Raw genomic sequence first — 230,686 nt, 5'->3', positions numbered from 1 at the left:
AATCTTTTACCCTTTTCCCCTGAAGATAAAAGGAATGATCCCATTGATGCAGCAAGCCCTATGCAAATTGTACAAACATCTGGCTTGATATACTGCATTGTATCATATATCGCCATTCCAGCAGTTATTGAACCACCTGGACTATTTATATAAATATAAATATCTTTATCTGGATCTTCACTTTCTAAAAATAAAAGTTGTGCTACTACTAAATTAGAAGTAGTATCATTTATCTCACCATTTATCATAATTATTCTATCTTTTAATAATCTTGAAAAGATATCATAACTTCTTTCCCCTCTGTTTGTTTGTTCTACTACCATTGGTACTAAACTCATAATAATTCCCTCCTTTTTAACTAGACATTATATTATTATTACCTATTATACATATTTCAAACGCTTATTTGTTAATCTGTATTTTAAATAATTGCCAGAAAAGTCTTTTCTGGCAATTATCTTAAAGTAAAAATATTTTATTTTTAATTTTTATATTATTTACAGTTATCTTCTAATAATTTTATAGTTTTAGCAACAACTATATCTTTTTCTATCATTGGTCTTTGAGTTTGAACTAACATTTTAGCCATCTCTTCTGCATTGTCTCCAGCATACATTTTAGCAACTTCTGTAGCTTTTTCGTTTACTTCTTCTTCAGTTGCTTCTATGTTTTCAGCTTTAGCTATAGCTTCTAAAACTAAGTCAGCTTTAACTTTCTTTTCTGCATTTTCTTTCATGTAAGCTCTCATTTTATCTTCAGTGTTTCCTGTGAATTGAAGATATTGCTCTAATGATAATCCTTGGTATCCTAATTTTTGCTCTAAATCTTTTACCATGTTATCTATTTCTTTTTCATACATAACTTCTGGCACTTCCATTTTAGCATTTTCGATAGCAGCACTTATTAAAGCATCTTTAAATTCGTTTTCTACTTGCTCATCTTTATTTTTTTGGAATTTTTCTTTTATATCAGCTTTTAAATCAGCTAATGTTTCAAATTCTGAAACTTCTTTTGCAAATTCATCATCAAGTTCTGGTAATTCTTTTGCTTTGATTTCTTTAACAGTTACTTCAAAAGTAGCTTCTTTTCCGTTTAAGTCTTCTTTACCATACTCAGCTGGGAAAGTAACTTTAATTGATTTTTCTTCTCCTTTTGCAAGACCTATTAATTGATCTTCAAAGTTATCTATAAATGAACCTGAACCGATTTCTAAAGCGTAATCATGTCCTTCTCCACCTTCAAATGCTACTCCATCTATGAATCCTTTAAAGTCAATAAGAGCTACATCGCCTTTTTCAACTTTTCCATCTTCTTTAACTTCTACTCTAGCATTTTGTTTTTGCATAGAATCTAATTGAGCGTTAACTTCTTCATCAGATACTTCTAAAGTATTTTTCTTAACTTCTAAACCTTTGTATTCTCCAAGTTCAACTTCTGGATAAACAGTAACTTCAGCTGTATAAACTAAATCTTTACCTTTTCCAATTTCTTTAATATCAACTCTTGGGAAGTCAACAGGTCTTATGTTGTTTTCTTCTATTACTGTAGGATATGTTTCACTGATACATGTATTTGCAGCATCATCAAAGAATACTTCAGTTCCATACATTTTTTCTATCATGTGCATTGGTACTTTACCTTTTCTAAATCCAGGTACAGCAAATCTTTTTTTGTTTTTGTTAAATGCTTTATTTAAAGCAGCAGTGAATTTCTCTGCTTCTACTCTCACTTCAAATTTAACTATATTGTTTTCTATTTTTTCCATTTTAGCTTCCATTTTTGTTATTCCTCCTAAAATAGTTATTCTACTAGTTTATAACTCTTAATAATTTAACTAGCTTATTATAACATAGTTTCCTATTTATTATCAAATATTTATAGCTTGCACGAGTGCTATTTTACAATATTACCCTTATCATCTATAATATATTCGCTTTTATCTATTTTAACTTCTATTCCCTTATCTTTTTTTATGTCGCCTATATCTATTTTGTTACCTGAAAGTTTGAACATTACTTTATCTTCTTTATTACTTATATCATAAATCCAAACATACTCTTTAGTTGCAGAAGTTCCAAAGTAAGGTAACTGACTTACATATATTATAGTGTCTTCATTAATAAACTTTGGCTCTGCATGCCATTTATAATTTTTATCAGCTTCTAAACGACTATCTTTTGGGAATTTAGTTCCATTTTTTGATACGTATTGTTTTTTAGTTATATCAGTTACTTTATAATCTTTTTCACCACTTAATTTAATTAAGTACATGTTTTGATTCTTATCTAAAGCAATAATTTCATCTTTATCAGGTGAAACATCAAAATTATAGCCTTTTTTATCTTCTATTTCTTTAACTTTTCCTTTTTTATCTTCAAGTTCATATTGGATTTTTATTTGATCTTTATTAGGAAGTTCTACATCTAGAAATGTTTTCTCTACTTCAACAGGCTTTTCTTCTACTTCAGTATTTTGTTCTGGAGCTTTAGCTTTTGGTTCTTCTTTTTTATCACTATCTACCCAAGCTTGTAATTTATTTCGTACACTACTAAAATCCATATCTTTTATTTTAAAATTGTATAAAAGAGCCCCCCCTATAATAAGTATAACCCCTATTATTAAAGCGATTCTTATTTTTCTTTTTTTCATTCTCTTTTCATAATCTCTGCTGAATATGCTTGGTTTTGACAAAACTAGTACCTCCTAAAATTTTCGTATATTTACTAAATATATTATAACCTAATATACCCATTTACATTATTTTTTATTTTTACAAGAACAATTGCAACTTTTAATTCCTAAAGATTCCTTTTCTTCTTTTGAAAGATTAGCTACATTATCTGTGTAATCTTCGTAATCAGGAGCATCCTTTAAGAAATCATCTTTTTTTAATATTATCATTATATATCACTCCTTAATTTATCCTTCAATTTTTATTTATCTCAATTCTATCATAAATTATTACAAAATTTAATAAATTTTATTTATTATAAGTAATTCTTAATTATTTAGGGTCATAATTTAGGGGTATGTTACGAAAATGCAGATATTTTATTAATATTTTATTAATTGGATGATTTTGTATTGAAACTTTTCTTCTTTGTTGTATAATATAATTAACAAGTAAAACAACTTGTTTTTAAAAAGCCCATACCACTCTAATAGCAAAAGCTATAGAGTTTAAATAAACCCCACAATTGTTCATTTATTCCCTTTCTTAAATGAACAAACCCTTTAACCTGTACAGTCATGTACAGGTTTTTTATTTTATATTTTAAAATTGAATAAAAAAAATGCCACACAAAAAGTGTGACATTAAATTCAATTTTTTATACGTACGCCATAGGGCTTACATGTTGTCCATTTTTTCTTACTTCCCAATGAAGATGAGGGCCTGTACTATTTCCAGTGCTTCCGACATTTGCAATGACTTGTCCTTGTTTTACACTTTGTCCTTCCGTAACATTATATGCACTAGTGTGCCCATATAATGTTTGTTCACCATTTCCGTGGTCTATTATTACAGTTTTACCATATCCACTTACCCAGCCTGCAAGTACTACAGTACCATCAGCTGCCGCTTTTATAGGTGCACCATTTGGCGCTCCTAAATCTACTCCTGTGTGAAATCCAACTTGTCCTTGTATTGGATGAATTCTAGGACCATAAGGGCTAGTTACAGGTCCACTTGTAGGTCTTATGTACTTTCCACTTACATGTTCTCCACCTGAATCACTACTTCCGTGATTTGAACTATTTGAAGAACCGCTATTACTACTGTTATTATTAGTACTATTATTTTTATTATTTAACTCCTCAAAAAGCTTATCTATTTGATCTTGAAGTTCTTTGTTATATGATTCTAAATCATTTATTTCATCTTTTATGCTACTTTCCTTTTTAGACATATTATCTAAAACGGCCTTTTTATCATTTTCAAGTTTTTCAAGTTTTGAAAGTTCAGATTTTTGCTTATCTCTTTCTTTTTCAGCTTTTTCCTTTAAGCTTTCTTGTTCGTTTTTCTTTTCTGATATCTTAGCCTTTTCAGAATCTTTTAAAGATTTTTCTCTATCTAATTCAATTTTTTCTTCTTGAAGCTTTTTATCTAATTCTTTAGATTCTTTTATGAGTTTATTATCCATATCTATAATTTTATTCATAGTATAAATATTTGAAATCATATCTGAAAATCCATCTGAATTTAAGACAGCAGATAGCATACTAGTTCCCATATTAGTTTTGTAATATTCTCTAAGTCTACTATCTAATATCTTTTGATTTTCTTCCTTTTTCTTTTGGTTTTTCTCTATTGCTTCTTCTTTAGCTTTTACACTATTTTCGATATCTTTTATCTTATTGTTTATAGCATCAATTTCACCATTTAATTCTGAAACCTTCTTTTGATATCCTAAAACTACATTTTCTGAATCTGAAACTATTTTACCTTGTTTATCTATCTCACCTAATACTTTATTTAGTTCATCATTTTTCTTTTCTTTATTTTCGTTTACTTTATCTTTTTCTTTTTTAAGGTCATCTATCTTATCTCTATTTTCTTCTATTTTATTTTCATTATCTTTTTTACTTACAGCATATGCTGATGAGTCACCTAAAAAATAACTACTTCCTATGGCTCCTATAATAATAAAAGCTATTAACTTTTTTTTCATGAATCTAAAAACCTCCTGTAGTTCAGCTTAGCGAGAAGTTTTCTACGTCAGAAACAACCCACTTTCCGTCCTTATAAATAATTTTCGTAAAGAATTTAGTACTTTTACTTTCTTTCCCTAACCCAAATAAAACTTTACTTACATCATAATTTACATCACAAACAACGCTTCCTTTAAATTCACCATTCTCATAAGTGAACTTACTTTTATCTTCATCTATGTTTATACCTGTTATTTCGTACTGATTTTTCAAGAAAAAGTATTTCTTTTCTAAAACACTAAACACTTTATCTTTAGCCTCATTTGTTGCTGCATTAATTAATTCCTTATTTTCCTCATTTAGGGCTTTAAAAACACTATCATAAAAACTATCTACTAAAGTTTGAACTTCATTAAATAATTCATCATTTTTAATATTTAAACTTATAGTTATATCTGGTTTATCTTTAATTTGAACCTCTTCACTTTTAACTTTTCCCCAAGGCAATTCCTTTTCTATATTAACCTTTACGCTTCCATCACTTGGAAAAGGTCCTGCATTTTTAAATTCTTTTACCGTTTTGTTTGAGTCTTCACCATTTATATAAACTTTAGCATCATCAAAATTTGAATGAAGGGTAATAAAATTTGCACCTATTTTAAAATTAATTTTTTCATCTTTCATAAGTAAAATAGACTCTTCTTTTTTTATGTCACCAAATTCGCTTTTAATTACACCTTTTAATTTATACTCGCCTGGAATTAAACCTTTAATTTCTGTTGTTCCTTTAATTTCTTTATCATTTAAATATAAATCTGCATCTTTATTATCATTTTCTATAGTTAATGTGAATGTATTTAAATCCAAACTATAATTTTCTAAAAATAAAGATTTACTAGATGTAAGTTTCATAACTTTTGAATTACCATCTTTTATATCATCCATTAAATTATTCACTAAAGTATCTTTTCCTTTATAGTAATCACTTAATGGTTTTAACTCTTCTTTTGTAGCCTTTTCACCATCTATTTTAATAACATCATCTAAAGTGCTAACACTACCTTTAACTAACCCTCTTTGAAGCTTTTTTAAAGTTCCTTCTTTAGTACTTATTATATTTCCAAAGAAAAAACCAACACCAAAAATTATGACAATACAAATTATTGAAATAAGAATTATATTCTTTTTAAAGAACTCCTTTTTATCCCCGTGTTTTAAATCATAAAAACTATCTTTTAATCTATCAAAGAATGTTAAAAGTTTCTCCTTAAACTTAGACATAACACAACCCCTTTTAATAATACTCTTTATTTTTTATTTAAATCAACCTAATAGCTTTAGAAAAATAAACTCTTAATATTATTTTAATATTTTTTAGTTATTAATTAAATATGCTATGATTTAAAATCATAGCATATTTATATTACTCTAATATATCAATTATCCATTTACCACAATCAACGCATTTATATACTCTTATAACAAATAAATCTAAAACATCTTTATTAAATACATTTTCGTATTTTTCTAATTCTTCCTTAGTAATAAATTCATCTTCATCATTTATATAACCGTGAATTTCTATAATGTAATTATCTTTACTAACTCCGCAACACTCATCATTTACTGAAGTACATGTTATTCTTTCAGCTTCTAAAGAATCTTGCATCTCTGAAATTATAGGGATAATATCTTCATATTCTTCAATATCATCTAAGAAGTCCTCTTTTGTAAAGATAAGTTCTTCTCCCTTTACCCCTTTTACATCATCGTTATATTTAACTTTAAATAGTATATCTAAATTGTTTTCCATAGTTTTTCCTCCAAAGTCTATATTTCTAACTAGTATTTTACAACACTATGATATAATATACAAAGAAATAATTACATTTAGGAGGCCGCTATGATTTTTGATACACATATGCATACTATTCTTTCATCTGATAGTCAAATGGAAATAGCAGACTTAATCGAATCTAAAAACATTCTAAATATAGGAACTATTTTAACTGAGCATGTAGATTTTAACTATCCAGATCCAAACCTATTTAGAGCAGATATAGATAACTTTTTTAAGTCTTACTCTAAATATAGAGATAGCTCTTTATTGCTTGGAGTTGAAATTGGTTTATCTTCCTCTATAGTAGAAAAGAATAAGAATTTAATATCATCTTATCCTTTTGATTATGTAATAGGTTCAATTCATTCTATAAAAGATATAGATATTTACAGTTTCTTTGATACAAATAATATGGAAAAAGAAGAGTTCTTTAAAACTTATTTTGAAGAAGGAATAAAATATATAAAAGAGTTCGATGACTTCGATTCTTTAGGGCATATAGATTATCCTTGTAGATATTGTAATTACGAAAATAACGAATTTACTTTAAAAGAACATGAGCACTATTTAAAAAAATTATTTAAGATATTAATAGATAAAAAGAAAGTTTTAGAGTTAAATACAAGAAGGCTTAATAATCCAAAAGTTTACAACGCATTACTTCCTGTGTACAAGCTTTATAAAAACCTTGGAGGAAAATACGTCACTTTAGGTTCTGATGCCCACGAAGCTAAAAGCATTGGTGTAAATTTTAAACTAGCTAAAAGATTTTTAGAAGAAACAGACCTTATACCTGTATATTTTCAAAATAGGATTATGAAATCATCTTAAAATTAAAGGCACCTAAAAATTAGGTGCCAAAATTATAAAAACCTTCGTTAAAATAAATCAATTAAATTATTAAAATCCCTATCATCAATTAATTCCACTCTTTGGAATAATAATTCATAGAATTTATCTTCTTCTAAACTATCTGGATTCTTAAGAAATTTTTTTTCACTATTTTTGTTAATAAAAATGCCTATATTTTCTTTACTAATATAAAATACTAAATTTAAATAATAACGATCAATAAATATAGAGTCATCCTTTGGTATGATTTGAAATTGTTGATAAAAAGGCATTTTATCATTAAATTTACTTAAGCTTAAATCACTATTGTTATAAATAGACCTTACTATAAACCCAAACTTTTCAAAAGATTCTAAAATATTTTTAATTTCTAAAATAGGTTTAATTTTAATATATACTCTGTCATGATTTGCAATTGAATTTAAAGAACAAATTTCAGATTCAACCCAAACGCCAAACTCACCTGAGTTTAATGGCATATCCTCAGGACTTTTTATTTTAAAGGGAATTTTTATTATTTCACCTTCATTTATAGTTTTGTTAACTATCAAATCCTCTTCTTTAATTATAAATTCTTTAATTCTTTTAGAGCACTTAGTATATATTTCGTATTCAGTTTTTAAAAATACTTTTATATAGGGTATTTCTTGCTTTACCTTACCTCCTAAAATTTCTACATAACCTTTTATAACTTCACCTGAAATAATCTCTTCCGTTTTCAAATCCACTTTACTTTTAGCGTATATGCTATATACGGAATTTGAAAGTCTTTTACTCCATAAGCTCATAAAATCAGTCCTTTATTTTAAGGTTTTCTATATAGTTTATTCTTAATTTTTTAAGTAATTACTCATATTTTAAAAGTGAATTTATAAGGAATAAATTTTACTCCCTCAACTTCTTGCTCTTTGCATAATTTTTTAAATCCTAAAGAATTAAATATTTCTTCTAAATAGAGTGGTACATTTATTATTTTAGGTTTATCGCAAAAGTCAGAATAAGACTTAATTAGCTTTTTAGTTAATTCTAAATCATTTTTCGGAATAAAGAATAAATTAATATAGTTATAAGGTCTAACTTCCATAACACCTTTTATTTCCTCTAAACCCTTAGCTATTATAAATCTACTTCCAGAGTTTCTTCTTTCTTTTAGCTCTTCTTCACTTATATTATTTAAAAATTCCACTCTTCCACTTTTTGAAAAATTATATTTTTCGTAAGAGTTGAAGTTTTTAGTTATTAATTTTTTTATACCTTCTAATTCTTTAATTTCCGCCTCTTTGACTAAGATATCTTCTTTCAAAGTCTTTCCCCCTTATATTAAATAAATACAGTTATTAATACTGTCTTTTTTAATATATTATTACCATCTTTTACAAATTAATACTTCTTATTTTCTTTCTAGTACAAATTTATTTTTCAAAATTAAAAAATCCTCTAAATCGTTTAAAAACTGTAATAGCATAGCTCTATTTTCAAATTCCTCTCTCGTTTTTGGAAGATCCATCTTTTTGTAACTTTCCCTTAAGTCATCAGTCCTTTTTAGTAACTCAATGCAATCATTGGTAAAATAAATATTTTGTGCAATTTCTCTTGTAAATTCAGACATTATAAGCATCTGTGAATAAGTCATAGTAAACCTTGAAAAGTGAGCTCTCATTTTTAAAATAACCTCTAATTGTGCACTTCTCATTTCTACATAATCTAAATAGTATTTATCTTCTTTAAATATATTATTTTTACTTATTTTATAAGCTAATTCTCTCGATTCTAAAATCAAACTCTTTGCTAAATCTAATCTTTTTTGTTCATTTATACTCACAGCTTTAGATATAAAAGAATCAGACATATCTAATAAAATCCTTCTATAAAGATTTTCAATCATCACTTTATCTTTATTAAATTTTTCTTCAAGTGATGGCATATATAAATTAAATAAGGTCGCTACCCCTATCCCTATAGTAAGCAAACCTACCTCATTATAAATCCAAGTAATGTTTATATTTGAACTAACTAAAAGGTGAGTAGATAAAACTGCACCAGCTACCATCCCTTCTTCTATATTAAACTTTTTTGTTAATGGTATAAATATCAATAAAAACAGTCCAAAAATAAAAGAATTATTTCCAAGGCAAACATATAAAAGATATGAAATCAATACCGCGATTATACCTGCAATAAATCTTCTAATCCCAACTATAATTGTATCCTTCTTAGTATTTTGAATACTTAAAATAGCGATTATTCCACTTGTTACTCCAAACTGTAACCCTAAAGAGTTTGAAACTAAAATTGCAATAGATGCTGAAATTGCAATTTTTATAGTATTACTATTAATAAAATTCATGTATCCTCCTATAAATATAAAGAGAATTGTTATTTTTTAAACAATCCTCTTTTTATCTATCTATTTAATATCATTTTCTATTTTTTTAAATGCATAATCTAAAGTTCCTTTTAGATTGTTATTGTTTTTCCCTCCACCTTGAGATAAGAATTTGCTTCCGCCGCCTCTTCCATCAATAAGTGAGATTGCATCTTTTAAAAGTATATTCATATCAATATTTTTAATATTTTTAGATGCTCCAAATATTAAGTTAGCTTTATCTTCGTTTTCTATTCCAAAAAGTGTTATTATATTATCATTTTCTAAAAGCCTATTTGTTAATTTGCTTATATTTTTTATGCTATCTTCTTTAAATATTTCTTTTATAATAGTAATATTATTTACCTTTTCTGATTTTTCTATAAATTCTTTTACTTTATAATCATCAAGTTCTATTCTTAAATTTTTGTTTTCATTTGATAATTCTTTAATTTTATCATTTAATTTATTTAAACTATTTAATGTTTCATCTTCACTACAACTTAAACTTCTACATATAGTTCTTGAAAAGCTATCTTTATTTAAATAATCTTTTATAGCTCTATTTCCTGCTAAATACTCTATTCTAGTATTGCCTTTATGTTTTTCAAACCTTTTTAAAGTTATAGCTTGAAGCTCTATTGTACTTTTAACGTGTACCCCACAGCAAGCATTTACATCTAAATCATCTATAATAACTATTCTTATATCTTCTTTAGTGTTTGGAAGAGCTCTTCTTATTTTTAATTTTTTAAGTTCACTTTTCGTTGGAATTATAGTTTTAACTTCTCTATTTTCAAAAATTATTTGATTTACCATCTCTTCTGCTTTTCTTATTTCTTCTTCTGTAACTGTTCCTTCAATATCTATAGTACTTATATCCTTTCCTAAATGAATACCACAAGTATTTTTATTAAACAATTTAAAAAAGCAACCTGAAAGTGCATGCTGAGCTAAATGTTGCTGCATAAAATCATATCTTTTTTCCCAATCTATTTTGCAAGAAACTTTATGTATTTTAATTGGTTTATTTTGTGTTATGTGATAGATAATTCCATATTCTTCTATTGTATCTATTACTTTATTATTATCTATATAACCAGTATCAGAAGGTTGCCCTCCCCCTCCAGGGAAAAATGCACTTTCCTCTAACTCTACATAAAACTTATCGCCTTTTTCTATGATATTAGTAATTTCAGTTTTGAATTCTTTTATATATTCATCAACATAATATAATTTTTCCATTTTTAATTCACCTCTTATTTATATAGTTGATTATAACATATAAAAAATAAAGTACTTAATTTAAAATAAGTATTTTTCTTAATTTATTTTTATATAATTCACAATAAAAATTACGTTTAGATTAATAATAAATTACTATTTTATAACCTTTATAGTTAATCTAATAATTTTATGTATAATGAAGAAAACATAGGAGGTATTACTTATGATAAATAAATTCTTTAAGAATAATGATAATAAGAAATTCAAGTTTTTATTTAAAGATCTTAGATATCTAAACAAGCATGTGTTATTTAGTATGTTATTTTTGGCTTCTTTTGGAATATTAAATATATATTTAGCAACAAAATGGACTGAAAACCCAACTTTTTACGTTATTAAGCAAGCACTTTGGTTTTTAGTATCTTTGATTTCTCTTTATTTTTATTAAAAATAGATTATAGAATATTTTATAAGTATTCAAATATTTTATATTGGTTTGGAATATTTCTTCTTATCTTAACCAAACTTTTAGGTTCTAATATAGGTGGTGGAACCCGTTGGATTGTGTTTGGCCCCATTTCTTTTCAAACAACTGAAGTTATAAAGTTATTTATAATAATTATGATAGGAAGCCGTCTTGAAAACTTCAATGGTAATGTTAATAACATTAAAAACCTAATAAACTTAATATTATATTTAGCTCTACCTATTCTATTTGTTTTTGCCCAACCTGATTTTGGAATGTCTATAGTTATTAGTTTTATGGTTTTTTGCATGATTTTCATTTCAGGGCTTGATATGAAAATTATTTTGTCAACCATTATGCTTATAGTAATTTCTCTTTTACTATTTTGGAACATTGGCATTATTAAAGATTATCAAAAAGATAGAGTTTTATCTTTTATGAATCAATCTGGTGATACAAGTGGACAAGGATATCATTTAAGTCAATCCTTAACCTCAATAGGTTCTGGAGGTGTTTTAGGAAATAGACCATCTATAAAAAACGATGGTAAATCAAGTTATGCTGGATATAATGTACCAGAAGTACAAACTGATTTTATTTTTGCAGCTATAGGAGAACAATTCGGACTTTTAGGAGCCTTAACTCTTTTAAGTGCCTATGGAACAATGCTATTTAATATGATTAAAATCTCCAAAAATTCAAAAGATATTTTTGGTTCTACTGTATCAGTTGGAATAATAGCATACTTTCTCCTTGCTATATTGCAAAATATAGGAATGACTATTGGAATTACTCCAATTTCCGGAATTACCCTTCCCCTTGTTAGTTATGGAGGTAGCTCCCTTTTAACTACAATATTATCTATAGGGATAGTATTAAATATAGGGATGAGAAAAGAGCCTTTAAGATTTTAAATATAAATAAAAAAGATGTATATTAGCTTTAAAAACTAATATACATCTTTTTTCTATTAAACTATGAAAAATGCAGCTGCAATAATTACATATACTGCTAAAAGCTGAACACCTTCAAGCCAGTTAGACTCACCATCATTTGCAACTCTATTTACAATAAGTACTGATACAATAAGTGCTGCTAATTCAAATGGATTAAAAACTATACTCATCGGAGTAAATATTAAACTTAAAAATATTAATACAGGTGCAACAAATAATATTATCTGAAGACTAGATCCTATTGCAATTTCAACTGCAACATCCATTTTATTTTTAAGTGCCATAACAATAGCTGTGCTATGTTCTGCAGCATTTCCGATTATAGGTATTATTATTATACCTACAAAGAACTCACTAAGTCCTAAACTCTTTGTCATAGGCTCAACGGCTCCAACTAAAATTTCACTTTCAAGTGCTATAAGTAGCGTAGAAACACCTAAAACTAAAATTGATTTTTTTAAAGTCCACTTAGCTTTTTCTAAGTTTTCTTCACTGTTTGATACAGCATATATATCTTTATGAGTAAAGAATGAAAATACTAAGCTTAGTATGTAAATAATAAACATTATAACTGCAACAAAAATACTTAATCCTTCGTATTTTGTATTTAGTAAATCCGGACTAATTGTATGTGTAAATATAGCAGGTACACTAAGTCCAATAACAGCAAAAAGTAACATACTAGCACTTACTTCAATTACTTTTTTATTAAACTTTTGAGTCTTATATTTTAGTCCACCAAGTAACATACTTGCACCTAAAACTAAAAGTGTATTTCCTATAACTGAACCTGCAATAGATGCTTTTACAACGTCAAAAAGCCCACTTTTTAATGCAAAGAAAGATATTATAAGTTCTGTCGCATTCCCAAATGTTGCATTTAAAAATCCTCCAATTTTAGGACCTGTATAGCATGATATCTCTTCTGTAGCTTCCCCCATCATTCCAGCTAAAGGTACTATAGCTAAAGCTGATAATAAAAAGTTTACAGTAGGTGAAAAATGCATAAATTCGCCTATAATACTTAAGGGTATAAATATTAAAAGTACTTTTAAAAATTTCATAATTTTCCTCGTTTCTAAATTTTTTAAACAAGAATATTTTACCCTAAAATTGTTAACTCAATATAAATTTATAAAAAAACTAGCTAAAATTTTTAGCTAGTCTTCTGTAAATTCATATACAAACTCTAATCCGTGTGAAATCTTTATTCCGTTTAACCCATATTCATATACGTTTAGATTATTTTTTCTCATTTCTTCTATAAGATTTTCATGAAGCATCTTCATCTCAAAACCATTTCTTTGTAAAAATTCCATAGTTTCAACCTTGTCGTTAGTAACTAAGCTCCATATTCTACTGCATCCTTCTTCTTTAGCCTTTTCTATAAGCTTTTTAAGAAGAATATTTTTAATTCTATCATCTTCTGTTATTGTGTATATTTTTACAATTTCCATTCCCCTAACGCCTACTTTATAATACGCAATACCCTTAGGATCATTTTCTCCTAAAGCGTGAATTCCCTCAAAAAGCATAAATGCATCAAGGTTATCTAAATTGTAAATCTTGCCCTTTGCTATAACGTTTTTATCTATTTCTTTCTCCTTTAGAAAGTTATCTATAATATCTTTATCTAAAGTATTTGTGTTCATAATCTCTATCATAATTCTTCCCCCTAGCATATCTAGTTCTTCGTTAATCTTTGTTAATATTATAACATACTTTTTTAAATCTTTCACTTATATTTTTTAATTATTCTAAAAATTCTATCTTAATCAAAAGTTTTTTCTATTCCTTTCATTATATGCACTAAAAAAAGTAATCCTAGCTATTTAAAACTTTGTCATTTTATTAACTTTTTTGTTCTATATATTCATTCTTTTTTAACACAAATTAAATCAAAATGGGTGTTGACTTTTATAATTTAGCGGGTATATAATAAATGCAAGCGATAGGACAAATCGCAAAACAAAATTTTAAATCACAAAGACTAAGAAGAGAACAAGTAGAAATAAACCCTTCTTAACAGAAAGTTGCTGGTTGATGAGAAGCGCTAAAGAAATTTATTTTGAATACATCTTGGAGTCAGTTGTTGAACTCTAACAATTTAGATATTAGGCAATATCGGTTAGTTACCGTTAATAACTATTAATGAGATTGTATAAAATTTATACGATGAATTAAGGTGGTACCGCGTGAATACTCTCGCCCTTATTATATAAGGGGCGAGTTTTTTTATACTTAAATTTAAATACTCATACTAGTTAAAGAGTATTTACATCGTGAAAAATAAAAATAAATGGAGGTTTTGGATATGAAAGGAAACGTATTAGATACATTAATGGAACGTGGATACATTAAACAATTCACACACGAGGAAGAAACAAGAGAATTATTAGGAAAAGAGAACATAACTTTCTACATCGGATTTGATCCAACTGCTGATAGCTTACACGTAGGACATTTCATTGCTCTTATGTTTATGGCTCACATGCAACAACACGGACACAGACCTATAGTATTAATAGGTGGTGGTACTGTAACTGTTGGAGACCCAAGTGGAAAAACTGATATGAGAAAAATGCTTACAGATGAGCAAATCAATCATAACGTTGAGTCAATAAAATCTCAAATGTCAAGATTCATAGATTTCTCAGATGATAAAGCAATACTTGTAAATAACGCTGACTGGTTAAGAAGCTTAAACTACATTGATTTCTTAAGAGAGGTTGGCGGACACTTCACAGTTAATAAAATGTTAGCTGCTGATTGTTTCAAAAAGAGATTTGAACTTGAAAGAGGATTATCATTCCTTGAATTTAACTACATGTTAATGCAAGCTTACGATTTCGTAGAACTTAGCAGAAAATACGATTGTAGAATGGAACTAGGTGGAGATGACCAATGGTCAAATATGATCGCTGGAGTTGACTTAGTAAGAAAGAAAGATCAAAAGAACGTATTTGCAATGACTTGTACTCTTCTTACAAATAGTGAAGGAGAGAAAATGGGAAAAACTGTTGGTGGAGCTTTATGGCTAGACCCAGAAAGAGTTTCTCCATTTGAGTTCTTCCAATACTGGAGAAACGTTGCTGATGCAGACGTTGAAAAATGCTTAAAGCTTTTAACTTTTGTACCAGTAGACGAAATAAAAGAATTATGTGCAGTTGAAGGTGCTGCAATGAACACTGCTAAAGAAAGATTAGCATTTGAAGTAACTAAATTAGTTCATGGTGAAGAAAATGCTGAAAAAGCACTTCAAGCTTCAAAAGCTTTATTCCAAGGTGGAGTTGATTTAGAGCACGTTCCTACTATAGAAATTACTGAAGATCATTTAGGAAAAGGTATATTAGATATCTTAGTTGAATTCGATGTTATACCATCAAAAGCTGAAGGTAAAAGATTAGTTCAACAAGGAGGATTATCAATAAACGATGAAAAAGTTACTGATATATTCTTCAAACTAGAAAAAGATCATCTTGCTGAAGGACACGCTCTTGTTAAAAGAGGTAAAAAAGGCTTCAACAAAATAGTAATTAAATAATTAACCACTCAAATTAAATTAGCTGTTTAAATTAACCACTCATTAATTTAAATATATATACACTACTCATTTTGACTTAATAATATAGAAGAGAGATATAGACTAGGAACTATATCTCTCTTTCTTTTTTATACTAATTATTAAATAGACTAGAATTTTATGAAATTAATATTAACCTTACTACCTTCTTAATCATAATACTTATAAACCACTGTATAATTATATTTATCTAATAAATAAGGAGTTTTAAAAATGGATAAAACTATAATAAACCAAGTTATAATTTTATTTTTAATTATGCTTGTCGGTATCTTTTGCCGCAAAAAAAATATATTAACCGAGGAAAGCACAACTTCCCTCTCAAATCTTATGTTAAACATAACCCTCCCTGCACTTATAATATCTTCTTTTAATTATACTGTTTCAAAAGAATTAGAGTTTAATTGCTTAAGAATATTTATATATGCAACAATAATTCATATCTTTCTTATTATAATATCTAAATTTCTATGTTTTAAGGAGGCTCCTGATTCTTCTATAGTTTTAAGGTCTAGTTATATATTTTCAAATGCAGGCTTTATGGGATACCCTCTTATGGCTGGAATATACGGAAAAGTTGGAGTTTTATATACTGCAATCTTTGGAATACCATATAATATAATACTTTTTACATTCGGTAGTTTTTTATTTTCTAAGAAAAGCTTTAAATCATCGAAAAAAGATGTACTTAAAACTATTTTATTAAATCCAGGTATTATAGCTACCTTTTTAGGAATAATGCTTATGCTTACTAATTTAAAATTGCCAGAACCCTTATTTAAAGCTGTTTCTTCTATAGGGGATATGACTACTCCACTAGCTATGATTATAGTAGGTGGAATGTTAAGTACAGTCAATTTTAAGGATATATTTAAAGATAAAAAGATGTATTTAATAAGTTTTATAAAGCTTATACTTATCCCTATTTTAGTTTATTTAGTAGTAACAATTTTAGGTGAAACTAAAGAACTTAGAACTATATGCGTATTACTTGAAGCCACTCCAGCTGCTGTTGTAGTTTCAATATTTGCAAAGAGATACAACATAAAAGAAGATTTAGCCGCAAAGGTATCATTTATAACAACTTTACTTTCACTATTTACAATACCTCTTATAATGTCAATATTATAACTTAAAGAGAAGGGTTTAAAATAAACCCTTCTCTTTTTATATAGATAAAAAAAAGCTGCATGTTAAACATGCAGCTTTAAAATGATTATCTTAAATCATATATTTTGTTTAATTTCTTTTGGATAGCTACATCTACTTTTTCCATGTATTCATTGAAAGTAGCTGTGTTTCCTATGAATGGTGAAAGAACGCAAGCTCTTAATACTGTAACTTTTTCTTCTTTATCCCACTGTGCTCTATCCATTCCGCAGCTCTTAACGAATGGGAATGGTGAATCACCGTAATCTGGTACTGCGAAGTCAGTGTGTGAAGTTATGAAGTCATTATCATATAATCCACCGTGAACGAATGAAGCTTCTTCATACATTCTGTGAGTTAAGTGATTCATTTTAGCTAAATCAGTATTTCCTTCTTCGTTGAATGTGTAGTCAACCATGTTGAAGTCTGGTCTGATTAGTGTATGCATAACAACTTTTTTGTCTCCAACCATGAATTCTTTTCCGTTGAAGTGGTTGTAAAGGTTGAATGCACCTTCGATACTAGCTCCGATAAGTTTTCCGTATCCAGTTACGTTTAATGGTAATGTTCTGTGCGCAGCCCAAACTGATGCAGCAGTTGCTCCAGCTTTTGAACCTTCAAGCATGAATGCTCCAAGTAATGCTGGGATATCCATTCCTTTTTCGAATACGTAAGTTGCGAAGTATGAAATTGAGTCTCTCATTCTTCTATCTTTTATAACTATTCCACCAGCTGAATAAGGGATATATCCCATTTTGTGTGGGTCGATAGTTACTGTATCAGCTTCACTTATAGCTTTGAAAGCATAGTAAGTATCATCTGATGGCCATGCATCTGCAGTTGCTTCGTTTTCGAATACTCCGTTTTCTAAGTAAGTTTTCTTAACTTGATCTTTTTCTATGAACTTGAAGTTTTCATCTAAGAAGATAGCTCTTGCATATCCGCCGTATGCAGCGTCAACGTGAACGTAGAAGTGAATTCCTTCTTTAGCTAATCTATCTCTAACTTCGATTATTTTATGGATGTCATCTACTGCACCTTCTTCAGTTGATCCAACAACACCAACAACTCCAAGAGTTGGAATTCCTTCTGCTGCTAATTCTCTGATTCTAGCTTCTAAAACTTCTGTATCCATTCTGTATTGTTCGTTAACTTTAACAGCTTCAACATTCTCAGTTCCAAGACCGATTATATCAGCAGCTTTTAACCATGAGTAGTGTTTAGTTTGTGGTACAAACCATTTTCCTAACTTCTCAATTTTTTTACCGCATCCTCTAGCTGAATTTTCTTTTAAATCATCTAATTTATCTGGAACACTTTCAACTAAGTCTAAGATTTCTTTAGTAGGCATGTTTAATAATTCCCACTCAGTTTTTCCTTCAACTAATTCTGGTGTAACTTCTTTCATTGCAAGTGGTAATGAAGCTATGTTTCTAGCATACCATAAACCTTCTAAGTTAGCGATTGATCCGTCTGCACATATGTGTCCCCAACCGATTCCGTCTTCATATCCCATAAGTTTTGCAAAGTCTAATCCAACTTCTTCTTCCATTTCTGAAGTTCCTGGTGATGATTCGTAAGCAACGTTATTTCCGTTATAAAGCATTGCTGCGAAATATCCAAGTAATGCTGGCATTAAAGTTTCTGAGTTCATGTGTCCTAAGAATCTTGGTGAATGCCATGGTAATGATTTTGATCTTAATTTAACTGATAACTCTGTTAAAACTTCTTCTAACTTGTCAGATGTACCTAGGAAATTTTCATCTCTTTTATCAGTATTTTTGATTATTGGCATATCTTCTGGGTGGTAGTTTTTTCTCCACTCACTGTGATCTTCGAATAATCTTGTTAGGTGTTTACCAAACACATCTTTGTTTTCTGATTTTGGTCCTAAAAATAATGCTTTTAAGTTTAAATCTTGTCCACTCATTTTAATTTCTCCTTCATAAGCAAATTTTATAAACCATATGATCATTTAAAATGGAACTAGGATGCCATTTTAAATTACCATACGTTCTTAAAATTTCTGTATTTATTTTTTATTTTAATGTGCCATTTAAATAAGTTTTAGTGCTCTACTTTAAATGGCACATGTCAATCTAATTTTTAACTTTTAATTAGTTTTCTTTTTTCCAGCTTGGTTTTCTACAAGCAAATATTACTAGTGCTATTGCTATAGAAATTATTGTTCCCATAACTTGGAATCCAATATAGAATGCTGGGCTTGTACCTGAATTTGCAGGTGGTATTAATCCAGCAATTATAGTTAATACTATACCTAAAATTGCAAGGATAGATGTGAACCACATAAGTCCATTTCCTTTTGAACCAAGTCTAAATGGTCTTTCAACATCAGCTCTTTTGTATCTTAATTTAATAGCTGATAAAGCTATTAAGATGTAAACTATACAGTAAAGGATAGTTGTTGTAACTGTGATCATAAAGAATGCACTGTTAACATCTTTTATTACTAAGTAAGATAATGAAATTACTGAAATAACGATAGCTTGAATTAAAACTATAGTTATTGGTGCACCATTTGCACTTCTTTTTTGGAATACTCTTGGTAAGTTTCCTTCTTCAGCAACTTTAATCATTGCTTTTGATGGTCCAAGTACCCAAGCACTTAATTGTACTAAAACTCCGATAGCTATCATAGCTGAAATGATATTTGTAAATACCATTGGAATTCCTAAGCTTTTACAGTATATAACGAAAGGTTGTGTTATGTTTGCAAGTTCCATTTTTCCTTCTGGTACTGCATTTGCTACTGTTAAACCAGCAATTAAGTTAAAGATAACTAATAATATAACTGAGCTTATTACAGCTATAGGATAGTTTTTCTTAGGATTATCGATGTTGTTTGCGTGAACTGATGAAATCTCAACTCCAGCAAATATAAAGATAATTCCTGCGAAATATGATAAGCTTCCTAAGTTACTAAAGTCTGGTAATAATTTACTAGCTTCGAATGTTCCTAAGTATCCTGAAGGTTGTATACCGTTTTTAACTAAGTAACCAACTCCAAGAACTACTAAAGCTACAAATGGAATGTAAACTCCGATAACTGCTCCCCAGTTACCAACCATTTTAACCATATCAAACTTAAGGTTTAGTAATGTAACTCCCCAGTATGAAATTATGATTACAATAAATACAAAGATGTTATTTTGTGATAACTCTGGTTTATTTATTATATAACCAATAAGAACTCCTACTGTTGATGCTACCATAACCATTCCGAAGAACATTTGAACCCATAATAACCATGAAGTTACGAATCCCCATTTATCTCCGAATGCTTCTCTAACCCAAACTTGAGGACCACCTTCTTCTGGCCACCCAGTTGCAAGCTCTGCTGCGATTAAAGATATTGGAATAGCAAATAATATTACTGCTCCAAGTAAATAAGTAATTTGTGTCCAACCGTTAACTGCTAATGTAGGTACACTTCTAACTGTTCCGAAGAATGCCATTGTAATACCTATAAGTTGGAAAAGTGTAAGTTTTTTAACACTGCTCATTAAGACTACTTCCTTTCAATATTTAATTTTAATATTGTAAAGTGCTCTTTGTTTTATTACCAATTGTAAGTCATAAAATAATAAGTTCATTTATTAATTGTTCTAACAAAACAATAACCACTTAACTTTGCTTTGTGGCTTGTACTCGCTCACCACATCATTTATCATAAACCTTTTAAAATTATTGTCAAACATTGTCCTAAGAATTTCGCAATATCTCTGTTACATTGTTCATTATTTAGACTTATTCTTTACATTTAAGAAACGTATGTTACAATTTATCAATTGTATTTACTTCCTTATTTTCCCTTGTTTATTTTGATTTTTACAAGAAAAGTTATCTTTTTTACTTTTTTTGTATTTTAAATGTTTTTTTCTGTAACTAAATTATTAATAAAAAGTTAGATTGTTTTTTTACAGTTTTATAAATTCATCCCTATTTTTCCCTTTATTTTTGCAAGATCGATTAAACAGAAAAAACTAAGTGTTTAAGCCATTTCTCGCATTTTATTTCCCACAAATCTATGTTGTATTTCATACCATTTTATAAGGTTGTAATTAATAAATTAAATGTTATCTTTTAATCTCGTTTTTTCTTAAATATTTAATTTGGTTATAATCACCATTAATTATGTATAAAAAAGCAACCTAGCCACAAACTGCTAGGTTGCTTTTATTTTACTAGTTAGATTTCTTTTTACTTAGGAATAGTGTCAATATAAAGGCCACTAATGCTATCCCCGCAGCTGCTATGAAGAGATGTGAATATCCACTATTCATAGTTTGCTGATATGTGCTTTCAATAGTATTTCTTGAAGCTTCTATTTTATTTAAATAATCAAGCTTCATATTATTAAATATAATATTTGGGTCTACATTTCCGTGTGCACTATGCATTATTCCACTTTCTATAGCATTCTTAGAACTATCCATCATTGTACTTGAGAAGTTTTTCATAGTTTCTACTATATTAGTGACATTAGCACTCTTTAAAGAATTCAGTGCCGATTCTGGTATATTTCCACCACTAAAAGCATTTCCATTCATACCAGGAATTTGCGGCATTACTTCCATAAGTTTACTTGGAACCTTAGTTCCAGCTTCTGCTATAAAGTTAACTAGAATATTTGGAGATACCGCAACCCCTATACTTCTAACTAAAGAGAGTGTTGATTGTGCTGATGCGGTTTCATTTTTATCTACAAAACTTTGCATTAGATAATTTAAAGGAGTTCCCATGGTAAATCCCATTCCAAGTCCCATAAATGCAAGTCCTATTATTAATCCAGCTTGACTATTACTTTGTGCAACGTATAATCCTAAAATTAACGAACCTATTATAGTAGATCCAAACCCTAATAATAATATTAGTTTTGCTGAATACTTATCTATAAGCTTTCCACCAAAAGGTGCAGCAACTCCTGAAAATATAGCCATAAGTGTTACAAAGTAACCGCCAGAACCTACTTGAATTTTCAAAGTATTTTCTGCAAATTGAGGCATAAATACTATCCCCATAAGCCCTGCTCCAACTAGGAAACTTAAAACTAAAGTTATTGCTATATCTTTAGTTTTAAAATAATTTAAATTCATTACTGGGTCTTCTGCCTTCTTTTCAGTATAAATAAATACTGGTAAAAGTATCACAAATACAATTAAGTAAGGATATACATCTAAAGATTTAAGTGAATTTAAAAAGTCATGGAAGTTTAAATTTGTAACTCCATACATTAAAGAAAGTATCATCAAAGAAATCACGACACTACCTTTAATGTCCATTTTTCTTTTTTCTTTTTCTACCTCTACTACTTTAACCTTTGCACTTATCAATAATGCAACTATACATATAGGAACATTTATAAAAAATAATACGCCCCAGTTTGAATCGCCAAAAATACTTAATATTCCAGAACCTATAGTTGGTCCTAAAGTTGTTGCTATACCATAAGTTGCACCGACAAGTCCTAGTGCTGTTCCACGTTTTTCTTCAGGGAAACTATCTCCTATATAAGCTGTAGCTATTGGCATTATTCCACCACCACCTATAGCTTGTATAATTCTTGCTATAATAAGCATTGAGTATCCACCAAAATAATCTGATAATCCACAAAGAATTGAACCTATCCCAAATAATACTATTGAGAAAGTAAATAATTTCTTCTTACCAAATATATCAGATAACTTTCCTGATATTGGCATTGAAACTGCATATGCTAATGTGTAAATAGTTATCATCCAAATAGATGCACTTTCAGTTATATTTAAACCATTAGCTATTACATTTCTAGCTGGTGACACAATCCCAGTATCCATAGCTCCAATGAAAATTCCAAGTAAAAACATAATCATTAATAATTTCTCTTTGCCTTTTTTCTTTTCCATATATATTCCTCCTTTTTGAACCTTGTTCATTTAATTTCATAATGTAAGAGCTTATAAAAGCTCTTACATTTTTACAATCTTGATTAAATCTTCGATTGTCATATATTTGTTTTTAATAATTAATAGTATATTATTTATTAAAAATAATGTTCCTTTTCTAGTTTCTACATCCAGTTTAATATCCCCTTTTTCCTTATGAAATATAACTATTTCATCAGTTATCTTATATAAACTTTCCATAGATTCTTTCATCCCCTTGCAGCCTTCTCTGCCTCTAAGTTCAGTAAGTTCCATAAAGATGTCCATATGATCTTTTAAATACCCCTCAATTTCATCATATATAGCCATCATTTTGTGTTCAAAGCTTACATCTTCATAATTGATATTTGATAGATTAGAGATTACTTTTCTCCATTCATCTATAAAAATCTCTCTTATGATGTCAAACTTATTTTTATAGTAATTGTAAAGTGTTCCAGTTGCAATATTACTTCTTTTAGCAAGTTCCCTCATGCTAAACTTCCTATAACCATATTCTTTGAGCAAAATCTTTGCTTCAATTAGTATTGTTTCTTTAGGATTATTTAATATCTTTGGCAAACTATCACCTCTCGCTTTTTGAACCTTGTTCACATAATATAGTATTTTTTATAATTAGTCAACATTCAACATATTTTTTTAATATTATTAATATAATAACACATTTAAACTACGATTTATATTACAAATATGTTTAATTTTTTATATTCTATTTTATAAATTCTTTGCTTATGCTATTCAAAAGACAACTTTTTAAAACATTTCTAATATTGCCATTAGTATTTCTTATTGTTTTTGGATAACTTAAATAAAGTCTTTCCTTAGCTCTAGTTAATGCTACATAAAAGAGCCTCTTTTCTTCACTTATATCTTTAGATTTTAAAGAGAAAAAGTTTGGAAAACCTCCATCGTAAAGTCCCACTATAAAAACATTTTGAAACTCTAATCCCTTTGCCTGATGCACTGTAATTATCGGGATTCTTATCTTGCCTTTCTTTTTGGTCATAATATCTTCCATCTCCCCGTTTGATAGAGACGTTAAGTTTACAACTTCTATTAATGAATCACGGTTTGAAATATCATCTTCTTTTATTTCTTTAACTAAATTATGAAAATGAATTATTCTATCTTTTTTAGCTTCTCTTTCTTCTTTTGGATATCTATTTAACAAATCAAAATTCCTAAGTATTTCAATTATTATATCGCTCGGTTCATTTGTTTTAGAAAATATAAATAAACTATTTAATTTTTCTTTTATCTCCTTAAATGATTTTAAATGTCTTTGCATAAGATTTAATCTATTAATACTAGTATCTTTTATTTTATCTTCTATAGCTTTGATTAATAATTCTCCAGTTGCTATAATATCATCCATAGCATCATGGCTCGGCTTATGCAAAGTATTAAACTTCTTACTTAAATATTCAAGTTTATGATTTAATTCATTTGGGTAAAACCTTCTATAAATATCTAAGGTATCATAAAAGTCTAGAAATTCATGAGATTTAAAGTTTATACGGCTAAGTTCAGAATTTAAAATATTTATATCATATTGAACGTTATGCCCAACTATTAGTCTTCCTTTAGTAAATTCTAAAAAGTCTGTAAATACCTTTTCTTTATCTTCACCGATTTCTTTTAATTTCTCATCTGAGAATCCATGCACTAAATATGACTTTCCAACTGATTTAGTAGGTTTTATAAATCTTTCAAATTTCTCTAAGACTTCACCATTTTTGTTTATTCTAATTGCAGCTATTTGAATTATTTGATCCTTTGTTACATCAGTTCCAGTACTTTCAACATCAAATACTACTATATTATCTTTTTTAGATTCTTCTAAGAGTAATGAAAAGAATTCACCTCTATCTGATTTACTATCTATAAAATCTGTTAATTTTATTCCAAAGCTTCTATATTCTGAACTTAAAATATCCTTTATCTTTTCTTCTCCTATTCCAGTTTTTAATTTTAATAATATCCTTTTTAAACTAGACCCATCTGAATTATTTACAATAAGCTTTAAAAAGGCGATTATATCTTTAATTTCACTTCTTCTAAAAAATTTATATTCATCTACTAAAATAAATTCAAAATTCTTCGAGTTATTCATATTGTTTAAAGATTTACTTAACCCTATACTATATCTATTATCCCTTGTTAATATGCATGTTTTAGATAAATCTTTGTTTTCTTTTTCTAATTCTTTTATCTTTTGCATTAAAAATAAAGCTTCTTCACCCTGATTATTAGCTTCTTTAACTATAACTTTTTCTCCTATAACTTCTGAATTTGATGTTATACCGCTTCTATAAACTTCATTAAACTCTTCTTTTGATACATTTTCTAAATATCTTTTTGACATCTCTGTTAAAAGCTTAGTTGCCCTATAGTTTTTAACAAAATTAATATATAAAGGGTTATATTTTTTTATAAATGCTTCCTCTATTTTTTTAGGTTCTGAACCTCTCCAAGAATATATAGTTTGAAATCTATCTCCACAAAGTAATATATTATTATTTTTAAATATTTTTTCTATAATCTTATATTCAAAATAACTAGTATCTTGAACTTCATCAATATTTATATACTTATATCTTTTACTTAATCTATCTACAACATCTTCATCTCTAAGTAGTATTTCCATTTTTAATATAAGATCATTAAAGTCTAACGCATGGTTATTTCCTAGTTCTCTATTGTATGCTCTAATATAATGAACTCCACTTTTATAAAGATCTTTAAAAAGTTCTTCCTCAAACTTATATTTAACTTTGCTAATATCCTCAATTTTTTCTCTATCAACTTTATATAAGTTATTTATTGTATTTCTGTAATCAGTAACTTCATCTATAGTAATGAATCCATATCTAACCCTAGATTCTTTAACTAAATCTATAAAACTTTTTAAATTTTTTAGTGGAAATTTAAAATAGTATTTTAAAAACTTTAATGTTTCTAAAGAGTCTTCCTCATCATAAATTATAAAGTCAGTAAATATATCTGTTTTTTTCTTTGCTTCTTCTTTAAGTATTTGAAGACAAAATCCATGGAAAGTTTTTATAGTTATATCTTTTCCTAAACATTTAGTCTCATCACATTTTGATAGTTCTAATAAAACCCTCTCTTCCATCTCTTTACATGCTTTATTAGTAAAAGTTATGCAAAGTATTTCTTTTATGCTGCATCTCTTTTCTTTTATAACTTTTGAGATCCTAATAGCTAACGTATTTGTTTTACCTGTTCCAGCTGGTGCTACTAAGTATATATTTTTATCTAATTCATTTATAACTTTTAATTGCTCTTCATTTAAATTAATACTCATATTTAAACCTCTAAATTTTATTTCTTTATTTAATTATATAAAATAAACCGTAGGGCTGCACCCCTACGGCTTAAGTTTGGCAAAATATACTTTAATTTTAAGAAGGTAATCTTTACTAAAACTTATTTTGAATAGAACTCAACGATTAATTGGTCGTCTATTATTATTGGAACTTCTTCTCTTAAAGGCTTTCTTTTAAATATCCCCTTAAATTCTTCTTTTGATTTTTCGATATAAGGAATATTATCTAAACTATTAAAAAAAGTTTCTTTAAAGAAATCATTTTTTCTTGATTTCTCTCTTAATTCAACTACATCTGAAACTTTTAGTTTATAAGATGGTATATCTACCTTTTCACCATTTACTAAAAAATGTCCATGATTAACCATTTGTCTTGCAGCCCTTATTGAAGGTGCAAATCCCATTCTATAAACCATATTATCAAGTCTAGCTTCAAGACGCATTATAAGAGCTTCTCCAGGATGGTCTTTTGATAAAAAGGCATCCTTTACGTATCTTGAAAATTGTTTTTCTAATACTCCATAATAAGCTCTTAATCTTTGTTTTTCTAAGAGTCTTATTCCATATTCTGATAATTTTTTATCAGCTCTACTAGTTCCTTTAGTCGCACGGTCCATAGCTTTTTTATGACCTGTAACATTAAGTCCAAGTCTTCTACAAAGCTTAAAACGTGGTCCCATCATTTTTGCCATAGTAGTCCTCCTTTTCAAAGTTATATTATGAATTCATCATAACATAATTTTCGCATCTTGAAAATGATTATCAGTTTTATTTATGTTGAATTTTTTTTGATTATTCTATAATCTCTCTAAATATCTCCTATTTTCTCCTTCTAGTTTCATATATTTAATAAAAATTTAACTATATATTTCTTTTTTAATATTATTATTATTATATAGTTTTTAGGTAATATTAATTATAGATGCTTTTTCTTAGGAGGATAAACAAATGAAAACTAAACAGACATTAAAAACTATTGAAGAAGTTTACGGTAAAATTAGCCCATTTGAATTTAAAAATGAACTAATAAATGTAGCCCACACTTCAGACGAAACTAGTAAAAGACCCCTTCTTGATGCAGGTCGTGGTAATCCTAACTGGACTGCTGCAACTCCAAGGCAAGCCTTTTTTACATTTGGACAATTTGCAGTTACTGAAACTCAAAGAGTTTGGATGGAAGGTGATTTAGCAGGAATGCCTCATAAAACTGGAATATACGAAAGATTTTTAAAATATTCTAGTTTAAATCAGTCACTTCCTGGCATGTCTCTTTTAAAAAACATAATTAACTACGGTATAGAGAAAAAAAACTTTAACCCTGATGCTTTTGTCTACGAACTTACAGATGCAATAATCGGTGATAACTATCCTTATCCAGATAGGATGCTCACTCATATAGAAGAAATAGTTCATGATTACTTAATAAAAGAAATGTGTAATAATGAATGTCTAGAAAATGATTTTGATATATTTGCAGTCGAGGGGGCTACTGCTGCGATGTGTTATATTTTTGATTCATTAAAAGCAAATGAGCTTTTAACAAAAGGAGATAAAATTGCTATAATGACTCCGGTATTTACACCTTATTTAGAAATACCTGAATTACCAAGATATAGTTTAGAAATTGTTGAAATTAAGGCAGATGAATTTTCAAAAGATCCTTCTGGTGCTTGGCAATATCCAAAGAAAGAACTTGAAAAACTTAAAGATAAATCTATAAAAGCTTTATTTGTAGTTAATCCTGGTAATCCTTCTTCTGTTGCTTTAAGTAACTCATGTAAAAATGATTTAATTTCAATCATAAAAGAATATAATGAAAATTTAATCATAATTTCAGATGATGTCTACGGTACATTTGTTCCACACTTTAGATCACTTATGGCTGATTTACCTTATAATACTATCGGCGTTTATTCTTTCTCAAAGTATTTTGGTGTTACTGGTCAAAGGCTAGGCACAATATCAGTTCATAAAAATAATGTAATAGACAAACTAATTAGAGAACTACCTGATGATAAACAAGAAATGATAAAAGGTAGATATAGCGCCTTATCTCAAAATTACAAAGATATATCATTTATTGATAGAGTTGTAGCAGATAGTAGGCAAGTTGCACTTAACCATACAGCTGGTCTTTCTACTCCTATGCAGGTCCAAATGGCATTTTTCTGTGCATTTGCAATTTTAGATAAAGATGATACTTACAAAAATCAAACTATGGAAATTTGCAGAAAAAGAAAAGAGATACTATTTAACAGTTTAGGATTAGAACCTAGAGACAGTATCTATGATGCAGATTATTATACTGAATTTAACCTTTTAGTTTGGGCTAAAAATCACTTTGGAGAGGAATTTGCATATTTTTTAGAAGATAATTATAGTTTAGTTTATATTTTATATAAGTTAGCAGAAGAAACTTCAATTATCCTTCTATCTGGTAGTGGTTTTAACGATTCTGAGTGGTCACTTAGAATATCACTAGCCAACTTAGAAGATAGAGAATACGAAAAAATAGGAAAAGTATTAAGAAAATTAGTAATAGATTTAATAGAAAAATTCAACGAAACTAAAAAATAGTTTTTGTTTAATTAATATGTTATTATATACTTAAGTAAGATGGAGTCTCTACTCCATCTTATTTTTAAATTAAGATAAAAATATATTTATATAAATTAAGGAGAATCTAATGAAGTCTTTTAAAGAATTACAATTAAACGAAAATATAATAGATGGTCTTTTAAAACAAAACATTAAAGAACCTACAAAAATCCAAGAACTTTCAATTCCAGAAATTTTAGAAAACAAGGATTTAATAGGCGAATCACATACTGGAAGCGGAAAAACTTTAGCCTTTTTAACACCTATTTTCCAAAAAATTGACTCTAGTAAAAAGGATGTTCAATCGCTAATCTTAGCTCCAACTCGTGAGCTTGTTATGCAAATTGAAGCACAAGTTAAGCTTTTATCTGAAAACTCAAACGCTAACATTAAATCTGTTTCTATAATAGGAGATGTTAACTTAGATAAGCAAATCAAAAAGCTTAAAGAAGTTAAACCTCAAATAGTAGTAGGTTCACCAGGTAGAGTTTTAGATTTAATTAGAAAAAAGAAACTAAAAGCTCATACTGTAAAAACTTTAGTTCTAGATGAAGGTGATACTTTAATAGATAATACAAGTATTCAAAATGTTAATGAAATTATTAAATCTCTTATGAGAGATACTCAAATACTTATATTCACTGCAACTATAAGTAAAAAAGCTATTGAAATTTCAAAATCTTTCTTAAAGAATCCAGTAATTATAAAATCAGATTCTAAAGCTAGCTTAAACCCAAATATTGAACATATGTATATTAAAGTTGACCCTAGAGATAAAATTGAAACTTTAAGAAAATTACTTGCAGCAGTAGAGCCAAAGAAAGCTTTAGTATTTATAAATCATGGTTTTGATATAAACGAAGTTACTGAAAAACTTAAATATCACAACAGAGAAGCTTTTGGAATGCATAAAAAAATAACAAAAGAGCAAAGACAACAAGCGCTTCAAAACTTTAGAAACGGGAAAATAAACATATTAGTTTCATCTGATATATCAGCTAGAGGTTTAGATATAGATGATATAACTCATATAATTAACTTAGACTTCCCAAAAAACACAAACGAGTATCTTCATAGAGCTGGTAGAACTGCAAGAGGAACTAAAAGTGGATGCACAATCTCGTTAGTTACAGAAAGAGAATTACCTGCAATTAGAGTTTATGAAAGAGAATTTGGAATTAAAATAGAGAAAAAATCTCTAAGTCACGGAACTTTAGTTTAATAAATTGCCACAAAAAGATTTTAACTTCTTTTTGTGGCTTTTTTTATCCTCTAAAGTTTTTTTATTAATTTCGCCCCCTTTATTTAGTTAGACTTCTAAAACTAAATAAAAGTTTCAAGTTTCTAAATAAATTTTGTTTAAATTAGAATTTATTGGGCAAAATACTAATATTAAAAGGAGGGATTTTATGAGAGTACCTAAACATATTGGAATTATTCCAGACGGAAATAGACGTTGGGCTTTAAATAACAGCCTAACTAAAGATATGGGTTACAACCACGGTATAAACCCTGGAAAACTACTTTTTAAACTTTGTGAAAAAGAAAATATTGAAGAAGTTACTTTTTACGGTTTTACTGTTGATAATACTAAAAGACCCGCTGTTCAAAAACTTGCTTTTACTAAAGCTTGTATAGACTCAGTTAATCTTTTATCAAAGGAAAACTGTGAGATTTTAGTTATAGGAAATACTAAATCTTCTGCATTCCCTAAAGAATTACTTCCCTTTACAAAGAGAAGGGTCTTTGGAAAAGGTGGTTTAAAGGTAAACTTTTTAGTTCATTACGGTTGGGAGTGGGATCTTAATCCTTTAAAAGAATCTGCTTCTTCTAAAAAAACTATAATTCCTTTTATCCACTCTAAAGATATTTCAAGGATTGATTTAGTTATAAGGTGGGGAGGGCGCCGTAGACTTTCAGGTTTTTTACCTATCCAAACTGTCTACTCTGACTTTTATGTTTTAGATAATATGTGGCCCGACTTTAAAGAAAGTGATTTTTACGATGCTCTTTCTTGGTATAACGAGCAAGATGTAACCCTTGGAGGCTAGAGAACCCTATTTTAAAATTGGGTTCTCTTTTTCTATTAAATCTCCAAGTACCTTTCCGCCGTCTAATGCTACAGAAGCTCCATTTCCAGGATGCGTTGAAGCACTTATAAAATATAAGCCTTTTGTTCCTCTTCCCTTTAAATGCGGCCTAAAATATCCACTTTGATTTAATTTATGACTTATTCCAAAAGCTGCACCTTTATACAAATTAAACTTTTCTTCTAAGTCTTTTGGAGTTAAAATCTTTTGAGTTTCTATAATATCTTCTATATTATAAAGTCCGTTTATTCTTTTTATAGAATTAATTATAATATCTCTATATTCTTTAATAGATTCATCATTCCAAATTACTTCTTCACTTTTTAGATTTGGAACTCTAACTACAAGATTTAAAACGCTCTTTTCTCCCTTTGCTAAAGTATCATCAACCTTTGAAGGATAGTATAGATAAACTGAAGGTTTTTTAGGAAGTTTTAAATTAAAAGGCGCCTCTATCCCTTCTCTAAAATCATCATTTAAATAAATGTTGTGCACTTCTAGATTTTCTAATTTTTCAGATAACCCTAAATAAATTATAAAAACTGAAGGTGATAGTTCCATATTTTCTGTATCTTTTTTATTTATAGAACCTACTTCTTCTTTAAATAAGTTATTAATAGCATAAGGATAATCAGCGCTACAAACTACTATATCAGATGAGATTTTGTTTCCGTTTGCTATAACCCCTTTAACTTTTCTATCTTCTAAAACTATTTCACTTACATTTGTTTCTTTTAAAATTTCACCGCCAAGTTCTAATATAAGCTTTTCTAAGGCTTCAATATACGAATAGAATCCACCCTTAATATAAACTAAACCATATAATTGAGTTATCGCTGGTATTAAAGAATAAATGTTTGTATTTTTATAAGGATTACATCCTATATACATAGATGTAAATAATAAATACTCTAAGAACCTATTATTTTTTATAATATCCTTTGTGTAGTCATAATTATTTTTTATTGGGTGAAGCTTAAAAAAACTTGAAATAGAATCAAAGCTAAATATCTCTTTAAAAGAAACCATAGGCTTATCTAAAAAGGCTTTTTTACTTATTTCATACTTTTCATTAGAGTTTTCTAAAAATTTAATATATTCTTTTGGAAGATTCCCTCTTAGCTTTTCTAAAGACCTTAAAGTTTTATCTGACTTTTGATAAACCCTAAAATCACTTTTATCAAATCCATATACTCTATAAAGAGGGTCTAAATCAAACATATGAATATAATCCCTATAGTCTTTATTAACATCTTTAAATGTATCTATATAAGAGTTTGGGGTCATTAAAATTGACGCAGTTAAATCAAATTTAAAATCACCTTCTTTTATATAATTAATTTTACCGCCTAAAGTTTTTTCTTTTTCTATTATAGTTACGCTATATCCTTTGTTTAATAAATTAATAGCAGTCCTAAGTCCACCTAGACCTGAGCCTACAACAATCACTTTTTTCATAAATTATCTACCCCTATTATTTCAAATTTAAGATGACTTCAAATTCTATAACTCCGTTATTACTTCTTGCACTTATTTTTCCATTATGTAAATCTATTATACTTTTAGTTATACAAAGTCCAAGACCACTACCGTTTATTTCGCTATTTCTAGCTTTATCAACTCTGAAAAATCTATCAAATATGTGCTCTAAATCAAACTCTGATATTTCTTCTCCATAGTTTTTTATACTAAATATAAGATTATCTTTTGATGTGAAAATTTTAATATCTATAGTACTTTTACTTTTACTATATTTTATTGAATTACTTATAATATTTTCAAAAGCCCTCGAAAGCTTTAAAGGATCACATTTTACGAATACTTTTTCTTCACAAAAATCAGCATTTATTTTTAATCCTTTATCTTCTAATTCAAATTGAAAATCTGAAATAAGCTGCCAAACCATCTCAATAAAATCTACAGTCTGCAAGTTTAAATATATGCCATCATTTTGATACTTAGTAAGTTCAAACAAATCATCTATAAGGAGTTTTAATTTTTTTGCTTTTTTATATGCACTATCTGTGTAGTATCTAAGTTCTACTTCGTCTTTATACTTATCTTCTTCTATAAGATTTAGATATCCTATAATTGAAGTTAATGGAGTCCTTAAATCATGTGAAACATTTGTTATAAGATCATTTTTAGTTTTTTGAGCTTTCTTTTCTTCTAAGGTAATATTTTTTAGATCTTTTACTAAATCATTAATATTTTTACTAAGACCTTTTATATCCCCATCAAAATCATTAACCTCTATTGCTTCTTCAAAGTTATCACTTTGCATTTTAGATACTTCATTAATTAATTTCTGCAACTCTTTTTCATTGCTTTCTAATTTTTCTAAATGATTATACACTTTTTTATTTCTTATATATATTAAATAAAACAAAATTGAAAAATATATAATACCCTGAATAATAGTCACTACAAACCTATATGAATATACAATATCCATAACATTATTAAAAATATTTATTCTAGTATATTGATAAAAAAATAAAACAACATATTTTAACCCTGTAGCTATTGCATAAAATATCGCCGCACTAACTAATACATAAAAAAATATTGTAGCCGTTTCTTTTAACGCTCTGTTATTTCTCAACTTTATAACCAACTCCCCACACAGTATGAATAATTTTTTCACCCTTTGTAGCTTTATTTAATTTATCCCTTAGCCTACTCATATGAACCATAACTGTGTTATTTGATTGAAAGTAATCCTCTTTCCAAACTCTTTCAAATATCTCTTCTGTACTAAATACTCTTCCTCTATTGCTATATAATAGATATAATATTTCAAACTCTCTTGAGGTTAAATTTATTTCTTCTCCATTTGAAGTTACATTATGTTTTCCTTTGTCTATTATTAAACTCTCTACTTGTATTATATCTCTATCTACACTTGTATTGAAAAAATAAGCTCTTCTAAGTAATGCTTTTATTCTAACTAATAATTCTAAAGAATCAAAAGGTTTTACTATATAATCATCAGCCCCAGTTAAAAGTCCTTCTATCTTATCCATGTTTTCAGACTTAGCAGAAAGCATTAATATAGGAACATTTGAAGATTCTCTTATTTTTCTACATACTCCTATTCCATCAAGCTTTGGCATCATTATATCTAATATAACTAAATTAATATCAAAGTTTTCAAATAATACTAATGCTTCTACCCCATCTTTAGCTTGAAGTACGTTGTATCCTTCATTTTTTAAATTAATTGATATAATTTCTCTTATCTCTTTTTCATCATCAACAACTAAAATATTATTCATAAGCTTCTCCTAAATATTCTTCTAAACAAATTCCTTTTTCGTATATTTCTTTTGCTACCTTTTTACCTACATACCGTATGTGCCAAGGCTCATAATTTTTCTTTGTTATTTTTTCTTTGCCCTTTTTATACCTAACTATAAATCCATACTTATAGCAATTATCTTTTAACCAATCAGCTTCTTTAGTTCCTCCTATAAAAAGTCTACTAGGATTAGTTAAATCAATGCAAAGCCCCGTTTGGTGTTCGCTTTGTCCAGGCTCTGCAACATACTTTTTAGCATCCCTTTTACCTTTTATCATTACTTCTCTTTTGTAAATATATTTTTGAGTATTATACGATCTATATCCTGAAGTACCAAGCAGTAAAATACCATCTTCTTTCGCTCTATTTATTAATTCTTGAAGAGGTTTTTTAATTTGTTTAGAAACTAGTCTTTCTTCCTTATCTGCTTCGTTTACAAATTCTATTTCTGCTTCTACTAAATCACTTTTATAATTTTCTCCTATTTCACTTGAGTCATTAATTAAAATTATATCATTTTTAATTATTGTTTTTTTAGCTGCTCTTGTTTCTTTATCAAAACCCATGTATACCCCATAAAATATTAAACATAAAATAAGTATTTTAAATATTTTTTCATATTTTTTGTCCCCCTTAATTTAAGTATACTTTGATTTTAAATGGGGAACTTTTCGTTTTCTTAACTTAATTCTTACGAAACCTTACATTTTAATTATACATAATTATAATATTATTTTCAGATTTTTATAAAAAAAATAGCACCCTTATAAAAAAGGCACCATTATTTTATCTAATATTTTATTTCTTTCATTGAAAGTCCATGTGCTAAAGCTACAAAACCAGCTTCTGATCTTTTTTTAGCTTCTAAGATAGTTATTATATCTTCTTTTTTTCTTTTTCCAAGGCCTATCTCAATTAAAGTTCCAGTTATTATTCTAACCATTCTTTGTAAAAACCCGTTTCCATTAAACTCTAGTTCTATATAACCGTTATTTTCACTTATATTTATATAATTTATAGTTCTAACAGTTGATTTATTTTTAGATTTTAAAGTAGTAAAACTTTTAAAATCATGAGTTCCAACTAAGCTCTTTGACGCTATAATCATATCTTCTACATTTAATTTTTCTTTAACGTGAAGAGTATATCTTCTATCAAATACATTGTGATATAAATTATTGTTTATTCTATACACATAAGTTTTAGAAACTATATTATACCTTGAGTGAAATCTATCACTAGCTTCTCTTATATCTTTTAAAACTATATCTTCAGGAAGGTATTCATTTATATAATTAAACATCTCTTCTAAAGTTTTATTATCGTTTGTTTTAAAGTTTGCTATATAATTTTCAGCATGAACTCCTGAATCAGTTCTTCCACAACCTATAACTTTAATTTCTTCTCCTGTCATCTTACTTAAAAGCTTATTAAACTTTTCACCTATAGTTGAAGTTTCTGTACTTTGTACTTGCCATCCTTTGTATCTAGTTCCATCGAATTCTATTATCATTTTTATGTTTCTCATCTTATCACCTTTAACTTATCGTTTTTTTAAGTATAACATACTTAATGGTATCATATGAAATATTATCTCTTACAGCTTCTTTTATAGGCTTAAGTTTATTAAACCCTATTTTATCTATTGCACTTAAAACTTCTATTTCATCATCTTTATTTATTATTGTGCTAAAATCAATTTCAAAGTCTATAGAATTTCCTTCGCTTAAGTAAGTGTTTACGTGAGATATAACAGTGTTTAAAGACATATCACGATATTTTGCAATCTCTTTAAACATTTTCCCTTCTCTTAGCATATCTACAGTTATTTCAAAGGATTTCTTTTTATCGCTATTAGTTTTTCTCTTTTTACTTTCTTTTTCTTCAGTCTTTAAATTTCCACCTTTTATAAAAGTAAATGATGATTCTATATTATTATCATTTATATAATCATTAATAGAATTTAAAAACTCTTCTCCAAATGTTTCTATCTTTTTAAATCCTACTCCTGAAATATCTAATAATTCATCAGAAGTTTTAGGAAGCCTTATACTCATCTCTTTTAAAGTATTATCCCCAAAGACCATATATGGAGGTATTTTCTCCTCTATTGCAATTCTTTGTCTTATTTCTTTTAATATGTCAAACAGTTCATTATTACTGCTAAAGGCTTTAATTTTTCTCTCTTCTTTAAATAAAACTTTTTCTAATCCCTTTATTATCTTTAAAGAGTTTGAGTTAGGTTCAGCTACAGGGTATTCTCCCCCATAATTAATATATCCGTGAGATATTAAAGTATTAATAAATTCTTTTAAATCATCTTTAGAATAGTCTTTCATTATTCCATAAGTGCTTAAAGTATTTAATTCTAAATCTACTAACTTTTTATTTTTAGAACCTCTTAATACATCTACAATCATTCCTATTCCATAGGGTCTTTTCATTCTATAAATGCAAGATATAACCTTTTGTGCATCTGTAGTTTTATCTAATATTTCGCCATCAAAATTACAGCTACTGCATTTATTACACCTTTCTTTCCCTTCTTCACCAAAGTAATTTAAGATAAACTTTCTATAACATCCATTAGAATAAACTAAATCTATCATAGTTTGAAGTTTTGCTAATTCATTTCTTTTTCTAAAAGGGTTAGTAGTTCCATTATCTATAATATATTTTTGAGTTTGAACATCTCCTGGAGAAAATAGTAAAATACATTCTGATTCCTCTGAGTCTCTTCCAGCCCTACCTATTTCTTGATAATAGTTTTCTATAGTTCTTGGCATATTGTTATGGATAACGTATCTTATATTTGGTTTATCTATCCCCATCCCAAAAGCATTTGTTGCAATTATTACGCTTCCTTTATCATAAACAAAAGCCTCTTGGTTTTCCTTTCTTTCTATATCTGAAAGCCCTGCGTGATATCTTAAAGCTTCAATTCCCTTTTTATTTAAAGCATTATATAATTCATCAACTTCTTTTCTAGTTGCACAATATATTATTCCTGACTGCTCTTTGTTTTTAGTAACGTAATCTAAGATATAAGATCTTTTATTTACACCTTTTTCTATTACAAGTTCTAAATTATCTCTATCAAAACCAGCTACAAAGACCTTTGGATTTTGAAGTTCTAAAAGCTTTATTATATCCTCTTTTACTTCTTCTGTTGCTGTTGCTGTAAAACCTGTAACTACAGGCCTTTTTTCAAGCATATTTATAAATTTATTAATGTTTTTATAACTACTTCTAAAATCGTGACCCCATTGTGATACGCAGTGGGCCTCATCTACTGCAATTTGACTTATATTTATATTTGAAATAATATTTAAAAAGCTAAAAGATTCTAATCTTTCTGGTGCTACGTAAAGTATTTTGACTTCACCCATTCTTATTTCATTAAAAATCTCTTCTATTTGAATGTTTGAAAGAGATGAATTAATATAAGCTGATTTAATTCCTATATTATTTATAGAATCTACTTGATCTTTCATAAGTGAAATAAGTGGAGATATTACAACCGTTACCCCCTCTAAAATCACAGCAGGAATTTGGTAACAGATAGATTTACCGCCACCTGTTGGCATTATAGATAATACATCATTTCCCTTTATAATTTCATTTATTATTTCTTCTTGACCTTTTCTAAATTTATCGTATCCGTAATATTTATTTAAAATATCTAAAGCTTTATTTTTCAAATCCACTAACTCCTAAGTTTTTATTTTAATTCTATCCATATAATAATATTTTTAATATAACAAATTACCAAACGGTAAAAAAGATAAACCTAAAAAGGTCTATCTTTTTTTATTTATTCTATTATTTTAATTATTTCGTCTACTATTTCACTTTTTCCTTTTTCTGATGTATCAAGTTTGTTATCTACAAACTCTTCATAATATTTAAGGTAAGCTAAGCTTCTCTCTAAACTTTCAACATCTCTTTTGCCAGAGGCTATATCATTTGATACTCTCTTTTTTAAAACATTTTTACTACAAACTAAAGTTATTTTTTTAAGTTCATAATTATCAAGTGCAATCTTATCTAAAATCTCGTTTAGGATTTCATCTTTATGAATTACCCAGCTTAATATTACATTTTGAAAGTTTGAATTTTTAAGATAATTCCTAAGAATATGGGATATATTATCTATTACCATATCCTTATTTTCATCATCTACTATAAAGGGGTCCATCATCCAGCACCAATCCCCATCAAGCCATACTGATTTAGGTAATCTTGAATTTAACCTTTTACAAACACTACTTTTCCCAACACCCATAGGACCATTTACTATTATAAGTTTTTTCATAAATGCACCACCTCTTCTTAGTTTATCTTAATTTATCTAAAATTTTATTGTATACATACTTCATATGAGGTTCATCTTTTATAACGTTATCTAAATCTTTTATATTTATCCACTTTACATTGCTATTTTCATCTTCTTTTATACTTAACTTATCATCTTCATTTGCTTCTATTAAGTAAGCTATAGATAAATGAAGATGAGCTGAAACATACTCTCCGTTTTTTATGTGACCAAATACAGGTAAGATATCTATAGATGCAATATTCTCTTTACCTAATATATTTTTTCTTCCTAAAACTCCTGTTTCTTCTTTAAGTTCTTTTAATGATACTTTATAAAGATTAGAGTCACCATCTGCATGACCTCCAGTCCAAGCCCACGAATTATAAATATTATGATGAATCATTAAAGTCTTATCTCTCTCTTTATTTAAAACAAAAGCTGAACTAGTTATGTGCGCAGTTTTATTTTCTCTTAAAAGTGCATTATCATTGTTTTTTATAAACTCTAATATAGCTTCCTTATCCTTTTCTTCTTGCTCATTACTTGGTTTATAATTATATATATCTAAAACCCAATCCATAGTTTTCTCTCTTTCTTATTTAAACATTCTTCTAAATTCCTTCTTTTCTTCATCTGATGAGAAAAGATTTAGCATATCACAAATCTCAATTGAAAAATCAATAAAAGCCATTCCATCTGCTGTAATACAATTGCAGTCTCTTACTACATCATATTCTACGTAATTTTTGCGATTAAATGGATCTTCTCCTCCAAAAACCTCTTTATGCTTCTTAGTCCAAGTTTTTACAGGTGTTGTATATTCATATTTTTCAAAGACTCCAGACTTTGCAAGTGCAATAGTTCCTGCACCGCAAATTCCAGCAATTAGCTTATTATTATCCTTTAAATACCAAATAAGTTCTCTTAATTCATCTGAAAAGTCATTGCTCCAACCTCCTGGAATTATAAGTCCATCTAACTCTTCAAACTCTATCTTTCTTAAAGTATTATCTGGGATGAAATTAAATCCACTTCTAGCTTTTATAACCCCATCTTTATTTGCTAAAGTTATAACCTCAACTTCTTCTGTATTATTTAATAATTGTGAAATTAAAGATACATGATAATCTGTCATATCTTTAAAAATAAATATTCCTATTCTTTTCAAGTTCTAACTCCCCTTATTTAATTAATTCATCTCTTTTTATAAAAGGATTTAAGTATCTATTTTTTTTAATAGTACTTTTACCTATATTAATTGCATGCTTTGGGCAAATATTAATGCACCCCATACAATCTGTGCAATGTCCATTAAATTCTATTTTCCCATTTACTATTTCTATATTTTTAGAAGGACATATATCTTTGCATAAACCGCAATTTATACAATCACCATTTACATTAAAATTCTTATCCTTTTTTTTATACTTGTCTCTCCATAAGTTATGGATTAAAAAAGTTATATGATTTTTTCTCTTTTTAAATTCCTTTATAGAGTCTATTGTTATATTTTCAATAAAATGATTTAACTTTTCTTCATTTTCTTCAATAGATTTAATTGCTCTTTCTTTACTTGGACTTCTTCCAGCTCTTATATAATTTGAGATATACTTTACCTCCTCATAATTGCTTATTGCTAGCCCTTTTTTCTTAAGTAATTCATTTATCTTGTAAAAACCATTATTAGACTTTCCGCCTCCTGTAACTTGAACTACAAAAATATAAGGATTACTCTTAAATTTAATCTTTTTTAAAAATTCCTCAACTACAATAGGTAGTCCAAAAGAATGAAGTGGATAAACTATACCTATCTTTTCTTCTTCAACTATTACATCATCTAATTCTCTAGAAATTTTAACTAAATCACACTCTTCAAAATTCTCCTTTATCTTCTTAGAAACATAAAGTGAATTCCCAGTAGAGGTGAAATAAAATATTTTCATAAAAATCCTCCAAAATTTATATCTACATATAAGTTTATTATATCAAATTTTTCTATATTTTAATGTAAAAAAATTGAGTACTATTTTGTACTCAACAATTTTTACATATGATTTTTTTTACCATCCCATTTACAAATGTGATTTAAAGGGCATTCAAAACAAGTAGGCCTTTGAGCTTTGCAGCACCTTCTACCATGAAATATAAGTAAGTGGTGAGTTAAAGTCCATTCCTTTTTAGGTATTTCTTTTTGAAGCTGTTTTTCAGTATCTAAAACATTATTAGCCTTTGCAAGGCCTAATCTATTTGAAACTCTAAATACGTGAGTATCTACTGCAATTGCAGGAACGTTAAAAGCATTTGATAAAACTACGTTTGCAGTTTTTCTTCCTGCCCCGCTAAGAGAAGTTATTCCCTCCATTATGTTTGGAACTTCTCCATTAAAATTTTCTTTTAATTGCCTACACATCATAACTAAATTTTTTGCCTTATTTCTATAAAGACCTATCTTTTTAATCTTCTCTTCTATTTCTTCATTTGATAAAGTTAAAAATGCATCTAAGTCAGGATACTCTTTAAAAAGGGTTTCTGTTATTTCATTTACCTTTTTATCTGTAGTCTGTGCTGAAAGGCAAGTAGCTACTAAAAGCTGAAATGGAGTTTCGTGATTAAGTTCGCATTTTGCATCTGGATATGTTTCTTTTAATATTTCTAAAATTTCTTTTGTTCTTTTTTTCACTTTAGCACCGCCTTAAATTTATTATATTTATTTTATCATATATTTAATAATAATTATTATTAAATTTCAACTTTTCTTTATTCTTTTAGTTCATAAATACCTTCATAAGGTTTTTCTAAATACTTCTTTTCATATTCTTCATATAAAAAAATAATTTCTTCTAAATCTTTACCTTTTATAGTAATCTTAGTAAAATCACTACTTGGATTATCATGTACACTTTCTTTTTTAGTCTTTTTGTAAGATTCTAGTTCTTTAATTAATCTATCTATCTCTTTTTTATCTTTAAGTTCTTCTTCTTTTGAATCTTTAGATACTATAACTTTTTCTATATTTTCTGCTTTTTCTATTTTAAATAACTCTTCTTTAGTGCAGCCTACTAAGAAAAATAAGCTTAACCCTATAATTAAATAAATCTTCTTCATAAAATCCCCCTAAAGCTTTATATTGATTATTATCTTCTATAATCTTAATAAAAAGTCCTTTAAAGTAAAAAAAATTGCCTAAATCTCTTAGGCAATTTTTTTATTTATAAACTCCTCTATAACTTTCTGGTAATTCTTTAGCTATAGATTTCATTAATATTTCCATACATCTATCATCATATTCATGCTTTGTTTCTTCTTTATCTTTTTTAGGTAATACTACAGGTTCTCCAAAGTTTACATATACATCAGCATCGTGCCATACTTCTCCCCCCATATCCCCATCTTTACAGATAGGAAGAAGTTTATCAGTTCCGTGCATTCCTATAGGAACAACCTTAGCGCCCTTAACTTTTGCTAAAAGAAGTATACCTCTTTTACCTTCTATCATTTGACAAGTTCTACTTCTTGTCCCTTCTGGGAATATTAAAAGATTTTCTCCGTTTTTTAAAGTTTTAACCATCTTAGTCATAGCTTCTTTATCTGCTGTATTAGGTTTTACAGGTATGTTTTTAACCATAGCTGTTCCTATCTTTGTTACAGGGTCGTCTGAAAGCTTAACCCCTGCTATAAAATACGGATCAAATTTTTCTTTAAGTAGTTTATTTAAGATTAACCCATCTGAGTTACTTAAATGATTGCAAATAAATATTATAGGCCCATCTAACTCTTTTATTTCTTCAAAGCCTTTAACGTGCATAGTAGCATGATTTTTTATGTATCTATCTGTTATCTTTTTACCTGCAAAAACTAAAAAGTTCTCAGGTAACAATCCTATAACCTTAGCCATAAATGGTGATAACATAAGATATTCACCCACTTCCTCAAAATTAATCAATTTTATTATATTCTAGTAAGCTATAAAAGTCTATCTTTATACCCTTTTAAGTAAGGTGATCCGCTTTTAAAACTTTCTATATCTTCGCCTTTATATTTTTTTCTAATTAAGGCATTTCTAATTAGAGTATTTTTACCTCTCCAACCACATGATGTATTTTTAAAGCTTTCTTTAAACTGACTATTATTTATATTTATAATATAATCATCTAAAGAATTCTTCATAAAATCTTTTATCTTAAATTCACTTATAGGAGTTTTAGATATATCTTTATTTTTAGGACATTTATTTTGGCAACTATCACAGCCAAATATTCTTCCCTTTAAAAGATTTATTTCTTTATCCTCTAATTCCTTCTTTTGAGTTAAATAAGATAAACAAATATTTGGATTTATCTTAAAATTATTTATAGATTTAGTTGGACATTCTTTAAGACAAATATCACAATCTCTACAATCTTTATATAATTTTATATCACTAAATATTCCTTTATCTAAGTTTCCTATATCTAAATCAGTAATTATTTCTGAAAGAAAAACAAATGAACCATACTTTTTAGTAATTATCATATTGTTTTTTCCAATTATTCCAATTCCAGCTAAATATGCTATATATCTTTCTGGAAGAGAATTACTATCTACAAAACCTAAAGCTTTTCCTCCTAGTGATTCTATATATTTAATTATAGAATCTAAATATTTAAAAACCACCTTATGATAATCTTCTCCTTTTGTGTAAATAGAAAATCCATTATCTAAAGTATTTTCAAAAGTATTATAAGGAAATGCTATTGAAATTATAGACTTAGCCTCTTCCATATAAATACTTGGGTCTATTCTTTTTTCTATATCTTTTTCTTCAAACTCATTTTCTAAATTTGAATTTTTCCTAAATAAATAAAAATCTCTAAGTTCTTCAAACTTCCTGCATTTAATAAACCCTATAGTATCTAGGTTTAATTCATTTTTGCAAAAATCAATTATTTTTCTTTGTTTATCCATAATATACACCTATAAAAATAAAATGATATTTAAACCTAAAGGCTTATTCTAATAATCACCTATACGTTAAAAAAAGTAATGCAAAAAGTTTTAAGGCTTTTCACATTACCAATCTATTTTACAATATAAAGCTTAACTTAGCAAATTATTATATTACCATATCATTATATATTCTTTTACTTTTTCCTTTTATATCTGTTATTTCAATAATGTTATCGTATTTCTCTTCTTTACTATTTCCAATTATTCTAGCTGGAATTCCAACTGCTGTACTATCTTTTGGAATATCTTTTAATACTACTGAATTTGCCCCTATTTTAACATTATCTCCTATATTTATAGGTCCTAAAACCTTTGAACCTGAACCTATAATTACATTGTTTCCAACAGTTGGATGTCTTTTTCCTTTATCTTTTCCTGTACCACCAAGAGTTACTCCATGATATATAGTTACATTATCTTTAATTTCTGCCGTTTCTCCTATAACTACTCCCATACCGTGGTCAATAAATAATCCTTTGCCAATTGTTGCACCTGGGTGTATCTCTATCCCACTAAAGAATCTTGATATTTGTGATATAAGTCTAGCTAAAAAGAACCATTTGTGCTTATATAGCTTGTTTGCTATCCTATAAGCAATTAATGCATGAACGCTTGGATATAGTAAAAATACTTCAAGTTTACTTCTAGCGGCTGGATCTTCTTCTAATATTCTATTTAAATCATATCTTAAATTTTTAAACACAGCCTCTAAGCCTCCTTATTTTTTCTAATTGTTTAAGCTTTAATTAATCGTATAATCCTGTTGATATATATTTCTCTCCACCGTCTGGTGCTATAGCTAATACTTTCTTCCCTTTTCCTAATTTCTTAGCTAGTTCTACAGCCGCATATATAGCTGCACCTGATGAAATTCCAACTAAAACTCCCTCTTCACTAGAAAAATCTTTAGCTATTTTATACGCATCCTCATTTGAAACTTTCACTACTTCATCAACGTATTCTTCTTTATATATAGATGGTACAAATCCAGCTCCAATACCTTGTATTTTATGAGGCCCTGGTTCTCCGCCTGAAATTACAGGTGAACTTTCCGGTTCTACTGCAATTACTTTAACGCCATCTATATGTTCTTTAAGGTATTTGCCTATTCCAGTTATAGTTCCTCCAGTTCCAACACCTGCTACAAAGTAATCTAAGTCATTTAAATCATTTGCTATTTCTATAGCTGTTGTTTCGTAGTGCTTTTCTGGGTTAGCTACATTTTCAAATTGTTGTGGAAGGAAATATCCTTTTTCACGAACTAACTCGTTAGCTTTTTCTATTGCACCTTTCATTCCCTTAGTTCCTGGAGTTAATATAAGATCAGCACCATAAGCTTTAATTAATGCCCTTCTTTCTTTACTCATAGTATCTGGCATAATTATAGTTACGTTATAACCTTTTAATTTTCCAATCATAGCTAAAGCTATACCTGTATTTCCACTTGTAGGTTCTACTATAGTATCGCCAGGTTTTATTAATCCAAGGCTTTCAGCTTTTTCTATCATTCCTAGTGCTGCCCTATCTTTTACACTTCCACCTACATTAAATTTTTCAAGTTTTACATAAACCTCTGCACTATTTTCATCTACTAAATTATTAACTTTTATTATTGGTGTGTTACCTATTAATTCTAAAATATTGTTATAAATCATCTTAAATCCTCCCTTTAAATCCATTTTTTTGTAATAAAAAAACTCCATCTCTAAACTATAATTAGAGACGAAGTGTAAAATCCGCGGTTCCACTCTATTTGAATTAAAATAATTCCTCTTGTGTCAGTACATACATACTTAATTGCTATAACGGGCAATTCCCGAATAACCTTACTATAATTTCAGGTATTAGCTCCAAAGGGCACTTCGTATATATCTTTAATAAAAAGCTTTCAGCTATGCTTTTCTCTCTGTAAATCTTCAATATACTACTTTCCTTTTTCCTAGCATTTAATTCCTAGTAAATTGATAAACTTTATACTTTTATTATATGCTAGAGTTTATTTTTGTCAACACTTTTTTAATCTTTTGATTTTCTATTTTTCTTTTTCCAAAGTGGATATAGGTATTCATCTATTAAATCATGTATTATAACTATACCAACTAACTTATCGTCTTCATCCACTACAGGAATAGACAAAAGGTCATATTTGTTTGCAAGTTCTATAGCATCTTCTATATCATCTTCATGTCTTAAATATTCAAAATTATCATCCATAATTTCACTAAGTTTTGCTGTTGGCTTTGCTAAAATTAGATCTCTAAGTGAAATTATACCCTGAACCTTTTCATCTGAATCTGTGATATAAATATAATACATTGACTCTTCGTCAGGTTCCATTTCCTTTAAAATATCAACAGTATCTCTTACAGTTACATCTAAATTAAGAGAAATAAAATCTTTTGCCATAATACTTCCGACAGCTTCGTCTTCATATTCTAGAAGTTCTTTAACTTCATCTGCATCTTCTTTTTCAAGATTTATTAAGATATTTTCTCTCTCTTCTTCATTTAATTCATCTAAAAGGTCAGCTATCTCATCACTTGGCATATTTTCTAAAAGCTCTTGTGCCTTACTTTCAGATAACTCTTTTAAGATTTTACCTTTATATTCTTGATCTAATTCTTCTAAAGCATCTGATGCTAAATCATAATCTAAAGATTCAAATACTTGTTTTCTTGAATTAGGATCTAAGTTTTCTAAGATATCTGCAAGGTCAGCTGGGTGAAGCTTTGATAATTTTTTATAAGGGACTTGAATTTTTAAGTTGTTATCAACCATTTCAAGTGATTCAACGTCATCCCACATTATTACAGTATCATCAAAATTTTTTCCGATTATTTTATAGAAAAACTTTGCAACCCCCGCAATTCCCATCCTTCTAAATTTAGCAAGAGGACCTGTTTCAACGGCTATTACTCTGTATTCTCCTGCAATTAGAGCAATTCTTAAATCATCAACTCTAACTACTTGCTTTCCATTTATATCTACTATCTTTCTATCTAAAAGATGCCTAGATAAAAGATAGCTATATGTTCTTGGAAGTATTTCTTTACTTCCCCTTGATTTCATAACTATCTTACCATCATCATCATAAACTTCTAAGTTTTTAAATTCATAATGATAATTAGTACTATCTTTTTTTACTTTGTATCCTATAAATCTAGGATATCCATTTTCTGTTGTTACATAAACATCTCTAAGTACTCCTAAAACATCATCAAACTCATCATATATTTTAGTTCCTAGAATGTCAGTAAATAAAAAAACTGTCTTTTTTTTCATAATACTTTCCCCCTTCCAGACATAGAGAAAAGCACCTTTAAAAAAAGACAGACTTAAAAGTGTATTAAAAAGAACTTCCCTCTATTCTGTTTTTATGAGTTTTGGGTTTTCACCAATCTGAGGGCTACCCTCCATTTAAATACACCACCTTTTTACATTTATCTTTACACAAAAAATAAGGTTTTGTTCATCACAAAACCGTTAAATCCAAAAAATTTATAATTCTTCTTAATACTATTATATTATATAGAGTGAAAAAGGCAACCTTTATATAAGATTTTTTGCCTTTTTCTAAGTTTTTTTAAAATTATTTATTCCTTTGTACACATTTAATAAAAATATACCTTCACTTAAGATCATATATGGGAAAATCTTTATTTTAAATACCATAAGAGATATCTCTATCATCATTATAATTATTGTAAAAATTAAAAACAAAACCTGTCTTTTTAAAATATTGGGTTTATCTATAAAAAATAAAAGTGCTAAAAAAATCACTCCAAGTATAATAAGGCTTACTCCATTTACTATTTCTTCTCCTTTAATATTTATAATATAACCAAAACTTTTACTTAAACTTACTCCTAAATCTAAATATTTAATCCCTAAAAAATATATTATAAAAAGAACTAAAGAGATAATGTAAAACTTATTAAAAGATAACTTATTAAATCTTAAGTATATATAAAATAAAGAAATTGCAAGTATAGCTATACTTAAATAATCTAAATAAACAAAAACTCTAAATTTATAAATTACTTCTATATCTTTAAGTAAACATAAAAGAATCAAAGAAAGATATCTTAAAAGAAGAGTAAATAATCCGAAAAAAATCAATACTTTTATCTTTTTAGGTGATTTAAAATTATTTTCAAAAAGCAAAAAAATTATAAAAAAAAGCATAAATAACAAGCAATTATAATATACGAAACTCATACAAAACTCCTACACAAATACTAGTTATCTATACTTATTAATTTTTTATTTAATTTATTCCTAAAACCTCTATCCCGTTCTTTATACATCTTATATCAAGTGGATAATCAGGTCCTTTTTCTCCATCTATATCTGTAACTATGTCTTCATTACATTCAATTTTTACTCTGTCACTTTTAAAATAAACAACTTTGTTTGAATCTAAATGCTCTCCTCTTAATACCTTTAAAAATAACGGCATAAGTTCTATTACTTTAACAGCTTTAAATATAATAATATCTAGCATACCATCTTGAACGTCAGACCTTGTAGCTAGATTTAAATTTCCAGCTGTTTTACCATTAAATACAAGCATTAAATACATATTACCATCATAATTATATTCTTCTGAAGTTACTTTAACTTTAAGCTTTCTAAAGTTTGGTATCTCTTCAATTCCTTTAATGTAATATGCAAGCTTTCCTATAGTATTTTTTAAGTGGACATCAGTTTTTTGCGAAACATCTGTAAAAAGTCCTGAACTTGCCACATTTACAAAATACTTATCATTAATTTTTCCGATATCTACTTTTTCCGGCTTAAATTCAACTATTTTTTTGCATGCTTTTTTTATATTTTGAGGAATTTTTAAAACCTTCCCAAAATCGTTTGCTGTTCCTACAGGAAGTATTCCTATAGGAAGTTTTATACCTTTTTCCATCATTGCATTTACTACTGAATCAACAGTTCCATCTCCGCCTGCAATTAGGATATAAGCATAAGATCTATCTATACATTCTAAAGCATCTTTAACATCTGCTTCTTTATTAATTCTATATGGGTGAATTTCAAAACCTGCTTTTTGATGAATTTTAATAACAGAATCAAGGCTACTTAAAATTGCATTTTCGCCTGAATAAGGATTATAAATAAAACGTACCCTCTTCATACTAACCTCCGATTATTATTTTAACTAAATGAGATTATATCATTTTTTACATATATTGTCGACTTCGTTACTTCTTGATAACCTTAAAACTTCCTTAACTTTCTTATAAATTCTTTTTTTTATTAAAAAGTAACTTATTCTATGCTATAATAATTAAATGAGAATTATTCATATATTGTAGGAGTGGTGATATGAAAAAAAGTTGTATTCCTAACATATTTACTTTTATCAACTTAGGCTGTGGGGTATTATCATTATTATCATGTTTTAATAAAAAGTTTCTTTTAGCAGCTATTTTAATTTTAGTTGCAGGCTTAGTTGATAGATATGACGGAAGAATAGCAAGATACCTTAATGTCTCTAGTGATTTAGGTAAAGAATTAGATTCACTTGCAGACTTAGTATCATTCGGTGTTGCTCCATCAGTTTTACTATTTATATTAATGGAATTAGAAAGTTTTGGACCAAAAGGAATTATAGGATATTGTGTACTTTTAGCCTTCCCAATTTGTGGCGCTTATAGACTTGCAAGATATAACGCAACAGATTTCGATGGAGTATTTAGAGGTGTTCCTATAACTATTACTGGTGCTGTTTTAGCTGCAGTAGCTCTTTTAGCTTTATACATAACAATTCCTAAAGTTATAATAGTACTTCTAATGATATTAGGTGCATACTTAATGGTTAGTAACATCAAATTAAAAAAAGTCTAATATAAAATTTAATAATAAAGAAATAGAGAAATGCTTATGTTTTAGCATTTCTCTATTTTTGTTTTTCTAAGCTTTCTTTTTCTCTCTGTTGTTTATTTTGTAAATTCAAATCTTCATTTATCTCTGTTAATATTTCATTTTCCAATTCTTTTTTAACCTTACTCTTTTCATTATTTAAACCTATTATTTCATTCTTTATTTTGCTATATTTCATATAATTCTTTTCATAACATTCTATAACTTCAAGAAGACTAGCTATAGTTCTATCAACATGTTCTATATTATCTAAAGCACTATCTACATCTCTTCCTTTTCTTTTGTTTATATTATTAAGTTCTGCCGCACCTCCTACAAGAAGTCTATAAGATTCTACTAATTTTTTTAATAAATCTGCAAGTTTATCCATCTCATTAAAATGGTTTTCCATTAGCTTATTTCCCATATCTTTTGCCTCCTAAATAATATATATTAAAAATACGCCTTAAATAAGATAAGGCGTATTTTTATAATTTACTCTCTTAAATATTATTTATTGAATCTGCAAATTCATCATCCAAACTTTTCCAAACACTTTTTTCTTCACCTATCACTTTATCTTCTAGATCTGACTCTTCATTTGGAGTAATAGATCTCTCTAAAGTTAAATCCTCTTCTAAAGTTATTAATTCTACGTCAACTTCTAAATTATCTAATACATCATAAAAATAATCTTTAGGCCTTCTTACAAACATCATCTATTACACTCCTTACTATAAGGTTTAAAATACTTTCTTTCATAAGTGCATAAAGGGCAATGCATAGGTGCACTCTTTCCTTCATGAATATACCCACAATTTAAACACTGATAGTAAGTAACCTTATCTGAATTAAACATTGTATTATTTTTAATTCTATCTAAGAGAGCTTTATATCTTTCTTTATGTGCTTCTTCAACTTCTCTTAATTCTTTAAAAAATGTAGCAATTTCTAAAAAGCCTTCTTTGTTTGCTGTTTTTTCAAAGTCTAAATAAATTGAGTCAGCCTCTTCACCTTCTCCATTTATTGAATCCATTAAATTATCTTCTGTGCTTTTAACGTTTTTAAGAAATCTTTTATATACTTCTCTTAAATGAGCAAACTCATTTTTTGAAGTTTCATCAAAGATATCTCCAACCCACATATAACCATCTTCTCTTGCTTTTTCTGCATAAAGATTATACTTTGCTCTTGCACGAGACTCTCCTGCAAAAGTTTTATATAAATTTTTTTCAGTTTGACTACCTTTTAAATCTTTAATTTTTCCTTTTGAATCCATAACATTTCCTTTTAAAATTTCTAATCATTATAGACTATTCTACTTACTATTTTTTGTTACTATCTGTTATAGTCACCTTTAACTTTTCATCACAATTTAATATAAATTCATCTGAGTCTCTGCCTTTTGTTATAAGTTTTACTTTATATCCCCAAAGCTTAGCTAAATTTTTAAGGGTTTCTTTTGCATAACTTATTTCAAGTTCTCTTCCATCAAATACATGTTCTAAAGTTAAAGTGTAATCTCTTTTATTTAACTCTATAACTCTAATATGCGGTATACTTCCTATTCCAGATGAAAATGCTAAATTATCGCGAATACTCTCAAAACCTAATTCATCAGCTACCTCTTCAACTACAAAGTCAAAGCTTCTTTTACCATACTGGAATAAATTTAGTTCTTCACATAACTCCCTAGTTAAATATTTCCTTATAAAAGATGAGTCCCTTTCAAGTGCGCGAACTTCAAAAAGTTTTTCTCTTCCATACTTCTCTTCTAAATCCATAAATATTTTAAATCCTATATAGTATGGGTTAAGTCCTCCTGGGATTGGAGATACTACATCATTGTGCCTTTTAATAAATTCTATAAAAAGTTCTTGATCTAAATTAAGGTTTTTGCAAATATTATAGTGACAATAACACGCCCAACCTTCATTCATAGTCTTTGTTTCTATTTGTGGCATAAAATACTCTGTCTCTCTTTTTACTATTCTTAATATATTTTTTTCCCACTCTTCAAGATTTCCGTATTCTATAATAAACCCAACAACATCATCTCTAGGTTCTAAAGGAATTTTATCAATTATTGGAGGAATAACTTCCTTATCCATATCTAAAAAGTCACGATTTTCTATAGAAGATTTGTAATCATTTATTCTTCTTTCTTTAATTTCTAAGTCGCTAATTTCCTTAACTCCTATAGCTCTTTTTATACTATATTTAACGGAATGTGCCGCATCTAGAACTTTTTCTACTTTTTCATACCCTATAGACGGGTCGTTTATATATCCTCTAATTATTTCTGAATCTAATTTAAACATCTCTAAAGTTCTATCTGCATTAGTTCCTTCTCTAAACAATCTATTATTCTTAAAAAAATCATTATGCCCGTAAACATGTGCCATAGTAAGTATTTGAAGCATCAAAGTATTATCCTTCATTAAATATGCGAGGCAAGGATTTGAATTAATAACCATCTCATATGGAAGGCCTGTTAGATTTAAAGAATATAAAGTCTTAGTTTTTTCATAAGACTTTCCATAGCTCCAATGAGGATATTTAGAAGGCATACCTACGTATGCCTCATATCCTATCATTTCATTAAATCCAACTACATCAAATTCTTGAGGATAATAGTTTAAACCAAGCTTTCTTGCTTCAACTTCAATTTTTTCATTCCATTTTTCTAAGTCTCGCAAGTTATATTCCAAAGTCTATACCTCCTCCATCTCCTTAGAAAGCATAATTTTTAGTGCTTCCCATAAGTCCTTTTTCTCCTTTACTATTACAGGAATGAAGTTTTCTTCATTTATCTCTTTATCAAACCTATAATACATAGTTGTTGAATACGTAGAAGGTAAAAGTTCTGCATATCCAAACATATTACTAATATCACATAAATCTTTAACTGCCTTCATAGCTTTTTCATTATCTTCAGTCCAGTTATCCCCATCCGAAGCATAGACTGGATAAATATTCCACATTTCTGGTGGATATTCCTCTTTAATAGTTTCTAAAGCTAAATTAAGACCACTAGAGATATAAGTTCCTCCAGATTCTGCTTTGTGGAAAAATTCAAACTCATTAACTCTTTTTGCAACAGTTGTATGAGAAATAAATTCAAAAGCTAAATTATTATATTTTCTCCTTAAAAATTTAGATAAAACAAAGAAAAATGATCTAGCTAAATATTTTTTAGAACTATCCATAGAACCAGATACATCCATAATAAATATCATAACTGCATTACTTTCCCTTTTAGGTTTCTTTTTAACTCTGTAATACCTTAAATCCTCTTCTCTAAAAGGAAATCTATCTAGCTCTTCTTTAGACTCAGCTTCTAACATAGCTCTTCTTTTACCTTGTTTCCTAGCTATTTTAGACATTACTGTCTTCTTTTTAGCAAGCCTTGGCCTTATTCCATATCTTTGATAACCAGACCTTCTACCAGAGCTTTCACTTATTATTTCTGAATATTTCTTTTTATCTAAATTTGGTAGATTTAAATCTTCTACTATATAATCTAAAAGCTCTTCTAAAGTTATTTCAGTTTCATATATATCATCGCCTTCATTATTTCCAGCACCGTTTTTTCCGTTACCACTTTGTGGTCTTCCACTACCTAGTTTATCTCCTCTCTTTTCTTCTCCAGTTCCAGTTGCAACTCCTTTTGAGTTCTTACCATAAACAAACTGATATTCTTTTATTCCTCTAATTGGAATTTTGAATTTTTTATTTTTTCCTTCCCCTATAATGCTCTCTTCAGCTAAGATATCCCCTAAATTCTCTTTAATTGACTTCTCAACTAATTGCCTATGCCTTCTTCTGTCTTCAATAGATCTATCATGATCTACAGGATTTACTGTACTATCTCTAAAGATTGCCATTTTTTAATCCTTCCAAAGGTTGTTTGCTGCATATTTTAAAATCACATCACAGCAGTGAAGACAATATCCATTTTTTTGCATCTCATAAACCATAGCATTATATTTTTCAGTTTGTTCTTTATCTCTTACTCTAGATTTAGTTATTATTCTAGATAAATCCTTAACAGATGCCATTAATTTCTTTTCTATAGCTTCTTTTATTGGCTCGTAAGACTTATAGTCTATAATCGCACCATTTCTAATTAAATAGAACATATAAGATGTAACATCAGCTCTAAAGCCTTTAGAAGACGATTCTGATACACCTATTTGCTCTTCTATACTTCTCATAAAATCTTCATCTGGGTTTAATTCTTCTCCAGTTGAAGTATCTTTTATTTTACTCTTATTTACAAAAGCTTCTGCATTATCTATATAATTATTAAATAAACTTTCAGCTTGTTCTTTAAATGAGTGAATAAAGGCTTTCGTAATTTCTTTTTCTAAAATCTTGTTATATTCTTTTCTTATTGTGTCTTGAATGAATCCAAGATATCTTTTCTTATCATCTGAACCTATATCCATTTCTTTAACTGATTTAATTATGCTCTCCATTATACTTAAAGGATTTATGCAGTTATGCTCAGAGTTTGAAAGAGCATTATCTATAGCTTTAATTATAAATCTTGTACTAATTCCTTTCATTCCTTCGTAAGAACCAGCTTCTTCTCTAAGTTCAGCTATATCTATTCTCTTAGTTGAACCTTTTTCAACTATCTCTTCTCCATTATATATTTTAAGCTTAGTTATAGGGTCTACCTTATTTGATGCTGTAAGTCTTGAAAGCACTGCAAACATTGCTGCAATTCTCATAGTATGAGGTGCTATATGAGCATCAAAGCTACTCTTTTTAAGTATTTTTTCATATATTTTCTTTTCTTCATCTAATTCTAAGCAATAAGGAACCTCTATTTTTACAATCCTATCTAGTATTGCCTCGTTTGTATGATCTGCTTTAAATTTGTTCCACTCAGCTTCGTTTGAGTGAGCTATTATAACTCCATCAAAATAAATCATAGAACCTTTTCCTGGCGATGGAATTGATTTTTCTTGAGTTGCTGTAATTATAGTATGAAGGTATTCAACATCATTTTTAAATACTTCTATAAATTCAACCATCCCTCTATTACCAACGTTAAAAGCTCCATTTAATGAAAATATTCTAGGGTCATCTTCTGAATACATATCCATTTTTGATATATCTATTGACCCTGTAAGTATAGATGTATCTTGATTGTTTGGATCTACTGGCGGAACTACCCCAACCCCTTTTCTAGACCTTATAGAAAAACTCTTAGTTTCAACTGGTATCTCTTCATATTCACCCTTAAATTCATGCATAAGTCTATACTTACATACTGGGCATAAATCACCTTCAATCTTAACACCTAGCATTTCCTCAAATTGAGGTCTTAGATGTTTTGGTATTAAATGAAGAGGCTCTTCATGCATAGGACAACCTTTAATTGAATAAATCTTTTGACAAGATTCTAATGCCTTTTTAACAGATTCAACTAAAGATGATTTACCAGCACCTACAGGTCCTACTAAATACAATACTTGTCTTGATTCTTCACCTTTCATTGCAGCTGAATGAAAATAATTTACAAGTTTCATAAGAATTTTATCTATCCCATAAAACTCATCTTTAAAAAATCCATATTTTCTTATAATTTCATTTCCATGAATTCTCTTTACTTTGTAATTATCTTCTCCCTTTAAAGTTTCTACTCCTTCTTCCATTATTCTGTCATAAACTCTTTTGTGAGATAACTTTGCAATATCTGGATTCTCCTTTACAAGTTCTAGATATTCCAAAAATGTACCATTAAATTTTTCTTTTTCTCTATTTTCTCTATCATGCTTAATAAAATCTTTGAAGTTCATAACCTACCCCCTCCTTCTCTAGTTAAAATATATTCAAGTAAAGGGATGTTCTATGACAAAAAAATAGAACCAGAAAAATTTTTTCTGATTCTTAATAATTTTTATATTAAAATTTTCTAACTAAATCTAATATATCTTCCCCGTATTTTTGTAGCTTTTTCTCCCCCATACCTCTTATATCAAGTAGCTCTTCTTTTGTTTTTGGTTTATTATTTGCTATATCTATAAGTGTTGTATCTGAAAACATTATATAGGGCCTAATATTTTCTTTAACAGCTGTAATCTTCCTATAACTTTTAAGTGCCTTTAAAAGTTTTGGATTTAAAATTATATCCTCTTCGTTTTCTATTTTCATTAATACTTTTTTGGAATTTTTCAAAATATCTAATGAATTATTATTTAATATAAGCATAGAGTATGTTCCATCTTTTAATGAAACATAGTTTAATTTAATTAATCCATTAATAATTTCCTTAATCATCTTTGTAGTGTATTCTCTCATAAGTCCAAATGTTGTAACTTCGTATAGTTTATTAGATTTTACCTTAGGTCCTTTTACTCCCCTTAAAATATCTATTAAAACAGATATCCCAAACCTTTCGCGAGTTCTATAAACAGTAGCTAATATCTTTTGCGATTCTATAGTGAAATCACGAACTCCATCCATACTAAAACAGTTCGAGCAGTTATTACAAAAATTAAGTGGTTTTTCTTCTCCAAAATATTTCAAAATAAATTCCTTAAAGCACCCGTCATATTCTAAAAAATTTATCATATCTTGAAGCTTTCTTAAAGATATCTCTATTCTACTAAGTGGAATGCTTTTGTGAATCATATACTCTACTCTTTCTATATCACTTTTAGAGTAAAAGATATAGCAATTGCATTCAAGTCCATCCCTTCCCCCTCTTCCTATCTCTTGGAAGTAAGACTCTATATTTTTAGTTAAACTAACGTGGACTATAAATCTTATGTTAGATTTATCTATTCCCATACCAAAAGCATTAGTTGCAACCATTATATTTGTTTTCTCATTTAGAAAATCTTCTTGATTTTTATCTTTTTCTTTATCAGAAAGACCAGCATGATATAAAGAAACACTGTATCCTAAACCTTTTAATGCATAATAGATAGACTCTACTTCTTTTCTTGAATTACAGTAAATTATTCCGCATTCATCTTGGTGTAATCTTACTATACTTTTAAGTTCTTCTTCTTTATCTATCTCTTTTAAAACATTTATTTTAAGATTACTTCTATTAATATTACTAATATGTATATAAGGAGATTTAAGCCCTAAAAGATTAATAGAATCTTCTAAAACTTCCTTCGTTGCAGTTGCAGTAAATGCAGAAAGATTAGGTTTGCTTTTTAAACTTTCACGAAAAGCCTTAATTTCTCTATAACTTTCTCTAAAATCGTGTCCCCACTGTGATACGCAGTGAGCCTCATCTATAGCTATATGAGAAATATTTAAACCGTTTATCATATTTTTAAAATAGTTAGATTTAAGCCTTTCTGGCGCTATGTATATAATTTTATATAACCCAAGGGAAGCGTCTTTTAAAATCTCTTCAATTTTTTCCTTTGTTAAAGTACTATTTATAAAAGAAGAGTTTATTCCAATCTCCCTTAAACTATCTACTTGGTCTTTCATAAGTGATATTAAAGGAGAAATTACTATAGTTATTCCATCTAAAAGTAAGCTTGGGATTTGGTAACATAAAGACTTTCCGCCTCCAGTTGGCATAAGGCAAAATAAATCTCTACCGCTTAAAATAGAATCTATTATTTTAAGTTGTCCTTCTCTAAAGGTATCAAACCCATAAAACTTCTTTAAAGCATGATATGCCCTTTCTCTGTTATTCATCCTCTTCTCCTTTTCTAATTTTTTAGTATAATTATTACCTATTATACTATATTAAAACCATCATTTTCTATTATTTAAATAGATAATTGTGCTAGATATTATTAACACCCCTAAAAAACTTAGTATTGAAATCCTAAGTAAGCTGTAATTATACCTATGCCAAAATGTTGTATCTTTTAACTTAACTGAGGATAGAACAGGATACCAATTATCTACTTCAAAAAACAAAATATCTCTATCACTTTTATGTTCTAAAAACTTCCCTGTAACTACGAAGTCCCTAAATTGTGGGCTACCTATTTCAAAGTTTGCAATCTCTTTATAAGGTTCTTTTCCGCATAAATTTATTTTATTTATATCTATATGTCTTATATTTTTTGAAACAACATATTCCTTTAAATGTTTTTTTCCATAAGTAACTAAAATATCCCCATTTATTTCACTATATCTTATTTGAATATTTATTTTAGATTCGTCATAAACTTTTTCACTAAATGCTTTTTTGTATGGTAAATATGGAATAATTATAATTAATATGAAAACTATAATCCCTAAAAATACTTTTTTCATAACAAAAGCTACCTCTACTTAATAAATTTAAGAGAAATTCTCTTAATTTATTTATATTAGAGATAGCTTATCTTTATAATTAAATTACATATTAATTATATCTTTTAAGTTTTTAATTAACTTTTTATTTTCTTCTTCTTTTAAAATACAAACTCTAAAGAAATTTTCTGATAACCCTGTAAATGAAGAACAGTCTCTAATTATCATCCCTTTTTCAAGTAGCATTTCATAAAGCTTTTTAGAATTTAAATCTTTTTTCGTTATCTCACAAAGAATAAAGTTCCCTTTACTTTCATAAGCCTTTATACCATCTATATCTTTTAAATTGTTATAAAGATATTCTCTTCCTTTTTCCATATGCTTTATCGTGAAGTTTATATACTCCTCATCTTTAAACATAACTTCACCCATAAGCACTCCAAAAATATTTATATTCCAAAGGTCTAATTTTTTATTTATACTTTGGAAAATATCTTTATCTGATATAAGTCCATACCCTAATCTTATTCCAGGAGTTGAGAAAAATTTTGAAGTCCCACGAATTACAAATAACTTATTAAAATCATCAACTAAAGGTGTACTTGAATACTTTTTAGTATTTGTAAATTCTATATAAGTTTCATCAATCATAATAAATGTATTAGTATTTTCTAAAATGCTTTTTATTTCGTCTCTATTAAAAGCAAACCCAGTCGGATTATTTGGATTACAGATAATAACTAAATCATAGCTTTTACTATTTATCTCTTTTATAAATTCATCTTTATCTATCTTAAAATCATTTTCTTTTTTTGAAAAGAAGTCTACTACTTCACAATTTACTTTTAAAAGTTCTTTTTTATACTCTGAATAAGCAGGCGATATAAGAAGTGCCTTCTTTGGAGAGATAGTACTTATAAATGATGATATAAGTTCTGTAGCTCCACTTCCAAGTATTATATTTTCTTTCTTTGAATTACAATAATATCCTATAGCATCTTTTAATTTCTTATATTCTGGATCTGGGTAAATAGATACCATATCTATATTATCGCATACAGCTTTCTTTGCCTTTTTTGAAGCACCAAATGGGTTTATATTTGAACTAAAATCTTTAATTTCACTTTTATCTATTTTTAATTCATTCTCTAAATCAAAAAGATTTGCACCATGTTTAACTGACATAAAAATTCCTCCATTAAAATAATATATAACATTATATCACATAGAGAATTTTTAAGTATAACCATTATAAAAAAATTAGGCTGATATACTATCAGCCTAAATCTTAACATCAATATTTGAATTTATTTTCATATTTATAATTCCGTTTTCGTCGATATCTGTAATATCCACATTTACATCTCCACTATATCCTTTTTCAATATAGCCAACTAAAGTAAGATTATTTTCATTTCTCTCTTTATCTAAGTAATTTATAAATATTGCTTCACATTCATCCTTACGCTTATTTTTTATGTCAATATTATAGTCAGTTTTTGACCCTAAATTTGGCATTGAAACTTTCTTTTCTGAATCAACATAATAAATATTTAATCCAGTAATATTAGAATTAGTGTTATTGTTTATTTTAACCTTTACATGAGAATAATAAGTAATATTTTGAAACGCAATAATAGTAATAGCTAATATTATTAGAAATAAACTGAAAATAGTTACCCCCTTACCTTTTAGAATCTTTATCATAAGTTCATCCCCTTTTACACAATATTTAATTACCTCTTATATATATTAATTCTTTATTTATCCTTTTTTTCCTTTATTTAAATTATGCACAATTTATTAATACTTTAAGAATAATTTTAATATAAAACTAATCTACTTTGTATTGCATAGTACTTACTTTTATGCTAATATCTTCTTAACTACTATGTACTGCATAATAGAATTGGAGGAATTTCTTTGAATAATAATTCGCAAATGCTAAAAGGTATCTTAGAGGGATGTATATTACAAATAATAAATAAAAAAACAGAAACCTACGGCTATGAAATAGTTTCTGAAATTCAAAAGTATGGCTTTAAAGCTGTAAGCGAAGGAACTATATATCCACTATTAACTAGATTGCAAAAGGGAGGTTTACTTAATTCTATAAAAAAGCCTTCTCCACTTGGACCAAATAGAAAATACTACTCTATTACTAATGATGGGCTAAATGAATTACAAGACTTTAAAGAGACCTGGATAGAATTAAATATATTAGTATCAAATATTTTAGATTAAGGAGACTACTTATGAATAATAATGCTAAAGAAAAAATTAACTTCAATTACAATAACATAAAAAAAATTGATGGAAAATATGATTCTTTGATCACAGATATAGTTTGTTATATAAGGTTAGAACTAGTAGAAAATGATGCTGAAGAAGCTATTGACGATATATTAGACATGCTGCTTTCAGCGCAAGTTCGAGGTGAAGATCTTTATGAGTTTGTAGGAAATGACTTTAAGAAATTTTGTGATAATATAATAGATTCTTATAGACAAAACTCTAAAACATATAAATATAAATTAATATTTGAAAATGCTATAACTGTATTAAAGTTACTTCCTTTTTTTATCTCACTAAGCTGCTTAACTGAACTATTTTCATTAAAAAGCATTAGCTTAAATACATTATTAAATGCAAATTTTAACCTTAGAGTATCTGTTATAATTACTTCAATATGCCTTATTGTCTCTATAAATATAATATTAAATTTATGTTTAAAACCAAATAATAATAGCAGGGTAAAAAATTACTTATACCTTTTCGCTGTATTTTTTATAACTATGGCTTTTCCTATTATTTTTAGTAAAGTATTTAGTAATCCTACTTTGATTTCTATACCTAATTACTTAATATGTTTAGTTATATCTATAGTAATTATAGTTATGTATATTCCAAAACTTATTCAAAAAAAAGAATAAAATATTTAAAAGGACTTAAATTAAGTCCTTTTAAATATTTTCTATATTCTTTCTCTCACCTTTGAAATTATTTATCTTTTTGCTACGATTTTGTAGTTCTTTTTTTATGTCTTCTAAAGAAATCCCAATATCTGAAGATAAAACAAGCAAATGATATAAAAGATCACACATTTCGTTTACCTGCTCATCTTTGTTATCCTCTTTCATACTAGATATTATTAGTTCTGTACATTCTTCTCCTACCTTTTTTAGTATCTTTTCTCTTCCTTTTGAAAAAAGATAACTAGTATAAGACCCTTCATTTGATAATTTATCTTTTCTATTCTCTATAGTATTATATAATTCATTTATTATTTTTTCCAAAAATTAATCCCCTTTCATTTTAATTCTCTATAAAAACAACTTCTTTTTCCAGTATGACAAGCTACCCCGATTTGATCTACTAATATTAAAATTGTATCATTATCACAGTCTATCTTTATATCTTTAACTATTTGAAAATTATTAGATGTTTCCCCTTTATTCCAAAGTCTATTTTTGCTTCTACTAAAAAACCATGTGTGGTTTGTTTCTAATGTCTTCTTCAAACTTTCTCTACTCATATATCCAAGCATTAAAACTTCTAAATTTTTATAATCTTGAATTATGCAAGGAACTAGTCCCTTTCCTTTATCAAAATCTATATCATCAATTTTAATCATATTAAACCCTTCTAACTGGTATTTTTTTTATTTCTAAAAATTCCTTTACTTCTTTAATATTTAATTCTCCATAATGAAATAAAGAAGCTGCAAGTGCAGCATCTGCAATATCATCTTCTAATACATCTTTAAAATCTTCTATTTTACCGCAACCTCCAGATGCTATTATAGGCAAATTAGTAACCTTTCTAACTTCTTTTATCATATCTAAATCAAATCCATTTTTCGTTCCATCTCTATCCATAGAAGTTAATAAAATTTCTCCAGCTCCTAATTTTGTAATTTCTTTAGCCCATCTTAAAAGGTCTATTTTAGTATCAACTCTTCCTCCATTTATAAATACATTCCACCCTGAATTATCTTCTCTTTTTTTAGCATCTATAGCTATAACTATGCATTGACTTCCAAATATACTTGAAGCTTCTTTTATTAGACTTTTATTTTTTACTACGCTAGAATTTAAACTTACTTTATCAGCGCCACACCTTAATATTTCTCTTATATCATCAATATTTCTAATCCCACCACCTACTGTAAATGGAATAAATATTTCACTTGCTGTCTTTTTAACAACATTTTTCATTATTTCACGCTCTTCGTTTGAAGCTGTTATATCTAAAAATACTAATTCATCAGCGCCTTCATCATTATAAAATTTTGCAAGTTCTACAGGGTCTCCAACATTTTTTAGTTTATTAAAATTTATTCCCTTAACTACTTTCCCATTTTTTACATCTAAGCAAGGTATTATCCTTTTTGTATGCATAAATATCACCTAGCCCTCTAATAATTTTATACTATCTTTTAAAGATAACTTATTTTTATATAATGCTTTTCCAGTTATAACTCCATATAAATTAAGTTCTTTTAAATTTTTAATATCTTCAATATCTCTAACTCCACCCGATGCTGTAATATCTATATTTACTTCCTCTTTAAGATTTTTAAGGACGTCTAAATTTACCCCGTCTAAAGTTCCATCTTTACTAATATCAGTTACTATAATATTTTGTACACCTATATTTTCTAAATCCTTTGCAAAATCAATATATTTAACCTCGCTTTTATTAAACCATCCTAAAGTGCATACATATCCATCCTTAAAGTCTATAGCTACTGCAATCTTTTCTTTATATTTTTTTATAGCTTTTTTTAAAAACTCTAAGTCTTCTATAGCTTTAGTACCAATTATTACTCTATCTACTCCACAATCTATTAATTCTTCTAAATCTTTAATGCTTCTAACTCCACCACCTACTTCAATTGGCGTTTTTAAACTTTTTTTAAGACTTAAAATTATATCTTTATTTATAACTTTTCCACATTTTGCCCCATCTAAATCGACTATGTGGATATATTTTGCTCCATTCGCTTCAAAATCTAATGCAATTTTTAATACATCTTCACCTACTATTTCTTTTTTCGTATAATCACCTTTATAAAGCCTTACTGGTTTTCCATCAATTATATCTATTGCTGGTATTATAATCATTTTTTGCCCCCTTTAAATGTTATTAAATGCTTTTAATATTTTAAGTCCATCCTCTCCTGATTTTTCAGGATGAAACTGTGCCCCTATAATATTTCCTTTTCTAATTAGCCCTGGAATTTTAATATCACCATAATGAGAATATAAAATTAAATCACTAATATCATAATCTATTGCGTAAAAGGAATGAACGTAATACATAAATGTCTTATTTTTTATTTCTTTTACTAAAAAGTCATCCTTATTTTTATCTATAGAGTTCCAACCTATATGAGGTACTCTAACCATTTCTCGGTCTAATTTAATGACTTTTCCAGAAATTAAACCAAGCCCTAAAGTCTCTCCCCCTTCATAGCTCTTTTCAAAAAGTAGTTGCATCCCGAGACATATTCCAAGAAGGGGTTTATTTATTTTTGTCATCTTTATCAAAAATGAATCTAACGAATTATCTTTTATATACTCTATAGCATCTTTAAACGCTCCAACTCCAGGTAATATATATCTATCACAACTCTCTAATTCTTCTATGTTTCTTGAAATAATATAATCTATCTTTAAGAAATCTAATGCATTTGCTATACTTTTTAAATTCCCCATTCCGTAATCTACTACCCCAATCATATTTAAGCCTCCTATAAATTAAATTGTGCCTTTAGTACTTTGAAGTTTTTCACTTGTAATTTCTTTTGCTATTTTTAGGCTTCTTCCTAAAGCTTTAAATATAGCTTCTATTTTGTGATGATCATTTTTTCCGTAAAGTACTTTAGTATGAAGAGTTATTTTTGCATTAAATGCAAAAGCCCTTAAAAACTCTTCAACCATCTCAGTTGAAAAATTATTTATACTATCCCTTTTAAAGTCACAATCAAATACTAAAAAAGGTCTACCACTTATATCTATAGATACAAAAGCTAAACTCTCATCCATAGGAACATAAAAGCTTCCGTACCTCTCTATACCTTTTTTATCTGAAATAGCTTCTTTAAAAGCTTTTCCAAGTGCTATTCCGATATCTTCTATAGAGTGATGGTCGCAAACTTTTAAGTCTCCAATACATTTAACTTTTATATCTATTGAACTATGAAAAGCTAAAAGTTCTATCATGTGATCAAAAAATCCAATCCCAGTGCAAATCTCACTTTCACCTATTCCATCTAAATTTATATAAGCTTCTATATTAGTTTCATTAGTTTTTCTGTTTATACAATATTCTCTCCCCAAATTTTTGCCCCCTCTAGTTATAAAAACTATTTATTTTATCGATTAATATATTATTTTCAGAAAAACTTCCAATTGAAATCCTAAAGCTATCATCTTTAAAACTTCTGATTAATATCTTATTTTCTTTTAGATAGCTTACTAATTTTTCTTTAGATTTACTTCTTCCAAATATATAATTTCCAAAAGATTTATAAAACTTAATGTCTAAATTATTCTTATTTTGAATTTCTTTTAATCTATTAAATAATCTTTCTCTTTCATCTTTTATATATTTTATTGAATTATTTATACTATCTACATCTTTTAAAATTTCGCATCCTATAATTTGAGATATACTGTTTACATTGTATGGAACCTTATTATTATTTAAGCTTTTTATAAGAGCTTTATTTCCTATTAAAAAACCAACTCTTATAGATGCTAACCCAAAAGCTTTTGATAGAGTCCTTGTAACTAGCAAATTATCATACTCTTTAATCTTTTCTATTATAGTTTCCTCATTAAATTCAGTATAAGCCTCATCTATAAGTATTTTTGCATTTTTATATTCTTTTAAAAGCTTTTCTATGTCTTTATTTTTTATAGTAAATCCTGTAGGATTATTTGGATTTGAAAAAATAATTAATCTTATTTCCTTTTTCTCCCTATAACTTAAAAAATCCTCTATTTTATAGCTTCCATCTTCCATGCAATCTATCTTTAATAAATTTCCTTCATTTATTTGAACATAATAATCATACATAGAAAAATCAGGATTTAAAGTAAGAACCTTGTCATCTTTAGTTATTAAGCTATTAATAACTAAAGCTATCATTTCATCTGACCCATTACCACATATTATAGAGTCTTTATCTACTCCTATATATTTAGAATAAGCTTCTCTTAAATTTGAATTTTCACTTTCAGGATACCTATTAAAAGAAGCTAATTTTATCTTTTTTAAAATCTCTTCTAAAGTTTCTTCTTTTAAATTAAATGGACTTTCATTTCCATTTAACCTTATAAAATCTCCTTCTTCTATTTGGTTATACTTTTCAGTATTTTTCATCTTCTAACCTCACTTTCACAGAAAAGGAATGTGCAGTTAGTCCTTCTTTGTTTGCAATACCTATTATCTTTTCTCCATTTTTTAAAAGATCTTCTTTTGAATAAAATACATAAGAAGATTTTTTCATAAAATCTTCTACAGATAAGGGAGATGAAAATTTAGCAGTTCCTCCTGTAGGTAAAACGTGGTTTGTTCCAGCAAAATAATCTCCTACAGGTTCTGGAGAATATTCCCCAAGAAATATAGAGCCTGCATTTTTTATCTTTTCTAAATAAATACTTGGATAGTCTAAAAGTATTTCTAGATGCTCTGGTGCTATTTCATTTGAAATAGTAAATGCCTCTTCTATATCATCTATTATTATTATTTTTCCAAAATCATTTAAAGACTTTAAAATAATATCCCTTCTAGATAGATTCTCTAATGCTTTATTAATTTCTTCTTTTACTTTTTTAGCTAAAAGTTTAGAAGTTGTTATAAGAATTGCTGATGCTAAAATATCATGTTCAGCTTGACTCATTAAATCTGCTGCAATATATTTTGGATTGCTATTTTCATCTGCAATAATTAAGATTTCACTAGGTCCTGCTATCATATCTATATCAACTTCTCCAAAAACCTCTCTCTTTGCAAGAGATACATATATATTTCCAGGCCCTACTATTTTTAATACCTTTTTAATACTTTCTGTTCCGTACGCTAATGCCGCAATACCTTGTGCCCCTCCGATTTTATATACCTTATCAATACCTAAAATTTTAGAAGTTACTAAAACATATGGATTTATTTTATTATTTTTATCTGGGGGAGTTATAATTACAATTTCAGAAACACCAGCAACTATAGCTGGAATAGCATTCATTAAAACAGAAGATGGATAGCTTGCAGTTCCTCCTGGAACATAAAGTCCAATTCTTTCTAAAGGCGTAACCTTTCTTCCTAAAAAGGTTCCACTTTCTCTATTTATCCTATAGGGAATAGGTTTTTGAAGGTTATGATATTCAAGTATATTCTCTTTTGCTTCCTTTATATTTTCTATAAATTCACTTGATACATTTTTAAATGCCTCTTCAAACTCTTTATCACTTACTAAGAAATCGTAAGCCTCTACTTTATCAAACTTTTTAGTATACTCTCTTAATGCTTTATCACCTTTTACCCTTACATTTTCTATAATTTCTTTTACTATTTTTGTTTTGTTTTGATCAATTTCACTTATACTATTTTTAGATTTTAAAAAGTCTTCCCATTTTAAATCTTTATAATAAACCTCTTCGATATTTAGCATATTAAATCTCCTTTCTTATATCATTTAAAAACTCCTTTATTTCTTTTGATTTTAATTTGAAACTTGCTTTATTAACTATAACTCTAGCACTTATATCACAAATTGAATCTAAAACAACAAGTCCATTTTCTTTAAGAGTTGTTCCAGTTTCCATAATATCTACTATTCCATCACAAAGATTTAATATAGGTGCAAGTTCAACAGACCCCTCAATTTTTATAACTTCAACATCCATCTTTAATTTTTCAAAATAATTTCTAGCTACCTTCGGATATTTAGTTCCTATTTTTAAATGTCCAACCTTTTCATAAATATTATTATTAGGTAAAGATGCAACTATAAATTTACATTTTCCAAGATTTAAATCTAACACTTCAAAGTACTCTTTTTCACTTTCTAACAAAGTATCTTTTCCAACTACTCCAATATCAGCTACACCGTGTTCTACATATGTTATAGAATCCTTTGCCTTAACTAAAAAATATTCTATATCTTTCTTATTATCTTTAAAAACAAGCTTTCTTCCCTTGTCTTTAAGTTCTTCTACGCCATATCCTACCTTTTCTAAAATATTAACTGTGTCCTTTTCAAGTCTTCCTTTAGTAAGTGCTATACTTATAGTCATAACTTCCCTCCTAAACCTTTTCCAAGCTTGATTCTTTTACCTTCTTTAAATGATTTTATTCCCTTTTTAAAAGAATCTATAAAGTCCTCTTTCATTTCAATTATTTCTTCTTCTTTATTTATATTTAAAGCGTAATTGCTAGAAATTAGATCTAAATCAAATGAAAATCCAATAGCTAAAGTATCTCTTCCATACTCTTTAATTAAATTATCATATCTTCCACCATTTAATATGCTCTTAGATACCCCCTCTATATAGGATCTAAAAATTATCCCTGTATAATAATTAACTCTTGGAACCATACCTAAATCAAAAGAAATATATTTACTATAACCTAACTCTTCTAAATACTCATAAATATTTTTAAGATATATAATTTCTTTTTTTATATCATCACTAAATTTATCTTTTAATAAATCATCTAATACTTCTACTCCGCCAAAAAGCCATGGCATCCTTTTTATAAAATCTTTTTTTTCTTTTGTTATATCTAATTTATCTAATAATAAATTTAAATCATTTAAACTCTTACTTTCTAAAAGTGATGCAAGCTTTTCTTCCATCTCTTCGCTTAAACCTAAATCACTAAAATTTTTCTTAAAAAAATTAATATTTCCAATTTCAACTTTAAAATCATCTAACCCTAAACTCTTTATTCCTTCTATAGCTATAATAAGAACTTCAATATCTCCTAAAATTCCACCTCTTCCAATAAGTTCGATTCCACTTTCTAAAGTTTCGTTTTGTCTACCTTTTAAAGATTTATTCATCCTAAATGTGTTAGATGTGTATTTTAATCTAATTGGTAAATCTAAGGATTTCATTTTAGCCCCTACAACTCTAGCTATAGGGATTGTCACATCTGGCTTTAAAGAAAGTATTCTACCTTCTCTATCAAAAAATTTATAAACCTCTTCTTCTTTTATATAGTTTTTATAAGTTATAAATGTATTTAAAAATTCAATACTAGGCGTTACTATTTCATCGTATCCAAATCTATAAAATACATCTTGCACTTTATTTTTTATAAATTCTCTAGTATCACATTCCTCATATAATAAATCTTTCATTCCTTCTGGAATAATATTCTTCTTACCCATTCCCTACCTCCTAAAACAAAAATCTATAATTGTTTGTACTTCACTATATTAAAGTGCTAAATTGTTATAAACATCTTAAATTACCATTTAATGGTTGTCAACCTTTTTTTCTTATGTTTTTATGATATAATCAAATTAAAATTTATATTAAATAAGGGGATAAAAACTTGATAAATATATTAGAAGCACAATCATTAAAAAAACTTATAAAAACAGAACTTGAATCTTCAAATTTTATATCTTCTAAAAAATTATTAGATGAATATGAAAAAAAGTTTAGTTTTGATTTTGAATTATATTCCTTAAAAGCTTTTTATTACTTTAATACTGGAGATTTAAAAAAAGCACTTAAACTAGCTAATGAAGGATTAAAGTTTAATGAATATGATTATGAACTACGTTTAAATAGAGCCATTATCAATATAAACCTTGGAAATTTAAAAGAAGGAATCTTAGATACTTTAAGAATAATTTCTTTTTGTGACGATTCTACTATAAAATCTATTGCAAATGATTTATTAACTCAAAACAATAAATTAAAAGAAGAAGATTTTAATTTTATTAAATCTGAAATGAAAATCTTAACTTCTTCTTTATTAGAATTTCCTTTTATAGAAAAAGAAAATTGTACTGGAAAAGTTATTTTTAAAAATTATTTCTCAGGAGTATTTAATAACTACTCCACTTACCGAAATGGCTTATTTGAAGAAGACACAGCTAAAGATATAATAGAGGAGGCCTTTGCTTTTTATACAACAGATTTATTTAAAATAAATCCTAACATAAAAGCACTAAATGAAAAAATCACATCCGATTGTATTATACCTTTAGTATCATCTAAAACAGTTAAATATAAATTCACTTTAAATGAAGAATCAATTTCTAAATCACTACTAAAAAATAGAGTTTACTTTTTAAAGCTTAAAAAAGGAGATTTAATAAAATTTGATGGTTCATTAGATTTATTTTTTGGTGATAAAATAGTTACTTCTAAAAAGCCAAAGCTTTTATTAAACATCTTTATAGATGGCTTATCACAAAAATTCTTAGAAGAAAATGATAAGGAGTCTTTAATGCCTTTAACTTATAAGTTTTTTAAAGAAGGTACAATATTTAATAATTGCTACGTTTCTGGGGAGTGGACCTTAGTTTCAGTTGCAAGTATGTTTACTGGAAAATATACTCATAACCATAGACTATATCACCCACATAAAAACTCATTTTCTTTAAATGATGAGAAATTATATTTTGAAAACTTAAGCGAAAATAACTTCTTTACAGCAAAGATAGATGGCGATTGGAGAAGCAATCCAAACTATAGTTATTATAAAGGTCTTAATAGATATCTTTATTCTTTTGGAAGATATCATATGCAAGCAAATGAAGTAGTTATGCATTCAATCGAACATTTAAGAACTTTTAAAGATACAAATCAAGCCTTATGGGTCTGTTTACCTGACTTACATGATGTAGCTGATGAGTATGAGCATTATACATCTATTCAAACAATGATGGATTCAAGTTTACATAAAACAGTTTCTTCTGAAGAAACTAGTGTACAAAAAAAATACTCTAAAGAAAAATGTGAAATATATAAATATGCTATAAATAGATTAGATACTTATGTTTCTCTTCTGTTAAACTATGTAAAAGATAATTACGAAACTGAAGATTATATAATTAATCTAGTTTCAGATCACGGTCAAGGATATCTTGCAGATGAAAATTTAGAATTTTTAAATGACTATAGAGTTAAGGTTCCATTTATGTCAAGGGGATTTAATATCCCAAAATGCGAATCCGATGAATTAATACAAGCACTTGACTTATTTAGCATCTGTTCTAATGCCTTTAATATAAAGACTAACTGCAAAAATACAGATTCTATAATTCCAAAAACTCTTGGTGGAAAAGATGAAAGAAAATATGTTTTTTCTGAATCATTATATCCTAATAGAACTTATAAAGCGTCATTTAGAGATATGGAAAGATGCGTATTTTTTGAAACAGTAGAAAATGTTACTGATTCTGGAATAGTAGATTTAACTACATTAAATGCAAAAATTACTGACAAAGATAATAACGAATTAGATTTTAATCATAATTTAGATATAATAGAGTATTACAAAAATGAATTAATAGAAAAGCTTAAATTTTCAATGAAAATATAAAATAAAGATGCAACCTTTATTAAAGGCTGCATCTTTTTAGTTTAAAGTTTATATATCTTGTACTTGTATTTAAAATCTAAATCTACTTTTTCTCTTGTTATTACCCTATCTTTTGCCCCTAATATTAATGTTTTATTATTCTCTAAATTAAGCTTTTTATTTACCTTTATTTTATCATCTTTAACTTTGCAAATATATCCTGCATTATCGTTACTTATAACAAGATAGTCATTAAAGGCGTACTTTTTAAAATCTGATATGTCATCTTCCTCTATTATAGTCACTAATTCTTTTGTTTTAAAATCGAAATTTTGGATTTTTCCACTATGAACATTTACTAAATAAATTTTAGAGTCATTATATAAAACACAATTATCCTCTACATTAAAAAGTTTTTCTGTCTTTATTTTATCTCCCTCAAAAGTTATTTTCATCAATTCATTTAATGAATTAATTCCATAAATATCTGATGTATCTTTATCCATAAAAGTAGCTACCATAAAGTTTCTAATACCTTCCCCATAGCTTTTATAATCTAAATAGTATTTTTTATTATTTTCTTTATTTAGTATAAAAAATTCGCTTCCAAAGCTATCCTCTATAGAAAAAGCTACATATTCTTTATCTCCACCTAAAATATAATCTGTCCAGTAGTTCATTGAACTATCTAAATCTCTAATAATTTTACTAGACTTTTCAAAATCTTTTAATATATTTTTATCTATAGCAAATTCTGTTTTTCCATCATCATCTAATATCATAAGACCTAAATCCCTTTTTTCATTAAACTCTTGAAGTTCCCCATTTTCTTTGACTTTAAATTTAACACGATCTATAATATTCTTAACTTTATATCTTTCTTTTGCTATATTTTCATTAACATAACTTTTCCCGTTTATATTTAAAATATCCTCTTTAAATACTTCTTTACTTAAAATATCAGAAGTCCTTAAAAGATCCGTTTCTATAATAAGCTCTCCTGAAATTACTTCTTCATAACAAATATTAAACTTACCTTCTGTATCTATCTCTATCTCATTATCATAATTGCTAAAAGCTTCACTTTTTAAACTTTCTTTATCTATTTTTTCTGTATTTACCCCTTTATTTGTGCAACTTAAAAATGCAACTGCTGAAAATACCAAAATACAACTTATTATATACTTCTTTAACATATAGCCCCCTAAAACAGTGATTAGATTTTGTAAAACTTATAAATTACTTTTCCCTTTCTAACATCGTATTCTTTAATTACAATTTTATTATCTGAAATACTTAATATTGATTCATTTTCTTTTAAGTAAAATTTAGATATAACTTCGATTTTATTTCCCTTTGGTTTTCCAATATAAATTTCATTTGAATTTTCATATATAAATAAATCAGATCTTTCATCTGCTCTTAAATCTTTAGAGTAACCTTTTAAAAGTTCTAAATTTTCTTCTTTAAATTTTTTAATCTCATATTTGTTATTAACTAAATAAATATTTTCTTTTGACTCTACTACACCTAAAATATATTCATTTAAATCCTTAACTTTTTTAAACTGATTTTTAAAATTAATATCTGTTTTGTAAAGTATTCCTTTTCCATCTATTTTATAAAGGCTATCTTTATCTTTAAAAATTTCTTCTTCTAAGTTTAATTTATCTTTAGGAAATGAGTGTTTTATGTATTCACTATAATATGCCTTATCATTCTCTTTATTTATAATTACATATTGCATCCCATAAATATTACTAACTTTTAATAAAAAATATTTTTTATTACTTCCTTTTAGATAATCTAAACTTATTGAATTTTTATTTATAGAAAATCCCTCTTCTATTCCTTTAAAATTTTTATTAATTCTATCTTTAACATCTTCTTTTACTTTATATATAACTTTTCCATTTTCATAGAACGTAAATCTATCTCTTTCTTCTATATCTTTTACACTTTTTATATCTCCATTTTTATTTATCTTGAAGATATATATATTATATTTATCTAACTTTTCTTTTTTAATATAGTCTGATTTTACATACTCTTCCCCATTAAACTTAATTAAATATTCTAATCTAAAGTTAACTAAATCTTCTTTATCTATATCTTTTAAAAGAACTAAATTTGTATTAATTAAAATATCATCTAAAACAACTTCTTCAGTATACCCATAAAGATTCCCCTCATAAAACTCTATCTTAAAATCTTCTATCCTATTTTCTTTATTTGAATATGATACTTCTTTTAATTCTAAACTATCACTTTTTGAATTATCTTTGCACCCCACAAAGCTAATTGAAACCCCTACCATAAACATAACTAACACTTTTTTCATAAATTCCCCCACTTAAAATAAAAGCGTACTAAATATAATATTCATTAGTACGCTTATTTATTAATTTATTTCATTTTTGAAACTTTCTCTATATTTTCCCTATCTAATCTATAAACAGTCCATTCACTCATAGGAACTGCACCTAAGCTTTTATAAAAATTTATTGATGGCTCATTCCAATTTAAACAAGTCCACTCCATACGTCTGCATCCCTTTTCAAAAGCAATACCCGCAATTAGTCTAAATATTTCTTTTCCTATACCTTTTCCTCTATACTCAGGCTTTATATAAATATCTTCTAAATAAAACCCTGATCTTCCTATAAATGTAGAAAAATTATAAAAGTATAAAACGTATCCTATAGGCTCTCCATTAAACTCTGCAATCAAAACCTCTGCTTCATCTTTATTAAATATAGACTCCTTTAAAGTCTCTTCCGTTGCAATAACTTGGTCTAACATTTTTTCATAAATTGCAATCTCTTTAATTAAATTTAAAATTAGAGGTATGTCTTTTTCACTAGTTTCTCTAAGTTTAAATCCTTCTATCTTAGTTTCTATGTAATTCATAAACTTCGCCCCTTTTAATTAGTTTATATCTACTTAAATAATATAATATCATCTACAAAAGGAAAAAACTAGAATTAATTAATACTTTAGTCCTTTAGAATTTAATAAAAATATTTTTTATATTATAAATTTAATCTACTTTAAAATTTAAAGCACTATAACTAAAAGTTATAGTGCTTAAATTTATTCCATCGCAATAAAGTCTACTTTTTCAACGTTCTCTATTTTTCCTATACAATCTAAAAAAGATGTTAAATCCAATTCAAGCATAGACATATCTATCGTTATAGTAAGGTTCGCTATTTCATTTATAGGTAACCCTTGGTCTATAGTTAAGATATTTCCACCTATATCAGATAAATAGTTTAATATATTTGATAATACTCCTTTTCTATGTTTTATCATCATAGAAAAAGTCATCTTTCTACCTTGTGCACTTTCTGAAAAATCAAATATATAATCTTTATATTTATAATAAACACTTCTACTTATTCCGATTTTTTTAGTAGCTTCTGTTATTTCTTTTATTTTTCCTTCTTTTAGGATTTTCTTTACTTCTAAAACTTTTTCGTATACCTCTGGTAATACCTTTTTATCTATTACTAAATATCTACCTGTCATTAGTTTCCACCTTCTATTAAAACTCCATTCATATCTAGATTTAAATCTAAGATATCATAAGTTAAATTTTCTTTAATTAAAACCTCTCGCATCTTTTTAAGTAATAGATCCTCACCCTTAGATAATATCATAATAGTTGGACCTGCACCGCTTAAAAATGATGCTATAGCTTTATTATTATAAGCCTCTTCTTTTATTAAATCAAACCCTTTTATAAATTTTTTTCTAAAGGGTTCGTGTAATCTATCATTCATTGCAATATTAACTGCTTTATCATCGCCATTTATAAGAGCCGAAACTAAAAGTCCAACCCTAGATATATTATAAATAGCATCACTATAACTTAAAGTTTTAGGTAATATGCTTCTTGCCATTTCAGTTTTAAGTTCATACCTTGGAACTATTGCTATATAATTATAATCATTTTTAGACACTACTTTTTGATAATACGTATTTTCATCTAAAACTGATGCAATAACTATTCCTCCCAAAATTGCAGGTGCAACATTATCAGGATGTCCTTCAATTAAAACAGCTAAATCTAAAAGCTCATCTAAACTAAATAAATCACCCATAAATTTATTTGCCGCAAAAATACCAGCAACTATAAGCGCCGAGCTACTTCCAAGTCCTCTAGAAACTGGTATATCTCTTTTTATTTCACTTATTTTTATTCCATAGCTTATTTCGTAGTTAGCCTTATCAAAGCATACCTTCATAGCTTTATAAAGAATGTTATCTAAATTATTATACCCTTCATCAAAACCACTAAGTTCTATCCCGCTTTCTATCTTTTCAAATTTATATATATTATATAAATTTAATGCTAGTCCCATAGAATCAAATCCTGGTCCCATATTTGCTGAAGTTCCAGGTACAATAACTTTAAAGCTTTTATTCATCTAAAAAATCTATTAAAGCTTCTTTCATATTATCTTTATCACAAAGATTGTTGTGAAGCTCTTTCTTATTTTGAAGTCTACTTAAACAAGCTGGAATTTCACTGCTACTTTCTAAAAATAAGGCTTTTAATACATCGTAATCACTCATAAACTCAACATCAATCCCAAGTGCACTACATATACTTCTTGGAAATTTATAAGGACTTGCTGTTGATACAGTTAATATATATTTATCATCTTTAGTTTCATTTTTATATTTATCTTTAACAACTGATGCTACGGCTGTGTGAGTATCAATTAGATACCCGTCATTTACATATACTTTTTTTATTTCTTTATACACTTCTTCTTCGTTTGCATATCCACCATAAAATTCACCTAAAGAGCTTTTAAGCTTTTCAGATATCTTATAAATTCCATTAGCTTTTAGGCTATCCATAAGTCTTCTTACTTCAAAACTATCTCTACCTGTTGCTTCGAATAATAGTCTCTCTAAATTAGAGGAAATAAGAATATCCATAGAAGGAGACTCCGTTAGGTAAAGTTCCCTATTTTTATCATAGATTCCCGAATTAAAAAAGTCTGACAAAACGTTATTTTTGTTAGATGCGCAAATAAACTTATTAATTGGAAGTCCCATTTTTTTTGCATAATATGCTGCAAGTATATTTCCAAAATTCCCCGTTGGAACTGCTATGTTTATTTCTTCATCCCTTTTTATCTCACCTTTATCTATTAACTTAAAATAAGAATAAAAATAATAAACTATTTGTGGAATTAACCTTCCTATATTTATGGAATTTGCTGATGATAATGTAATCCCTCTTTCTTTTATAGATACATTTAAATTATTATCATTAAAAATATCTTTAACTCCGCTTTGTGCATTATCAAAATTTCCTTTAATAGCTACTACTTTAAGATTTCCTCCTTCCGATGTCTCCATTTGTTTTCTTTGAATTTCACTTACTCCGTCCTTAGGATAATATACTAATACCTTAAATCCATCAATATCTTTAAACCCTTCTAAAGCTGCCTTTCCTGTATCTCCTGATGTTGCTGTAAGTATTACAATTTCATCTTCTAATCCTAAGTTCTTTTTTGCTTCTTTCATAATTTGTGGTAAAAACAGTAAAGCTGCATCTTTAAATGCACAAGTTGGCCCGTGATATAATTCTAAGTAACCATTATTAACATTCACTTTGAACCTGTTTCTGTATGCTTTTTTTACCGCTTTTCTGATGCTTTCTTTAGATATATCATTGAAATATTTATAGATTATCTCTACTGCAATTTCTTCATACCCAAAAATGCTTTTATCTCTAAGTTTTTCATACATTTTAGGAAATGTCTCTGGAACATAAAGTCCTCCATCTTTTGCTATACCATTAATTATTGCCTCTGATCCTTTTATACTAGATTCTAGCCCCCTAGTACTTCTAAAATTCATTTAATCACCCCATTGAAATCTAGAAATTTTCCTATTTTCAATTCTAACATTTACTTTGCTCATAAACAACTGTATCTAATAGAAATACATTAAATATTAATAAATAAGGTTTGAGTTTCAAACTCAAACCTACTGTTTGTGCAAATCTATAAAATTTTACTCTATCTATTATTAAATTTCCATTTAAAAACAATAGAAGAGTTTTGTATTTATTTTTTAAGCATAGATAATATTATTCCACCCTTAATTGAAATATTATTATTTTTAACAAACTCAGCTGCTTTAGAAATTTTAACCTTTATAACTTCTATATCTTCATCTTCTTCTGAATTTTCAGAAGTGCATTCTCCGAAAACTTTCATCTTAACAATTGCAGTAGTTTCATCTGTCATTCCAACTGATGTATAGCTTGGTTTTAAGAAAAGTTCAACGCTCTTAGCCTTTAAACCTGTTTCTTCGAATAATTCACGTCTACTCGCCTCTTCTATCGTTTCACCATCATCTATAAGCCCTGCTGGTAATTCATAAATATAATCATCTATAGCTGGTCTATATTGTTTTATTAACACTATTTCATCCTCTTCTGTAATAGGAATCATCATAACTCCATCTGCTTTATTATGATTTTTAGTTACACAAGCTAAATCTTCTTTTTCTCTTCTACTACTTATAAAATATTCTTTTATTTTATTTGAATTATTCTTAAGTTTTAATTTATACATATTTAAAAATTTATTATTTGTTTGTTTTTCTATATTTAATAATTTCATAACACACCTCACATATAATTTATCCCTGTTAATATTATTGACCCAATTATGCATAGTATGCAAACTCCAATTATTATTTTAGATACTATGTTTCCATAATTTAAATCATAGCCTATACCATATCTTTTTTCTTTAAATATTGATGGGTCTACAGGATTATAATAAAACATACCAAGTTTATAGTACTCATCATCATCTCTATAATATTCTTTTTCATTTAAATCATCCTTTGAAGATTTAGTTGTATCATTCATAGCTTTTATAGAAACCAAAATTATAATAAAAACAAAAACTCCAGTACACCCCATCAAAATTAAAAAGGTATCTTTGTTTTGGGGAATTAACTTTAATAAATAAAGATTAATAAAAGATAAAAAAACTGCAGTAAGAAGAGCTGATATACCGTTTAGTTTGTTTAAAGCTTCTCCTGTTATTTTATCTTTAAATTTTATTTGTTTATACGTTCCCCCGTTTAGAGATTGTGTCTTTCTCTTTTTAAAATCATATATAGTTGTTATATAAAATATAAAAACTATAAAAATATTTAAAATAGGTACCATTATAAGTTCTAAAAAACCACCTAATGTATGAGTATTGATCAGTCTTGATGGGTTTCCATTAAAGTCAAATTGCATAGCTAGTGTACTTGGTAAACTTTTATATATAAAAAGCGTAATAATTAAAGGTATTATTGCTATTATAAATGCTACTATAAACGGCTTATTATTAATTTTTATATTATCTTCTTTTTCTTTGACATTTAAATAGACATAAATCTTACCTTTAAACTCATTATTCCAATCCTTGTCCTTTTTCACTTTTAAAATCTCTCTATTAGCATTTTTATACTGAATAGTAAAGACTATAGGAATTATTAAAATTCCTATTATAAAAACTATAATATAAGGTACTAAAAAAGATATTATAGTTATAGCTAAAAATGTTATTATTATTAAACGTGTTATCTTCTTTTTATATTTTTCTGTAATAAATACTATCTCTTTATCATCTTTATATTTATTTGGAACCCTTACCCCATAATAAATTCCGCTACATTTAAACCTTTCAGTGTTTAATGCTAAGTAAATAAAAAATATAACAAGTGGTATATTTAAAATAGTAATAAAAACGAATTCGTCTCTCATAATACCCTCCTTTAAATACCTTTAAATTTTTCTTTTATAATTCTAATAATTTCTTCTTCTTCAACCTTGCGAACTATGCATTCTGCAATTGAAATCTCAATATTTTCTTTTAAAGAGTCCATAAATTTCTCTTCTTTTCCCTTAAAATCCAAATGAACCATAGCGCCATTTCTTCTATCTACAACCAAATAACCTTCGTCTTTTAATAAGTTATATGCTTTATTTACTGTATGCAAATTTATTCCGATACTACTTGCAAGACTTCTAACAGAAGGTAAACTATCTCCTTCTTTAAGTTTTCCTCTTGCAATACCAATTACAATAGAGTTTCTTATTTGCTGATAAATTGGAATTTCAGATGTTGTATCCAATTCTAATATCATAATATATACCTCCTACAAGTTTGTTATATTTAAAGTATAACAAACTTTTTTTAACTTTAATACATAATATAAGCATTTTAATAAGGTTACTATGCTATAATTTAAAGAGGTGATTTTATGGTAGAAAAAAAGCTTTATCGTATGCCTAAAGAAGGTAAGTTTCTTGGAATCTGCGAAGGATTTGGTGATTATTTAAATATAGACCCTGTATTAATTAGAGTAATATTTGTAATCAGCCTTTTCTTTAGTTGTTTTACTACATTTCTTGTTTACTTAGTCTTAGCTTTAGTTATACCTGAAAAAAAGTAGGAGCTTAGGAAATAGTTAAATAAATAACTATTTCCTAAGTTTTTTCTATTTTTATCCTATAATTCTAATAAAATTTTATAATTATCTAAACAATTTCAATAGTTAAAATTTTCAGAATATATTTTCTTTTTCCTGTACTTCTAGTGTTTTCAACGTTTTTTAAATAAAGATTTATAAACTAGATATTTTTTTAACAATATATCTTGAACTATACACAATTATGGTGATAAAATAATCCTTGTCGGTATTCTATTATAGAAACTGAACGCAAATAAACAAAACTTAAGATATTGTTTTTTGCCGAATTATATCCAAAATATATGGAATAAGAACGGGGGATTAAAATGGAAAAATGTATTAAAAAACAAAAATTTGGTATTCGTCAACTTGTAATTATAGGAATGCTTTCAGGTATTTCAATATTTATGGGTCTTACAGGTCTTGGTTTTATACCACTGCCTTTTATGAAGGCAACTATAATGCATGTACCTGTAATCATTGGAGCAATTATTGAAGGGCCAATAGTTGGAATGATGGTAGGATTAGTCTTTGGATTATTCTCTATGTATCAGGCTGCAACTGCACCTGTTTTACTATCACCATTCTTCTTAAACCCTATAGTATCTTTAGTTCCTAGAATTTTAATAGGACTTGTAGCATACTATATTTATAAGTTTTTTAAGAATAAATTTAAAAATGAATCTATATCTGTTGGTATAGCGGCTGTTCTTGGTACACTTACAAACACAGTTGGAGTTTTAGGTTTAATTTACATCCTATATTTAAACCAATACGCAAACCTTATGGGAATATCACAAGAAGTAGCTGGAAGTGCTATAGGCACTATCGCTCTTACAAATGGTATCCCAGAATCTATAGTCTCAGCCTTGATAGCTATACCGGTTGTAAAAGCAATTCAAAAATTAAAGAAATAGGTTTTTTATTAGCTGTATTTATATTAGATACAGCTTTTTTATTAATTTTATTTTTAAAGTGAGGTATTTATAATGAATGGATTAAAAGAAATTAAATTTACAGATATAGATGGAATTAAATTAGGTCACGCAGAAGATAAACTTGGTGGAACTGGCGTATCTGTAGTTATCGCAAAGGATGGTGCAACAGGTGGAGTAGACGTTCGTGGTGGTGCACCTGGAACTCGTGAAACAGATCTTTTAGACCCATCAGAAATGGTACAAAAGGTTCATGCAGTAGTTTTATCTGGTGGAAGTGCCTTTGGTCTTGATGCCTCTTCTGGAGTTATGAAATATTTAGAAGAAAGGGATATTGGATTTGATGTAACTGTAGCTAAAGTTCCTATAGTATGTCAGGCAGTTTTATTTGATTTAGCTTTTAAAGATCCTAAAGCTAGACCTAATAAAGAGATGGGCTATAAAGCTTGTATAAACTCTGAAACTTATTCTGATGATATTAACGGAAATATAGGAGGAGGGTTTGGTGCAACTGTTGGAAAACTTTTAGGCCCACATACTTCTATGAAAGGTGGTCTTGGAACTTATGCTGTAGAGGTTAACGGACTAAAGGTAGGTGCTATAGTTTGTGTTAATTGTTTAGGTGATGTTATAGACCCTAAAAATTCCGAAATTGTAGCTGGTGCCTTTGATAGAAGTACGAAAACATTTTTAAATAGTGAAAATATTTTGATAAATAATTTAAATAAAGAAAATACTCCTTTTAAAGGAAATACAACTATCGGACTTATAGTTACAAATGCAAAGTTTACAAAGGCAGAAGCTAAAAAAATATCTTCAATGGCACATAATGGCTTTGCAAGAACTATGAGACCTGCTCACACTATGTTTGACGGAGATACAATCTTTACGATGGCAACAAACAAAATTGAATCTGATGTAACTACTGTAGGAATGCTATCAAGCAATGTTATGGAAAAAGCTATTTTAAGAGCAGTTAAATCTGCTGAAACTTTATACGGTGTTCCTTCTCTTAAAGGGTTAGCTAGTTTTAAGTAAAATTTTCCATATATACCTTTAATATCATAGTTTAATCTACTTATTTTTACGCAAAATATAATCATAAAGCTCAAGTAAATGAGTTTTATAAATTGTTTTATTATTAGGAGGGACCTATTATGACAAGCAAATCAACAAAAAAAGCACTATCAGGATTCAAAAATGAAGTAGCTACAGAATTAGGAGTTCCATTTTCTAACTACAATGGAGACCTTTCTTCAAAACAATGCGGAAGCGTTGGTGGAGAAATGGTTAAAAGAATGGTAGAACAATACGAAAACGGACTACAATAATTGATTTGACTATTGTGGGAAATTTCTAAAAAACAAACTTAAGGTGATAGATTTATCTATCACCTTTCACTTTATTCTTTAATTAAGTTTTTATCTTTGAGCCTATATGTTATATCAGATTCTTTAGCTATATCATTATTATGCGTAACCATAATTAAACATTTTCCTTCATTTACAACTAAATCTTTTAATAACTTTATAACTTCTTTTGATGTCTTTTGGTCTAAATTACCTGTAGGTTCATCTGCAATAATCAAATCTGTATTTGAAACTAATGCTCTAGCTATAGCAACCCTTTGTTGCTGTCCTCCACTTAAAGTTAAAACCATTTGGTTTGCCTCTTCTTCGTTTATTTGAACTTTTTTAAGCATTCTAAGTGCAACTTCTTTAGGATTATCTAACTTTAATTTTTTAATATCTAACGATACTAAAACATTTTGAAGTGCTGTCATATAATTTAATAAATTATATCCTTGAAATATTATAGATACATAGTTTTTTCTAAACTTTGGAAGTCCTATTTTTTTCAAATCTTCTCCACAATATAATACTTCTCCTGATTTTTCTTTATCTAAGCCCGAAATAAGTGATAAAAATGTAGTTTTCCCACTTCCAGACGGTCCAACTATCGTATAAAATTTTCCTTTCTTAAAATCAACATTTAAAGATTCTAATATAATTTTTTTATTATCATACCAATAAGATACATCTCTTAAACTTAATATATTATCCATAAAAAACACTTCCCTTCTAATTATGCTTACTTAATATTTCTTTTGGTTCTAATCTCATAATCCCTATTGAAGGAATAGCTATAGCTAAAAATGATATCATTAAAGAAATCCCAACCATTTTTGATAAATCGCTTATAGATACATTAACATCTAAAGTATCTATTGTTTCTACATTTTGATTATTTCTATCTCCTTTAAAATCTCCTCCCATACCGTTTGGACCCATCATATAATCATTAGTTTTGTTATCTTTACTTAAAGAACTAACTTCTTTTTGAACTAAAACTTCTCCGAGTTTGCTGCTTACAGCATTTCCTATTATTCCAGCTGCTCCAAGAGATAATACTAATATTATTAATACTTCAACTCCAAATTGACTTATTATTTTAAATTTACTTTCTCCAAGAGATAATAAAATTCCTATTTCATTTTTCCTATCTTTTATCCATAGCATTATTATTAATCCTAATATAATAGCACCTGCTATTGATACAATTACAACAGTTGCATTTGCAAATGATCCAACATTTTCTATCGGCCCCATCATTTTTTCATATTCTGAATTATTTGCATCTAATTTAAATGTATCAAAATCTATATCTAACTTTTTTGCATTTTCTAAAACTGAATCTACATTTACTGGATCATTAACATAAAACTTAGCGCTATCTATATCACCGCTATCTGCACCCTTTATAGTATTTACAAGTGTATAGCTTGAATAAATTTTATTATATGGATTCATAGCGTTATTTCTCATAGCATTATCGTTTAATTCTGAACTTGATTTATATATTCCAACTACCTCTACTTCTTTGACTTTTTCATCATTTACATCTTTTATATTTATCTTATCTGAAACCTTAATATCATTTTTCTCTGCAAGTGTCTCCTCTATAACAACTACATTTTTACCTGTATCTTCAGAATTTATAGTTCTTCCACTTACTATAGAGCCATCATCTTCAGTCATCATCCTAACTCCTTGAAGAGTAAAGTCTCCTGAAACCATTTTGGGCATATCTCTTCTCATACTTCCCATATCTTTTGTAAATTCTTCTGTTGTACTACTTTGTATAGGTGTAAGTGAACTCTTCGCCTCAGTATTATTTACAATATTATAATCTGTTATATTATCTAAAGTTAGTATTTTATCTACATCACTCTTTTTTACAGAAGTTTTTGTTATTTTAAAATCCGGTTCTTTTCCGCTTTCTCTAGAACTTCTCATTTCTTCTCTCATCTTATCCATATTTTGAGATAATGAAATTGTAGCCCCTAACTTTTGCCTAGCTAAAACACTAGCATTTTCCGTTGCACTTTTTATGGAAAACCCTGCTAAAACAAACACACTTACAGCTGTTATTACTAAAAATAATAATGCTGATTTCCCTATCCTTTCTTTAACACTTAAAAATCCACGAACAAAAAAATTCATATCGTCACACTCCTTAACTTTCTATATGTATAGAATATAGATACAAGCTGTAAGGTGTATGAATCTGATATGAATCTAATGTGAATTATAAAAATTATAATGTGAATATGAATTTTTCTTCTCTAATTTTGATTTTATATTTAATATCACCGTGTAATTCTAAGAAAGTTTTAACTATATAAAGTCCAAGTCCACTTCCGCCACTTTCGCTATTTCTTGACTCTTCTACTCTATAAAAAGCTTCATATAATTTATCTGTTTCCACATCTAATTCTTTGTAAATATTATTTTCTATAGTTAAAATATTTTCTTTCATAAAAATCTTAATATTCTCTTTTGAATATTTAATACTATTGCCAATTATATTTGATAAAACCTTCTCTATAATAGATCTATCAATATAAACTACAGCCTCTTCGTCTATACTTATATCTAAATGTTTTTTGCTCTTATTTATTAAATATTCTCTAGAAGATATTATATCTAAAACCATAGCTTTTATATTTACTAATTCTTTATTAACTTTAACTTCCTCTTCTACTTTACTTACTTCTATTATTTCTTGAGTTAACTTTTTTAGTTTATTTACACTTTTTAAAGTTTGGTTTAAGTATTTATCCCGGTCTTTGTACTTTCCGATATTATAAATCATTCCTTCTATTTGCCCGTTAATAATAGTTATTGGAGTTTTAAGTTCGTGTGATATGGCCCTTAAAAAATCCCTTCTTCTCCTATCTTGCAATTTTTCTTTTTCTATATCTAATTTTAATTTTTTATTTGCCCTTTCTAATTTCAAAATATTTTCTTTTAAATTTTCACTTATAAGATTTATAGATTTTGAAAGCTCTGCAAATTCATCCCTCCCTTGAAAATCTAACTTTCTAGAAAAATCTTTCTTAGCTATAGATTTACAAACAGAGTTAATTTTAAGGAGAGGATTACTTATAGTTTTTGAATATATATATGTTATTATAGAACCTATAAAAATAGTTATAATAAGGATTATAGGAAGTATTATAGTCATAACATCCTCTATATCCTTTTTATGTCCAATTGGTGTTACAGAAACTATATCTCTATACTCATCGATAGATTTTATATATATCCTTTTTTTTATTGTTATTTCGCTTCTTTCTTCTCGTAATTCTCTATTTTTAGGTGGAATTTTATTTAAATCTCTAAAATTGGGCTTATTTAAATCTTTTACAGTTGTATATTCTAAATCATTTTTATCGTTAAAGACAAAAACTTGAGAACCATTATTATATGAAAACTCATTTAAAGCATATCTATAATCCTTATTTGAATCCTCTTTAAGAGTTTTTAAAGTATCTTCTAAACTACTATTTATAATACTCTCTTTATTGCTTAAATAAATTTTAGGGAATAAAAGATATAAGATTGAATATATAACAAGCGAAGTTATAATTACTAATGCTGTAGAAATTATAAATACTTTTTTCTTAATACCAAAATTATTAAGTATCCTCTTTAAGTACATACCCTATCCCCTTTACAGTTTTTATGTAATCTTTTGATATCTTCTTTCTTATATTCTTTATATGTGCATCTATAACTCTCATATCTCCATAATATTCATATCCCCAAACTTCATCCATAAGCATCTCTCTAGATACTACCCTTGGATAACTTCTTATAAGCATCCTTAATATATTAAACTCTTTTAAAGTTAATTCTAACTCTTTATTATCTTTAAATACTTTATAGGTTTCTTCATCTAATTTTAAATCTAAGAATGTATTTTTTAATTTAAACCTATCTTTTTCACGTCTTCTTAAAACTGCCTCAACCCTTTTAATTAATATTTTAAATGAAAAAGGTTTACTTATATAATCATCTATTTTTGCATCAAAAGCTTTAACTTGTTCCTCTTCTCCATCTAAAGCAGTTAAAAAAATTATAGGAATATTAGATTCATTTCTAATTAAATTACAAAGTGAATATCCATCTAACATTGGCATCATCCAATCTATAATTAAAAGATCGTATTCTTCCTCTTTAAACTTTTCATATCCTTTAAGCCCATCTTCTGCAAAGTCCGCTTCATGCCCTTCTTCTTTTAAAAATTCTACTACTAATTCTCTTATTTCTCTTTCATCTTCAACAACTAAAATTTTACTCATTTTCAAATCACCTTTTACTAATATTATAATTTTATAATATCATTTTTTTATTTTACTTAGTTAAAATTCACACAGACTTCACGTTTAAAATATTTTACTTCCTTCATTGTTATAGATAAATATAAAGTGTATAATATTTTTTATATAAGTTTAAACTATTATGTAATATATTTACAGGGGGATTTCTTTTGAAAGATTTTAAAGAAAAACTAAAACCTAATATTATTTTAGCAACTTATATTGTAATTCTCTCTTATGTTCTTTTAAATTTTGAAAAAGTTTGGAAGTTATTATCTGGTGGGCTTGGAATACTAACTCCTTTTATAGGTGCTATAGGAATAGCTTTTGTTTTAAATATTCCTATGACTTTAATTGAGAAATTTATACTATTCCCACTAGAATCTAAAAAATATGAAAAATTTAAAAAACTAAAAAGACCCATCGCTATAATATTAACTTTAATTTTGATTATAGGGCTTCTTATAACCCTTATGGTTTTTGTTATACCACAGTTAGTTAAGAGTATGTCCACACTAACTGAAAATATTCCTAAATACTTAACTACATTTGAACATGTAGTAGATCAAAATTTAAGTAATATTCCTGGTGCAGATAAATTAATAAACGATATATTATCAATGTGGAAAGATGTCCTTCAATTTGCAAGTGAGTTTATAGGGGTTGCATTATCTCATGTATTAGATTTTACTATATCAGTTACATCTGGTATTGTTACGTTCTTCCTAGCATTAATATTCTCAATATATATGCTTGCAAACAAAGAAAAGCTTTCTTTAACTTTAAAGAAATTTATTTATGCCCATTTAAAACTAAAATTTGCTGATAAGCTTTTGGAAATAGGTAGTCTCTCTAACGATATTTTTTCAAAGTTTATAGGAGGGCAATGCTTAGAAGGATGTATTATAGGAACACTTTGTACTATAGGGATGTTAATCTTAGGACTTCCTTATGCACTTTTAATAGGAGTGATTATAGGGGTTACTAGCTTAATCCCTATCTTTGGTGCTTTTATTGGAACTATTCCTGCAATGTTTATACTGTTTATGATTAAGCCTATAGAGGCTTTAATATTTTTAATATTTATATTAGCACTTCAACAAGTTGAGGGACATTTTATTTATCCTAGAGTTGTAGGTAATTCAGTTGGCTTGAGTCCAATCTGGGTTATGCTTGCAATGCTTGTTGGTGGAAGTTTGTTTGGCCTTTTAGGATTCCTTCTAGGAATCCCTGCATTTAGCGTTATATACAGATTAATAAGAGAAAATACTAATAAAAAACTTGCTAAAAAAAATATAGAAATCAATTAAAAAAGCTGCCAATATTTTGGCAGCTTTTTTTTATATTTGAGCTTCTTTGAATTTATGTTCCATAAATTCATTACCTTTGTGGAAAAGTCTTTTTAAGAACCCTAAAAGTAAGAATATAGCTATAAACATAAATAGCATTTTTATATCTGAATAAACTGTTGACCAAATCGGTCCTGCAATAGCTTCTCTAAATCCATCTATAGCATAAGTAAATGGCCATAATGGTTGTAAAATACCAAATATCGCTGGGTTAGTTTGAATTGGATAAATCCCTCCTGAACCTGCAATTTGGAATACCATAATTACAACTGCAATAGCTTTACCTACATTTCCAAATAATGATGCTAAAGTATAAATCATTATCATAAATGTTAAGCTAGATAAAAATGCAAAACCAAACATGAGTCCCACAGATTCCGGTTTAACTCCGAGAACTACAATATCTCCAAGGGTAGCTATAAATGTTTGTATAAATGATATACAAATAAATAATAATAATCTTCCAAAATGTCTTTCAGTAACAGAAGGCTCTTTCTTACCATCGTTAAAGTCTTTAACTTCTGTTGAAAGCATAGAAGTCATAAGTAGTGCACCAACCCAAATACCTAGTACAGTATAAAATGGAGTTAAAGCAACACCAAAGACATCGGCATTATATATCTTTTCCTCTTTAACATTTATAGGTGATGACATAAATGATGCCATAGTATCAGGATTCTTTTTCATTATATCTATAAGATCATCTAAAGTTTTATTGTTTATATCTTTAGTTTCCTTTTGAACCTTATCAAGTTTTTCTTTGAATTCTGAAACTTTATCCCCGATTCTATCTATTTGTGTTGTAGCTACACTACCACTTGAAATACCAAAACTAGTTAATGCATTAAGTTGTGGAACTACAATTCTTAAGCTATCTAATGCTGTATTAGCTGAATCATTTCCGTGTTCTAATACTGAACTTATATTATTTATTCCAGGTAATACTACATTGTAAAAGGTACTAGCACCTGTAGAAATCTTGGTGTTTAATTCATCATTAATCTTACTTAAATTATCAAGTGCGCTAGTTATAGCATTTTTATCTCCACCTGATACTGCACTATCTAATTTATTTAAAGCATCAATTTCTCTATTTATTCCTTCTTTCATAGATTGAAGTGCTGTTATACCTGAGCCAAATCCCAAGTTTGGATATTTAGAATTTAAATCATTTAATATTTTTAAATTATTATCTATAACTTTGTTCATATTATTTAGTGACGAAATAACACTTTTAATATTTTTTGATATTTCAGCACCATTAATAGTAATATTATTATTTAAATCTTCTTTAAGTTTTCTTATCTCATCATTACATTTATCACTTATCATTTGAATCTGCATTAAATCATTTTTCATATTACTGCTCATATCATTTACAGTCATTCTTGTGTTTGTGATTAATGTTTTATTACTATCTAGAATACTTTGAAGTGAATTTATACCATCTGTTACTGTTGGTAAATCATTTTGAACACTCTTTAAATAATCACTAAACTCTTTTGAATTTTTAGATGATTTTTCAATTTGATTTTGAACCTTAGTCATATTTTCACTTGCTTCATTCATAGCTTCTTTTAATTCTAATACTTTAGGTTTGTTACTTTCAATTTTTGCACCTAATTGGTTTAGATATTTAAAAGCTTCTTCATTAACAGTTTTTACAAAGTTAGTTTTCACTTCCTCTGTAAATTTAGTCTGTGCCACATCTGTTATTTTTGTTGCTATAGCATTAGCTTTTTGGTTTGCCTTATAAATAATTTCTGGCTTTTTAGGGTTTGCACTTGCAAGTGTAACTAAATTACTTGAAAAGTTACTTGGAATTTCAATTAATGCATAATAATTACCTTCATTTAAACCATAATTTCCTTCCCAGTCACTTACAAACTTCCAACCTATATCCTTATTATCCTTAAGTTCTTCAACTATTTCATTACCGATGTTTACATTTTTGCCTTCAAGGGTAGCGCCTTGGTCATTGTTAACTACTGCAACAGGTAAGTTGTAAGTATTAACATAAGGATCCCAACAAGCTTTTATATTAACCCATGCATATAAAGATGGTACGAAAAATAACCCAATTACTATAGCTAGCGCTGCGCGATTCTTTTTTATATTTCTCAAATCTCTTTTGAAAATCTTAAATATATTCTTCATAACTAGCCCCCTATTCTGCAATTCCAGACTCTTCGAATTTTTCTTCGAATCGACTTATTTTTTTATCTAACTTTTCTTTAAATAGAATTCCAATTACTAAGAATATTCCTCCAAATAATATAAGCATTGCAAAATCCATTACTACGCTACTTACTAGAGGTCCTGCTATAGCTTCCCTAAATCCACCTAAAGCATAGGTAAATGGGAAAAATGGCTGAACTATTCTAAAGAATACAGGGTCTAATTGTATAGGGTAAGTTCCACCTGAACCTGCTATTTGCAATACCATTATTATTATAGATATAGCTTTACCTATGTTTCCAAGTAGTGAAACTAAAGTGTATATTATTATGTTAAAACATAACGCTATAACTATGGAGAAAGCTACAAACAATGGCATATTATCAACTTGCACTCCGAGTAAATACTTATCCCCAAGTACTATTATTAGTGATTGAATAATTCCAAGTACTAAAAATAATATAAGTTTTCCTAAATAAATATCACGCACTGTAAGTTCTTCACTTCCAGGAAATTCAGGAACTGTAGTCTTAAGTACTGATGTAAGAACAAATCCTCCAACCCATATTGCAAGAACTGAATAGATAGGTGTCATTCCTGTTCCATAGTTTGCTATTTTATAGATTGATTCATCTTTAACATCAAAAGGCGTTGCTATATTTTCTCCCATCAAATTAGGATCGCTTTGAATTATTGAAAGAATTTTAGCCAAATCATTATCGTTAACTTCTTTTAACTTTTTACTTAATTCACTTATATCACCTTTAAAATTCTCTAAGGTTGATTTTAAATGATTTGCTGTTTCTGTTGTAAGTTTAGTTCCGTCTACCGCGGAATTTATAATTGTATTAATTTGATTTACAGTCCTTTTAGAACCTTCTAATATTTTATTTGCATCATTTGTTAAATTAATAAACTTATCAAATATATTATTAAGTTCTGGTTTAACTGATGAGTTATATTCATTAAAAGTATTATTAACTTTGCTACTTATACCGTTTGAAATATCAAGTAAACCTTGAAGTTCTGAATTAATATTACTATTAGAGTTGTTTATAGAATTTTGAATATCATCTATCTTTTTAAGCTCACTATCTATAGTTGTATTAATTCCTTCTAAGCTTTTAATTAACTTATCTAAGCTTTGGTTATGAACTTTATCATTAATAGCTCTTAAATATGTTACTAAAGCTTCAATATTTTTTTTCATACTTTGAGCATTTTGTCTTATTACATTTAATGAACTGCTTGTGCTACTATCTATTCCTGAATTTACATCATCCATTAAGTTTTTGATAGCTACATTCATCCTATCACTTGATGCTTTTAGACTGCTCATATTAGTTTCTAAATTACTTATAGAATTATTTAAACTGTTTTTAGTATAGCTTGCTAAGCCCTTAGCATCTTTAGTGTTTTTTTGCATGTCTTCTAAGCTTTTAGTAAGACTTGGTAGTGTATCTTTTATTCCTAAAAGATATGTGTTTAGATTTTCTGAATTTTGAGATACATCCCCTAAAATGTTAAGCACAGTATCCATATGATCATTTAGTAATATAATTTCGTTTTTCATTTTTATTATATTATCTTTGTTTTTTTCAACTTGCTTTGAAACGTCACCTATAGAACTAAATACTGTTGCATTTACAGTAGAAATAAAACTTGTTTTTATTTCTTGAACCAATGACTCTTCAGCTGCACCTGTGATTTTCCCTGATACTGGATTTGCTTTTGTATCTACTTTATAAATAATGTCTGGTTTTTTAGGATCGTTAGTCGTAAGACTTGTTAAATCCTTAGAAAAATCTTCTGGTATCTCAATTACAGCATAATAAGTTCCATCTACAACACCTATATCTGCTTGTTTTTGGTCTACAAATTTCCAACCAATCTTATCATTATCTTTTAGTTTATCAACTACATCGTCACCCATGTTAAGTTCTTTGTCATTTAACTTTGCACCTTTATCATTGTTGACTATTGCAATTGGTATTGTGCCGGTATTTGAATAAGGGTCCCAGCTCGCTTTAATGTTTACCCACGCGTAAAGAGAAGGAATAATACAAATCCCTACCACTATTATAATTGCGATTGGATTTTTCATAATAGCTCGGATATCCCTTTTAAATACGCTTAAAATCTTCTTCATAATAAACCTCCGAATTTTCAGCTCGACAAAATGCGAGCAACTACATATATACTATAAAAAAATAATATTAAAATTATAACAAATTTCATTGTATTAATATTGAAATTTTCGTTAACAAAGTGTTACAAGTATTTTTATTTTTATCATTCCAATTTTTATTTAATACTATTTTACCATTTAAAATATAATATTCCTAATCCCCCTTCATAGATTGTTAACTTTTGACCTCTACTTTAATGTGATAAAGTATTAGAATAAAATTATTTTTATACTTAGGAGGATTTTTTATGAGTACAAAACAAACTAAAGACAAATTGACTCTTTTATCATTAATTTTAATGATATTTACATCAGTTTTTGGTTTTACAAATATTGCAAGAGCTTATCTTTTAATGGGATATTCATCAATTCCTTGGTATGTACTATCAGCAATAACATTCTTTTTACCTTATTGTTTAATGATGGCTGAATATGGTGCTGCTTTTAGAAAAGAACGTGGTGGTATTTATTCTTGGATGGATAAATCAGTAGGTCCAAAGTATGCCTTTGTAGTTACTTTTATGTGGTATACATCTTATTTGATTTGGATGGTATCAACATCTTCATCAATATGGGTACCTTTTTCTAATCTTATATTTGGTCAAGATAACACTGCATCTTGGTCATTATTTGGACTAAGTGCACCACAAACTATGGCACTACTTGGAATAATATTTATATCTTTAGTTACTTATACGGCTTCAAAAGGTTTAGATGACATAAAAAAAGTAACGTCTATAGGTGGTACTTTTGTAGCTTTATCTAATGTAGTTTTACTAGTTGGAGCATTTATAGTTTTAGCACTTAACGGTTTCAAGCTAGCTGAACCTATAACTAAAGCTGCTTTTTTCACTTCACCTGATCCGACATATCAATCACCTGTAGGTATTTTCGGTTTTGTAGTTTTTGCTGTATTTGCATACGGTGGTTTAGAGGCTATCGGTGGTTTAGTAGACCAAACTGAAAATCCAAAGAAAACTTTCCCAAAGGGAATTAAAATTTCAGCAGTTTTAATAGCCTTAGGATACTCTCTTGGAATATTGTGTGTAGGATTTTTTACTAATTGGTCTGAAACTTTAAATAATCCAAATGTTAATATGGCAAATGCAAGTTATGTGGTTATGCAAAACTTAGGTTATTCTCTAGGACAAGCATTTAACTTAACTCAAAGTGCTTCTTTAGAGATTGGAATTTGGTTTGCAAGGTTTATAGGTCTTTCAATGTTCTTAGCTTTACTTGGTGCATTCTTTACATTAACATATTCACCTATAAAGCAGTTGATAGAAGGAACTCCAAAAGAGCTTTGGCCAAAGTCATTTATAAAAATAGATGAAAATGGAATGCCAAAAAACGCTATGTGGATTCAATGCTTAGTTGTATGTGCTATTATATTAATCTCATCATTTGGTGGTGACACAGCATCAACTTTTTTAAATTATTTAATCCTTATGAGTAATGTTGCTATGACAATACCTTATATGTTTGTAGCCTTTGCTTTTATATCATTTAAAAAGAAAAAGGAAATCGAAAAACCTTTTGAAGTTTATAAATCACCTAAAGGGGTTGTTTTTTGGGTTACTATTGTAATAATTACAATAGCTTTTGCAAACTTCTTTACTATAATTAAACCAATTATAGTTTCAGGAGATTATGTAGCTACTATATTCCAAATAGCTGGGCCTATAATCTTCTCAAGTATAGCCCTAATACTTTATAGTAGATATGAGAAAAGAATAGGAAAAAAATAATATAAAATTTACGGTATCTAAAGGAATCTTTAGATACCTTTTTTATTTTAGTGTACTTTTAACCTCTTCTTCTTTTTTTATAGAATCAATACATTCACAATTTAAAGTTTTACTAAAACTTTTATAATACTCAGGTGTATTTCCATCTATATCCCTTTTATTAGCTTTTAAATCATTTTTATTATCTTTTAAGTTAATTATTTCATTCATCTATATCACTCCTTATGTTAATTTTATTTTAAGGAGTTTTTTTAATTTTATACAAAAATCTTACTTTACAAAACATTTATATTTTGCCTTGAATAAAATTTATATTTTTCAAATATTTAGGTTAACCATTTTATATTAATTACTTTAAATGGTAACTTTATTATTATTTTAACCTTCTACTATATCTTTTTCAAACTCAATTATATAAAAAAGCGGCTTTCACTACGCTATCTAATAATCTCTCTTTTTTCACATCAAAAACCTTGTTTAATGTTTCCTTTTAAACTTTATTCTAATTTTAATTTTCCACTTTCTATACATCAAAAAAGATATGAAGCCTAAGCTTCATATCTTTTAATCATTATCACTAACTAATTTTGCTAACAGTTGCAAAATCTCTAAGTATAACCATACTAAAGTAACCATTAAACCAAATGCTCCATACCATTCCATATATTTAGGTGCACCCATCCTTGAGCCCTTAACTATAAAATCGTAATCTTGCATTAAACTAACTGTAGCTAAAATAACAACTATTACACTAAAACCTATTCCTATAGCTCCGTTTCCGTATATAGGAACACTTATTCCAAAGAAACCTAAAACCATTGAAACTAATGAAGTTAATAAGATAGTTATTAAACCTATCATAACACCTTTTCTAGTTTTATCAGCTATGCTTGGGTTTTTACCATATACTAACATAGTAACAGCAACACAAACTATTGTAAGCAAAATTGCAGGTACTGCTATTCCGTTATAGTACTGATCAAAAAGGTTTGAAATACTTCCTAAAAACAATCCTTCAAAAGCAGAATAAATTATTGCAGTGAATTTAGCTACCTCTGGTTTAAATGTTGTTATCATCGCTATAACTAAAGTAAGTATTGATACTATCATCATAGTTCCATAACTAAATGGTACGTATGCATAGCTCCATATAAAGCACACAGCTAAAACTGCAAGTAAAATAAGAGTTTTTACAATACTTCCTGATACAGTCATTTGACCTTCTTTATCTGATTCTAAAATAGAATTAAATCCTTTTTCCATTGCTGGATTTGAACTTCCATATCTCATAATATTATCTCCTTCCTAAAATTAAAAGATTTACTAAAATAATTATACTATAAATATATACTTACTTGTTAAAATTAACTATATATTAATTATCTACTAACAAATATACTTATGTATAAAATTATTTTTTGAATCTCCTTTTACTTTATACATAAGCCTATCACATTCTTCAATATATTTATATATACTTTTTTCAAACACTCTATTTTTTTCAATAGTTAAAGAACCTGTAGATACACTTATATCATATTTGGAATATCTACTTACACTTAACCCATTAATATTTTTATGGATATATTTTATAAGTTCTAACCCTTCTCCTATATCGTTATGTTCAAAAAAAACTATAAACTCATCTCCTCCAAATCGTATTAAACTTCCTTTATTGCGGAGTAAACACTCAAGATTAGATGACATTTCAACTAACACCCTATCTCCAAATATATGTCCTCTAGTGTCGTTTACTAATTTAAAATTATCTAAATCCATAAATGCTATAGTAAAAAATTTCTTTCTAAGTCTATCTGCACTAAAACTATCTAAATAAAGCCTATTAAAAGCACCAGTTAGTCCATCTTTTACAGACTCAACCTTAAGTTCTGATATCTCTTCACTTAATTTACATATTTTGTTTTTTCTATTTAAAAGATTCTTTTTAAGCAGAAGTTTTTCACTTATATTATTTATAGTAAAATTCATTAGATTTTGTTTTTCTTCATTGAACCTGTTACTTTCTCTTAAAAAAACACTAATACATATATCTTTTGAGATATTTTTTATATATCCCATTTTATAAATATCTTCTATACATCTTAACAAAATAAAATCATTTCCATACTTTATTGAATCTTTTACTATTTCCTCTATAAAGCCTATTATATATGATTCTTCTTTTACCCCATCTAAAAGCTTAGAATATACATATTTATATCTTACTTTTTCAATAGGTGAATTTGTATTTTCCATTAAATATCTATAACTTTTTTCTCCAAGAGTAATATCTTTATAAGCTAATGCTTTATAAAGCTCCATTATATTTTTATATTTTTTTAAAATAAAACTATCCTTAAATTTTTTAAATTCTATATCTTTTTCTATATTTTCACCTAAACTCGGTTTACGATTCTTATAATATATTGTTGCTATTATTATAAGTGATAAATTATATTTTTCACTACTCGATCTCCTTTTAAATCCAGATATATCAATACTATCTAATATTTCTATTGATTCTTTTTTCATACCATAAAACGAAATAACATAGCTTATATTTATCAAAACTGAAGAAGTTAAAGCTAAATTTTCTATAAGACTTGCTTTTTCTAACGCAGAATAAAACCAAACTATACCATCTAACATCATGTTATTTCTGCACTTAATTTTGCCCATCTCTATATAAGCTTCTATAACCTTTTCTTCACTTTCTAAATAGCATATAGCACTTTTTATAAGTTCCTCTGCTTCTAAAAACCTTTCTAAATTAGATAAAGCAATTCCTTTTAAGAACATTTCTTCACCCTTATCTAAATTTATCTCTTTGTTTTCAATGGTGCATAGCATTTCACTTGGTCTTACAAAAGATTCAAATATTAATTTTTCAAAATTTTTATATTCCATAAATAAAACCTCATAACATTTAACTTATTACTTCATACCTTACTTGATTTTTTCCATCTTTTTTACCAAAATACATAAGTTTATCACATCTATTTAAAATACCTAATGAATTATGTATTTTTTTATCTTTTGGATTTATAGTTACTGCACCTAAAGATAATGTTATTCTGTATCTTTTTATGTCTTTAAAAACATCAATATCCGTAATACATCTTCTTATTTCCTTTGTAATACTTATTCCATCTTCTAAAGTATCATGCTCATATATTATTAAAAACTCATCCCCACCGTATCTAAAAACCTTTCCAAATTCTCCAACAACTAATTCAAATTGCGTAGAAAACTGTACCAAGGTTTCATCACCATAAAGATGCCCTAATATATCATTAACTAATTTAAAATTATCTATATCTATCATTATAAACGTACACATTTCTTTTGTTAAAAAATAATCTTTATTCAAAAAGTTATCTAAATATTTTCTATTGAATGCGTTAGTTAAAATATCTTTTGCATTTATATCTTCTAAGCTATTTTTTAATATTTCTAAACTTCTCTTTTTAAGGTCTTCTTTTTGTTTTTCATTATAAAGGTCTAACTTTTCTTTTATAGATCTTATATTTGCTCTCATTAGTTTCTTTTTTTGCTTAAACTCTATCTTTTCTTTTTCTAATAGAACTTCTATAATTATTTCATTTTCTATATCTTCTTCAAACCCATAAAGAATCATAGTTTGGAGCACTTGAACCTTTTGCATTATGTTTTTGTATTCTCTTGAAATATCAAAAGCTTTGTTTAAAAACTCTTTTGATGCTTGTTTATTATTTAACTTCTTATAGAGTTTAGCTTTTTCTAAGTAGGTAAATACCTTTTCTGAGGCTCTATTTTCTCTCTCTAAAAGTTCAAGATTTTTGTTTAAATAATAAATTCCTTTATCATGACAACCTACTGAAATATACCTTTCTCCTAATATGTAATTACCTAATAAATTAAATGCTATATTATTTAATTTATTTATACTTACTATATCAAAAAATAATTTAGAATAATAATTACCAAGTTCAGTATTATTAAAGTAATAATTTAAATAAGACATATTTCCTATTGCAATTATATAATATAACTTATCATTTGAAATATTCTGTAATGTTAATTGATTATAAATATATAACGCTTCATCTTTATAATTTAAGTGTATTAAAATCTCTGAAATATTTATAAAACATCTTGAAATTAAAGTCACATTATTTTGAAGTAATGATAATTCTAAAGCTCTACAATAATTTAGGAATGCCTCAATTAAATTATCTTCATATTGCAAAATCAACCCTAAATCTATATAAATGTTTATATCAAAAATTACAGATTCTTTGTTTTCTATAAGTAGCTTTTCTAATATATCTTTTGATTCTTTATAATCTTTTATAAGCATCTTTTCTTTTGCTTTTAAATATAATTCTTTATAAGTAGAGTTACAGTCTTTTTCAAAATAATCCCCATCATAAAAGACTTGCATTTTTTTTGTAGTTAAAAGCTCATTTAATATGTAGTCGCTCATTTTTTCCACCTTATATGATTTTTTTCATTAATAATTATAACATTTTTTTAAGAGTATTTTGGCATTTTAATAACAATATATTTAAATAATATAAGACTTTTACTAATTTTATTTATTTTTTTCAAAATAATAATATTTTAAATTCAATACACCATCCAAATATCTATTTAATATAAAAAACTGATTCAAAAATGAATCAGTTAATTCTTAAATGTAAGTTTTAATAGTATAGGCGTTACTACAGTTGTAAAAACAACAACAATTACTATAGGTGCTAAAAAAGATGGATTCATAAGACCAACTGCCATTCCTTTATTTGCAACTATAAGTGCAACTTCACCTCTTGAAACCATACCAACCCCAACTTGGAGGGCCTCTTTGGTTTCATAATTGAAAAATTTTGCTCCTAAGAAACATCCTATAACTTTTGAAGCTACAGCTACTATTAGTAATAACAATGTAAACAAAACTATAGTCATACTCATAGATGTAAGTTCAACCTTTATTCCAACACTTGCAAAAAATATAGGAGATAATAAAATATAGGATAATGTTTCAAACCTTGCGTTAATATATTTGGTTCTCTCTGTATTTGAAATTATAAGACCTGCTATAAAAGCCCCGGTAATATCTGCTACACCAAAAAACTCTTCTGCTATAAATGCAAGTAACAGGCAAAAAACGAATGAAACTATTACAAATCTTCTCATATCTTTGCTATATCTATCTATCCACTTTACAAACACCTTATGAAATAAATACCCTATTATAAAACAAAATACAAAAAATAATACTATTTTAAATAATACTTCTAATATATCAACAGAAGGATCAGCCATACTAGTAATTATAGTAAGTCCTACAATTCCTAAAATATCATCAATAAGTGCAGCACCAAGTATAGTGTTACCTGCCCTTGTATTAAGTTTACCTAATTCTTTTAGTGTTTCTACAGTTATACTTACAGAAGTTGCTGTAAGTATAATTCCTATAAATATATTTTGTAGTAAGCTACTTGTACCATTATAAGTAAGATCTCCTCTATTAAAAAAACTAGAAACTAAAAGGCCAAATAATAAAGGAATTATAACCCCAAATACCGCAACTACAAATGAAACCTTGCCTGTTTTTTTAAGTTCTGAAATATCAGTTTCAAGACCTGCTGTAAACATTAAAACGATAACGCCAAGCGCTGCCATTTGCGATATAAACTCTGTTTCATGAAGAATATCAAGCATTGCAGGACCTAATACTAATCCTGCCATAAGTGCACCTACTACTTGTGGCATCTTAAACTTTTTTGTAACAATCCCTAAAAATTTTGTACTAAGTAATATTATTGCTATGTCAAATAAAAATCTATATGATAGCATAGTAATCCCCCTTTACTCAAACTAATTTTGTAACTTATGCCATTATATTACTTATAGCAATATTTTACAATTTAGTTTTATGTCATTACCGCGAGTTTAAAGTAATTAGGTATGCTAACTTTATCTTTTTGACATTTACCTCTCTCTTTCACTTAGTTTAAATAAGGATTGGATTTATATTTTCTAAGATGCTTTTAAGTCCTGCTGCATAAATATCTACATTGCACTCTTTACTTAATAGCTTTGAAATTATTTCTTCCTTTTCATCAATTGTTGCAATTTCCATTTCTCGTATGTAATCTATTATATCTTCTATCATATAAATACTTACTTCATCATTTTCAGCGCCTAGAACAAAAGCTATATCCTCAGTAGACTTTTCTTCATACATATCATAATCTGCATATATATTTTTCTTTCCTTGACTATTTAAATTTTCCATAAAATATCTGTTTATATATGCTTTTGCTTCTTCATATTCTACGAATCCCCTTGCCTTTCCGTTTGATAGTACCGCTAAATAATTATTTTCTGAAACAACATAATCCATTAAATCACCTCTTTTATATATTAAATAAAGGATAGAAATTTAATTTCTATCCTTTACTTATTTATATTTTTATATTTTGAAATGATTTATATGCTATTATTTTTCAGGAACAATTGTAATATTATCCCCTTCTCCATCAATTTTTACAGTCATGCCATATCCTATTTCACCTTTTATTAATTTTCTAGCTAAACTATTTTCTAAAGTATTTTGGATATATCTTTTTAATGGTCTAGCACCATAAACTGGATCATATCCTTCTTTAGCTAATATGTGTTTTGCACTATCTGTAATATTTAATTTAATATTTCTATCCTCTAATCTTCTTTCAACATCTCTTAAGAATATATCTATGATTTTAGTTATTCCTTCTTCTGTAAGAGGTCTAAACATTATAATGTCGTCAACCCTATTTAAGAATTCTGGTTTAAACCTTGCTTTCATTTCACTCATTACCATTTCTTTAGCTGAATCACTAATTCCATCTTTTGTGCTACCATCTAATAGATATTGTGATCCTATGTTTGAAGTCATAATAATTATTGTGTTTTTAAAGTCTACAGTTTTACCTTTGTTATCTGTAAGTCTACCATCATCTAATATTTGAAGGAACATATTAAATACATCAGGATGAGCTTTTTCAATTTCATCAAATAGTAATACTGAATATGGATTTCTTCTAACAGCTTCTGTTAATTGTCCACCTTCTTCGTATCCAACATATCCTGGAGGAGGTCCAACTAATCTAGATACAGATTGTTTTTCCATATATTCTGACATATCAATTCTAATCATGCTATCTTCACTATCAAATAAAGTTCTAGCTAAAGTTTTTGCAAGTTCTGTCTTACCAACACCAGTTGGTCCTAAGAATATAAATGAACCTATAGGTTTATTTTCATCTTTAAGTCCTGCTCTAGCTCTAAGTATTGCGTTAGATACTGATTCTACAGCTTCATCTTGACCTATAACCCTAGATTGTAACTCTTTATCTAATCTTAGAAGTTTTTCACGTTCTCCTTCTAGAAGCCTTGTTACTGGAATTCCAGTCCATCTAGCTAAAACTTCTGATACTTCTTCTTCTGTAACTTCTTCTTTTAATAGGGCACCTTTAGAATTTTCTTTAACTTCTTCTTCTTTTTCTTTTATTTTTCTTTCTATTTCTGGAATTAAGCTATATTGAATCTCTGCAACCTTATTATAATCGTAAGCTCTTTCGTATTTTTCAATATCTCCTTTAGCTTCGTCTAATTGCTCTTTTAAATCTCTAAGTTCAATTATGTGTGCTTTTTCTTTTTCATATTTTGCAGACATTTCATCATCTTTTAATTTAACTTCTGCAAGTTCTTTTTCCACTTCTTTTAATCTTTTATTAGAAAACTCATCTTTTTCTTTAGATAAAGCTTCTTTTTCGATTTCAAGTTGGAATTTTTTTCTTCTTACAGTATCAAGTTCAGTAGGAAGTGAGTCTATCTCTGTTCTTATCATAGCACCAGCTTCATCTATTAAGTCTATAGCTTTATCTGGTAAATATCTGTCTTGAACATATCTATCTGATAATTTAGCTGCAGCTATTATAGCTGAATCGTGTATTCTTACACCGTGGTGAATTTCAAATCTTTCTTTTAATCCTCTTAAAATTGATATAGCATCTTCTACAGAAGGTTCTTCAACTATAACTGGTTGGAATCTTCTTTCTAGTGCTTTATCTTTTTCAATGTATTGTCTATATTCATCAAATGTTGTAGCACCAATGCAGTGTAATTCTCCCCTTGCAAGTAAAGGCTTAATTAAGTTACCCGCATCCATAGCACCATCTGTTTTACCTGCACCGACTATTGTATGAATTTCATCTATGAAAAGAATAATTTTCCCTTCACTTGATTGTACTTCTTTAAGTACAGCTTTTAATCTTTCTTCAAATTCTCCTCTATACTTAGCTCCTGCAATTAGTGAACCCATATCTAAAGAGAATATTATTTTGTCTTTTAATCCTTCAGGTACATCTCCATTTACTATTCTTTGAGCTAATCCTTCTACTATTGCAGTTTTACCAACACCAGGTTCACCTATTAAAACTGGGTTATTTTTAGTTCTTCTTGAAAGAATTCTAACCGTTCTTCTAATTTCATCATCTCTTCCAATAACAGGATCTAATTTATGCTCGTTAACTAATTTATTTAAGTTTGTACCATACTTACCTAAAGCATCGTAAGTACCTTCTGGATCTTGAGTTTCTACTCTTTGACTTCCACGTACTTCTTTTAATACGTCCATAAAGTTTGTTTTGTTTATGTTGTAGGCTTTTAATATTTCTCCTACCATTCCTTTATTATCTACTTTCATAATAGCAAGCATCACGTGTTCAACGCTTATATATGAGTCTTCAAACTTTTTAGAAACTTTTTCAGCTTCCATTAAAACTTCTTCAATTCTCCTGCTTGCATATACTGGGGCTGCGCTGCCGTTACTACTACTTACCTTAGGAAGCATATCTATTGCACTTTCAATAGAACTTACTAAAGCTTTTACTGGAACACCCATCTTATTTAGTAAATTTGGAATTAATCCGTCTTCTTGTTCTACTAAAGCTCCAAATAAATGAATTACATCTAACTCTTGATTTTGAAATCTTACTGCTAATGAATTAGCATCGTTTAATGCTTGTTGTACTCTTACAGTCATTTTATCTATGTTCATCTAATTTCACCTCATTTTTCGTTTTTATCTATTGATTAAATAATAATCCCTTAAAAGTTGAAAGTCAAAGAAGGTAAAAGTAAATTTAAGACTATTTTTGTCCATTAAAAGCAATTATCTTTTATTTTCTCCGTTTTACTCTCTTTTTATACTTTATTTGACCTTCGTACTTTATTCATAATTTTAGTATGTCCTTTTTAACATAAATTATAAAAAAAGACTAGCACAACCGTGCTAGTCTGAAAGATTTTTTAATTTCTAGTTTGCATAGCTAAAGTAAAATATCTTAACGAATCTTTAATCTCATTTAGTTTATGATACATATTTGCCATGTCTAAATATCTTTTATAAAGTTCTTTTTTATTACCACATTTTATTAAAGAGTCTAATGAAAGATTCATATAAAGCTCCGATTCTTTATATTCCCCTCTTTTTTGTAGTAATATTCCTTTTAAATAGTATCCACGTTCAATTAATTTTATATCATTTAAACTTATAACTAAATTTATAGCTTTATCTGATATTTTTTCTGCAATATCATATTTACCATTACTTATAAGTATTTTTATACATTTTATGATAAGTTTCCCAGCTTCAAGTGAATTTTTGTCCTCTAAAAGATTTATACTTAAATCTATTAAATCCACAGCTTCTTTTTCTTTTCTTATAGTAAAGTAAGATGTTGCAAAATCTAATCTTGCATCTATTGCTTCTATACTATCTACTCCATAAAAAGATAAAGCTGCATCTTGCAATTCCTTATTATCTTTTCCCATAAGTATATCTAAAACATCATTATAATGATAAATACATCCCTTTAATTTATCAGTTGTAACTTTATCAATATTTTCTTTAGCTATACTTAAATGCTTGTATGCTTTTTCATGATTATTTGATTTAAGATAACACATTCCTTCTTTATAATTTACGTAAACATATTCCTCATCAGAAATTAAATTTTCCCTCTCTAAAAGTTCACATAATCTCCCGTAGTATGTTCCCGCTTCTCTATACTCTAAATTATCATAAAGATATTCTGCTATATCTTTAAAATAAGTCATAGTCTTTTCTATAGTATTATCTTCAACATATAGGTTATAGTATTCTGGTATAAGATCTGAGATATCTTCTAATTTTCCCTTTATTTTGTATCCATTAAATAATTTATGCATCAATTTAAATGCTAAGTCACCATACCCATAATCTAAAGCGTACTCTAAATTCAATTTCACATCATTTTCGAATGTAGAATTATAGTTTCCCTTATCTATAATATCTATATTTTCAATTATTTGCTCATAAACATCTTTTGCTAAATATGAATAATCTACAGCCAATTTATCTGCAATATACTCTAAGATGTCTTTATCAGCTTTTACCTTTCCATTTTCTATGCAACTCATCTTAGAAATAGAAATTCTATCTGTGCATAATTCCTTTAAAGTTATTCCCTTGTATATCCTTGTACGTTTTATTTTTTCCCCAGTTGAAAGTATCTCCATTAAAATCACCTATTCCACTCTAGTTTTTTAATATGCCAATTTCTTTAAATATGTTTACCCCAGTATCTAAATACTTAGCAGCATCTTCATCATTTTTGTTATCAATGTAGAATTTACCTAACGTTATAGCTAACTCGCCTGCTTTTTGGAATAAATCATTTGAATATGCATATCTATAAGTTGTCATCAAGACATTCTCAGCCTCATTTAGCTTTTCTTCAATAATATGCATTCTAAATTTAACTAAATTACATTCAATATACTCTTCTTTTTGCTCATCTCTAAGCATTTCATAAATCTCATCTAAAACTTCTTTGCAACTTTCAATGTTTTTAAGTTTTAGATAGTTTTTACATATATTGATTAATGTATAAATAACACTATCATCATTATTTTTCATTTTCATTTCTTTTGCTAAATGATAATGTTTAAATGATTCTTCTATATTTTCAAAGCTATAGAAAAACTCTCCTAAATCATTTTCTATATTAGATATAGTTCTAAAATCATTAAGTTCTCTATAAATTTTTAAGCTTCTTTTTGAATATTCAATAGCTTTAGTTAAATCACCGCTTTTGTTATATTCTTCTGATAAAGATAATAAAGTTTTAGCATAATTTTCTTTGTCGTTTATTTGTTCAAACTTTTCTTTAGCTAAGAAAGAGTAGTCCATAGCTCGTCCTACCTTATTTACTTCATAGTAACTTTTAGCTAGATAAAAGTAAATCTTACCTAAAAGATAATCATCTCCTAAGTTATTATCCATATAAACCTTCTCAGCTTGTTTTAAATAACTTGTAGCTGAATGATATGCTTCTAAATCTAGAGTGATAACTCCAAGATTTAAGAAAGTTCTAACTATTTCATTAAATTTATTGTTTTTTATAAATATAACGTTTGCTGAAAGGAAATATTGCTGAGCTAAAGCAAGTTCACCTTTCTTTTTGTGTATATCTGCTCTTAAATAAAGAATTTTAGCTTTTTTATATTCTAAATTATACATTTCCGCATAATAAAGAGCATTTTCTATGTATTTATCCGCTTGGATAAAACTTCTTTCAAGCACATACGATTCAGCTATTTGCTCGTAATACATACAAATCTTTTCTGCTTGACTTTCTTCTGACTCCATTAGATATTCAACAGTAATATCTAAGCTTTGCGCTAAGTATTCTAATAGGTCCATAGAAGGGTTTGATCTTCCAGACTCTACTAAACTTATTTGTCCTGGAGTAATTCTATCCTTAGCTAAGTCTTTTAAAGTCATATCTAACTGTTTTCTTTTTCTTTTTATTTTTTCTCCTAGAGATAAAATTTCCATATACTGTTCTTCCCTCTTTTTCACTTAATTTTGTTAATACTATTTAAACTTTATTAAATTTCTTGTAATTTTAGATATATTATAACACGTACCTGTAAATATATACAATATTTTTGTTACAACTTGTTAATTTTTTTGAGTTAAAAATTTAATTAGGCAAAATTTTATTAAAAATTTTTTCTAATTTATAAAAAAATTATAGGGCTATTATGAAAATAGCCCTATAATTTTTCATTTCATCATTCCCATTATGTTGTCATATGCATCTTCAGCCACACACTTTATAACTCTTCCTGTTTTTTTGACACTTCTTTGTGTTTTTCTATCAAGTTGTGGCATTAATAGCATTCCAACAGCTGCTCCGGCTACTGTTCCTAGGATTAATCCTCTTAAACCTTTATAACACATAATATAAACACCCCTTTAAATTTATTTCATATTTATATTATGTAGCTTATTTAATTTTAATCGTGGTAATAATATCCTAAAGTATTCCTAGCGCAGATTTTGCAAGCTTATCTGCTAAATCATTATATTTATCACCACTATGTCCTTTTACCTTAACAAAATTTATTTTTATTAATTTAGATTTTTCTTTTATAAATTCATGGTATCCTTTTGTAATATCATTATTCCTTTTCCAAGTTCCAAGTGCCCAAGATTCTATTCCTTGATAGTCAAATACAATGGAAACCTCACTATATCCTTTTTCTATTGCAAATTCAATAGCCTTCATGGAACCTAAAACTTCCCCCGAAACATTTCTTAAAGCAATAGCTTTTTCATCAAAGCCAACTCCATTATCTTTAAAGATAACTTCTCCTTTATCTATCGCTACAAGTCCATATGAAAAATTCTTTTTTTCTAAAGAAAAACTTCCATCTACATAAATAGTTAAGCCCTCTTCATCTATATAACTTTCATTTTTCAAAACTTTAACATCTTTTTGGTTGTTATTTACTTTTTTACCATTAGAACTTAATACTAAAAATTCTTTAGCTTCATCTAAAGTTTTAAAACTTTTATAAATTGCTCCTTTAAATCCTATAACTTCACTTTTACATTCTTCCCAAGATCTCAAAATCATAGGAACTCCTGATTTACCCTTATAAACAGAATAAAATTTACTTGCCATAACTTTTCTCCTTAAATTATAGTACACTTAATTCTTCGATTATTTTATATATTTTGTCTACATTTCTAGCTCCAGTAAAATTAGCTACATATTCTAAACCATTTTTTAAAACTAATATCATTTCATTTTTACCAGACCAATTTTCAATAATTACATTCATCGGAACATCAGTCGCTATTCTATTTAAAGCAAAAAATAGTACTGCTATATCATCTACCTTACCTACAAGCGGAATATTGCTTGGAATAAGATCATTTGGACATACTATGTATGCAATAGATGCCGAAACTGCAAGTTTTGTTTTAATATTTACTCTATCATCTTTTAATAACCTAAGGATAAGTGCTAAAAGGTCTGGAACTATAAATATATAATCTGAATATGCCTTAGCATTCTTTGGCAAATTATCCTTTACCTTTTCCCTAGCCTTCTCTCTTCCTTTATCATAAAAGTCATTTCTTTCCTTTTGGTTTCTTAAAGCTCTAGTTAAATTTAACGCTTCCTCTTCAAACTCATCTAAAACTCTTTCTTCTATCTCTTCTTTTGAATCCTCTATTACTACTATATCAGTAACTTCAGTTCCAGCTACACTTTCTGTAATTTCTTCTTTTATAATTTTTTCATCATTATTTTTATCTTCTTTATTTAATATTAATCCTAAATTTAATTTTAAGTTATTAACTTTAGCTTCTATTGTTTCTTCTTTAATATCAATATCCTCTACATTTAGATTTATAAACTTTAAATCTTTTAAAAGCTCGTCTACATTAACTTCTAACTTATTTTTATTTGCAGTTATTCCTTTAACATCTAAAAAGTTTAATCCAATTTTTAATGCTAAACTTCTTATCATTCTTATCATTCCAAGCTTATATACCTTAAACTTTGAAAAATTACATATTATATTATTATTATTTACCTCTATATTACTTATTGCACCTTCAAAATTTATTTTTAATACTTTTTTATAGCTTCCCTTTATTAATACTTCATTATTTATTTCTACATAATCAAGATTAAGACCCTCTACCTTTACGAAATCATTAATAATACTTAAAACATCACTTCCTTTTAAGCTTACTAATACTCTAGATACCTCCATTTATTATACCTCCAAAAAATCTATCTATAATTATAATTTTAACCTCTAACCATAAAGAAGTAAAACATCTTATTTTTTTATAGAAAAAAGGATATTAAACTTTAAAGCTTAATATCCTAAAATTTTAAAATACTGGGATTACAGCACCATCATATTTTTCATTAATAAAGTCTTTAACCTTTTGTGAAGTTAATGCATCCCCTAAATCTTTTATTTTTTGCGAATTCTTATCTTCTTTTCTAACAACTAGAATATTTGCATAAGGCTCTGAACCTTTTGAATCTTTATCTTCTTTAATTATTGCATCTTTTTTTACTGAAAACCCTGCATCTATTGCATAATTTCCATTTATAACAGATGCATCTACATCCTCAAGTGTTTTAGGAAGAGCTGCCGCTTCAAGTTCTTTAAATTTTAAATTCTTAGAATTTTTAGTTATATCTTTTGGAGTTATTAATTCTCCTTCCTTTACCTCTATAATCCCATTTTGTGCTAATAATTTAAGTGCTCTAGCTTCATTTGAAGGATCGTTTGGAATAGCTATTGTGTCTCCATCTTTTAATTCATTTAAACTTTTAATCTTTTTAGAATAAAGTCCTAACGGCTCTAGATGGATTTTTTTAGTGTAAACTAAATCTAATCCTTTAGCCTTTTTAGTTTCTTCTAAATAAGGTATATGTTGAAAAAAGTTTGCGTCTAAACTTCCTTCAGAGAGTGAAGTATTTGGAATTACATAGTCTGTAAATTCTTTTATATTAACTTTATACCCCTTATCTTCTAAATCCTTTTTAGCAATTTCTACTATCTCCTTATGAGGTACTGGTGTAACTCCTATAGTTATAGTTTTATCATCCTCTGCACTTTTACCTGTACACCCTATTAATCCTATACTTAAAATTCCTATTAATAATGTTCCTACTAATCTTTTTTTCATATCTAATTGCCCCCTAAATATTTATTTTGATAATTTTTTATAAAAATAATTTCCTAAACTTTGAAGTCCTTGTACTACTATTATTAGAATAATAACTGTAGCTATCATAATATCCCGCTTTAGTCCATAATATCCATACCTTATAGCTACATCTCCAAGTCCTCCACCACCTATAGCCCCTGCCATAGCTGAATACCCTATAACGCTAATTATTGTTAAAGTTAACCCAGACACTATACTTGGAATAGCTTCAACTAATAAAACTTTAAAAATTATTTGAAAATCCGTTGCCCCAAAAGATTTAGATGCTTCAATAACTCCTTTATCTACTTCTCTTAACGAATTTTCAATAATCCTTGAAATAAATGGTGCTGTAGCTACAGTTAAAGGAAAAATAGTTGCAGCTGTTCCTATTGAAGTTCCTACTATAAACCTTGATATTGGAATAATAACAACCATTAAAATAACAAATGGGAAACTTCTTAAAATGTTTATTATAAAATCTAAAGACCCATATATTATTTTATTTGGCTTTAAACCATCACTTGAAGTAATAGTTAATACTACGCCTATAACAAAGCCTATTATAAGTGCAAAAAAGGTTGATAGAAAAACCATTATCCCAGTTTGAATTAAAGCTTCTATTAAAATTTCAAACATTTTATATAACCTCCCATTCTACAGCTTTGTCTTTTAAATAATTTACTATAACTTCTTCGTCTTCTTTAGATAAATTTATAACTAAACTACCTATTACATCTTCTCTGAATTTTTCAAGTTTTCCAAAAACTATAGAAAAATCTTTTAAAGTGTCTTTTGCCATCTTAGTTATAAGCGCATTTTCTGAAGAGTCTTTTCCAAAATATATTTTTATATTAATACCATCTCTCGGAAGTACTTCTATTTCATCCTCAGATAAGAAATTTTTAAGCTCATTTTTAGGCTTTAAAAATAATTCTTCTGAAAAACCTTCTGCTTTAACTTTCCCATCTACTAAAAGTGTTATTTTTTCACAAACCTCCTTTACAACTTCCATTTGATGTGTAACTATAACTATAGTTATTTTTAATTCTTTATTTATTTTAGATAATAAGCTTAATATATCTCTTGTTGTCTTTGGGTCTAATGCTGATGTCGCTTCATCACAAAGTAATATACTAGGATTTAAGCTAAGTGCCCTAGCTATAGCAACCCTTTGCTTTTGACCTCCTGATAATTCTTTTGGTTTTTTATTTTCTTTATCTTTTAGATTTACAAGTTCTAAAAGTTCGTTAACCCTAAGTCTTATATCATTTTTACTTAGCTTAAGCTTCTTTTGCCAAAGCTCTAGAGGAAGAGCTACATTTTCAAAAACTGTTTTTCTCTCTAAAAGATTAAAATTTTGAAATATCATCCCAATATCACGTCTAAGAGTTAAAAGTTCCTCTTTACTTAAATCTTTTATTTCCTTTTTAAAAACTTCTATACTTCCAGAATCAAAACTTGAAAGACCGTTTATACATCTTAAAAGAGTTGACTTACCAGCTCCACTATGACCTATTATTCCATATATCTCTCCCTCATTTATTTCTAACGAAACATCATCTAAAACTTTTAAATCCCCAAAACTCTTTTTAATATTCTTTATAGTAATCATATTTTAGCCCCCTTTTATAAATAAAAAATGCACTAGAGACTAAATCTCTAGTGCATATAAAACTCACTTCAATCTACCCTCTCATCTTTCAACTAAAATTTAATAGTTGCTGGAATTAGCACCTTATAAATAATTTAAGACACGAAAATACACTTAAATATTTATAGGTTGCTGGGTTTCATAGGGCCAGTCCCTCCACCGCTCTTGATAAGAATTTATTTAATTTTACATTTCTTGTATATTAATATATATTTTTTTAGATAGCTTGTCAATAGTTATTTTAGAATTTTTTGAAGTGCTATGTAATTTCCTTCTTTTCCTTCTAAGTTCATCATACCTTTTTTTATGTACCCTGAACCAAAATATAACTTTTGAGCTATTTTATTTTTTTCGTTAGTATCTAATTTTATAGAGTCATATCCGTTATCTAATGCAAATTTTTCAATTTCTCTAATCATTTTTTTGCCATAACCTTTGTTTGAAAACTTTCCATCTATCATAAGTCTATGTATAAGTAGGGCACGTTTAGAATAAGAAAAATTAATTTTATTATAATTAATATCATATTTATCATTTAAACAAACTGCGCCTATTATTTGTTTATTATCTTCTAAAACATATAACTCATCATTTTTTAGATCTTCTTCAAAATGGATTTTCCTTGGATAGTTTTTAGTCCAATTTAAGCCTGTAACCTTTCCTACTTCTAAAACCCTATTTAAAATATCTTCGAAATTCTTTAAATCATCTCTTGTTGCTTTTCTTAATTTCATAAAATTAAACCTCACAATATATTTTTAAATATATATTAAAAGATTTCAGCTATTTCTTCAATATCTATAATTTCACCTTCTATATTACTTTCAACAAAATCTATAATCTTTTCTTTTGCGCTATGTAATACTTTAACATCACTAAAGGCTCCAGCTATTCCAAGTTGCATTAATTTATGATCATCTAGATAACCAATCTCTGAAATAGAAATATTAAATTTATTTTTAAGTCTTCCAATTATGCTTAATCTTATCATTCTCTTTTCTTTTAATGACTTTACAAAAGAATTCCTTATAGTTATTTTCATAATTAATACGTCCATATTTACACCTCACTAAAAAATACAGGTAATTTTCTTTTATTTATATTATGATACTTTACCTGTATTTTTAAAATAGTATATTTATTTTTTTAAATATTCTTCATCCTTTGTTTTCAAATCCCTATTATCAAAAGGTGAACTTATTAAAGCTTTAGTAAATAATTGTGGATAATAGGTTCCTAGGTGTTCTATATAATTAACCCACCTAACTGCAATTAATCTATAGGATATATTTATATCTTCTTCTAAATGCTTTTTTTCATACTCATATTCTATTTTATTTAAATAAAATCTAGTATTTAATTCATCTCTTAAATGCAAAACAGAAATTACAGCATCTGTAAAACCTTCTTTTTCTTTTAAAATAGTATTTGAAATTAAATCAATTATAATATTACTCTTTTCATTTAAAATCATCTTAAGGTCAAAAAGGTCAATACCATCAATCTTTGCACAAAAATCATTATTTAAGAAAATCTCCATAAGATTTTCATAATCCTTTTTAGTAAAATCCCTTTTAATAATGCATTTATCTCTTATATCATCAATACAATCATCAGCATTTACAAATATTCTTAAAACTTCCGTACCAACTTCATTAAAAAATATTCCAATTAGCATATTTATTTCTTTTTCTATTTTAGCCTTTTCTCGTTTATTTAGTATCTCATTAAATATATACCCTGTAACTAACATATTTAAAGGAATACTTGCTATATTCATAACTATAGAAGTAAATATATCTCTAGAGTTATTAAACAAAAAATAATATATAGCAAATAATAAAACCGTTAAAAATACAAGGCCCATAATTCTCTTTATTTTGTATATAATCCCTTTATCCATAATAAAACTTTCTCCAAAATTAAAATTCCCCTAAAACTCTATACATCTATAATTTAATATATTTTTTTATAAGGACAAATGTGATTATTTGTTTGTACTATATATTCAATAAATGTATAATAAAGTAAAAGGCTAAAAGGGGGTGCAGTTTATGCATTTAGACAAAATTAAAACTGCAAGAGAAAATATTAAAGACACAGTAATCAAAACACCATTACTTCATAGTAATGTATTCTCTAAGCTTACTTCAAATAATGTTTATATGAAATGTGAAAACCTACAACTTACAGGTGCATATAAACTTAGAGGAGCTTTAAACAAGATTAAATCGCTTTCATCCGATGATTTATCTCGTGGTGTAGTCTGTTCCTCAGCTGGAAACCATGCTCAAGGTGTAGCATATGCAGCTGATCTTCTTTCTGTTAAATCCACTATTGTAATGCCTGAAACAACACCTTATTTAAAAGTACAGTCTACTAAAGATTTAGGTGGTAATGTTATATTACACGGTAAATGTTATGATGATGCTTATAATGAAGCTAGAAAAATTGAATCGCAAAAAGGTATGACTTTTCTTCATCCTTTTAACGATATTGATGTTATTTATGGTCAAGGAACTATAGGTCTTGAAATTTATGAAGACTTAAAAGATATCGATATCGTACTTTGTCCAATCGGCGGAGGAGGTCTTATAAGCGGAATATCTTTAGCTTTAAAATCAATTAATCCAAACATCAAGATCATAGGTGTCCAAGCTGAAGGGGCATGTGCTATGGCGCATAGCTTTAAAAATGGCAAATTAACTCCTTTAGATTCTGTAAACACCATAGCTGATGGTATAGCAGTTAAGTCCCCTGGTGATTTAACATTTGAAATTATAAAAGAATATGTAGATGATATTATTACAGTTACAGATACTGAAATAGTTGAAGCTTTCTTAATCCTTAGCGAAAAACATAAGCTTATAGCTGAAGCTTCTGGCGCAGCATCACTTGCTGCAATTAAACTTTTAAATGTTAAAGATAAAAATATCGTATCTATTATAAGTGGTGGAAATATCGATATGTTAACTATCACGTCTTTAATTAATAGTGCTTTAGTTTCAAGAGGAAGATTATTTTGCTTTAATGTTGAACTTACAAATAGACCTGGTATGCTAAATGAAATATCAGAAATTTTAGGACAAACTAATGCAAATATCGTTAGACTTGAACATAATCAATTTAAAGCTAGAAATAAATTAACTAATACAAACTTAGAAGTTACAGTTGAAACAAACGGCTATGAACATATTGAAACTATAAGAAAAGCCTTTATTACAAAAGGATATTATATAGAACAAAAATTAAAATAAAAAAGGTGCTTTAAATGCACCTTTTTAAGTATCTCCACCGAGTAGAGTAACTACTTCCATTATTCTATCGAAAAATTCTTTATTACTTGAATTTCCTTTTTTTATTTCGTTAAATATCTTACCATCTTTAATAAATACAACTCTATTAGAATAACTTGCACTATACGGGTCATGGGTTACAAGTAGTATAGTAGAATTAATTTCTTTATTCATCTCTTCTAAAAGATTTAAAAGTTTTTTAGCTGAAGTAGAATCAAGTGCACCTGTAGGTTCATCAGCTAAAACTATAGATGGATTCTTTATAAGAGCTCTTGCAACTGCAATCCTTTGTTTTTGACCTCCAGATATTTCATAAGGATACTTATTTAAAATATCAAAAATTCCAATTCTTTTACTTATATCGATAACCTTTTTTTCTATTTCTACTCCAGAAATATTTTGAATAGATAAAGCTAATGCTATATTTTCAAAAACAGTTAAAATATCTAAAACATTATAATCTTGAAAGATATATCCGTACTTATAGCTTCTAAACTCTTCTAAATCTATCCCTTTTAATTTAGTTATATCAACATCGTCAATATATATATTTCCAGTTGTTACCCTATCAATAGTCGCTACACAGTTTAATAAGGTAGTCTTTCCACTGCCTGAAGAACCCATTATAGAAACAAATTCACCTTCACTTACATCAAAGCTTATATCATCTAATGCTTTTGTGATATTATTTCTGCTACCATAATACTTTTCTACATTTTTAACTTCAAGTATTTTTGACATTTTAGTCCCCCTTAAGTTTTATTCTTTAAAATTAGTATTAGACCCTACTGGAAATACTAATTTTAATTCTGTTCCTTTTTCTAGTCTTTTAGGAGATATGCCTATTCTTAATTTTTTGCAAAGCTTTTTACAAATATATAATCCTACACCTGTTGACTTACCAAATATTCTTCCATTTTCTCCTGTGAATCCTTTATTAAAGATCTTATCTATATCTTCTTCTCTTATCCCTACACCGTTATCTCTTATAAAAAGCACAACGTTATCTTTATTTTCTAAAGAAGATATAGTAATTTTTCCAAAAGAATCTGTATATTTTAAAGAGTTATTTATAATTTGATTTATGATAAATTCTAACCATTTAGAATCACTGTATACAGTTTCTTCTAGACCTACAGTTTCTACCATAATACGCTTTCTTATAAAAACTCTAGAGTTTCTTTTAATAACTTTATTAACTACATCTTTTAATTTTATCTTTTTAATTATGTAATCATCGTTTGCAGTATCCATTTTTGAATAATATAAGACTTGCTCTACCATAGAATCTATAGAATTTATATCATTTACTAATTCCTTGCCTACTGTTTCTTTGTTATTTTCTATATAAAGTTTACTAGATGCTATTGGAGTTTTTATTTCGTGCACCCACATTTCTATATATTCTTTATAATCCTTTTGAATCTTTTTATAATCATTTAAAGTTTCATGCATAACCTTATTTGATTCTCTTAAGGAATCATAAAGTATTTTACCTTCAATAAAGTTTGGCTCCTCTATAACTTCTGCAATTAAATATTTTTTATCTAATTCTTCTGTAACTATTTTTAGTTCATTAAAAAATTTTCTCTCTCTAATAAATTCAGCTATTATGTAAGATATCAAAGGAAGAAACCATATTACAAATACAATAAAAACTATCCCTGAACCAAATTTAAATATTCCCATAAGAACTGACATAATTCCAAAAATAAATATGTTCATTATTATAAAAAAAAGTTTATCTTTTATATAATCTAAAAAACTCATTTCATTATATACCCTAGTCCTCTTCTAGTTTCTATAATATTTTGAAGCCCAAGTTCAGATATTTTTTTTCTTATTCTAGTTACATTTACAGATAAAGTATTATCATCTACAAAGTAATCAGTACTCCATAAATGCTCCATTAAATCTTCTCTTGTCACTATCTCTCCTCTATTTTGCATTAAAAAAGATATGATTTTAATTTCATTTTTAGTAAGTTCTGTTTCTTTATCACCTCTTACTAAAATCCCTTTTGAAAGATCTAATGTCATATCATCATAAGTGATTTTATCAGACCCCTTCTCTTTTCCTTTATACGTTCTTCTAATTATAGATTCTATTCTAGCTATAAGGATATTTGTGTTATACGGTTTTGTTATAAAATCATCAGCACCTAAATTCATACTCATAATTTCATCCATATCACTATCTCTACTTGTAACTATAATTATAGGAACTTCTGATTTCTTTCTTATTTCTCTACATATATGATATCCATCAAAATAAGGTAAATTAATATCTAAAAGAATAAGGTTAGTGTTTTCTAAATCTATATCTTCTATAACCTTACTAAAATCAGTTATTAAAGAAACACTGTAACCATAACGCTCTAAAAGCTTACTTAATTCGTTTCTTATCCCATCGTTGTCTTCTATAATAGTTATGTTATACATATTATTCCCTCCTTAGTTTATTCATTTATTCCTATTTTACTACATAATCAAAATAAAATAAGGTTATATGTAATTTTTAAGAAAAAATTTATCACATATAACCTTTTTTTAAGAAATTTAAGTTTTTCTTTACTTAATCATTTCGCAAATATTAATACCATTTTTCTCTGAAACTTTATATTTTTCACTAAAACTTCTATCATCAAAAGGGTTATTTAACATTGCTTTTAAAAATAATTTTGGATATTCTTTTTTAAGATGTCTCATATACCTTACCCAACCGTAAGTTAACGCTCTATAAGCATCTTCTATGTCCTCTTCTATATGATTTTTATCGCAACAATTACATTCACATTCCATTTTAAAATATCTATCTAAAAGTTCTTCCCTTAAATGCATTAAAGTTATTATCATATCTGAAAAACTTTCGTGTTCCATAAGAGTAGGATTAGTTATTAAAGATATAAGAAAATCCTTTTCTTTATTTAAAATATCTGATATCTTTCTAATATCTAAATTTTCTAAATTAACTTCATATGAATATTCATCTAATTCATTTTCCAAAGCTTTAAATTCTTCTTTTCCCCAAGACTTTTTAATAAAAGCATCGTTTTTTATTAAGTCTATATTTTTATCACCTTTTACAAATTCATCTAAAAGACTATTTCCAAGTTCAGAATAAAACACACCTTTAATTATAATTAGCTTTTCCATTTTGTGATGTGTTTCTCTTTTATCTAAAAGCTTTTCTATAACAAAAGCAGTAAAAAATACATCCATAGGTACAAATGCTATATCTGCAACTAAAAATATTAAAGTATGATGTAAATCTTTAAATATTAAATAGTGGAAAAAATGTAATATAAGAGATAATCCTATAAGTCCTGATCCTATTAAAAAGGTCTCTTTTTTGTATTTATCCAATTTATGTCACCCTTTTCTTTCTTTTTTTCTTTTGAATTATACAACTTAATATTTTCTTATTCAATATTTTTTATAGTATATGAAAAAAATTTATTAAAATATATAGTTTCTTAATAAATTTAAAAAGGGCTAAAAAAGCCCTTTTATTTGTTTGGATATATATAATTTGAACTATCTTCTCTTAAATATACGTAGTCTCCCTTAGATAATATAAAATAATCTTCTGGTTTAAAATATCCGTGAATTATATTTTCTAAAAATCCATCTTTAAAATTTATGGAGTCATCTTTTATCTTAAGCTGCAACTCATTTTTATCTATTATATTTATTTCACCCTTTAAGTCTTTATTTAAATAACTTTCATCTAAGATTTCACCTTTAGCTAAAATCCTTATTTCACCTAAAGGATCTAAGTCACTATTAATTCTAATAATATATAAAAATCCTTCTTTAATAATAGTACCTTTAAATATAGTATTAGCTGAATTTAAAGATATCTTTTCAAAATCTATATCTTTAGAAAACTCTATAGAAAACAAACTATCATTTAAATTATTATTATTATTTATAGTAACCCAATTAAAAGATTTTATATTAAACTCTTTAACTTCTAATCTTTTAAAAGATTTTAAAATATCTCCGCCACTTTCTCTAGTTTTAAGTTTTGAGATGTTTTCATCAAAGGTTGATACAAATAATTTTTCGCTTTCTAAACTCTTTATTATATTTGATTTGATTTTAAGTTCTATAATATTAGAAGATACTATAGAAGCACTTAAAACATCACACCTTATCCCCTCTAAAGTTTCAACTAAAAAATCTTTTTTATCTACATAAACTATATCTTCGCTATACTTTAATGCAATTATAAGAGAATTAGAATCTTCTTTATCTTCCCTAATCTTACTTACTGATATAACTAAGCCCCTTAGATTATTTATAACATTTTTACATATACCAAAAGATATATCTCTTTTGAAGATATCTTTGATTTTAGAGTTTTTTATAAATTCTATAGAAATATTTTTAGTTAAACTATTAAAACTCTCCTTTTTAAAATTAAATTCTATTTTACTTAAAGATTCTAAAACCCTAAAAGATTCAGGATATATAGTTTCGTCATCTAATTTAATTTTTATATAATCTAAATCAACTGTTTCTTTATAGAACCTTTTATTTAAATCACCAGTTGAAAAAATTAGTTTTTTATCTTCTACTATCTCTATTTCTGAATCACTAGATTCTATTTCTATTGGAGGCACAATAGATTCTATATTTAATGTTTCATATAAAGGATAAATATTTCCAGAACTATTTGTTATATATTTTATATCTTTAAGCCTTGTATATCCTAAAAGAATATCAAATGTATCATAATTTAATTTAAAATCTTTAAGGGAAGAATTTTTTATAGAAACTATAGCTATATCTTTATTATTTATAAGTTCTACCTTTGCCTCATCTAAAACTAGACTCTTAAAAGCTTCACTTCCTTTTCCTATAAGTTTTATATTAGATGGATTCAATATTGAATTCTCTATTTCTCTAGCTTCCATATTATCATTAAATTCAAATAATAATATTTTAAAATCCATTAATTCATCTTCTGAAAGTAAAACTCTACTACATTCTGGAATTTTTCTATCTGTTACTTTTATAGATTTATTAGTTTCTTCAATAGCAACATAAGATAAATCCTTAACGTCTTTAATATTTAAAATATACTCTCCAAACTCTAAGTTATTTAAAACCATATAGTATTCATCATATTTTTTATAAGTTTTATTAAAATTATAGATGCTATCTATCACTATTGGAATTTCTTTTTTATCTAATTCATTTATAAGTTTATAATTATTTGTATCTATAGCTGATGGCACGTCCATATCTTCTGAATATTTTACATAAATTATAGTTTTATTTTCTAAAAGTAAATCTTTTATATTTTTATATTCAGTATCTTTTATTTCCTTTGCAATTTCAACTTTTGGAATAACTGGGATTATATCTTTTAAAAACTCACTTTCTAAAGTTTTAAATCCTGATGCATCTGTTATGCTAGTTAAAGTTACTTTAATGTTTTCTCCCCTAAGAAGAGGAGTTGATTTATCTAAGTAAAATCTAACCTTTTTTAAAGAATTATCTGCATATTCTAAAGGTTTATTTTTATCTAATTCCTTCTTAGTTCCGTTACATAAAATATTAAAGTTTTCATCTTCTAAAATAAGTACTTCATTATCGTAAGCTACTATCATTTCATAAAGAGATATTATTTCTATATCTTTAACCTTTGTCTTATTTTTAAATTTTTCTAAAGAAAACTCTTTAATAGTTACAGGGTAATCTAATCTATAATGGCTATAATCTTTTAATTGATTATCCTTATGATAAATTGATGCGAAACTATTTATAATCAAATTATGATTTTCACCTTCTGGTAGATTTTTATAATTTGAAGTAATAATAATAGTTTTTAAATCATCAGACACATCTACATTAAAAGGTTTAATAGATTTTGTATTTTCACTATCTGAAATAGTTATATTAGAAATAATATGACCACTATATATATTTAAACTATCATTTTCTAAATCAATTAAATTTTTATCTTTAAAAAAGCTTATATAAAAGTTTAATAAAGCCTCTTCTTTTATATTTTCTAACTGTTTTTCATATTCTCTTAATTTATATAAATAATCTAAGTTTTCTATAGGCTCATTAAAAGATATCTTAATAATCCTTGTCCCTATTCCAGAAACATCTATATTTTTAATATAATCTTTAGTTAAAACCTTAAACTTTTTATCTCCTAAGACTTCATCATCTTTATAAAGAGTTACTAAATACTCTTCACCATCTTTTAAAAGATTTGAATCATCTAAAAGAATAACTCTAGTTTTTAAAAACTTTTCTTCACTTTCTTCAGTAGATTTAAATACCAAACTATGATTTATATCTAAATCTAAGGAATTTATACTCTTTAATTCTATATACATATCTTCATCAAAAGGTATATCTAAAATTAAGTCTACAGATTTTCTACATACATTTTCAAATGTTAAATTTATTTTATTTTCCAAATCTATCTACTCCTAACCCCAAAAATTATTTCCTTATCATAATATGTATAGAAAATTAAAATGTGCTTTATACTAGTTTTAAAGTAATTCTAATCCTTCTTTAAAATCTTCTTTTGTATCTATATCAAAAAAATTCTTAGAGTTATTAAATTCTACAAAGGTAACATCTTTTAGATTTTCTTTTATTATATTTCTTCCACCTACGTCTCCAGAAACGTTAAGTAAATCATTCTTATATTTTATATGGAAGATAGTTGGCATCTTTTTTTCACCATTTACTTTTGGAACTATTATTTTAGAGCCCTCATTAAACTTTTTTATCATAAAAAGTAAATCCTCTTCCTTTAAAAAAGGCTCATCTGAACTAAAAAACATTATTCCATCAGCACTTGATTTAATGCTTTTAACCCCAAGCTTTAAACTTGAACTTTGCCCTTTATAAAATTCATCATTTTTTATACATTTAAACCCATATCTATCGCCTAAAATTTTAACTTCTTCGTCTTTATAAACTAATATCTTTTCTTTAAATGGAATGCTTCCTATAACTTTTAAGGTATATTCTATTAAAGGCATGCCATTAAATTTTAAGAGAAGTTTATTTTCTCCCATTCTTTTGCTCATTCCAGATGCTAAAACTATCGCTACCATAATTTAAATCTCCTCTATTTATAAATTAAATCCTCTTTTAAACTTCCAATTACAACTTTTATATCGTAATCTTTTAATCTATCTTTTATTTCTTTTGAATACTCTAAATCCCCTAAACTTTCAACGCAGTTAATAAATAATATTTTTTTTAAAGAACTATTTTTAAATAGTCCATTTTTATCTTTTACAATATCTATTATTTCATTAACACTTATTTTCTTAGCATTCTTATCTTTTATGATTTCTTTAAAAAGTTCTAATCTATGTATATTATCTTCGTCTATAGAAATCCCTATAGCATTAATAGGAATCACCCCTATAGTTTTAGTAGTCTCTTCTAAAACTACAGGTTCTAAATCGTTCCACCCCTTTATCTTTTTTCTTTTAGAACCATCCCCTTCTATTATAGAATAATCAAATTTATTAATCTCACCTTTAATTAAATCTAGGTCTGCACTTACCTTTTCTCCTTTAATTTCTGAATATAAAAAGTATCTACCATTTCCTTTTATATCTATCTTCTTTTGAAAATAATCCACATCTTCTTTATTTGGCTTAAACATTTTAGTTGTAGTTGTTAATAAGACCTTATTATTTTTAAGTTCATTTCCTAATTTATAAAGCAATGTAGTCTTCCCCCCTGAACCTACTATAGTTACTACATCACCTTTTTTTATACTAAATTCTTTAGTTAAATTCATTAATATACCCTCCAAATACTTTTCTTTTATAATTACATTTTAATCTTCTTAACTAAAAATATAAATTAAATCTCCTATATGTTATTGATTTTCTTTATAAGTTTTATATAATATTCTTAAATAGACAAGTTAAAGGAGATACAATGACAAAAGAAACACATTCATCTGGGGGATTAATTATTGCACTTTTAGCTTTAAATGTTTTTTTAACTAAGTTCATTTCAAGCTATAGTTTAATTTATAAGATATTTCTAATACTTTTATTTTTCCATTCCTCATATATAGGCGCACTTTTCCCTGATATAGATATGAAAAGTTCTTACATAAGTAAAAGATACCCCTTTTTAGCTAAGCATTTCGGTAAAAAATGTAGGCACCGTGGTTTTACACATAGCTTTTTAGCTGTACTTTTATTTTCATTCTTTTTTGAAGTAATCTATATGATATCTAACCAAAACATAATAGTATTATCTATAGGTCTTGGTTTTGTATTAGGTTATGCTTCACATATGGTTCTTGACTTTCTAACTTCTGAAGGAATAGAATTCTTTAACCCAATAAGAATAAATATACATATTCTGCCTATAAAAACAGGGGGAACTTCTGAAAAGTACATAAATAAATTTTTAAGATTAATGATAGTTTTACTATGCCTTTATAACATTTTATTAATTGCAGGTGATTATTATAAATTTGATATAATAACTTATATTTTAAATATTTTTTAAATTAAAAGGATGCTGCTTTAATCGCAACATCCTTTAAATTTAATATCTACTTATAGATATATTATTTCCATTTAAATTTTCTAAAACTTCTAACATATTTTCTGAATTTCCATAAACATCTTCACTTGGAACCGTAAAAGATATTTTTTCCCTACTTCTTGTAATACCACTATATAGTTTATATTTATTTATATCTTTAAAGTTTTCTATAGTTGCACCTGTTATATATACACTATCAAAATGGAATCCTTCAGCTTCATCTATAGTTAGTATAGGAATAACATTTTCCTTTGTAACAAATTCAAAACTTTCTTCTCCAAAAATATTACAGATATCTAAAATACTTACTAAATCCTCTTGGATATTTTTATTTTTAGAATCAAAATATATAAAGAATTCTTCTAATACTTTTTTATATCTACTTCCGTTATCCCAATCAAACAAATAAACCTTAGGTGATTTTAAAACTTCTATAGTTAAAAATAAGATATCTAAAGGCTTAACTAGCTTTTTTCTTAATATATTTCGTACAAGTATAAGATCTTCTTTTATTTTTAAAAAATCATCTATATAAGTTTTTATAAAATCTTTTCTTGGTTCTTTTTCTTTTATTATTTTGTTATTAATAAAGAAATTTAATATATCTAAAATTTTGAATACTTCTTTTTTACTATTTTTTATATTTAATTTATTTAATATGTTATCTAAACTATAATCTGATAAATTTAAGTATCTCATAGCTATTTCTCTTATATCATAATAGCTTTTATGATTTAACTTCTCTAAACCAAGTAAATCGTTTATTTTATTTATTGTATTAATTGAAAAAGCTGCATTTTCAGAAATTATAAGATGCCCGCTTACAAATCTCAAAAACTCCTTCATATTTAAGATAGCTTCATTTAAACTAGAACTTTCACCTATATATATAATTTTATCTAAACTATCTATTATATCTCCCCTAAAATCAACCTTAAGACAGGATAATCTAATAATTTCCTCTCTATTTATAATTCTTTCACGGCTTACATCCAAAATTACTGCATTTTCTGCTTTTAGATATCTTATAAGCCTTGAAAATGGATCGCTATACTTTATAGATGACCCATCTATAAAGTCAGATAACTTAACATTTATATTATTATCTTTTATTTTATCTAATACCTTTTTTTCTATATTATAAAAGGTATTTATAACATTTTCTAAGTGATAGTCACTGTGTTTATCTATCAAAAGATTCATAAAAGATAGTATTCCTTTAACTTTTTTATTATCTACAAAGTTTGTGTCTGAACTTAAAGAAAAAGCTAAGCTTCCCTTAGAATATTTATCTAAATAAAGTTTTAGCTGCTCTCCATATAACGCTTCACTTGCAATAATTCCATGACTTAAATTTTTATTTGTGAGCTTATCTTTTAATATATTACTTACTAAAAATTCAGCTTCTGACTTTAAATTTTTAGTTTTTATGATATCTATAGTTTCCCCTACTTCGCCTTTAGAAGACTTTATACTTCCTATATTATTTAGACACATTTTTGTATATTCATTTTCTAAATAAACTAATCTCTTAGTTCCTCTATGGTTTGTTGTAAACTCAATTACTTTATGATTATAATTTTTCTTAAAATCACTATATATTTTCTTATCCTCTGATACAATATCAGAAATTAACATAATGTTATTGTTTTTAAATATCTTAGATATAACTTTATACTCTTTAAAGCTCATTTTACTTACTTTATGAATATTTATATATTTATATTTTTTACTATAAAAATCAGAAATATCTTTTTCTTCTAAAAGCTTATCTGCATAACTTAATATATCTAAATAATCAAGAAGGTTGTTTTTAAATAAATACTCATTATATTTATTTAAAATTTCATTATCTGATATATTATTTAACTTATCTTTTTTTAACCCCTCATATATAGATTCTACGCTTTTATTTATCTCTTTTAAAATCTCATTTTCTTTTAAAATACCCTTTAAAATTTCAACTGAATCATTATCATCTACAAAAGACCAATTGTTAGAAACCTTAAGTTTATTTGTCCCCTCTAGTCTAACTAATCTTACACAGAATTTCTTTATAGTCATTATGTTTATTCTATCCCATTTTATATCAGTTCTTTCTAGCTTATTTCTTAACCTTATTTCATTAATATTTTTTGACACTATAAGTAAAATTTCTCTTTCCTTTGCATATCCTTTATTTAATATGTTAACTGTTCTTTGCAAAATAGCTTCTGATTTACCAGTTCCAGGTCTCCCTTTAAGATAGATATTATTTTTTAAATCCATTATAGCTTTAAGCTGCTCTTCATTTAAATCTATAATTTCATGTCCTACCGATTTGATTTTACTCACCTTCTAACTTTTAATATATACATAAATAATATTCTATAAAAATATCCTTTATTACTTATAAAAAGAAAAAACACTTTAAATATTTTATTTAAAGTGTTTAGTAACTATCTAAAATATCAATCACCTTTTCTAACTCTTCTTTAGAAAGATAATCTTTATTTTTCTTTATTCTTTTTAATAGTTTTTTTTCTTTATCAAAAACTATATTTTTACTATTTTTAATTTTAAAAGCCTTAGTGGATTCTTCAAACCTATTAAAATATACAATACCTGTAACAAAAGTATCTACCCCTTTAGATTTTAAAAGTTTAGATAGTTTATACCCTTGACCTTTAACTTGCTTTATAGGATTATATATTTTATTTATACTGTTTCCATTTAAAATAGAAATATATTCATCATCTATATTTCCACTTGCAATCCCTTTTATATTTTTAACTTCAACTATAATTACTCCACTTTTTGAAACTATAACTATATCTATCTGTGCCTTTTCGTTATAATAACTTTTAGGTAAATTTATATCGTTAAATACGTGGTATTTTCCATTTAATTTTTTTAATATGTGAAGAACATTTTCTTCGCCCGTTAACCCTTTCTTGTATTTCTTATTTCTTAGATTTATCTTGTTTATCTTTTTTATCGAAATAAACCACACAAGTGGCGACAGCAAAAATAACGGAAAACTTGTATAAAATATACTACCTCCTAAGATTACAGTAATTATAAGAGAACTTATAATATAAAGTGGAATCTTTTTATCTATCTTACCTTTAAGAGAATTTTTTCTTCCGTGAATTCTCGCCATACATACTCCTTATTATCTTTTAGACCTTTTATCTCTATACATATAATAATCAGCTTTATCCATAACTTTTTTTATATCTTCCCCTGTTTTTTTACAAATTGAATACCCTTTAGATAAACTAACTATTATATCGCTATTCTTATTAGAGTCTTCTATTACTCTATCTAATTCGTCTATTTTACTTTTCACATATTCTTCTGATGAATTTTTAATTATTATCATAAATTCATCTCCGCCCATCCTAAATTTTATACAATCATCTTTAAATACTTTTTTTAAGATATTTGCAGATTTTAAGATAAGCTTATCTCCCTCTAAATGACCTCTCGTATCATTTAGTTCTTTTAAATTATCTATATCTACTATTATTACACTAAATTCTCTATCTTTTATCTCTTCTATTTTTTCTTGTAGATAATTTCTATTTCTAAGTTTAGTTAAGTTATCGTTATACATTATATCTTCTATTTCTTTTTCTTTCTTTTTTCTTTTTTCGATGCATCTTCCAATACCTCTTAAAAAAAGCCCTCTTCCATCTTCCTCTATAGATGGAACTGCAAGATTTTCCATCCAGATATAATGACCATCTTTATGCTTAAGCCTAACTTCAACTATCCACATTTCATCTCTTTTATTTATTAATTTTTGTTTTAATTTAGCTTTATCATCTTCATGAATAATCTCCCCTACAAAATCTTCGTTATTATATGCTTCATCTAAAGAGTAGCCTAAAACATCCTCTATAAGATCATTAACATACATAACACTTATCTTTTTATCTTTTATCCTTAAAGAATAAACTAAATCATTTAACCCCTCATATATATTTTTAATAATACATTTTGAACCTTCTTTGGTCTTGCAGCAATCTACTTTATAAATAGATATGTAATTTAAAGCTCTATCATCATCATTTCTATGGTTTAAAAATTTTACATCAAATAACTCGAAGTTTCCCATGTTGTCTAATAAAGTAACTTTACCTTCTTGTTTTTTTCCGTCACAATATAATTCTTTAATATTTTTACCTATAACAGCTTCTTTTTTATATCTAAATATTTTTTCTATATTATCTGTTACGTCTGTAATAATATCGTTATTGTCTACTTCAAATATAACCTCTCTCCTAAGCTTATTAAATTCACTTTGTTGAAACTTCACAAAAATGCCTCCATAAAAATTAATTATCAATATATTATAGCAAATTTAATCTGTTTTAAGAAGGTAAAAAAATTTTTCTTTATTCTTCATTTAAACTGTACTTTAAATTTCTCGTACACTTTTTCTCACATTCCAAGCTTTTTTTCTTTTGCTTTTCTTTATACATATTATAATCAGCTTCTTCTATAGCTTTTCTAATATTATCTCTTTCCTTGCTATATAAAGAATATCCTTTTGAAAGTGATACTTTTAAGATAGAGTATTTATTATATCTTTTTATTTCTTCTTCTAATTCTTTTATTTTTTGTTTTACTATTTCTAAACTCGCTTCTTTTATAACTATAATAAATTCATCTCCGCCTATTCTAACTTTAATATCCTCTTTAAAGATTCTTTTAAAAATATTTGCAGCACAAAGTATAAGTTCATCTCCTATAAGATGTCCAAAATTATCGTTTGTTTCTTTTAGATTATCTAAATCTATAACTATTATTCCTAGGTTTTTCGATTTTAATTTTTTAATACTATCTTCAAAGTATTTTCTATTGTTTAGTTTTGTCATCGAATCACTATAAATTAATCTTTCTAATTCATTTTGAGCTAATTTTCTTTCTTGAATACACCTGCTTATTCCTTTAATTAAAGTTAAATTACCATTATCATCATAGCTTGGAATACATATATCTTCAAACCATATGTATTTTCCATCCTTATTTTTAACTCTTACTTCAAGACTTTTATTTATACTCTTTTCTGATAAAACTCTTCCCCTTAGCTTTTTTAAATCTAGAGGATGAATTAAATCTTCTATAATCAATTTTTCATTGTAAAAGTCTTCTTTTTTATAACCTAAAAGCTTTGTTACTGCATTATTTAAATAAATGAACTTTTTCCTTTTATCTATCTCTCTTATATAAATTATATCTTTTGCATTTTCATATAATCCCTTAAGTGATAATACATTTCTTGAATCCTCGCATCTGCTTTCTGTAATATCAATTAAAGAAATACACCTTTTCTTTTCTGGAAGTTTTTTTATATTTAAATCAAATATCTTTATAGTCCCTTCTAAGGTTTCCATAAAAACTTTACTTTCCTCTTTTACGTCTCTAATAATATCGTCTTTTAAAATTAAACTGACCTTTTCCCCTATGACATTATTTCTTTCATAGCCTAAAATTTTGCAAAATCCCTCATTAACATCTATTATGCTATCGTCCGCATTTAACATAATTAACACTTCTCTACCGTACAAATCCTACACATCCTCTTATATTAAATTACCCCTATAATCTAAATAATAAATTCTAAACTATCATATCATGAGCTTTCCTTTATAGCCTTATTATACCAAACCTTTTAAATATATTTAAATTCTATCTAAATTATTAACCGATTATTTCCAAAATAAAAATGCACCCTTAGGCGCATTTAAATTAAACTTTTATTTTAATAGCTTTTTAGCTTCTATTATTCTTTGAAATATAGTTATAAGAATTATAATAGTAAATATATTTATTGTAATTATTTTATAATTCCCCTCTAAACACATTATTAAAGAAAACATTATAAATCCTTCTGTCCTTTCAGCAACACCTGCTTGATACCTAAAGGATTTAACTCCGTTATTTTTAGAAAGGGCTCCGACTGTTAAAAATATAGTCATAGATATTAAAATAGAACACAATAAAAATAATAAATAAATTCTTGTGTTTTCGTATTTTAATGCAATTGAAATAATTATAGAAAGTTCAACTAATCTATCAAATGTAATATCAAGTAATGTTCCAAAGGGTGTAGTTAAGCCAAGCTTTCTTGCCATAGCACCATCAACCGAATCTAAATATCCCGATATCCAAAGAAGTAAAAGTGCAATAATTATATTACCATAAAAATTAAAAAATGCTGCTAATATCCCTGTAATTAAAGCAATTACAGTAACTAAATTCGGAGTAAACCTTAGCTTTAAAAAAACTTTTGCGCCTAAATTTATTAAAGGATTTACATACTTTCTTCCGTACGTATCTAACACTAATCCCACCTCTTACTTTTTAGATTTAAAGTTATTCTATTTTTAAAACCTTCAATTGAACTTACTTTTTTGAAATTAGTAATTTTTCTATTTAAAACATCTTTGTTAAATAAAAAATCTAAGATATGTAATGTTTTTTTATTTTCTGTTTTTAAAGTATTAACGCAAGATGCACAGTAGGATACAATTGTGTCACACTCAGCTTCATTTGCCCTCTTCTTACTTTGCTTTAAGAATAATTTATTGTTTGTAACTAAAACCATCCCGCCAGCGCCGCAACAGACAGTGTTTTCTCTATTTTTTTTAAACTCTATAACATTTAGTCCTAAAAATTTTAGTATGCTTCTAACATCATCTTGAATCTTTTTTTCTTTTTTCATCGGACAAGGATCGTGAATCGCTACGCATTTAAAGTCTTTATATTTATCTTTTAAATTACTATCTAATCCTTTATCCCATAGTATATTCCAAAGACTACTTACTTTAATTCCTTTAAGTCCATCCTTAAAAGTATTATAGCAATTTGCACAAGCTACTATAACTTCTTCTATATTATTTTCTTTTAGTTCTTTATTTAAGTTTTCTAAGTTTTCTTTATAGCTTTTTATATCACCGATGTCTTTTGAAGGTTTACCGCAGCATCTTACTAAAAGTTCTAGCGTTTCTCCTTCTTCTTTCTTTAAATAATCTAATGTGTTTTTTATAATATCGTTATTATAACTACTTAAACTACATCCTGGTATAAAAACTTTTTTAGTGCTTTTATTTTTAATTTTATTTTTTGTAATTTTTGAAAAACTTATTTTTTGGTGAGTCTTTACTGATTTTAGATTATATTTCTTTAAATCCTTACCTTCTTTATAAATATCTTCTCTAAGACTTAAAAACATATCTTTTAAATCTAAATCTTTTATGCAAACTTCAGTGCAACTATTGCAAAGCATGCAAGAGTAAGAAGCATCTTTAATATTTATTTTAGAATTTAATATATCACTCATTAAATCTTTTGGTGAATCACTAAATTCTTTCATCATAGGACATACTTTATAACATCTATTGCAGTTTATACATTTTTCAAAATTATCTAAAACCTTTCTCATTTGAACCTCTTTTTTCATCATAAACTTTCTTTAAAACATAAATAGCAATGCTAAGTGCAAATAAAATTAAAAGTGCTGTCATAAGGAGTTTAGCACCTCCAGTTAGCATTCCCCCAACATATGAATAAACTAAAGTTGCAGGAAGCTGACCTATCCCTGTTGCTATAAAGAAAGATATAAAACTCATAGAAGTAAGTCCTGCTGCATAACTTACTAAATCAAATGAAATAAAGGGTAAGAGCCTTGCAATTAATATAGTATGCTTTCCGTACTTTTCGAAAAAGCCTTCTATACTAGTAAAAGCAGTCTTTCCGTTTAATTTTAAAACAGCATCTCTTCCTAAGCTTCTAGCTATATAAAAGCATAAAGAAGCCCCAACCATAGAACTTACCCAAGATAAAGCTGCGCCATAAACAAAGCCAAATATAGCAGCATTACTTAATGTAATTAAAAATGCTGGGATAGGTGCAACTATTGATTGTAGTATCATAAGTGCAAAAGATACCAATGGGGCTATAGGTCCAAAGGATAAAATATATTCTTTTAACATATCTAAATTCATACTACTTAAATAAAATACCATTTGATTTACAAATCTATTAACAGGCTTTACAAACATATATATAAGAATTATTAGAATTAAAGCTATTATTTTTATTAAAAACGATTTTTTCTTACTCATATCTTTCCTCCATTTTTTAAATTATATCACTAAATAAAAAATCTATCTTATAAATTATAAGATAGATTTTAAAATTACTTTACAATAAGGTCTGGATATGTAGTTGCCCATTCGTAAAATGATGCATCATAATTTTTTGCTTTAAATCCTAGCATATTTAATATTAATGCTTCGTGAGCTGATCTAATCCCAGCTGTGCAATAAGTAACTATTTCTTTATCCTTTTTAAGACCTTTACTCTCAAATATCTTTAAAAGTTCTTCTTTAGATTTTATAGTTCCATCTTCGTTATAAACTTCGTTAAATGGAATAGATATAGCACCTTTTATGTGTCCGCCTTTAGCTTCTCCAAACTTAGTTGCACCTTCATATTCATCTTTTGCTCTAGAATCTACTATAGTATATTTATCCATATTATTACGTAAATCTTCTGTTGTTATAGTAGTCTTTGAATCTATCTCTTCGATTTCTAGTTTCTTTGAAATTATAACAGGAACTTCTGTAGTTATTTCTTTATTTTCTTTAGTCCAAAGATCAAAACCACCATCTAACATCTTTGCATTTATTCCTGCACTTTTTAATTCCCAAACGATTCTTCCATCTTCACCCCAGCCATCTTTATCAGCATAAACTACAACCTGTGACTTTTTATCTATACCAAGTTCTCCAAGTTTTTGTGAAAGTTCCTCTTTAGGTAATGCAACTCCCCAGTTTTTATCTCCTGCTTTTCCTTTAATATTTGCTAAACTTTGCCATGCTACATTAATAGCACCTGGGATGTGGCCTTTTTCATATTTTTTATTATCTCTGCCATCTATTATTACAACATTCTCGTTATTTGCATTTTTTGCTACCCATTCAATGTTTACAAAATAATCATTATTGTAACTATCTTTTTTAGAAGTCTCACTAATTATATTTTGCTCAGTATCTTGGCATCCGACAAATGCAGTAATAATAAGTGTCATTGAAAAAAATAATGCCACAATTTTTTTAAAATTTTTCATTTTTGTTGTCCCCTTTTGATATATTTATAATTACATTTTCTATAATACACTATTTTTATATTTTTTAAATATATTTTACATTTTATTAAAATTTATTTTTTGTTAATTTATTCTTTTATTAGTAAATCTGTTATAAATATATCTTTTTCTAGCTTTATATCATAATTGATATTATATTTATCGCATATTTCTTTTATAATATTAATTCCATTTCCATGATTTATATTGTCTTTATTTGTCGTAATAAATTTACCATCTTCATAATTTATATGATTGTATGGATTCTTAAATTCTATGATAATCCATCCTTTATTATATTTTGTTTTAATTTTTATAAATCTATTGCTACTTAATTTTTTATTAGCTTCTATTGCATTAGAAAATATATTTAAAAACAACCTTAAAAGATCTACATCCTCAATTTCTAAACTATCTGGAATATATATTTTACCATCTAACTCTATATTATTTTTTTTACATTTATTTTTAATTTTTAACATTAAAGATTCTAAAACTAAACTATTTGATATATTAGTTAAGCTATTATCAAATTTTGAAATCTTAGATTCTAATTTACTTACTAAGTTAGAATTTAAAACATTATTACCATTAACTTTTATGATTTTTGAAAATTTATAATAATCGTGTTTAAATTTTTTAAACTCCCTTAATTCTTTCTCAATGGATTCATAATATTTCTTTTGATTATCTATTTGAATTTTCATATCATTTTTTTCAGTTAACATTTGCTTATTATTTTCAATCCTTATAGAGTTTTCGAAAAATATTGTGCTATAGATAAAATTTATAATAAGAATTATAAGAAATATCACAAAATAAACTATAGAGTTTACTTTAAAATAATAAAAATTTTCCAATATAAGTATAAGTAAACTACTTATACATTGTATAACTGTAATTTTTAAAATTTGATTTCTAGAAAGTCCCTTTAAAAAGCTTTCCAATTCATGCACTTTAATTGACAGTATAATATATAAACTTATTGAAACAACTACTCTTGAGAGTAATATTAATAATAATTTAAATAAGTGATTTTGAACTAAAACTATAGCATCAATATTATAATATTTTGATAGTAAGCAATTTACTATTTCATATAATGCAAAATTATAAAATTGATAAGTCAAGTTTAAAAATAGAGCTATGGTTACATCCATATAAAATGTTTTCTTAAAAATTATTATCCCTAAAAATAACCTTAGTAAAAATAAGACAATTACATTTATAGAAAATAAATTTCCTACTAAAATCCAAAGCATATCATAAACTACCCAAATCATAATTATATATCTAAATTTAATTTTTCTTTTAAGAAAGGAGTTCGTAAATCTAACTAAATAATAATTATAAATTATTATTGCTAGCATAAAAGTAATTATTATTGCGCATTTAGCTATCATGATATTTCCAATGCACCTTTATTTATAAATTGAAAGAATTTTTCTTTAAACTGTCCCTTGTACTTTCTTCCAAATGGCAGTTTTATATCACCATTTAAAATTACTTCTTTGTTATCAAAAGTAGTTAATTTTTCTAAACTTATAATATATGATTTATGTATCCTTATAAATTTATTTGTAGGAAGCTTTCCTTCTATCTCCCCCATTGTTGAGTAAAATTCCTTACTCTTACTATTAGAATATGAAACTATTATTTTTTTTCTATTTGCCTCAAAATAATTTATATCATTTAATTTCATTACAACTTGATTTTTACCTTGTTTCAAAATCAGATTTTTATCATTAGTTTTTTCACTATTTACATAAACTTCCCTGAAAAGATTAAAAAACTTCTCACTTTCCATATCATTTTTTAATACATAATTTAGAGGTTTAACCTCGAATGAATCAAAAACATAGTCTTTTGATACCGTCAGAAATATAATATCTCCATTATACCCCCGGTCTCTTATTTTTTTTGCAAGTTCTATACCATTTATATCTCCAAGTTCGATATCTAGATACATAACGGATACTGAATCTATCCATTCTTCTTCATCTTCTAATAAGATATCTCCTTTTCCATACTCTATAATTTGGATAGATGTAGATACCCTTTTTGAAAAACTTCGTAGAATCCCCTTACATTTATCTATTATTTCTTTGTCATCATCACAAATCAAAATTTTCAAAACGAACCACCTCATTAGTATTTTTATACACAACTCTTACAATTATAATTCATTTTGTCAATAATTCAAAAAAAATATTTTGTATTCGATTAAATTTTAGAATAAAATAACCGAAGGCGTTATAGTAATATAACGCCTTTAAAATTCTTTATATATTAAATTTATCAATTAATTCTGATAATTCTTCACTCTTAATTGCTAAAGTATGACTTGAATTTGCAATTTCTTCTATAGATGAGGATTGTTCCTCTATAGACGCTGATGCCTCTTCTGTACCTGCAGCATTTTCTTCTGCTATAGATGACAAGCTTTGAACTATTTCTAAAAGATTTTCTTTTTTAGTTAACATTTCCTTTGAAGATTTATTTAGTTTATCTAATATAACCTCGCTTGAACTAATAACATTAGCTATTTTGTTAAATCTACTTTCAGTTTCAATAACATTTGCTTCTTGATTTGATACAACACCATTTACCATCTTCATTTCTTCTACTGCAAGTCTTGATTTAGATTTTAATTCATTTATTATCTTATCGATCTCGTCTGTAAATTTATTAGATTCTTCTGCAAGCTTTCTAATTTCTTCAGCCACAACTGCGAAACCTTTTCCAGATTCTCCAACCCTTGCAGCTTCTATAGCTGCATTTAATGCTAATAGATTAGTCTGTTCTGCTATACTTTGAATCATTTCACTAGCTTTTTCTATTTCTTCTGCATTTTTATTATTATTTAAAATAATATTGTAAACTTTAAGTGTAGCTTTACTATTTAAATCTGTATTTTCTACTAACTTATTTATTATTTTAAATCCATTGTTTTTTTCTTTTTCTATCTCTTTTATTGAAGAGTTTAATTCATTAATAAATATAATTTCTTCATCTATACTAAATCCTACGTCCTCTATGTCAAAAGCAGCCGATTCTGTATCTTTTGACTGATCTAATGCTCCTCTTGCAATTTCCTCTACTGCCTTTGCAACTTCCTCAGAAGCACTGTGTGATTGTTCCGAAATAGAATTTAATTCTTCCGCCGAATCTGAAACATTTAAAGAAACTTCTTTGACTTTTAAAATAAGTTCTTTAAAGTTTTGTCTCATCTCGTGAACTGATTTTTCAATCTTTCCAATTTCATCTTTTCTATTAATTAATAAATTATCTTCTTCTTCTCTTAAATCATATTTTGAAATACGATCTATATCAGATGCTACCTTTTCAATAGGTTTTGATATTGTCTTACTTAGAATGTAAACCAACGTATTTCCTATAAGTAGAATAACTACAGCATATACTACTAACAATTTTATTAAATAATTTATCTCATTTTGTAATTCTTGACTTTCAATTCCGACACCTATTATCCAATTAGTACCCTCTATATTCGAATATCCTATTACTTGACCTGATCCATTATAATCAAACTCTCCACTTCCTGATTTATTTTTAAGCATATTATTATTGATAAATCTTTCAAACTCTTTTAATCCTTTATCTTTCTCAGCTTCTTTTAACCAGTTGTATGATTCTTTTACTTTGTTTTCATCTACATCTCCAACTGCAAGTCCTTCTTTATTTATCATAAATCCAAATCCTGTTTTTTGATATTCTATTGAGCTTACTAATTTGCTTAAAAATACACCTTCTCTTACCCCATAAAATACACCACATATTTTATTATCTTTATAAACTGGAGCAGAAACTATAAGTACAGGTTCTTTAGTATTTTCACTAATTATAATGTCTGAAACTGCCGATTCTCCATTAATTGACTTTTTAAAATAGTCTCTATCTGAAATATCAACTCTGCTCTTTGTACCATCATACATAAGTGATTTTCCGTTAATGTCAGCTAAGCCAAATCTCAAAAAGCCTGATTCTTCAGCTTCTTTTTTAAGTTTTTCACTCTTTTCTTTATATGATACATCTTTATCAGTTAGCATTGAATCTATCGCTAACCCCTCAATATATTTTTTATCTCCCGAAACTGTACTCTGTACAGTTTCAGCTTTAGCTTCTGATATATTTTTTAAATCTCTATATGTTTCTGAAACTAACGCCTTTTTCATAAGATTTATAAATGTACCTCCAATAATTAGTATTGTAAAAGTTATTATTGTAGCAAAAACAATGATTAGTCTTGATCTTAACGATTTGAAGTTAACAATTCTTTTCAAATCCATTAATTACATCTCCCTTCTATTCCTTTAATCTTAACTAATTATACATAAAATCATTGTTTATATTTGCTATCTTCCACAAACTACTTAACTTAAGGTTCAAACAACAAAAAGTGGCATAATATGCCACTTACTTTACTCTATTTCTCCCAAGCTCTTTTGCCATATAAAGTTTTAGATCAGCTTTTTCTATTAGTTCATCTATTTCAAGCTTTTCTTTTTCCATAGTATATATTCCTATAGAGCAAGTTATCTTAATAATATTTTCTTTAACTTTAAACTCTTCTTTTTCTATATTTTTTCTTAAGTCTTCTGCTATTTTTTTTGAATAGGCTTTAGAGCCGTTTGGAATTATTGAAATAAATTCTTCTCCTCCATATCTTCCTATCCAACTATTATTAGTATCCTTAAAATTTTCTTCTAAGATTTTTGCAAATCTCTTTAAGATTTTATCTCCCACTACATGCCCGTATGTATCATTTACTTTTTTGAAAAAGTCAATATCTATCATCAATATACTTAAAGGTTCATTATATTCAAATGAATCTTCTATGTCACTTTTAAGCCTTGTATCTATATACTTTCTATTATATAATCCAGTAAGCCCATCTAAGACTATCCCTTTTAAGCTATTATCAACTTGAATCATATATGACTTACCTTTATACTCTGAATATTTTGATTCATAATAAAGTCTATTTCCTATTTTATCTATAAATTCAACTACATACTTTAAAGCACCTATCTTTACAGCTACTGCTTTTATCACGTATGTATCTTCATTAAAATTTACTACTTTTATTACAGGCTTTTCGTCCTTTAAAGCCTTATCGTAAATGCAGATATCACATTTTTTACCTTGTTCCCATATTTCGTAGCATTTCAATCCTTTAAATTCTTTATCCCCTATGATGCAATTAAAATTACTGTCTATAACACGAATTCCACTGTAAATTTTCCTTACAGTTTTTGTGAAATTCTTAAACTCGTCCAAATTAGTAAAATTAATAATATTAACCCCATCCTTCCCTTTTACAACATTGATATCACTTAAGCCTTGTATTAATTTTTAAAGATTGTTATTTAATTCTTTTTTTCATATAACTTTAATATTAAATAAGTGAGGTTAATATGTCAAAGTTTTATGATATTATACAATAATTGTTCACACATATAGAAATTTAAAGGATTTTTTGAAATAATTATTATGTTGTAATTTAATTTTTAAAATATTTTTACCATTTTTTTAAATTTAAACTAAAAAAAGTTTATTTTTTAAAGATAAACTTATATTTAGAGATTAAATAATTTATTTAAAACTAAACTTACTTTTTTTATGTATGTCCTTCCAATAGGTATATTAATACCACTGTTTAAAGTAATATTATTACCTGTAAACTTATATATTTTATCAGTGTTAACTAAATACGATCTATGTATTCTTAAAAATCCCTTTCTTTTTAATTTTTCCTCTAATGTATTTAAGTTTGAGTAAAAGGTTTCCATTTTATTATCTAGATAATTTAATGTAACTAATTTTTTATTTATTTCAAAATAATTTATATCTTTTAAAGGAATTATTACACTTCCTTGCCCATACTTTAATATAAAGTTTTCTTCGTCTTGCTTTTCAATATTAGTTAAACACTTATAAAATATTTTTTCAAAACTTTTATCATATAGCTGATTTTTTAAAATATAACTAGTTGGAAATACTTCATACGCTTCATATGCAAAATTCTTAGATCTAGCAAAAAAAACAATCTCTCCATCATACCCGAGATCTCTTATTCTCTTTGCTAAATCTATTCCACTTAAAGAATTAATTTGAATATCTAAATAGATTATAGATACTTGGTTTATCCACTCTTCTCTACTAATTAGCATAAACTCTCCACTAGCATAATAAAGTGTTTCTATCTTAACGCTAAATTTTTTCCCTATCTCTTCAAGCCGTATTTTATATTTATCTATCATATCCCTTTCGTCATCACATATTAAGATTTTCATAATATATGCCTTCCCCTTTTTTGTTAATAGTACAAATTTTGCTGCTTCTTATCTATTAAGATTTAAATATAATATTTATTAGATATTCTTTCTAATAATAATGGCTTTGAAAAATAGTACCCTTGAGAGAATTCTCCTCCGATTTCTACTAAGGCCTCTAGTTCTTCTTTTCTCTCAACGCCCTCAACTATAACATCAACATTTATAGCTTTACACATATTAAATATATATTTTAATATGTTTTTGCTTTTATTACTATGTATTATATTTCTAATTAATGACTTATCTAATTTTAACGTATCTATATCAGCCTCTATCAAAAGACTTATATTAGAATTTCCTATACCAAAATCATCTATGGCTACTCTTATATTGTTCTCTTTTAAAAATCTTATTCTTTTATTTATATCTTTAATCTTATCAAAGGGGATATTTCTTTCTGTTATTTCTATTTCTAATTCCTTATTTAAATCTATTTCTTTTACTCCGTTACTAATAAACTCTTCAAAATCATCTCTTAACAAAGTGCATGTACACATATTAATAGATATACCTATCCTTGGCCTACCTTTGTTTCTACGTTCCTTTATAACACCTATAACCTTTTCAAATACAAAATAATCTATAACGTGTATAAGCTTTTCTTCCTCTAAATTTCTAATGTACTTTTCTATACTTATTTTTTCCTTACCTTTTATCCGTATTAAAGCTTCAAGCCCTACAAGCTCTCCTGTTATATTTTTTACCTTAGGTTGATAAACTAAATATAGATTCTCATATTTAAAGTCGCTATAAAGTGCCTCATACCTCTCTTTACTCTCAATATACCTCTCCACGTTCATCATCCTCCCTTTTCTTATGTAAATATAGAATATCCGAATCTAATTTTTTGAATTTTCTTAAATTATTATAAATATTTTAGCATATATATCCATTTATTTTTATCATTATCCCTAAATTACAAATAAGAACCCCTAAATGCAACTTTTTAATGAAATTTATTTTATTATTCTGTTTAGAAATCTAAGACTCTAGCTCAATGTATTTTTTAGTCTTGTTTCGCCATGTGGAGTATTAGACAATAGCATTTAAATAAAAAGTTATATAAATAACTATAAATACATATTTATAGTTATTTATTTGTTCTCTAATGACTCCTTAATGTATATTACATAAATATTTATCAATATTCTTACATATAGTTACTTATATGATTGTATGCAATCTGTAAGCAAATAAACTAAAACTTTCCTTTATTTACTCCATATAAACACTTCCAAGTATTCCTGCCCACAATACCGTCTATACTTAAATCAAAGCACTCTTGCAATCTTTTAATTGCTTTTTCAGTATTACTACCAAATATACCATCAGCTTTACCAACACCTGAATATCCTCTATTAATTAATCTTTGTTGTATTAGCCTTGTAATATTTCCACTCGCACCTCTTTTAACTAGAATACATCTATTTAATGTATCTTCTCCAAAAAAACCATCGACTACAATCTTTGCATTAAATTGTTTATTTAATTCATTTTGTAAAGACTTAACCTCTTCACCTTTTATAGATATTTCCCAAAGTTTTTTATTGGCTTTATCATTATCTTCAGAAGCTACATTATTAGATGTATCTATTATAGACCCAGCTATTCCTGTTGCTATTGATTTTCCTATTAAATCAAATCCCTTTTCTTTATAAATCTTCACATCCTCTGTTGCTTCACAAAAACATGTTTCAATTATTATTGAACTCATAGACGTTTTTCTTAATTCATATAACTTTGGATTGATTTTTACCCCTCTACTTTTAAAACCAACTTCATCGCAAACTTTATTTACTATTTTTTTTGCAATATCATATGACTCTGTGCCTTCTTTATATACCCAACAAGCATGTCCCAATGATCCTTCATATGAGTCATAGCATTTATCAAAATGGATTGATAAAAACAAATCTGCTCCAAAATTTTCTGCTTTATTAACTCCATAACTTAAATCAGTATTTACATCACAATCTCCAGGAGTTACATCTAAAACATCATACCCAGCTTTCTTCAGATATTTAATAACAGAATCTTTTACTTTTCTATCTTCTACAGTCTCATCTATTAATCCTCTAGCACCTGTTGCTCTAAAATTATGACCTGCCCTTACTGCTATTTTTTTTATATTTCCCATTTATATCATCTCCTTAAAATAAAAGGGTAGCTTTAAACCACCCTTTGATTAATTTATTTTATTATCTTTTAATCCCTTTGTAGATGGATCTACAAATACACCAATTACTCCAGCTATTACAGCTACAAGAGATACTGGATTTGCAAGAATATCAAAAAATGCGCTTCCAAGTAAGTTCCAACTAGTTAAAGTTTTAAAATCTACTCCAGCTGCACTAAAAATTATCCCACCTAATCCTAGCCAAAAGTATGGATTTTTAAATCTACTTTTAAATTCCATCTAAATCCCCCCATTATTATTTATTTTTTCAATATTATCTATTCTATAGTGAGCTGACTTACTGCTCTCTTCTACTTTTATTAATCGCTCAATAATATCACTAATTCGCTTATCTTGTGCTTTAATATCCAATCTTATATCATCTACGCCTTTAGATATATAATCTAGTTTAGTAGCTACAACAGTATCTTGAACAGTCTCATCTTTTATAATTTTTTCTTCATCTTTTTTAGCTTTCCAAACCCCAAGTGCTATTCCAAATAAAGTGCCTATTATTCCTATTAAAACTGTTATATCTACATTCATAAGCATTTATCCCTTTAATTTAAAGTCTTTACCACATATCAATTTGAATTCATCTTCTGTGATTTCTCCAAAAGGATTACTCTCACATCTCACTGCTAATCTTAATATTTCCTCATCTATAGCTTTATATTGCCATGCCATTTTCCAAAATTCCATACTAGTTACCACCTTTCATTAAATTAATTTTTAAATCTGCTATTTCCTTAAGTAAACTTTTATTAATCTCATGTTGATTTATAGCTTCTACTTTACTTTTTGCAGCCTCCTGTAAAATAGTTTTATTTATATTTTGTTGCTGCATTAATGCAACTTTTGAATTTGCTACTTCTTTAAATAATGTATCCTCTGGATTTTTTGATGCTTCATTTTTCTTTTTTAAGTATTCATTATATAAATCTTCACTATAGTCTAAAGTTTTCTTCTCTACATTATATATATAAAAAAAAGGACTACCTTTGAATCTCTCATCCAAAAGTTCATCCTCAAACTCTAAATCTTCTTCATACATCTTACTAGATGAATAACCAACTACCTTATTAGTATCTTTTTCAATCTGAACATAATAAATCATTAAATCACCTTCTTTTTAATATTCTAATACATATCTTAAAACGACATCATGCCATTTGCCACTACTTTGAGCATTTCCTGTTGGATCTACTCCATCAATTCTATTGTTATATATAATTAATCCTTTCACTGTCATATCTCCATTTTCATTAGTTGATACTTGGAAAAATTGATTTTGTGCTTTACCATTAGCCGGGCTATTTTTAGGAATATAAGAATAACACCAGTTATAATCATTTGCATTATTTGGTCCTTGATCATAATCTGACCAAACTAATATCCAGCCATTTTGACAATCCATTAAGTGTCTACTTGGCCATGCACTTTGACCACTACCCATATATTGTACTCCGCTCCATAGAGTACCTTGGTTAGGTTCCAATTGTATTTTAATGTCAGAATAACATAATCTTCCATCATCTTTCAACTGTAAATATTTTTTGCTTTTGAGATTACAAACGAATATGTCCATATCCCCGGTTCCTAATATAGCCGCCTTTGTATTTCCACTACCGCCCTTATATGCATATATATCTCCTCCAACAGCAGAAAAAGAGCCACTAGTTCTTAAATCATTCGGACCTGCACATTCCATCCTTACATCATAATCTTTTTCTTTTGTGGTAGAATGAAAATCAATAAACCTACCAACTTCCATTACACCATCTACCGCAACTACAGGAATTGATTTTCTATATCCATTTTCATATCCATTCCCAACCCTCATACCACCAAGAGTTATCTTACCAGAAATATCTACATTCTCAAAATCTTCATTGTAGTTTATGCATAATTTATTTCCATCATTATTATCTAACCCTACCATGGCTCTCTTGTTATGAACCTTCAAATCTCTTGTATTAAAATCCCACTGTCCAAACCCTAACCATTGTTTTAATGCTGTCGGATTATTACAGTACCTAGTATAATTATCATCAGAATTATTAGTCCTAAATGCTATTGCACCTTTTACATAACTTTCATCTTGATAGGTTGATCTTAATAATCTACCTTTAATATCGCCATTACTATCTCTTTGAACAACTTTGTTTGTAACTATTTCTTGAGATATATCAGATGTTGACACAGCTCCTATCTCTCCTGGTGTTGGCTTATTTCCTTTATGGTATATTTTTTGATTATTATAGTAGCATCCACCCTTGTCTACTGTTAATGAATTAACTCCACTCCAAGGCTCAGAAGTATTACCAATAAACATTTTTTCCGAATTTTGTCCATTTAATAATGATCCAACCATACCTGTTATTACATTGGAATCATTTTTATATACAACTCCTCTTGCATGTGGAGTAGCTCCACTATTAAATATTTCTATTTCATTTCCTGCTGATTTAAACTTTAATGTTCCACTAATATTGTCACCCGTTTTAGATACTGCTCCTATATCTGATGGGGTAGGTTTATTACCTGAATGATATACTTTATTTCTTCCTTGTCCTACAAAAACATCATTGCATTTTAAATCTGCCCATCCAGAATTAGTATCCCAAAACTCATAGTATTGATTTGGTTTTCTATTTGATGTTCTAACTGCAACATATGAATCTTGTAAAGTAAATACTGTAGCATCTTTAACCTTAAATTTATTATCTGTTTCATCTTTAGAATAAGCTCCAATTTCACCTGGTGTTGGTTTATTATTTGTATCATAAACTTTTGCCCATTTACTCCATGACATACCATTTGAAGAAATATTATTGGTTCTTATATGCATGTCTCCCTCAATATCGTTTATGAATATTTGAGTACACCACTGTCCACCACTCCATGGTATTACCATTAAATATCCGTCACTTCCTACTGGAATATTAGGACAAGCTTTTTCATGTTGAACTATTGCATAATATCCGCCATCTATTATTTCATTTAAATCTTTGCCTACTATTCTAGTTGCACGTTTTCTTACATAATCTGAATCATGATTATGATTGTTAGGAGAAACACCTAAATCATCTGCTGTTGGCTTATTAGATTCGTCATAAATCTTATACCATTTGCCCCATTTTTCATTTTCTTCTGAATCATAATTTCTTACCCACTTAGTTACTCTTTCCTTTGGATATAAATAAGTAAATTCTTGCTGTATTCTCCCATTAGAATATCCTCTATTAGTTATAATGAATACTTTAGAACTCCCTATAGGTAGTGTTCCCTCTGGAGTATTCTTAAAATCACCAATTCCAGTGTCAAATGCACAAAAAGAATTTAAACTTTTAAATGAATTACAATCCCTATCATTTGGTATTTCTACTTTTAGAATAACATCCGATTTTTGTGACTTTTTATTTATTTCTTTATCCCTTTTATTTAATTCTAAACTTACATTTTCTTCCAGTTTGCTTAGTTCTGTATCATTTTCTTTTATATTTCCTTCTATTCTGTTAAAATCTTCTGGTTTAACTGTTTCAGTCAATTGCCAGTTAGTTTTAAACTTATCCATTAAACTACTCCCTCCTCTATTGAAATTGCATGTTTTAACTCTATATCTTCAATTATAGGAACGTAAAGATTTATACTAGTTAACTTTTCATTGTTAACTGTGTAAACATCAATTTTAGTTATCTCACTAATTCCATATTCCTTTAAAAATGCATATTCTAATATTAATTTTCCATCAACTATATTCTTTGTTATAAAATCAGTTAACTTTTTAGTGTCATTTACTTTTATATAACCAACTTTATCTAAAGAAAAATCTCTTAGTTGATCTAAAAAATATTTTGAAACAGAAGATTCTTCTTTCATCTTTACAACCCCTTTCTGACGTAATGATTTAAATGGCTTTACACCTAATTGCCATATACCTAACTTATAGTTATATTCTCTTTGTGCTAATGTAACTTCTTCATTTATAAGGATTTTACTTTGCATAAAAGGTTTATTTATAAAAACTATATTTGCAGGTTTCATTTTATTTACCGTAATATATGTTTCTGTAAACCAATCTTGAGATAATATTTTAGATTCTAAATATAAAGTGTAATTTTCATTATCTACATAAACTTTATAATTATTTTCACCTATAATATCATTTAATTTATTTTTTAAAGCTTTTATAGTATATGGGACATTCATAGCTAGTCTATTTAATATTCTTTGTCTTCTAAATTCTATATCTTTTAATTCTGTATCGTTTATTTTAAGTATTGCTTCGTATTCTTTTAGCATATTTACATCAGCCGTAATTACGAAACTATTTAATATAGCCTTTAAAAACTCGTTATCTAAATTATTAAATGATTTATCTAAAGTATCACTTAAGAGATCTATTTCTAATATATTTTCATAAATATCTGGAAAGTATTTTTTTATATTAATCAAATTAGCTTCACCTCATTTAAGTGAGGAAGCTCTTGAATTTCTGCATTTTCATTTAATATTAAATCCTTATCTAAACCATTTATCTTTACGTCAGTAACGTTTGCTACACCAATAATTCTTAATATAGCCATAGTTATTTGTGATCTATAGACTGTTAATTCATATCTATTAAAATCATCTGATATACCCCACTGTTTTTTTAGTGTTTTTAAATATTCTTCAATAGATTTATTTATGCTATCTCTTAATTGATCTATTATATATCCAGTTAGCAACTGAATTTTAGCTTCAATATTAACTTCTACAACACTAGGCGTTGTAATTGTTACAACATGTCCAATTGGTGCTATTCCAAGTCCATTACCTTCTATTCCCTTAGGATCTATTTCAGATTTAACCTTATCTATAACATCACTTGAAACTGGATTGTATTCAGTATCAACTATAGAACATTTTACTGTTCCCCCACCATTCCATGTAGGATATACTTGAACTTCACCCACTCCATCTAATAATCTAAGTTCTTTATCATATTGAGCTACATTTCCACCAAAAGGCTTTTGGTTAACTTCAAGTAAAAATCTATTTCTTAATTCTTCATCTGTTTCTTCATCTCTTGCAGCTTCAATTAATGAAGTTATCTTTGCAGATTCTATATTTTGAAGATGTGTAACTGGAAGTAAATCGCCTATATATCCATTTCCTATAGTTCCTATACTTTCGCATTTTAAAACATATTCACTTTCTGATAATTTTTCAACTGCCTTATAAAGTAATGGTGTTTCTTCATTTATAGTAGAAAACATGGATCCAAGTGGGATATTTTTTGATGTATTTTCTTTAAATGTAAAAATACATTTTTTCTTAGCATAAGTTGCTTTATATCTTTGTAAACCTTGTTCTATAACTTTATTATCTAAATATTCACCATAAGTTGTTGTTATAAATGATTTTAATAAAACTCCCTTTAATTCCATATATATATCTGCTAATTGATAGCAAGCTGGTGCTATTGCATCATATATAATAGAACCTTGTCTTTTATCAATATCATCTGGCACATTATCTAATGCCTTTTTAATTAAATATTCAAAAGAATATTTTTCTAACTCTTGTCCAATCATACTTCTACCTCACTTTCTACATCAAAATCTCCATATACACTATCTACAGTAAAAGATACCTTGAGTATACTTTTAGAGTCATTTACAATATTAAAATCAGTAATTCCTAAGACTCTATCATCAACTTCTATAGCTTCCTTTATTGTTCTTTCCAAATCTGAAATAACAAAATCTTTAGACTTTCCAATAAATCTTTTTATTTCAACACCATACTCATCGTCATATATTACATTTTCAAACCTTTCAGTTTGTAATACTTTTAAAATAGCTTGCTTCATAGCTTCAATTTCATCTATTTTATTTAATATTCTTCCATTAAATAAATCTAAACAATATGTTTTGCTAGGAGAGTAAACTTCATCTACTTCACTAACTATTAAGTTAACTTCTGGAATCATTTTTATCCCCCCTATCCATAACATAAAACTGTTGACCTGATGATATTCTTAAAAGTAGAACCTTTTCTCCAACTTTTAATTTATCGAATAACTTTAATCCATCTTCTGTCTTAAATTCTTTACAAAAAGGTGAGAATATTAAGAAATCTTCATCTACTTCAAATTTGTTTTCAATGAGTATTCTTATAGGATCTACTTTTACTACTTGACCTGGAACAATATCTGTTAATGTATTTCTTGGTATTGCATTTGCAGCACTTTTTCTCATAAGTTTAACTAATTTTTCTCCAGCCATAGTTATATCACCTCCACTTCTAAGCTCATACTGTGCATATTATTTTCAATTTTATGAGTTACAGATTTTACAATGACGTATTTATTATACGGTGCACTATCTTTTAAATCCTCAATAAGTAAAACAACACCACAACCAGCCTTTACCCTAAAATCTCCTATACATTCAAGTTTTAAGGTTTTTTTCGGCCTATTGTAGTGTTTTAATAACATATCTGCCCTTTGTTTTATCTGAGCTTCATTCATTTTTTCATCAACTTTATCAAAATACTGAAGTATTCCCCACTTATTTATATTCTTTGAATCTTTAACAATATAAACTTCCCTTTTCTTTGTTTCTTTGTTTTCTTTTATAAGCTTTACTTGGTTATAGGTTTCATCATCAATGCTTGATTCATAAGAAAATTCATTTAATAAACTACTATCACCTATAACTAATGGTGTTCTTTCCTCAAAAACATTTAAATGTTTTAAAACTCCATAATCATCTCTCATAAAAAACCATTCTTTTGTATCAATTAGTGTTTTATCAAATCCGTACTGTATCATTTCAGCAAGATTTTTATTGTCCTCAATTTTAGGAGGCAATAAATAACTGCTTGTATGCTTTATCTCATGCTTTATATTATAATCATTACATATCTTAGAAAAAATCTGATTGCATGTCATACTTTTAAAAACATAAGTATCTTTATATTTTAAATATCTTAATTGATCGTATGCCGTTATTTTTAATTCTACGCCTTGATCTATACCAATTTTAAATACGTATCCGAAAAACACTTTATTATTATTTACTTTTAATGAAACTGGACTTCCCTCTGAAACTATATCCTTTTTATTTTGAGTATTTAAAGTAAAGGATAGTTTTCCTGGATTATCTTGAAGTTCTTGTGCAATTTCTATATCTGAAACTAAATCTGATATTTCATAAGCTTTACCTGTATTAGTATTTTGAATTACCATCTCTATATTCATCTAAATCACCCTAACTGAATCCTTCGTAACCCAGCCCATCCATCCGCCGTGCATATCTGTTACGTGGTATGGATATTTTCTACCATCTCTTTTTATAAAGTTTATCTTTCCTTTATAATTTCTAAGAGTCATTCCAGGTCCGCTTCCATAACTATCTCTGTGTAATCTTCCATTAACAATAACTGTACAACCTGATGTAACATTATTAGCTGAAGAACCACCTCTATTTTTTGAAGTAGATTTACCAGGTCTAGTTCCATAATTAGATACTTTTACTTCTTTTACTCTAGCTTCTCTAAATTCAGTAAAATTTAAAGTATAGTAAATATCATTAGGGCCTGCTTTAAAACTATATTCAAAATTATCTATAAGTGCTAGCATATTTATTTTTGTGTCACTTACTATAAGCCGTACAGGCTTTTTATCTTTTCTAACTCTTTCAATAAAATCAATATAAAACTTTGGCTTTTCAAATTGATTCTTTGTTAATATAAATGGATAATTATTTTTTTCTGGTAAAAAGCTTTCAAATTCTACTGTAGCTAATTTACAATCCTTAGCTATATTTATTTCACCAAATTTTACAACTTCTTTTGTGTCGTTATTTCCTTCTATTTTTAATTTTAATTCTTCTGGATTAATAGGGAACTGAATTAACAGCCCCTTATATTCCATAAAAATTCCCATTGCCATATTTTATGCCCCCTCTACCAATGTATTTGAAAGAGCTTCCTCAGTCATATCTTCTATAGCAGCTATTATTTTGTTAATGTCAGCCGTTTCAGTTACTGGCCCTGTAAATTGTACTTGCATATTTGGTTTTAATGTAGTGTATTTATTTATAAGTTCAGCTTTAGATATATCTTTTAACATCTTTATATCCTCATCTGTTATTTTTACATCACTATCAATTTTACCTACTTTATCTAATTTACCACCCTTAAGCATTCCATCTCCTGGATTACTACTTATCTTGCTAGGTTTTCCTAAACCAGCTGGAACGCCACCGCCGAAATTTTTACCACTAGGTTTATTTAGACCCATTCCTTTATCATTTCCAAAATCTTTAGGCATCTCTGGCATTTTAAACATATTCTTAAAACCTGATCCAAAGCTCCCTGCTCCACTCCCAAGTTTATCCATAGAACCATGCCCTTTATCAAATCCTTTGTTATAAGCATCCTTAACATTTTTATAATCATAATACTTAGCTTCTTTAGGCTCTTGTTGTTTTTTAGCTTCTTCTTTAGCTGCCTCTAATCCAGATTTTACTCTATCTAAATCACCAACAATGTTTACTTCAACACCTGGTATTAAATTTACTAATCCTTGAAGCACTTCAGCAATACCTCTCACTTTATCAATAATGTACACTGCCATACCATAGAAAAGTTCCTTTACAGTTCCAACTACTGAATTAAATGTGTTATAGATACACGTTGTAACACCTATAAAAGCATTAGCAATACCTATTCCTATATTAGAAATTACAGCTAATAAACCATAAAAAAGTCCTACGACAAACCCCACAACATCAGCTGCTGACACTCCTAAACTTGATAAAATGTAAATAAGTAATACTATTCCTGCTGCCACAAGTAAAATAGGCCAATTCATCATAAGCCATATAGCTGCCATAATTAATAAATCTGCTATCGCTGCAGGTAATGCCATTAATAATGGTATTAAGAAAAATAATAAAGCTGCTGCACCAACTGCTAAAATTATTGGAAGTAATTGATATATAATACTTCCTAAAACTTTAAATACTTCAATTACAAATCCTACAACTGATAATATATTTATCCCTAAAAGATTAAATATATTAGCTATTATAATACATATACCTATAAGCATTAGTAATGGCCATTGTGCAATCAGCCATGCTCCTGCAGCAATTACTCCAGCAATTAACATTGCAACTCCAACAGCTTGTATATATGGCATTAAAGTTTGCAAATTTTGTTGTAGAAAATTAATCCCGGTACCTATAGCCTCCATAACAAAGGTACCAATTGCTGATACTACTTGGAGTCCTTTTGTTATACCATCAAATAACGCTGTCCCTGCAGGGCTATTTAAAAATTGGCTAAACCTTGCTGCTATTGGTTCCATAGCATTCATAAAGTTATTCTTTAATACTTGCATACTTTGTCCAAATGTCATTGGCATTTTAGAAAATTGCTCTTCAACCCCAGAACTTGCTTCTGTCATAGCTTTTTTAATAACATCTGATGTTATAGCACCCTCACTAGATAGCTTCTTTAATTCTGCTTTTGATTTTCCCATTGATTTTGCTATAGCATTTGCAAGCATAGGTGCATTTTCCATCATAGATGTAAACTCATCACCTTGGAGTTTTCCTGCACTCATAGCTTGTGTAAGCTGAGTCATAGCTGATGTTGCTTCTTCTCCTGATGTTCCTGAAATTGTAAACATTTTATTTAATGTTTCAACAAATGATATCGCTTCATCATTACTTTTAAATTGATCTCCAGCTAGCATATTTAATTTAGTTACAGCATCTGCTGTAGCTTGATAACTAGCTCTAGACCTATTAGCACTTGCTAATATTTTATCTTGCAATTCATTTGTAGTTTGCATTCCATCATTTATCATACTTACTCTAGATTGCATTGTTGACATTGAATCTAAATAAGTTGCTGCAGTAGTTGCAAATTGCGCACCCTTTTGAACCATTCCAGTTAATGCTGAAATATCTGGTGCTTGAAATCCCCCACCGCTATCTGCTTTTTCTTCTTTAGGCGCAGATTTTGGAGAACTCGTGCCTGCCTTAGGTGTTACTTGTTTAGTTTTTGATATATTACTTTGAAATTTTACTAGTGAATTATTAGCACTATCAATACTTCTTTTTGTTTTATTAAATCCATTTGAAGAAATTCCTTTAGAAGATGATACATTTAATCTTCCAAATAAAGCTAAACTTGAATTCATAGCTTTATTTATTCTACTGAAGACTGGAGTCATTTTATCTTGCAATGAGATTGCATTACTTATAGTAGCCATTTATTTCCTCCTAAGTCTTTGTTCTTCTTTTTTCTCTTCTCTAATTCTTTCATCTATCATTTCAATTATTAGAGCTTTTTCACTAAGAGAGAGATTTGCAAATTTGCTAGGTGACCAATGAAACTTATGTAAGCAATAATATGCATACATAGTCTCGCCATCCCCCTCTTTAATTAGTTTTTTGCTTCTTCTCTTAGATCATCCATATCCTTATCAAAACCACTTAGTTCTGATATTTTTTCTACTAACCCTTGAACTTCACCCGCTAATAAAACTTTATTTAAGAATTGTGCTGGAGTCATACATCCTGCCTTTTTAATAGCATCTGAATCTTTAAAGTTAGGCTCAATTGTATAATTTACAATTAATTCTTCATTAAATAGTTTGCTATCAAAGTTTACTTTCCCCTTTTTACCAACTTTAGTACAGTTTTTTTGAAGTTCTGAAAATTCATTTGGACTTACAGCTTTTATTTTAAATTTAAGTATTTTATCTCCATCTTTGAATCTATCTGATATCATTACCTCTTCTGTTAATTCATCTATTGGGTTATTAATTAAAAAATCTGTTAATTTTGACATTCATATTCCTTCTTTCTTTTAAATATTATAAAAATGCTAACTACTAAAATAAGTAGTTAGCATACATAAAGTTAAATATTTTATTTTAAATAATCTAAGTCTTTAAATCCTTCTAATAATTCGGCATCATCAAAAGTGAATTCTAATTCTTCTTCTAAAGCATCATCATCAATATCTAGTTTTGCTAGAATTGTTGTATCTATGTTGCAGTTATATAAAGCAGTAGTTTGTCTACCTGCTGAACTATTTGCATCATCATTAGTTACAATTAAATCAAAGTAAAAATCTTTACCTGTTTTAATGTAATCTATAGATAATTTTCTAAATAATGAACTGATATAATGTACAGTCATTGAACCTGTACCTTTCCATCCAGTTGTTTTATTTTGAGTTGCTCTAGATCCTATAGTTTTTATTTCTGATTTATCTTTTTCCATTTTAGCTTCAAGTGATTTTATATTAAATAGTTTATGAATTTCCCCATTAATATTAACTTGTGCTGAACCTTCTTTACCACATATTGTGTCTTGCGCCTTTAAATAAGCCATAATATACCTCCTAACCTACTGAAACTGTCATATATAATTTTTCCATTGCATCAATTGGTTTTACACCAAGTGCAACTACGACAGAATCAATTTCTTCACCTTTTTGAATTACTATTTCATCATTTTCAAATTCTTCTATAGCTCCAAGTTTAACTAGTTCTTTTAAATAAACAATAATGTCCGATTTAAATGAAGTTCTTCCACTTTCACTATTATCAACTTTTCCTAAGTAAGTATTTTCAAATAATGATTTTACTGAATTATTTATATTATCTAATGTTCTCATTACTCTATTTTTACTAAAATCTTTTGATTTATCTTTTGAGAAACCTGTAAATGTATTAATATCTGTTTCGATTACAACTTTTTCATCATTGCTGTAACTTAACATTAATTTACCATCTATAATACCTTTTGTTATTTCTTCATCATTTTTTGGATTTATAATAGAAACTGCGTTTGGTATTACGTGATAAGTGTTAGATTTGTTTAAAGCAGCACCTGCTGTAAGACCTGCCATATATCCAACAAAACCTTTAACATCTATTTCAGTATCTACTGTTTTATATCCTTGGTCTACTGAGATAACACCTTCATAGTTAGCTCCATTAAATTCATTAATAACAACTTGAACTTTCTTTCCTTTGTTTTCTCTTAAATCTTTTATAAAGTTTAAAACATTTTCTTTAATAGTTGTTTCATTTGTAAAAACACCCATAGTATCAAATTTCTTTGATTCTACTAATCCTAAGTATTTAGAATAAGCATCTTGTGCAACAGTTCCATTTGCTCCACCAACTAAACTAACTCCAGCTGTTCCTTGAAGCGCACCAGTTCCTGAAAACTCAACGAATTTATTAGACTGTAAATCTTCAACCTTTGCTACAACTTGCTTATCTACTACCTTAGTATCAATTAAAGTTATAACTTCAAATTTTGAATTAGCTTCTTTAACAACTACAGATATTCTATTTCCAATAACACCATCGTATTTTGCTACTATATTTAAATTATCAGATGTTACAGTTGCCTTTTGACCATTAGAATCTAATCTAAATAATAATAATTTATAACTATTTTTTAGTGCCTCTCTAATTGGTGCTATTTCAGCCTCATGACCGTAATATCCTATTTTATCAATTAATGCTCCATTAGAAATATCTTCACTTAATATTTCAATTATTTCTTCGCTACTTCCCCAACCTAATTGAATAGGTAAAGTAACTACTCCTCTGCTTCCAACTTTTCCTGTTGGTTTTGGAACACTTTTAAAATTTATATATGCTCCAGGTCTAACTTTGTTTTGTGATGTATAAATTCCACCAGCCATCTTATATTTCCACTCCTTTGCTTTCTAATTTATTCATAGTAACGCCATTCTCTTCGTTTCTTATTACATTTATCTTATATGGTATAAAAATTTGAAGGACATCATCGCTTACTTCGTATTTTATTTCCTTTTTAGGTCTTAAAATTAAGCCTTCTTCTGTTTTTATTTCTCTAAATAAATCAAGTAAATCAAATGCTACTTTATCAATTTCATACCTTTTTAAATCACTGTGATATCTAACGTTTATAAGAATGTCTCTTGAATAAATTTCTTTACTTATTTTTCTTTGTTCTATATTTAATTGGAATACAAAAAAACAAGGCTTAACTAAACCTTGTAATTTCTTATCCTTATAAATATTCACATCTTGATATTTATTTTTTAAAGCTCTTGTAATAGAGCTAACTATAGTCGATGAATCTATTTCTATCATTATCATGCTCCTAATCTTTTCATAAATTTAGCAAAATCAGCTTGAAATTTTTTAGGAATATTTCTTTCTACTTCTTCCATAGATATAGTAGCCATATATGCCCCTTCAATCCATCCTCCACCTATTTCCTTGTGTCCAAGTTCAATGTAACTTGCATAGTCTTTATCATTTTTTAAATATATAACCACTTCATTACCTTTTATAGCCACGTCTGTAACTTCAAATCCATCTCTAAGGGATCCAGTTACTTTAGGTGTTCTCTTTTTTGTTTTTTCTAAAACTTCAATTCCTATGTCAGTTAAAAATCTACTTAGAAATTTATCAAAATCATTTGTTGTTTTCTTAAAATCTTTAGAAAACTTTTCAAGGCCTTTAAAGTCAAACCCCATCTAAGCTTCATCCTTTTCAATTAAGATAAACTCTTGATTTATATTGTATTTAATTGGTCTACTAGAAATAGCTTTTATTGTGTCAATTATTGAATCATCTAAATATCTGTTTGCAATAATAGTATCACCTTTTTTCACATCTATCTTTGGAGAACAGAATATTTTAAACTTAACTAATTCTTTATTTACAGAATCACTATCTTTATGTTCATCTAATGTAACTTTTGATATTTTACATGGAATATCTTTTAAAATTGGATTCTTATCTAAAGTTTCCTCTAAACTTCCATCCTCATTTTCTATATCTATATATCTTAAAATAGTAAATTTATCTGTATAAAGTCTCTTGCAATAGTTATTAAACTTATTAGAAAACATTAAAAATCTGCCCTTCTAAAATTATTTAATATATTATAGTAATCTTTTATATCTTTATTCTCTATTGAATCTTTAAAAGTTAATGTAGTGTCTCCCTCTTGAATGCTCTTAAGATTGTCACTTGAATTATCACAATTAACTTTTTTACTAATTATATCTACTGCAAGATTTGCTACAGTATTTATTAATCCTTTTGGAATTTCTACTAAATTACAATAGGCTAATATATCCATAGTTGCTTTACTTATCCCTAAATCAATTAATTCTTCTTCTGCTTCAATTTTAGAACATTTAAGATCTAATTTTACAATATCTTTAAGTTCCACAATTATCACCTTACTTTTTTCTTTCTTTTTGAATATTTATCTGACTTTTATAACCCTTTTTAAGAATCATATTTAAGCTCCTGCTTTTGGATCTTTTATACTTACGAATATAGAATTTTCAGCATTATCTTTTACCCAAATATCGTGGTATCTTCTATATGCTGCTTTCCAAGCATCTGCATCTTGGTTATCTTTTGGCTCAAAAATTTTCATATTATCTTGTTTTGATACAGCAATTGGTGTTGTTCTTGGACAAATTATAAAGTTTATATCCATAGCATTATCACCCTTTACATATCCTCCAGCTTCTTGTCCTTTAGTTACACCATCTAAAAGTTTTACTTCTGTATACATTCTATTTTGTGGTGTTTCTATAAGAGGAACTCTATCTATAGCTGGTACTTTTGTATTAACTCCATCTACTGAGAAATCAACACTTGATAATTTATTTAACATTGCAAGTTCAAGTTTTAACATTGCATCATAAGTTAAATGAATTACTAAATCTCCATTATATCCATTTTCTCTAATTACTTTTATACCGTCTTTAATTTTTTCTACGATATCTTTTTCGCTTGGTGTATATCCATATACTAAATTTGTATCTTTTTCTCTTTTAACTGCAACTTCTGCAAGTTTAGAAATTCTGTATGCATCTATCTCTGGTATAACATGCATCTTTTGGAATTCACCCATAAATGATGCTATTGAAAGTCCGAAATTTGTTTCATCAACATCCATAGCATCCACTTCAAATTTTCTACCTCTGTCTTGTGACATTGTTTTTGTTTCATATGAAAAACTAACACTTCCTCCCACATATCCTTTAGTTCCTGTACCATCTGCTCTTGAATAATCACCTAATCCATCTGACGTAACTTTTGGAATTTTCACTTCTTTTCCGCCTTTATAAATTATTTGTGATGCATTTGGTTCCATCCAACCTGTTAGTAGTTGTTGTTGTGCTGCTTTATCTAACGTAGTTTGTATTTTTTGAGCTGTTTGTATTACGTTTGCCATCTATTTTTCCCTCCTAAAATTTATAATATTATAGATTCAATATTGTTTAGTTCTGCATCTATATCACTTTCACCATTTACTGGCTCATACTGATATGTGCTAGAATTATTGTTATCTATACTTTCATTTGAAAATAAATCATTATATGATTCCTTTACATTGTTAACTAATTTATCTACACCAACAAATTCGCCTTTTACTTCTTCAATGCCATCTAATTTAGATGTCTTCATAAGTAAATCAATATATGATTCTTTTGCACCAGCTTTTCTAAATTCGTTTCTTAAAAAGTCTTCTTTTTTTGCTATTTCTATTTCTTTTTCCTTGGCTTCTAGATTATCTTTATATTTTTTTAATTCATTTTGTAGGTCTACATTTTTTTCACTATCCTTTTTCAAATCCTCTATAGTGCTATTTGCCTTTTTCAATTGTTCATTCACACCATTAAATGAGTCTTTAGGGATCATATATTTTGGTAATTCACTACTAATGTTTTTAATTAAAATATCAGTATCTACTTTGCCTTCTTCTAAGACATTTTTTTTAATTATTTCTTTAAGCCATTCCATATTAAATACCTCCAAATTTCTTTTTTCTAATAGATTTTTATTCCTGCTCTCCAGGTATTGTAGAAAATCCTTTGTTCTTTATGCTCTGCAAAACTTTAAAAAGAGCAAAAGAAAAAAGCCTTAGGTTACTAAGACTTTTTTAATAGTTATCCGTAAATTGCAGTGCTTTGATCTGCTATTGCTTCTATTTCTCCATCAATTAATTTTACTCCTACACCAGATTCTATATCCCACGTGCAAGTAAACATTAAATTTACTGAAGGTACATCTTCATCTTCTGAAATAAAAATACTAGTTAAATTAACTAGCTTTGAAACTTCATCTACACTATTTATAATAGGTGCAATCTCATCTTTATTTTCACTATCCATTAATCGATACTCTTCATATACTGATAAATAATATTCATAGATTCCTTCTTCTATTTTTGAAAAATCAACTTCTTCTTTTAATTGTTTATAGCTTTCTCTTTGAGCATCATTAATACCTTCATCTACATCCTCACAATAAACTTTAAGATTTACTAAAACTTCTTTTTTGAATATCTTAATCTTATCTTTTTTAGAATAATCCCACTTATTTTTTTCTATTTTGCCAAATACACTATCAACAATTACTTCTTTCATTAATCTTTCCTTCTTTCAATTTTATTAAGTTCACCAACTCCACCAAGATGCTTAAATATTGGTGCATTTATTATTGAAGGCAGTAACTGAATTGTTTTACCGTCATTTAACTCATGCCAAGTATACCTATTTTCTGTAAGCCAAGCTTCCATATCACTTATTCTGTATTTTACTCCTGAATTTTTTTCTAACTTCTCTACTAATAATTCATTTGCTGATCTAAAGTTATCACTTCTATCAATTGTCATACTATTAATTTCAAATTCTGCAATAACGAATTTAGAAAAGTCTGGCATTGCTGATTTATATTCTATTCCTTTTAAATCTTCTTTATCTAGTAAATATTTAACTCTCTCATCATTAGAAATAAAGGTTGAATTTCCTATTTCACCAAGCCATGTGCCGAACTTACTATCTTTAGGAGGAATAACTTTTAATCTTTCTTCAATAGTTGAATATATAGGATTTACTGAGTATCCATTAGTTATTTTACTATTTGCAGCTGACTTAATCCTATCTACAGATAAACCCATTAGCCAAGATACCTGATTATTATATTTTCCTTTTAGGATTTTGTATTTATCATAATCTTCGTATTTTAGCTTCTTAAATTCATCTAAACTATATAAAAATTCTTTACCTAATGCCTTTTTATAATTTGAATACTGTAATAAATCTGTTGTTTTATTAAAACTTATAAGTTCTTCTTCTGGTGGAATTTGCTTGTTTTTACTTTTACTGTTCTTCTCTTTATTATACTGGAATTCTTTCCAAATACAATACTCCTCAATGTCTCCCACACCCTTATAAGTTCCCTTGTTTTTAATCTCTTTATTTATTACAGGTATTGTTGTACTTCTACAAAAGCAATGCATAGGTGGATAATTAACAGAAACCTTTGCATCTTTAATTTTAAATATACTTTTGTTTAGCTTTTTGCAAATTTCAGATGATTTAAAATCTAATTTTGCTAAATATTTATATTCTACTATTTTTTCTTTTTTATAACTATCTAATTTAGCTTGTTCTGAAATAAAAGCAGCTTCAGTCCTAATTAACCTTTTACATTCATAAAAGATTCCTCCACTTCTACTTCCATCTTTATTAAGCTTCCCTAGTAATTTTTTTTCTAAGTTTTCTTTTATAACTTTAGGATCTTCACCTCTAATTAATCCTTCAATTAAAGTTTTTTCTAACTTATTATTATAATTGTTAATTAAATTGTCTACCTTTTCTTTATAATCTTTTCCACTCCAATTACTTTTTAAAAGCTTATCTGTTGAATCTAATTTAGGTAATTTAGCTTTGTATGTAACTTTATTTTTTAAGATAGCCTGTCCAAACATACTATGTTGGTTACTATCAAAATAAATGCTATTAAAGGTTTTTGAAATTTCTTCTTTAAACATTTTTTCTAATTTTAGCCTCTCTGTAGATAAGTTACATTTTAAAGCCTCTAACTTATTAATTTTTTTCTTATCTAAAAGCTCTTTGATATTTTCTTTTTTATCAACTTCTTTTAGTAATTCATTCATTTTATTTTTAAATTCTACTAACTCATCACTTTTTAGATTATGAAATGTATCTTGATAGAAAATTTTCTTATCTTTATCTAAATTATCATATAATTTTAAAATATCATCTTCTAAATTAGATAAACTTTTTTCAAAAGAACCTTGCAAACCCAAAATTTTATCATTAACTATTAAATCAACTAATTCTAGCCTATCTTTTTCTTTATCTTCAAAAAAGGCATCATTATTCATTTAAGGTTTTTTCCTTATTTTCATAAGGGTCTACATCTGTTTTCTCTTTTTCTAATAAATTTAACACTTCTTCAACATCTTCAACCCAAGGATGATTTCTAACTATTATTTCATCTGGCAATATACCAACTGAATTCCTTGCAATTTCAGAATTTTCTAAGTCATTACTTATCATGTTTCTAGTATAAGTTTGAGTTATCTTTAAATTTGTATCTTTATTTAAAAATTTAAGTATAGCTCTTATTAAAGCACCAAAACCTTTTTTAAATTCTGTTTCAGAAAATCCAGCTTTAAGTTCAAGCTTTCTATAGAAAAATTTAAGAGCTACCCCAGATGCATTACCAAAACTTTCGGTATCCTGTTGTAGCCCTTGTCCACTTTCATATATTTGTTTTTTAAGTATATCTAAAATTAATTTTCTAGCTTCTACTGGTATTTCAATTTGCATGGTGTTAACTCCACCACCATTTCCATTAACTCCGCTTTCAACCTTAATGGCTTTAAACTTCTTAAGATTACTTTTAAATTCTCCTAAATCTGTTCCACCATAGTTTTCTAATATATATATGATTTGCTGAATATCTTCTAAGTCATTTGCAAATCCACTCATAACTCTATCATATAAATCTATAAGATCTTTATATTTATTTAAATCTGATGTACCTTTTCTATTATTTAAAAATGGTATAAATGGAACTCTAGCTAAACTATGCTTTATAGTCTTTTTAGATATTAAACTAAAATCTGTATTTTCAATATTTATTTTATAGATTGAAAAATCACCTGCTGTCCAGTGCTCAAAAACTAAAACTTCTTTTGACTTTTCAATAACTTTATAATATCTATAAACTTCTGTAACTTCTTTTTTTAATGAACTTGAATAGATAGGTATAACTTGCTCCGTTGGAACTAAGGCATAATTAAATATCTTTTCAGTATCATTTATCCAATAATGTAACCAAGCTATTCCTGTATTAGATGATTCAATACATAAATCTTGTGATACACTTTCAAAATCATCACCTAATACCTCTAAAACCTTTTTATTAATCTCTTTGTTACTGTCTACATTAAAAATAACTGGATATGTAAACATATAAGCTGCTTTCTCATTTACTAAAAGCTGATGATAATTATGACTTATTCTATTATCAGCAGCACGTAATGGGTCCTTGCCATCTGGAACTATTCCTTTACTTTTTATATCACCTTTATTTTCATAGTAATTTTTTGTTTTTTCAATAAAATTTCTTCTTTCCTCATCTTTAGAAACAATCTTTTTTATGCTTTCAACATCCATTACTACACCTCCCTTATACTTTCGTATTTATAATTTAAGTTAAAAACGATACTCCACCTGGATTCATATCTGAATATATTGCATACCTTAAAGAGTCTAAAACATCATCCCAAAGCTTTATTGGATCACCTGTTTTAGAATTCCAAGCATACATAAATATTTCTTGCTTAAATAAATCAACCTTATCTTCTAAAATAAATAATTTCTTTTCTTTAAACTTTTTTGCAACCTGCTCAATCCCACTTAATACCGATTTGTTTGCGTTCTTGCCATTTATTCCTTCTCTTCTAAATCGCTGTATATGTTCTGGTCTTGCAGTATCGCAATAAAATGGAATATTTCCATATTCTTTAATAACTTCCTTTGCTTTATCAACCCACCAATCTATTTCTTCATACTTTGATGCAATTTCTAAAACTAAATATAAATTTTTATTTGTATCTTCTCCTAGAACAACAATAGAGCCGTAATGTTCATAACCCCAATCGACTCCTGCAAAATATCTAACAATATTAACTTTTTTAAATTCATCACTTTTTATATAATGAATATCTTTTCTAAAATCCCTATAAACAATCCCCTCAGCTGAAACCCAAAGTCCTTTGATATCCCTATCGTAAAACATTCCAGTTGGAGTTGATGCCTTTATATTTTTTTTATATCTTTCTGATAAAAAAGTATTGTCATCTAATTCATAGTGAAAGGCTTTAATAACCTTTCCATCAGATTTATCAATAAAATTTACCTTTAGAAAATGTTCTGGCTGATCTGGGTTTGTATCTATAAGAATTCTTGCACCGTCTCCTGAACATCTATTTTTAATTTCATTAAATACATACTCATTTGCCATTGTCCCTTCATTTATATAAGCCCCAAAGGAAGTCATACCTCTAATTCTTCCAAGGTCATTTATTTTTGAATGACCAAAGCAACAAACCTGAACTCCAAACAAAATAAATCTATTATGCTTATCAAATTTAAATTCAAGTTCATATTTATTTTCTAATTCATTTAATACGTTTCGTCTAACGGCCCCTAAATCTGCTCCAGCTAAAATATATTGTGGAGTCTTTATATTTAACTTATCTGCAATCTTTCTAACTCTTCTTAGTTCATATAAAAACAAGTCATTGTCTAAAATAGTTTTACCAGTTCTTTTAGCCCCATGATTTATAAGCATAAAATAATCATTTTCCATAGCAAACTTTAAAACTTCTATTTGCTTTTTATGATATAGATCACTTATCATGAATAACACCTTCTAAGGCTTTAAAATACTTATCTATTTTTTCTTCTTTGCCTTCTACTTCTTTAGGTAACTTACTTCTTAAAAGTTCAACCCTCAATCTATGTTCTTCTGATACTAAATCCCAATCTTTATGGACCATTTCATCATATTGCTTTATCATCCTAGCTAAAGATTCCATAGCTTTACTTAAAACTGATATAGTTTTGCTTTCCTTATCAAATGCAAACCTAATTTCATATTCCTCTGATTCTGTTTTTCCACTTGATTTCTTTTTTAAAACCTTAGTTAAATCACTACTACTACTAACGTAATTAATTTTTTGCATATTAATAACTTTAGCTTCTAAAATCAAAATATCTTTCCAGAGCTTATCTATTGGTCTTTCATCATGGATATTTAGCATAATATTAACTAAAGTTTTAGGTAATATTTTAGATAGGTAAGCTTTATCTAAGTGCTTAGTTTCATCTAAATATAAGCCGTGCTTATAAGCATTGACATTTCCTTTTTTAGCTCCACCACCCTTGTTTCCAATTGCATTTTTATTTCCAAATGGTGCTCCTCTTTTATTTACCCTAGCTTTCCATTTATCTTTATTTCTCCAGTATTTCACTTTATTAAAATCAACTTTTAGGATGTCAGCTATTTCTTTTGTCTTTAACTTACCATTGCTTTCTTTAAATAATTTAAAAGCCTCTTCCCTTAGATTCATTTCTTACCTCCTTTCTAAAATAATAAACCCCTTTAAACCCTTTCTTTATATAGGATTTTTCTAAATAATTAAGTTTGAAATATACTAAATAATAATTTCCAGTTAAATTTTTATATAATTTATAAGCTTTTTTGCCCTTATTTCATTACTTAACTCTAATAAAGAGCGAAATATAATAATTTCTATTTCTTCTTATATATAAATTTAAAAATTTAAATCCTACATACATCTTTCTTAAAAAGTAATATTAAAGGTAAAAAAATATATTTTTTTATGGAAATTATATAGCTATTAAAGAGTCAAAAAACTCAGCTATTTCTTTACTATCTTCTTCTTCAAGACCTATATATCTTTTTGTAATTTCAGGAGATGCATGCATAAAGTTCTTTTGAACTATAAGTAAAGCATATATAGGGTCAGTTTTTTCACATAATTTTTTATAAGTTATATACCCATAAGTTTTTCTTAGTCCATGATTTGCAACGCAGTAATCAATATCACACTTTTTTGCAGCCTCATTTATGATTACACCCATTCTTCTTACAGAAAAATGCTTAGCCCCTTTTGGTGATTTAAAAATATATTCAAAATCATCTTTTCCATCTATCCAATTAGATAAAATTTTAATTAAGCTGTCTCCAATAGGAACTGCCCTTGCCTTTAAAACCTTATTAAACTTTTCTTCTTCAAAGTCATCACCATGATTTTTCTTTAATTTATATCTTTTTAAATTTGCATTTTTAGATTCTATAATCTTAAACTCTCTATTTTTTATAGCTTCTTTTATATCTAAAACAGTAAGTGAAATTATATCGCTAGCTCTATAACCTGTAGTTATTAAAATAACGACATACACATAAGCCATCTTGTTGTATTGCTTTAAATAAGCTTGTAATCTTTTTAACTTTGCATTATCTTTTATAGCTTTTGTCTCTCTTCCCAAAAAATATTCCACCTCCATTTTAGCTGCAAAAAAAAGAGCCTACAGGCTCTTATTCTCGTTTTTTAATATTTTAGGCATATCGATTGTAGAAAAATCTTTCATCTCATCTTTTAGTACTATATCTCCGTTTAATTTAGTATAATATGCACTTCTATTTTTTAATATAAATGATTTATCACTTAAATATCTTTTGCTTTCATAATTTACAGCCTTTAATGCTTCCTTCTTGCTAACCGCATTTTTTAAATGTATGTCTTTATATTCTTTAAAATATTTATATACATACTTTTTTACAGCTTCTCTATTAGTTTTTTTAAACTCTAAGTTATCTCTATTTTCATAGTTTATAATTTCAGAAATCTGTTTAGAATTATATCCTCTTATGTATAAATCCTTAATTCTGTCTCTCTTTTTATTAACTTTCAAGCTTCATCACCTATTTTTAGATATAGTTTACCCCAACCCATTTAAGGGGAACTTTTATATTACTTTTCTAACTATTTCTTATTTATGTAATACATACTAACATAAAAATAGTGCAATAAAACTATAATTAATCTATTGCTTTACTACACTATTTTAGATTTATAATATTTCTTTTAACTTACTGCAAGCTATTTTTCTTATTTGGTAACATCTGCTTTCAGATAAATTTATTTTTTGAGATATAACTTTCCAACTTGCATTATCTATATATCTATAAATTATTATTTTCTTTTCAGTATCTTCTAAAAGATTTAATGCGTTATCAATTATTTCTAAATCTTTTTCTATACTCTTTGCATCATCTACTTTATCTAAGAGCTCATAATTTCTTTTTTTAACCTTTAATACCTTATAATTTTTAAGCTTATTAACAATTACGTTATCTGTCATAAAAACTCCTCTTATTTAACCAAAACAAGCCTTGTAAAATTTTCTTTATTTCTATTTACAACACCCAATGCATGTATGTCACGATCTTCTTTAAACTCTAAATCAAACCCTTTAACAACTAAATCCCCATGTTCTTTTTTTAAAGCCTCTAACCCGTTTATCATCTCACTTAATAACATTTCTTTATCTCCTTTACTACTCATAAACCTCTTCCATTTCATCTATAAAAACACTTAAACTCTTATCATTAACACTTAATACCTTTGAACCTTTAAAAGAATTTAAAATTTCTTTTGTATTTTTAGAATGACTTTCTACTATGTCTAACATATCATCTACATCTAAATCTTTAATATCATCTATTAAAACCTCTGCAAGGGTTTCTCTAATTATATTTTCTATTATAAAAATCCTTATCTTTTTCATGTAATCTACTCCTCAAATGGACTTCCTTCAAATTCTTTAGCTTTACTTTCTACAAATTCAAAGCTATCTAAAATTACTTCTGTATTATATTTTTTAACTCCTTCTAAAGAAGTATAGCTGCTTGTCCTAATAGAACCAACTAAGGCAATCTTACTTCCCTTTTTAAAATATTCTCCTATAGTTAACGCTGCTTTTTTAAAAGCTACACAATTTATAAAATCCACCTCTTCTTTTTTAAACTGCCTATTAATTGCTAAACTAAACTTAGTAACAGCTTCTCCTGATCCTTTAACAAAATTTAATTCAGGGTCCTTTGTTAATCTCCCAATTAAAATTACCTTATTCATTATAAAACTCCCTTTCTTAACTTTTCTTTTACTATTTCTACATACTCTAAACTACATTCTCCCTCTGACTTACCAATCTGTTTTGCTATATTTTTAAAGCTTTCTCCCTTTGATCTTAATTTAAATAAATCATTCTTTTCTTCATCTTTAAAAGAAGATTCACCATTTAAAATATCTTTTCTAACTTTCTCTAACCTTTTTGTAATAGACTTTTCACTTCTTTTTAATTTGCTCATCAAAAAACATTTGCTATAACTTCTATGAATCATTAAAAATTCATCCTCTTCTTTTGTCCAAATCCCTGAAATAAAAAAATCACTTACTTCTAATTCATCACTAGGAACACAAGCTTTAGCGCTCATATATGCTCTTTTCCATTCATAGTAGACATCTTTTGCATAATCTCTATCTACTTTAAATTTTGACCTTATTAAAAGAACACTAGTTAAAGCATTTTGCCTTTCAATTTTATTTATATTAATATTTAAATACTCTAAAATTTCTTTTTTCATCATAATCCCCTAGTTACCTTATAATAATTTTTTAATCTATAATCATTATTTTCTCCCCAAATTTCCATAACAAATCTTTTAGATGCATTAAACATTCTTCCAGCTATTGCATTATCTAAATTTTTAAGTTCTAAAATAGACCTTTCAGATGATATCATCATAGGCAACCTTTTATTTATTCTGTAATTTATTATTTCAAAAGTTATTAAAATATCAGCTTCTGTTATTTTACCTTTAAATAAATCATCTATAAAAAGTACTTTTGCATTTTTATATTTATTTATAAATTTTTGATATTTACAAGTATCATTTACTTTAAGCTGCTTTAATTTAGTTAAACTTTCAACAAAGCTCATATAAACAACACCAATTCCTTTTTCCTCTATAAGTTTATATGCTGTTGCCGTTAATAGATGAGTTTTTCCTGACCCTGACTGCCCTAAAAGCATTATGCTATTACTTATAGAATCTTTTATATTATTAAATTCTAAAAAATAACTTGTTGCTAAATCCTTCATATGCTTTTGATCTACTGTTACAGGATTATAACTTTTGAAATTTTTATCTAAAAAATCATATCCCATATCACTTCTCTTCCAAAGTTCTTTTACGTGTTCTAATCTAGAACATTTACATTTTCTATAAACATTATCTTTAACTAATTCCATTCCAGTTCCCATACATATAGGGCAAACCTTATCAGAATCTGATTGTTTTTCTTTCTGTAACTTCTTTCTTATATTCTCTAAAACCTGGTTTATTACAGTTGAATTTGTCTCCAATTTGCTCACCTCTGTATTTCTTATTTTTGTACTCTAAATAGTTAATCCACTTCTCACCCTCAAGTGTAAAATGCTCTAATCCGTTGCTCTTATTTAAAAATGCTTCAATTCCCCATCTTTGAGTGAAAAAATATCCTTCATCATCTAAAACAGCTTTATAATTATCTATAGCCTTTTTAATATCACTTTCACTATATTTTAAAAGTGCTTTTTCTATAGATTTAACAGTTTTTAAAGTCATTTCTTTACTCTTAATTATCTTTTTTGAAAGGAAATAATTATATATAGAATCTATTACTGGAGAATGTTTTATTGAAGAATCTTTGTTACGCAAATTATTCATAAGGGGTTCTGAAACTCCTTCGTATGGGCTACGAACACTTTTCATATGGTCATATTCTGTAATATAATCAAACCTTTTTGTTAAAGACACAAAACTAAATTTCCCTTTAACTACTATATTTTTTCTAGTATCAAGCTTTCTAAATAAAACCTTTCTTTTTATAAGCCCAATATCTTCAATATTTTTTATGCAGCTTTGTATCTTTCTTAAAGACCCAACTATTGGGATTTGCTTGGCTAAATTAGATTGATTTAGCCAAATATATCTATCTCCCTCTATAATTTCATATTCAATAGATGCACTAGAATACATATCTTTAATTACAGATAGTATAAGGGCATCATCATTATCTAAACCAAGCTCAATTAATTTTTCTTGTTGTAATCCATGTACCGTGTATTTCATATAAATACCACCCTTTAAGATATAAATATTTGTTTTGATTTGTAGAAAATAATATTTAATGCTATTATCTAATTGTTAAATATATTTGTATGCTTTGGTTACTTTGGTCGGTGCCAAGGCATTTTTTAACTTTATTAAACATTACTCCACCCACTAAATATTTAAATTATTCCTCTCATTTATAAGAGATTGCAGCTCTAACGGTGCCTTCCATTCTATTATTAATCTTTTAGCTACTGGAAGATCTTTAACTGCAGTATTTTTATATGAATTAACATTCATTACACGCTTATAATCTTTCCAAAAGGTACTAAATGCCTTCTTATTTAGCTCCTTATACGCTTTAGATTCTTTTCCTCCTAACACATATAGAATTTTACTTCTAGCTAATTTATTTATTTCTTCTTGTTGTCCATAATCAATTGTCATATTATTTTCAAGCCTTTCAATCCTTATATCTAAAGCTGTAGTTTTTTTATCTAAGGTATAATAGTTTAAGGCTCTCTTTAGCGTATCTTCCATCTTATTAAAGCTTTCAATATATTTAACTTTAAGCTTTAAAGCTAAGCTTCCATTAAAACTCATAACTAATAAACTAAATCCATCTCTAGTTAAAAGATATTCCTTGTACCACTGCTTATTTTGAGGATGCTTATATCTACTATTTATAAATAATCTTTCATAAGGGTCGCCACTTTTGGCTAGGCCTTTAATTATATTTTCAATATCTCTTGTGATTTTTGAATGTTCTTTTTTAAAATTTTTAGATACTTCTCTACTTGAAACTACTATATTTCCATTTATTTCTTTAACATTTATAAGCTCGTCCATAAAACTCCCTCCTACATACTTTTTATTGATTCAAGATCGCTTAAATCCATAAACTGATAATTTCTAAAAAACTCTTCTATTGCATATTCTGGAACCTTCAAAGATTTTAATTTTAATGCAACAAGCATTTTCTTACTTATAAGCTTATAAACCATCTCCTTGCTTGTTTTAATAATTTTAGCTGTTTCCTCTACTGAATAAATTTTCATATCTTATCCTCCTATCCTGTTATATTTAAATCTTTAAATATATCATCAATTTTACAATCATAAGCTTTAGCCATTCTCGCGATTAACTGAGCTGATGGACTTCTCCAACCTCTTTCTAATTTATAAAATGTACTTTTTGAAATATTTAAAATTTCAACCGCTTCTTCTGTATCAAGTCCAGCATTTATTCTTCTAAGCTTTATCTTTGGAATCCCCATATAAATCTCTCCTTACTAAAATATTTTTTATTCACTTCTGTGATAATTTTATCTTAACTTGTCTCTATTTTATCGCAAAATAGGATAATTAAAAACTTTCTAATTATCACAAATTGAGATATTTTCCTAAAAGAAATTTGTTTTTCTCCAAATTACTCATAAATTCTAAATTCTCCTATTGCTTTTATCCTGTTTTGTGATAAAATTATCCTAAAGAGGTGATATTCTTGTTAGGTAACAGAATCAAAGAACTAAGAAAAAAAGAACATTTAACGCAAATTCAATTAGCAGAAAAACTTGGAATCGCTCAATCTACATTAGGAATGATCGAGAGCAACAAACGGCCAGCAGGTAGAAAGACATTATTAAAATTAGCAGAATATTTCGGGGTAACTGTTGATTATTTATTATCTAAGGATGATAATATAGAAAAAATTAATACATGTCTTTCTATAAAGGAACAAGATAAAATCGATAAAGAAGCTCAAAAAATTCTTGATGATATGTCTTTAGCTTTTTCAAAAAATAAAGATAAATTATCAAATGAAGATTATTTTGCTATTGAAAATGCATTAAGGTCAACTTTAGAAGCTATAAAAATAAAGAACAAAACTAAGTTCACACCACAAAAATACAAATAAATATATTACGAATGGGGGGTATTTTGTATATGCACACATTCATACAAAATATTGCAGATAAAACAATTGAGAGGTTTGATGACATTAATCCCATAAATATCGCAAACTCTTTAAAACGAGTTGTATTTACCACAGCTCCTCTTGGAGATAATATTAATGGGTTTTACAAATTTATATCACTTAATAAACAAATGATTGTTATAAACGAAAACTTATCAGAGGAAGAGTTTAATTTTACATTATTTCACGAATTAGCCCACTATTTTTTGAAGCATAGAGATGCTCTTCTTTTAAATTCAACATTCTCGTTAAATATAAAAGAAGAGTATCAGGCTGATTTGTTTGCAACATACATGTATATGAAATATAAAAAGGATTGTTTAGATTATAATTGTCCAATAAGAGTTAGAGAACTTATGAAAAAGTTCAGATAATTTTTCACAGTTTTTAAAAACTGTTTATTTTATAAACTTTAAAGAACATACATTCGTTAGTATGCACAGAAAGGGTAACTAATATGCAAGGAAGTATAAGAAAAAGAGGCAATACATGGTATTACAGCTTTGATTTAGGTAAAGTTGATGGAAAAAGAAAAAGAAAAGAAAAAGGTGGATTCAGAACTAAATCAGATGCTCAAAAAGCTTTAAGGGACGCTTTAAATGACTATGAAAATTCAGGGAGTTTATTAGTTGAAAACAATTTGACTTTTTCAGACTATTTAGATTACTGGTTTGACCAACATATAAAAATTAACTGCAAATACAAAACACAACAATACTACAAAGGCACAATAGAAAATCATCTAAAGCCTGAACTAGGAAGTTATAAAATAAAATCTTTAACTCCTGTACGCCTACAAGAATTTTTAAACTCTAAGTATTTAGCTGGTTTTAGTAAAAGCTCTTTGAGCCATTTTTCGTCATTAATTTCAAGTTCATTAAAAATGGCTGTTTATCCTTATAAATTTATAAAGGATAACCCTATGCAGTATGTAAAGATACCAAAGATAAATAACATTAATACTAACAGCAAAAATACTAAAACAATTACATTAGATGAATTTAAAAAGATAACAAATCGCTTTCCTTTTGGAAGCACGTTTCATGTTCCTCTTCAGATAGCATTCCTAACTGGTTTAAGAGCCGGTGAAGTTTGTGCGCTTAGATGGACAAATATTGATTTTAATAATAAAACACTTACTGTTGACTCAACACTTATAGATAAAGGACAAGGTATATTTGAATTAGGAACTCCTAAAACAAATTCATCATATAGATCTATTTCCATAGGGGGTACTCTTTTAGATATATTAAAGAAACATAGAGAATTTCAAGAAAAAAACAAAGAAAAATATTCAATTTATTACTTTGATTCAGATTTTATATGTACAAAAGAAAATGGTCACTTAGTAACAACAGGATCATTTAAGTATTTAAGTAGAGTTATAAATAATGAGCTAAATATAGATTTTTCTTTTCATTATTTAAGACATACACACGCAACTTTACTTTTAGAAGGTGGTGCTAATATAAAAGATATCCAACATAGATTGGGACACTCTAAATTGTCTACAACTATGGACACCTATTCTCACGTAACTAAACAACTAGAGTATAAAACTGTATCTATACTAGAAAATATAATTGCCGTCAAATAAATCATAGGTCGACAAATTGACGGCAATTAATAATTTAATTATATATTTAATCTATTATCCAAATCATTTCTTTAATAGTTTTACTATTGTTTCCCCATGTGGAGTATTTGGGAACATGTCTTTAACTCTAGTTTTTATTATTCTGTAGCCATTTTCTACTAGGACTTTAAGGTCTGTAACTAAAGTTTTAGGGTTACAAGATACGTATACTATTTCCTTTGCATCGAATTTAATTACGTATTCTAATGCTTTAGGGTGCACTCCGCTTCTAGGAGGGTCTAGTATAATTATATCTGGCGTATCTTTTACGTGCTTTATAGTTTCTGCTACGTCACCTGCTATAAATTCGCAGTTACTAAGACCGTTAAACTTAGCATTCTCTTTTGCAGCTTCAACGGCTTCTTCTATAAGTTCTATCCCTACAACTTTTTTAGCTTTAGGTGCAACTATTTGACCTATAGTTCCAGTTCCACAATAAAGGTCAAATACTACTTTATTTTCTGAATCTCCCATATAGTCTCTAACTATACTATAAAGGCTTTCAGCCCCTTTTGTGTTAGTTTGGAAGAATGAAAATGGTGAGATTTTAAATTTTAATCCTAAAAGATTTTCTACTATGTAATCTCTTCCAAATAAAAGATTAACTTTTTCTGGAATGACTGCATCTGATAATGAGTCATTTTCAGTGTGAAGAATTGATGTTAAAGTACCTTCAAACTCTAAGTTTTTTATAACTTCCGCATAAAGATTTACATCAAAATCATTTTGAGTTGTAGTAACTAAATTAACAAGTAATTCACCTGTATTTTTAGCTTTTCTAACTACTAAATGTCTTAAAAAACCTTCTCTTTTCATCACTCTATAGTAAGGAAGGTCTTTGTCTTTAAAGAAGTCTACAGTTGCTTTTATAACTTTTCTAAAATCTTCATCAACGATTTTACAGTTATCTACTGTAAGTATTCCAAAGCTTTGATTTTTCATATGCATTCCAAGGCAAAGTTCTCCGCCTTTAAATTCATCACCAAATGTAAATTCCATTTTGTTTCTGTATTCAAATTGATCTACGCTTCCTGTTACTCCTTCATAAGTTCCTGTAGTTACAGATGCATCTTCAAAAAGAGTTTTAACCTCATCTCCTAAAAGTTCTAATTGCTTATCATAAGTTAAGTTTTGTGATGAGCAACCTCCACAAACTCCAAAGTGAGGGCATTTAGCTTCTATTTCGTATGGTGCTTTTTCTAAAACTTCTTGAAGCTTTAATTCTAAATAACCTTCTCTTCTTTTCTTAACTCTACCTTTTATAGTTTGACCTGGAAAAGTATTTTTTACATAAACCTTTCTGTCATTGTAGCTAGATATACCTACTGATGGAAATTCAGTTTTTTCTATCTTTACTTCTATTTCTTGCATTCTTCCTCTTCTTTTGCCCATTTTTTACTCCTCTTTAAATAATATTTTTACAAAAATTTAGGTGGAGTTTTACGTCCACCTTAATTTATTTTATCCTATCTTATTGATAAAATTCTTTTTCCTACACTTCTATTCCCTTTTCTTTCGATTAAAGGATAATATAATACGTTAAATATCACATATATTATAAGTAGTACTGGTGAAGGATTTACAACCATAAATCCTAAGAATCCAATTACGAAATCAAATACTAATAAGAATATAGCAGATACCCCTAAAACTAACGCTTGATCTAAAAGATTTGCAAATAGCTTTTTAAAAAATGATGGATTATTATCTACTTCTACAAACTTTTCATTTTCTAAATCTTGTAATTCGTTATTGATTTCTTTTGATTCTTCTTTTATTTCTTCATCTTCTAAAAAAGAATCTATATCTTCGTTTGTAGATTCATCTACAACTACTACCTCTTCTTTTACTTCATCTTTTACGTTTTCAATTTCTTCTTTGTTGCTCATTTTAATCCTCCTAAATTTTAAAGTTAAATTCCATTACTATTTCCTTGAACAAACTTATATTCTTTAGTTGATAAAGTATATACTATGTATTCTTTACTAACTGCAAATTCTTCAACTAAACCATTTATATCATCTTCAAAAATACCTTCTTTTTTGTCACTTTTAACTATTTTTAAAATTTCATCATTTATTTTATTATAGTTTCTATCTTTAACACCTGTCATTATTTCAGCATATTTAGGTAAGCTAGTATCTCCTAAATTGAATTTTCCTTCTTTTAAAGCTTTCTCTCCATTGAATTTTAATGAAAGTTTCATTTCGAATCTACCTGACTCTCCTGACTCCCCTAAAACCTGCTCTTCAAATTGCATACTCTCAAGTTTATTATCCTCTGGATTTTTATTATCTAAATATACTGACTTAACTTTAGCTGTTTGACCAACTACAGTATCGACTTTATCACTTTCTTCTACCTTTAATCCAAAGGCTTCAGATTGCTCTTTAACTTTTTTAATTAAATCATTTCCTGTTTTATCAAAATCTTCTTTTGTGAAATCTTTTATCCAATCACCTTTAAGGTTTGTAAATTTATCTTGATTGATATTAAATTCTTGTGCTTTAGCGTTATTGACCTGTTCTTTTGATTTTTCGTTTGCTTCATCCCCACTTCCGCATCCTACTAAAGAAAACGCGATAATTGAAGTAACTCCAATACCTACTAATTTTTTAAACATTTATACCCCTCCTGATTTTATCCTTTAAATTTCTTTCCTAATTATATCACCTAAATATACTGCCTTACAACAAAACTCTGTCTTTTTCGCCTCTCTTTGTTATCTTTTTACTATCTAATTCTTCTAAAAATGATAAGGCAATTTTTCTATTTGTTTTTAAGATGTCTCTGCATTCACCTAGTGATAATGTTTTATTTTTCCTAAAGTGTTTGTATATTTCATCTATTCCAAAATTAAATGTATCTTTTCTTAGTATAACACCATCGTTTAATAATATAACTTCATCTTCTTCATTTAAGTAATTTAATAATTTGTTTTTGTCCTCTTCTTTTATATTATGCTTAGTATATAGTTCATTCAAATTAACAGATACAAACCCTTTGCCTAATTCATCTAATAATTCATTTCTAAAATTCTTTTGATTTAGGTTAAGTCTTTTTTTAAAGTCTTTTAAATAAATTATACCATTTGAGGATTCTATTAAATTTCTACTTAAATAATCTATAAAAATATTAAAATCATTTTTATTTATTTCTTTTTTAGTTAGTTTTTTTCTAAGTTCTTCTTTAGATATACCTTTATCTAAAGGATTTTTTTTATGATGGTCCTTTATTATATTAAAGGCTTCACTTTCTATTTTATCTAATCTTTTCCTGCTAAATATAATATTTTTATTACTTTTACTTAATATGACTACTAAATCTTTATAAACTAACTTTTCTAAAGCTTTTTCTATCTCTTCTCTTGAATTGAATTTTTTAATTAGATCTTCTTTAAAAAGAAATTCAAACTCTAATAATTCTTTTAAAATATTCTCTTCTAATGAACCTTTTTCCTTTAATTTTAGAGAATCTAAATACTTTTCTTTATCACCTTTTGCCTTTTTAGCATTAGGTTCTATTATTTTTCCACCACCGATATTATATATAGGTGAAAAATTTCTTATATAATAGTTATCTCCCTTTTTAGATAATATTTCTTCTTCTAATCTTAGTTGAATATAGTCATCATTTAATAAATGAATTCTTCCTATTACTTCTTTTGTTCCTACATAAAAACGTATTCTTTGCCTGTCTTTTATCTTTTTATCTAAAGAATCATCAAGGTTTAACTTGCAATCTACAACAAAAGATGTTTTTAAACCTTTATCTAAGCTTAAAACGTCACCTCTTTTTATATCTTCTTTTGAAATACCAGTTAAATTTATTGCACACCTGTTTCCCTTAGTTAATTTTTTAGTACTTTCTCCATACCCTTGTATTCCTCTTGCTTTTACTTCTATATTTTTAGGGTATAAAGTTAAGCTATCTCCTAAATTTACCTCCCCTTCTATAATAGTTCCTGTAACTACAGTTCCAACACCGTTTATAGTAAAGACTCTATCTATATTCATTCTAAAATCATCTTCATCTAATTGTGATTTAGATGACTTTATCTCTTCTTCAAAATAATCTATTAAATCATTTATTCCTTCTTTAGTTTTAGCTGATGTTTTTATTATTTTAGAATTTTCAAAAGGGCTTCCTTTTAAAAGTTCTTGTACTTCTTCGTAGATAAGTTCTATAACTTCGTCGTTTGATTTATCACACTTTGTTATAACTACTAAGCACTTTTCTATAGCTAACCCTTTAATTATTCCAAAATGTTCTATAGTTTGTGGCATAATTCCATCCTCTGCTGAAATTATTATCATAGCTAAGCTAACTCCTGTTATCCCAGCTATCATATTTTTAACAAACTTTTCATGACCTGGAACGTCAACAAAGGCAATTCTGTTTTTTGAAGGCAAGATATAATCTGCATAACCTAAATCTATAGTGATTCCACGTGCCTTTTCTTCTTTTAATCTATCTGCATCTACTCCAGTTAAAGCTTTTATAAGTGAAGTTTTGCCGTGGTCTATATGCCCGCAAGTTCCAACTATAAGTGTTTTCATAATATTTCTCCTATGTTTTTAAATGCTTTTTCTATAACTTTGTAATCATCTTCTAAAATGCACCTTAAATCTATTATAAAATCTCCCTTAGAAACTCTTCCGATTACAGGTATCTCTTCTCTTCTAAGCATCTCATCTATTTTGTGCTCTTTTATTTTTTCATTTCTTATCTTTAAAACATAAGTTTCTAACTCTAGCGTTGGAAGAGAACCCCCTCCTACTAAAGATTTTTCTAAAGATTTAGAAATTTTATAATCTAAGTTTAAATTTTCTAATATATATTTTAACTTATCTGCCTTTTTTTCTATTTCTTCTAAAGATAATTCTAAAAGGTTTATAGTAGGAATATTTTTATAATTGCCTTTTATATATTCTTTTAATGTTGCTTCTAATGCAGCTAAGGTGAATTTATCTACTCTTAAAGCTCTGTTTAATTGATGTTTTTTAATCTTTTCTATATACCTTTTATCGCCTACAATAACCCCGCATTGAGGGCCACCTAAAAGCTTATCTCCACTAAATGTGACAATGTTTACTCCGTTATTTATACATTCCTTTACAGTCTTCTCTTCTTCTATTTTAGGTATATTTAACTTATCTATAAGACCGCTTCCTAAATCTTCAACAAGAGGTATATTATTTTTTCTAGAAATTTCACTTAATACATCTGATTTAACCTCTTTTGTAAAACCTAAAACTCTATAATTTGAAGTATGTACTTTTAAAATAACTCCTGTATTTTCATTTATCGCATTTTCATAATCAAATATATGTGTTCTATTTGTAGTTCCAACCTCTTTTAAAATACCTCCGCTTAATTCTAAAATATCAGGTATTCTAAAAGAACCTCCTATTTCAACTAACTCACCTCTTGAAATAATAGCTTCTTTTCCTTTAGCTAATGCACTTAAAACTAAAAGTACTGCTGACGCATTATTATTTACAACTAAGGCATCTTCAGCTGAAGTTAGATATTTTAATTCTTCTATAACAGAATCGTATCTACTTCCTCTTTTTCCTTCTTCTAAGTTAAATTCAAGGTTTGAATAATATTTAGATACATCAATAATAGCATCTAGGCTACTACTTGATAATAATGACCTCCCAAGGTTTGTATGTATAACAATCCCAGTACCATTTACTACTCTTTTTAAATTTTTATTATCTAAAAGGTCTATATTATCTTTAAAAATCTTAAGACTCTCCTCTTTCAAAGAAAAAATGGAGGACATATCCTCCATTTTTAAAATTCTTTTTCTTAAAATGTCTATGGAGAGTCTAAGCTTTTCAACTACTATTTCCCTAGAATATACTTTTAGATAAGATTTAACTATATCCTCTTCTAAAAGTTCATTAATTTTAGGTAACTTTCTTAATAGTTCCATAAAACTCCTCCCTAAGGCTATTTAACGATTAAGTTAAAATCTTCTTTTTCCTTAACTTTTCCTATAATCCAAGCCTTAACATCTTTTTCTCTAAACTCTTTAAGCATTTCACATGCTACTTCTTCACTACACGAAACTACAAGACCACCTGATGTTTGAGGATCAAATAAAATATCCTCTAAATAACTTTCTACTCCTTCTAACTTATATATATCTTTTATGTAAGCTTTATTTTGATATGCACCAGCTGGTACTAAGCCCATATTTGCATATTCTTTAGCTTCTTTTATATAAGGTATACTGTCTTTAAATATTTCAAAAGTTACATTTGAACCTTCTGCCATTTCGTTTAGGTGTCCCATAAGTCCAAATCCAGTAATATCAGTACAAGCTGTTATATCGTACTTAATAATTATTTCACCTGCGTATTTATTAAGCATCTTCATCCAGTTAACAGCCTCATCCATAGCCTCTTTAGAAGCCATTTCACCTTTGTTTGCAGTATTAATAATTCCAACGCCTAAAGGCTTTGTAATAATTAATACGTCATCTTTTTTAGAACCACAGTTTTTTAATATCTTTTCAGGGTGTACTACTCCTGATACCGAAAGGCCGTATTTTGGTTCATCATCTTGAACTGAATGTCCTCCGATTACTACAGCACCTGATTCTAATACTTTATCAGCGCCACCTCTAAGTATTTCTCCAAGTATACTTCTATCTAAACACTTAGGGAAACATACTATGTTTAATGCAACCTTTGGAATTCCTCCCATAGCATAAACATCACTTAAAGAATTCGCTGCAGCTATTTGACCGAAGGTATAAGGGTCATCAACTACAGGTGTGAAAAAGTCTAAAGTTTGAATAAGTGCTATATCATCACTTAATTTATATACTGCCCCATCATCTGAGGTATCTATACCTACTAACAGATTAGAATCTACCATCTTAGGTATACTATTTAATATATCTGAAAGAGCCCCCGGCTCTATTTTAGCTGCTCAACCAGCCGTTTTAGCATAATTTGTTAATTTTACCATACTTACTTACCATCCTTTCTCGGTGCATAAGGTTCTATATCTATTTTACAATAAGTATTATAAAACTCAAAACAAATTAATTACAAATAGAATCTTTAAGCTTTTCAAAAGTTTTATCGCCTATCCCACTTACATTTTTTAAGTCTTCAACGCTACTAAAACCTCCATTTGAATCCCTGTAAGCTATAATATCATTCGCTCTAGATGGGCCTACCCCTGGCAAAGCATCCAGTTCTTCTGCTGTTGCCGTATTTATATTAATTTTTTTATCTTCACTATTTGAATTTTGCGGCGTAGCACCTTTAGTCTCTATACTATTTCCATTAGATTTTAAAAGCTCTTCTTTTTCTTTTATAGATAATTCTTTTGGAATTATAATCTTTTGATTATCTTTTAAAAGTTCTGCTAAATTTACACTTAAAGTATCAGCGCTATTAGTAAATCCTCCAGCAGTCTTTACTAAATCTTCTAAAATACTATCAGCTTGAAGCTTATATACTCCAGGATTTTTAATTTCTCCATCAATATGAACTGCAAGGCTTTTATCTTTAAGTTCTATCTTTTCTTCGCTCGAGTCTTCCTTAGAATCTACCTTTTTACTTTCATCTTTCTTCTCTTCTACAAAGATTTCTTCACTACTACTTACCCCTTCAAAACTCTTTTTATCCCTATAATACAAAGTTCCAAAAACAACTCCAAGTATTAATAAAATAGCAATTATACCTATCAATTTTTTATTTTTATGCATGATTCCTCCACTTTTTAATTTTTTTATTAATTATTCTCACTTTTATGCAAAATTATGCTTAAAATGTGGAAAAGTATTTAAAAGTTTGTTAATATTAAAAAATAAACTTTAATTTTTGGGAGATAGACATGAAGAACTTATTTTTTAAGACCTTAAAACTAATGACATTTCTTTTTATCTTCACTAATATTTTTGCAATTAGTGCAAGTGCAGAAGAAAAACCGCCTAAGATAAACGCTGAATCTGCAATACTTATCGATGCTGATACAGGAGATATACTTTATTCTAAAAAAGGTGAAGATAAACATTTTCCAGCATCTACAACCAAAGTTTTAACAGCTTTAGTAGTACTTGAAAACACAAAACTATCTGACGTTGTAACTGTAGGTAAAAATCCGCCCTTTGCTGACGGTAGTTCTATAGGCTTAAAAGAAGGTGAAAAATTCACAGTAGAAACTCTTTTAACAGGTCTTCTTTTAGAATCTGGTAATGACTGTGCTTTAGCCCTTGCAGAACACGTAGCTGGAAGCGAGGAGAATTTTACTCGCCTTATGAACGAAAAAGCTAAATCAATAGGTGCAAACAATAGTAATTTTGTAAATGCAAGCGGACTTCCAAATCCAAAGCATACCTCTACAGCACACGATATGGCATTAATACTCAAAGAAGCTATAAAAGACCCAAACTTTGTTAGAATCTCTAGGTTAATTTCAGTAGAACTTCCAAAAAGTAATTTAGATGGTTATAAAAGATGGTGTAACAATCACAACCACCTTATAAATCCTAATTCTAAATATTATTACAAATACGCTTTAGCAGGAAAGAGCGGCTATACAGATGTTTCAAGACATACCTTTGTAATATCAGGTGAAAAAGACGGAAGAAGATTAGTTGCAGCTTTTATGAAAGCTGAAGATAAAGACAAAAACTTTAAAGATATGGCAAAACTTTTAGACTATGGATTTGATAATTTTTCTAATGTAATTGTATATAAAAAAGGTGAAATAGTTGAAAATGTTAAAATTTCTAATGATGAAAATTTTCCTTTAACAGTTACAGAGAATATTTATGACTCTGTTCCTAAAAACGAAGTTAATAAATTATCTAAAGAATTAAAATATACTCTTCCAGATAATTTTAAAAGTAAATCTTATTTAAAAGGTGAAAAAGTTACTACAGCAGATCTTTACATAGACGGAAAAAAGATTAAAGCAATAGATTTAGTAAGTGCTGAATATAGAGATGTTGATACCTTAGATAAGGTTAAAGATTTTAGTATGAGAAATGCTAAAACTTTAATCATTTCTTTTATCTCTCTAGTTTTGATAACTTTAATTATTTACTTATTATATAATAAAAGAAAAAGAAGTAAGTTCAATAAAAAGTGGAACCACATTAAAAATAGACATAACAGATAAAATTAATTTTAAAATATATTTAGACCCTACAGATGTAAAATCTATAGGGTCTTTTTTAGTTATAACAAAATCTAAAATATTATTTAAACTTAGTTATATATTTCTTTCTAAGGAGCAGTTTTGAAACTCATTGATGTTACTGAATTTAAGCATAATACTCTTACATTGTTTCCATAATATAATACAACTGTTGATAATCCAGTAGGTCCTATATAAATAGGATCTGTTGTTGTTATAAAATCTTGAACAGATGTTGATAAAGTGTCTACAACCCTACCTAACAATTTTTGTTCATTAAAGATATATCTTAATCTATCTGAACCATTACTTATATATTGGCAAACATCTATTAATTGACCTGTAAATGTGCAACAACCTGTTATTTTATCATCATCACAATCACAATCAGTGCAGTTACAAGTTCCTATGCTTTGATACTTGTAATCACACATAATATTTCCTGTCGGAATACATTCACCGTATTGATTTACATTACAAGTTGCAGGACATCCGCAGCAGCAACATAAAGTATACTTTAAAACATTCTCAACGCTCTCTAAAAATGCATCTCTAGCTGTCACTGTTCCAAATTCAATATTATAACTTTCAATATTACAAATTGGAACCATAACATAATTGTCAAAGTATACTGCTCCATGACTTATACCTGTTACTGTTTTAGCCGTTGCATCTGGAATATTTGTAACTGATCCGCTATCAACATTTACTGTTACAGGAATTTTTTGATCTAATATTAATTGTGCAACTTTGCTTAGAGAAATTTCGCAAGGGCATATATTTCCACCTGGCAATCCTTGTGGTCCCGCTGCACCCGCTGGTCCTGCTGGTCCTGCTGGACCTGGAGGTCCCTGCTCTCCACTACCACAACAACCCGGAGGGCCTTGTGGTCCTGCTGGTCCTTGTGGTCCTGTCATTCCTGTTGGCCCTGCTGGTCCTATAGGTCCTTGAGGACCTGTCGCTCCTTGTGTTCCTTGTGGTCCTACAGGTCCTTGTGGTCCTACCTCTCCATTATCTCCCTTTGGTCCTTGAACCCCAGGATCCCCTTGTGGTCCTTGAGCTCCTGTAAGTCCTTGTGGTCCTTGAGCTCCTGTTAATCCTTGTGGCCCTGTTGCTCCTGTATCACCTTTTGGTCCTTGAGCCCCTGTAAGTCCTTGTGAACCTTGTGGTCCTGCTGCACCCGCTGGTCCTACTGGCCCTTGTGGTCCTGTAAGTCCTGTATCTCCTTTTTGTCCTGCTTCTCCAGTGTCTCCCTTTGGTCCTACTGGTCCTTGAGGCCCTGTAAGTCCTGTTAATCCTTGTGCTCCCGCTGGTCCTACTGGTCCTTGTGGTCCTACTGGTCCTTGTGGTCCTGTTTCTCCTGTATCTCCCTTAGCACCTTGAGCTCCTGTTAATCCTTGAGGCCCTGTTGCTCCTGTGTCTCCCTTTGCTCCTTGAGCTCCTGTAAGCCCTTGTGGTCCCACTGGCCCTGTTGGTCCTTGTGGTCCTACTGGCCCTTGTGGTCCTACTTCTCCGTTTTCCCCATTTTCACCTTGTGGTCCTTGCGCCCCTGTTAACCCTTGAGGCCCTGTTGCTCCTGTGTCTCCCTTTGGTCCTGTAAGTCCTGTATCTCCTTTTGGTCCTGTTGCTCCTGTGTCTCCTTTAGGTCCTACTGGTCCTTGTGGGCCCACTTCTCCATTTTCCCCATTTTCACCTTGTGGTCCTTGCGCTCCAGTTAACCCTTGAGGCCCTGTAGATCCTGTGTCTCCCTTTGCTCCTTGAGCTCCAGTTAATCCTTGAGGTCCAACTGGCCCTGCTGGCCCTTGTGGTCCTGGATCTCCCTTTGGTCCTGTTGATCCTGTGTCTCCCTTTGGTCCTGTAGCTCCTGTATCTCCCTTTGGTCCTACTGGCCCTTGAGGCCCAGTACAACAACAATTTATATTTTTCTTTTCACTATCATCATGTTCAAATATATCAGTAAAACATTTATTATCTTCTTTACAACATCCATTTTCAGGTATTGGTCTTTTTTTGCATTTTAAAATATCATTATAACTACTTTTTTTATCAAAATCTGAACTCATTTTGCCTCCTAAAAGTGAATTTCCTAATATATAATACTCATTTAAGTACAATTAGTTACATATTTCTCCAAAATGAAATCATAAAAAGTAACGCTAAAAAGAGACTACAAATTTTGTAGTCTCTTTACCTTATAGATTAAAAGGGAATTTTTTTATTAGGAGTTTATATATTTAATGCATAAATATTATGCAAAATATCTTTCTAATAAGCCTTTAAACGCTTTACCGTGTCTAGCTTCATCTTTACACATTTCATGAACTGTATCGTGAACTGCATCTAAGTTTAATTGTTTAGCTAAAGTAGCTAATTCTTTTTTACCTTGGCAAGCTCCGTATTCTGCATCTACTCTTTTTTGTAAGTTAACTTTTGTATCCGCATCTACTACTTCTCCTAAAAGTTCTGCAAATTTCGCAGCATGTTCTGCTTCTTCAAATGCTATTCTTTTATAAGCCTCTGCTACTTCTGGGAATCCTTCTCTATCAGCTTGTCTTGACATTGCAAGATACATTCCAACTTCTGTACACTCTCCCATAAAGTTAGCTTGTAATCCTTCTACGATTCTTGGATCTACGTCTTTAGCTACTCCGATTCTATGTTCGTCAGCCCAAGCCATTTCTCCTACTTGCTCTTGGAATTTATCAGCACCTACTCCACATACTGGGCATTTTTCTGGTGCAGTTTCTCCTTCATGAATATAACCACAAACTGTACATACAAATTTTTTCATAATAATCTCTCCTCTTCTTATAACACATTTATATTTGATATTTATTAATTACTTTATTATCTTGTAGAGGTTTTGTTTCTCTCTACATTTTTTATTATATAATAATTATTATCCATTGTAAACACTTTTTTATAAAAAAAATTTTCATCCATCTAAAAAATGTAATATATTGAAAGCTCCTTAAAGTAATACAATTTAAAACGAGGTAATTATAATTATAATTTATAATAGCGTACCACTGAAAAGAGTTTTCAATATATCTAGTCTAATTAAAGACTCACAAATTACAGAAAATGAAATTAAAAAGATAAAAATCTATTCCTATTTTAATAGATTTTTCCCTTAATGGTTCTTTATTGATATATTTATGCATATTTTTGTAATTTCTTGTCCTATTGCATACTTTTTAAAAGATCCGCTCTCTTTTTCTTTTCTATGTAGTTTGTAACTCTCATTTTAAATCTAGCCCATTCCCCTAAATTATAAAAATTAATTAAATCTAAAGTAAAAAATAATCCATCTACAATTAAATATTTTAAATCTCTAATATTTTCTTCATTTTCTGGATTTTCTAATAAACCATCTGATTTTATTTTTACTAAACCAAATCTTTCATTAAAAAATAATAGCTTATTTTTTATATCATCATTAAAATCATTGAAATCACTATTTATTATTTCTTCACCATATTTTATAAGTTCATTATTTATGTTGTTATACTCTGTATAAACTTTAATTAAATCCATCCTAACAGCTCCTATTTTTTATTCTTAATTAACAATATATACATTTAGGCTCTATATTTCAATACTATACTTATCATAAAACTAAATAATTATGAGGTGATTCGCTATGGAAAAAACCACAAAAAAATATAATGTCTTTCTAATAGCTAGTGTCTTTTTGCTTGGTTCTATAGTCTGCTATCTAAATAGTACATTATTAACCACTGCTCTGCCTACTATTATGAAAGACCTTAAGATAACTCCAACAACAGGCCAGTGGCTAACCACTGCTTATATGCTTGTAAACGGAATTATGATTCCAGCATGCGCTATGCTTATAGAAAAGTTCACAACAAGAAAGCTTTTCTTTATAGCTATGGGACTTTTTACAATCGGAACTTTGCTAGGTTCAATATCAACATCATTTAATTCGTTATTAATTGCAAGAATACTTCAAGCTTCCGGTGCAGGTATAATGCTTCCTTTATCACAAACAGTATTTTTAATTATATTCCCTAAAGATAAACGTGGTGTTGCTATGGGGGTAATCGGAATTATAATTGCATTTGCACCTGCTATAGGCCCTACTTTAGCTGGTCTAATCGTAGATAAACTGCCTTGGAGATATCTATTCCACTTAGTAATACCAATAGCAGTACTTGATTTAGTTTTAGCTTACTTCCTATTAAAAAATGTAACCGAAACTAAAGAAGTAAAAATAGATATAACTTCAATTATAACTTCAAGTCTTGGATTTGGTGGCTTATTATACGGATTTAGTGAAGCTGGTAACAAAGGATTTTTATCTCCATTTGTTTATCTACCTATAATTATAGGTATAATTTCTTTAGTATTATTTACAAGAAAACAACTTAAATCAAAAGAGCCTATGCTTAACTTAAATGTCTTTAAAAGCAAAACTTTTACTTACTCTACTTTAGTTGTAATGATAGTATTTACTGGGTTTGTTTCAGCAGAACTTATTTTACCTATGTACCTACAAATGGCTAGAGGGTTTTCAGCCCTTGATTCAGGACTTACCCTTATGCCTGGTGCAATAATTATGGGTGTTATGAGCCCAATAACAGGTAAAATATATGATAAGATAGGTGCAAGAGGTCTATCACTTATTGGTATATCCCTTTTAACTATAGGTAGCTTTATGTTATCAAGACTAACAGCTACTACATCTGTTCATGAAATAACAGCTATCTATTCTCTTAGATTGTTTGGCTTATCTATGTTTATGATGCCAATAACAACAGATGGTCTTAATTCATTAGATAATTCATTAATACCTCACGGTACAGCAATTAATAATACTTTAAGACAAGTTGCAGGCTCTATTGGAAGTGCAATTTTAGTTACTATAATGACAACAGTGTCTTCTAATTCAGGGATCAAAAATCCTATACTTAGTGAGATTCACGGAATGAATGAATCATTTTTAGTTGCTTCAATTTTCTGCTTTATAGCATTAATAATTGCATTCTTTGTAATTAAAAAAAGACCTAAAAACGAATTAAAAGGTAATAGCTAATTTTAGCTACTACCTTTTTTCTTTTAATAAATTAATTATATTTCTAACTTCTTTAACTTTAAAAATATAACATAAAGCTATATAGACTATAACGCAAGACATAAAAAGCATTCCCATATACAAGAAGTTAAAAGTAAATCCTAAGTTCATCATCTTTAAAGATGCACTTTTAAATCCTAGAATATGACTAAATAAAAGTTTTAAGCCTATAGCAAAGATACCCATAACTAAGGATATTACTAAAAGTTTACCCATATTTTTAGCTATATCTTTTATTCTAAAGTTATTAAATATATTTTTCAAGTTATATATAAGTATAAACGTTGTTATAATTAAGGATATAGATGACGCTAGGGCCAGTCCATTATGCCCCATAAACCTAACTAATATTAAATTTAATATTATATTAATCACTGTCGCAATTATACTATTATACATAGGCGTTTTAGTGTTACCTTTAGAATAAAATATTTTATTTAAAACATCCCTATATCCCATAAAAATCATCCCTACAGAATAACAAAGAAGTGCGGATGTAGTCATATTTATAGCAGAGTCACCAAAGTTTTTATAACCAAATAAGCAAACTACTATATCCTCTGCAAAAAACATAACAAAAACTAAAATAGGTATAGTTATAACCCCTATTAAATTTAATGAATTAAACGATAACTCTTCAAACATTTCAGTTTCATTACTAGCAGAAAGCTTTGATAACTTTGGAAATATAACAGTTGTTATAGCTACAGATACTACGCTAAAAACAAAAAGGTTTAATTTATTTGAATAATTCAAAGCAGATACGCTTCCTACCTTTAATCCTGATGCTAAGGTTCTATCTATCAAAGTGTTAATTTGAACTACAGCAGTCCCTACAAGAACTGGTAAGACAAGCCTCATCATATACCTAAACCTTTTATCTTTTAAATTAAATATAAATTTGTATCTATATTTCAATTTTTTCATAGAGGGATATTGAATTAAAGCTTGAGTTGAAGCTCCAACAGTAGCTACTATCGCCACACCTTTTATTCCAATTACATTACTAAACATAAAAGCTCCCATTACTAAAAGGTTTGAAATTATATTGTTTGCCGCTGTAATTGCATACTTCTCATTTGATTGAAGATACGACGCATATATTAAAGATAATGCTATAAACACAGTCATAAATGACATTATCCTAACTAAATCTATAGAAAGGTCTAATACCTCCCCCGTAAACCCACTTGCAATGGTTTTTATAATAGGTTTTGTAAATACTAATATAAATACAGTACTTAAAATTGAAAATACAGTAAGAACAGTTATAACGTTATTTGTAAACTTTAAAGCTTCATCTTCCCCTTCTTCTAGTTTTACCTTATTATAAACAGGGATAAAGCAAGTAGTAACAGCTATTATTAAACAAGTAAATATTACAAGAGGTATTGTTGTTGCAACGACATACGCATCAGCTTTATAACTTGTCCCAAACTTTAGTGCTAAAAGTTGTTCTCTAAAAAATCCTGTTGCTTTACTTAAAAGGGTAAAAAACATCAGAAAAAATCCGACTTTAAAAAATCCTTTATTCTTATTCATTAGTATTCCTCCAAAAATTAATCACAAGACTTATTATACCTTAATATGTAAAATAAGAAAAAGACTACGTATATTTTACGTAATCTTTTACTTTTATTTAAAATCTTCAAATTTCAATTTTATTAAATTAAGATCCTTATCATTTTCTTCTAAAACTAAGCCTTTATCTATTACATTTCTAACTCTATATTTTGAATCTAATTTAGTTACTTTTAAATTATCTAAATTTATATAAATATCATTTGTTTCTTTTCCCTTTTCAGAACTACGTGAGTAAATTACTAAGAAATTATCTTTTAAAGTTATTCCTAAACTGTCACTTAGATTATATTCTTTCAAATTAAGTACTTCCTTTATTTCACTATTTTCTATATTATACCTAACTAAAGCATTATCTTGTATTCCATATATGTTATCTTTATAAATCTTTGGCTCTTTTAAGTTATGTTTAAATTCTTCTATTTTATTCTTATCTTTAATATCTTTTAAAATAAAGGCTTTAAATTCTTCATCCTTTTTAATATCGTTTTCAAAAACTAAAGTGCTACCTTCTAAACTTAAATTTGTAATACTATTATCTAAATTTAATATTTCTTTTAGATCCTTATCTTTGTAATAATAAATCTTAGACTTTTCCTCTTCACTTATACCAAATACTACATCCTTTTTAAAAGATGTAAGATACACATAAGAATTATCATCTTTTGAAGTTACTCTAGGTTTTGAATCCTTTATTTCCCCTATATTATCTATATATACTGCATTTCTATCTTCATCTTCGTTATTTTCTTTTCTATCCCATTTTAAGGATTCAACTACTGCAATATTATCTCCAAAGATATCAGCGTTTCCTATAATATAATCATCACTTTTAACTTCTTTTATAAGAGAAGTTTGTTTTTTTGATTCTTCGTATAAGTATAAATTGTTATCTTTATAGTCTACATATGCATATTTATCACCTTCACTATCAAATAAAAAATACTTATCTTTTTCTAATAATGAATCTATCCCCTTAATTTCTTTAGAATTTACACACCCTACAAAAATCATACTGCTTAATATTAATATTCCTATAATTCCCTTTCTTTTCATAACTCCACCCCCACCTTTATTTTACCATATTTTTACCAAATAATATAAATAAAAACACCTAAGATTTCTCTTAGATGTTTTTATTATTTATTGATTAATTTTTCTTTTAAATCTATCATATCTTTTGGAATTTCTGAACTTAACTCTATAAATTCCTTAGTTTTTGGGTCTTTGAATTTTAAAGAGTAAGCATGAAGCGCTTGCCTTTCTATAAGGTCTACTTCATTATCTCCTTCTCCATATAAAAAGTCACCATATATAGGATGTCCTAGGCTACTTAAATGAACCCTTATTTGATGGGTTCTTCCAGTTTCTAATATACATTCCACTACGTCAAAACCTTCATAGCTCTCTAAGACCTTATAATGAGTTATACTTCTTTGACCTCTCTTATCTACTACTCTTCTTAGCTTTGGAATTCCAAGCTCGTCAAAAGGTCTATATATAGGTCTATCAATAGTTCCTGATTTTTCTTTTATATTTCCGTGGACTATAGCTATATATTTTTTGTATATAGCGTTTTTCTCCATCTCTTTTGAAAGATACATATGAGCATATTGATTTTTACCTATAATTATTAAGCCTGAAGTATTCATATCTAATCTATTTACAAGCCTTACTATACAATTTTGATTAGTTTTTTTAAAATATCCTGTAACTCCATTTGATAAAGTTCCGATTTGGTGGTTTCTAGTTGGGTGAACAACCATAAAAGGTTTTTTATTTAAAACTAAAATATCACTATTTTCAAATACTATATCTAACTCTATATCCTCAGGTATTATATCTTGGCTTTCGTCTCTTTCTAATATAACTTTAACAGTATCACCAGAGTGTACTTTAGCTCTCATCCTTACTGCCTCGTCATTAATTAAGATTCTCTTTTCTATAGCAGCCTTTTTTATAAGTCTAGAAGATAATTCTAATTCTTCTTTTAAAAAATCCCTTATTACAAATCCATCATATTTATCTAAAACTTTTTCTTCTAAAGCACTCATTTTCACCTTTTCCTCCTATGATTTTTATACCTCTAAGATGTTTTTGCATCGCTACCTAATACTATAACAATATTTGCGCCTGGATACTTGCTCTCATCTAATTTTTTGAAATTCGAGAATTTAGGTAAATCCTTTTTAATCATATCTTTTATATTAGGATCATTTACCATAATATACGTATCACTTGTAAGTTCTCCATTACCTGTAGTTATAGTTTCATATCCCTTTTGATTAAGTTCTAATTGATAACTAGCTGCAAGGCCTCCTATTTTAGTTCCGTTTAATATTCTAACTTTAACATCTTCACGTGATACCTTATCTAAAGATGTTGAGGAAGAGTTTAAAGCTTTTATTAAATCAGAATTAGCACTCTTATCTGCTACTACATATGATTGACCTTCTATCATCTGCGGAGTTCCTTTTAATGTTGTCATTATTATATCTCCTGATTTTAAACCTATAAATTTAAAACCATATTTTAACAATGCATCTCCTGAGATATTTGTTTCTATATTATTTCCAACAACATCTAACACCTTTGGAATTTTAAATATCATAGTTGGACTAGTGCATTTCTTTACGACTTCTTCAATAAACTTATGCTGGTTTTTAATTCTATCTAAATCTCCGTTTGGAAGACCTGTTCCATCGTCATTTTTTCTCCATCTAAAGAACTTTTCTGCATCTTTACCATCTAAATGAGGTGTAGTTCCTTTATCGAAGTCTATTTTTAACTTTTGAGATTTATCAGTGTAGTGCATATCGTGTTCTATATACATATCTACACCGCCTATAGCATCTATAAACTCTCTAAAGCCTTTGTAGTTTACTTTAGCTAAATAGTTTATTTTGATATCTAAAAGATCTTCTACTTCTTCTATAACCCTTGCATCTCCCCCTATAGGATATGCTGCATTTATTTTCCAACGCTTCCCGTTTATATCTATCATAGTATCTCTTGGGATAGATACAACATGCATCTTTTTAGTTGTAGGATTATAGTTTATTACCATAATTGTATCTGTTCTTTTATTAGCTTCAATTTCAGGGTGGTCAACATCCCCTACATCTAACCCTAAAAGAAGGATATTTACAGTTTTATTCATAGGAACTGGGTTTGGTTTTATCATGTTATTATCAGTTACTTTAGAGACAAGACCTGCAACACTATAAATTGTATATCCTATAAATAAACCTAAAACTAAAATCAAACCAATAATTACTCTTTTAATTATTTTTTTTCTTTTTTGCTTATTTTTAGTTTTCTTATTTTTTTCTATTGCTCTTCTATCTACAGGCTTTCTGCCCTCTTTATTACTTTGAGTTTCGTAAGCTACCCGTCTTCTTCTATCGTCGTTTGGTACTTTGCTATCGCTAGGAGTTCTCTTTTGTTTTTCTTTATTTATTCTTCTTTGACGCTCACTATCTACAGTTCTTCTGCTTCTACCTTCTTTTTCTATCTCTTCTCTTCTTTTTTCTATTCTTCTTTGTCTTTTTCTATATTCTTCTTTTTCTTTTTCAGTCATCCGCCTACCAGAACTAACTACAGGTCTTCTTCTTCTATCGTCCGCCATAATTTAACACCCCATATCACTATTTACTAATAATTATAGATTTAAAATAAGACCATTTCTAAAGGCAATTGTATTTTCATCTATAAGATTTCCTCTATCTAAAAGATATCTTATAGTATGATTCACTCCAATTAAAACTCCAGAGTCTAAATCTTTTAAAACAGCTTCTCTTATTTCCTCTACTCCATCAAACCTTCTAGATGGTTCTATCATATCAGCTATATAAATAATTTTTTCAAGTTTTGTCATACTAAGTTTTCCTGTAGTATGCCATCTCATAGCCCCTAATATTTCTTCGTCATTTATATTAAACTTTTCTTTGGCTACTATAGGCGCTGCTATACTATGCCAAAGTGTTTGTGTATTTTTCTCACTTATTGATAACTCTATATTATTATTTTTAAATATCTCTAATAATTCTTCATTACTTAAATTTTTGCAAATATCATGGCATAATGCAGCTATTTCTGCACGTTTTTCATCCACTCCATATAGATTTGCTAACTTTTTAGCTGTTGATACTACACCCATTGTGTGTATAAATCTCTTATCCTCTAAGTTTTCTTTAAGATAATTATATATTATTTCATAGTTCATAATTTAAATTTCCTTTTTGTAGAGTTTATTTTTTTCTATTATATTATTTACTTCTTCTGGTAAAAAGAAATCTACCCTCTTACCTTCTTTTATTCTTTTTCTAATATCTGTTGAAGATATATCTAAATCTTTTAAATTTAAAAATGTTATTTGTTTATCGTATTTATTTTCTACAAATCTTTTTTCTTCTATTAAATCTTTTTCTCTAAACCCAGGCCTATCAAAAACTACTAGTTTTGCTGAATTTAAAATTCTATCAACCCTTACCCATTTATCAAGGTTTATTAAACAATCTGCACCTGTTATAAAAAATAATTCTGCATCTATATATTTTTTCTTTAAGTATTCTAATGTTTGATAAGTATAACTTAGACCCTCTTTAAGTATTTCAAAATCAGACACTTCAAATCCTTCATAACCTTTAATAGCTTCTAAAACCATCTTATACCTTAATGAAGCCTCCGTAACACGTTTATTACGCTTATGCGGAGGGCTTCCATTTGGCATAAATATAATCTTATCTAACGATAATTTTTCTTTAGCTTCATATGCTATATAAAGATGTGCAAAATGAATAGGATCAAAAGTTCCACCTATAATCCCATATCTTTTCATTTTTTTACTTCTTTGGAACTTCTATTTTTGGATTCTTTTTAGATTGCTTATATAAAACCATCTTGCTTCCAATAGCTTGTATTCCGTCACATTTAACCTCTTTGCAGATAAAATCTGAAGCTTCTCTAGCTTCTAAACCGCTATTTTCAAGTACTTTTATTTTTATAAGCTCTCTCTTTTCTAAAGCTTCTTCAACTTGCTTTAAAAAGTTTTCTTCTATTCCATTTTTACCTATTTGGAAAATTGGGTCTATATTGTGTGATAATTTTCTTAAGTAAGCTCTTTGTTTTCCTGTTAACATTAAAATGTTTCCTCCTAAAATAACTTATTTATCTTAAAGTCTTTATTAAAGAATATATTCAAATTCGAAATCGTCAAGTCTTACCATATCTCCATCTTGAATACCAAGTTCTCTTAAATCATCTAACACACCTTTATTCTTAAGAACTTTGTGGAAGTATCTTAATGAATCTGCATCGTGAATATTTACAGCACTTAATAATCTATCTACGAAGCTTCCTGAAACAACATAAGTGTCGCATTCTTCTCCTCTTTCGATTTCTATATCGTAAGTGAATTTCTTCTCTTCTGGGATATATCTTTCTTCATCTAAAATTTCAAGTCCAGTTATTGGAATTTCTTTAAGTTCTCTAGCTGCCTCTTTTATAACTGCATCAACATTTTCTCTAGTTGCAGCTGACATCTTATAAACTTTATCGTATCCAAGTTCTTTAACTTTTCTTTCAAACTCTATGAATACTTCTTCATCAAATAAAAGGTCTGCTTTATTTGCTACTACTATTTGAGGTCTATCCCAAAGTTTTACTGAGTAGTTTTTAAGCTCTTCGTTTATTTTTACGAAGTCTTCAAAAGGATCTCTTCCTTCTATTCCTGATATATCTACTACGTGAATTAAAAGTCTAGTTCTTTCAATGTGTCTTAAGAACTCAAGTCCAAGTCCAACACCTTCACTAGCACCTTCTATAATTCCTGGGATATCAGCCATTACAAATGGTTCAATTCCATCTATAGCAACAACACCTAAGTTAGGTTTTATAGTTGTGAAGTGATAGTTAGCTATCTTTGGTTTCGCTTTAGTTGTCATTGAAAGGAATGTTGATTTACCTACATTTGGGAAACCAAGTAATCCAACGTCAGCTAATAATTTAAGCTCTAAAACTATATTCATTTCCTCTCCAGGCATTCCTGGTTCAGCAAAATGAGGCGCTTGTCTAGTAGGTGTAGTAAATTTGCAGTTACCCTTTCCACCTTTTCCACCTCTTAATAATACGAATTCTGAATCTTTTTCTGAAAGGTCACAAACGATTTTGTTACTTTCAGCTTCTCTTATAATAGTTCCAAGTGGCACTCTTATAAGTAAATTTTCTCCGTCTCTTCCGTAACATTTTGAAGTTCCCCCATTTTCACCTGGGTCTGCTACGAATTTTCTTCTATATTTAAAATCCATTAATGTCGTAATTCCTGTGTCTACTCTAAAGATGATGCTTCCGCCTCTTCCACCATCTCCACCATCTGGTCCACCAAGTGGTACATACTTTTCTCTTCTAAAAGAAACGCATCCGTCTCCACCTTTACCAGACTTTACAAATACCTTGGCCTTATCTATAAACATATGACAATCCTCCTTCTGTAAATGTCTTATTCTTATCTTAAGTATTCCCTTTTAAGCCCCATTAAATCAAGCTTAAAGTAAAATATTCAATTTATTATATCATAATAATATAACAAAATTTTATTTCTTTAGGGATTTTTAAGAAAATTTCTCTCTATATTTAAAAAGCACCCAAAAACTTGGGTGCTTTTATAATAACTATTCAGCTATTTCTTCTACTTGAACTGGGTAAACAGAAGCTTTCTTCTTGTCTCTTCCCATTCTTTCAAATTTAACTACTCCATCGATTTTAGCGAATAAAGTATCATCCTTACCCTTACCTACGTTTGTACCTGGGTGGATTTTAGTTCCTCTTTGTCTTACGATGATGTTTCCAGCTAGAACGAATTCTCCGTCTGCTGATTTAACACCTAGTCTCTTTGACTCAGAATCTCTACCGTTCTTTGAGCTACCTACCCCTTTTTTGTGGGCAAATAATTGAAGGTTCATTATTAGCATTTTCACTACACCTCCTCTTTCACTAATTTTATATATTCTATGCGTTTAGTTTTTCCAAACATTTGATCCAAACTAGAAATTACACTTTCTAAGCTTTTCTCGAAGGTTTTAAGTAAAACCTGAGCTTCATCTAACTCTTCTTTAGAAAAATCAGATAAATCTAGCTTTAGGTATCCGTCTGCCATCTCATAAGAACAATTAAGTTTTAAAACTTCATCTAATCCTATAAGAACACTTTGTGATAAGACTGAAACTGAGTTACATATCATATCAAAAGCTTCGCCAACTAGGGATATATCACTTTGAAAGTCTCTATCGCCTGGCATTGCGTGACTATCTATAACGAATCCTAATAAATTATCATCTTTTTTAAAAATCTCTACTTTAATCATAGATTAAGCTTCGATCTTTTCGATAACTAATTTAGTGTATGGTTGTCTGTGACCATTCTTTCTTCTGTAGTCTTTCTTAGCTTTATACTTGAAAACTACAACTTTCTTAGCTTTACCTTGAGATACAACCTTAGCTGTAACTTTAGCTCCTTCAACCATTGGTTTACCAACTGTTAAAGTTTCTCCGTTTGATACTGCTAATACTTCTGTTAATTCAACTGTTGAATCTACAGCTGCATCTAACTTCTCTACGAATAATACATCGCCCTCTTGAACTCTGTATTGCTTTCCTCCTGTTGCTACTACTGCGTACATTAAAACACCTCCTCATAACGGTCTCGCCACTACGGGTACAAAGTTTCTCTCTTTGTTTTTCGAAAAATAAACCCTATCGTGAGCGGTTTACTAAAATAGTTTAACATATGACATTTTTTTTGTAAAGGAACTTTTTAATATTTTTGAATTGAACTTATTTTAAAATCTTTAATATTTTCTTTTTGACTATTAAAAATTAAAGGTTCAATTTTATATCCATCTATTCCTTCTGAATATTTTAAGTATATTTCTTTATCTAGACCATCTATATTTTTTAAAAAAGAAAATTTATCTCCGTTTACTCTTTCTCTATATATAGGGTCAAGTTCTATAAAGAAACTTGTTATAGTATTATCATCTACAGACCTTAAAATATCATTTTTTATTAATTCCTCAAGATAAGATAGTTTCATAACCATACCTGTTCCATCACACCTTGTGCATCCTTCTTCGATATAGTCATAAATTGATTTCCCTCTTCTTCTTCTAGAAATTTGAATTAAATCTAGTTCTGTAAACGGGAAAATCTTACTTGCACTCTTATCTTCTTTTAACCCGTCTTTAAGTGCATGCATAACTTTTTGCCTTGCGCCTTTATCTCTCATATCAATAAAATCTATAACAATTATCCCCGAAAGGTTTCTTAGCATAATTTGCCTTGAAGCTTCTTTTGCCGCTTCTAAATTAGTTTCTAATATAGTTTTATCAAAGTTTCTCTCTTTAATATTTTTCCCACTATTTACATCTATTACATACATAGCTTCTGTTTTTTCTATAACTATATTTCCACCGCATTTAAGCCTAACTTTGTTGTGTCTAAGTTTTAGGATTTCTTTTTCTATGTTATAAAAATCAAATAGATGTCTGTTTCCTTCGTAGGCTTGAACCTTTACGTTTTGCTCTCCATCTATATAACTTTTAACTAAATCTTCATCAAACTTGTTATCAACGTGAATTATTAAGTTCCCTTTAGTTATGTTATCTCTTAAAACTTTACTTAAAGTTATCTCTTCACCAAAAACCTTACCTAAAGCTTTAGTAAATTTAAGCTTTCTCTCTAGTTCTCTATTAATTTCTATAAGCTTATCTTCTTCTTTTATTAGAAGATCTAAAGGTACGTTTGCTCCTTCTGTTCTTACAGTTACGTTCATCCCTGAAAGATTTTTAAGTTCTGCTAAAATAAGCTTCTTTTTTACATCATCTGTAATTCTTCTAGAGAAGGTTATCCCCTCTTTATCCTTATTTAAAACTATATATTTTCCAGGAATACTGTATTTAGGGCTAACTTTAGCTCCCTTTTCATTTAAAGGCTCTTTAGAAATTTCAACTAAAAGCTCATCACCTTTTTTAATTTCGGCTTTTCTAAGTTCTTCACTATAATACATATAACCCTCTTTTTCTAATCCCATATCTAAGAATATAGAATTTATTCCATGTATTATATTTTTAACCCTAGCTTTATAGATCTCTCCAGATTTTGGCTCGTTTGAATTTTCTTCTATTAAAAACTCTTCAATTTCGCTATTATTTTTAATAGCAATTCTTAATAATTCTTCTCTTCTTTCAATAAAAATCTCTCTCATTAATTACACTTCCTATATACATTTATAAAGCGGTATTAAGCTTCCATTTTTATCAATATACATTTCTTCTCTTCTGATTTCTATAAATTGATCTTCTAAAACTCCTGTTGTGTGTTTTTTTATTAAATCACTAAACAAATCAGCAGAAAGGTGAGCTCTACTTCCTGAACTTATAATAACATTAAAAACTCCATAAGAATCTTTAGTCCAATATTTTATATCGTGAACCATAGGTCTTATATCAACATCTTTTTCACTTCTTTTAGTCTTTTTAGTCATTATCCACTCTTTAGTACTTAAAAGATTTTTCATTTCTTCTTCGAAATTATCTAAATTTTCATATTCTATTTTGATAGTATACTTAGCTGCATCTATTAATGCCATCGCTTGAGGAAATTTCTTTTCGTTTTGTTTAGGTGGATAAACTTTACTTGCTTCTAAAAACTTAACCCCTCTTGCTGTAACTTTATTTAATTTTTCTATTACTTCTTTAGTATCTACTTCGGAAGTTAAAACTAAATCCATATACTCTCCGCTTGAATAAACTCCAACTGAAAGAGGTTGGGCCATTGAAAGTGACATATGCGGATTAAACCCCTTTGAATATTCAACTGGTATTTCTGATCTTCTAATTATTCTTTGAATAGTTCTCATTAAGTCTAAGTGACCTATAAATTTTATTTCTGGTTCTTTAGTAAATTTAATTAAGTAACGCACCTTCAAAACACTCCCCTTCTTTAAAGTTTACATTTACCCCGCAACCTGTACATCCTTTTCTACAGTTTTGAGTTAAAATAGCATCTTTAGCTTTTTCGTTTTCTCTTTCTAGATATGATCTATTAACTCCTATATCTATAAAGTCCCAAGGAAGTATTTCATCGTATGATCTTTCTCTATAAGCATAGAATTCTGGAGAAACATTACACTCTTCCATAGCTTCAAGCCATGAATCAAACTTAAAGTATTCTGACCAACCGTCAAATTTACATCCTTTTTCGAAAGCTTTTATAAGTACGTCACAAAGTTTTCTATCTCCTCTTGCAAATACAGCTTCCATAAGTGAGGTCTTTTGCTCGTGGTAGTTATAAACTATAGCACTAGATTTTAGTGACATTTTAACAGCTTTGATTTTTTCACCTACAGCATCCATTCTTTCCATAGGTGCCCATTGGAATGGAGTAAATGGTTTTGGAACTAAAATTGAAGTACTTACTGTAACTCTAAGTCCTTTTTGTCTTACTCCCTTTGGTACTTTAAAATACTCTTCTACCATCTTACCTGCTAAATCTCCTATAGCTTCACAATCCTCGATTTTCTCGTAAGGAAGACCTATTATAAAGTAAAGTTTTATAGTGCTCCAACCTGACTCAAAAGCAGATCTTGTAGCTTCTAATATTCTTTCTTCTGTTAATCCTTTATTTATAACATCTCTCATTCTTTGAGAACCAGCTTCTGGTGCAAATGTTAACCCAGTTTTTCTAACCTTTTGGATTTCTTTAATTAAATCTACAGAGAATGCATCTACTCTAATTGAAGGAAGTGCTACCCCTACTTTGTTGTCACTATGTTCTTTTACTAAATCTAATATAAGATTTTGAATATCTGAATAATCGCAAATACTTAATGAAGCTAGTGATATTTCTTGGTATCCTGTTGATTTTACAAGATCTCTAGCCTGCTTTAAAAGTGTTTCACGACTCTTTTCTCTAACAGGTCTATATATCATACCAGCTTGACAGAATCTACAACCATTAGTACACCCTCTAGTTGTTTCAAGCACGATTCTATCGTGAACTACATCAGTATAAGGAACTATCATGTCTTCAATAGGGAATTCTACTTTATCAAAGTTTGTTATAATTCTTTTTTGAACTACAGAAGGTACATCTTCAAATTTAGGTTTAAATTCTTTAATAGTTCCGTCTTCATTATAAGTAACATCATAAAGTGAAGGAACGTAAATACCTTTTATTTTTGAAATTTCTCTTAAGAATTCTTTTTTAGATTTTTTACCTTTAAATTTAGAGTAAACATCTAAAACGTCGTTCATCATTTCTTCTCCCTCACCTAGTTCAAAGAAATCTACTATATCATAAAGTGGCTCTGGGTTATAAGCACAAGGTCCACCTGCCATAACTATAGGCTCATCTTCTCCTCTTTCTGATGCCCTAAGTGTTACTCCTGACATATTTAACATATTTAAAATATTTGTATAACTCATCTCATATTGAAGAGTAAATCCAAGCATATCAAATTCTTCTAATGAATCTTTTGATTCTAATGCATATAGAGGAATGTTGTTTTTTCTCATTTCCTCTTCCATATCTGGCCATGGTGCAAAAACTCTTTCGCAATAAGTATCTTTTCTTTCATTTATAGTGTGATAAAGTATTCTTGTTCCTAAATGAGACATTCCTACTTCATATACATCTGGAAAACAAAAAGCAAATCTAATATCTACTTCCTTTGGATTTTTAATAACTTGGTTAAGTTCTCCACCAACATATCTAGCTGGCTTTTCAACCTTACTTAAGATGTTATCTGAAATTTTATTCATTAAAATTACATCCTCCTAAAATTAAACTATCATTTTTTCATTCCTCTATTCTAGCACAAATTACATTTTTCTTCTATCCTTATCGAATTTAGTCACAAAAAGACTAAGAGGATGTATATTTTATACATCCTCTCTTTTAAGATACTCTTCTAAAGAAATATCACCATATTCTTTTAAACCTTTTATTACTTCATCTTCATGGATTATTTTTAATAATTTTATCTCTTCATCTAATATATAAAATGTATTAAACTTATCTTTTTCAAAAAGCATTAAAACTTTCAAAAGGCTCATTTTATAATAAACAGATATTGTCCTATTTTGTATATAGCCTTCATTTTCTATCCTTTTTCTTTTCTTAATTAAATCACTCATCATTATATAAGAAGTTGCTTTTCTTTCAATTATAGTTGAATAAATAAAAAGCCCTCCAACTAACAATAATGTAACATTAATTTTATGTAATATAAGAAGATAAAAAAAGCTAATTATAAAAATACCTGAAATCATAAAACTTATAATACTTACAATCCTTTTACCTCTTCTAAATGTAGTAAATTTCATAATTATAATTTCAAGCATCCTAGAGCCATCTAACGGATAACAAGGTAAAATATTAAAAAAGAACAACCCAAAATTAAGGCTATAACATATATTTAAAAAGGACCAATTTACTTTTAGCGAAATTATATAAAATATTAATCCAAAAATCAAATTCAAAAAAGGTCCACTAAAATATATAATAAATCTCTTACAAGGGTCTAAGTCTTCTATTTCCTCTATTTCCGCCTTAGTACCAATAAGTAAAAAATCTATCTTATAAAGATTTAATCCATATAACTTACTTACAAACACATGAGTAATTTCATGCAAGAAGATAAATAAAAAACCTAATAAATACAGATTATTAAAATTAATTACTATAGCAAGAATCACTATATCTAATAGTAAAAACTTAATAGATTTTTTCATAACCACCCCGAAATCAAAATTGCTAAACCTATTTTATTTTTATTTCTTTTATCTTTTCAAGTACCCAATCCAAATTGACAAATCCTTTTAATTCATCTACAGTATAATTTTTTTCAATCATTACTTTAGCTTCCTTATAAAGTCCATCTCTTCCGAAACCTTTAAGTCCAATAAAGCTTAAGAAAATTAAAAATATTATCATAGCGCCTAAAATATCATAATATATTACTTTTACTATGCTATTTTCTTCTCTTTCTTTAGTTCCTTTATAATAATTAACCCCTCTACTTATAGCTAAATCATTTCTATGCTTTACAAATTTAGGATTAATTTTAGTATTATTTTTATCTAAATCCCCTAGCTCTCCCCCACTTTTTAAACCGCTATAATAGTCCTCATACTCTCTTCTATAACTACCCATTTTAATCATCTCCCTTTTAAGTAACACTATTAAAATTATATTTAGAAGATGATTATATTATGCTTATATAATAAAAAAATAAAGACATACAAAACTTAAATATTTTGTATGTCTTTTATAAATTAAAATCTTATTTTCTTTCTTCTCATTCCAATGTTAAGTACAAGTCCAATTGACATTATAGTAGTTAAAAGCGAACTACCACCATAACTTACAAGAGGAAGTGTTATACCTGTAATTGGCATAAGTCCTATAGTCATACCGATATTTTGGAAAATCGCAAAAAGGAAGTATGATACAAGACCAACTGAAATAATAGAACCAAAAATATCTTTTGAGGTTCTAGCTATTGCAATCATACGACTAATCAGTACTCCGTATAAAAATAATACAAAAAGTGAACCTATAAGTCCCCAATGCTCTGATGTTGCTGCAAATATAAAATCAGTTTGAACTTCCGGAACGTGTTGCGCTGCATATCCTGTACTTCCGTCTGTTTTGATTGAAGGTCTACTTCCTAATACCCCTCCAGAACCAATACTTATAAGTGATTGATTTAAATGATACCCCGTTCCTTGTGAGTTTGCCTCTGGGTGTAAAAATGAAGTTATTCTTCCCTTTTGATAATCTTGAATCAATCCTGAATTCCAAACTACAACTATTCCTATAAGTAACGCTGCAAACCCTCCAAGTATAATCCTTTTATCAAGTCCTGCTATAAAGAACACTCCAAGTACCATAAAGAAACATACCATAGTCATTCCCATATCAGGTTGAGTTACAATTAAAAGAACTGGAACTGCTGCATAAAACACTAACATAAAGAAATTTTTTGGTTCATTTATATCTGAATCTATCTCTTCTAGTTTTTTTGCAAGCATCATAATCATAGCTATTTTTGCAACCTCTGCTGGTTGGAGCGAAATAGGTCCAAACTTTAACCAACCTCTAGCACCATTAACTACGACTCCAAAGAATTTAGTTGCAAAAAGAAGTAGTACTGAGCCCCAATAAAAAATGGGAACATAATTATAAAGTACTCTATAATCTATTGCCATAAATATGTATAAAGCTATTAAAGATATTATAAGCCAAATAAACTGTCTTTTTGCAGTAGCAAAGGGATCTGTATTCCCTTTAGTTGCTAAGTATATGTTAAGTATCCCAAAAAGAGCAAGCGCTATTGTTGAGAATAATAAAGGTTTATCTATATCTCTTATTTTTTTAAAATCAAGTTTAAATTTGTCACTATATGAATCTCTTCTATCAAATAGTAAGTCTCCTCTAAGCAAATTCTCACCTCCTGAAATTTTCTCATAATTTGTCTAATTTTATTATATCAAACACTACTTATTATATATTATTATAGTTCCAATCTCTACATAAATTATTAAAGGAAATCAAAAATAAGAAATTTTTAATAAATGCTTAAATAAGTATCATAAAAGATAAAAAAGCTAAAAATAAGGTTGCCCTTAAATTTTTAGCTTTTTTAACTATTGACCTCTTATATTTCTAATTGGAATGTTTGCAACTAAAGAAGAGCTATTAGCACCTTCTTCTATCCCCTCTTTGCAAACTGATATCTCAACATCATCTTTTTGTATCTCTATGTATTTAGATAAAACCTCTAAAATCTCAACCCTTATTTTTTCTAAAGTTTCTTCAGGAATATCTCCTCTATCATGAATAAGTATAAACTTCAATCTATCCTTTGCAACATCTTTCGGCTTTTGCTTTCCTCCACCAAAACTATTAAAGAATCCCATTACCACTGCCTCCTATTTACGCTTGAAAAGCTTCATTATAGATCCAAACAGACCTACTTGCTCATCTTCTAAACTCATAAAAGGAACTTCTTCCCCTTCAATTCTCTTAGCTATATTTTTAAATGCTAATCCAGCTTTTGCACCTTCTTCTAAAACTATAGGCTCACCCTTATTTGTTGAAACTGTTATAGCTTTATCATCTGGAACTATACCTATAAGTTTAACTGATAAAGTTTCCACTATATCATTAGCACTTAGCATATCTCCTCTTTCAACCATATCGTGATTTAATCTATTAATTATTAACTTATGGTCTTCTAACCCTTTAGCATCTAACTTCCCAATAACTCTATCTGCATCTCTAACTGATGTTATCTCTGGATTTACAACAACGATTGCTCTATCAGCCCCAATTACTGAGTTTTCAAATCCTTGTTCTATTCCAGCTGGTGAATCAATTAAAACATAATCAAAATCTTCTTTTAAATCATTAACTAATTTTAGCATTTGATTTGCTTTTATGTCATCTTTATCTTTAGTTTGTGCTGTTGGTAATAGACATAGATTTGGGAATCTCTTATCTTTTATTAAAGCTTGTTTAAGTCTACATCTTCCTTCAATCGCATCTACTATTGTATAAACTATTCTATTTTCAAGGCCCATTAAAACATCTAAATTTCTAAGACCTGTATCTCCATCTACAACAACTACTCTCTTACCTAAAGCTGCAAGTGCTGTTCCTATATTTGCTGTAGTTGTAGTTTTTCCTACTCCGCCTTTTCCTGATGTAATTACAATCGCTTCTCCCATTTCTTTAAATCCCTCCACTAATAAATATATTTATTCGGTAAATACGGTTCTACAATTATCATACCATTTTTTATTTTCGCAACTTCTGGATACATAGGCTTCTCTGAATCTGGAGATAAAGCCATTTTATCACCTATCTTTAAGACTTCTGGCTGAAGGGAGAAAGCTGCAATTATTGCTTTGCTGTTTCCAGATATACCAGCGCTTACACTTCCTTTGACTGAACCTAGAACAATTATATTACCTGCTGCTGTAACTTCTGAGCCACTATTTATATCACCGATTATAACAATATTTCCATCGTAAGATATACATTGTCCACCTCTTACAGTTTTTCTTATAAATTTAGTTCTACCTTCATAAACTCCAGAGAAGATTTTCATTTCCTTTTCTTCTTTAGCTTCACTTTCAGGTAGTTCAACTGCACCAAATTCTAAATCTTTAAGTAATACTTCTTGTAGTTCTTTTAAACTTCTTTGACTTATACTAGTTATGTCAAATATAAGCTTAATAGTTGACCCTTTATAAAAGGATTTACCTTTACTAAGTTTTTCTATTAACTCTGAAAGCATCTCATCATATCCTGAGAACTTATTCATATTAATTTCAACATTTAGTCCATTTTTAGTTCCTTTTACTATAATCTTTTTGTCCATATATTGGTCCCTCCACCAATTCTATTAATCGTCTATCACAATTTATTTAAGATAAGTTAATATCCATCATCTTTTATTATTCTACAAAACCTATTAAAATCCTCTAAATTTAATTTTTTTACCACAATATTATATCATTAAAACCTTATATTTAGTGTGTTTCTTTTAATTTTAACCAATTATTAAATCTTTTTTTGCCTAGCATTACATAATTTCTTATAATATTACAAAAATCAACTTTTTTATTTTTTATAATTAAAAAAATAAAAAAATATAGCGAGATAAATCTCGCTATATTTTTTAGTCTTCTCCACCAGTATTAGTACCATTTATAAGATCTTTAACTGGATTAAAGTCATCTTTTTTGTCTTCTTTTTTCTTTTTATCTTTTTTACCATTTGCTTCATCTTCTTGCTCTTTTTTGATGCTAGCTTCTGAGTTATCTTTAGGTGCATCTTTTACGTACTTTTTAAATGAACCTGAAGATTCAGTGTAAGCTTTATGATTTTTAAGAAGCTCATCTTTAAAGTAGGCTTCAAAGGTTGCTTTAGCAACTGGTGCTGTAAACCCTCCGTGACCTCCGTCATAGATAACTCCAACGAAAGCTATTTGGGGCTTATCAGCTGGTGCAAATGAAACATAAGTTGCAAAAGGTGATCTTCCGTAATCTCTTTGGTTGCTTGAGAAATCGGCTGTACCTGTTTTACCTGCTGTAGGTATTGGGAAATTACCAAATGTAGAGAAAGCTGTACCTTGGTCCTGTTGGTTAGCTCTTTCCATACCTTTTTTTACAGCCGCAACATTTTGAGGGTCTAAGTTTAACTTTTCTAAAACTTCTGGGTCAAACTTTTTAACAACGTTACCTTCGGGGTCTGTTACACTATCAACTAGGTGAAGCTTATATCTAGTTCCACCGTTTGCAAGTGTTGCTATATAAGTTCCAAGTTGAAGTGGTGAAAATTGGTTTATACCTTGCCCGATTGCAGCATATACTAATTGAGCTGGACTTGTCATATCTGCTTTTTTAGAAAGAGTAAATTGAGCTATAACATCTGAAACTAATTTCACTTGCTCATCAAAATTCACCTTTCTGTTATTATCTTTTTCGTATTTTTTTACGTTTTCTTTATAAACATCAGAATTTTCCATAATATTTTTAACATATGGAGTTATCTCTGCTCTAAATTCATCTTTAGAAGATTCTTTTTGCCCTGTACCTATAACTTGTAATCTATTTTTAATCTTTTCTTTTAATTGATTTTTTTGAGTTTCTATATTTTCTGTATCATTTACGTTATAAGCGTAGTCAAAAGGAACGAAGTAAATAGGTGCTCCCTCTCCGTACTTACCTGAAGATAAAATATCATTAAGATCGTAAGTAAATGAATTAATTGTTGTTTGTTTCATAGTATCGAAGTTATAAGTTTGACCTAAAGTGTTTTCTTCTATTTCAATACCAGTTGAAGGGTTACCTTTACTGTTTGGATCGTGTCCTAATCCAAACTTCCAAGCATATTTAGCTATACTGTTTAAGGCATTTATATCTCCACCTTCTTTTTTATAAAGCCTATAAGCAGTTTCATACATATAGAAGTTACAAGAAACTTCTAGTGCTTTTTCTGCATCAGTAGGTCCGTGAGAACCATGACCATTTTCATAAATCCAACAGATAGGCGCAAACCCTTTACCAAATGTTTCAGGGTGAATATTAAATATTCCAGTTGCATTTATAGTTTCACCAGGCTTAACTACTCCTTCTTGTAAACCTGCTATAGTAGTAAGAGGTTTAAATATAGAACCTGGAGGAACTAAACCTAAAGTTGCATAATTATAGAAAGGCTTTGGATAAAGATCGTATTTATCTTGTCTAAATCCTGTTGCTTGATCTTTTGGGAATAAATCATCTACTGTTTTCTTTCCCTCTAAGCCTGTTCTTTTAATTAAATCTTTACCAAACTTCTCTAAATCTGGAGCGAAATACTGTTCTGTTTCTTGTTTTGTAAGCTGTCCTGGAATTGCAAAAAGATTTGGATCGAAATCCGGATAACTTGCAAGCCCTAAAATAGCTCCAGTATTTACATCTATAGCTAAAGCTCCACCTCTTGTAGAGTTTGGATACCTTTGCCCTTTATTATCTGTTCCCGTTTCTCTTATCGTATTTATAGTATCTTTTAAAGATTCTTGCATAGCGTATTGAACATCTTTATCTATAGTTAAATGAACATCATTTCCAGGGTAAGATTGAAGTTTAAATAACTCTTCTGTAACCTTACCTTTAGAGTTAACTTTAACTGTTTTACCACCTTTAACTCCTCTAAGTTCATCTTCAAAAGAAGCTTCGATACCTGATTTACCTATAAGGTCAGTAGAAGCATCGTATCCTCTTAATTCGTAACTATCTTTTAAAGAACTATCAATAGGTGATACGTAACCTAGTACGGCTGACCCTAACTTTTCGTAAGGGTAATATCTTATAGGCTGCATAGCTACGTCTATCCCTGGAAGTTCGTTAAGCTTTTGATAAACAATAAATGAAGTATCTTTGTCTATGTTGTTTGCTATAGTTACTGATTTACTTCCCTTTATACTTTGAATCTTTATAGCGTCTTTAATAACCATATATGATCTTAATTCTTCTAAAGAATATTTTTGCAAAATCAAGTTAGTTAAATCTTTTCCTGACATATCTTTGTATTTTGCCTTAGCTACCTTCCCTTTTTCACCTTCTGCATTGTAATCTTTATCTACAAGTGCAATAAGTTCGTAGTCTTTAACTAATTGGTAAAACACGTCTTCTGGAGTCATCTTTAAAAGTTCAGCATTTACTTTAGCCGTTTCGTCTTCTGTAAAGTCACCGCTACTTTTTTTAGGATACATTTCTCTTTCGATAGGCTCATTTAACCCCCTATCTCTTAAGAATCTAATCTTTTCAAATTGCTGATTATCTTGAGATGAGTTTTGGTAAGCAAAATAAAATTTCCCCTTATCATCTAATTTTAAAATACAATCATCTTGAAGCTCATCTTTGCTATCTTTAAGTATATTTATAACTTTAGTCATAGTATCATAAAATACAGCTTCTGATTCTTTTGTTTGAGTATATGTTAATGTGTAAATTTCTCTATTTGTAGCAAGTACGTTTCCTTTTGAATCTAGTATTTCACCTCTTGGTGCCTTTTCTGCCATAAATTTAGTTGCAGTTTCGTTTGCTCTATCTGTATAATAATCATTCTTATAAACTTGCAAATAAACAAGTCTAAATGCGATAGCTGAAAAGATTAAAATCATTACACCATAAAGGATAGAATATCTAGACATAGGTTTTCTTTTCTTTTTAGGCTTATTTACTATCATCTTATCCTCCACTTATCACTAACATTTTCGTTATCTGCAAATTTAAATATAAATTTGTAGGTAATTGCAGCGATTACTGCATTATATATAGCAACGTATATTACGTTATATATATATCCAGTATGATTTAATAAAATTAAACTGCAATAGATAACTAAATGTTTTACTATTGTAGTAACAAAAACTACTGATACAGGTACTATAAGTCTTCTTTTAAAGATACCTCTAGCAAAGTGTGCTACTATTAGACATATTATCATGTTAGTTAAAGCATTTAATCCAAACCCATAAGAAAAATAGATATCTTGTAATAGCCCACTAATAACTCCAACAAATACTGCTTCTTCTCTAGTGCTAACTAAAGAAAAACATATTGCAAAGGTAAATAGTAAACTTGGGAAAGCTGAATGAATCGCTAAAAACGGCATAACTGAATTATCAAGTATTAAAAGAAGGATAGAAATTAAAACTATAATTAATTTTTTCAAAATTCATCACCTCTTAATCATACTTTAAGTTACGTGTATCTTTAGGAACTACTATATATAAATCTTCTAATTTGTTAAAGTCAACAGCTGGTTCTACTACTGCTGTTTTCATAACATTTACTTTGTCATCTTGAACTGATTTTACTTTCCCTACCATAATGTTTTTAGGGTAAATTAGTCCAAGCCCTGATGTCATTATAGTATCCCCTTCTTTAACAGCTGATGTTAAAGGTAAGTTCTCAACTTTTGCTTCAGCTTCGTTTGTTCCTTTTCTATAGCCTTTTAAGATACCAGTGTTTTCTTTAGTATCATTTACTTTAACAGCAACAGCTATATTTTCGTTAAGTATTGTTTTTATAATTGACCAGTTACTTCCAACAGATGTAACTTGCCCTACTAATCCATCTGCAGCTATTACTACCATTCCAGTTTTTATTCCTGAATCTGATCCTTTATCTACCACATACCCATCTAGCATATTGCCTCCGCTATACCCTATTATGTTAGTAGCTATATAATTGTAATTATTATTTTCTTGTTGGAACTTTAAAGATTTTCTAAGGTTATCATTTTCTTCTTTTAAATTTGAGTATTTTAAAAGATCGTTTTTAAGCTTAGCATTTTCCGCTGTAAGATTCTTATTTTCTTCTTTTACAGTTCCAAAATTTAAACAAAGATCTACGAAATTCTTTAAATTTGAATTGATTGTATACGCAACTTTTTGTACTGGATTAAGTGCTGTTCCTGCAGCACTATCTACTACACCTTTATCAGGACTTTTAAATGAATAAACAATTATCCCTAAAAATGCAACTGACAGTACTATTACAGTAACTGCCAGTTTATTCTTTCGAAGCTTCATATTATAATCTATCGTCCTTGCTTATCTTGTCGAAATCTTCTAAAGCCTTACCAGCTCCAAGAACAACACAATCAAGTGGTGATTCTGCTATGTGAACAGGCATATTAGTTTCTTTGTTTATTAAAATGTCAAGCCCTTTAAGCATTGCACCGCCACCTGCAAGCATAATTCCTTTTTCCATTATGTCTGCTGCAAGTTCTGGTGGAGTTTTTTCTAATGTAGTTTTAATTGATTCAATTATTGCATATACAGGTTCTTTTAAAGCTTCTCTTATTTGTTCTTCAGTTATTTCTACTATCTTTGGAAGCCCTGTTATAAGGTCTCTACCTTTGATTTCCATAACTTTATTTTCTCCATCAACATCGTATGCTGATCCTATTTCAACTTTAATTTGCTCTGAAGTTCTTTCACCTATCATTAAGTTGAATTCTTTTTTAACGTAAGCTATTATAGATTGATCTAATTCATCTCCAGCTACTCTTAATGATTTTGATGTAACTATTCCTCCAAGAGAAATGATAGCAACCTCTGTAGTACCTCCACCGATATCTACTATCATACTTCCTGTTGGTTCACTAACTGGAAGTCCTGCACCTATAGCTGCCGCCATCGGCTCTTCCATAAGAACAACTTCTCTAGCTCCAGCAAGCTTAGTAGCTTCCTCTATTGCTCTCTTTTCTACTTCTGTTACTCCTGATGGGTAACATACTATTATTCTAGGTGCTTTAAATGCGCTCTTACTTGCACCTTTTTCGATTAATGATTTTATCATTGTGTGTGCTATATCAAAATCTGCTATAACTCCATCTCTTAGTGGTCTGATTGCAACTATGTTTCCAGGAGTTCTTCCTATCATCATTTTTGCCTCAGTTCCAACCGCTAACGGTTTTCTAGTTGTATTATTTATTGCAACAACTGATGGTTCTCTAAGAACTACACCTTTACCTTTTACAAATACTAAAGTATTTGCAGTTCCTAAATCTATTCCCATGTCTTTGCTAGTTCCGAAAAATCCCATTTTTCATTCCCCTTTCAGTTATAATATTCCTTGTTCTTTAAGACTAGTATAATTTGTTTTACTAATTATTATGTGGTCGATTAACCCGATTCCAAGTATGTCTCCACACTTTTTAATTCGGATGGTTGTTTTTTTGTCTTCATCGCTTGGAGTGGGATCCCCTGACGGATGGTTGTGACAAATAATTATTGAAGCTGAATTGTTTTTAATAGCTTCATTAAAGATTTCTCTAGGATATACTAATGAAGAATTTAATCCTCCTTTAAAAATATCTTTAATCTTTATAATTTCATTTTTAGTATTTAGACAAACAAGTCTAAGTACTTCTTGATTTAAAGTTCCCATCTCGTCCTTAAATACATTAAATATATCTTTTGGACTGCTAACTCTTGAAACTTTGTTTTTAGCTTTAGAGTAGCTAAATCTTTTAAAAAGTTCTCCAAGTGCTAAAATTTGAGATCCTTTAGCGCTTTTAACACCTTTAATTTTCATAACATCGTAAATTGAGGTATTTAAAATCCCATCAATTCCATCAAGCTCTGATATTATTCTATTACTTAAACTTAAGACATTTTCTCCTTTAACTCCCGTTCTTAATATTATAGCTAAAAGTTCAGGGTTTGTAAGAGTCTCTGCCCCGTATAAAAGTAACTTTTCTACAGGTCTTTCGTTTTTAGGCATATCATTAATTCTAAGATTATTCATCTAAACTCTCCTTAAGAATTTATTATGCCCATCCCCTAATTTAATATCTCTTTTAACATTTTACTAAGTCCATTTAAAGGTAAACCTACTACGTTATAATAGCAACCGTTTATTTTTTCAACAAATACTGCTGCATTTCCTTGAATTCCGTAAGCTCCAGCTTTATCTAAGGGATCCTTAGATTCTATGTACTTTATAATGTCACTTTCATCGAGCTTTGAAAATTTTACTTCAGTAATAAAACTTTTAGTGATACTTTTTAAAGTGCGATTATTTAAAACTGTTACTCCTGTGTAAACTTTGTGAGTTTTACCACTAAGCATTTTCAGCATTTTAAATGCGTCTTCAGAATCTTTAGGTTTTAATAGTATTTCTTTTTCGTAAACGACTATTGTGTCTGCTGAAATTATTATACTATCAGGATTAACTTCTTTAGATACCGCTTCTCCCTTACCTTTTGAAAGTTCCTCTACGTATTCTTTAGGGTCACCTTTGTAGATAATAGAAGCTTCATCAAAGTCGCTAACCTTTATATAGAAATCTTCAACTATTCTTTTAAGTAATTCTTGTCGTCTTTCTGATCCAGATGCAAGTACTATCTTCACTTAATTTACCTCTTCTCTGATTAACACTTTTATCATATTATTACCAAAATTCGATTAATTTATGTCTTTTTTTTAGTAATTTATTGCACAATTTAAGGTGTAGTATAACATATTTAAACAATGCTAACTACACCTTCTACATTTTATCACTTTATCACAGCTATAACAAGTATCTTTAAGCCTTCACACGATATTTAATTTTTTTTTAAGAAATAAGCTATACTCTATGTTTTATTAATATTTTATATATATAATCAAGTGATTTTGACGCTTCCTTTTTATCCAAATCTTTTGGTAATTTATTAATATATTCTTTTATTTCTAAAATATCCTTATTGTCGTTTTCTGCTTCTATTTCTTTTGTGAATTTTTTAAATTCTTCAATATTTATACTTTTTACATCTTTTTCTTCTAATTTATTTAAAATATCAGAAAATCCTTTAACAATTGTAAATATTGCTACTTCATTTTTATCATTTTCTTTAAACTCACTTTTTATCCTAACATTTTCAATATCTTTACTTTTTAATTCTTCGCATTTAGATTTTGAAGTTTCTTCATCATAAATACCTGCAATTACTCTAAACTTATCGTTTTCTTTAGTTATGAATTTATTAAAGCTTTCAGGAATTTTGTTTAAAACGGATTCAGCTCCTTCTTTTTTGCTATATAATCCGCATTGGATCATATATAAAGTTTTTGATTTACTTCCTTCATTTTCTTTTGCATCACTTGATGATCCACCACTAGTCTCTTTTCCATCATCCTTTTTAGCCCCATCCTCAATTCCAGGTTTTTCCCCTTTATCACTATTTGTATAAGCATCTCCAAATATTAATGGTCTAAGAAGTGTACCAACTACTACTGCAAGAATTATACAAAGTGCACCTAAAAATAAGAAGCCAAAGTTCCCTTTGTTGTTATTTCTATTTTTATTTCTTCTATAGTTATATCTTGTGTATCTCATTTTATAGCCCCCCTTAAAATTAACATATTATAATTTATATATATTAGCTTTAAAAGTTAATTATTCGTAAGAAGATTAAATTTAAATGAAAAAAGAGCCTTCAAAAAGGTGGCTAATTCCCTTTAAGAAAGCTCTTTAAACTTCTAAATATTATATATCTAAAAGTTTAGATTATATATATATTTTTTTTACAAGCAAATTATTTAATGTTTTTTAATACTTCTAATAAGTACTCCCAAACATTTTGAACTGATTTTATACTCATATGTTCGTTTGGAGTATGAACATCATAAAGATTTGGTCCGAAACTAATCATATCTAAGTTTCCAAGTCTTTCGTTGAATAATCCACATTCTACTCCTGCGTGAATTGCTACGATTTCTGGTTTTTTACCATTCATTTTTTCGTAAACATCTACGCAAAGTCCTCTGATTTTTGAATCACTATCGTACTCCCACTCTGGGTAGCTTGAAGTTACTTTAAATTCACCAGAAGCTAATTCAGTAAGTGCTCTAGCTCTGTTTGTTATTTCATCTTTTAAACTTTTAACTGAACTTCTAACAGCACTATCAAATACTACGCCTTCTTCTGTAGTTGTAACTACTCCAAGGTTAGTTGAACTTTCAACTAATCCTTCCATTGACATGCTCATAGTATTTATTCCGTTAGGATATAAGTATAACACATCTATAACATCAGATGTAGCTTTTAATGTAAAGTTTTCTGTAATATTTTTAGCTTCAGTAACTTCTAAAGTAACAGATGGATCTGAAACTTTAAGTTCGTGCTTAAATATTCCTTCGAATTCTTTAATTAAAGCTTTTACATTTTCTAAATCTTCTTTTTTAACTGTAAATATTACATCAGCTTCTCTAGGGATAGCGTTATTTTTAGAACCACCCTCTAAGTGAACTAATTTAATTTCAAATTTATCTTTTAATGATTTTAATAGTCTACCCATTAATTTGTTTGAATTTCCACGACCTTTGTGAATTTCCATACCTGAGTGACCACCTTTAAGTCCTCTAACTTTTACTTCTAGTGAAACGTCTGAATCTTTTTTAGCTTCTTTTTCTACTTTTATAGTAGTTTGGATTCTTTCTCCTCCAGCACAGCTTACTAAAAGTTCTCCTTCAACTTCAGAGTCAAGGTTTAAAAGAACTTCTCCATTAACGTGTTCACGAGTTAATGTCATAGCACCTTTCATTCCTGTTTCTTCATCAGTTGTTAATAATAACTCTAGTGCAGGATGCATTATATTATCATCAGCTAAAATTGCCATTCCATAAGCCATAGCAATTCCGTTATCTGCTCCTAAAGTAGTTCCTGTTGCGTAAACAAAGTCTCCATCAATTCTAAGATCTAAAGGATCTTTTGTAAAATCGTGTTCTGTACCTTTATTCTTTTCACAAACCATATCCATATGACCTTGGATTATAACTGTAGGTGCATTTTCATACCCCTTGCTTGCTGGCTTTTTAATAATTACGTTTAAAGCCTCGTCTTGGTAAGTTTCTAAGCCTAATGATTTACCAAAAGAAACTAAGTAATCACTAATTCTTTTTTCGTCTCCTGATCCTCTTGGAATTTTGCTAATCTCTTCAAAGTATTTAAATACTAAAGAAGGTTGTAATTCTGTTAAAATTTCCATTTTATATCATCCTTCCCTCTAAGTTGTGTTAAAATTATAATGTAATTATTTTTAGTATATCACATTCTTATAACTTATATGAAATTGTTATTAAATTTTAACTTTAGTTTAAGAATAATTTGCACATAATAAATAAGAGTGATAATATTAAAAAATTTTAGAGAGGTGATATTATGCAAAAAACAAAAATGATATTTACCATTGGACCTGCGAGTGACAATGCTGATGTCTTAAGAGAATTTATTAAAATTGGGATGAGTGCTGCAAGACTAAACTTTTCACACGGTACACACGAATCTCACAAAGAAAAAATCGACCTTATAAAAAAATTAAGAGAAGAAGAAAAAACTTCAACTGCAATAGTTCTTGATATAAAAGGACCTAAAATAAGAACTCACAACTTCATAAATGATGGAGTTGACTTAACTGAAGGACAAAATTTCGCTTTTGTATGCGGTGAAGAGATTTTAGGAGATAATAATAGATGTTCAATAACTTATAACGATTTATATAAAGACGTTAAACCACACGGAACTATATTAGTTGATGATGGTTTATTATCTTTTGAAATTTTAAACGTCCAAGGAAAAACTATAAACTGCAAAGCTTTAGTTTCAGGCACTATTAAAAACCACAAGGGAGTTAACGTTCCAAACGTTTCTATAAATCTTCCTTCAATAACTGAAAAAGATAAAGAAGATATAATCTTCGGTTGTCAAAACGGCGTTGATTTTATAGCTGCATCATTTATAAGAAAAGCTTCAGACATATTAGATGTAAGAAAAATTCTAAAAGATAATGGTGGCGAACATATTAAAATAATAGCTAAAATCGAAAACCACGAAGGTGTAGATAATATAGATGAAATAATAGATGTAACTGATGGGGTTATGGTTGCTAGAGGCGATATGGGAGTTGAAATTCCTATAGAGCAAGTTCCTATAATACAAAAAAACATCATAAGAAAATGTAATGCAAAAGGTAAGATAGTAATAACAGCAACTCAGATGCTAGATTCTATGATAAGAAATCCACTTCCAACTCGTGCGGAAGCTTGTGATATATGTAATGCAATTTTTGATGGAACTGATGGAATAATGTTATCTGGAGAAAGTGCATCAGGTAACTTCCCTATAGAAGCTGCAAAAACTATGGCAAAAATAGCTAAAGAAACAGAAGCTAACCTAGATTACACTCACTTAAAAAACAGCCATATAGAACCAGGTTCTATGGCTTATGCAGATGCAATTAGTTACTCAACTTGTAGAACTTCTGCAATAGTTGGCGCTGAAGCTATAGTAGCTGCAACAAAAAGTGGTGCAACAGCTAGACTTATTTCTAAATACAGACCTAAAGCACCAATCATTGCAATAACTCCATACGAAGAAGTTATGAGAGGTCTTGCTTTAAACTTTGGAGTATTCCCTGCAAAATGTGATATGTTTAACTCAACTGATGAAATTTTATCAGAAGCTAAAAAGATCGCAAGTAAATTCCCATTTGTAAATAAAGGTGATGAAATAATAGTAGCAGCTGGTATGCCAACTACACACGTAGGCGGAACTAATATGCTTAAAATAGAAAGAATTTAATAAAAATAAAGTCTATAGCTTTTGCTATAGACTTTATTTTTATGTTTTTAGTAAACTCTTAATATTTCTCCTGCTATCCCCTTAAAGTCTGAAGATACCGCTTCTCCTTCATAGCTTAAATTAGCTCCACCTTGATAATACGCTACAGAATAACTTTTCCCTGTATCGCAAGCTGCACAAGAATCAAAAGGATATGTAATAAGGACTCTTGCAGATTCGTTTTGAACTTTAGGGTCTTCGGTATTTACTATAGTGCAAGCTGAAGTATAAGAACCACAGCCACTAACATATATACCACTATGTGATATAGCACCTGTTTTTGATTTTAATTCTTTTGCATTTGAAACTACAGGTACACTTATAACTAATGCTAATAAACTTATGCTAATAATCTTACTAAATTTCATAAGGTCATCTCCTTTAAATTTATTAATAATTTATTTTCATAACCTTATTATTAGTTTAATTTAAGCTTTTATACATTATAAGTAAGTAAATAATCAAATTTCAAATGACATTATAAATAAAGTATATTTAACTTTTCCTATGCTGTTTGTTTTTACTCCATTATAAAAATCATAACTTTCTATGTTTTTAAATCCTAAGTCTTTAATTATTTCTTTTAAAAACTTAACATTAAATCCATTATGCCCTTTAAACTCTTTCTCATCTGCATGAAATTCCCCATTATCATTTATAAAATCAACTATACAGACCTTACCATTTATATTTAAAAGACTTTTTATTTTTGAAAGCATTAATTTAATATCATCTATATGATGTAAAACTAATGATGAAAATATAAAATCATATTTTTTAGAATCTTTTAAATCTTCTATACTACAATTTATAGGATTTATATTTTTTATTCCTTTTAAATTTATCTTTTCAGTTAAAACCTCTATCATTTCTTTTGAATTATCAATCAAATCTAATTCTTTAAAACTATCACTTAAGTTTAATGAAACAAGTCCAGTCCCACATCCTATTTCTAATGCAACTTTATCCTTTTTAGAATTTAAAAATTTAGATATCTCAGAGGCTACTATTTCTCCTCTTTTTTCTCTATAATCTGTATCCCAAACTTTAGCTACCTTATCAAAATCCATAAATTTCTCCCCCCTTATATTTAAAAAGGATGTTTTACTCTTATAGTAAAACATCCTTTTTTGTTTTTATTACTTAAACATATCTTTTAGATTTCCAAATACTTCTCCTAAAGTAACGTCATCATCATTATTTAAGAATTCTTGGTATTCTTTACTCTTTTCTGTAGCTTCTTTTATGCTAAGTGATAATTTTCTATCTTCTTTGTTTATATCTAAAACTTTAACTTTAACTTTTTGTCCTACATTTAAAACCTCTTCTGGTTTAGCTATGTTTTCATCAGTTATTTCTGATAAGTGAACTAGCCCTTGAACTCCAGGGAAAACTTCAACAAAAGCTCCAAACCCTTTAAGTTTTACTACTTTACCATCTAAAACATCACCTGATTTAATTGAATCACCGTGTAATGTCCAAGGCTCATTTGATTTTTCTTTTAAAACTAATGAAATTCTATTTGCATCTCTATCAACAGAAGCTACTAAGACTTCAACTTCGTCTCCAGTTTTAACGATATCTTCAACTCTCTTAACTCTTTCCCAAGCTAAATCGTTTATGTGAACTAATCCTTGAACTCCACCGATATCTACGAAAGCTCCGAATTTAGTAGTATTTTTAACTACACCTTTTCTTTTTTCACCTTCTACTAATGAGTTCCAGATCTCTCCTTGCTCTTTTTGGTAGATCTCTTCTTCTATAGCTTTTCTTGAACCTACGATTTTATTATTTTTAAAATCTAATTCAGTTATTCTAACTTCTAAGTCTTTTCCTACATAATCTTTAAACTTAACTTTTTCTCTACTTAGTAAAGAACCTGGAATAAATACTCTTACCTTTCCAAAGTAAGCCGCAACTCCACCTTTGATTTCATCTTTAACTTCTACAGTTAAGTTAGTTCCATTTTTGAAAGCTTCAGATACTATTTCTTTATCTTTTTTTAATTCTTCATTAAATTTAGCTCTCTCTTCTTTTTCTACAACTCTTCTTCTTGAAAGTAATACATATCCTTCTCCGTCGTTAGGTGATAAAACTAATACATTAATTTTATCTCCTTCTTTAACAACTTCTAGAGGGTTTATTTCTTCTTTTGTTAATTCTCCTCTAGTTACAACTCCATCGAAAGCATAATTTATATTAACTTTAACTTCTTTTTCATTGACATCTATTACAGTACCTTCTATAACATCGCCCCTGCTTATTGTTTTCACATCATAAGCATCTAATAATTGACTCATTGAGTTTTCATTTGTCATTTAATATCACTCCTTAAATCGTTTTAATCACAATATTAATTTTAATCTAATATGTTTATTTATACAAGGCATTATATAGATTATTACAATAATCCTTTTATTTGTATAAACCTTTACGGCCTTTATTCATATATTATAAATATAAAATCAAGACATGGAGGTTATAACATTTGAAGATATTAGACTCTTTACTTAAAAGCGGATCTAAAAAATATTTTTTAGAACTATCTAATTTAAGTGATGAATTAGATGAAATCTCATTAAAAGCTTCTTTTATATTCTCAAAAATAGATAAACTTGATACAAATATAGTAGAGACTATTGAAAAATATAAAAATTCAAGAATTAAAATCGATCTAGCCTTTAATAAGAATAATACTCTTTTAGCTAAAAAAGCTTTCAAAAACTGGTTAATTATAGATACACAAATAGATTTTTATAAAAATCTAAGTTTAGTTTCAAAGACTCATAAAAAATTTATAACTGAAAAGCTTCACCTACTTCAAGAACTATTAGATAAATCTTATAATTCATACCATAAAAACGAAATTAGTGAAGTTAAAACAAACATTAAAGAATTTAATAACATCCAAGGTGAGCTATTTAAATATATAAAAAATGTTGAAGATTCATTAAAAGCCTCTCCTCCAGACTCATTAGATTCTTCTATTGATTTAGAAATTGCATTTTATGATTATGTAAAAGACTTAGAAAAGGAATAAACTTTATTTAAAATGCAAAAGCTTTATCTGTAGACTTGTATTACAGAGGTGATTTTATGGCTAAAAAAGATCAAAGAAGTTCTTGGGAAAGTAAGCGCTTTGTGCCTCCTAAGAAAAATAAAGAAATTCCAGTTCCTGAAATTCAAGGAAAAGATAAAAACTAAATATTTTTCTAAAGTTATTTTAAAGAAAAAAAGATGCTACAACTAATGCAGCATCTTTTTTTCTACTCCTCTGTTATATCTAAAACATCAAATCCAATATCTTCAATTGCATCTTTTAATTCTTCTTTTGATGCATCTCCTGTAACTTCAGCTTTACCTATTTCTACGTTATAACTTTTAACATCTTTTAATTTTTCTAAAGCATTTTCTACACCTTTTACGCAGTGCATACAACTCATTCCTTCAATATTTATCATCATTTTTGACATAAAATATCACTCCTTTGTTTAAAGTATTTTATTTAAAATTTTGGTTTAAATCTTTTTAATCTAAGTGCATTTAATAAGACTGAAACTGAACTTAAACTCATAGCAAAAGCTCCAATCATAGGATTTAATAACGGACCTTTAAATATATATAATATTCCCATAGCAACTGGAATTCCTAAAACATTATATCCAAATGCCCAACCTAAATTCTCTTTTATATTTCTAATAGTAGCTCTACTTAATTGAATTGCAGAGACAACATCTAAAATATCACTTCTCATTAAGACTATATCAGCAGATTCTATAGCAACATCAGTTCCTGAACCTATAGCTATTCCTATCTCAGCTGTTGCAAGTGCAGGTGCATCGTTTATTCCATCACCAACCATAGCTACTTTTTTACCTTCATTTTGGATTTCTTTTATAACATTTGCCTTACCTTCTGGTAATACATCTGATACAACCCTATCAATACCTACAGTTTTAGCTATAGCTTTTGCTGTTTTTTCATTATCCCCTGTAAGCATAACTACTTCTATTCCCATATTATGAAGAGCTTTTATAGCCTTTTTACTATTTTTCTTAACTGGATCTGATACAGCTATAATCCCAGCTAATTTATTATCTACAGCTGCATACATAGGAGTTTTTCCAATCACTGCTAAACTATGCGCTGCATCTTCTAAATCTTTTATAGATACCTTGTATCTTTCCATTATCTTTTTATTTCCAACAATAACACTTTTACCTTCAATTATAGTTACTATTCCTTCACCTGGAATCGAATCAAACTTTTCAATCTTTGGTAAAGTTAAATTTCTTATTTCTGTCGCTTCTTTTACTATAGCTTCACCTAAAGGATGTTCAGATCCCCTTTCAGAAGCTCCTACAAGTCTTAATATTTCATCTTCTTTAAATCCATTTGAAATTATATCTGTAACTTTTGGTTTACCTTCTGTTATAGTTCCCGTTTTATCAAAGACTACAGTATTTATTTTATGTGCCTCTTCAAGTGAAGCTCCACTTTTAATTAATACTCCATTTTCTGCACCCTTACCAGTACTTACCATTATAGTTGTAGGGGTTGCAAGACCTAATGCGCAAGGGCATGCTATTACTAAAACTGATATTAGTATATTTAAAGAAAACTCTAAATCTTTATGCCCGATAAAATACCAAGCAAGTGCTGAAAAAACAGCTATAGTTATTACTACTGGTACAAAATATCCTGAGATAACATCTGCAAGTTTTGCTATAGGCGCTTTAGTTCCTTGTGCATCTTCAACTAAATGTATTATTTGAGAAAGAACAGTATCCTTTCCAACTTTAGTTGCTTTGTATTTAAACATTCCATGTTTATTAATACTTGCACCAACTACTGTGTCTCCAACAGTTTTTGATACTGGCATACTTTCACCTGTAAGCATAGATTCATCAACTGTAGTATTACCTTCTACTATAACTCCATCTACAGGTAACTTTTCACCAGGTTTAACTAAAATTATATCTGAAACCCTAACATCATCAACACTAATAACTTTTTCTTTTCCATCTATAATAACTGTCGCTGTCTTTGGTGCAAGGTTCATAAGTTTACCCATAGCATCTGAAGTTTTACCTTTAGTTATAGCTTCAAGGTATTTACCAAGACTTATAAATGCAACTATCATACCTGCTGCTTCAAAATATAAATGGTGAGCAAAGTGAACTTCACCTTCACCAATTTTTATAAGTGCATATATACCATAAATCCAAGCTGCTGTACTTCCAAGTGCAACTAAACTATCCATATTAGGACTTAAATTAAATAAATTCTTAAATCCATGAATAAAGAATTCTCTTCCAACTATTATTACAGCAGTTGCTAATATAAGTTGTATAAATGCATAATTGAAAGGATTCACATCAGGACTTATTATACTTGGAACTTTTATACCTATCATAGGACCCATCGAAATGCAGATTAAAGGAATTGCAAAGATGAATGACCATATCATTCTAGTTTTTGTAGATTTAACTTTTTCTTTAACTGTATTTCTTTCTTTATCCTTATCATTCTCATCTATTACTTCTGCAGTAAATCCTATCCCTTTAACTTTATCTTCTATGTCTTTTATGGAAACCTCTCTTGAATCATATTTTAAAGACATTTCTTCTGTAGCTAAATTTACTACTACATCTTTTACGCCTTGTATCTTACTTACAACCTTTTCTATTCTCGCCTGGCAAGAAGCACAAGTCATTCCTTTAATTTTAAAATTCACTTTAAGGAAACCATCACTTTCTTCTCTTATTTCCTTAAGACCAAACCCTATTTTTTTAACCTTATCTTCTAACTCCTTAGCCTCAACTATGTTTTTATCGTAAGTTACAGTTGCTTTTTCTGTAGCTAAGTTTACTACTGCTTTATCTACACCTGGCATTTTATTTAAAACTTTTTCTACCCTCGCTTGACATGATGCGCAAGTCATTCCAGTAACTTCAAAACTTTCTGTTTTAATATCTCTATTTTCAATAAGGCTTGCACCATATCCAATTTGTTTTACCTTTGCTACTATATCTTTCTCTGAAATTATATTTTGATTAAATTCAACTACCATTTTTTCTGTAGCTAAATTTACTATAGCTTTTTCTACTCCATCCATATTAGAAACAACTTTTTCTATTCTACTTGCACAAGAAGCACAAGACATCTTTTCTATATTAAATTTTCTTTTCATCATTTACCTCCTCTTTTAGTTCTAATTCCTATTTTTCGATAAGTTTATTTAAGATAGTAATAACTTCTTCTACCTTAGCATCTTTTTCGCCTGAATCTAAAGCCTCTCTAACGCAACTATGCATATGCTGAGTTAGAACATGTTTGTTAGCTTTTTTAAGTAATCCTTGAGCTGCTATTATTTGATTTGATACATCCACGCAGTATCTTCCGTCCTCAAGCATTTTAATAATTCCATCTATTTGTCCTCTGCAAGTTTTCAAAGCTTGCACTGCTTTCTTTTTGTCTTCGTTCATTTTACATCCTCCTTACCCCCTCCCCAGGGGGGTGTGTTATATTTTTATAATACTTTTATTGATATGTATTGTCAACTACTTTTTTATTTATTAATTTAAAATATTTAATATTTACAATCATCACATATATTACAGCTTTTGGTTTTAAATGTTGAATTACAATTTTATTCTAACTAGAATTTTTATCCTTGACTGTTCATAAAAAAAGATGCCTAAATCAAATTTAGACATCTTCTTAAAATTAAACTATTTTTTCATTTTTCATTTCTTTATAACAATAATTTATAATATCACTTCTTTTTATTATACCTATAAATATACCTTCATCATCCACTACAGGTACAAAATTCTGATTAACTGCAAGTGATATTAAGCTTTCTATGTTCGCATTAATAGATACACTTTTATGTGCTCTTCTTGTTTTTATATCTTTTACTTTAACACTTTCTGTGTTTTTAAAATTTAACTCCGGAGTATTTTTAAGTTTCCAAAGTAAGTCCCCTTCTGTCAAAGTACCTACATATCTTCCATGCTTGTCTAATAAAGGAATGGCAGTATAGCCGTGATGCTCCATTCTCTCCATAACTTGTCTCATTGTAGATTCTAAATTCTCACACACTACTTCATTTTTTGGCGTAAGAAAAAATGCAATATTCATATTTATCCCTATCCTTTATATAAATTTTTCTATACTTTTAATTTATAGAAATATTTTTCTAACCTATAACTGTAGTCAGAATATTCCCACTCATTTATACTACTACCTATTTCTCTATATATTATATCGCCAATTAGTGTCTTTTTGATGACAATTTCATTTAAAATTCTAGAATTACATTTAGAACATTTCCCAACTGAAATATATCTCCACCTTAAAGGCATATAATCACTTTCTAAAACTAGATTTCCTTTACACTTAGGACAAATTGACTTAACTTTATTTGTATCTAAATTAACTTTTCTAAGGTCTTTAATCATTATAGCTGGCATATTATATATATCATTTACTATATAATTTTTTAAAACCCTAAAATTATATATACTTTTAAAAACAGAAACTGTATAAAGAGCATCATTTAAAGCATCGTGAAGCTTATTCGGATCAACTTTTATCTTAAGCATAGTTAATGCTGATTTTAAACTTAAAGATTTTTTAGACCCTAAAACATTTGTTGCATATTCTTGAAGGTCTATATATCTATCTATCCACTTTAAGTCATTATGCTTATGATAGTGAGAGTTTGTTATTATCTCAATAATATCATCTTTAGCCCAAGAACAGATTATATATCCTTTTGAAAACTCTTTTAATTTTTCCATTCCTTTTACAAAGCTAACTCCATTTTCTAAATCCTTCTCCCTTATATTTGTCATATCTCGTATCTCTGGATTTAAAACTGGAAAGATTGATGGTTTTATATAAAGCTTAAATTTATCTTCTATCTTCATATAGTTATCAACCTTTATAGCTCCAATTTCAATTATTTCATTGTCAACTTCAGGATTTTTTAATTCTTTATATTTATCATAAAAATTATTGTAATGCTTACTTATATTTTGAAGATTATTAAACTCCAAATCTATTATCACATATCCCATTTTCCCCACTCATTCCCCTTTAGTTTAAAATTTAATTCCAGCTAGTTTCATAAGGTGAATAGCATTTTGAGTAGTGCTTCTTCCTTTTCTAAGCTTATAATCAAATTTTATTTTATTATCTTCATAATATTCCCTAAAGTTATAATTCTCAATTTTTTTATCTTCTTTTTCTAAATCACAAAGCTCAAAATCATGAGTTGATACTATCCCTCTAGCATCACCTTTCATAAGTTGAGCTATGAGTTCTTTAGCTCCTGTATGTCTATCTTCTGAATTTGTTCCTTTAAATATTTCATCTAATAAGAAGAAAACATCTTCTCCTTTTTCTGTCTTTTCTATTAAAAGTTTTATTCTAAGAATTTCTGCGTAGAAAGAAGAAATGCTTTCTTCTAAGTTATCTTTAGTTCTCATACAAGTACTAACATTAAATCTTCCGCATTTAAATTCCCTTGCAAAAACAGGCGCTCCAATATAAGATAACACTAAATTCAAGCCTATAGTTCTTAAAAAAGTACTTTTACCAGACATATTAGAACCAGTAATTAATGTTACCATTTTACCATTATCTAATGAGTAATCATTCCTAACTGCTCTATTTCCTATTAGAGGATGCCCTACTTCTTTAGCTACAACTACCTTTTCTTTTACTATCTCTGGGAAAACCCAAGTTTCGTTATCAAAATGTAGATTAGATATACTTGAAAGTGCATCTATTTCACTAACTACTGATAGCCAATCTTCTAGATGTTTACCATTTTTCTCTTTCCAAGCTTCTAAGTTTTCTATAATAAAAACATCTAAGAAAAATAATATATTTAAAACCAAATAAAATGCATTACTAGTACTGTCTCCAACCCACTCTGAAAGACTAGCTAATGATTTCATTTCTGCCTTTGCAGATATATTAGAATTCGTTTTTAGTTTATCTTTTATCTTATTTATATAAGAAGACTTAAACTCTTCCTCTTCGATTAAGCTAACAGCATCTGCATATATTTTTATAGTGTTTTTTAAATCTTTAAAGATAACAAGTTCCTCTTTTTTCTTTTTAGTTAAAGCTGTAACTACTCCGTAATCAATTATTAAAACCAAAATCAAATAAGTTAAAGGGATTATAGAAGTAATAGATGCTATAATACTTAAAGCATTAAATGCAATCATCAAATATGCTATAAGTTTGCTTAACTTATTCCTTTTAACTTCACTTTTTGAAAAATCCTTTAAAGCCTCAATTTCATTTATTTCCTTTTTAGTATTTTTAAAATTATAAATACCGTTTACTCTAAGATTTTGTCTCCAAGAAGCTTTTTCACTAAGTTCTTTTATCCCTTTGCTCTTTTCTTTTAAGCTTTCTATATCTTTAAAACTATCTAAAGTTAATTCTTTTGAAAGTCTATCCCTACCACCTTTTGTAGTAGTATCATTTATTAATGCAAATAGTGAGTTTTTTCCAAATATATCTAAATCAGATGAAAAAGCATGAGTATCGTCAATAAAATCGCTTCCATTATCTACGACGTTTTTAAACTCGCCATTAACTCGATCTATTCCTCTTTTATTTATATCTATAAATATATTATGCTTTCTTTTTTTATTCATAAGTTTTGTATGATATAAAACTACTGAAGCTAAAATACATATTATTATAACTTCACTTATAACCAAAAGCGTCACATTGTTAGATTTGAAAAATTTATAGCCAAAGTATACCATTCCTATAACTATTAAAAGTCTAATCCAACCTATTAAACTAATTTTTTTATCTAATTCTTTTATATCTTTTTTTGCTTTTTCTATGTTTTCTGTGTAAAATTCTAAAGCCTTAATAAAAAGCACCTCCTAACCATATTATGTAATTATTATATCATAAAACCCTTATTTTCTTTATAAATTTAATCTAATATAACTCAAAATTAATCCTTTTTATATTTTCTTAAGTTTTTAATTTGAGTATCTTTATTAAATAAATAAATTAAAAGAAAAACTCAGAAACGGATTAAAGTATCCTTTTTCTGAGTCCTCATATCTTACTTATTTTCTTCTAATAAACTATTATAAATAGTTTCTAGATTATACTTCATAGCTTCAAGATATGTTTTAGAATCTTGCTCACTTTCTAGAGTATAAATTTTTTGAACCTTTGCCCCTACTTCTTTTGCTAAAGTCTCAGAAGTTTTTTGTTCTGCTGTAGATTCTGAAAAGATAACTTTAATATTATTCTTTTTACAGTAGTTTACAAGTTCTTGTAACTTTTGAGGTGTAGGTTCTCCTTCTTGGAAGATACCACTTACAGATTTTTGAGTTAATCCAAATTCTCTACAAAGGTATCCAAAAGCTTCGTGGTTAGTTATAAAATCTTTATTTTTAAGTTTCTCAAACTTAGGTTTATATTCATTATAAAGATTATCAAACTCTTTAACTAATTCTTTATAATTAGTTTCGTAGTAATCTTTATTTGAAGGGTCCTTTTCTACTAAAGCATTTAAAATATTCTTAGCTTCTACTTCCGCTTCTTTTAAGCTTAACCAAACGTGAGGGTCTACAGTATCGCCTTCTTTTCTAGTATTAACTCCTTCACTTGCTGTAACAACCTTAACATCAGTAGATTTTAAAGAGTTTATAACATCGTCAGCCCAGTGTTCCATATCTAATCCGTTATATACAAATATATTACTTTCCATAAGCTCTTTAGTATCTTGTGGTTTAAGGTCAAAATCATGAGGCTCTAACCCAGGCCCAACTAAAGTTTTAACTTCTACTTTATCTTTACCTATCATCTTTGTAAATTGTTCTAATGGATAAATAGATGCAACAACTTTTATTTTTTTGTCAGTCTTGTTAGAATTTGCATCTTTGCCATCTGAAGAACAGCCTACAGCGGATAAGGCTAATATTCCTACAAATAAAACGCTTAAAAATTTTTTCACTCTTACACTTCCTTTTTGCATATGATTTGCATTTGCTATAGTGTAATATTATTATAATTTAGAAACTTTGTCAATTTTATATACTAATATAATTAAACTCTAAATCTAGTTCTTTCGCTATTTTAATGTCTATCTTTTGACAAGTAAATAATATTATTTGCTGGAATCCTTTTTGCATTATGTGATTAATTGCATTTTTCCTTCTAATATCATCATATTGTATAAAGGTATCATCTAAAATAACAGGAACTTTAACATTTTTAAAGATAAGTTCAATAAATGCAATTCTAAGAGCTAAATAAAGCTGATCATTTGCACCACAGCTTAAAAAATCAGAATTAAACATATCACTTGAATCTCTAACTATCATTCCGTAATCATCATTTAATTTAACTTCTTTATACTTATCAGAAGTTAGCTTTTTAAAATTTTCACAAATCTTTTTGTTAAGAGTTGGTCCGAAGTTATTTTTAATTTCTCTACCTGATACTAAAAGAGTTTCTATAGCTAAATCTATAGCTTTAAGCCTTATTTCTAAAGAAGATATCTCTTCTGTTATATTATTTAAATCTTCTTCTATTCTACTTATATCTCTTCTACCTAAAAAACTACTTTTTATTTCATTTTCTAAATCTTTTATTCTTTTTTCTGTTTCAATAAGTTCGTTAGATTTAAATCTTATTTCAAGTTCTATATCTTCTTCATTTTTATAAGAATACTCTCCGTCTATATTAAGGATATCTTTTAGTTCTTCTTTAATAGAATCTATATCCCTATCTTTTAATAAAACCTTATAAGTTTCTTCTACACCTTTTAAAGCATTTTCCAAATCACTTTTTTTATTTAGTTTTTCCCTAATATCTTTTAAATATACGTCTAGATTAACTAAATTTATTCCTTCAATATTCATATATATAAGTTTTTCTTTTATATTCTTTTCTTTGCTTTGAAGTTCGTAATTTATTCTATCTAGCTCTTCGCTCTTAGTTTTAATTTGTATTTCTAAATTAATAGTATTATCTTTTATCTTTTTATAAGCATCTAATTTTTCATAAACTTCCTCAATATTGTTTGCACCTGATACTTTTATTATAGAAGTTATAACTTTTGAATTTTGAAGATACTTTTCTCTAAGGTCTACCACATCATATTCATTTAAATTTCTTCTTCTTTCTTCTAATACTATAAAAGTTTTTTCTTCTAAGGCTAAATAATTATTTAAAGAGTTTATAGCCCTTAGAAGATTCTCATAACTATTACAGTTTATAATATTCATATATCCATTTAATTTATCTTCTATATTTTTTATATCTTTATTTAAATATTCAACTTCATCTAATAATTTACCCTTACCTTTTATAGTATTTAATTCTTTATTAGATTTAATAAATAACGCTCCCCCTAAAGCTAAACCTATAAGAGAAATAATATAAAATAAAGCTCCTACCCCTAAAACAGAAAGATTTAAAATAGCTATTAAAACTGAAATTATTATTATTCCCCCGGAAATATTCTTCTCTTTTCGAACCTTTTCCTTATTATTTTTGATTTTTGCACTATCTGGCGCTTTAGTAATAGCACTCTTAAGCATATTTAGTCTTTCTTCATAAAGATTAAATAAATCTTTTATTTCATCTTTACTATCTTTTAATTTAATGATATCCCCTAAGAATTTCTTTTTTTGACTAAGCCTAATTTCTTCATCTTCTACAGATTTTCTTAAAGCATCACCTTTTAGAATTTTATCTTTTAAAGTTTCCTGTTCTAAATTAAGCTTAATTAATTTTTCTTTTATTCCGTCATCCATAGAGTCAAAAACTTCAAAACTTTTATCATCTGAAATGTTTTTTTCATATTCTTCTTTAAGAGATTCAAGTTCTAAATCTTTTTCACACTTAGTGTCTAAAAGAGCTAAATACCTATTATTATCACTAGCTAATTCATCAATAAATGAAATAGTAATAGATCCATTTTCTTTAACTAAATCTCTGTTAAGTTCTTCTTCTTCCCTTTTTAAAACTTCGCTTTTTTTAAGGTATGTGCTAATTTCTTTATATTCTTTTTGAAGCTGCATCTTTTTATTGTGCTTTTTATAAAGATCTAATTTTTTTATATCTTCTTTTAATACTTCTTTCTTTTCTTTTTCTTTTAGAAGCATCTCTTCATTTTCTAAATTTTCTTCTGCTATATTGTAGCTTTCATATCTCTCTTCTATAACATAGTTATATCTATTTTTAAGTATATCAAGCCTACCTGATTTTCTTGTAGTTGTTATACTTTTTCTATTTTCTTTAAGTTTATCTATAGCTTTATCTACAGATACTTCTCCTTCGCCGCATCCGAAAAGATCTATAATTTTTTCTATTATTTGCTCATCTTTATCTTTTGAAACTTGTACACCAAGCTGAGGTATAAAAAGCGTTTTCGAAAATGTATTTCCATTTATCTCTAAAAAATATTCTCCAGGTGCATCTTTATTTATCTCTTTTATTTCCTCACCGGTTAAACTATCTAAAATTACTGATTCATCATCTTTTTTAGTGTTTCCAAAACTTCTTTTTATGATATATTCCCTTCCTTCAAAAGAAACTATAAGTTCCCCCCTCATTTTTTCTCCAGTAAAAGGCATATATTTTTTTCTTAGATTATTTTTATTTCCACGTACATTTGAAAAGCCGAAAAGCCAAGCTTTTATAAAGTTTTCTATAGTACTTTTCCCCTTTTCATTTTCACCATAAATTATATTAAATCCATCTTTCAGATCTATTTCTTTATCTTTTATCTTTCCGAAATTTTTTATTATGGCTTTTTTAATAATCATCTAAATTCACCTCTTCTTCTGTAAGACTAGATAGTCCAAGTTTTAAAGCTAAATTTATAACTTCTAATTCATTTTCATCTGCTTCTTCCATTGATTCTTTAAGTTTCTTTACAAATATACCTTTTATAGAATTCTCACTTCCTAAAGTATCTAAGTTTAATGAAACCTTTGTTTTATCTTTTATTTTAAGAAAATAAAAGTTATCTTTTAATCTTTCTTTTAATATGTTTTCATCTATATTAAAATCAGAATCTATTTCTCCAACTAAATTTATCTTAAATATATCTAATTTTGTGTTAAAGCCATCAAGTTCTTCTTTAATCTTATTTTTAAGTTGAATGTAATTCTTAACACCTGTTATATCTATATCAACTGATTTATATTCTCTTATACATGTTTTAATAAACTCATGTTCTACGAAATTCTTTCTTATATTTAATAAAAGCACTCCTTTTTCATCAAGTTCATCAAAACCTCTCCCCTGAGGGCACCCGCTATAAGCAAAGCTAGTCTTCCCTTCTTTTAAAACCCCAACATATTTATGCCTGTGACCTAATGCTAAATAATCCAAGTTACTTTCTTCTATATCATTCAAAGAAATAGGATTATATTCATTTGTAGTATTTCCTTTAGTAATTTCGCTATGAATAACACCTATATTAATGTAATTTTCATCCACATTTAAATCTTTTAGCATAGATTCATGCACATAATTTTCATTAAAAGCCGCACCAAATACACATACTTTCAAATCTTCTAATACTACTTTTTCAATCTTTCCTTTAAATATGTAAGTATTTTTTGGCCAATCTACTAATTTATAAAAAGATTTAAAATTATATGGATCGTGATTACCAGGGCTTATAAAAACTCTTGCTCGCTTTAATCTTTCTACTTCTTCTTTTATAAATGTTAATGTATCTTTTTTTACAGTATAATTATCAAATATATCCCCACTTAAAAGTAGTATATCCACATCTCTTTCATTTGCTATGTTAATAATTCTTGTAAATACTTCTTTTAACTCTCTTTTATTATTTTCTGCACTCTTTAAATCAAAATCTTTAAAAGGAGTATCAAAATGTATATCTGCTGAATGTAATATTTTAATTTTTTGCATATCAAACTCCTCCTCTAACGAACTCCTGTTCTCAGTTTACCATATTTTTTTATGTAAATCTTCTATTACTTAGTAATTAGATATATTTCATTTCAAATGAGTTTATTTATCTGTATTAAGTTATTTATAAACAACTAATATATGTGTTCCATATAATTGTGTATACAATCTTATAAACTCAAATTATATATATAATTCAATAAAAATATCACTTTTCCTTATCTATAAAACTTTATGTTTTACGAAAATGTGTAGACAATCATTATTTTTATTTTATTTGAATAAGTAAATTTATAATGTCAATAATCTTAAAATGGAGGTGAAAGTATGAAAGAAATTAATTACTGTCCACACTGTAAATCCGATAATTTTAGAAAACATGGCTTTTACAGAAATAAAAGAAGATTTTTATGTAAAAATTGTCTAAAAACATTTTCTAAAAGAAATGAATCAGTTAGTTATTACTCTAAAAAGTCAGATGAAATTTGGTCATCTTACATAGATTTATTCGATGAAGGTTATTCTATTAGATTATGTTCTAAACTCCTTAAAATCAATATAAAAACTGCATTTTATTGGAGACATAAGATACTAAAAAAAATAATTAAAGAAAATAAAACAGATAATATAGGTGTGAATATTGGAATAAAAACTTATTGGATAAAGGAAAATAAAAAAGGAACTAAAATTTATAGTCCTAAAAGAAAAAAGCATTTAATATGTTGCACAAAATCTTTTACACATAATATTTCCGGAAAAATTTTGTTAGACAATAAATTCAATCTTCATTTAGCTAGGAATAATTTTAAAGAAAGATTTCCCTTTCACGTATCAAATAGTTTAATTGGAACTGATGTATATTCTAGAACTATTGCTACTAATATTAATAAGAATTTAAAGCTTGAACTTACTTCAGATTTAAAGATGAAAGTTTATACTGAGTTAAATAACGTTTATTTATCACATAAAGGTTGGCTAAAAAAATTCAAAGGGATTGCTACAAAGTATTACGATCTATATTTCAGTTGGTTTAGTTGTGTGTTTGAAAATATTTATTGTGAAAACTTCTCATTCAATAATATTTTAAAAACCCTAATCATCTAAATACTATGTAGTTTTTAATTTTAAGTACAAGCCTCTATAAGTATATACTTATAATGTTTTCAATGCTTTGTATATTTAAATTCATGAATTAATCAACTTGTACACACAATATCATACAACACATAGTTCACAAAAATAAAATAAAAATATTTTATATACTAAGCTCTAGATAATAAAATTTTACTGCCTTTCCCTAATTTATAGCAAAAGAAAAGTGCTAAGATGAAATATACATTTCTTCTTAGCACCTCCCTTGAATGTGTAGGTAGTAAAAATATTGGGTTAATTGCTTAGATAAAAGCTAATTTCCCTTTATTTCTCCCCTAAAACTCTTTCGAGTCAGCTTACAAACATATCTAACGTTATATGCTTACAAACTACTTTAGAGAATCCTCATATTTTTCTACCATTCTTTTAACCATTTCGCCACCTACAGATCCACATTGTTTAGAACTTAAATCTCCGTTGTACTCTTTGAATGGTACTCCTAGTTCAGATGCTACTTCGTTTTTGAAGTTTGCTAAAACTTTGTTCTTTGACATAATGTCCATCTCCTTTGCGATTGGTTTTGTTAAAGTAAATCTTTTGATTTACTTTACACTCTTATTATCTCTCCTTAGATAAAATCAATACATAGTAATTTATGGAATATAAAGAATCTATTTCTATTAAACAAAAGCTTTAAAATGATATCCTTTGACTTCTAATTTTTTTACTTCATCTGATAATTGCTTTACAAAATCTGTTTTAATATTATCTCTATTAATAACAAATGCAACATCTTCTTTATCAACACTTTCAATATCATCATTATTTCTAATTATTTTAACGTTATTTTGATTTAAGATATCTTCAATTTCTATATAATGTGGTAAAACAGTATGTCCACCTTTTTCAACTAACTCGAAAAAAGATGTTCCTTCATTAAAGACACCATCATTATTTAGAAAAGTTATTTTTATTTTTAAATTTTTTGCAGTTTCAAGTATTCTGTGAAGGTTGCATGTTATAGTATCTTTATCTACATCTATTACAACATAACCTTTTTCAGTGTTTTCTTTTACCATAGATGTTAAAGGCTGATAATTCATTTCTACTATCGTCTTTACTACATCATTAACATCATCCGTTTTACTTTGTGAACTTTCATTAGAAACGTTCCCCTCTGCTTCTGTTTTCGTTGATCCGAAATATAATGTCGTAAATCCTATAGAAACAGCTATAACCAAAATTGTGATTAACACAATTTTTTTTATATTTTTCCTATACATATTATTCCTCCTACCGCTCTCTATATTTCAGATTATAACATATTTTTTAATATAATTTTAACTTTTTATATTATTTTTTTACTTTTTAGGCTTTTTAAAGCTATTTATATATAATTCGTACTTATTTTATACATATATTTTTAATTTTTTAATCAATGTGAATAAAAAAAATTTGAACATTCTATTAACACATTCAAATTTCTACTTTTTTCGTCATTTAACGATAAAAAAAGCACTTAACAAATGTTAAGTGCTTTTGGCAGGGGCAGTAGGACTTGAACCCACAACCAATGGTTTTGGAGACCACTACTCTACCAATTGAGCCATACCCCTAAGACTCTGTTAGTTTAACATAATATTTTTAGCCTGTCAATAATAACTTTTTGTTGTTTAATTTCTCTTTTTAGATTATAATTAAAAATATATTTTGATAATCAAAATATTTAAAATTCAAAATAGATGAGGTGTTTTAAAATGGAATTCAAACCTTTAAAAATTGGAAACCTAATCGCAAAACTTCCTATAATACAAGGAGGTATGGGCGTTGGAGTTTCTTTATCATCACTTGCCTCTGCTGTTACTAACGCAGGCGGGATAGGAATAATTTCTTCAGCACAAATTGGTTATAAAGAAAATGACTTTGAAATAAATCCTTTAGAAGCTAACTTAAGAGCTTTAAAAGAACATATAAAAATAGCAAAAGAAAAATGTAACAACGGCATAATCGGTGCAAATATAATGGTTGCTACTAAAAACTACGCAGAATACGTAAAAACAGCAATCGATGCAAAAGTTGATTTAATAATATCTGGTGCAGGTATGCCAACTCAATTACCTAAGCTTTGTAAA

233 protein-coding genes, 1 tRNA gene, 1 riboswitch and 2 other annotated features (2 of these 237 cut by a window edge) are annotated in these 230,686 nt (G+C 27.8%); of the genes, 29 read left to right on the top strand and 205 right to left on the bottom strand.

What is annotated here, in order from left to right; genetic code table 11:
- The 7 genes from clpP to INR60_RS01955 form a co-directional block, all read right to left on the bottom strand.
- A protein-coding gene (gene clpP / locus INR60_RS01985; protein ID WP_194189797.1) for an ATP-dependent Clp endopeptidase proteolytic subunit ClpP crosses the window boundary here: on the bottom strand, positions 1 to 338 show its 5' portion. 259 nt of this gene lie to the left of the window's left edge; the window shows 338 of its 597 coding nt (coding positions 1–338); its start codon is at positions 336 to 338; the stop codon falls past the left edge of the window.
- A gap of 155 nt (positions 339 to 493) precedes the next feature.
- Positions 494 to 1,777 (bottom strand): trigger factor, encoded by a 1,284-nt coding sequence (tig, locus tag INR60_RS01980; protein ID WP_194189796.1) that lies wholly within the window; start codon positions 1,775 to 1,777, stop codon positions 494 to 496.
- A gap of 116 nt (positions 1,778 to 1,893) precedes the next feature.
- Positions 1,894 to 2,691: a hypothetical protein gene (locus tag INR60_RS01975; RefSeq protein ID WP_194189795.1), complete on the bottom strand. Its 798-nt coding sequence runs from the start codon at positions 2,689 to 2,691 to the stop codon at positions 1,894 to 1,896.
- Between the two features lie 66 nt (positions 2,692 to 2,757).
- Positions 2,758 to 2,901, bottom strand: coding sequence for a hypothetical protein (locus INR60_RS01970; protein WP_194189794.1), 144 nt, complete (start codon positions 2,899 to 2,901; stop codon positions 2,758 to 2,760).
- Positions 2,902 to 3,329: 428 nt separating this feature from the next.
- Complete coding sequence (locus tag INR60_RS01965; RefSeq protein ID WP_194189793.1) at positions 3,330 to 4,670, bottom strand: murein hydrolase activator EnvC family protein; 1,341 nt, start codon at positions 4,668 to 4,670, stop codon at positions 3,330 to 3,332.
- 22 nt (positions 4,671 to 4,692) lie between these two features.
- Positions 4,693 to 5,931 carry a TcaA 3rd/4th domain-containing protein gene (locus INR60_RS01960; protein WP_194189792.1) on the bottom strand — a complete coding sequence of 413 codons (1,239 nt, stop codon included), beginning with the start codon at positions 5,929 to 5,931 and terminating at the stop codon, positions 4,693 to 4,695.
- Positions 5,932 to 6,073: 142 nt separating this feature from the next.
- Positions 6,074 to 6,463 (bottom strand): hypothetical protein, encoded by a 390-nt coding sequence (locus INR60_RS01955; protein ID WP_238480387.1) that lies wholly within the window; start codon positions 6,461 to 6,463, stop codon positions 6,074 to 6,076.
- 90 nt (positions 6,464 to 6,553) lie between these two features.
- Here INR60_RS01955 and INR60_RS01950 point away from each other — a divergent pair, with 90 nt between their 5' ends.
- Positions 6,554 to 7,321: a histidinol-phosphatase HisJ family protein gene (locus INR60_RS01950; RefSeq protein WP_194189791.1), complete on the top strand. Its 768-nt coding sequence runs from the start codon at positions 6,554 to 6,556 to the stop codon at positions 7,319 to 7,321.
- Between the two features lie 47 nt (positions 7,322 to 7,368).
- Here INR60_RS01950 and INR60_RS01945 read toward each other — a convergent pair whose 3' ends face one another.
- The 4 genes from INR60_RS01945 to INR60_RS01930 form a co-directional block, all read right to left on the bottom strand.
- Entirely contained in the window at positions 7,369 to 8,070 is a 702-nt protein-coding gene (locus INR60_RS01945; RefSeq protein WP_194189790.1) for a sporulation protein, read from the bottom strand.
- Between the two features lie 122 nt (positions 8,071 to 8,192).
- Positions 8,193 to 8,645, bottom strand: a complete 453-nt coding sequence (locus INR60_RS01940; RefSeq protein ID WP_194189789.1) for a GNAT family N-acetyltransferase — start codon at positions 8,643 to 8,645, stop codon at positions 8,193 to 8,195.
- Positions 8,646 to 8,732: 87 nt separating this feature from the next.
- On the bottom strand, positions 8,733 to 9,689 hold the full coding sequence (locus INR60_RS01935) for an aromatic acid exporter family protein (protein ID WP_194189788.1): 957 nt from the start codon (positions 9,687 to 9,689) through the stop codon (positions 8,733 to 8,735).
- A gap of 60 nt (positions 9,690 to 9,749) precedes the next feature.
- Positions 9,750 to 10,952, bottom strand: a complete 1,203-nt coding sequence (locus INR60_RS01930; protein WP_194189787.1) for an alanyl-tRNA editing protein — start codon at positions 10,950 to 10,952, stop codon at positions 9,750 to 9,752.
- A 205-nt stretch (positions 10,953 to 11,157) separates the two neighbouring features.
- On the opposite strand from INR60_RS01930, the gene INR60_RS17270 reads away from it, so the two are divergent.
- Positions 11,158 to 11,382, top strand: coding sequence for a hypothetical protein (locus INR60_RS17270; RefSeq protein ID WP_238480386.1), 225 nt, complete (start codon positions 11,158 to 11,160; stop codon positions 11,380 to 11,382).
- Positions 11,343 to 12,314, top strand: coding sequence for an FtsW/RodA/SpoVE family cell cycle protein (locus INR60_RS01925; RefSeq protein WP_238480385.1), 972 nt, complete (start codon positions 11,343 to 11,345; stop codon positions 12,312 to 12,314). Before INR60_RS17270 ends, INR60_RS01925 begins: the two co-directional genes overlap by 40 nt.
- Positions 12,315 to 12,370: 56 nt before the next feature.
- Here the strand turns inward: INR60_RS01925 and cax are convergent, their stop codons facing one another.
- Positions 12,371 to 13,420, bottom strand: a complete 1,050-nt coding sequence (gene cax / locus INR60_RS01920; RefSeq protein WP_194189786.1) for a calcium/proton exchanger — start codon at positions 13,418 to 13,420, stop codon at positions 12,371 to 12,373.
- Between the two features lie 96 nt (positions 13,421 to 13,516).
- Complete coding sequence (locus tag INR60_RS01915; RefSeq protein ID WP_194189785.1) at positions 13,517 to 14,095, bottom strand: GNAT family protein; 579 nt, start codon at positions 14,093 to 14,095, stop codon at positions 13,517 to 13,519.
- A gap of 244 nt (positions 14,096 to 14,339) precedes the next feature.
- Positions 14,340 to 14,572: a binding site (T-box leader), on the top strand.
- Between the two features lie 98 nt (positions 14,573 to 14,670).
- Here INR60_RS01915 and tyrS point away from each other — a divergent pair.
- Together tyrS and INR60_RS01905 are read left to right on the top strand one after the other, a co-directional pair.
- On the top strand, positions 14,671 to 15,900 hold the full coding sequence (gene tyrS / locus INR60_RS01910; protein ID WP_194189784.1) for a tyrosine--tRNA ligase: 1,230 nt from the start codon (positions 14,671 to 14,673) through the stop codon (positions 15,898 to 15,900).
- Positions 15,901 to 16,152: 252 nt separating this feature from the next.
- Positions 16,153 to 17,070 (top strand): AEC family transporter, encoded by a 918-nt coding sequence (locus INR60_RS01905; RefSeq protein WP_194189783.1) that lies wholly within the window; start codon positions 16,153 to 16,155, stop codon positions 17,068 to 17,070.
- An 85-nt stretch (positions 17,071 to 17,155) separates the two neighbouring features.
- Here INR60_RS01905 and tdc read toward each other — a convergent pair whose 3' ends face one another.
- The 6 genes from tdc to rpsD all read right to left on the bottom strand — a co-directional run bounded on the left by tdc (position 17,156) and on the right by rpsD (position 27,071).
- Positions 17,156 to 19,018, bottom strand: a complete 1,863-nt coding sequence (gene tdc / locus INR60_RS01900) for a tyrosine decarboxylase (protein WP_194189782.1) — start codon at positions 19,016 to 19,018, stop codon at positions 17,156 to 17,158.
- Between the two features lie 187 nt (positions 19,019 to 19,205).
- Positions 19,206 to 20,612: a tyrosine-tyramine antiporter gene (tyrP, locus tag INR60_RS01895; protein ID WP_194189781.1), complete on the bottom strand. Its 1,407-nt coding sequence runs from the start codon at positions 20,610 to 20,612 to the stop codon at positions 19,206 to 19,208.
- Between the two features lie 681 nt (positions 20,613 to 21,293).
- Positions 21,294 to 22,994, bottom strand: coding sequence for an MFS transporter (locus INR60_RS01890; RefSeq protein ID WP_194189780.1), 1,701 nt, complete (start codon positions 22,992 to 22,994; stop codon positions 21,294 to 21,296).
- Between the two features lie 63 nt (positions 22,995 to 23,057).
- On the bottom strand, positions 23,058 to 23,594 hold the full coding sequence (locus INR60_RS01885) for a TetR/AcrR family transcriptional regulator (RefSeq protein ID WP_194189779.1): 537 nt from the start codon (positions 23,592 to 23,594) through the stop codon (positions 23,058 to 23,060).
- A 148-nt stretch (positions 23,595 to 23,742) separates the two neighbouring features.
- Complete coding sequence (locus tag INR60_RS01880; RefSeq protein WP_194189778.1) at positions 23,743 to 26,358, bottom strand: 3'-5' exonuclease; 2,616 nt, start codon at positions 26,356 to 26,358, stop codon at positions 23,743 to 23,745.
- A 122-nt stretch (positions 26,359 to 26,480) separates the two neighbouring features.
- Positions 26,481 to 27,071, bottom strand: coding sequence for a 30S ribosomal protein S4 (gene rpsD / locus INR60_RS01875; protein WP_194189777.1), 591 nt, complete (start codon positions 27,069 to 27,071; stop codon positions 26,481 to 26,483).
- Between the two features lie 256 nt (positions 27,072 to 27,327).
- Here rpsD and aspD point away from each other — a divergent pair, with 256 nt between their 5' ends.
- The 3 genes from aspD (at position 27,328) to INR60_RS01860 (ending at position 31,028) form a co-directional block, all read left to right on the top strand.
- On the top strand, positions 27,328 to 28,956 hold the full coding sequence (aspD, locus tag INR60_RS01870) for an aspartate 4-decarboxylase (protein ID WP_194189776.1): 1,629 nt from the start codon (positions 27,328 to 27,330) through the stop codon (positions 28,954 to 28,956).
- A gap of 109 nt (positions 28,957 to 29,065) precedes the next feature.
- Positions 29,066 to 30,199, top strand: coding sequence for a DEAD/DEAH box helicase (locus tag INR60_RS01865; protein ID WP_194189775.1), 1,134 nt, complete (start codon positions 29,066 to 29,068; stop codon positions 30,197 to 30,199).
- 187 nt (positions 30,200 to 30,386) lie between these two features.
- Positions 30,387 to 31,028, top strand: a complete 642-nt coding sequence (locus INR60_RS01860) for an undecaprenyl diphosphate synthase family protein (RefSeq protein WP_194189774.1) — start codon at positions 30,387 to 30,389, stop codon at positions 31,026 to 31,028.
- Positions 31,029 to 31,034: 6 nt separating this feature from the next.
- Here INR60_RS01860 and INR60_RS01855 read toward each other — a convergent pair whose 3' ends face one another.
- The 19 genes from INR60_RS01855 to INR60_RS01765 form a co-directional block, all read right to left on the bottom strand.
- Positions 31,035 to 32,525, bottom strand: coding sequence for a phytoene desaturase family protein (locus INR60_RS01855; protein WP_194189773.1), 1,491 nt, complete (start codon positions 32,523 to 32,525; stop codon positions 31,035 to 31,037).
- A gap of 16 nt (positions 32,526 to 32,541) precedes the next feature.
- Positions 32,542 to 33,672, bottom strand: coding sequence for a sensor histidine kinase (locus INR60_RS01850; protein WP_194189772.1), 1,131 nt, complete (start codon positions 33,670 to 33,672; stop codon positions 32,542 to 32,544).
- A complete protein-coding gene (locus INR60_RS01845) occupies positions 33,662 to 34,345 on the bottom strand; it encodes a response regulator transcription factor (RefSeq protein ID WP_194189771.1) in 684 nt (227 codons plus the stop codon). The genes INR60_RS01850 and INR60_RS01845 overlap by 11 nt, the downstream gene beginning before the upstream one ends.
- The gene (locus INR60_RS01840) at positions 34,338 to 34,934 is read right to left on the bottom strand and encodes a M15 family metallopeptidase (RefSeq protein WP_194189770.1); all 597 of its coding nucleotides are present in this window, start codon (positions 34,932 to 34,934) and stop codon (positions 34,338 to 34,340) included. The genes INR60_RS01845 and INR60_RS01840 overlap by 8 nt, the downstream gene beginning before the upstream one ends.
- Before the next feature lie 224 nt (positions 34,935 to 35,158).
- Entirely contained in the window at positions 35,159 to 35,896 is a 738-nt protein-coding gene (gene truA / locus INR60_RS01835) for a tRNA pseudouridine(38-40) synthase TruA (RefSeq protein WP_194189769.1), read from the bottom strand.
- A 10-nt stretch (positions 35,897 to 35,906) separates the two neighbouring features.
- On the bottom strand, positions 35,907 to 38,069 hold the full coding sequence (gene recQ, locus INR60_RS01830; protein WP_194189768.1) for a DNA helicase RecQ: 2,163 nt from the start codon (positions 38,067 to 38,069) through the stop codon (positions 35,907 to 35,909).
- A gap of 113 nt (positions 38,070 to 38,182) precedes the next feature.
- Positions 38,183 to 38,683: an ATP-binding protein gene (locus tag INR60_RS01825; RefSeq protein ID WP_194189767.1), complete on the bottom strand. Its 501-nt coding sequence runs from the start codon at positions 38,681 to 38,683 to the stop codon at positions 38,183 to 38,185.
- Positions 38,684 to 38,705: 22 nt separating this feature from the next.
- Positions 38,706 to 39,266, bottom strand: a complete 561-nt coding sequence (locus INR60_RS01820) for an NUDIX hydrolase (protein ID WP_194189766.1) — start codon at positions 39,264 to 39,266, stop codon at positions 38,706 to 38,708.
- Positions 39,267 to 39,281: 15 nt separating this feature from the next.
- Positions 39,282 to 39,854 carry a DJ-1/PfpI family protein gene (locus INR60_RS01815; protein WP_194189765.1) on the bottom strand — a complete coding sequence of 191 codons (573 nt, stop codon included), beginning with the start codon at positions 39,852 to 39,854 and terminating at the stop codon, positions 39,282 to 39,284.
- A gap of 13 nt (positions 39,855 to 39,867) precedes the next feature.
- Entirely contained in the window at positions 39,868 to 40,629 is a 762-nt protein-coding gene (locus INR60_RS01810) for an EFR1 family ferrodoxin (RefSeq protein WP_194189764.1), read from the bottom strand.
- 101 nt (positions 40,630 to 40,730) lie between these two features.
- The gene (gene nth / locus INR60_RS01805) at positions 40,731 to 41,366 is read right to left on the bottom strand and encodes an endonuclease III (RefSeq protein WP_194189763.1); all 636 of its coding nucleotides are present in this window, start codon (positions 41,364 to 41,366) and stop codon (positions 40,731 to 40,733) included.
- Between the two features lie 77 nt (positions 41,367 to 41,443).
- Complete coding sequence (locus tag INR60_RS01800) at positions 41,444 to 41,791, bottom strand: DUF5301 domain-containing protein (protein WP_194189762.1); 348 nt, start codon at positions 41,789 to 41,791, stop codon at positions 41,444 to 41,446.
- A 100-nt stretch (positions 41,792 to 41,891) separates the two neighbouring features.
- Positions 41,892 to 42,596, bottom strand: a complete 705-nt coding sequence (locus tag INR60_RS01795) for a lysophospholipid acyltransferase family protein (RefSeq protein WP_194190952.1) — start codon at positions 42,594 to 42,596, stop codon at positions 41,892 to 41,894.
- A 53-nt stretch (positions 42,597 to 42,649) separates the two neighbouring features.
- The gene (gene queG, locus INR60_RS01790; protein ID WP_194189761.1) at positions 42,650 to 43,630 is read right to left on the bottom strand and encodes a tRNA epoxyqueuosine(34) reductase QueG; all 981 of its coding nucleotides are present in this window, start codon (positions 43,628 to 43,630) and stop codon (positions 42,650 to 42,652) included.
- Positions 43,631 to 43,778: 148 nt separating this feature from the next.
- Positions 43,779 to 44,375 (bottom strand): serine O-acetyltransferase EpsC, encoded by a 597-nt coding sequence (gene epsC, locus INR60_RS01785; RefSeq protein WP_194189760.1) that lies wholly within the window; start codon positions 44,373 to 44,375, stop codon positions 43,779 to 43,781.
- A 43-nt stretch (positions 44,376 to 44,418) separates the two neighbouring features.
- On the bottom strand, positions 44,419 to 45,327 hold the full coding sequence (cysK, locus tag INR60_RS01780; protein WP_194189759.1) for a cysteine synthase A: 909 nt from the start codon (positions 45,325 to 45,327) through the stop codon (positions 44,419 to 44,421).
- A gap of 60 nt (positions 45,328 to 45,387) precedes the next feature.
- Positions 45,388 to 45,622: a binding site (T-box leader), on the bottom strand.
- A gap of 66 nt (positions 45,623 to 45,688) precedes the next feature.
- Positions 45,689 to 46,954 (bottom strand): magnesium transporter, encoded by a 1,266-nt coding sequence (locus INR60_RS01775; RefSeq protein ID WP_194189758.1) that lies wholly within the window; start codon positions 46,952 to 46,954, stop codon positions 45,689 to 45,691.
- A 291-nt stretch (positions 46,955 to 47,245) separates the two neighbouring features.
- The gene (locus tag INR60_RS01770) at positions 47,246 to 47,836 is read right to left on the bottom strand and encodes a hypothetical protein (protein WP_194189757.1); all 591 of its coding nucleotides are present in this window, start codon (positions 47,834 to 47,836) and stop codon (positions 47,246 to 47,248) included.
- Between the two features lie 103 nt (positions 47,837 to 47,939).
- Positions 47,940 to 48,818: a YegS/Rv2252/BmrU family lipid kinase gene (locus INR60_RS01765; RefSeq protein ID WP_194189756.1), complete on the bottom strand. Its 879-nt coding sequence runs from the start codon at positions 48,816 to 48,818 to the stop codon at positions 47,940 to 47,942.
- A gap of 191 nt (positions 48,819 to 49,009) precedes the next feature.
- Here INR60_RS01765 and pssA point away from each other — a divergent pair, with 191 nt between their 5' ends.
- Entirely contained in the window at positions 49,010 to 49,531 is a 522-nt protein-coding gene (gene pssA / locus INR60_RS01760) for a CDP-diacylglycerol--serine O-phosphatidyltransferase (protein WP_194189755.1), read from the top strand.
- A gap of 52 nt (positions 49,532 to 49,583) precedes the next feature.
- Here the strand turns inward: pssA and INR60_RS01755 are convergent, their stop codons facing one another.
- The 10 genes from INR60_RS01755 to INR60_RS01710 all read right to left on the bottom strand — a co-directional run bounded on the left by INR60_RS01755 (position 49,584) and on the right by INR60_RS01710 (position 59,485).
- Positions 49,584 to 49,973: a hypothetical protein gene (locus INR60_RS01755; protein WP_194189754.1), complete on the bottom strand. Its 390-nt coding sequence runs from the start codon at positions 49,971 to 49,973 to the stop codon at positions 49,584 to 49,586.
- 76 nt (positions 49,974 to 50,049) lie between these two features.
- On the bottom strand, positions 50,050 to 50,265 hold the full coding sequence (locus INR60_RS01750; protein WP_194189753.1) for a hypothetical protein: 216 nt from the start codon (positions 50,263 to 50,265) through the stop codon (positions 50,050 to 50,052).
- Positions 50,262 to 50,825: a rubrerythrin family protein gene (locus INR60_RS01745; protein ID WP_194189752.1), complete on the bottom strand. Its 564-nt coding sequence runs from the start codon at positions 50,823 to 50,825 to the stop codon at positions 50,262 to 50,264. The genes INR60_RS01750 and INR60_RS01745 overlap by 4 nt, the downstream gene beginning before the upstream one ends.
- A gap of 46 nt (positions 50,826 to 50,871) precedes the next feature.
- Positions 50,872 to 52,257 (bottom strand): SpoVR family protein, encoded by a 1,386-nt coding sequence (locus tag INR60_RS01740; protein WP_194189751.1) that lies wholly within the window; start codon positions 52,255 to 52,257, stop codon positions 50,872 to 50,874.
- 3 nt (positions 52,258 to 52,260) lie between these two features.
- A complete protein-coding gene (yhbH, locus tag INR60_RS01735) occupies positions 52,261 to 53,433 on the bottom strand; it encodes a sporulation protein YhbH (RefSeq protein ID WP_194189750.1) in 1,173 nt (390 codons plus the stop codon).
- A gap of 3 nt (positions 53,434 to 53,436) precedes the next feature.
- Complete coding sequence (locus INR60_RS01730; RefSeq protein ID WP_194189749.1) at positions 53,437 to 55,359, bottom strand: PrkA family serine protein kinase; 1,923 nt, start codon at positions 55,357 to 55,359, stop codon at positions 53,437 to 53,439.
- 106 nt (positions 55,360 to 55,465) lie between these two features.
- The gene (recQ, locus tag INR60_RS01725) at positions 55,466 to 57,229 is read right to left on the bottom strand and encodes a DNA helicase RecQ (RefSeq protein WP_194189748.1); all 1,764 of its coding nucleotides are present in this window, start codon (positions 57,227 to 57,229) and stop codon (positions 55,466 to 55,468) included.
- A 60-nt stretch (positions 57,230 to 57,289) separates the two neighbouring features.
- Positions 57,290 to 57,799, bottom strand: a complete 510-nt coding sequence (locus tag INR60_RS01720; RefSeq protein ID WP_194189747.1) for a hypothetical protein — start codon at positions 57,797 to 57,799, stop codon at positions 57,290 to 57,292.
- Positions 57,800 to 57,883: 84 nt separating this feature from the next.
- On the bottom strand, positions 57,884 to 58,963 hold the full coding sequence (locus tag INR60_RS01715; protein WP_194189746.1) for a pyridoxal phosphate-dependent aminotransferase: 1,080 nt from the start codon (positions 58,961 to 58,963) through the stop codon (positions 57,884 to 57,886).
- Positions 58,964 to 59,059: 96 nt separating this feature from the next.
- A complete protein-coding gene (locus INR60_RS01710) occupies positions 59,060 to 59,485 on the bottom strand; it encodes a hypothetical protein (RefSeq protein ID WP_194189745.1) in 426 nt (141 codons plus the stop codon).
- Positions 59,486 to 59,701: 216 nt separating this feature from the next.
- Here INR60_RS01710 and INR60_RS01705 point away from each other — a divergent pair, with 216 nt between their 5' ends.
- Positions 59,702 to 60,022, top strand: coding sequence for a PadR family transcriptional regulator (locus tag INR60_RS01705; protein ID WP_194189744.1), 321 nt, complete (start codon positions 59,702 to 59,704; stop codon positions 60,020 to 60,022).
- A gap of 11 nt (positions 60,023 to 60,033) precedes the next feature.
- Positions 60,034 to 60,711: a hypothetical protein gene (locus tag INR60_RS01700; protein WP_194189743.1), complete on the top strand. Its 678-nt coding sequence runs from the start codon at positions 60,034 to 60,036 to the stop codon at positions 60,709 to 60,711.
- 30 nt (positions 60,712 to 60,741) lie between these two features.
- Here the strand turns inward: INR60_RS01700 and hisE are convergent, their stop codons facing one another.
- From hisE to hisZ, 10 genes are read right to left on the bottom strand one after another with little or no spacing between them, the layout of a single operon-like run.
- Positions 60,742 to 61,074: a phosphoribosyl-ATP diphosphatase gene (gene hisE / locus INR60_RS01695; protein ID WP_194189742.1), complete on the bottom strand. Its 333-nt coding sequence runs from the start codon at positions 61,072 to 61,074 to the stop codon at positions 60,742 to 60,744.
- A 14-nt stretch (positions 61,075 to 61,088) separates the two neighbouring features.
- A complete protein-coding gene (gene hisI / locus INR60_RS01690) occupies positions 61,089 to 61,412 on the bottom strand; it encodes a phosphoribosyl-AMP cyclohydrolase (RefSeq protein ID WP_194189741.1) in 324 nt (107 codons plus the stop codon).
- A gap of 1 nt (position 61,413) precedes the next feature.
- The gene (hisF, locus tag INR60_RS01685) at positions 61,414 to 62,178 is read right to left on the bottom strand and encodes an imidazole glycerol phosphate synthase subunit HisF (protein ID WP_194189740.1); all 765 of its coding nucleotides are present in this window, start codon (positions 62,176 to 62,178) and stop codon (positions 61,414 to 61,416) included.
- Between the two features lie 9 nt (positions 62,179 to 62,187).
- A complete protein-coding gene (gene hisA / locus INR60_RS01680; RefSeq protein ID WP_194189739.1) occupies positions 62,188 to 62,904 on the bottom strand; it encodes a 1-(5-phosphoribosyl)-5-[(5-phosphoribosylamino)methylideneamino]imidazole-4-carboxamide isomerase in 717 nt (238 codons plus the stop codon).
- A gap of 12 nt (positions 62,905 to 62,916) precedes the next feature.
- Positions 62,917 to 63,522: an imidazole glycerol phosphate synthase subunit HisH gene (gene hisH / locus INR60_RS01675; RefSeq protein WP_194189738.1), complete on the bottom strand. Its 606-nt coding sequence runs from the start codon at positions 63,520 to 63,522 to the stop codon at positions 62,917 to 62,919.
- Between the two features lie 18 nt (positions 63,523 to 63,540).
- On the bottom strand, positions 63,541 to 64,122 hold the full coding sequence (hisB, locus tag INR60_RS01670) for an imidazoleglycerol-phosphate dehydratase HisB (protein WP_194189737.1): 582 nt from the start codon (positions 64,120 to 64,122) through the stop codon (positions 63,541 to 63,543).
- A 13-nt stretch (positions 64,123 to 64,135) separates the two neighbouring features.
- Positions 64,136 to 65,170 carry a histidinol-phosphate transaminase gene (gene hisC / locus INR60_RS01665; RefSeq protein ID WP_194189736.1) on the bottom strand — a complete coding sequence of 345 codons (1,035 nt, stop codon included), beginning with the start codon at positions 65,168 to 65,170 and terminating at the stop codon, positions 64,136 to 64,138.
- Positions 65,157 to 66,458, bottom strand: a complete 1,302-nt coding sequence (gene hisD, locus INR60_RS01660; RefSeq protein ID WP_194189735.1) for a histidinol dehydrogenase — start codon at positions 66,456 to 66,458, stop codon at positions 65,157 to 65,159. The genes hisC and hisD overlap by 14 nt, the downstream gene beginning before the upstream one ends.
- A 1-nt stretch (position 66,459) precedes the next feature.
- Complete coding sequence (gene hisG / locus INR60_RS01655) at positions 66,460 to 67,083, bottom strand: ATP phosphoribosyltransferase (RefSeq protein ID WP_194189734.1); 624 nt, start codon at positions 67,081 to 67,083, stop codon at positions 66,460 to 66,462.
- Positions 67,080 to 68,183 carry an ATP phosphoribosyltransferase regulatory subunit gene (hisZ, locus tag INR60_RS01650; protein WP_194189733.1) on the bottom strand — a complete coding sequence of 368 codons (1,104 nt, stop codon included), beginning with the start codon at positions 68,181 to 68,183 and terminating at the stop codon, positions 67,080 to 67,082. The genes hisG and hisZ overlap by 4 nt, the downstream gene beginning before the upstream one ends.
- Positions 68,184 to 68,350: 167 nt before the next feature.
- On the opposite strand from hisZ, the gene INR60_RS01645 reads away from it, so the two are divergent.
- Positions 68,351 to 70,354 (top strand): sulfatase-like hydrolase/transferase, encoded by a 2,004-nt coding sequence (locus tag INR60_RS01645; RefSeq protein WP_194189732.1) that lies wholly within the window; start codon positions 68,351 to 68,353, stop codon positions 70,352 to 70,354.
- Positions 70,355 to 70,395: 41 nt separating this feature from the next.
- Here the strand turns inward: INR60_RS01645 and INR60_RS01640 are convergent, their stop codons facing one another.
- The 9 genes from INR60_RS01640 to INR60_RS01600 form a co-directional block, all read right to left on the bottom strand.
- A complete protein-coding gene (locus tag INR60_RS01640; protein ID WP_194189731.1) occupies positions 70,396 to 71,529 on the bottom strand; it encodes a hypothetical protein in 1,134 nt (377 codons plus the stop codon).
- Positions 71,530 to 71,549: 20 nt separating this feature from the next.
- Positions 71,550 to 72,674 carry a hypothetical protein gene (locus INR60_RS01635; RefSeq protein WP_194189730.1) on the bottom strand — a complete coding sequence of 375 codons (1,125 nt, stop codon included), beginning with the start codon at positions 72,672 to 72,674 and terminating at the stop codon, positions 71,550 to 71,552.
- Between the two features lie 65 nt (positions 72,675 to 72,739).
- Positions 72,740 to 73,243, bottom strand: a complete 504-nt coding sequence (locus INR60_RS01630) for a GNAT family N-acetyltransferase (protein WP_194189729.1) — start codon at positions 73,241 to 73,243, stop codon at positions 72,740 to 72,742.
- Between the two features lie 183 nt (positions 73,244 to 73,426).
- Positions 73,427 to 73,864, bottom strand: coding sequence for an ACT domain-containing protein (locus INR60_RS01625; protein WP_194189728.1), 438 nt, complete (start codon positions 73,862 to 73,864; stop codon positions 73,427 to 73,429).
- Entirely contained in the window at positions 73,864 to 74,766 is a 903-nt protein-coding gene (gene thrB / locus INR60_RS01620; RefSeq protein WP_194189727.1) for a homoserine kinase, read from the bottom strand. The genes INR60_RS01625 and thrB overlap by 1 nt, the downstream gene beginning before the upstream one ends.
- Complete coding sequence (thrC, locus tag INR60_RS01615) at positions 74,759 to 76,216, bottom strand: threonine synthase (RefSeq protein WP_194189726.1); 1,458 nt, start codon at positions 76,214 to 76,216, stop codon at positions 74,759 to 74,761. The genes thrB and thrC overlap by 8 nt, the downstream gene beginning before the upstream one ends.
- Positions 76,217 to 76,425: 209 nt before the next feature.
- A complete protein-coding gene (locus INR60_RS01610; RefSeq protein ID WP_194189725.1) occupies positions 76,426 to 76,986 on the bottom strand; it encodes an NUDIX hydrolase in 561 nt (186 codons plus the stop codon).
- Positions 76,987 to 76,994: 8 nt separating this feature from the next.
- Complete coding sequence (locus tag INR60_RS01605; protein WP_194189724.1) at positions 76,995 to 78,131, bottom strand: DUF5808 domain-containing protein; 1,137 nt, start codon at positions 78,129 to 78,131, stop codon at positions 76,995 to 76,997.
- An 11-nt stretch (positions 78,132 to 78,142) separates the two neighbouring features.
- Positions 78,143 to 78,514, bottom strand: a complete 372-nt coding sequence (locus INR60_RS01600; protein WP_194189723.1) for a GntR family transcriptional regulator — start codon at positions 78,512 to 78,514, stop codon at positions 78,143 to 78,145.
- Between the two features lie 117 nt (positions 78,515 to 78,631).
- On the opposite strand from INR60_RS01600, the gene INR60_RS01595 reads away from it, so the two are divergent.
- From INR60_RS01595 to INR60_RS01580, 4 genes are all read left to right on the top strand, one after another.
- Positions 78,632 to 78,823 (top strand): PspC domain-containing protein, encoded by a 192-nt coding sequence (locus INR60_RS01595; protein ID WP_194189722.1) that lies wholly within the window; start codon positions 78,632 to 78,634, stop codon positions 78,821 to 78,823.
- Between the two features lie 344 nt (positions 78,824 to 79,167).
- Positions 79,168 to 79,758, top strand: coding sequence for an ECF transporter S component (locus tag INR60_RS01590; RefSeq protein ID WP_194189721.1), 591 nt, complete (start codon positions 79,168 to 79,170; stop codon positions 79,756 to 79,758).
- 72 nt (positions 79,759 to 79,830) lie between these two features.
- Entirely contained in the window at positions 79,831 to 80,814 is a 984-nt protein-coding gene (locus INR60_RS01585; protein ID WP_194189720.1) for a P1 family peptidase, read from the top strand.
- 119 nt (positions 80,815 to 80,933) lie between these two features.
- Complete coding sequence (locus tag INR60_RS01580) at positions 80,934 to 81,107, top strand: alpha/beta-type small acid-soluble spore protein (RefSeq protein WP_194189719.1); 174 nt, start codon at positions 80,934 to 80,936, stop codon at positions 81,105 to 81,107.
- A gap of 71 nt (positions 81,108 to 81,178) precedes the next feature.
- Here the strand turns inward: INR60_RS01580 and INR60_RS01575 are convergent, their stop codons facing one another.
- From INR60_RS01575 to INR60_RS01560, 4 genes are all read right to left on the bottom strand, one after another.
- Positions 81,179 to 81,841: an ABC transporter ATP-binding protein gene (locus INR60_RS01575; protein ID WP_194189718.1), complete on the bottom strand. Its 663-nt coding sequence runs from the start codon at positions 81,839 to 81,841 to the stop codon at positions 81,179 to 81,181.
- 16 nt (positions 81,842 to 81,857) lie between these two features.
- Positions 81,858 to 83,279, bottom strand: a complete 1,422-nt coding sequence (locus tag INR60_RS01570) for an ABC transporter permease (RefSeq protein WP_194189717.1) — start codon at positions 83,277 to 83,279, stop codon at positions 81,858 to 81,860.
- 94 nt (positions 83,280 to 83,373) lie between these two features.
- Positions 83,374 to 84,780, bottom strand: a complete 1,407-nt coding sequence (locus INR60_RS01565; protein ID WP_194189716.1) for a sensor histidine kinase — start codon at positions 84,778 to 84,780, stop codon at positions 83,374 to 83,376.
- Positions 84,758 to 85,423, bottom strand: coding sequence for a response regulator transcription factor (locus tag INR60_RS01560; protein WP_194189715.1), 666 nt, complete (start codon positions 85,421 to 85,423; stop codon positions 84,758 to 84,760). The genes INR60_RS01565 and INR60_RS01560 overlap by 23 nt, the downstream gene beginning before the upstream one ends.
- Positions 85,424 to 85,611: 188 nt before the next feature.
- Between INR60_RS01560 and INR60_RS01555 the strand changes: the two genes are divergently transcribed.
- On the top strand, positions 85,612 to 86,751 hold the full coding sequence (locus tag INR60_RS01555) for an AI-2E family transporter (protein WP_194189714.1): 1,140 nt from the start codon (positions 85,612 to 85,614) through the stop codon (positions 86,749 to 86,751).
- Positions 86,752 to 86,781: 30 nt separating this feature from the next.
- Here the strand turns inward: INR60_RS01555 and INR60_RS01550 are convergent, their stop codons facing one another.
- Positions 86,782 to 88,947 carry a YhgE/Pip domain-containing protein gene (locus tag INR60_RS01550; protein WP_194189713.1) on the bottom strand — a complete coding sequence of 722 codons (2,166 nt, stop codon included), beginning with the start codon at positions 88,945 to 88,947 and terminating at the stop codon, positions 86,782 to 86,784.
- Between the two features lie 10 nt (positions 88,948 to 88,957).
- On the bottom strand, positions 88,958 to 91,117 hold the full coding sequence (locus INR60_RS01545) for a YhgE/Pip domain-containing protein (protein WP_194189712.1): 2,160 nt from the start codon (positions 91,115 to 91,117) through the stop codon (positions 88,958 to 88,960).
- Positions 91,118 to 91,404: 287 nt separating this feature from the next.
- Between INR60_RS01545 and yjeM the strand changes: the two genes are divergently transcribed.
- Positions 91,405 to 92,904, top strand: coding sequence for a glutamate/gamma-aminobutyrate family transporter YjeM (gene yjeM, locus INR60_RS01540; protein ID WP_194189711.1), 1,500 nt, complete (start codon positions 91,405 to 91,407; stop codon positions 92,902 to 92,904).
- Between the two features lie 42 nt (positions 92,905 to 92,946).
- Here yjeM and INR60_RS01535 read toward each other — a convergent pair whose 3' ends face one another.
- The 18 genes from INR60_RS01535 to INR60_RS01450 all read right to left on the bottom strand — a co-directional run bounded on the left by INR60_RS01535 (position 92,947) and on the right by INR60_RS01450 (position 111,564).
- Complete coding sequence (locus INR60_RS01535; protein WP_194189710.1) at positions 92,947 to 93,114, bottom strand: hypothetical protein; 168 nt, start codon at positions 93,112 to 93,114, stop codon at positions 92,947 to 92,949.
- A 354-nt stretch (positions 93,115 to 93,468) separates the two neighbouring features.
- Entirely contained in the window at positions 93,469 to 94,194 is a 726-nt protein-coding gene (locus tag INR60_RS01530) for a Bax inhibitor-1/YccA family protein (protein WP_194189709.1), read from the bottom strand.
- Between the two features lie 96 nt (positions 94,195 to 94,290).
- On the bottom strand, positions 94,291 to 95,811 hold the full coding sequence (locus INR60_RS01525; protein WP_194189708.1) for a GGDEF domain-containing protein: 1,521 nt from the start codon (positions 95,809 to 95,811) through the stop codon (positions 94,291 to 94,293).
- Positions 95,812 to 95,830: 19 nt separating this feature from the next.
- Entirely contained in the window at positions 95,831 to 97,369 is a 1,539-nt protein-coding gene (locus INR60_RS01520; protein WP_194189707.1) for a GGDEF domain-containing protein, read from the bottom strand.
- Positions 97,370 to 97,569: 200 nt separating this feature from the next.
- Positions 97,570 to 98,742: a cation:proton antiporter gene (locus INR60_RS01515; protein WP_194189706.1), complete on the bottom strand. Its 1,173-nt coding sequence runs from the start codon at positions 98,740 to 98,742 to the stop codon at positions 97,570 to 97,572.
- A gap of 157 nt (positions 98,743 to 98,899) precedes the next feature.
- Positions 98,900 to 99,292, bottom strand: a complete 393-nt coding sequence (locus tag INR60_RS01510; RefSeq protein ID WP_194189705.1) for a hypothetical protein — start codon at positions 99,290 to 99,292, stop codon at positions 98,900 to 98,902.
- 96 nt (positions 99,293 to 99,388) lie between these two features.
- The gene (clpB, locus tag INR60_RS01505; RefSeq protein WP_194189704.1) at positions 99,389 to 101,992 is read right to left on the bottom strand and encodes an ATP-dependent chaperone ClpB; all 2,604 of its coding nucleotides are present in this window, start codon (positions 101,990 to 101,992) and stop codon (positions 99,389 to 99,391) included.
- Positions 101,993 to 102,243: 251 nt separating this feature from the next.
- The gene (locus INR60_RS01500; protein WP_194189703.1) at positions 102,244 to 103,494 is read right to left on the bottom strand and encodes a helix-turn-helix domain-containing protein; all 1,251 of its coding nucleotides are present in this window, start codon (positions 103,492 to 103,494) and stop codon (positions 102,244 to 102,246) included.
- Between the two features lie 19 nt (positions 103,495 to 103,513).
- Complete coding sequence (locus INR60_RS01495; RefSeq protein WP_194189702.1) at positions 103,514 to 104,815, bottom strand: helix-turn-helix domain-containing protein; 1,302 nt, start codon at positions 104,813 to 104,815, stop codon at positions 103,514 to 103,516.
- A gap of 231 nt (positions 104,816 to 105,046) precedes the next feature.
- Positions 105,047 to 105,223, bottom strand: a complete 177-nt coding sequence (locus INR60_RS01490; RefSeq protein ID WP_194189701.1) for a hypothetical protein — start codon at positions 105,221 to 105,223, stop codon at positions 105,047 to 105,049.
- Positions 105,224 to 105,299: 76 nt separating this feature from the next.
- Complete coding sequence (locus INR60_RS01485) at positions 105,300 to 105,950, bottom strand: ribonuclease H1 domain-containing protein (protein WP_194189700.1); 651 nt, start codon at positions 105,948 to 105,950, stop codon at positions 105,300 to 105,302.
- Between the two features lie 16 nt (positions 105,951 to 105,966).
- On the bottom strand, positions 105,967 to 107,052 hold the full coding sequence (locus INR60_RS01480) for a YkvA family protein (protein ID WP_194189699.1): 1,086 nt from the start codon (positions 107,050 to 107,052) through the stop codon (positions 105,967 to 105,969).
- A gap of 124 nt (positions 107,053 to 107,176) precedes the next feature.
- Positions 107,177 to 107,986 carry a MetQ/NlpA family ABC transporter substrate-binding protein gene (locus INR60_RS01475; protein WP_194189698.1) on the bottom strand — a complete coding sequence of 270 codons (810 nt, stop codon included), beginning with the start codon at positions 107,984 to 107,986 and terminating at the stop codon, positions 107,177 to 107,179.
- A gap of 21 nt (positions 107,987 to 108,007) precedes the next feature.
- Positions 108,008 to 108,646, bottom strand: coding sequence for a methionine ABC transporter permease (locus INR60_RS01470; RefSeq protein ID WP_194189697.1), 639 nt, complete (start codon positions 108,644 to 108,646; stop codon positions 108,008 to 108,010).
- 1 nt (position 108,647) lies between these two features.
- On the bottom strand, positions 108,648 to 109,622 hold the full coding sequence (locus INR60_RS01465; protein ID WP_194189696.1) for a methionine ABC transporter ATP-binding protein: 975 nt from the start codon (positions 109,620 to 109,622) through the stop codon (positions 108,648 to 108,650).
- 78 nt (positions 109,623 to 109,700) lie between these two features.
- Positions 109,701 to 109,836, bottom strand: a riboswitch (SAM riboswitch).
- Positions 109,837 to 109,897: 61 nt separating this feature from the next.
- Positions 109,898 to 110,395, bottom strand: a complete 498-nt coding sequence (locus INR60_RS01460) for a GNAT family N-acetyltransferase (protein WP_194189695.1) — start codon at positions 110,393 to 110,395, stop codon at positions 109,898 to 109,900.
- A 35-nt stretch (positions 110,396 to 110,430) separates the two neighbouring features.
- Positions 110,431 to 110,718, bottom strand: coding sequence for a DUF503 domain-containing protein (locus INR60_RS01455; RefSeq protein ID WP_194189694.1), 288 nt, complete (start codon positions 110,716 to 110,718; stop codon positions 110,431 to 110,433).
- A gap of 81 nt (positions 110,719 to 110,799) precedes the next feature.
- Complete coding sequence (locus INR60_RS01450) at positions 110,800 to 111,564, bottom strand: MJ1433 family protein (protein ID WP_194189693.1); 765 nt, start codon at positions 111,562 to 111,564, stop codon at positions 110,800 to 110,802.
- 151 nt (positions 111,565 to 111,715) lie between these two features.
- Here INR60_RS01450 and ilvA point away from each other — a divergent pair, with 151 nt between their 5' ends.
- Positions 111,716 to 112,918: a threonine ammonia-lyase gene (gene ilvA / locus INR60_RS01445; protein ID WP_194189692.1), complete on the top strand. Its 1,203-nt coding sequence runs from the start codon at positions 111,716 to 111,718 to the stop codon at positions 112,916 to 112,918.
- A gap of 24 nt (positions 112,919 to 112,942) precedes the next feature.
- On the opposite strand, the gene INR60_RS01440 is transcribed toward ilvA, so the two are convergent.
- The 7 genes from INR60_RS01440 to yqeC form a co-directional block, all read right to left on the bottom strand.
- Entirely contained in the window at positions 112,943 to 113,698 is a 756-nt protein-coding gene (locus INR60_RS01440; RefSeq protein WP_194189691.1) for an ABC transporter ATP-binding protein, read from the bottom strand.
- A gap of 18 nt (positions 113,699 to 113,716) precedes the next feature.
- A complete protein-coding gene (locus INR60_RS01435; RefSeq protein WP_338014993.1) occupies positions 113,717 to 114,682 on the bottom strand; it encodes a sensor histidine kinase in 966 nt (321 codons plus the stop codon).
- Positions 114,683 to 114,723: 41 nt separating this feature from the next.
- Positions 114,724 to 115,398, bottom strand: coding sequence for a response regulator transcription factor (locus INR60_RS01430; RefSeq protein WP_194189689.1), 675 nt, complete (start codon positions 115,396 to 115,398; stop codon positions 114,724 to 114,726).
- Between the two features lie 129 nt (positions 115,399 to 115,527).
- Positions 115,528 to 116,322, bottom strand: coding sequence for an MJ1433 family protein (locus tag INR60_RS01425; RefSeq protein ID WP_194189688.1), 795 nt, complete (start codon positions 116,320 to 116,322; stop codon positions 115,528 to 115,530).
- A 143-nt stretch (positions 116,323 to 116,465) separates the two neighbouring features.
- Positions 116,466 to 119,402, bottom strand: coding sequence for a hypothetical protein (locus tag INR60_RS01420; RefSeq protein ID WP_194189687.1), 2,937 nt, complete (start codon positions 119,400 to 119,402; stop codon positions 116,466 to 116,468).
- A gap of 78 nt (positions 119,403 to 119,480) precedes the next feature.
- On the bottom strand, positions 119,481 to 120,053 hold the full coding sequence (locus INR60_RS01415; RefSeq protein ID WP_194189686.1) for a nucleotidyltransferase family protein: 573 nt from the start codon (positions 120,051 to 120,053) through the stop codon (positions 119,481 to 119,483).
- A gap of 14 nt (positions 120,054 to 120,067) precedes the next feature.
- Positions 120,068 to 120,754, bottom strand: a complete 687-nt coding sequence (gene yqeC, locus INR60_RS01410; RefSeq protein ID WP_194189685.1) for a selenium cofactor biosynthesis protein YqeC — start codon at positions 120,752 to 120,754, stop codon at positions 120,068 to 120,070.
- A gap of 143 nt (positions 120,755 to 120,897) precedes the next feature.
- Between yqeC and INR60_RS01405 the strand changes: the two genes are divergently transcribed.
- Positions 120,898 to 121,482: a metal-dependent hydrolase gene (locus INR60_RS01405; RefSeq protein WP_194189684.1), complete on the top strand. Its 585-nt coding sequence runs from the start codon at positions 120,898 to 120,900 to the stop codon at positions 121,480 to 121,482.
- Between the two features lie 39 nt (positions 121,483 to 121,521).
- On the opposite strand, the gene INR60_RS01400 is transcribed toward INR60_RS01405, so the two are convergent.
- The 54 genes from INR60_RS01400 to INR60_RS01135 form a co-directional block, all read right to left on the bottom strand.
- The gene (locus INR60_RS01400) at positions 121,522 to 123,855 is read right to left on the bottom strand and encodes a 3'-5' exonuclease (RefSeq protein WP_194189683.1); all 2,334 of its coding nucleotides are present in this window, start codon (positions 123,853 to 123,855) and stop codon (positions 121,522 to 121,524) included.
- Between the two features lie 97 nt (positions 123,856 to 123,952).
- The gene (locus INR60_RS01395; protein WP_194189682.1) at positions 123,953 to 124,663 is read right to left on the bottom strand and encodes a nuclease-related domain-containing protein; all 711 of its coding nucleotides are present in this window, start codon (positions 124,661 to 124,663) and stop codon (positions 123,953 to 123,955) included.
- Positions 124,664 to 124,675: 12 nt separating this feature from the next.
- Positions 124,676 to 125,824: a diguanylate cyclase domain-containing protein gene (locus INR60_RS01390; RefSeq protein WP_194189681.1), complete on the bottom strand. Its 1,149-nt coding sequence runs from the start codon at positions 125,822 to 125,824 to the stop codon at positions 124,676 to 124,678.
- A gap of 79 nt (positions 125,825 to 125,903) precedes the next feature.
- Positions 125,904 to 127,055 carry a diguanylate cyclase domain-containing protein gene (locus INR60_RS01385; RefSeq protein WP_194189680.1) on the bottom strand — a complete coding sequence of 384 codons (1,152 nt, stop codon included), beginning with the start codon at positions 127,053 to 127,055 and terminating at the stop codon, positions 125,904 to 125,906.
- Between the two features lie 213 nt (positions 127,056 to 127,268).
- Positions 127,269 to 127,856, bottom strand: coding sequence for a CDP-alcohol phosphatidyltransferase family protein (locus tag INR60_RS01380; protein WP_194189679.1), 588 nt, complete (start codon positions 127,854 to 127,856; stop codon positions 127,269 to 127,271).
- A complete protein-coding gene (locus INR60_RS01375; RefSeq protein WP_238480383.1) occupies positions 127,856 to 128,956 on the bottom strand; it encodes a (Fe-S)-binding protein in 1,101 nt (366 codons plus the stop codon). The genes INR60_RS01380 and INR60_RS01375 overlap by 1 nt, the downstream gene beginning before the upstream one ends.
- Positions 128,937 to 129,638 (bottom strand): TVP38/TMEM64 family protein, encoded by a 702-nt coding sequence (locus INR60_RS01370; RefSeq protein WP_194189677.1) that lies wholly within the window; start codon positions 129,636 to 129,638, stop codon positions 128,937 to 128,939. The genes INR60_RS01375 and INR60_RS01370 overlap by 20 nt, the downstream gene beginning before the upstream one ends.
- Before the next feature lie 74 nt (positions 129,639 to 129,712).
- The gene (locus INR60_RS01365; protein WP_194189676.1) at positions 129,713 to 130,645 is read right to left on the bottom strand and encodes a sulfurtransferase; all 933 of its coding nucleotides are present in this window, start codon (positions 130,643 to 130,645) and stop codon (positions 129,713 to 129,715) included.
- A gap of 107 nt (positions 130,646 to 130,752) precedes the next feature.
- On the bottom strand, positions 130,753 to 131,946 hold the full coding sequence (locus tag INR60_RS01360) for a GHKL domain-containing protein (protein ID WP_194189675.1): 1,194 nt from the start codon (positions 131,944 to 131,946) through the stop codon (positions 130,753 to 130,755).
- A 116-nt stretch (positions 131,947 to 132,062) separates the two neighbouring features.
- Positions 132,063 to 132,797, bottom strand: a complete 735-nt coding sequence (locus tag INR60_RS01355; RefSeq protein ID WP_194189674.1) for a LytR/AlgR family response regulator transcription factor — start codon at positions 132,795 to 132,797, stop codon at positions 132,063 to 132,065.
- A 148-nt stretch (positions 132,798 to 132,945) separates the two neighbouring features.
- Positions 132,946 to 134,973, bottom strand: a complete 2,028-nt coding sequence (locus INR60_RS01350; protein WP_194189673.1) for a methyl-accepting chemotaxis protein — start codon at positions 134,971 to 134,973, stop codon at positions 132,946 to 132,948.
- A 127-nt stretch (positions 134,974 to 135,100) separates the two neighbouring features.
- Positions 135,101 to 135,964: a GGDEF domain-containing protein gene (locus tag INR60_RS01345; RefSeq protein WP_194189672.1), complete on the bottom strand. Its 864-nt coding sequence runs from the start codon at positions 135,962 to 135,964 to the stop codon at positions 135,101 to 135,103.
- Between the two features lie 299 nt (positions 135,965 to 136,263).
- A complete protein-coding gene (locus tag INR60_RS01340; protein ID WP_194189671.1) occupies positions 136,264 to 136,980 on the bottom strand; it encodes a LytR/AlgR family response regulator transcription factor in 717 nt (238 codons plus the stop codon).
- Positions 136,981 to 137,042: 62 nt separating this feature from the next.
- Positions 137,043 to 137,816: an EAL domain-containing protein gene (locus INR60_RS01335; protein ID WP_194189670.1), complete on the bottom strand. Its 774-nt coding sequence runs from the start codon at positions 137,814 to 137,816 to the stop codon at positions 137,043 to 137,045.
- 404 nt (positions 137,817 to 138,220) lie between these two features.
- Complete coding sequence (locus INR60_RS17265; protein WP_238480381.1) at positions 138,221 to 139,159, bottom strand: N-acetylmuramoyl-L-alanine amidase; 939 nt, start codon at positions 139,157 to 139,159, stop codon at positions 138,221 to 138,223.
- A gap of 48 nt (positions 139,160 to 139,207) precedes the next feature.
- Entirely contained in the window at positions 139,208 to 139,438 is a 231-nt protein-coding gene (locus tag INR60_RS01325; RefSeq protein WP_194189669.1) for a phage holin, read from the bottom strand.
- Positions 139,439 to 139,744, bottom strand: coding sequence for a hypothetical protein (locus INR60_RS01320; RefSeq protein WP_194189668.1), 306 nt, complete (start codon positions 139,742 to 139,744; stop codon positions 139,439 to 139,441).
- A gap of 6 nt (positions 139,745 to 139,750) precedes the next feature.
- The gene (locus INR60_RS01315; protein WP_194189667.1) at positions 139,751 to 139,900 is read right to left on the bottom strand and encodes an XkdX family protein; all 150 of its coding nucleotides are present in this window, start codon (positions 139,898 to 139,900) and stop codon (positions 139,751 to 139,753) included.
- Position 139,901: 1 nt separating this feature from the next.
- The gene (locus tag INR60_RS01310) at positions 139,902 to 140,315 is read right to left on the bottom strand and encodes a hypothetical protein (RefSeq protein ID WP_194189666.1); all 414 of its coding nucleotides are present in this window, start codon (positions 140,313 to 140,315) and stop codon (positions 139,902 to 139,904) included.
- Positions 140,316 to 140,330: 15 nt separating this feature from the next.
- A complete protein-coding gene (locus INR60_RS01305) occupies positions 140,331 to 142,775 on the bottom strand; it encodes a pyocin knob domain-containing protein (protein WP_194189665.1) in 2,445 nt (814 codons plus the stop codon).
- Complete coding sequence (locus INR60_RS01300) at positions 142,775 to 143,656, bottom strand: putative phage tail protein (protein WP_194189664.1); 882 nt, start codon at positions 143,654 to 143,656, stop codon at positions 142,775 to 142,777. The genes INR60_RS01305 and INR60_RS01300 overlap by 1 nt, the downstream gene beginning before the upstream one ends.
- The gene (locus INR60_RS01295) at positions 143,653 to 144,780 is read right to left on the bottom strand and encodes a baseplate J/gp47 family protein (RefSeq protein WP_194189663.1); all 1,128 of its coding nucleotides are present in this window, start codon (positions 144,778 to 144,780) and stop codon (positions 143,653 to 143,655) included. Before INR60_RS01295 ends, INR60_RS01300 begins: the two co-directional genes overlap by 4 nt.
- Complete coding sequence (locus tag INR60_RS01290) at positions 144,777 to 145,178, bottom strand: DUF2634 domain-containing protein (protein WP_194189662.1); 402 nt, start codon at positions 145,176 to 145,178, stop codon at positions 144,777 to 144,779. The genes INR60_RS01295 and INR60_RS01290 overlap by 4 nt, the downstream gene beginning before the upstream one ends.
- Complete coding sequence (locus tag INR60_RS01285; RefSeq protein ID WP_194189661.1) at positions 145,162 to 145,473, bottom strand: DUF2577 domain-containing protein; 312 nt, start codon at positions 145,471 to 145,473, stop codon at positions 145,162 to 145,164. The genes INR60_RS01290 and INR60_RS01285 overlap by 17 nt, the downstream gene beginning before the upstream one ends.
- Positions 145,474 to 145,475: 2 nt before the next feature.
- Entirely contained in the window at positions 145,476 to 146,450 is a 975-nt protein-coding gene (locus INR60_RS01280) for an XkdQ/YqbQ family protein (RefSeq protein ID WP_194189660.1), read from the bottom strand.
- Positions 146,451 to 147,143 carry a hypothetical protein gene (locus INR60_RS01275; RefSeq protein ID WP_194189659.1) on the bottom strand — a complete coding sequence of 231 codons (693 nt, stop codon included), beginning with the start codon at positions 147,141 to 147,143 and terminating at the stop codon, positions 146,451 to 146,453. It abuts the gene before it with no gap.
- A 3-nt stretch (positions 147,144 to 147,146) separates the two neighbouring features.
- Positions 147,147 to 149,477: a tape measure protein gene (locus INR60_RS01270; RefSeq protein ID WP_194189658.1), complete on the bottom strand. Its 2,331-nt coding sequence runs from the start codon at positions 149,475 to 149,477 to the stop codon at positions 147,147 to 147,149.
- Positions 149,478 to 149,627, bottom strand: coding sequence for a hypothetical protein (locus INR60_RS01265; protein ID WP_194189657.1), 150 nt, complete (start codon positions 149,625 to 149,627; stop codon positions 149,478 to 149,480).
- A gap of 23 nt (positions 149,628 to 149,650) precedes the next feature.
- Positions 149,651 to 150,058, bottom strand: a complete 408-nt coding sequence (locus INR60_RS01260) for a phage tail assembly chaperone (protein ID WP_194189656.1) — start codon at positions 150,056 to 150,058, stop codon at positions 149,651 to 149,653.
- Between the two features lie 80 nt (positions 150,059 to 150,138).
- The gene (locus INR60_RS01255) at positions 150,139 to 150,606 is read right to left on the bottom strand and encodes a phage tail tube protein (RefSeq protein ID WP_194189655.1); all 468 of its coding nucleotides are present in this window, start codon (positions 150,604 to 150,606) and stop codon (positions 150,139 to 150,141) included.
- Positions 150,607 to 150,616: 10 nt separating this feature from the next.
- Positions 150,617 to 151,936 carry a phage tail sheath C-terminal domain-containing protein gene (locus tag INR60_RS01250; protein WP_194189654.1) on the bottom strand — a complete coding sequence of 440 codons (1,320 nt, stop codon included), beginning with the start codon at positions 151,934 to 151,936 and terminating at the stop codon, positions 150,617 to 150,619.
- Between the two features lies 1 nt (position 151,937).
- On the bottom strand, positions 151,938 to 152,369 hold the full coding sequence (locus INR60_RS01245) for a phage tail terminator family protein (RefSeq protein ID WP_194189653.1): 432 nt from the start codon (positions 152,367 to 152,369) through the stop codon (positions 151,938 to 151,940).
- Between the two features lie 2 nt (positions 152,370 to 152,371).
- Positions 152,372 to 152,758 carry an HK97 gp10 family phage protein gene (locus tag INR60_RS01240; RefSeq protein ID WP_194189652.1) on the bottom strand — a complete coding sequence of 129 codons (387 nt, stop codon included), beginning with the start codon at positions 152,756 to 152,758 and terminating at the stop codon, positions 152,372 to 152,374.
- A complete protein-coding gene (locus tag INR60_RS01235; protein ID WP_194189651.1) occupies positions 152,759 to 153,136 on the bottom strand; it encodes a hypothetical protein in 378 nt (125 codons plus the stop codon).
- A complete protein-coding gene (locus INR60_RS01230; RefSeq protein ID WP_194189650.1) occupies positions 153,136 to 153,462 on the bottom strand; it encodes a head-tail connector protein in 327 nt (108 codons plus the stop codon). Before INR60_RS01230 ends, INR60_RS01235 begins: the two co-directional genes overlap by 1 nt.
- A 72-nt stretch (positions 153,463 to 153,534) precedes the next feature.
- Positions 153,535 to 154,482: a hypothetical protein gene (locus INR60_RS01225; RefSeq protein WP_194189649.1), complete on the bottom strand. Its 948-nt coding sequence runs from the start codon at positions 154,480 to 154,482 to the stop codon at positions 153,535 to 153,537.
- Between the two features lie 20 nt (positions 154,483 to 154,502).
- The gene (locus INR60_RS01220; RefSeq protein WP_194189648.1) at positions 154,503 to 155,051 is read right to left on the bottom strand and encodes a phage scaffolding protein; all 549 of its coding nucleotides are present in this window, start codon (positions 155,049 to 155,051) and stop codon (positions 154,503 to 154,505) included.
- A 146-nt stretch (positions 155,052 to 155,197) separates the two neighbouring features.
- Positions 155,198 to 155,677, bottom strand: coding sequence for a DUF6985 domain-containing protein (locus tag INR60_RS01215; RefSeq protein WP_194189647.1), 480 nt, complete (start codon positions 155,675 to 155,677; stop codon positions 155,198 to 155,200).
- Complete coding sequence (locus INR60_RS01210; protein WP_194189646.1) at positions 155,677 to 157,443, bottom strand: minor capsid protein; 1,767 nt, start codon at positions 157,441 to 157,443, stop codon at positions 155,677 to 155,679. Before INR60_RS01210 ends, INR60_RS01215 begins: the two co-directional genes overlap by 1 nt.
- Complete coding sequence (locus INR60_RS01205) at positions 157,436 to 158,743, bottom strand: phage portal protein (RefSeq protein WP_194189645.1); 1,308 nt, start codon at positions 158,741 to 158,743, stop codon at positions 157,436 to 157,438. The genes INR60_RS01210 and INR60_RS01205 overlap by 8 nt, the downstream gene beginning before the upstream one ends.
- A gap of 34 nt (positions 158,744 to 158,777) precedes the next feature.
- Positions 158,778 to 159,992 carry a PBSX family phage terminase large subunit gene (locus INR60_RS01200; protein WP_194189644.1) on the bottom strand — a complete coding sequence of 405 codons (1,215 nt, stop codon included), beginning with the start codon at positions 159,990 to 159,992 and terminating at the stop codon, positions 158,778 to 158,780.
- Positions 159,982 to 160,704, bottom strand: a complete 723-nt coding sequence (gene terS / locus INR60_RS01195; protein WP_194189643.1) for a phage terminase small subunit — start codon at positions 160,702 to 160,704, stop codon at positions 159,982 to 159,984. The genes INR60_RS01200 and terS overlap by 11 nt, the downstream gene beginning before the upstream one ends.
- A 280-nt stretch (positions 160,705 to 160,984) precedes the next feature.
- Positions 160,985 to 161,647: a tyrosine-type recombinase/integrase gene (locus tag INR60_RS01190; RefSeq protein WP_194189642.1), complete on the bottom strand. Its 663-nt coding sequence runs from the start codon at positions 161,645 to 161,647 to the stop codon at positions 160,985 to 160,987.
- Positions 161,648 to 161,686: 39 nt separating this feature from the next.
- Complete coding sequence (locus tag INR60_RS01185) at positions 161,687 to 162,073, bottom strand: hypothetical protein (protein WP_194189641.1); 387 nt, start codon at positions 162,071 to 162,073, stop codon at positions 161,687 to 161,689.
- A 159-nt stretch (positions 162,074 to 162,232) separates the two neighbouring features.
- Complete coding sequence (locus INR60_RS01180; protein WP_194189640.1) at positions 162,233 to 162,523, bottom strand: DUF722 domain-containing protein; 291 nt, start codon at positions 162,521 to 162,523, stop codon at positions 162,233 to 162,235.
- Between the two features lie 11 nt (positions 162,524 to 162,534).
- Complete coding sequence (locus INR60_RS01175; protein ID WP_194189639.1) at positions 162,535 to 162,726, bottom strand: hypothetical protein; 192 nt, start codon at positions 162,724 to 162,726, stop codon at positions 162,535 to 162,537.
- The gene (locus INR60_RS01170) at positions 162,719 to 162,949 is read right to left on the bottom strand and encodes a hypothetical protein (RefSeq protein ID WP_194189638.1); all 231 of its coding nucleotides are present in this window, start codon (positions 162,947 to 162,949) and stop codon (positions 162,719 to 162,721) included. Before INR60_RS01170 ends, INR60_RS01175 begins: the two co-directional genes overlap by 8 nt.
- A gap of 5 nt (positions 162,950 to 162,954) precedes the next feature.
- On the bottom strand, positions 162,955 to 163,296 hold the full coding sequence (locus INR60_RS01165) for a single-stranded DNA-binding protein (protein ID WP_194189637.1): 342 nt from the start codon (positions 163,294 to 163,296) through the stop codon (positions 162,955 to 162,957).
- On the bottom strand, positions 163,296 to 163,808 hold the full coding sequence (locus INR60_RS01160) for a hypothetical protein (protein ID WP_194189636.1): 513 nt from the start codon (positions 163,806 to 163,808) through the stop codon (positions 163,296 to 163,298). The genes INR60_RS01165 and INR60_RS01160 overlap by 1 nt, the downstream gene beginning before the upstream one ends.
- Positions 163,808 to 164,590, bottom strand: coding sequence for an ATP-binding protein (locus INR60_RS01155; protein ID WP_194189635.1), 783 nt, complete (start codon positions 164,588 to 164,590; stop codon positions 163,808 to 163,810). Before INR60_RS01155 ends, INR60_RS01160 begins: the two co-directional genes overlap by 1 nt.
- Entirely contained in the window at positions 164,508 to 165,338 is an 831-nt protein-coding gene (locus INR60_RS01150) for a hypothetical protein (RefSeq protein WP_194189634.1), read from the bottom strand. The genes INR60_RS01155 and INR60_RS01150 overlap by 83 nt, the downstream gene beginning before the upstream one ends.
- A 153-nt stretch (positions 165,339 to 165,491) precedes the next feature.
- Positions 165,492 to 166,169: a Rha family transcriptional regulator gene (locus INR60_RS01145; RefSeq protein ID WP_194189633.1), complete on the bottom strand. Its 678-nt coding sequence runs from the start codon at positions 166,167 to 166,169 to the stop codon at positions 165,492 to 165,494.
- 11 nt (positions 166,170 to 166,180) lie between these two features.
- A complete protein-coding gene (locus tag INR60_RS01140; protein ID WP_194189632.1) occupies positions 166,181 to 166,378 on the bottom strand; it encodes a helix-turn-helix domain-containing protein in 198 nt (65 codons plus the stop codon).
- A gap of 11 nt (positions 166,379 to 166,389) precedes the next feature.
- A complete protein-coding gene (locus INR60_RS01135; RefSeq protein ID WP_194189631.1) occupies positions 166,390 to 166,596 on the bottom strand; it encodes a helix-turn-helix domain-containing protein in 207 nt (68 codons plus the stop codon).
- A 227-nt stretch (positions 166,597 to 166,823) separates the two neighbouring features.
- Between INR60_RS01135 and relB the strand changes: the two genes are divergently transcribed.
- The 3 genes from relB to INR60_RS01120 all read left to right on the top strand — a co-directional run bounded on the left by relB (position 166,824) and on the right by INR60_RS01120 (position 168,894).
- Positions 166,824 to 167,237 carry a type II toxin-antitoxin system RelB family anti-toxin gene (relB, locus tag INR60_RS01130; protein ID WP_194189630.1) on the top strand — a complete coding sequence of 138 codons (414 nt, stop codon included), beginning with the start codon at positions 166,824 to 166,826 and terminating at the stop codon, positions 167,235 to 167,237.
- 29 nt (positions 167,238 to 167,266) lie between these two features.
- Positions 167,267 to 167,671: an ImmA/IrrE family metallo-endopeptidase gene (locus tag INR60_RS01125; protein WP_194190951.1), complete on the top strand. Its 405-nt coding sequence runs from the start codon at positions 167,267 to 167,269 to the stop codon at positions 167,669 to 167,671.
- A gap of 83 nt (positions 167,672 to 167,754) precedes the next feature.
- Entirely contained in the window at positions 167,755 to 168,894 is a 1,140-nt protein-coding gene (locus INR60_RS01120) for a site-specific integrase (protein ID WP_194189629.1), read from the top strand.
- Positions 168,895 to 168,957: 63 nt separating this feature from the next.
- On the opposite strand, the gene rlmD is transcribed toward INR60_RS01120, so the two are convergent.
- From rlmD to INR60_RS01085, 7 genes are all read right to left on the bottom strand, one after another.
- Positions 168,958 to 170,325 (bottom strand): 23S rRNA (uracil(1939)-C(5))-methyltransferase RlmD, encoded by a 1,368-nt coding sequence (gene rlmD / locus INR60_RS01115; protein WP_194189628.1) that lies wholly within the window; start codon positions 170,323 to 170,325, stop codon positions 168,958 to 168,960.
- Between the two features lie 74 nt (positions 170,326 to 170,399).
- Positions 170,400 to 170,822, bottom strand: coding sequence for an RDD family protein (locus INR60_RS01110; protein ID WP_194189627.1), 423 nt, complete (start codon positions 170,820 to 170,822; stop codon positions 170,400 to 170,402).
- Between the two features lie 23 nt (positions 170,823 to 170,845).
- A complete protein-coding gene (locus tag INR60_RS01105; RefSeq protein ID WP_194189626.1) occupies positions 170,846 to 171,556 on the bottom strand; it encodes a hypothetical protein in 711 nt (236 codons plus the stop codon).
- A 64-nt stretch (positions 171,557 to 171,620) separates the two neighbouring features.
- Entirely contained in the window at positions 171,621 to 173,492 is a 1,872-nt protein-coding gene (selB, locus tag INR60_RS01100; protein WP_194189625.1) for a selenocysteine-specific translation elongation factor, read from the bottom strand.
- A complete protein-coding gene (gene selA, locus INR60_RS01095) occupies positions 173,489 to 174,877 on the bottom strand; it encodes an L-seryl-tRNA(Sec) selenium transferase (protein WP_194189624.1) in 1,389 nt (462 codons plus the stop codon). The genes selB and selA overlap by 4 nt, the downstream gene beginning before the upstream one ends.
- A gap of 17 nt (positions 174,878 to 174,894) precedes the next feature.
- Positions 174,895 to 175,920, bottom strand: a complete 1,026-nt coding sequence (gene selD, locus INR60_RS01090; RefSeq protein ID WP_194189623.1) for a selenide, water dikinase SelD — start codon at positions 175,918 to 175,920, stop codon at positions 174,895 to 174,897.
- A 76-nt stretch (positions 175,921 to 175,996) separates the two neighbouring features.
- A complete protein-coding gene (locus INR60_RS01085; protein ID WP_194189622.1) occupies positions 175,997 to 176,668 on the bottom strand; it encodes a helix-hairpin-helix domain-containing protein in 672 nt (223 codons plus the stop codon).
- 128 nt (positions 176,669 to 176,796) lie between these two features.
- On the opposite strand from INR60_RS01085, the gene INR60_RS01080 reads away from it, so the two are divergent.
- Positions 176,797 to 178,086 carry a D-alanyl-D-alanine carboxypeptidase family protein gene (locus INR60_RS01080; RefSeq protein WP_194189621.1) on the top strand — a complete coding sequence of 430 codons (1,290 nt, stop codon included), beginning with the start codon at positions 176,797 to 176,799 and terminating at the stop codon, positions 178,084 to 178,086.
- A gap of 107 nt (positions 178,087 to 178,193) precedes the next feature.
- On the opposite strand, the gene INR60_RS17455 is transcribed toward INR60_RS01080, so the two are convergent.
- From INR60_RS17455 to INR60_RS01065, 3 genes are all read right to left on the bottom strand, one after another.
- Positions 178,194 to 180,167, bottom strand: coding sequence for a hypothetical protein (locus tag INR60_RS17455; RefSeq protein WP_194189620.1), 1,974 nt, complete (start codon positions 180,165 to 180,167; stop codon positions 178,194 to 178,196).
- A gap of 185 nt (positions 180,168 to 180,352) precedes the next feature.
- On the bottom strand, positions 180,353 to 180,895 hold the full coding sequence (locus INR60_RS01070) for an NADH peroxidase (protein ID WP_194189619.1): 543 nt from the start codon (positions 180,893 to 180,895) through the stop codon (positions 180,353 to 180,355).
- Between the two features lie 392 nt (positions 180,896 to 181,287).
- On the bottom strand, positions 181,288 to 181,641 hold the full coding sequence (locus INR60_RS01065; RefSeq protein WP_194189618.1) for a hypothetical protein: 354 nt from the start codon (positions 181,639 to 181,641) through the stop codon (positions 181,288 to 181,290).
- Between the two features lie 106 nt (positions 181,642 to 181,747).
- On the opposite strand from INR60_RS01065, the gene INR60_RS01060 reads away from it, so the two are divergent.
- Entirely contained in the window at positions 181,748 to 183,160 is a 1,413-nt protein-coding gene (locus INR60_RS01060; protein ID WP_194189617.1) for an MDR family MFS transporter, read from the top strand.
- A gap of 9 nt (positions 183,161 to 183,169) precedes the next feature.
- On the opposite strand, the gene murJ is transcribed toward INR60_RS01060, so the two are convergent.
- From murJ to INR60_RS00920, 28 genes are all read right to left on the bottom strand, one after another.
- On the bottom strand, positions 183,170 to 184,741 hold the full coding sequence (gene murJ / locus INR60_RS01055; RefSeq protein ID WP_194189616.1) for a murein biosynthesis integral membrane protein MurJ: 1,572 nt from the start codon (positions 184,739 to 184,741) through the stop codon (positions 183,170 to 183,172).
- A 93-nt stretch (positions 184,742 to 184,834) separates the two neighbouring features.
- Positions 184,835 to 185,836, bottom strand: coding sequence for a hypothetical protein (locus INR60_RS01050; RefSeq protein WP_194189615.1), 1,002 nt, complete (start codon positions 185,834 to 185,836; stop codon positions 184,835 to 184,837).
- A gap of 83 nt (positions 185,837 to 185,919) precedes the next feature.
- Positions 185,920 to 186,834, bottom strand: a complete 915-nt coding sequence (locus tag INR60_RS01045; RefSeq protein ID WP_194189614.1) for an RluA family pseudouridine synthase — start codon at positions 186,832 to 186,834, stop codon at positions 185,920 to 185,922.
- Between the two features lie 32 nt (positions 186,835 to 186,866).
- Positions 186,867 to 188,408, bottom strand: a complete 1,542-nt coding sequence (locus tag INR60_RS01040) for an LCP family protein (protein ID WP_194189613.1) — start codon at positions 188,406 to 188,408, stop codon at positions 186,867 to 186,869.
- 33 nt (positions 188,409 to 188,441) lie between these two features.
- Positions 188,442 to 189,008 (bottom strand): bis(5'-nucleosyl)-tetraphosphatase (symmetrical) YqeK, encoded by a 567-nt coding sequence (gene yqeK / locus INR60_RS01035; protein WP_194190950.1) that lies wholly within the window; start codon positions 189,006 to 189,008, stop codon positions 188,442 to 188,444.
- The gene (nadD, locus tag INR60_RS01030; protein ID WP_194189612.1) at positions 189,009 to 189,620 is read right to left on the bottom strand and encodes a nicotinate-nucleotide adenylyltransferase; all 612 of its coding nucleotides are present in this window, start codon (positions 189,618 to 189,620) and stop codon (positions 189,009 to 189,011) included.
- A 4-nt stretch (positions 189,621 to 189,624) separates the two neighbouring features.
- A complete protein-coding gene (gene yhbY, locus INR60_RS01025; RefSeq protein ID WP_194189611.1) occupies positions 189,625 to 189,921 on the bottom strand; it encodes a ribosome assembly RNA-binding protein YhbY in 297 nt (98 codons plus the stop codon).
- Positions 189,922 to 189,966: 45 nt separating this feature from the next.
- Positions 189,967 to 191,253, bottom strand: coding sequence for a GTPase ObgE (obgE, locus tag INR60_RS01020; RefSeq protein ID WP_194189610.1), 1,287 nt, complete (start codon positions 191,251 to 191,253; stop codon positions 189,967 to 189,969).
- A gap of 198 nt (positions 191,254 to 191,451) precedes the next feature.
- Entirely contained in the window at positions 191,452 to 191,751 is a 300-nt protein-coding gene (rpmA, locus tag INR60_RS01015; protein ID WP_194190949.1) for a 50S ribosomal protein L27, read from the bottom strand.
- 5 nt (positions 191,752 to 191,756) lie between these two features.
- Complete coding sequence (locus INR60_RS01010) at positions 191,757 to 192,143, bottom strand: ribosomal-processing cysteine protease Prp (RefSeq protein WP_194189609.1); 387 nt, start codon at positions 192,141 to 192,143, stop codon at positions 191,757 to 191,759.
- 3 nt (positions 192,144 to 192,146) lie between these two features.
- Positions 192,147 to 192,458 (bottom strand): 50S ribosomal protein L21, encoded by a 312-nt coding sequence (rplU, locus tag INR60_RS01005; protein WP_194189608.1) that lies wholly within the window; start codon positions 192,456 to 192,458, stop codon positions 192,147 to 192,149.
- A 134-nt stretch (positions 192,459 to 192,592) separates the two neighbouring features.
- The gene (locus tag INR60_RS01000) at positions 192,593 to 194,041 is read right to left on the bottom strand and encodes a ribonuclease E/G (RefSeq protein WP_194189607.1); all 1,449 of its coding nucleotides are present in this window, start codon (positions 194,039 to 194,041) and stop codon (positions 192,593 to 192,595) included.
- Positions 194,042 to 194,053: 12 nt separating this feature from the next.
- Positions 194,054 to 194,758: a TIGR03936 family radical SAM-associated protein gene (locus tag INR60_RS00995; protein ID WP_194190948.1), complete on the bottom strand. Its 705-nt coding sequence runs from the start codon at positions 194,756 to 194,758 to the stop codon at positions 194,054 to 194,056.
- Entirely contained in the window at positions 194,742 to 196,598 is a 1,857-nt protein-coding gene (locus tag INR60_RS00990; RefSeq protein ID WP_194189606.1) for a TIGR03960 family B12-binding radical SAM protein, read from the bottom strand. The genes INR60_RS00995 and INR60_RS00990 overlap by 17 nt, the downstream gene beginning before the upstream one ends.
- A 120-nt stretch (positions 196,599 to 196,718) precedes the next feature.
- Positions 196,719 to 197,570, bottom strand: coding sequence for a site-2 protease family protein (locus INR60_RS00985; protein ID WP_194189605.1), 852 nt, complete (start codon positions 197,568 to 197,570; stop codon positions 196,719 to 196,721).
- Positions 197,571 to 197,598: 28 nt separating this feature from the next.
- Positions 197,599 to 197,991 (bottom strand): hypothetical protein, encoded by a 393-nt coding sequence (locus INR60_RS00980; RefSeq protein WP_194189604.1) that lies wholly within the window; start codon positions 197,989 to 197,991, stop codon positions 197,599 to 197,601.
- A gap of 122 nt (positions 197,992 to 198,113) precedes the next feature.
- Positions 198,114 to 199,283, bottom strand: a complete 1,170-nt coding sequence (gene rodA / locus INR60_RS00975; protein ID WP_194189603.1) for a rod shape-determining protein RodA — start codon at positions 199,281 to 199,283, stop codon at positions 198,114 to 198,116.
- Positions 199,284 to 199,487: 204 nt separating this feature from the next.
- The gene (gene minE, locus INR60_RS00970) at positions 199,488 to 199,760 is read right to left on the bottom strand and encodes a cell division topological specificity factor MinE (protein WP_194189602.1); all 273 of its coding nucleotides are present in this window, start codon (positions 199,758 to 199,760) and stop codon (positions 199,488 to 199,490) included.
- A 12-nt stretch (positions 199,761 to 199,772) separates the two neighbouring features.
- On the bottom strand, positions 199,773 to 200,570 hold the full coding sequence (gene minD, locus INR60_RS00965; protein WP_194189601.1) for a septum site-determining protein MinD: 798 nt from the start codon (positions 200,568 to 200,570) through the stop codon (positions 199,773 to 199,775).
- 17 nt (positions 200,571 to 200,587) lie between these two features.
- Positions 200,588 to 201,226, bottom strand: a complete 639-nt coding sequence (minC, locus tag INR60_RS00960) for a septum site-determining protein MinC (RefSeq protein WP_194189600.1) — start codon at positions 201,224 to 201,226, stop codon at positions 200,588 to 200,590.
- A gap of 300 nt (positions 201,227 to 201,526) precedes the next feature.
- Positions 201,527 to 204,580 carry a peptidoglycan D,D-transpeptidase FtsI family protein gene (locus tag INR60_RS00955; RefSeq protein ID WP_194189599.1) on the bottom strand — a complete coding sequence of 1,018 codons (3,054 nt, stop codon included), beginning with the start codon at positions 204,578 to 204,580 and terminating at the stop codon, positions 201,527 to 201,529.
- Positions 204,577 to 205,068, bottom strand: a complete 492-nt coding sequence (mreD, locus tag INR60_RS00950; protein WP_194189598.1) for a rod shape-determining protein MreD — start codon at positions 205,066 to 205,068, stop codon at positions 204,577 to 204,579. Before mreD ends, INR60_RS00955 begins: the two co-directional genes overlap by 4 nt.
- Before the next feature lie 13 nt (positions 205,069 to 205,081).
- Positions 205,082 to 205,930 carry a rod shape-determining protein MreC gene (gene mreC / locus INR60_RS00945; protein WP_194189597.1) on the bottom strand — a complete coding sequence of 283 codons (849 nt, stop codon included), beginning with the start codon at positions 205,928 to 205,930 and terminating at the stop codon, positions 205,082 to 205,084.
- A gap of 1 nt (position 205,931) precedes the next feature.
- On the bottom strand, positions 205,932 to 206,948 hold the full coding sequence (locus tag INR60_RS00940; protein ID WP_194189596.1) for a rod shape-determining protein: 1,017 nt from the start codon (positions 206,946 to 206,948) through the stop codon (positions 205,932 to 205,934).
- Between the two features lie 18 nt (positions 206,949 to 206,966).
- A complete protein-coding gene (radC, locus tag INR60_RS00935) occupies positions 206,967 to 207,653 on the bottom strand; it encodes a RadC family protein (RefSeq protein WP_194189595.1) in 687 nt (228 codons plus the stop codon).
- 35 nt (positions 207,654 to 207,688) lie between these two features.
- Positions 207,689 to 208,258: a Maf-like protein gene (locus tag INR60_RS00930; protein ID WP_194189594.1), complete on the bottom strand. Its 570-nt coding sequence runs from the start codon at positions 208,256 to 208,258 to the stop codon at positions 207,689 to 207,691.
- Positions 208,259 to 208,475: 217 nt separating this feature from the next.
- The gene (locus tag INR60_RS00925) at positions 208,476 to 209,225 is read right to left on the bottom strand and encodes an SPOR domain-containing protein (protein WP_194189593.1); all 750 of its coding nucleotides are present in this window, start codon (positions 209,223 to 209,225) and stop codon (positions 208,476 to 208,478) included.
- Between the two features lie 199 nt (positions 209,226 to 209,424).
- Entirely contained in the window at positions 209,425 to 210,876 is a 1,452-nt protein-coding gene (locus tag INR60_RS00920) for an aminoacyl-histidine dipeptidase (protein ID WP_194189592.1), read from the bottom strand.
- 173 nt (positions 210,877 to 211,049) lie between these two features.
- On the opposite strand from INR60_RS00920, the gene pyk reads away from it, so the two are divergent.
- The gene (gene pyk / locus INR60_RS00915) at positions 211,050 to 212,468 is read left to right on the top strand and encodes a pyruvate kinase (RefSeq protein ID WP_194189591.1); all 1,419 of its coding nucleotides are present in this window, start codon (positions 211,050 to 211,052) and stop codon (positions 212,466 to 212,468) included.
- A 47-nt stretch (positions 212,469 to 212,515) separates the two neighbouring features.
- Here the strand turns inward: pyk and INR60_RS00910 are convergent, their stop codons facing one another.
- The 3 genes from INR60_RS00910 to rpsA form a co-directional block, all read right to left on the bottom strand.
- Positions 212,516 to 212,875 (bottom strand): hypothetical protein, encoded by a 360-nt coding sequence (locus INR60_RS00910; RefSeq protein ID WP_194189590.1) that lies wholly within the window; start codon positions 212,873 to 212,875, stop codon positions 212,516 to 212,518.
- A gap of 93 nt (positions 212,876 to 212,968) precedes the next feature.
- Positions 212,969 to 213,577 (bottom strand): class I SAM-dependent methyltransferase, encoded by a 609-nt coding sequence (locus INR60_RS00905; RefSeq protein WP_194189589.1) that lies wholly within the window; start codon positions 213,575 to 213,577, stop codon positions 212,969 to 212,971.
- 69 nt (positions 213,578 to 213,646) lie between these two features.
- Positions 213,647 to 214,825, bottom strand: a complete 1,179-nt coding sequence (gene rpsA / locus INR60_RS00900) for a 30S ribosomal protein S1 (protein WP_194189588.1) — start codon at positions 214,823 to 214,825, stop codon at positions 213,647 to 213,649.
- A gap of 170 nt (positions 214,826 to 214,995) precedes the next feature.
- On the opposite strand from rpsA, the gene INR60_RS00895 reads away from it, so the two are divergent.
- Entirely contained in the window at positions 214,996 to 215,547 is a 552-nt protein-coding gene (locus tag INR60_RS00895; RefSeq protein ID WP_194189587.1) for a hypothetical protein, read from the top strand.
- Between the two features lie 226 nt (positions 215,548 to 215,773).
- On the opposite strand, the gene INR60_RS00890 is transcribed toward INR60_RS00895, so the two are convergent.
- The 9 genes from INR60_RS00890 to INR60_RS00850 form a co-directional block, all read right to left on the bottom strand.
- Entirely contained in the window at positions 215,774 to 215,980 is a 207-nt protein-coding gene (locus INR60_RS00890; RefSeq protein ID WP_194189586.1) for a heavy-metal-associated domain-containing protein, read from the bottom strand.
- 32 nt (positions 215,981 to 216,012) lie between these two features.
- Positions 216,013 to 218,703, bottom strand: coding sequence for a heavy metal translocating P-type ATPase (locus INR60_RS00885; RefSeq protein WP_420797475.1), 2,691 nt, complete (start codon positions 218,701 to 218,703; stop codon positions 216,013 to 216,015).
- Positions 218,704 to 218,728: 25 nt separating this feature from the next.
- Positions 218,729 to 218,995: a metal-sensing transcriptional repressor gene (locus INR60_RS00880; RefSeq protein WP_194189584.1), complete on the bottom strand. Its 267-nt coding sequence runs from the start codon at positions 218,993 to 218,995 to the stop codon at positions 218,729 to 218,731.
- 241 nt (positions 218,996 to 219,236) lie between these two features.
- Complete coding sequence (locus INR60_RS00875) at positions 219,237 to 219,653, bottom strand: CBS domain-containing protein (protein WP_194189583.1); 417 nt, start codon at positions 219,651 to 219,653, stop codon at positions 219,237 to 219,239.
- Between the two features lie 29 nt (positions 219,654 to 219,682).
- The gene (locus tag INR60_RS00870) at positions 219,683 to 220,594 is read right to left on the bottom strand and encodes a 3'-5' exonuclease (protein ID WP_194189582.1); all 912 of its coding nucleotides are present in this window, start codon (positions 220,592 to 220,594) and stop codon (positions 219,683 to 219,685) included.
- Positions 220,595 to 220,618: 24 nt separating this feature from the next.
- The gene (locus tag INR60_RS00865) at positions 220,619 to 222,430 is read right to left on the bottom strand and encodes a MutS-related protein (protein ID WP_338014992.1); all 1,812 of its coding nucleotides are present in this window, start codon (positions 222,428 to 222,430) and stop codon (positions 220,619 to 220,621) included.
- Positions 222,431 to 222,621: 191 nt separating this feature from the next.
- Positions 222,622 to 223,521, bottom strand: coding sequence for a metal ABC transporter solute-binding protein, Zn/Mn family (locus INR60_RS00860; RefSeq protein WP_194189581.1), 900 nt, complete (start codon positions 223,519 to 223,521; stop codon positions 222,622 to 222,624).
- A gap of 76 nt (positions 223,522 to 223,597) precedes the next feature.
- Entirely contained in the window at positions 223,598 to 226,342 is a 2,745-nt protein-coding gene (locus tag INR60_RS00855) for an AAA family ATPase (protein ID WP_194189580.1), read from the bottom strand.
- Complete coding sequence (locus INR60_RS00850; protein WP_194189579.1) at positions 226,332 to 227,462, bottom strand: metallophosphoesterase family protein; 1,131 nt, start codon at positions 227,460 to 227,462, stop codon at positions 226,332 to 226,334. The genes INR60_RS00855 and INR60_RS00850 overlap by 11 nt, the downstream gene beginning before the upstream one ends.
- Positions 227,463 to 227,789: 327 nt before the next feature.
- Here INR60_RS00850 and INR60_RS00845 point away from each other — a divergent pair, with 327 nt between their 5' ends.
- Positions 227,790 to 228,566 (top strand): transposase-like zinc-binding domain-containing protein, encoded by a 777-nt coding sequence (locus INR60_RS00845; RefSeq protein ID WP_194189578.1) that lies wholly within the window; start codon positions 227,790 to 227,792, stop codon positions 228,564 to 228,566.
- 377 nt (positions 228,567 to 228,943) lie between these two features.
- Here the strand turns inward: INR60_RS00845 and INR60_RS00840 are convergent, their stop codons facing one another.
- The 3 genes from INR60_RS00840 to INR60_RS00830 form a co-directional block, all read right to left on the bottom strand.
- Positions 228,944 to 229,108, bottom strand: coding sequence for an alpha/beta-type small acid-soluble spore protein (locus INR60_RS00840; RefSeq protein WP_194189577.1), 165 nt, complete (start codon positions 229,106 to 229,108; stop codon positions 228,944 to 228,946).
- A gap of 126 nt (positions 229,109 to 229,234) precedes the next feature.
- Complete coding sequence (locus INR60_RS00835; protein ID WP_194189576.1) at positions 229,235 to 229,837, bottom strand: hypothetical protein; 603 nt, start codon at positions 229,835 to 229,837, stop codon at positions 229,235 to 229,237.
- A 257-nt stretch (positions 229,838 to 230,094) separates the two neighbouring features.
- Positions 230,095 to 230,170 (bottom strand) — tRNA-Trp (locus INR60_RS00830).
- A 141-nt stretch (positions 230,171 to 230,311) separates the two neighbouring features.
- On the opposite strand from INR60_RS00830, the gene INR60_RS00825 reads away from it, so the two are divergent.
- Positions 230,312 to 230,686, top strand: the 5' end (the start) of a protein-coding gene (locus tag INR60_RS00825; protein WP_194189575.1) for an NAD(P)H-dependent flavin oxidoreductase. It continues 693 nt past the right edge of the window; the window shows 375 of its 1,068 coding nt (coding positions 1–375); its start codon is at positions 230,312 to 230,314; the stop codon falls past the right edge of the window.

Source organism: Clostridium chrysemydis, assembly GCF_015234215.1.
Classification (GTDB): Bacteria; Bacillota; Clostridia; order Clostridiales; family Clostridiaceae; genus Clostridium; species Clostridium chrysemydis.
This window is presented reverse-complemented; position numbering and strand designations above follow the sequence as displayed.

Coding starts and splice junctions, on each gene's coding strand:
- INR60_RS01840 (WP_194189770.1), bottom strand. CDS start 34,934: ATGGGTTTTGATAAAGAAACAAGAGCAGCTAAAAAAACAATAATTAAA.
- INR60_RS01525 (WP_194189708.1), bottom strand. CDS start 95,811: ATGGAATATAAAAATTTTGAAAAATTAATATTTGAATCTTTTGTAAGA.
- selA (WP_194189624.1), bottom strand. CDS start 174,877: ATGGAACTATTAAGAAAGTTACCTAAAATTAATGAACTTTTAGAAGAG.
- INR60_RS01370 (WP_194189677.1), bottom strand. CDS start 129,638: ATGAGTAAGAAAAAATCGTTTTTAATAAAAATAATAGCTTTAATTCTA.
- INR60_RS01700 (WP_194189743.1), top strand. CDS start 60,034: ATGAATAATAATGCTAAAGAAAAAATTAACTTCAATTACAATAACATA.
- minE (WP_194189602.1), bottom strand. CDS start 199,760: ATGGGATTCTTTAATAGTTTTGGTGGAGGAAAGCAAAAGCCGAAAGAT.
- INR60_RS01385 (WP_194189680.1), bottom strand. CDS start 127,055: ATGTTAAATGCGGACGATAGCATAATAGATGTTAATGAGGGATTTTGC.
- rpsD (WP_194189777.1), bottom strand. CDS start 27,071: ATGGCAAAAATGATGGGACCACGTTTTAAGCTTTGTAGAAGACTTGGA.
- tyrP (WP_194189781.1), bottom strand. CDS start 20,612: ATGAGCAGTGTTAAAAAACTTACACTTTTCCAACTTATAGGTATTACA.
- INR60_RS01490 (WP_194189701.1), bottom strand. CDS start 105,223: ATGTGTTATAAAGGTTTAAGAGGATTAATCCTAGGAACAGTAGCCGGA.
- mreC (WP_194189597.1), bottom strand. CDS start 205,930: ATGAAGCTTCGAAAGAATAAACTGGCAGTTACTGTAATAGTACTGTCA.
- INR60_RS01235 (WP_194189651.1), bottom strand. CDS start 153,136: ATGTTTTCTAATAAGTTTAATAACTATTGCAAGAGACTTTATACAGAT.
- INR60_RS01580 (WP_194189719.1), top strand. CDS start 80,934: ATGACAAGCAAATCAACAAAAAAAGCACTATCAGGATTCAAAAATGAA.
- INR60_RS01955 (WP_238480387.1), bottom strand. CDS start 6,463: ATGGAAAACAATTTAGATATACTATTTAAAGTTAAATATAACGATGAT.
- INR60_RS01405 (WP_194189684.1), top strand. CDS start 120,898: ATGACAAAAGAAACACATTCATCTGGGGGATTAATTATTGCACTTTTA.
- INR60_RS01295 (WP_194189663.1), bottom strand. CDS start 144,780: ATGATTGGACAAGAGTTAGAAAAATATTCTTTTGAATATTTAATTAAA.
- INR60_RS01105 (WP_194189626.1), bottom strand. CDS start 171,556: ATGTTTAAAAAATTAGTAGGTATTGGAGTTACTTCAATTATCGCGTTT.
- INR60_RS01010 (WP_194189609.1), bottom strand. CDS start 192,143: ATGATTAAAGTAGAGATTTTTAAAAAAGATGATAATTTATTAGGATTC.
- INR60_RS01175 (WP_194189639.1), bottom strand. CDS start 162,726: ATGAGTAGTAAAGGAGATAAAGAAATGTTATTAAGTGAGATGATAAAC.
- INR60_RS01135 (WP_194189631.1), bottom strand. CDS start 166,596: ATGGGGATTCCAAAGATAAAGCTTAGAAGAATAAATGCTGGACTTGAT.
- INR60_RS01610 (WP_194189725.1), bottom strand. CDS start 76,986: ATGAAATTATTAAATATAGAAAAACAAACAAATAATAAATTTTTAAAT.
- INR60_RS00855 (WP_194189580.1), bottom strand. CDS start 226,342: ATGATTATTAAAAAAGCCATAATAAAAAATTTCGGAAAGATAAAAGAT.
- INR60_RS00990 (WP_194189606.1), bottom strand. CDS start 196,598: ATGAATAAAATTTCAGATAACATCTTAAGTAAGGTTGAAAAGCCAGCT.
- INR60_RS00875 (WP_194189583.1), bottom strand. CDS start 219,653: ATGAATATTGCATTTTTTCTTACGCCAAAAAATGAAGTAGTGTGTGAG.
- INR60_RS00870 (WP_194189582.1), bottom strand. CDS start 220,594: ATGGGATATGTGATAATAGATTTGGAGTTTAATAATCTTCAAAATATA.
- INR60_RS01375 (WP_238480383.1), bottom strand. CDS start 128,956: ATGAGAAAGGTTTTAGATAATTTTGAAAAATGTATAAACTGCAATAGA.
- INR60_RS01855 (WP_194189773.1), bottom strand. CDS start 32,525: ATGAAAAAAGTGATTGTTGTAGGCTCAGGTCTAGGTGGACTTAGGACT.
- INR60_RS01510 (WP_194189705.1), bottom strand. CDS start 99,292: ATGGATTATGTTGTTTCAGAAAATAATTATTTAGCGGTACTATCAAAC.
- INR60_RS01635 (WP_194189730.1), bottom strand. CDS start 72,674: ATGAAAAAAGTGTTAGTTATGTTTATGGTAGGGGTTTCAATTAGCTTT.
- INR60_RS01860 (WP_194189774.1), top strand. CDS start 30,387: ATGAGAGTACCTAAACATATTGGAATTATTCCAGACGGAAATAGACGT.
- rlmD (WP_194189628.1), bottom strand. CDS start 170,325: ATGGGCAAAAGAAGAGGAAGAATGCAAGAAATAGAAGTAAAGATAGAA.
- aspD (WP_194189776.1), top strand. CDS start 27,328: ATGAAAACTAAACAGACATTAAAAACTATTGAAGAAGTTTACGGTAAA.
- INR60_RS01085 (WP_194189622.1), bottom strand. CDS start 176,668: ATGCATAAAAATAAAAAATTGATAGGTATAATTGCTATTTTATTAATA.
- INR60_RS01220 (WP_194189648.1), bottom strand. CDS start 155,051: ATGGAATGGCTTAAAGAAATAATTAAAAAAAATGTCTTAGAAGAAGGC.
- INR60_RS01125 (WP_194190951.1), top strand. CDS start 167,267: ATGCACACATTCATACAAAATATTGCAGATAAAACAATTGAGAGGTTT.
- INR60_RS00985 (WP_194189605.1), bottom strand. CDS start 197,570: ATGAAAAAATCTATTAAGTTTTTACTATTAGATATAGTGATTCTTGCT.
- tdc (WP_194189782.1), bottom strand. CDS start 19,018: ATGAGTGGACAAGATTTAAACTTAAAAGCATTATTTTTAGGACCAAAA.
- yjeM (WP_194189711.1), top strand. CDS start 91,405: ATGAGTACAAAACAAACTAAAGACAAATTGACTCTTTTATCATTAATT.
- INR60_RS01640 (WP_194189731.1), bottom strand. CDS start 71,529: ATGTTAAAGAAGTATATAATAAGTTGTATTTTGGTATTTTCAGCAGTT.
- INR60_RS01560 (WP_194189715.1), bottom strand. CDS start 85,423: ATGAGTAAAATTTTAGTTGTTGAAGATGAAAGAGAAATAAGAGAATTA.
- INR60_RS01845 (WP_194189771.1), bottom strand. CDS start 34,345: ATGAATAATATTTTAGTTGTTGATGATGAAAAAGAGATAAGAGAAATT.
- INR60_RS01930 (WP_194189787.1), bottom strand. CDS start 10,952: ATGGAAAAATTATATTATGTTGATGAATATATAAAAGAATTCAAAACT.
- INR60_RS01820 (WP_194189766.1), bottom strand. CDS start 39,266: ATGGATTGGGTTTTAGATATATATAATTATAAACCAAGTAATGAGCAA.
- INR60_RS01325 (WP_194189669.1), bottom strand. CDS start 139,438: ATGGAATTTAAAAGTAGATTTAAAAATCCATACTTTTGGCTAGGATTA.
- INR60_RS01545 (WP_194189712.1), bottom strand. CDS start 91,117: ATGAAGAAGATTTTAAGCGTATTTAAAAGGGATATCCGAGCTATTATG.
- INR60_RS01350 (WP_194189673.1), bottom strand. CDS start 134,973: ATGGATTTGAAAAGAATTGTTAACTTCAAATCGTTAAGATCAAGACTA.
- queG (WP_194189761.1), bottom strand. CDS start 43,630: ATGGATAAACAAAGAAAAATAATTGATTTTTGCAAAAATGAATTAAAC.
- INR60_RS01340 (WP_194189671.1), bottom strand. CDS start 136,980: ATGAAAATCTTAATATGTGATGACGAAAGGGATATGATAGATAAATAT.
- INR60_RS00905 (WP_194189589.1), bottom strand. CDS start 213,577: ATGGATTTTGATAAGGTAGCTAAAGTTTGGGATACAGATTATAGAGAA.
- hisG (WP_194189734.1), bottom strand. CDS start 67,083: ATGACTATAAGTATAGCACTTACTAAAGGAAGACTTGAAAAGGACACA.
- INR60_RS01530 (WP_194189709.1), bottom strand. CDS start 94,194: ATGAGATATGGAAGTTCAAATCCAGCAATGGAAAAAGGATTTAATTCT.
- yhbH (WP_194189750.1), bottom strand. CDS start 53,433: ATGGCAATCTTTAGAGATAGTACAGTAAATCCTGTAGATCATGATAGA.
- INR60_RS01360 (WP_194189675.1), bottom strand. CDS start 131,946: ATGATTTGGGTAGTTTATGATATGCTTTGGATTTTAGTAGGAAATTTA.
- tig (WP_194189796.1), bottom strand. CDS start 1,777: ATGGAAGCTAAAATGGAAAAAATAGAAAACAATATAGTTAAATTTGAA.
- INR60_RS01200 (WP_194189644.1), bottom strand. CDS start 159,992: ATGATAAGTGATCTATATCATAAAAAGCAAATAGAAGTTTTAAAGTTT.
- INR60_RS01145 (WP_194189633.1), bottom strand. CDS start 166,169: ATGGACGAGCTTATAAATGTTAAAGAAATAAATGGAAATATAGTAGTT.
- hisD (WP_194189735.1), bottom strand. CDS start 66,458: ATGCTAAATATCGAAGAGGTTTATTATAAAGATTTAAAATGGGAAGAC.
- INR60_RS01050 (WP_194189615.1), bottom strand. CDS start 185,836: ATGAAAAGAAAGGGAATTATAGGAATATTAATATTAAGCAGTATGATT.
- INR60_RS01720 (WP_194189747.1), bottom strand. CDS start 57,799: ATGAAAAAAGTATTTTTAGGGATTATAGTTTTCATATTAATTATAATT.
- INR60_RS01570 (WP_194189717.1), bottom strand. CDS start 83,279: ATGAATTTTTTTGTTCGTGGATTTTTAAGTGTTAAAGAAAGGATAGGG.
- INR60_RS01415 (WP_194189686.1), bottom strand. CDS start 120,053: ATGGTAGCGATAGTTTTAGCATCTGGAATGAGCAAAAGAATGGGAGAA.
- INR60_RS01225 (WP_194189649.1), bottom strand. CDS start 154,482: ATGGCAAACGTAATACAAACAGCTCAAAAAATACAAACTACGTTAGAT.
- INR60_RS01285 (WP_194189661.1), bottom strand. CDS start 145,473: ATGGCTGGAGAAAAATTAGTTAAACTTATGAGAAAAAGTGCTGCAAAT.
- obgE (WP_194189610.1), bottom strand. CDS start 191,253: ATGTTTATAGATAAGGCCAAGGTATTTGTAAAGTCTGGTAAAGGTGGA.
- INR60_RS01480 (WP_194189699.1), bottom strand. CDS start 107,052: ATGGAGGTATCTAGAGTATTAGTAAGCTTAAAAGGAAGTGATGTTTTA.
- INR60_RS01595 (WP_194189722.1), top strand. CDS start 78,632: ATGGTAGAAAAAAAGCTTTATCGTATGCCTAAAGAAGGTAAGTTTCTT.
- INR60_RS00840 (WP_194189577.1), bottom strand. CDS start 229,108: ATGTCAAAGAACAAAGTTTTAGCAAACTTCAAAAACGAAGTAGCATCT.
- INR60_RS01395 (WP_194189682.1), bottom strand. CDS start 124,663: ATGGCGAGAATTCACGGAAGAAAAAATTCTCTTAAAGGTAAGATAGAT.
- INR60_RS01040 (WP_194189613.1), bottom strand. CDS start 188,408: ATGGCGGACGATAGAAGAAGAAGACCTGTAGTTAGTTCTGGTAGGCGG.
- selB (WP_194189625.1), bottom strand. CDS start 173,492: ATGAAAACACTTATAGTTGGAACTTGCGGGCATATAGACCACGGCAAA.
- INR60_RS01305 (WP_194189665.1), bottom strand. CDS start 142,775: ATGGATAAGTTTAAAACTAACTGGCAATTGACTGAAACAGTTAAACCA.
- INR60_RS01120 (WP_194189629.1), top strand. CDS start 167,755: ATGCAAGGAAGTATAAGAAAAAGAGGCAATACATGGTATTACAGCTTT.
- INR60_RS01605 (WP_194189724.1), bottom strand. CDS start 78,131: ATGAGAGACGAATTCGTTTTTATTACTATTTTAAATATACCACTTGTT.
- INR60_RS00885 (WP_420797475.1), bottom strand. CDS start 218,703: ATGATGAAAAGAAAATTTAATATAGAAAAGATGTCTTGTGCTTCTTGT.
- INR60_RS01205 (WP_194189645.1), bottom strand. CDS start 158,743: ATGGATGTTGAAAGCATAAAAAAGATTGTTTCTAAAGATGAGGAAAGA.
- terS (WP_194189643.1), bottom strand. CDS start 160,704: ATGAATCTAAGGGAAGAGGCTTTTAAATTATTTAAAGAAAGCAATGGT.
- INR60_RS01890 (WP_194189780.1), bottom strand. CDS start 22,994: ATGGAAAAGAAAAAAGGCAAAGAGAAATTATTAATGATTATGTTTTTA.
- INR60_RS01150 (WP_194189634.1), bottom strand. CDS start 165,338: ATGAAATACACGGTACATGGATTACAACAAGAAAAATTAATTGAGCTT.
- hisI (WP_194189741.1), bottom strand. CDS start 61,412: ATGATTAAAATTGATGATATAGATTTTGATAAAGGAAAGGGACTAGTT.
- INR60_RS01880 (WP_194189778.1), bottom strand. CDS start 26,358: ATGAGTATTAATTTAAATGAAGAGCAATTAAAAGTTATAAATGAATTA.
- INR60_RS01970 (WP_194189794.1), bottom strand. CDS start 2,901: ATGATAATATTAAAAAAAGATGATTTCTTAAAGGATGCTCCTGATTAC.
- hisF (WP_194189740.1), bottom strand. CDS start 62,178: ATGCATACAAAAAGGATAATACCTTGCTTAGATGTAAAAAATGGGAAA.
- INR60_RS00890 (WP_194189586.1), bottom strand. CDS start 215,980: ATGTCAAAAATGATGATAAATATTGAAGGAATGAGTTGTATGCACTGC.
- INR60_RS01750 (WP_194189753.1), bottom strand. CDS start 50,265: ATGATGTTTGTAAGAAGGCCTAAAGATTATTTTTATGATGTATTAGAT.
- INR60_RS01160 (WP_194189636.1), bottom strand. CDS start 163,808: ATGAAAAAAGAAATTTTAGAGTATTTAAATATTAATATAAATAAAATT.
- INR60_RS01590 (WP_194189721.1), top strand. CDS start 79,168: ATGGAAAAATGTATTAAAAAACAAAAATTTGGTATTCGTCAACTTGTA.
- INR60_RS01565 (WP_194189716.1), bottom strand. CDS start 84,780: ATGTACTTAAAGAGGATACTTAATAATTTTGGTATTAAGAAAAAAGTA.
- INR60_RS01045 (WP_194189614.1), bottom strand. CDS start 186,834: ATGAGTGCTTTAGAAGAAAAAGTTTTAGATAAATATGATGGATTTGTA.
- recQ (WP_194189748.1), bottom strand. CDS start 57,229: ATGAATAACAGAGAAAGGGCATATCATGCTTTAAAGAAGTTTTATGGG.
- ilvA (WP_194189692.1), top strand. CDS start 111,716: ATGCATTTAGACAAAATTAAAACTGCAAGAGAAAATATTAAAGACACA.
- INR60_RS00980 (WP_194189604.1), bottom strand. CDS start 197,991: ATGGGTAGTTATAGAAGAGAGTATGAGGACTATTATAGCGGTTTAAAA.
- pyk (WP_194189591.1), top strand. CDS start 211,050: ATGCAAAAAACAAAAATGATATTTACCATTGGACCTGCGAGTGACAAT.
- INR60_RS01500 (WP_194189703.1), bottom strand. CDS start 103,494: ATGGAGATACTTTCAACTGGGGAAAAAATAAAACGTACAAGGATATAC.
- INR60_RS01585 (WP_194189720.1), top strand. CDS start 79,831: ATGAATGGATTAAAAGAAATTAAATTTACAGATATAGATGGAATTAAA.
- INR60_RS01550 (WP_194189713.1), bottom strand. CDS start 88,947: ATGAAGAATATATTTAAGATTTTCAAAAGAGATTTGAGAAATATAAAA.
- yhbY (WP_194189611.1), bottom strand. CDS start 189,921: ATGTTAACAGGAAAACAAAGAGCTTACTTAAGAAAATTATCACACAAT.
- minD (WP_194189601.1), bottom strand. CDS start 200,570: ATGGGAGAAGCGATTGTAATTACATCAGGAAAAGGCGGAGTAGGAAAA.
- thrC (WP_194189726.1), bottom strand. CDS start 76,216: ATGAATTTTAGAAGTACTAGGGGGCTAGAATCTAGTATAAAAGGATCA.
- hisZ (WP_194189733.1), bottom strand. CDS start 68,183: ATGGGTAAGAAGAATATTATTCCAGAAGGAATGAAAGATTTATTATAT.
- murJ (WP_194189616.1), bottom strand. CDS start 184,741: ATGAATAAGAATAAAGGATTTTTTAAAGTCGGATTTTTTCTGATGTTT.
- INR60_RS01315 (WP_194189667.1), bottom strand. CDS start 139,900: ATGGAATTTTGGAAAATGGCATGGCAATATAAAGCTATAGATGAGGAA.
- INR60_RS01140 (WP_194189632.1), bottom strand. CDS start 166,378: ATGAAAATTTATTCAGTAGAGGAAACAGCTAAAATTATTAAAACAAGC.
- INR60_RS01960 (WP_194189792.1), bottom strand. CDS start 5,931: ATGTCTAAGTTTAAGGAGAAACTTTTAACATTCTTTGATAGATTAAAA.
- INR60_RS17265 (WP_238480381.1), bottom strand. CDS start 139,159: ATGGGAAATATAAAAAAAATAGCAGTAAGGGCAGGTCATAATTTTAGA.
- INR60_RS01430 (WP_194189689.1), bottom strand. CDS start 115,398: ATGTATAACATAACTATTATAGAAGACAACGATGGGATAAGAAACGAA.
- INR60_RS01265 (WP_194189657.1), bottom strand. CDS start 149,627: ATGTATGCATATTATTGCTTACATAAGTTTCATTGGTCACCTAGCAAA.
- INR60_RS01280 (WP_194189660.1), bottom strand. CDS start 146,450: ATGAATATAGAGATGGTAATTCAAAATACTAATACAGGTAAAGCTTAT.
- INR60_RS01000 (WP_194189607.1), bottom strand. CDS start 194,041: ATGAGAGAGATTTTTATTGAAAGAAGAGAAGAATTATTAAGAATTGCT.
- INR60_RS01935 (WP_194189788.1), bottom strand. CDS start 9,689: ATGAATTTTATTAATAGTAATACTATAAAAATTGCAATTTCAGCATCT.
- INR60_RS01320 (WP_194189668.1), bottom strand. CDS start 139,744: ATGAATGTAGATATAACAGTTTTAATAGGAATAATAGGCACTTTATTT.
- INR60_RS01245 (WP_194189653.1), bottom strand. CDS start 152,369: ATGATAGAAATAGATTCATCGACTATAGTTAGCTCTATTACAAGAGCT.
- pssA (WP_194189755.1), top strand. CDS start 49,010: ATGAAAAAAAGTTGTATTCCTAACATATTTACTTTTATCAACTTAGGC.
- INR60_RS01270 (WP_194189658.1), bottom strand. CDS start 149,477: ATGGCTACTATAAGTAATGCAATCTCATTGCAAGATAAAATGACTCCA.
- radC (WP_194189595.1), bottom strand. CDS start 207,653: ATGAATAATCTTAGAATTAATGATATGCCTAAAAACGAAAGACCTGTA.
- rplU (WP_194189608.1), bottom strand. CDS start 192,458: ATGTACGCAGTAGTAGCAACAGGAGGAAAGCAATACAGAGTTCAAGAG.
- INR60_RS01455 (WP_194189694.1), bottom strand. CDS start 110,718: ATGGACGTATTAATTATGAAAATAACTATAAGGAATTCTTTTGTAAAG.
- rpmA (WP_194190949.1), bottom strand. CDS start 191,751: ATGCTAATAATGAACCTTCAATTATTTGCCCACAAAAAAGGGGTAGGT.
- INR60_RS01575 (WP_194189718.1), bottom strand. CDS start 81,841: ATGGATAATATATTAAGTTTAAGAGATGTATCTTATTGGTATGATAAT.
- INR60_RS01745 (WP_194189752.1), bottom strand. CDS start 50,825: ATGGATTCAAAAGGAAAAATTAAAGATTTAAAAGGTAGTCAAACTGAA.
- INR60_RS01795 (WP_194190952.1), bottom strand. CDS start 42,596: ATGTTATCACCATTTATGGCTAAGGTTATAGGATTGTTACCTGAGAAC.
- INR60_RS01515 (WP_194189706.1), bottom strand. CDS start 98,742: ATGCTATCATATAGATTTTTATTTGACATAGCAATAATATTACTTAGT.
- tyrS (WP_194189784.1), top strand. CDS start 14,671: ATGAAAGGAAACGTATTAGATACATTAATGGAACGTGGATACATTAAA.
- truA (WP_194189769.1), bottom strand. CDS start 35,896: ATGAGAAACATAAAAATGATAATAGAATTCGATGGAACTAGATACAAA.
- INR60_RS01440 (WP_194189691.1), bottom strand. CDS start 113,698: ATGTCAAAAATACTTGAAGTTAAAAATGTAGAAAAGTATTATGGTAGC.
- INR60_RS01495 (WP_194189702.1), bottom strand. CDS start 104,815: ATGGAAATTTTATCTCTAGGAGAAAAAATAAAAAGAAAAAGAAAACAG.
- INR60_RS01755 (WP_194189754.1), bottom strand. CDS start 49,973: ATGGGAAATAAGCTAATGGAAAACCATTTTAATGAGATGGATAAACTT.
- hisC (WP_194189736.1), bottom strand. CDS start 65,170: ATGAAAAATACTGAAAAGTATAACCAAATAGAAGAAGGAGATTTTATA.
- INR60_RS00880 (WP_194189584.1), bottom strand. CDS start 218,995: ATGAACGAAGACAAAAAGAAAGCAGTGCAAGCTTTGAAAACTTGCAGA.
- INR60_RS01520 (WP_194189707.1), bottom strand. CDS start 97,369: ATGAGCGACTACATATTAAATGAGCTTTTAACTACAAAAAAAATGCAA.
- yqeC (WP_194189685.1), bottom strand. CDS start 120,754: ATGAATTTAACTAAAGAATTTAGTATAAAAAAAGGTGATGTAGTAACT.
- INR60_RS01465 (WP_194189696.1), bottom strand. CDS start 109,622: ATGATTACTATAAAGAATATTAAAAAGAGTTTTGGGGATTTAAAAGTT.
- INR60_RS00910 (WP_194189590.1), bottom strand. CDS start 212,875: ATGAAATTTAGTAAGATTATTAGCATAAGTTTATTAGCATTAGTTATA.
- INR60_RS01240 (WP_194189652.1), bottom strand. CDS start 152,758: ATGGGGTTTGACTTTAAAGGCCTTGAAAAGTTTTCTAAAGATTTTAAG.
- INR60_RS01950 (WP_194189791.1), top strand. CDS start 6,554: ATGATTTTTGATACACATATGCATACTATTCTTTCATCTGATAGTCAA.
- INR60_RS01715 (WP_194189746.1), bottom strand. CDS start 58,963: ATGTCAGTTAAACATGGTGCAAATCTTTTTGATTTAGAGAATGAATTA.
- cax (WP_194189786.1), bottom strand. CDS start 13,420: ATGAAATTTTTAAAAGTACTTTTAATATTTATACCCTTAAGTATTATA.
- INR60_RS01080 (WP_194189621.1), top strand. CDS start 176,797: ATGAAGAACTTATTTTTTAAGACCTTAAAACTAATGACATTTCTTTTT.
- INR60_RS01710 (WP_194189745.1), bottom strand. CDS start 59,485: ATGATAAAGATTCTAAAAGGTAAGGGGGTAACTATTTTCAGTTTATTT.
- INR60_RS17455 (WP_194189620.1), bottom strand. CDS start 180,167: ATGAGTTCAGATTTTGATAAAAAAAGTAGTTATAATGATATTTTAAAA.
- INR60_RS00835 (WP_194189576.1), bottom strand. CDS start 229,837: ATGTATAGGAAAAATATAAAAAAAATTGTGTTAATCACAATTTTGGTT.
- INR60_RS01170 (WP_194189638.1), bottom strand. CDS start 162,949: ATGAAAAAGATAAGGATTTTTATAATAGAAAATATAATTAGAGAAACC.
- INR60_RS01250 (WP_194189654.1), bottom strand. CDS start 151,936: ATGGCTGGTGGAATTTATACATCACAAAACAAAGTTAGACCTGGAGCA.
- INR60_RS01825 (WP_194189767.1), bottom strand. CDS start 38,683: ATGAAAAAACTTATAATAGTAAATGGTCCTATGGGTGTTGGGAAAAGT.
- hisA (WP_194189739.1), bottom strand. CDS start 62,904: ATGATTATAATACCAGCAATAGATATAATTGATGGAAAACCAGTAAGG.
- INR60_RS01065 (WP_194189618.1), bottom strand. CDS start 181,641: ATGGATTTAATTAAAGTTTATACAGAGTATAACAACATAAATAATGAA.
- INR60_RS01435 (WP_338014993.1), bottom strand. CDS start 114,682: ATGAACATATTTATTTTTGGAATTATGTCAGTTCTTATGGGAATATTT.
- INR60_RS01460 (WP_194189695.1), bottom strand. CDS start 110,395: ATGAAATTAAGAAAAGCAACAAGAGATGATTTAAAGAATTTCGAAGAT.
- INR60_RS01765 (WP_194189756.1), bottom strand. CDS start 48,818: ATGAAGAGGGTACGTTTTATTTATAATCCTTATTCAGGCGAAAATGCA.
- thrB (WP_194189727.1), bottom strand. CDS start 74,766: ATGAATAAAAGCTTTAAAGTTATTGTACCTGGAACTTCAGCAAATATG.
- INR60_RS00920 (WP_194189592.1), bottom strand. CDS start 210,876: ATGGAAATTTTAACAGAATTACAACCTTCTTTAGTATTTAAATACTTT.
- INR60_RS00955 (WP_194189599.1), bottom strand. CDS start 204,580: ATGATAGTAAATAAGCCTAAAAAGAAAAGAAAACCTATGTCTAGATAT.
- INR60_RS01275 (WP_194189659.1), bottom strand. CDS start 147,143: ATGGCAATGGGAATTTTTATGGAATATAAGGGGCTGTTAATTCAGTTC.
- INR60_RS01730 (WP_194189749.1), bottom strand. CDS start 55,359: ATGAACTTCAAAGATTTTATTAAGCATGATAGAGAAAATAGAGAAAAA.
- INR60_RS01485 (WP_194189700.1), bottom strand. CDS start 105,950: ATGGCAAGTAAATTTTATTCTGTTTATAAGGGTAAATCAGGAGTTCCT.
- INR60_RS01630 (WP_194189729.1), bottom strand. CDS start 73,243: ATGAATTACATAGAAACTAAGATAGAAGGATTTAAACTTAGAGAAACT.
- INR60_RS01775 (WP_194189758.1), bottom strand. CDS start 46,954: ATGAAAAAAAAGACAGTTTTTTTATTTACTGACATTCTAGGAACTAAA.
- INR60_RS01310 (WP_194189666.1), bottom strand. CDS start 140,315: ATGATTTATTATGTTCAGATTGAAAAAGATACTAATAAGGTAGTTGGT.
- INR60_RS01865 (WP_194189775.1), top strand. CDS start 29,066: ATGAAGTCTTTTAAAGAATTACAATTAAACGAAAATATAATAGATGGT.
- INR60_RS01800 (WP_194189762.1), bottom strand. CDS start 41,791: ATGAAGAAGATTTATTTAATTATAGGGTTAAGCTTATTTTTCTTAGTA.
- INR60_RS01625 (WP_194189728.1), bottom strand. CDS start 73,864: ATGACAGGTAGATATTTAGTAATAGATAAAAAGGTATTACCAGAGGTA.
- INR60_RS01535 (WP_194189710.1), bottom strand. CDS start 93,114: ATGAATGAAATAATTAACTTAAAAGATAATAAAAATGATTTAAAAGCT.
- INR60_RS00850 (WP_194189579.1), bottom strand. CDS start 227,462: ATGCAAAAAATTAAAATATTACATTCAGCAGATATACATTTTGATACT.
- INR60_RS01290 (WP_194189662.1), bottom strand. CDS start 145,178: ATGATTCCAGAAGTTAACTTAATAGTTAGTGAAGTAGATGAAGTTTAC.
- INR60_RS01255 (WP_194189655.1), bottom strand. CDS start 150,606: ATGGCTTATTTAAAGGCGCAAGACACAATATGTGGTAAAGAAGGTTCA.
- INR60_RS01475 (WP_194189698.1), bottom strand. CDS start 107,986: ATGAAAAAAAGATTAGTAGGAACATTATTAATAGGAATTTTAAGTATA.
- INR60_RS01110 (WP_194189627.1), bottom strand. CDS start 170,822: ATGAGCAACAAAGAAGAAATTGAAAACGTAAAAGATGAAGTAAAAGAA.
- INR60_RS01210 (WP_194189646.1), bottom strand. CDS start 157,443: ATGAATAATGATGCCTTTTTTGAAGATAAAGAAAAAGATAGGCTAGAA.
- INR60_RS01600 (WP_194189723.1), bottom strand. CDS start 78,514: ATGATATTAGAATTGGATACAACATCTGAAATTCCAATTTATCAGCAA.
- INR60_RS01450 (WP_194189693.1), bottom strand. CDS start 111,564: ATGGATAAAGGGATTATATACAAAATAAAGAGAATTATGGGCCTTGTA.
- INR60_RS01365 (WP_194189676.1), bottom strand. CDS start 130,645: ATGAAAAATTTTAAAAAAATTGTGGCATTATTTTTTTCAATGACACTT.
- INR60_RS01180 (WP_194189640.1), bottom strand. CDS start 162,523: ATGACAGATAACGTAATTGTTAATAAGCTTAAAAATTATAAGGTATTA.
- INR60_RS01260 (WP_194189656.1), bottom strand. CDS start 150,058: ATGTCAAAATTAACAGATTTTTTAATTAATAACCCAATAGATGAATTA.
- INR60_RS00845 (WP_194189578.1), top strand. CDS start 227,790: ATGAAAGAAATTAATTACTGTCCACACTGTAAATCCGATAATTTTAGA.
- INR60_RS01810 (WP_194189764.1), bottom strand. CDS start 40,629: ATGAAAATATTTTATTTCACCTCTACTGGGAATTCACTTTATGTTTCT.
- clpB (WP_194189704.1), bottom strand. CDS start 101,992: ATGAACATAGATAAAATGACTGTAAGAGTACAACAAGCATTAAACGAT.
- cysK (WP_194189759.1), bottom strand. CDS start 45,327: ATGATTTATAACAATATTTTAGAATTAATAGGTAACACACCAATAATA.
- INR60_RS01060 (WP_194189617.1), top strand. CDS start 181,748: ATGGAAAAAACCACAAAAAAATATAATGTCTTTCTAATAGCTAGTGTC.
- INR60_RS01070 (WP_194189619.1), bottom strand. CDS start 180,895: ATGAAAAAATTTGTATGTACAGTTTGTGGTTATATTCATGAAGGAGAA.
- INR60_RS01470 (WP_194189697.1), bottom strand. CDS start 108,646: ATGTTTGAAATTTTAATAGAAGCTTTAATTCAAACTGGGATAATGGTT.
- INR60_RS01165 (WP_194189637.1), bottom strand. CDS start 163,296: ATGAATAAGGTAATTTTAATTGGGAGATTAACAAAGGACCCTGAATTA.
- INR60_RS01965 (WP_194189793.1), bottom strand. CDS start 4,670: ATGAAAAAAAAGTTAATAGCTTTTATTATTATAGGAGCCATAGGAAGT.
- INR60_RS00925 (WP_194189593.1), bottom strand. CDS start 209,225: ATGAGATACACAAGATATAACTATAGAAGAAATAAAAATAGAAATAAC.
- nadD (WP_194189612.1), bottom strand. CDS start 189,620: ATGAAAAGATATGGGATTATAGGTGGAACTTTTGATCCTATTCATTTT.
- hisH (WP_194189738.1), bottom strand. CDS start 63,522: ATGATTGGGGTAGTAGATTACGGAATGGGGAATTTAAAAAGTATAGCA.
- minC (WP_194189600.1), bottom strand. CDS start 201,226: ATGGACAAAAAGATTATAGTAAAAGGAACTAAAAATGGACTAAATGTT.
- INR60_RS01215 (WP_194189647.1), bottom strand. CDS start 155,677: ATGAAAGAAGTAATTGTTGATAGTGTATTTGGCAAAATAGAAAAAAAT.
- rpsA (WP_194189588.1), bottom strand. CDS start 214,825: ATGACAAATGAAAACTCAATGAGTCAATTATTAGATGCTTATGATGTG.
- INR60_RS00940 (WP_194189596.1), bottom strand. CDS start 206,948: ATGGGATTTTTCGGAACTAGCAAAGACATGGGAATAGATTTAGGAACT.
- INR60_RS17270 (WP_238480386.1), top strand. CDS start 11,158: ATGATAAATAAATTCTTTAAGAATAATGATAATAAGAAATTCAAGTTT.
- INR60_RS01905 (WP_194189783.1), top strand. CDS start 16,153: ATGGATAAAACTATAATAAACCAAGTTATAATTTTATTTTTAATTATG.